160 protein-coding genes, 1 tRNA gene and 1 pseudogene are annotated in these 185,420 nt (G+C 72.4%); 74 read left to right on the top strand and 88 right to left on the bottom strand.

The genetic code is table 11. From position 1 onward, the window contains the following. Positions 1-922: 922 nt before the first annotated feature. The 3 genes from OOJ98_RS34480 to OOJ98_RS34470 all read left to right on the top strand — a co-directional run bounded on the left by OOJ98_RS34480 (position 923) and on the right by OOJ98_RS34470 (position 2,956). The gene (locus OOJ98_RS34480) at positions 923-1,420 is read left to right on the top strand and encodes a hypothetical protein (RefSeq protein ID WP_267059080.1); all 498 of its coding nucleotides are present in this window, start codon (positions 923-925) and stop codon (positions 1,418-1,420) included. Between the two features lie 28 nt (positions 1,421-1,448). Continuing rightward, a complete protein-coding gene (locus OOJ98_RS34475) occupies positions 1,449-2,363 on the top strand; it encodes a hypothetical protein (RefSeq protein ID WP_267059078.1) in 915 nt (304 codons plus the stop codon). Between the two features lie 440 nt (positions 2,364-2,803). Continuing rightward, complete coding sequence (locus OOJ98_RS34470) at positions 2,804-2,956, top strand: hypothetical protein (RefSeq protein WP_267059077.1); 153 nt, start codon at positions 2,804-2,806, stop codon at positions 2,954-2,956. Positions 2,957-3,010: 54 nt separating this feature from the next. On the opposite strand, the gene OOJ98_RS34465 is transcribed toward OOJ98_RS34470, so the two are convergent. Next, positions 3,011-6,067 carry a BTAD domain-containing putative transcriptional regulator gene (locus tag OOJ98_RS34465; protein ID WP_267059076.1) on the bottom strand — a complete coding sequence of 1,019 codons (3,057 nt, stop codon included), beginning with the start codon at positions 6,065-6,067 and terminating at the stop codon, positions 3,011-3,013. Positions 6,068-6,317: 250 nt separating this feature from the next. Here OOJ98_RS34465 and OOJ98_RS34460 point away from each other — a divergent pair, with 250 nt between their 5' ends. From OOJ98_RS34460 to OOJ98_RS34425, 8 genes are all read left to right on the top strand, one after another. Continuing rightward, positions 6,318-7,601, top strand: coding sequence for an MFS transporter (locus OOJ98_RS34460; RefSeq protein ID WP_267059075.1), 1,284 nt, complete (start codon positions 6,318-6,320; stop codon positions 7,599-7,601). Between the two features lie 17 nt (positions 7,602-7,618). Continuing rightward, positions 7,619-8,941: an acetyl-CoA carboxylase biotin carboxylase subunit family protein gene (locus OOJ98_RS34455; protein ID WP_267059074.1), complete on the top strand. Its 1,323-nt coding sequence runs from the start codon at positions 7,619-7,621 to the stop codon at positions 8,939-8,941. 89 nt (positions 8,942-9,030) lie between these two features. After that, positions 9,031-9,813 (top strand): ArpA protein, encoded by a 783-nt coding sequence (locus tag OOJ98_RS34450; RefSeq protein ID WP_267059073.1) that lies wholly within the window; start codon positions 9,031-9,033, stop codon positions 9,811-9,813. Next, on the top strand, positions 9,806-11,071 hold the full coding sequence (locus OOJ98_RS34445) for a fatty acid desaturase (RefSeq protein WP_267059072.1): 1,266 nt from the start codon (positions 9,806-9,808) through the stop codon (positions 11,069-11,071). Before OOJ98_RS34450 ends, OOJ98_RS34445 begins: the two co-directional genes overlap by 8 nt. Beyond that, entirely contained in the window at positions 11,068-12,471 is a 1,404-nt protein-coding gene (gene purD, locus OOJ98_RS34440) for a phosphoribosylamine--glycine ligase (RefSeq protein ID WP_267059071.1), read from the top strand. Before OOJ98_RS34445 ends, purD begins: the two co-directional genes overlap by 4 nt. A 5-nt stretch (positions 12,472-12,476) precedes the next feature. Then, positions 12,477-13,907 (top strand): diaminobutyrate--2-oxoglutarate transaminase, encoded by a 1,431-nt coding sequence (gene ectB, locus OOJ98_RS34435; RefSeq protein WP_267059069.1) that lies wholly within the window; start codon positions 12,477-12,479, stop codon positions 13,905-13,907. Then, positions 13,904-15,568 (top strand): rhodanese-like domain-containing protein, encoded by a 1,665-nt coding sequence (locus OOJ98_RS34430; protein ID WP_267059068.1) that lies wholly within the window; start codon positions 13,904-13,906, stop codon positions 15,566-15,568. Before ectB ends, OOJ98_RS34430 begins: the two co-directional genes overlap by 4 nt. 39 nt (positions 15,569-15,607) lie before the next feature. Then, positions 15,608-16,189: a GPP34 family phosphoprotein gene (locus OOJ98_RS34425; RefSeq protein WP_267059067.1), complete on the top strand. Its 582-nt coding sequence runs from the start codon at positions 15,608-15,610 to the stop codon at positions 16,187-16,189. Between the two features lie 144 nt (positions 16,190-16,333). On the opposite strand, the gene OOJ98_RS34420 is transcribed toward OOJ98_RS34425, so the two are convergent. After that, a complete protein-coding gene (locus tag OOJ98_RS34420) occupies positions 16,334-17,044 on the bottom strand; it encodes a DUF5324 family protein (protein ID WP_267059066.1) in 711 nt (236 codons plus the stop codon). A 331-nt stretch (positions 17,045-17,375) separates the two neighbouring features. On the opposite strand from OOJ98_RS34420, the gene OOJ98_RS34415 reads away from it, so the two are divergent. Continuing rightward, positions 17,376-17,909: a peptidylprolyl isomerase gene (locus OOJ98_RS34415; RefSeq protein WP_267059065.1), complete on the top strand. Its 534-nt coding sequence runs from the start codon at positions 17,376-17,378 to the stop codon at positions 17,907-17,909. A gap of 88 nt (positions 17,910-17,997) precedes the next feature. Beyond that, a complete protein-coding gene (locus OOJ98_RS34410; RefSeq protein WP_267059064.1) occupies positions 17,998-18,891 on the top strand; it encodes a rhomboid family intramembrane serine protease in 894 nt (297 codons plus the stop codon). Positions 18,892-19,217: 326 nt separating this feature from the next. Here the strand turns inward: OOJ98_RS34410 and crgA are convergent, their stop codons facing one another. Beyond that, complete coding sequence (gene crgA / locus OOJ98_RS34405; RefSeq protein WP_267059063.1) at positions 19,218-19,472, bottom strand: cell division protein CrgA; 255 nt, start codon at positions 19,470-19,472, stop codon at positions 19,218-19,220. A 137-nt stretch (positions 19,473-19,609) separates the two neighbouring features. Between crgA and OOJ98_RS34400 the strand changes: the two genes are divergently transcribed. From OOJ98_RS34400 to OOJ98_RS34360, 9 genes are all read left to right on the top strand, one after another. Then, entirely contained in the window at positions 19,610-20,389 is a 780-nt protein-coding gene (locus tag OOJ98_RS34400; RefSeq protein WP_267059062.1) for a DUF881 domain-containing protein, read from the top strand. A 23-nt stretch (positions 20,390-20,412) separates the two neighbouring features. Beyond that, positions 20,413-21,114: a class E sortase gene (locus OOJ98_RS34395; protein WP_267059061.1), complete on the top strand. Its 702-nt coding sequence runs from the start codon at positions 20,413-20,415 to the stop codon at positions 21,112-21,114. A gap of 68 nt (positions 21,115-21,182) precedes the next feature. Further along, positions 21,183-21,362 carry a hypothetical protein gene (locus OOJ98_RS34390; RefSeq protein WP_267059060.1) on the top strand — a complete coding sequence of 60 codons (180 nt, stop codon included), beginning with the start codon at positions 21,183-21,185 and terminating at the stop codon, positions 21,360-21,362. Next, positions 21,359-21,997, top strand: a complete 639-nt coding sequence (locus OOJ98_RS34385) for an aminodeoxychorismate/anthranilate synthase component II (RefSeq protein WP_267059059.1) — start codon at positions 21,359-21,361, stop codon at positions 21,995-21,997. The genes OOJ98_RS34390 and OOJ98_RS34385 overlap by 4 nt, the downstream gene beginning before the upstream one ends. After that, complete coding sequence (locus tag OOJ98_RS34380; RefSeq protein WP_267059058.1) at positions 21,994-23,313, top strand: class E sortase; 1,320 nt, start codon at positions 21,994-21,996, stop codon at positions 23,311-23,313. Before OOJ98_RS34385 ends, OOJ98_RS34380 begins: the two co-directional genes overlap by 4 nt. A 26-nt stretch (positions 23,314-23,339) precedes the next feature. After that, positions 23,340-24,077 (top strand): class E sortase, encoded by a 738-nt coding sequence (locus OOJ98_RS34375; protein WP_267059057.1) that lies wholly within the window; start codon positions 23,340-23,342, stop codon positions 24,075-24,077. 107 nt (positions 24,078-24,184) lie between these two features. After that, the gene (locus OOJ98_RS34370; RefSeq protein ID WP_267059056.1) at positions 24,185-25,636 is read left to right on the top strand and encodes an ATP-binding protein; all 1,452 of its coding nucleotides are present in this window, start codon (positions 24,185-24,187) and stop codon (positions 25,634-25,636) included. A gap of 3 nt (positions 25,637-25,639) precedes the next feature. After that, positions 25,640-26,458 (top strand): response regulator, encoded by an 819-nt coding sequence (locus tag OOJ98_RS34365; RefSeq protein ID WP_267059055.1) that lies wholly within the window; start codon positions 25,640-25,642, stop codon positions 26,456-26,458. Continuing rightward, positions 26,455-27,198 (top strand): hypothetical protein, encoded by a 744-nt coding sequence (locus OOJ98_RS34360; protein ID WP_267059054.1) that lies wholly within the window; start codon positions 26,455-26,457, stop codon positions 27,196-27,198. Before OOJ98_RS34365 ends, OOJ98_RS34360 begins: the two co-directional genes overlap by 4 nt. 259 nt (positions 27,199-27,457) lie before the next feature. On the opposite strand, the gene pknB is transcribed toward OOJ98_RS34360, so the two are convergent. The 6 genes from pknB to OOJ98_RS34330 form a co-directional block, all read right to left on the bottom strand. Continuing rightward, positions 27,458-29,476: a Stk1 family PASTA domain-containing Ser/Thr kinase gene (gene pknB, locus OOJ98_RS34355; protein WP_267059053.1), complete on the bottom strand. Its 2,019-nt coding sequence runs from the start codon at positions 29,474-29,476 to the stop codon at positions 27,458-27,460. Positions 29,477-29,664: 188 nt separating this feature from the next. Next, the gene (locus OOJ98_RS34350) at positions 29,665-31,134 is read right to left on the bottom strand and encodes a penicillin-binding transpeptidase domain-containing protein (RefSeq protein ID WP_267059052.1); all 1,470 of its coding nucleotides are present in this window, start codon (positions 31,132-31,134) and stop codon (positions 29,665-29,667) included. Further along, positions 31,131-32,552 (bottom strand): FtsW/RodA/SpoVE family cell cycle protein, encoded by a 1,422-nt coding sequence (locus OOJ98_RS34345; protein ID WP_267059051.1) that lies wholly within the window; start codon positions 32,550-32,552, stop codon positions 31,131-31,133. Before OOJ98_RS34345 ends, OOJ98_RS34350 begins: the two co-directional genes overlap by 4 nt. Before the next feature lie 26 nt (positions 32,553-32,578). Continuing rightward, positions 32,579-34,054 carry a Stp1/IreP family PP2C-type Ser/Thr phosphatase gene (locus tag OOJ98_RS34340; protein WP_267059050.1) on the bottom strand — a complete coding sequence of 492 codons (1,476 nt, stop codon included), beginning with the start codon at positions 34,052-34,054 and terminating at the stop codon, positions 32,579-32,581. 129 nt (positions 34,055-34,183) lie between these two features. After that, entirely contained in the window at positions 34,184-34,720 is a 537-nt protein-coding gene (locus tag OOJ98_RS34335) for an FHA domain-containing protein (RefSeq protein ID WP_267059049.1), read from the bottom strand. 10 nt (positions 34,721-34,730) lie between these two features. Next, positions 34,731-35,597: a DUF3662 and FHA domain-containing protein gene (locus OOJ98_RS34330; RefSeq protein ID WP_267059048.1), complete on the bottom strand. Its 867-nt coding sequence runs from the start codon at positions 35,595-35,597 to the stop codon at positions 34,731-34,733. A 377-nt stretch (positions 35,598-35,974) separates the two neighbouring features. Between OOJ98_RS34330 and OOJ98_RS34325 the strand changes: the two genes are divergently transcribed. From OOJ98_RS34325 to OOJ98_RS34310, 4 genes are all read left to right on the top strand, one after another. Beyond that, positions 35,975-36,057 (top strand) — tRNA-Leu (locus OOJ98_RS34325). A gap of 368 nt (positions 36,058-36,425) precedes the next feature. Further along, positions 36,426-37,901, top strand: a complete 1,476-nt coding sequence (locus tag OOJ98_RS34320; RefSeq protein WP_267059047.1) for a DUF2252 domain-containing protein — start codon at positions 36,426-36,428, stop codon at positions 37,899-37,901. 91 nt (positions 37,902-37,992) lie between these two features. Further along, positions 37,993-38,877 carry a J domain-containing protein gene (locus OOJ98_RS34315; RefSeq protein WP_267059046.1) on the top strand — a complete coding sequence of 295 codons (885 nt, stop codon included), beginning with the start codon at positions 37,993-37,995 and terminating at the stop codon, positions 38,875-38,877. A gap of 45 nt (positions 38,878-38,922) precedes the next feature. Then, on the top strand, positions 38,923-39,267 hold the full coding sequence (locus OOJ98_RS34310) for a rhodanese-like domain-containing protein (protein WP_267059045.1): 345 nt from the start codon (positions 38,923-38,925) through the stop codon (positions 39,265-39,267). Positions 39,268-39,361: 94 nt separating this feature from the next. Here the strand turns inward: OOJ98_RS34310 and OOJ98_RS34305 are convergent, their stop codons facing one another. The 6 genes from OOJ98_RS34305 to paaA form a co-directional block, all read right to left on the bottom strand. Next, positions 39,362-40,510 (bottom strand): acyl-CoA dehydrogenase family protein, encoded by a 1,149-nt coding sequence (locus tag OOJ98_RS34305; protein WP_267059104.1) that lies wholly within the window; start codon positions 40,508-40,510, stop codon positions 39,362-39,364. A 352-nt stretch (positions 40,511-40,862) separates the two neighbouring features. Beyond that, positions 40,863-41,915, bottom strand: a complete 1,053-nt coding sequence (locus OOJ98_RS34300) for a 2Fe-2S iron-sulfur cluster-binding protein (protein WP_267059044.1) — start codon at positions 41,913-41,915, stop codon at positions 40,863-40,865. Continuing rightward, positions 41,916-42,419 (bottom strand): 1,2-phenylacetyl-CoA epoxidase subunit PaaD, encoded by a 504-nt coding sequence (gene paaD, locus OOJ98_RS34295; RefSeq protein WP_267059043.1) that lies wholly within the window; start codon positions 42,417-42,419, stop codon positions 41,916-41,918. Then, entirely contained in the window at positions 42,413-43,132 is a 720-nt protein-coding gene (paaC, locus tag OOJ98_RS34290) for a 1,2-phenylacetyl-CoA epoxidase subunit PaaC (RefSeq protein WP_267059042.1), read from the bottom strand. The genes paaD and paaC overlap by 7 nt, the downstream gene beginning before the upstream one ends. After that, on the bottom strand, positions 43,129-43,416 hold the full coding sequence (gene paaB, locus OOJ98_RS34285; protein WP_267059041.1) for a 1,2-phenylacetyl-CoA epoxidase subunit PaaB: 288 nt from the start codon (positions 43,414-43,416) through the stop codon (positions 43,129-43,131). The genes paaC and paaB overlap by 4 nt, the downstream gene beginning before the upstream one ends. Continuing rightward, a complete protein-coding gene (gene paaA / locus OOJ98_RS34280) occupies positions 43,413-44,402 on the bottom strand; it encodes a 1,2-phenylacetyl-CoA epoxidase subunit PaaA (RefSeq protein WP_267059040.1) in 990 nt (329 codons plus the stop codon). Before paaA ends, paaB begins: the two co-directional genes overlap by 4 nt. 135 nt (positions 44,403-44,537) lie before the next feature. On the opposite strand from paaA, the gene OOJ98_RS34275 reads away from it, so the two are divergent. The 3 genes from OOJ98_RS34275 (at position 44,538) to OOJ98_RS34265 (ending at position 47,562) form a co-directional block, all read left to right on the top strand. Continuing rightward, positions 44,538-45,464 (top strand): DUF5819 family protein, encoded by a 927-nt coding sequence (locus OOJ98_RS34275; protein ID WP_267059039.1) that lies wholly within the window; start codon positions 44,538-44,540, stop codon positions 45,462-45,464. Between the two features lie 245 nt (positions 45,465-45,709). Further along, a complete protein-coding gene (locus tag OOJ98_RS34270; protein ID WP_267059103.1) occupies positions 45,710-46,882 on the top strand; it encodes an HTTM domain-containing protein in 1,173 nt (390 codons plus the stop codon). Continuing rightward, entirely contained in the window at positions 46,879-47,562 is a 684-nt protein-coding gene (locus OOJ98_RS34265) for a TrmH family RNA methyltransferase (protein WP_267059038.1), read from the top strand. Before OOJ98_RS34270 ends, OOJ98_RS34265 begins: the two co-directional genes overlap by 4 nt. Before the next feature lie 27 nt (positions 47,563-47,589). Here OOJ98_RS34265 and paaN read toward each other — a convergent pair whose 3' ends face one another. Further along, the gene (paaN, locus tag OOJ98_RS34260) at positions 47,590-49,254 is read right to left on the bottom strand and encodes a phenylacetic acid degradation protein PaaN (protein ID WP_267059037.1); all 1,665 of its coding nucleotides are present in this window, start codon (positions 49,252-49,254) and stop codon (positions 47,590-47,592) included. Positions 49,255-49,452: 198 nt separating this feature from the next. Here paaN and OOJ98_RS34255 point away from each other — a divergent pair, with 198 nt between their 5' ends. From OOJ98_RS34255 to OOJ98_RS34245, 3 genes are read left to right on the top strand one after another with little or no spacing between them, the layout of a single operon-like run. Further along, positions 49,453-51,018, top strand: coding sequence for a 3-hydroxyacyl-CoA dehydrogenase (locus OOJ98_RS34255; RefSeq protein WP_267059036.1), 1,566 nt, complete (start codon positions 49,453-49,455; stop codon positions 51,016-51,018). Continuing rightward, the gene (locus tag OOJ98_RS34250) at positions 51,015-51,608 is read left to right on the top strand and encodes a TetR/AcrR family transcriptional regulator (RefSeq protein ID WP_267059035.1); all 594 of its coding nucleotides are present in this window, start codon (positions 51,015-51,017) and stop codon (positions 51,606-51,608) included. The genes OOJ98_RS34255 and OOJ98_RS34250 overlap by 4 nt, the downstream gene beginning before the upstream one ends. A 49-nt stretch (positions 51,609-51,657) precedes the next feature. Continuing rightward, positions 51,658-52,497 (top strand): alpha/beta hydrolase, encoded by an 840-nt coding sequence (locus tag OOJ98_RS34245; protein ID WP_267059034.1) that lies wholly within the window; start codon positions 51,658-51,660, stop codon positions 52,495-52,497. A 49-nt stretch (positions 52,498-52,546) separates the two neighbouring features. Here the strand turns inward: OOJ98_RS34245 and OOJ98_RS34240 are convergent, their stop codons facing one another. After that, complete coding sequence (locus OOJ98_RS34240) at positions 52,547-53,035, bottom strand: Lrp/AsnC family transcriptional regulator (protein ID WP_267059033.1); 489 nt, start codon at positions 53,033-53,035, stop codon at positions 52,547-52,549. A gap of 180 nt (positions 53,036-53,215) precedes the next feature. On the opposite strand from OOJ98_RS34240, the gene pdhA (OOJ98_RS34235) reads away from it, so the two are divergent. The 7 genes from pdhA (OOJ98_RS34235) to OOJ98_RS34205 all read left to right on the top strand — a co-directional run bounded on the left by pdhA (OOJ98_RS34235) (position 53,216) and on the right by OOJ98_RS34205 (position 61,231). Beyond that, on the top strand, positions 53,216-54,340 hold the full coding sequence (pdhA, locus tag OOJ98_RS34235) for a pyruvate dehydrogenase (acetyl-transferring) E1 component subunit alpha (protein WP_267059032.1): 1,125 nt from the start codon (positions 53,216-53,218) through the stop codon (positions 54,338-54,340). Then, positions 54,340-55,371 carry an alpha-ketoacid dehydrogenase subunit beta gene (locus tag OOJ98_RS34230; protein ID WP_267059031.1) on the top strand — a complete coding sequence of 344 codons (1,032 nt, stop codon included), beginning with the start codon at positions 54,340-54,342 and terminating at the stop codon, positions 55,369-55,371. The genes pdhA (OOJ98_RS34235) and OOJ98_RS34230 overlap by 1 nt, the downstream gene beginning before the upstream one ends. Continuing rightward, positions 55,371-56,765 (top strand): dihydrolipoamide acetyltransferase family protein, encoded by a 1,395-nt coding sequence (locus OOJ98_RS34225; protein ID WP_267059030.1) that lies wholly within the window; start codon positions 55,371-55,373, stop codon positions 56,763-56,765. The genes OOJ98_RS34230 and OOJ98_RS34225 overlap by 1 nt, the downstream gene beginning before the upstream one ends. Before the next feature lie 69 nt (positions 56,766-56,834). Then, the gene (locus OOJ98_RS34220) at positions 56,835-57,824 is read left to right on the top strand and encodes an NTP transferase domain-containing protein (RefSeq protein ID WP_267059029.1); all 990 of its coding nucleotides are present in this window, start codon (positions 56,835-56,837) and stop codon (positions 57,822-57,824) included. Next, entirely contained in the window at positions 57,821-59,170 is a 1,350-nt protein-coding gene (locus tag OOJ98_RS34215) for a molybdopterin molybdotransferase MoeA (protein WP_267059028.1), read from the top strand. Before OOJ98_RS34220 ends, OOJ98_RS34215 begins: the two co-directional genes overlap by 4 nt. Continuing rightward, positions 59,158-60,243, top strand: a complete 1,086-nt coding sequence (locus tag OOJ98_RS34210; protein ID WP_267059027.1) for a TrkA family potassium uptake protein — start codon at positions 59,158-59,160, stop codon at positions 60,241-60,243. Before OOJ98_RS34215 ends, OOJ98_RS34210 begins: the two co-directional genes overlap by 13 nt. Positions 60,244-60,253: 10 nt before the next feature. Beyond that, positions 60,254-61,231: an NAD(P)H-quinone oxidoreductase gene (locus OOJ98_RS34205; RefSeq protein WP_267059026.1), complete on the top strand. Its 978-nt coding sequence runs from the start codon at positions 60,254-60,256 to the stop codon at positions 61,229-61,231. Positions 61,232-61,368: 137 nt separating this feature from the next. Here the strand turns inward: OOJ98_RS34205 and OOJ98_RS34200 are convergent, their stop codons facing one another. From OOJ98_RS34200 to OOJ98_RS34190, 3 genes are all read right to left on the bottom strand, one after another. Then, positions 61,369-61,908 carry a bacterial proteasome activator family protein gene (locus tag OOJ98_RS34200; RefSeq protein ID WP_323177967.1) on the bottom strand — a complete coding sequence of 180 codons (540 nt, stop codon included), beginning with the start codon at positions 61,906-61,908 and terminating at the stop codon, positions 61,369-61,371. A gap of 159 nt (positions 61,909-62,067) precedes the next feature. Beyond that, complete coding sequence (locus tag OOJ98_RS34195; RefSeq protein ID WP_267059025.1) at positions 62,068-62,610, bottom strand: hypothetical protein; 543 nt, start codon at positions 62,608-62,610, stop codon at positions 62,068-62,070. 233 nt (positions 62,611-62,843) lie between these two features. Then, positions 62,844-64,466, bottom strand: a complete 1,623-nt coding sequence (locus tag OOJ98_RS34190; protein WP_267059024.1) for a protein kinase — start codon at positions 64,464-64,466, stop codon at positions 62,844-62,846. 324 nt (positions 64,467-64,790) lie between these two features. On the opposite strand from OOJ98_RS34190, the gene OOJ98_RS34185 reads away from it, so the two are divergent. Continuing rightward, positions 64,791-66,497: a protein kinase gene (locus OOJ98_RS34185; protein ID WP_267059023.1), complete on the top strand. Its 1,707-nt coding sequence runs from the start codon at positions 64,791-64,793 to the stop codon at positions 66,495-66,497. 15 nt (positions 66,498-66,512) lie between these two features. On the opposite strand, the gene OOJ98_RS34180 is transcribed toward OOJ98_RS34185, so the two are convergent. The 3 genes from OOJ98_RS34180 to OOJ98_RS34170 all read right to left on the bottom strand — a co-directional run bounded on the left by OOJ98_RS34180 (position 66,513) and on the right by OOJ98_RS34170 (position 68,765). Further along, positions 66,513-67,526, bottom strand: a complete 1,014-nt coding sequence (locus OOJ98_RS34180) for a phosphotransferase (protein WP_267059022.1) — start codon at positions 67,524-67,526, stop codon at positions 66,513-66,515. 15 nt (positions 67,527-67,541) lie between these two features. After that, the gene (locus OOJ98_RS34175) at positions 67,542-67,961 is read right to left on the bottom strand and encodes a pyridoxamine 5'-phosphate oxidase family protein (RefSeq protein WP_267059021.1); all 420 of its coding nucleotides are present in this window, start codon (positions 67,959-67,961) and stop codon (positions 67,542-67,544) included. Positions 67,962-68,102: 141 nt separating this feature from the next. Continuing rightward, entirely contained in the window at positions 68,103-68,765 is a 663-nt protein-coding gene (locus OOJ98_RS34170; protein WP_323177966.1) for a response regulator transcription factor, read from the bottom strand. A gap of 385 nt (positions 68,766-69,150) precedes the next feature. On the opposite strand from OOJ98_RS34170, the gene pdhA (OOJ98_RS34165) reads away from it, so the two are divergent. From pdhA (OOJ98_RS34165) to OOJ98_RS34145, 5 genes are all read left to right on the top strand, one after another. Beyond that, positions 69,151-70,305 carry a pyruvate dehydrogenase (acetyl-transferring) E1 component subunit alpha gene (gene pdhA / locus OOJ98_RS34165; protein ID WP_267059019.1) on the top strand — a complete coding sequence of 385 codons (1,155 nt, stop codon included), beginning with the start codon at positions 69,151-69,153 and terminating at the stop codon, positions 70,303-70,305. A gap of 2 nt (positions 70,306-70,307) precedes the next feature. Next, the gene (locus OOJ98_RS34160; RefSeq protein WP_267059018.1) at positions 70,308-71,288 is read left to right on the top strand and encodes an alpha-ketoacid dehydrogenase subunit beta; all 981 of its coding nucleotides are present in this window, start codon (positions 70,308-70,310) and stop codon (positions 71,286-71,288) included. A gap of 10 nt (positions 71,289-71,298) precedes the next feature. Next, positions 71,299-72,699, top strand: coding sequence for a dihydrolipoamide acetyltransferase family protein (locus tag OOJ98_RS34155; RefSeq protein ID WP_267059017.1), 1,401 nt, complete (start codon positions 71,299-71,301; stop codon positions 72,697-72,699). A 196-nt stretch (positions 72,700-72,895) separates the two neighbouring features. Beyond that, the gene (locus OOJ98_RS34150; RefSeq protein ID WP_267059016.1) at positions 72,896-73,564 is read left to right on the top strand and encodes a GntR family transcriptional regulator; all 669 of its coding nucleotides are present in this window, start codon (positions 72,896-72,898) and stop codon (positions 73,562-73,564) included. Beyond that, entirely contained in the window at positions 73,561-74,859 is a 1,299-nt protein-coding gene (locus OOJ98_RS34145; protein ID WP_267059015.1) for a nitrate/nitrite transporter, read from the top strand. Before OOJ98_RS34150 ends, OOJ98_RS34145 begins: the two co-directional genes overlap by 4 nt. Before the next feature lie 10 nt (positions 74,860-74,869). On the opposite strand, the gene OOJ98_RS34140 is transcribed toward OOJ98_RS34145, so the two are convergent. After that, positions 74,870-75,694, bottom strand: a complete 825-nt coding sequence (locus OOJ98_RS34140) for a maleylpyruvate isomerase family mycothiol-dependent enzyme (protein WP_267059014.1) — start codon at positions 75,692-75,694, stop codon at positions 74,870-74,872. A gap of 164 nt (positions 75,695-75,858) precedes the next feature. Here OOJ98_RS34140 and OOJ98_RS34135 point away from each other — a divergent pair, with 164 nt between their 5' ends. After that, positions 75,859-76,638: a carbon-nitrogen family hydrolase gene (locus OOJ98_RS34135; protein WP_267059013.1), complete on the top strand. Its 780-nt coding sequence runs from the start codon at positions 75,859-75,861 to the stop codon at positions 76,636-76,638. A 387-nt stretch (positions 76,639-77,025) separates the two neighbouring features. On the opposite strand, the gene OOJ98_RS34130 is transcribed toward OOJ98_RS34135, so the two are convergent. Further along, positions 77,026-77,523 carry an LURP-one-related/scramblase family protein gene (locus OOJ98_RS34130; RefSeq protein WP_267059012.1) on the bottom strand — a complete coding sequence of 166 codons (498 nt, stop codon included), beginning with the start codon at positions 77,521-77,523 and terminating at the stop codon, positions 77,026-77,028. 91 nt (positions 77,524-77,614) lie between these two features. Here OOJ98_RS34130 and OOJ98_RS34125 point away from each other — a divergent pair, with 91 nt between their 5' ends. Continuing rightward, positions 77,615-79,444 carry an NHL domain-containing thioredoxin family protein gene (locus OOJ98_RS34125; protein ID WP_267059011.1) on the top strand — a complete coding sequence of 610 codons (1,830 nt, stop codon included), beginning with the start codon at positions 77,615-77,617 and terminating at the stop codon, positions 79,442-79,444. 40 nt (positions 79,445-79,484) lie between these two features. Here OOJ98_RS34125 and OOJ98_RS34120 read toward each other — a convergent pair whose 3' ends face one another. The 6 genes from OOJ98_RS34120 to OOJ98_RS34095 all read right to left on the bottom strand — a co-directional run bounded on the left by OOJ98_RS34120 (position 79,485) and on the right by OOJ98_RS34095 (position 88,217). Beyond that, positions 79,485-80,318, bottom strand: coding sequence for a DUF4232 domain-containing protein (locus OOJ98_RS34120; RefSeq protein WP_267059010.1), 834 nt, complete (start codon positions 80,316-80,318; stop codon positions 79,485-79,487). A 573-nt stretch (positions 80,319-80,891) separates the two neighbouring features. Beyond that, positions 80,892-83,723 (bottom strand): BTAD domain-containing putative transcriptional regulator, encoded by a 2,832-nt coding sequence (locus OOJ98_RS34115; RefSeq protein ID WP_267059009.1) that lies wholly within the window; start codon positions 83,721-83,723, stop codon positions 80,892-80,894. Between the two features lie 199 nt (positions 83,724-83,922). Then, positions 83,923-84,144: a DUF6458 family protein gene (locus OOJ98_RS34110; protein ID WP_267059008.1), complete on the bottom strand. Its 222-nt coding sequence runs from the start codon at positions 84,142-84,144 to the stop codon at positions 83,923-83,925. Positions 84,145-84,245: 101 nt separating this feature from the next. Continuing rightward, complete coding sequence (locus OOJ98_RS34105; RefSeq protein ID WP_267059007.1) at positions 84,246-85,541, bottom strand: M18 family aminopeptidase; 1,296 nt, start codon at positions 85,539-85,541, stop codon at positions 84,246-84,248. Positions 85,542-85,701: 160 nt separating this feature from the next. Beyond that, positions 85,702-86,127 carry an SRPBCC family protein gene (locus OOJ98_RS34100; protein ID WP_267059006.1) on the bottom strand — a complete coding sequence of 142 codons (426 nt, stop codon included), beginning with the start codon at positions 86,125-86,127 and terminating at the stop codon, positions 85,702-85,704. Positions 86,128-86,381: 254 nt separating this feature from the next. Further along, positions 86,382-88,217: an acyl-CoA dehydrogenase gene (locus tag OOJ98_RS34095; protein WP_267059005.1), complete on the bottom strand. Its 1,836-nt coding sequence runs from the start codon at positions 88,215-88,217 to the stop codon at positions 86,382-86,384. A gap of 269 nt (positions 88,218-88,486) precedes the next feature. On the opposite strand from OOJ98_RS34095, the gene OOJ98_RS34090 reads away from it, so the two are divergent. Together OOJ98_RS34090 and OOJ98_RS34085 are read left to right on the top strand one after the other, a co-directional pair. Then, complete coding sequence (locus tag OOJ98_RS34090) at positions 88,487-88,948, top strand: SseB family protein (RefSeq protein ID WP_100575483.1); 462 nt, start codon at positions 88,487-88,489, stop codon at positions 88,946-88,948. Between the two features lie 182 nt (positions 88,949-89,130). Continuing rightward, positions 89,131-90,108 (top strand): pirin family protein, encoded by a 978-nt coding sequence (locus OOJ98_RS34085; RefSeq protein ID WP_267059004.1) that lies wholly within the window; start codon positions 89,131-89,133, stop codon positions 90,106-90,108. A gap of 82 nt (positions 90,109-90,190) precedes the next feature. Here OOJ98_RS34085 and OOJ98_RS34080 read toward each other — a convergent pair whose 3' ends face one another. Continuing rightward, complete coding sequence (locus OOJ98_RS34080) at positions 90,191-90,622, bottom strand: hypothetical protein (RefSeq protein ID WP_267059003.1); 432 nt, start codon at positions 90,620-90,622, stop codon at positions 90,191-90,193. 174 nt (positions 90,623-90,796) lie between these two features. On the opposite strand from OOJ98_RS34080, the gene OOJ98_RS34075 reads away from it, so the two are divergent. Continuing rightward, positions 90,797-91,966 (top strand): AI-2E family transporter, encoded by a 1,170-nt coding sequence (locus tag OOJ98_RS34075; RefSeq protein WP_267059002.1) that lies wholly within the window; start codon positions 90,797-90,799, stop codon positions 91,964-91,966. On the opposite strand, the gene OOJ98_RS34070 is transcribed toward OOJ98_RS34075, so the two are convergent. Next, complete coding sequence (locus OOJ98_RS34070) at positions 91,924-94,092, bottom strand: SpoIIE family protein phosphatase (protein WP_267059001.1); 2,169 nt, start codon at positions 94,090-94,092, stop codon at positions 91,924-91,926. The two genes, OOJ98_RS34075 and OOJ98_RS34070, sit on opposite strands and share 43 nt — an antisense overlap. Positions 94,093-94,326: 234 nt before the next feature. Here OOJ98_RS34070 and aspS point away from each other — a divergent pair, with 234 nt between their 5' ends. Further along, complete coding sequence (gene aspS / locus OOJ98_RS34065; RefSeq protein WP_267059101.1) at positions 94,327-96,093, top strand: aspartate--tRNA ligase; 1,767 nt, start codon at positions 94,327-94,329, stop codon at positions 96,091-96,093. Positions 96,094-96,187: 94 nt separating this feature from the next. On the opposite strand, the gene OOJ98_RS34060 is transcribed toward aspS, so the two are convergent. Next, positions 96,188-97,252 (bottom strand): aldo/keto reductase, encoded by a 1,065-nt coding sequence (locus OOJ98_RS34060; RefSeq protein ID WP_267059099.1) that lies wholly within the window; start codon positions 97,250-97,252, stop codon positions 96,188-96,190. Between the two features lie 152 nt (positions 97,253-97,404). Here OOJ98_RS34060 and OOJ98_RS34055 point away from each other — a divergent pair, with 152 nt between their 5' ends. Continuing rightward, positions 97,405-98,238 (top strand): helix-turn-helix domain-containing protein, encoded by an 834-nt coding sequence (locus tag OOJ98_RS34055; RefSeq protein ID WP_267059000.1) that lies wholly within the window; start codon positions 97,405-97,407, stop codon positions 98,236-98,238. A 44-nt stretch (positions 98,239-98,282) separates the two neighbouring features. On the opposite strand, the gene OOJ98_RS34050 is transcribed toward OOJ98_RS34055, so the two are convergent. The 14 genes from OOJ98_RS34050 to OOJ98_RS33985 all read right to left on the bottom strand — a co-directional run bounded on the left by OOJ98_RS34050 (position 98,283) and on the right by OOJ98_RS33985 (position 113,320). Then, positions 98,283-98,930 carry a class I SAM-dependent methyltransferase gene (locus OOJ98_RS34050; RefSeq protein WP_267058999.1) on the bottom strand — a complete coding sequence of 216 codons (648 nt, stop codon included), beginning with the start codon at positions 98,928-98,930 and terminating at the stop codon, positions 98,283-98,285. 135 nt (positions 98,931-99,065) lie between these two features. Then, the gene (locus OOJ98_RS34045; RefSeq protein WP_267058998.1) at positions 99,066-100,328 is read right to left on the bottom strand and encodes a zinc ribbon domain-containing protein; all 1,263 of its coding nucleotides are present in this window, start codon (positions 100,326-100,328) and stop codon (positions 99,066-99,068) included. 6 nt (positions 100,329-100,334) lie between these two features. After that, positions 100,335-100,904: a phage tail protein gene (locus OOJ98_RS34040; protein ID WP_267058997.1), complete on the bottom strand. Its 570-nt coding sequence runs from the start codon at positions 100,902-100,904 to the stop codon at positions 100,335-100,337. Then, positions 100,901-102,847 (bottom strand): putative baseplate assembly protein, encoded by a 1,947-nt coding sequence (locus OOJ98_RS34035; RefSeq protein ID WP_267058996.1) that lies wholly within the window; start codon positions 102,845-102,847, stop codon positions 100,901-100,903. Before OOJ98_RS34035 ends, OOJ98_RS34040 begins: the two co-directional genes overlap by 4 nt. After that, positions 102,847-103,287, bottom strand: coding sequence for a GPW/gp25 family protein (locus tag OOJ98_RS34030; RefSeq protein ID WP_120722519.1), 441 nt, complete (start codon positions 103,285-103,287; stop codon positions 102,847-102,849). Before OOJ98_RS34030 ends, OOJ98_RS34035 begins: the two co-directional genes overlap by 1 nt. A 10-nt stretch (positions 103,288-103,297) precedes the next feature. After that, positions 103,298-105,232 (bottom strand): VgrG-related protein, encoded by a 1,935-nt coding sequence (locus tag OOJ98_RS34025; RefSeq protein WP_267058995.1) that lies wholly within the window; start codon positions 105,230-105,232, stop codon positions 103,298-103,300. Beyond that, positions 105,229-105,954, bottom strand: coding sequence for a LysM peptidoglycan-binding domain-containing protein (locus tag OOJ98_RS34020; protein WP_267058994.1), 726 nt, complete (start codon positions 105,952-105,954; stop codon positions 105,229-105,231). Before OOJ98_RS34020 ends, OOJ98_RS34025 begins: the two co-directional genes overlap by 4 nt. A gap of 2 nt (positions 105,955-105,956) precedes the next feature. Continuing rightward, entirely contained in the window at positions 105,957-106,394 is a 438-nt protein-coding gene (locus tag OOJ98_RS34015; RefSeq protein ID WP_267058993.1) for a phage tail protein, read from the bottom strand. Between the two features lie 47 nt (positions 106,395-106,441). Further along, positions 106,442-110,074: a hypothetical protein gene (locus OOJ98_RS34010; RefSeq protein ID WP_267058992.1), complete on the bottom strand. Its 3,633-nt coding sequence runs from the start codon at positions 110,072-110,074 to the stop codon at positions 106,442-106,444. 6 nt (positions 110,075-110,080) lie between these two features. After that, a complete protein-coding gene (locus tag OOJ98_RS34005) occupies positions 110,081-110,239 on the bottom strand; it encodes a DUF6760 family protein (RefSeq protein ID WP_162952566.1) in 159 nt (52 codons plus the stop codon). Further along, positions 110,236-110,703 carry a hypothetical protein gene (locus OOJ98_RS34000; protein WP_267058991.1) on the bottom strand — a complete coding sequence of 156 codons (468 nt, stop codon included), beginning with the start codon at positions 110,701-110,703 and terminating at the stop codon, positions 110,236-110,238. The genes OOJ98_RS34005 and OOJ98_RS34000 overlap by 4 nt, the downstream gene beginning before the upstream one ends. After that, entirely contained in the window at positions 110,703-111,146 is a 444-nt protein-coding gene (locus OOJ98_RS33995; protein WP_267058990.1) for a phage tail protein, read from the bottom strand. Before OOJ98_RS33995 ends, OOJ98_RS34000 begins: the two co-directional genes overlap by 1 nt. A 57-nt stretch (positions 111,147-111,203) precedes the next feature. After that, on the bottom strand, positions 111,204-112,784 hold the full coding sequence (locus tag OOJ98_RS33990; RefSeq protein ID WP_267058989.1) for a phage tail sheath subtilisin-like domain-containing protein: 1,581 nt from the start codon (positions 112,782-112,784) through the stop codon (positions 111,204-111,206). A gap of 380 nt (positions 112,785-113,164) precedes the next feature. Continuing rightward, complete coding sequence (locus OOJ98_RS33985) at positions 113,165-113,320, bottom strand: hypothetical protein (protein ID WP_267058988.1); 156 nt, start codon at positions 113,318-113,320, stop codon at positions 113,165-113,167. Between the two features lie 470 nt (positions 113,321-113,790). Here OOJ98_RS33985 and OOJ98_RS33980 point away from each other — a divergent pair, with 470 nt between their 5' ends. The 3 genes from OOJ98_RS33980 to OOJ98_RS33970 all read left to right on the top strand — a co-directional run bounded on the left by OOJ98_RS33980 (position 113,791) and on the right by OOJ98_RS33970 (position 120,490). Beyond that, positions 113,791-117,234 (top strand): BTAD domain-containing putative transcriptional regulator, encoded by a 3,444-nt coding sequence (locus OOJ98_RS33980; protein ID WP_267058987.1) that lies wholly within the window; start codon positions 113,791-113,793, stop codon positions 117,232-117,234. 50 nt (positions 117,235-117,284) lie between these two features. Next, complete coding sequence (locus OOJ98_RS33975; protein ID WP_267058986.1) at positions 117,285-118,844, top strand: peptidoglycan-binding domain-containing protein; 1,560 nt, start codon at positions 117,285-117,287, stop codon at positions 118,842-118,844. A 230-nt stretch (positions 118,845-119,074) separates the two neighbouring features. Next, positions 119,075-120,490, top strand: coding sequence for a hypothetical protein (locus tag OOJ98_RS33970; protein ID WP_267058985.1), 1,416 nt, complete (start codon positions 119,075-119,077; stop codon positions 120,488-120,490). 755 nt (positions 120,491-121,245) lie between these two features. Here OOJ98_RS33970 and OOJ98_RS33965 read toward each other — a convergent pair. The 4 genes from OOJ98_RS33965 to metG form a co-directional block, all read right to left on the bottom strand. Then, entirely contained in the window at positions 121,246-123,240 is a 1,995-nt protein-coding gene (locus tag OOJ98_RS33965; RefSeq protein ID WP_267058984.1) for an ATP-binding protein, read from the bottom strand. Next, a complete protein-coding gene (locus OOJ98_RS33960) occupies positions 123,237-123,869 on the bottom strand; it encodes a DUF4255 domain-containing protein (RefSeq protein WP_267058983.1) in 633 nt (210 codons plus the stop codon). Before OOJ98_RS33960 ends, OOJ98_RS33965 begins: the two co-directional genes overlap by 4 nt. A 69-nt stretch (positions 123,870-123,938) precedes the next feature. After that, positions 123,939-124,616, bottom strand: coding sequence for a response regulator transcription factor (locus tag OOJ98_RS33955; RefSeq protein ID WP_267058982.1), 678 nt, complete (start codon positions 124,614-124,616; stop codon positions 123,939-123,941). Positions 124,617-124,814: 198 nt separating this feature from the next. Further along, complete coding sequence (gene metG / locus OOJ98_RS33950; RefSeq protein WP_267058981.1) at positions 124,815-126,395, bottom strand: methionine--tRNA ligase; 1,581 nt, start codon at positions 126,393-126,395, stop codon at positions 124,815-124,817. Positions 126,396-126,562: 167 nt separating this feature from the next. On the opposite strand from metG, the gene OOJ98_RS33945 reads away from it, so the two are divergent. Both OOJ98_RS33945 and OOJ98_RS33940 read left to right on the top strand, forming a co-directional pair. Beyond that, the gene (locus OOJ98_RS33945; protein ID WP_267059098.1) at positions 126,563-127,216 is read left to right on the top strand and encodes a response regulator transcription factor; all 654 of its coding nucleotides are present in this window, start codon (positions 126,563-126,565) and stop codon (positions 127,214-127,216) included. 17 nt (positions 127,217-127,233) lie between these two features. Then, a complete protein-coding gene (locus OOJ98_RS33940) occupies positions 127,234-128,385 on the top strand; it encodes a cell wall metabolism sensor histidine kinase WalK (RefSeq protein WP_267059097.1) in 1,152 nt (383 codons plus the stop codon). Here OOJ98_RS33940 and OOJ98_RS33935 read toward each other — a convergent pair. The 3 genes from OOJ98_RS33935 to OOJ98_RS33925 form a co-directional block, all read right to left on the bottom strand. Continuing rightward, entirely contained in the window at positions 128,366-129,757 is a 1,392-nt protein-coding gene (locus OOJ98_RS33935) for a VWA domain-containing protein (RefSeq protein WP_267058980.1), read from the bottom strand. The genes OOJ98_RS33940 and OOJ98_RS33935 overlap by 20 nt on opposite strands. A gap of 147 nt (positions 129,758-129,904) precedes the next feature. Then, positions 129,905-130,873, bottom strand: coding sequence for a hypothetical protein (locus OOJ98_RS33930; RefSeq protein WP_267058979.1), 969 nt, complete (start codon positions 130,871-130,873; stop codon positions 129,905-129,907). A gap of 14 nt (positions 130,874-130,887) precedes the next feature. After that, positions 130,888-132,375, bottom strand: a complete 1,488-nt coding sequence (locus OOJ98_RS33925) for an APC family permease (RefSeq protein WP_267058978.1) — start codon at positions 132,373-132,375, stop codon at positions 130,888-130,890. Positions 132,376-132,725: 350 nt separating this feature from the next. Here OOJ98_RS33925 and OOJ98_RS33920 point away from each other — a divergent pair, with 350 nt between their 5' ends. After that, positions 132,726-133,919, top strand: a complete 1,194-nt coding sequence (locus tag OOJ98_RS33920; protein WP_323177965.1) for a M23 family metallopeptidase — start codon at positions 132,726-132,728, stop codon at positions 133,917-133,919. On the opposite strand, the gene OOJ98_RS33915 is transcribed toward OOJ98_RS33920, so the two are convergent. After that, complete coding sequence (locus tag OOJ98_RS33915; RefSeq protein WP_267058977.1) at positions 133,879-134,907, bottom strand: LysR family transcriptional regulator; 1,029 nt, start codon at positions 134,905-134,907, stop codon at positions 133,879-133,881. The two genes, OOJ98_RS33920 and OOJ98_RS33915, sit on opposite strands and share 41 nt — an antisense overlap. A 241-nt stretch (positions 134,908-135,148) precedes the next feature. On the opposite strand from OOJ98_RS33915, the gene snpA reads away from it, so the two are divergent. Then, on the top strand, positions 135,149-135,805 hold the full coding sequence (gene snpA / locus OOJ98_RS33910) for a snapalysin (RefSeq protein WP_267058976.1): 657 nt from the start codon (positions 135,149-135,151) through the stop codon (positions 135,803-135,805). Between the two features lie 659 nt (positions 135,806-136,464). On the opposite strand, the gene OOJ98_RS33900 is transcribed toward snpA, so the two are convergent. The 3 genes from OOJ98_RS33900 to OOJ98_RS33890 form a co-directional block, all read right to left on the bottom strand. Continuing rightward, a complete protein-coding gene (locus OOJ98_RS33900; protein WP_267058974.1) occupies positions 136,465-138,423 on the bottom strand; it encodes an FUSC family protein in 1,959 nt (652 codons plus the stop codon). Between the two features lie 104 nt (positions 138,424-138,527). Beyond that, complete coding sequence (locus OOJ98_RS33895; RefSeq protein ID WP_323177964.1) at positions 138,528-139,541, bottom strand: endonuclease/exonuclease/phosphatase family protein; 1,014 nt, start codon at positions 139,539-139,541, stop codon at positions 138,528-138,530. Between the two features lie 76 nt (positions 139,542-139,617). Next, positions 139,618-140,409 (bottom strand): alpha/beta fold hydrolase, encoded by a 792-nt coding sequence (locus OOJ98_RS33890; RefSeq protein ID WP_267058973.1) that lies wholly within the window; start codon positions 140,407-140,409, stop codon positions 139,618-139,620. 96 nt (positions 140,410-140,505) lie between these two features. Here OOJ98_RS33890 and OOJ98_RS33885 point away from each other — a divergent pair, with 96 nt between their 5' ends. Continuing rightward, a complete protein-coding gene (locus OOJ98_RS33885) occupies positions 140,506-141,831 on the top strand; it encodes a PLP-dependent aminotransferase family protein (RefSeq protein WP_267058972.1) in 1,326 nt (441 codons plus the stop codon). On the opposite strand, the gene OOJ98_RS33880 is transcribed toward OOJ98_RS33885, so the two are convergent. Beyond that, positions 141,743-142,147, bottom strand: coding sequence for a hypothetical protein (locus OOJ98_RS33880; protein ID WP_267058971.1), 405 nt, complete (start codon positions 142,145-142,147; stop codon positions 141,743-141,745). The genes OOJ98_RS33885 and OOJ98_RS33880 overlap by 89 nt on opposite strands. Positions 142,148-142,248: 101 nt before the next feature. Here OOJ98_RS33880 and OOJ98_RS33875 point away from each other — a divergent pair, with 101 nt between their 5' ends. Beyond that, complete coding sequence (locus OOJ98_RS33875) at positions 142,249-142,668, top strand: hypothetical protein (protein ID WP_267058970.1); 420 nt, start codon at positions 142,249-142,251, stop codon at positions 142,666-142,668. Positions 142,669-142,914: 246 nt separating this feature from the next. After that, positions 142,915-143,980, top strand: a pseudogene (gene trpS / locus OOJ98_RS33870) (tryptophan--tRNA ligase). Positions 143,981-144,042: 62 nt separating this feature from the next. Here trpS and OOJ98_RS33865 read toward each other — a convergent pair. Beyond that, a complete protein-coding gene (locus OOJ98_RS33865) occupies positions 144,043-144,951 on the bottom strand; it encodes a LysR family transcriptional regulator (RefSeq protein ID WP_267058969.1) in 909 nt (302 codons plus the stop codon). Between the two features lie 150 nt (positions 144,952-145,101). Between OOJ98_RS33865 and OOJ98_RS33860 the strand changes: the two genes are divergently transcribed. The 3 genes from OOJ98_RS33860 to OOJ98_RS33850 are packed head-to-tail and all read left to right on the top strand — an operon-like array spanning position 145,102 to position 147,265. Further along, positions 145,102-145,551: a nuclear transport factor 2 family protein gene (locus tag OOJ98_RS33860; protein ID WP_267058968.1), complete on the top strand. Its 450-nt coding sequence runs from the start codon at positions 145,102-145,104 to the stop codon at positions 145,549-145,551. A 36-nt stretch (positions 145,552-145,587) separates the two neighbouring features. Next, on the top strand, positions 145,588-146,526 hold the full coding sequence (locus tag OOJ98_RS33855) for a zinc-binding dehydrogenase (RefSeq protein WP_267058967.1): 939 nt from the start codon (positions 145,588-145,590) through the stop codon (positions 146,524-146,526). A 55-nt stretch (positions 146,527-146,581) separates the two neighbouring features. Further along, a complete protein-coding gene (locus OOJ98_RS33850; protein ID WP_267058966.1) occupies positions 146,582-147,265 on the top strand; it encodes a transglycosylase SLT domain-containing protein in 684 nt (227 codons plus the stop codon). 5 nt (positions 147,266-147,270) lie between these two features. Here OOJ98_RS33850 and OOJ98_RS33845 read toward each other — a convergent pair whose 3' ends face one another. From OOJ98_RS33845 to OOJ98_RS33810, 8 genes are all read right to left on the bottom strand, one after another. Beyond that, positions 147,271-148,197: an NAD(P)/FAD-dependent oxidoreductase gene (locus OOJ98_RS33845; protein ID WP_267058965.1), complete on the bottom strand. Its 927-nt coding sequence runs from the start codon at positions 148,195-148,197 to the stop codon at positions 147,271-147,273. Beyond that, positions 148,194-148,802: a DsbA family protein gene (locus tag OOJ98_RS33840; RefSeq protein ID WP_267058964.1), complete on the bottom strand. Its 609-nt coding sequence runs from the start codon at positions 148,800-148,802 to the stop codon at positions 148,194-148,196. The genes OOJ98_RS33845 and OOJ98_RS33840 overlap by 4 nt, the downstream gene beginning before the upstream one ends. Then, a complete protein-coding gene (locus tag OOJ98_RS33835; protein ID WP_267058963.1) occupies positions 148,799-149,095 on the bottom strand; it encodes a hypothetical protein in 297 nt (98 codons plus the stop codon). Before OOJ98_RS33835 ends, OOJ98_RS33840 begins: the two co-directional genes overlap by 4 nt. A gap of 52 nt (positions 149,096-149,147) precedes the next feature. Beyond that, positions 149,148-150,605 carry a hypothetical protein gene (locus OOJ98_RS33830; RefSeq protein WP_267058962.1) on the bottom strand — a complete coding sequence of 486 codons (1,458 nt, stop codon included), beginning with the start codon at positions 150,603-150,605 and terminating at the stop codon, positions 149,148-149,150. Next, entirely contained in the window at positions 150,602-151,762 is a 1,161-nt protein-coding gene (locus OOJ98_RS33825; protein ID WP_267058961.1) for a transposase, read from the bottom strand. Before OOJ98_RS33825 ends, OOJ98_RS33830 begins: the two co-directional genes overlap by 4 nt. Positions 151,763-152,103: 341 nt before the next feature. Next, positions 152,104-152,823 (bottom strand): SDR family oxidoreductase, encoded by a 720-nt coding sequence (locus OOJ98_RS33820; RefSeq protein WP_267058960.1) that lies wholly within the window; start codon positions 152,821-152,823, stop codon positions 152,104-152,106. 37 nt (positions 152,824-152,860) lie between these two features. Next, complete coding sequence (locus OOJ98_RS33815) at positions 152,861-154,207, bottom strand: NDP-sugar synthase (protein WP_267058959.1); 1,347 nt, start codon at positions 154,205-154,207, stop codon at positions 152,861-152,863. A 26-nt stretch (positions 154,208-154,233) separates the two neighbouring features. Then, positions 154,234-154,455: a hypothetical protein gene (locus OOJ98_RS33810; protein ID WP_267058958.1), complete on the bottom strand. Its 222-nt coding sequence runs from the start codon at positions 154,453-154,455 to the stop codon at positions 154,234-154,236. Between the two features lie 276 nt (positions 154,456-154,731). Here OOJ98_RS33810 and OOJ98_RS33805 point away from each other — a divergent pair, with 276 nt between their 5' ends. Beyond that, positions 154,732-155,586: a LuxR C-terminal-related transcriptional regulator gene (locus tag OOJ98_RS33805; RefSeq protein WP_267058957.1), complete on the top strand. Its 855-nt coding sequence runs from the start codon at positions 154,732-154,734 to the stop codon at positions 155,584-155,586. 35 nt (positions 155,587-155,621) lie between these two features. Here the strand turns inward: OOJ98_RS33805 and OOJ98_RS33800 are convergent, their stop codons facing one another. Beyond that, positions 155,622-156,545, bottom strand: a complete 924-nt coding sequence (locus OOJ98_RS33800) for a transketolase (RefSeq protein WP_267058956.1) — start codon at positions 156,543-156,545, stop codon at positions 155,622-155,624. A 242-nt stretch (positions 156,546-156,787) separates the two neighbouring features. Here OOJ98_RS33800 and OOJ98_RS33795 point away from each other — a divergent pair, with 242 nt between their 5' ends. Then, positions 156,788-158,758 carry a helix-turn-helix domain-containing protein gene (locus OOJ98_RS33795; RefSeq protein ID WP_267058955.1) on the top strand — a complete coding sequence of 657 codons (1,971 nt, stop codon included), beginning with the start codon at positions 156,788-156,790 and terminating at the stop codon, positions 158,756-158,758. A 207-nt stretch (positions 158,759-158,965) separates the two neighbouring features. After that, entirely contained in the window at positions 158,966-160,207 is a 1,242-nt protein-coding gene (glgA, locus tag OOJ98_RS33790; RefSeq protein WP_267058954.1) for a glycogen synthase, read from the top strand. A gap of 21 nt (positions 160,208-160,228) precedes the next feature. Here glgA and glgB read toward each other — a convergent pair whose 3' ends face one another. From glgB to OOJ98_RS33710, 16 genes are all read right to left on the bottom strand, one after another. Continuing rightward, the gene (glgB, locus tag OOJ98_RS33785) at positions 160,229-162,415 is read right to left on the bottom strand and encodes a 1,4-alpha-glucan branching protein GlgB (RefSeq protein ID WP_267058953.1); all 2,187 of its coding nucleotides are present in this window, start codon (positions 162,413-162,415) and stop codon (positions 160,229-160,231) included. Next, positions 162,412-164,550 carry an alpha-1,4-glucan--maltose-1-phosphate maltosyltransferase gene (locus OOJ98_RS33780; RefSeq protein ID WP_267058952.1) on the bottom strand — a complete coding sequence of 713 codons (2,139 nt, stop codon included), beginning with the start codon at positions 164,548-164,550 and terminating at the stop codon, positions 162,412-162,414. The genes glgB and OOJ98_RS33780 overlap by 4 nt, the downstream gene beginning before the upstream one ends. 76 nt (positions 164,551-164,626) lie before the next feature. Beyond that, a complete protein-coding gene (locus OOJ98_RS33775; protein WP_267058951.1) occupies positions 164,627-165,394 on the bottom strand; it encodes a MinD/ParA family protein in 768 nt (255 codons plus the stop codon). Between the two features lie 51 nt (positions 165,395-165,445). After that, complete coding sequence (locus OOJ98_RS33770; protein ID WP_267058950.1) at positions 165,446-166,699, bottom strand: PP2C family protein-serine/threonine phosphatase; 1,254 nt, start codon at positions 166,697-166,699, stop codon at positions 165,446-165,448. A 10-nt stretch (positions 166,700-166,709) separates the two neighbouring features. Beyond that, the gene (locus tag OOJ98_RS33765; protein WP_267058949.1) at positions 166,710-167,180 is read right to left on the bottom strand and encodes an ATP-binding protein; all 471 of its coding nucleotides are present in this window, start codon (positions 167,178-167,180) and stop codon (positions 166,710-166,712) included. A gap of 17 nt (positions 167,181-167,197) precedes the next feature. Further along, positions 167,198-167,509 carry an anti-sigma factor antagonist gene (locus OOJ98_RS33760; RefSeq protein ID WP_267058948.1) on the bottom strand — a complete coding sequence of 104 codons (312 nt, stop codon included), beginning with the start codon at positions 167,507-167,509 and terminating at the stop codon, positions 167,198-167,200. A gap of 9 nt (positions 167,510-167,518) precedes the next feature. Next, positions 167,519-169,669 (bottom strand): glycogen debranching protein GlgX, encoded by a 2,151-nt coding sequence (gene glgX, locus OOJ98_RS33755; RefSeq protein WP_267058947.1) that lies wholly within the window; start codon positions 169,667-169,669, stop codon positions 167,519-167,521. Next, positions 169,666-170,007 (bottom strand): STAS domain-containing protein, encoded by a 342-nt coding sequence (locus tag OOJ98_RS33750; RefSeq protein ID WP_267058946.1) that lies wholly within the window; start codon positions 170,005-170,007, stop codon positions 169,666-169,668. The genes glgX and OOJ98_RS33750 overlap by 4 nt, the downstream gene beginning before the upstream one ends. After that, positions 170,004-171,842: an AGE family epimerase/isomerase gene (locus tag OOJ98_RS33745; protein ID WP_267058945.1), complete on the bottom strand. Its 1,839-nt coding sequence runs from the start codon at positions 171,840-171,842 to the stop codon at positions 170,004-170,006. Before OOJ98_RS33745 ends, OOJ98_RS33750 begins: the two co-directional genes overlap by 4 nt. 13 nt (positions 171,843-171,855) lie before the next feature. Next, a complete protein-coding gene (locus OOJ98_RS33740; RefSeq protein WP_267058944.1) occupies positions 171,856-173,082 on the bottom strand; it encodes a low temperature requirement protein A in 1,227 nt (408 codons plus the stop codon). Between the two features lie 5 nt (positions 173,083-173,087). After that, on the bottom strand, positions 173,088-173,474 hold the full coding sequence (locus OOJ98_RS33735) for a nuclear transport factor 2 family protein (RefSeq protein ID WP_267058943.1): 387 nt from the start codon (positions 173,472-173,474) through the stop codon (positions 173,088-173,090). Between the two features lie 8 nt (positions 173,475-173,482). Then, positions 173,483-174,106: a DJ-1/PfpI family protein gene (locus OOJ98_RS33730; RefSeq protein WP_267058942.1), complete on the bottom strand. Its 624-nt coding sequence runs from the start codon at positions 174,104-174,106 to the stop codon at positions 173,483-173,485. After that, complete coding sequence (locus OOJ98_RS33725; protein ID WP_267058941.1) at positions 174,103-174,528, bottom strand: ester cyclase; 426 nt, start codon at positions 174,526-174,528, stop codon at positions 174,103-174,105. Before OOJ98_RS33725 ends, OOJ98_RS33730 begins: the two co-directional genes overlap by 4 nt. Positions 174,529-174,625: 97 nt before the next feature. After that, the gene (gene mftG, locus OOJ98_RS33720; protein WP_267058940.1) at positions 174,626-176,134 is read right to left on the bottom strand and encodes a mycofactocin system GMC family oxidoreductase MftG; all 1,509 of its coding nucleotides are present in this window, start codon (positions 176,132-176,134) and stop codon (positions 174,626-174,628) included. 67 nt (positions 176,135-176,201) lie between these two features. After that, positions 176,202-176,981 (bottom strand): antibiotic biosynthesis monooxygenase, encoded by a 780-nt coding sequence (locus tag OOJ98_RS33715; RefSeq protein ID WP_267058939.1) that lies wholly within the window; start codon positions 176,979-176,981, stop codon positions 176,202-176,204. Further along, on the bottom strand, positions 176,978-177,718 hold the full coding sequence (locus OOJ98_RS33710) for a DJ-1/PfpI family protein (protein ID WP_267058938.1): 741 nt from the start codon (positions 177,716-177,718) through the stop codon (positions 176,978-176,980). Before OOJ98_RS33710 ends, OOJ98_RS33715 begins: the two co-directional genes overlap by 4 nt. Before the next feature lie 233 nt (positions 177,719-177,951). Here OOJ98_RS33710 and OOJ98_RS33705 point away from each other — a divergent pair, with 233 nt between their 5' ends. The 6 genes from OOJ98_RS33705 to OOJ98_RS33680 all read left to right on the top strand — a co-directional run bounded on the left by OOJ98_RS33705 (position 177,952) and on the right by OOJ98_RS33680 (position 183,949). Further along, on the top strand, positions 177,952-179,349 hold the full coding sequence (locus OOJ98_RS33705) for an MFS transporter (protein ID WP_267058937.1): 1,398 nt from the start codon (positions 177,952-177,954) through the stop codon (positions 179,347-179,349). A gap of 79 nt (positions 179,350-179,428) precedes the next feature. After that, positions 179,429-180,592 (top strand): ferritin-like protein, encoded by a 1,164-nt coding sequence (locus OOJ98_RS33700; RefSeq protein WP_267058936.1) that lies wholly within the window; start codon positions 179,429-179,431, stop codon positions 180,590-180,592. Between the two features lie 20 nt (positions 180,593-180,612). After that, complete coding sequence (locus tag OOJ98_RS33695) at positions 180,613-181,299, top strand: type 1 glutamine amidotransferase domain-containing protein (RefSeq protein WP_267058935.1); 687 nt, start codon at positions 180,613-180,615, stop codon at positions 181,297-181,299. After that, the gene (locus OOJ98_RS33690; protein WP_267058934.1) at positions 181,296-182,525 is read left to right on the top strand and encodes an MFS transporter; all 1,230 of its coding nucleotides are present in this window, start codon (positions 181,296-181,298) and stop codon (positions 182,523-182,525) included. The genes OOJ98_RS33695 and OOJ98_RS33690 overlap by 4 nt, the downstream gene beginning before the upstream one ends. A gap of 2 nt (positions 182,526-182,527) precedes the next feature. Further along, on the top strand, positions 182,528-182,977 hold the full coding sequence (locus tag OOJ98_RS33685; protein WP_267058933.1) for a hypothetical protein: 450 nt from the start codon (positions 182,528-182,530) through the stop codon (positions 182,975-182,977). 3 nt (positions 182,978-182,980) lie between these two features. Beyond that, positions 182,981-183,949 (top strand): aldo/keto reductase, encoded by a 969-nt coding sequence (locus tag OOJ98_RS33680; RefSeq protein ID WP_267058932.1) that lies wholly within the window; start codon positions 182,981-182,983, stop codon positions 183,947-183,949. Between the two features lie 6 nt (positions 183,950-183,955). Here OOJ98_RS33680 and OOJ98_RS33675 read toward each other — a convergent pair whose 3' ends face one another. Next, positions 183,956-184,705 carry an XRE family transcriptional regulator gene (locus OOJ98_RS33675; protein ID WP_267058931.1) on the bottom strand — a complete coding sequence of 250 codons (750 nt, stop codon included), beginning with the start codon at positions 184,703-184,705 and terminating at the stop codon, positions 183,956-183,958. 128 nt (positions 184,706-184,833) lie between these two features. Next, complete coding sequence (locus OOJ98_RS33670; protein WP_267058930.1) at positions 184,834-185,214, bottom strand: SH3 domain-containing protein; 381 nt, start codon at positions 185,212-185,214, stop codon at positions 184,834-184,836. Between the last annotated feature and the right edge of the window lie 206 nt (positions 185,215-185,420).

The raw sequence follows: 185,420 nt of genomic DNA, 5'->3' as shown, positions 1-185,420 counted from the left end.
GTCGGCCGTAGCGCCTCGGCAGGCCGGGTGCGGCTCGCCCGCCAGGGCGGGTACAAGTCGCCCAAGAGGCCGCGGCGAGCCCGAAGGCCGGCGCGCATGTCACGGTGATCGGGCGAATGACTTGAACCCCTCCGCGAAAAGCTGGTCGGTGATGTGCGGAGGCGCGGGTGCCCGGGGCCCGGCGCAGGACGATCTCGCTCTTACGTTGCAGGACGGCGACCAGGGCGTGCTGGTGATGCCCGATTCCGCCGGAGCCGATTTGCGAGACATCGGTCGGCGGTGAGGAATAGTTGCGGGGAGAAATTACCGTGTTCGCGTTCTGTGCCTGCGTCGGGTAGTCCAGGCCTTGGGCGGGACTGCCCGCGGGACGACTACCGACACGAGAGGGTCGGACCTGCGCTTCTCGTTGCCGATGAGGCCACTAACGGTGACTGACTCGTCGCCGATGAGTATGGCCGATCGGTCCACCGCGGTGACCCCGCCTGCGCGGCAATGTTCGCCTGGGTCATGGCTGGTCGGCAACATGGTCCTGTTTTGGGGGTTGATCGGCGCTGGTTGGCATCAGGGATTTCTGTTCGTGCGGTTTCCCGGAGTGCTGGGGGAAACGGAGAGCCTCCATGAGGTTTTAGGCAGAAAAATCCGACATGCCAAATTTTTCGCGTGCCTAATAATGGATAGGAGGAATGGCGTAATTCACTCGAAATGGATCCTTTTTGGATTATGAAAGATGTCTTAATATCTCCATTTGGTGACGCGTCCGTAGAAGTTGCGTAAAAGGGTGTATATTTTCGTCCGCTAAACCGTTCCGCCCATCCCGTGTAGCGGGTGGCGGGTGCAGTTAAATGCTTCGGTGCAAGGAAGGCTACGCGCCGTTTTTTGGGATCCGCTGAAGGCGGTAGATCAGTAGGGATGGATGGGGATCATGAAGATTACGTCGGTAAGTCGCCGGTTTGCTGCCCTGGCGTGCGCGTCGATTTCGGTAGTCGGAGTCACTGCGGTCAATGCACCCACCGCTCAGGCTGCGACGTCGTACGTCAATGACATGTGCAGCTATTCAAATCACTTCAGTTGCTTCCGTCTGTTCTACAACTCGAATTCTGGAGGAGCGGTCTTCGTCTCCAATTCAAGCCTGAATGACTACTCGGGCTACAGCCCCAACGGCGCCTCGGTCGTCCGCTACATGTTTGGCTACTACAGCACGAGTGACGGCAAGCAGATGACCCCTATCGTGGGTGGCACCAGCGGTGAGGGTGTGGCCGTGAAGAACAATGCTGCCTCCGTGGACAATGAGGACAGTGCTGCTTATCGCGTCTACTTCAACTCGGGATACGCCGGCCACTCGCAATACTTTTCGGCACACTCGGGCGGAAACCTGGACTCCACCCTGCACAATCAAAACGCTTCGCAGCGGCGGCTTTAAGTCGGCTTAGCTGGAAGGGTATTAGTTCGTGAACTCCCATTTTCGCCATACGCTTCGACGTGCGACCGCCTTGCCATTAATACTCGCATGCGGGTATGCAATGACGGCGTGTAGCAGCGGAACCGAAGACTCGAATCGGAACGCAACCTACGGAAAGCAGCCCTCCTACGCCAGTGATCGCAGCGGGCTCACCGCCTCCCTGACGCTGCCGCTCGAAGGTTACTTGGTTCCCTTCGCTGACCAGGCCGCCGTAGAGCGATCGCAACTGGTACTCGAGCGGGCATGTATGGCGAAGATGGGCTTCACCTACAATCCACCTCCGCCGGTTTCCGACCCCGGTCCAGGAAAAAATGCTGCGAATTTGGGGCGACGGTACGGGATTTCCGATCTTAAGTCGGCGCGTTCCTATGGCTACCACCTCGCCGCGCCGCTGAAGGAATCGCCGCACTATAACGTCAGCCCTGAAGAGTTGTACGCCCTCATGGGTGAGAATTCGTCCATGTCCTCGCCGCCCGCCGACGTGAACAAGGCAGAAATTCCCAAGGGGGGATGCGTCGGCGAAGCGCGAGCGAAAATCCCGTCATTGGATGAATCATTGGCAAGTCAATTCGATGCCGATAGCCTGAAGAAGTCGCAAGACGACGTGCGCGTAATAAATTCGCTGAAGGCCTGGTCGGCGTGTATGGCCAAGCGGGGATATCACGTCGACAACCCGCACAGTGTCCCCGAGCTGGCCAGCTCCATGAGTAGCGCAACCATCTCTTCGGGAGAAATCGCAACTGCTGTCGCCGACGTCGAATGTAAGGATTCGACAGGATTGATCAAGGACTGGTTCGCTGTCGAAAAGGAAATCCAGAACCAGCAGATCGAGGCCAATCGGCCGGCTTTGGATCAGGCGCGGAAGAAGAATCAGGACGTGATGAGGAAAGCCTCCTCATTCTGAATTCGGCAGTGCGCTCGTTTCAGCAGCACGTCGGTGTTCTTCATGGGACAGGCGCCTCCTGCCCGGCCACGCAGGAGGCGGACCCAGCCAGGTCGGAATGAGCCTGTCTCGAAGGTATCCACTTTATTGCCGACCACCGTTCTCGGGCCCTCGATCAAATGTGTACTGGGTGCAGGTCTTTCAGCGGACGATTAGCAAGGCGTCGGGCCACCGGTGGTGCGACGACATCTTGGTGATCGGCCGCACTGCCATCCGCGTCCGCCGGCCTCGCTCCCCGGGGGCTGGGGCCCGCTTCCAGCCTTGGCTGTCCCGTGGCACCGGCGCGCGCCGGGGCCGGTATCCACGCGGTAGCGGAGGGGATCCTGTACGGAAAGCCGATCCCGCAAGATCGATTCCGCACAGCAGCACGGCAGTACAGCAGACAACAGGGGTGGGGAACGATGCGGAACAAGTTGGCGGGCCTGGTCGGGGTACTGGCGCTGGCGCTCGCCTTGGGAGTGGGGACGGTGGCGCAGCAGGGCGCGGGCGGGTCGCACGGGGAGCGGCAGTCCGTGGCCGACAGCGGCGGCATGGCTGTGGGGCCGCTGAACTGAGCACGAGCCGGTGTGGTGCCCCGCCCCCCTGTGGGGGAGCGGGGCACCGTCATGTCAGGAGCGCCGGCGAAAGTCCTCCGGTACGGACATGGCGTCGAAGTGCTCGTCCGCGAGGCGGCGCTGTTCCGCCGACGCCACGTAGTCGCCGAGCGCGTGCAGGGCCTGCGCCATGCCGTCGAGCGCGCGGGCGATCTCGATGCGGAACTCGATGCCCGAGGCGTGCCGGAAAGCGCTCTGGTGCAGGTCGAGGGCGTGCCGGTGTTCGCCGCGCCGCCGGTGGACGAGCCCGGCGATGTTCTCGATCTGGCACTGCCAGGCCCGCGCGCCGAGCGGCGCCACCAGGTCGAGGGCGCGTGCCGCGAGGGCCGGGGCCCGCTCTCCGCGCCCCTCGCGCTGGCAGAGGTCGGCCATGAGGGCATGAGTGAGGGCGAGGTTGCGGGGCATCGAGGACTTCTCGCCGACCCGGAGCGCTTCGTCGAGCACCGGGCGCGCCGACGCGGGGTCGCCCGCGGCCAGATGCGCGACGGCCAGATCGTTGAGGGCGGCGGTCTGCGGCTGGTGGGCGCCGATCCGCTGCTGGAGCAGGGCGGCCTGCCGGGCGGCGGCCACCGCGTCCGCGGTGGCGCCGAGCCAGGCGTGCAGCGAGCTGAGGTTGGACAGGGCGAACGCCTCGCGGTGGTGGTCCTGGACCGCCTGCTGTGTCTCGACCGCCTGCTGCAGATAGCGGCGCCCCTCGTGCAGGTCGCCGAGACAGCCGTGGGCCCAGCCGAGTTGGTCCAGGAAGGAGCCCTCGCCGCGGCGGTCCTCCTGGGAGCGGACGATGCGCAGCCCCTCCTCGCACAGCTCGGCCGTCTTGCGGAAGTCGCCGGCCGCCGAGTGGACCGTGGACAGGTTGATCAGGTTCAGCCGCAGGGTGTGCAGGTCCTGGGCGTCCCGGGCCGCGGCCACGCTGAGTTCCCCGGTCTCCCGCAGCCCCTTCACATCGCCGCGCTGATGCAGATGGAACATCGTGTTGCGGGCGAGATAGGCCGCCTGGCGGTGGTGGCCCCGCTCGTGGCCGAGGGCGACCGCGGCGCGCAGGGCCGGGAGCTCCTCGTCGAACCAGCGGGCCGCCTGCGAGTCGTCGCCCAGCGGCGGGAGTTCGGCGGGCGGGGCGACGGGCGGGACCGCGTAGCCGACCCAGCCGGGGAACAGCACGCCGCACGCCCCGTCGGTGGCGGCGATGTAGTAGTCGAGCAGCCGGTCGAGCAGCGCGGCCGACTCCGGAGCCGTCCCCGCCTGCCACAGGCCGCGGGCGAAACTGCGGACCAGGTCGTGGAAGGTGTAGCGGCCCAGCGCCTGCTGGCGCAGCAGATGCGCGTCGAGCAGGGCCTCCAGGCTCTCCTCGGCCTCGGGGGCGGAGGTCCCGATGAGGGCGGCGGCGGTGTGGCTGTCGACGTCGGAGCCCGGGTGCAGCCCGAGCATCCTGAAGGCCCGCTGGTGGTCGGGGTCCAGCGCCTGGTAGGAGAGCTGGACGCTGGTGGCGACGCTGCGTTCGCTGGAACTCAGCTCCTTCAGGAGCCGGGACTCGTCCCGGAGCCGGCCGGTCAGGTACTGAAGGGTCCACAGCGGCCGGTTGCGCAGCTTGGCCGTGGCGATGCGCAGCGCGAGCGGAAGGTGGCCGCACAGCTCGGCGAGGGCGGCTGCCGCCTTCGGCTCGGCCGCCAGGCGCTCCTCGCCCAGGGTCTTGGCCAGCAGGGCCGAACTCTCGTCGGGTGCCATGCTGCTGAGCGAGATCCACTGGACGCCGTCGAGGTCGACCAGGCGGACCCGGCCCGTCACCACCACGAAGCCGTGCGGCATGGCCGAGAGCAGCGGCCTGAGCTGCGCGGTGTCGGCCGCGTTGTCGAGGATGAGCAGCAGCCGCCGGTTCGCCACCGCGGAGCGCCACAGCGCGAAGCGGGCCTCCTCGTCGTCGGGGACCCGGGTGTCCGGGCCGCCCAGCGCCTTGAGCAGCAGCCCGGCCACCGAGTCGGGCTGGAGCGGCCGTTCACCCGGGGTGAAGCCGCGCAGGTCGACGTAGAGGCGGCCGTCCGGGAACGCCTCGGACAGCCGGTGTGCCGCGTGCACGGCCAGGGTGGTCTTGCCCGAGCCCCCCATCCCGTCGATGCCGACGATGCGGATGCGTTCGCCCGCCCCGCCCTCGCGCCGCGCGAGACCGAGCAGCCGGCCCAGCTCGCGCTCGCGGCCGGTGAAGTCCGTCAGGTCGTACGGCAGGGTGCAGGGCGCGCAGAGCTCCGCGGCGGAGCTACGCGGCGCGGTGGACGCCGGTGCGGGGACCGGGAGTTCGGGCGCCCGGGACGCGGGCACGGGCGCGGTGCGCGGGGGCGCGGCCAGCTCCGGGTCGGCCCGCAGGATGCCCTCGTGCAGCCGTGACAGTTCCGTGCCCGGGTCGATGCCCAGCTCGTCGGCGAGCCGGTCCCTGATCCGGCCGTACTCGGCGAGCGCCTCCGCCTGGCGGCCCGAGCGGTAGAGCGCGAGCATCAGCCGGCCGCGCAGCCGCTCCCGCAGCGGATGGGCGCCGACGGCCTCGCGCAGGTCGCCCACGAGTTCGTTGTCCTCGCCGAGGGCGAGGCGGAACTCGAAGAGCTGCTCCGTCGCCGCCAGGCGGTGCTCGTCCAGGGCGGCGGACGCGGCGGCGACGACCGGCCCGCCCGCGCCCGACATCATGCTGCCGCGCCACAGGGCGAGCGCCGTGCGCAGCCCGGCCACCGCCTCGGGAAGCCGGCCCGCGGCCGCCGCGTCCGCTGCCCGCTTGGTCTCCCGCAGGAACACCTGGAGGTCGAGGTCCTCGTCCGCGACCACCACCAGATAGCCGGCGCCCTCGGTGAGCAGGAACCCCGGGCCGCCCGGGACGCGGCGCCGGATCTCGGCGACCGCCTTGCGGATCTGCTGCACGGCGGTGACCGGCGGTTCGTCCTCCCAGGCGGCCTCGATGAGCCGGTACACCGGCACCACGCGGTTGGCTTCCAGGAGCAGCACGGTCAGGACGCGTTCCTGGATCGGGCCGCCCAGCCGCACCCGGTGGCCGTTCGCCCATCCCTCCAGCGAGCCGAGGATGTTGAACCGCACCGGCCGATCGTCGGGCCCCGTCATCGCGCACCACCGTCAAAGCTTGAAAAACCCCAGGCAGAGGCCATGTTGAGGCGATATTAGGCGCCGTTCGAGCCGAGTGGGTACCGGTTCGGTACGTGATCGGAAACACCCTGCCGAAGACTCCTGGTGCAAGCACGAGTGATGCACGGCCCCGAGTCGCGACGGCGCAACCCCTGCCGGTCCGTGGAGGCGGGGAGTCGATTCCGGCAGAAAGACCACACCAGACATGAGCGTATACATACGCAGAAATTTTCTGCTCAGTTTCCTGGCCTCGTTCATCTCGCTCTTCGGCTCCAAGCTGTTGATGATCTCCTACGCCTCCTACGTCTTCATGGAGAGCGGGAGCGCGACCCTCGCCGCGATCATTTTCGGCGCCGACTGGATAGCCAATCTCTTCGTCGGGCTTTTCGCCGCGCAGTACATCGACCGGCAGAACGCCAAGACGCTGCTGATCCGGCTCAACGCGGCGGCGGCCGTGGTGACGCTGCTCTTCCTCGCCTTCCTGGGATCGGGCGCCTTCGCCGGCGCGGTCGCCATCATCTTCGTCAGATCACTGATCAAGAGCGCCGTCAGCAATGCCCGGGTGAAGGCCCTGGTGCAGTTCTTCGACGAGCGCGAGACCGACATGTATTCACCGGTCTTCAATTCCAGCCTGCCGCTCGCCATGGCGCTCGCCGGCGCGGTGGGCGTGTTCATCCTGAAGTTCGTCGGCCTCACGGCCGTGGTGTGGATCGACGCGTCGGCCTTCGTGGTCGCGGCGGTCATGATGGCTTTCGTCCGCCCCCACCAGGGGCGGCTCGACGAGTCGCTGCGGGCCGCGCGGGTCAACGGCAAGGGCGGCCTCCTCTCCGGTGCGCGGGGCGCCTTCGCCCTCATGGCCCGCGAGGAGAGCGTCGCCTCGGCGGTGTTCTACATCGTCCTTTCCGTGACGGCGTTCCAGGCGACCTACGAATCGCTGATCACCGTGATCCCCGAAGTGTGGTTCCGCTGGGGCGAGTCGGGCACGGCGCTGTTCTTCACCTTCGAATCGATCGCCATCATGGCGGGCATCTTCCTGTACCAGTTCTTCAACCGCCGCGGATTCATCACCCCCGCGCGGGAGAAGCCGGTGAACATGGCGGCCGTCGCGGCGAGCACCGTCTGTTACGCGGCCATGCCGGCGGCGCACGGGAACATCTACCTCTGCGTGGCGCTCTTCTCGCTGATGGTGCTCTGCGGAGAAGTCATCTGGGTGCACCAGTTCAAACTCATGATCGCCCGTACGCCCGATTCCCAGATCTCCTCGGTCGTCGGTGTCCAGACGGCCATCGGATACAGCCTCATGGCGGTCTTCGCCTTCGTCTTCGCCCGTGGCATGGACGGCCTCGGCGTCAACAACGCGGTATTCGCCGACATCGCCCTCATCGTGGCGCTCGTCGTCGGCTGGGAGATCTACCGCACGCGCCTCGCACGCAGCGCTTCCCTTTCCGCGAGCGCGCCCGCCCTCGCCGAAGAACTCCGCGTCTCTTGAGAAGGAACACCACCACCGTGCCGCAGACAGACAATTCCCGGCCGCAACAGACCTTCGTCCTGCTCGAATTGCTCAACCACATGGTCCTCGTCGCCCAGGAGGCGAAGCGGCGCGGACTGCGGATCGTCGCCCTCAACCAGGGGCCGCTCCAGGACCAGGGCCCCTTCGCCGTGCCGGACGGCCTCGTCGACGAGGTGATCCCGGTCGCCTCCTGGGCCGACGACGACGCGGTCCGCCCGGTCCTCGACGCCGTCCTCGCCCGCCACGACGTGGCCGGCACCTACGCCGCCTTCGAGGGGGCGCTGCGGCACGAGGCCGAACTGCGCGAGCGGGCCGGGCTCCCCACCAGCGGCGCGGGCCCGGTGGGCCGCGCCCTCGACAAGTACTGGGTGCGTCGCACCCTGTACGCGGCGGGCCTGAGCGCCCTGCGTTCGGTCTCCCTTGACGAGGCGCTGACCTGGGACACCTGGGAGTTCGGCCGCCCCGGGGTGCTCAAGCCCGCCAACGGCACCGGCAGCGCCCTGTGCTTCACCGTCGCCTCGCTCGACGAGCTGCGGGAGGCGGCCGGACAGGCAGCGGCGGCGCCCGTGGTGAACGCCCTGATGAAGGAGTACATCCTCGCGCACGGCGCCTTCGTCCTGGAGGAGCGCGCCGAGGGCGAGCTGCTCTCGGTGGAGTCGCTCGTCGACCGCGGCGAGATCCACGTGGTGGGGCTCACCGGCCGCTACCTCTCGGCCCGGGACGCCGTCGTCGAGCAGGGCGTGGTCTTCCCGTACGAACACCCGCGCAGGGCCGAGATCGAGGCCCGCGCCGCGGAGTTCCACCGGGCCCTCGGCATCACCCACGGGCCGACGCACCTGGAGGTCATGGTCCCGGACGACGGCCCCATCGAGCTGATCGACTTCAACCTCCGCACGGCGGGCGTCGCCATGGCCGTCTGCATCGGCAACGCCTACGACATCCCCTATGCCGCTCCGCTCGTCGCCATCGCCCGCGGGCACCGTCCCGACCTGGCCTTCCTCGGCCGGACCCCGCGCTACAGCGCCGACATGCTGCTGCTGCCCCCGCCCGGCGCCACCGAGATGCGGGAGCTGACGTTCCCGCCGGGCACCGAGTACGGCCGGCTCACCAAGGCCGTGGGCGAGCCCCTGTCCGGACGCGCCGACCAGCTCGACGTCGTCGGCATGGTCGTCGTCACCGCTGAGCGCCCCGAGGAGCTGCACGAGAAGGCGATGGCGGCCCGTCGGGACACCCTCTTCGGCGGCCGCCCCCTCGGCGACAACCCCAACAACCGGCTCGTACCCCCGCGCTTCCCCCAACTCGACCCGGCGAGCGCGTAGTTCGCGCCGCGCCGTCCGCACCAGGCCGCCGCGCGGGCCCGCCTCGCGCCGCGCCGCCCGTCGTCCACAGCACGTCACAGGAGATCCGTATGACCGTCACCACCGGGGCCGGCGCAGCCGTGGCCCCCGCCGCCACCCCCGAGCAGCTCTTCGAGCGGCACTTCGCCGAGCGTTTCACCGGCACCGAACTCGCGGGCCTGCAGGCCGGTTTCCAGGACGAGCACATCGTCCCGCTGCGCGGGTTCTGCCCGCCCGAGCTCCTCGGTCCGCTCCAGCGGGAGACGTACCGGATCATGGACGAGCACGGCGTGGACCGTAAGTTCGCCTTCGACATCACCGACGGGACGCCCCGCCAGATGACGACGGTGGGCCAGCCCGTCATCAAGGAGCACGGCCCGCTCGTCCACGCCACGTACTTCTCGCCCGCGGTCAAGTCCCTGCTCTCGCGGGTGGTCGGCGAGGAGGTCCACACCTGCCCCTACGCCGGCGAGCACTACGTGATCAGCCGCCTCGGCAAGAACGGCGACACCCACGGCTGGCACTGGGACGACTACACCTACGGCTTCATCCTCGTGCTCCAGGCCCCCGACTACCGCGACGGCGGCTTCGTGCAGGCCGTGCCCCACACCTCCTGGGACAAGGAGAACCCGGACGTGCACGGCGCGCTCCTGAAGAGCCAGGTCCGTTCGTACGCCTTCGAGGCCGGCGACGCCTACATCGTGAAGACCGACACCACGATGCACCGGGTCTACCCGATCCGCGGCGAGACGAGCCGCACGATCGTCAACATGACGTGGGCGAGCGGCGCGGACCTGCGGCGCGAGATCACCCACGAGACCAACGACGTGCTCTTCGGAGGCGTCGGTGCCTGAACAGCGGACCCTGACCCCACCCGCCGGCGAGACGGACACCGAGCGCGCCGAGCGCCTGATCGCCGGTGAGCCCCGCGAGTCCATGCGGGCGCTGCCCGCCTTCGTACAGCCCTATCTGACCTGGATCACCGGCGTCCCGCTCAAGGGCGGCAGGCAGCTGATCCCGTGGAGCCCCGCCAAGGCCGGCCTGCTCGGCACCGTACAGATCGCCCTCGGCATCGCGCTCGGCGCCTTCGCGCTGCACCCGTTCACCCCCTGGTCGGCGCCGCTCCTGGTGCTCGGCTGGCTGCTGACCAGCGGCGGCATGCGCCGGCTCGACGTCGTCGTCGTGCACCAGACGCTGCACCGCATGTTCACCAAGAAGGCGTGGAGCAACCGTCTGGTCGGCGAGTTGATCACCACGGTGTTCTGGCGCTCCCCGTACGACGACAACCGCAAGGAGCACCTGCTCCACCACGCCTACCCGTGCTCGATGAAGGACGGCGACACCCGCTACCTGCTGTCGACCGGGATGCGGCCGGGGATGAGCCGCTCGCAGTTCCGTCGCTACCTGTGGGCCGCGCTGTTCTCGCCGCGCCACCACGCACGGTTCCTGGCCAACCGGGTCACCTCCAACTTCGTCGGGGTCCGGCCGCGTTACCGGCTCTGCATGTCGCTGTCCTACCTCGCCGCGACCGCCGCGTTCATCGCGCTCACCGGCTGGTGGGCGGAGTGGCTGCTGCTCTGGCTGGTGCCCGCGTCGGTCTTCTTCCAGGGCTGCACGTTCCTGTACACGATGACCGAGCACCGCTGGTGGCTCTTCGGCAACCAGGACCGCCTCCCCCGCGACCAGCGCGACCTGCTCACCTTCGGCCGCTTCTGCGGCGAGGCGGTGCCGGACCGCTCCCTGACGGGTGTCCGGAAGGCGTCCGCCTGGGGGAGGTGGACGTTCCGGATGCTCGTCGTCCACTCCTCGTACCGGATGTTCGTGCTGGTCGGCGACACCGTGCAGCACGACCTGCACCACGTCATGCCGGCCTGTGACTGGGCCAACTCGCCCTGGATCCGCGCCGACGACCAGGACAACAGGCCCGAGCGCTACACCGAGGTGTGGGGCTCGCTCGCCGACCACCTCCAGGCCGCGGGCCAGGTCGGTGACGACCTGACGGGTCTGCCCGCCGATGTGGCCCCCACCCCCTGGGCCCAGTCCGTGCCGGTGGCCACGGGCTATGTCGCCCCCGACGGCCGGATCGCGAAAGACGCGAAGGAGCAGCTGTGACACACATCCTGGTGGTGGACGGCACGGGCCGCGGACACGCGATCTGTGACCTGTTCCTCCGTACCGACCCCGACGTGACCGTGTACTACGGGCCCGGCACCGACGCCCTCGACGGCCACGGGCGCATCGTGCCGGTCCCGGGGATCCGCTTCGACGACCCGGACACCGCGCTGGCGTTCCTCGCGGAGCACCCCGTGGAGTTCGTCTTCGTCTCCAACATCGACGCCCTGTCCGCGGGGTACGCCGATGTCCTGGCCGCCGCCGGACACCAGGTGATCGGCCCCTCCGCGCAGGCCGCCCGCCTGGAGGCGAGCAAGGAGCGCGGCAAGCGCTTCTGCGAGGACCACGGGCTGCCCACCGCGCGGTACGGGGCGTTCACCGACCCGGGCGCCGCCAAGGCGTACATACGGGCGCTGCCCTACGCCTGCGTCGTCAAGACCGACGGGCTGACCCCGGACGGCGACGGGGCGGTGGTGTGCGACACGGCCGTCGAGGCCACCGCGGCCGTGGACGCCTTCGCCGCCGCGCAGGGCGAGCGGTTCCAAGTCGTCGTCGAGGAGCGCCTGTACGGCCGGGAGATCTCCGTCTTCGCCCTGCTCGACGGCGAGGACTACCTGCTCTTCCCGACCGCCCTCGACTTCAAGCGGACCCTGGAGGGCGACGCCGGCAAGAACTGCGACGGCATGGGGTCCATCGCCCCGCACCCGCAGGCCTCGCCCGCCCTGCTCGAACAGCTCCGCCGCGACCTGGTCGAGCCGCTCGTGGCCGGCCTGCGGGACGAGGGCCTCGCCTACACGGGCTTCGTCTACATCGGGGCGATGCTCACCGCGGCGGGCCTGCGCGTCATCGAGATCAACACCCGGTTCGGCGACTCCGAGGCGGAGGCCGTCCTGCCGGGCGTGCACAGCGACTTCACCGAGCTGTGCCGCGCGGTGCTCCGCAAGGACCTGGGCAACAGCCTGCTCGTCACCGACGCGCTGGTGCGGTGCAGCGTCGCCCTCACGCAGGGCTGCCTCGACCCGGCCGACCCCGGGGCCGCACCCGGCTGGCCGTTCGGCGCCTTCGCCACCGGCGGGCAGGTGCTCGGCCTGACGCAGTTCCCGCTCGACCGGACCCGGCTGTTCTACGCCAACCTGCGGGCCGGGGCGGAAGGGCAGCCGGTGACCAGCGGCGGCCGCGTCCTGCACGTCGTCGGCTCCGGCACCACGCTCGCCGAGGCGCGGGCCCAGGCCTACCGGCGCATCGGCGCCATCTCGTTCCCCGGCATGCGCCACCGCGCCGACATCGGCGCCGCCCTCGAGCGGTCCTCCGAACCCGCCTGGTCCGTCCTGGAAGCCGCCCCGGGGCAGGCACCGCAGCCCCTCGCACCCGCCGTCGCCGTCGTCCCCACCGGGAGGTAACCCCCATGTCCGCACCGACCCTCGCCGCCCCGGCCTTCCCGGCCCCGGCCCTCGACGCGCCCGCTCCGCACGCGACCCCGCTCGACCCCCCGCTCGCCCCCCCGGCCCTCCCCGAGACCGACGAGTCGGCCGTACGGTCCTACTCGCGTGCCTTCCCCGCCGTCTTCACCAGCGCCAAGGGCGACCTGCTCCGCACCGCGGACGGCGCCCGCTACATCGACTTCCTGTCCGGCGCGGGCACCCTCAACTACGGCCACAACCCCGACCCGATCAAGGAGGAGCTGCTCGCCTACCTGCAGAACGACGGCCTGGTGCACGGCCTCGACCTGGCCACCTCCGCGAAGTCGGCGTTCCTCGGGGCGCTGCGCGAGCTCATCCTCGAACCGCGCGGCCTGGAGTACAAGGTCCAGTTCACGAGCCCGTCGGGCACCAACGCGGTGGAGGCGGCCCTGAAGGTGGCGCGCCTGGTCACGGGCCGCACCAACGTGGTGGCGTTCGGCGGCGGCTTCCACGGCGTCAGCACCGGCGCGCTCGCCGCGACCGGCTCCGGCTACTACCGCCAGGGCCTGGAGGCGACCCTCCCCAAGGTCACCCACCTCCCGTACCCGATCTCGCCGCTCGGCGAGTTCGACAGCATCGGGCTGCTGCGCCACTACCTGGAGGACCCCAGCTCGGGCGTGGAGAAACCGGCCGCGGTGCTCCTGGAGACCGTGCAGGGCGAGGGCGGCGTGTGGGTGGCGCCGACGGCGTTCCTGCGCGAACTGCGGGCGCTGTGCGACCAGTACGGCATCCTGCTCGTCGTCGACGACATCCAGGCGGGCTGCGGCCGCACCGGCGACTTCTTCTCCTTCGAGCGCGCGGGCATCACCCCCGACCTGGTGACCCTCTCCAAGTCGATCGGCGGCTACGGCCTGCCCATGGCCATCGTGCTGATCAAGCCGGAGTACGACATCTGGCAGCCCGGCCAGCACAACGGCACCTTCCGCGGCCACCAGCTCGCCTTCGTCGCGGCGACCGCGGCCCTGCGCCACTACTGGTCCGACGACACCTTCGTGAAGCAGGTCCGCACCAGGGCGCACCTGGTCTCGGACTTCCTCGACCGGCACGTCGCCCAGCCCTACGGGGCCACCGTGCGCGGCATCGGCCTGATGCAGGCCGTCGACCTCAGCACCGCGCCCGCACTCGACGCCTCCGCCGTCTCGCGGCGCTGCTTCGAGAAGGGCCTCGTCATCGAGACCTGTGGCCGCCGCGACGAGGTGCTCAAGCTGCTTCCGCCGCTCACCATCAGCCAGGTCAACCTCTCGGCGGGCCTGCACACGCTCGCCGACGCGCTGTCCGAGCTCTCCGAGCTGTCCGACCTGTCCGCCCCGCACCCGCTCACCGGCCGCCGCGGCACGGCGTCCGAGCCCGCACCGAACGAGGTCACGGCCGCATGAAGACCGCAGTCATCATCTCCACCCGCGGCTTCCGGGTCTTCCGGCACGACCTGCTGGTGAACCCGGACGAGGTGCGCCTGATCGGCATCTTCGCGGACCGCGACGCGGACAACCTCGACGCCGCGCAGCGCGGCTGGTTCGACGAGATCCACGTCGTGCCGTGCGGGCTCGCCGACCCGACCCCCATGCTGTACTCGCTCGTCGACCTGGACGCGTCGCTCGCCGTGGTCGAGGACCTCATCGCCTCGGGCTCGGCGACCACCGACGAGCTGACCGTGCACTGCTACGACGAGCAGGACATGACCGTCGCCGCCGAGATCCGCACCCGGCTCGGCATCAGGGGGCCGGGGGCCGCCGACATCCTGCCGTTCCGCGACAAGTGCCTGATGAAGCAGCGCCTGCTCGAAGCGGGCGTACGCGTGCCGCTCTTCGGCACCTTCGACACCGCGCGCTTCACCGCCTCGCCCGAGGCCTACTTCAAGCACCTCGTCGCGGAGGTCGGCCTCCCCTTCATCCTCAAGCCGGTGGACGCGGCCGCCTCCGAGGGCGTCCTCAAGATCGAGGGCTGCGACGAGTTCACCGCGCTGCCGGCGGACCTCGGACGGGTCTACGCGTACGAGGAGTTCGTCGACGGGACGATGTACAGCGTCAACATCGTCAGCGAGGCGGGCCGCACCGTCTTCGGCGGTGTCACCGAGTACCTCGTCAACTCCCTCGAAGTGCCCGGCGGCAAGGTCAACGCCGACATCAACCTCATCGACACCGATCCGCGCGTGGCCCGCATGGTCGCCTTCGCGGAGCGGGCCCTCGACGCGCTCGGCCGCCCCGACGGCGGCTCCCACCTGGAGCTCTTCCACACCGCCGACGACGAGCTCGTCTTCCTCGAAGTCGGCGCCCGCTTCAAGGGCATGGCCGGGCTCGCCGCGATGCAGCGCAACTACGGCATCGCCTTCATCAACCTGGCCTTCGAGATCGAGTCCGGCGTCAAGAGCCACCCCTACGACGGCGAGCAGGTCTACTGCTTCGACGGCGTCGTGCCCAAGGCGGCCGGCACCGTCAGGGAGCTGGTCGAGCCGGAGCTCGAGGGCGACGTCGACATGGAGTGGGCGGTCGCGGTCGGCGAGCGCATCGAGCCCAGCAACTCGCTGCTCGCCAACGGCGGCACCTTCCTCGTCTCGTCAAGGGACTACGAGGCGGCCTACCGCGACTTCCGCCGCCTCGCCGACTACCGCCCGATCCGCTACGAGGCGCCCGGCCGCACCCTCGAAGTCCCCCCGGCCGCGCCCGAGCGGGCCCAGGAGTACTTCCAGCACGTCCGCCTCGCGTGCGAGACCGACCCCTTCGACGTCCACCACGACCTCGAAGAGGGCGTACGGGGCCTGGTCGTCCTCGATGTCCGGCGCCCCGGCGCGTACGCCGCCGAGCACGTCCGCGGCGCCCTCAGCCTGCCCCACCAGGACATCGGCTCCGCCACGGCCAAGTCCCTCGACCCCGAGCCCCTCTACGTCACCTACGGCTGGGGCCCCGCCTGCAACGGCGGCACCCGCGCAGCCGCCAAGCTGACCGCGCTCGGCTTCCGCGTGAAGGAGATGCTCGGCGGCTTCGAGTACTGGAAGCGGGCCGGGTATCCGACGGCCGGCGACGAGCGCCCCCATTCCTAGGAGCCGTCCATGACGTACGTGATCGCGGAGGGCGGCTGAATGCCGCTCACGGACGAGGCCATGCTGCGGGTGGCCGGCGTGACGGGCGGTCGCGCCGGAGCCTGGCACCTGGAACTGGGCCGCGTGCTGGCCGGAGCGGTCCTGGTCGACCTGGCGCGGGGCGGCCGCATCGCCGTACACGCCGGCCGGGTGAGCGTCCTCGCCCCCGCGCCCGGCGCGGGCCCGGTGGGTGACGCGGTGCAGGGCGAGGCCCTGGACCGGCTCGCCCGGGGCAGGCGCCCGCTCACCGTCGCGGCGTGCGTGGAGCGGCTCGCGCCGTCCACGTTCCCCGCGGTCGAGCGGAGCCTCGTGGACCGCGGCGAACTGGTGTGGCTGCGCGGCCCGCTCGGCGGGCGGGGCAGGCTGCTGCCGCGCGACGGCCACCGCGGCGACCCGGCGCTGCGGCCCGCGCTGAGGGAGCTGCTGCGGGCGGCGCGCCCGGCGTGGGAGCCCGCACCCGACGGGCCGGGCGGGGCGGACCCGGCCGGGGCGTGGCCGGCGGCGGACCCGGTCGCCGTGGTGTCCCGCGCGGTCGCCTCGTGCGTCGCCGTTCTCCACAGCCGCGTGATGTGCGGCTTCTGACGCCCGGCCGCACGGCGCGCCGGACACCGGGTGCGGTGCGGACCGCGCACGGCGCGGAGCACCGGGTGCGTGCGCAACGGAAGGCGCCCGGCGGCCTGGTGAGGCCGCCGGGCGCCCGGTCGTTCCTGCCGCGGCGGTGCCGCGTCAGCTCTCGCCGCGCTCCTTCGCCTCGGCCGCCGCCTCGGCCTCGGCCTGCTTGGCCTGGACCTCGGGGTCGAGGGCGTCCGCGCTGCCGTCCACGGAGCTGAGCGGCGTCCGGTCGGGGACCTCGGTCGGCTCCGGCGGTTCGACCAGCCAGTCAGGGTTGGCCTGCTTGTCCCACCACCGCCACGCGGCGAACGCGCCACCCGCCAGGACACCGACGACCAGGACACCCTTGGCGAACCGGGCGTTCCTTGCGTGCCGCCGGTGCTTGCGCGCCAGCTTCTCGATCTCCCGCGGCGTCACCTGACCGCGCAGCGCGGCCAGCGCCGCCGTGGAGCGGGCCATGGCCTCCTCGCGCAGCGGCTGGGCGGCGGCGACCGCCTGCTCCACGCGGGGCGCGGCGTAGTCGGCGGCCTGCCGGGCCGCCCGGCGCGAACGCTCGGCCGCCTGATGGGCCACGTCGTCCATGCGCGCCGGGACGTGCGGCGCGACACGGGCGTCGTACTGGTGCCTGGCCTGGCTGCGCGCCTGGGCCGCGGCCTTCGACACCTTCGGAGCGACGCGCACGCGCGCCTCCTGGGCGTAGTGCTGGGCATACTGTGCGGCCTGCTGCCTGGCCGAGTCGGCGTAGGGCGCCACCACTTCCGCGGCGTGCAGCACGCTCTCCTTCGCCGTTCCGGTTGCGGCGCGCACGCTCTCCATGCGGGTCACGTGATCCTCCTCCTTGGTGGCGGTTCGGTATGTCGCCTTTCCACCCATTGCGAAATCATGCCTGTCCTGCGGGTACCCGGCATGTGCTCCAAGGCATCCGGGTGGGGGGCGTGTCTTTCGAGCAATTACGGGGCGCGGGGCGGGACGCGGTACTGAGGGGGAGCTCGCCGACGACAATGCCACGGTTGGGGGCAGTACAGCACCGTTCGACGGGTATCTGTCGGTAACCGGGCGGTTTTCCACCCTGCGGCACCGTCCGTGCGAGGATCGTGCAACGTCAGTGCAGACCTGTGCAGGCAGACCTGTGCAGCGCTTCAAAGGAAGGCAGATCGTGGCCGAGCAGCTTTACGCCACCCTGAAGACCAACCAGGGCGACATCGAGATTCGGCTCCTGCCGAACCACGCACCCAAGACGGTCAAGAACTTCGTGGAACTCGCCCAGGGCGAGCGCGAGTGGGTCCACCCCGCGACCGGCAAGAAGACCAGCGACCGGCTCTACGACGGCACCGTCTTCCACCGCGTCATCGAGGGCTTCATGATCCAGGGCGGCGACCCCCTGGGCAACGGCACCGGCGGTCCGGGCTACGAGTTCGGCGACGAGTTCCACCCCGACCTCGCCTTCACCAAGCCGTACCTGCTGGCCATGGCCAACGCCGGCCCGGCCACCAACGGCTCGCAGTTCTTCATCACCGTGTCGCCCACCGCGTGGCTGACCGGCAAGCACACCATCTTCGGCGAGGTCTCCTCCGAGGCCGGCAAGAAGGTCGTGGACGCCATCGGCGCCACCCAGACCAACCCGCGCACCGACCGCCCGGTCAACGACGTGGTCATCGAGTCGGTCGTCGTGGAGACCCGCGAAGGCTGATCTCCGGCTCCGCAGGGAACCTTTCCGCCCCGCCCGTCCGTATGACGAGCGGGGCGGAGCTGCTGCCGGATCAGGACGAGGGAGCCCGATGAACCAGGACCAGGGTCAGGACGAGGCGCGACAGCCGGGCCTGCCCGGCTGCTACCGCCATCCCGAGGTGGGCACCGGCATCAGATGCGCGCGCTGCGACCGGCCGATCTGCCCGCAGTGCATGGTCAGCGCGTCCGTCGGCTTCCAGTGCCCCGAATGCGTCCGCTCCGGCTCGGGCACCGGCCACGCGCCGGCCGCGAACCAGCCGAGGACCGTGGCGGGCGGGGTCCTGGCGGCCGGCGACCGGCAGCTGGTCACGAAGATCCTCATCGGGGTCAACCTGGCCTTCTTCCTGGTGCAGCTGATCGTGGGCACCCAGGTCAGAGACGCGCTCATGCTGCTGGGCTCGGCCACGGTCCCGGGCTTCGACGGCGTGCAGGGCGTGGCCGAGGGCCAGTGGTACCGCCTGGTGACCTCGATGTTCGTGCACGACGGCTACCTGCACATCGGCTTCAACATGCTCAGCCTGTGGTGGGTGGGCGGGCCCCTGGAGGCGGCGCTCGGCCGGGCGCGTTATCTCGCGCTGTACTTCGTGTCGGGTCTGGCGGGCGGTGCGCTGACGTACCTCCTGACCGCGCAGAACCAGGGCTCGCTCGGGGCGTCCGGCGCGATCTTCGGCCTGTTCGGCGCCCTGGCGGTGCTGATGCGGCGGATGCAGTACGACATGCGCCCGGTGATCGGGCTGCTCGTGGTCAACCTGATCTTCACGTTCTCGTGGTCGGGCATCGCCTGGCAGGCCCATGTCGGCGGTCTCGTCGCGGGCGTCCTGGTCGGCATCGGCATGGTGCACGCCCCGGCGGACCGGCGCGCCCTGACCCAGTGGGGCAGCTGCGCCGCGGTCCTCGCGGTCTCGCTCGCGCTGGTCCTGATCCGCACCGCACAGCTGACCTGATCCGGCCTGCGGCACCGCGCCCGATCCGGCTCGCGGGAGCCCCTCCGGGCACAGCGGGTACGAGCTTTCCCCAGAGTTGTCCACAGTGGGTGCCCGAACTTGTGCACTGGGTGGGGAACGCCCGTGCCCCTCGCTCCTGACCTGGGAGTTCCAGGTGGGGCAAGGGGCACAAGGGGTGTGGCGGGTGGCCGAGCCAGTCACACCGGCGTCAACATCCCGGAAGTTATCCACAGATCGTCTGAGTTATCCACTCCCCGTGGATAGCGCTGTGGATAACTAGGGGCAGAGCTTGCTTTCGGCCGCTGCTTCCACCCCTGGTTGCGGCGCTACTTCCACTGCGTGGAGACGCCGAAGCCGCCCGCGATGAAGCCGAAACCGACCACGATGTTCCAGTTGCCGAGTGCGGAGAGCGGCAGATCGCCCTCGGTCACGTAGAAGAGGACGATCCAGGCCAGACCGATGAGGAAGAACGCCAGCATGACCGGGGCGACCCAGCCGCGGTTGCCCAGCTTTATGGCCGTCGCCTGCTTCGGGGGCGGCGGCGTGAAATCGGCCTTCTTGCGGATACGTGACTTCGGCACGAGGAACTCTCCTGTCGATGCGCTGCGTGACCGCGCAGGGAACTGTGGCGGCGCCGGGGGACGGGGCTGCGGGGGAAGCCTCCCCCAAGCGTCCGTTAGCGTAGTGCTTCCGTGGCGCCGAAGGAGATAAGGGTACGTTGAGCAATTCTGCCGACTCCCCCGACGGGGTCCCCGAGCAGCCCCGGCGGCGCCTGCGCGGCCGCCCCGTGCGGCTGCTCTCGGCCGCCGTGTTCGCGCTCGCCGGCCTCATCTTCGTGACCAGCTTCAACACGGCCAAGGGCACCAACATCCGCACCGACGCCTCGCTCCTGAAGCTGTCGGACCTGATCAAACAGCGCGACCACAAGAACAAGGAACTCGGCGACACCACCGCGGCGCTCCGCGGCGACGTGGACGCGCTCGCCCAGCGCGACGACGGCTCCACCAAGGCCGAGGACCAGCTCCTCAACGGCCTGAAGGACGCCTCGGGCACCGCACCCGTCTCCGGCAAGGCCCTCACCGTCACGCTCAACGACGCCCCGCCCAACGCCACCGCGGCCCCCGGCTACCCCGCCCCGCAGGCCAACGACCTCGTCATCCACCAGCAGGACCTCCAGGCCGTGGTCAACGCCCTGTGGCAGGGCGGCGCCCAGGGCATCCAGGTCATGGACCAGCGCCTGATCGCCACCAGCGCGGTCCGCTGCGTCGGCAACACCCTGATCCTCCAGGGCCGCGTCTACTCGCCCCCGTACAAGATCACCGCGGTGGGCAGCACAGGGAAGCTGCGCGCCGCGCTCAACGCCTCGCCCGCGATCCAGAACTACCAGCTGTACGTGAAGGCGTACGGGCTCGGCTGGAAAGTCGACGAGCACAAGACGATGACTCTCGCCGCCTACTCGGGCACAGTGGATCTCCACTACGCGAAACCGGTGCAGTAGCGGCGCGGAAGGGGACACCGCGGATGTCCGTGCGGATCGTCGTCAGGTCCTTCAGCGAACTGTGCATCACCGCCGGCACCCTCATCGTCCTGTTCGTCGTGTACCTCCTGTACTGGACGGGAGTGAAGGCCGACCACGCGGCGAGCGACCAGATGGCGGGGCTCCAGCAGCAGTGGGCGCAGAGCCCGCCGCCCCGCCCCGCGCCGCGGCAGGGCCCTGCCGCCTCCGCCGGGCCGCCCGCCCCCGCCGCGTACGGCGAGGGCCGCCCGTTCGCCGTCATGTACATCCCCCGGCTCGGCAAGGAGTGGCACAAGCCGGTCATCGAGGGGACCGCCGTGAAGGACCTCCAGAAGGGCCTCGGGCACTACGCCAACACCACCGCCCTCGGGCAGCCGGGCAACTTCTCGGTCGCCGGCCACCGGCGCACCTACGGCGACCCGTTCAAGGACTTCCCCGAACTGCGGCCGGGCGACGCGGTCGTCCTGCGCGATGACACCACCTGGTACACCTACCGCATCGACAACAAGCCCTACCGGACCGTGCCCAGCGACGTCGGCGTCATCGACGCGGTCCCCGCCGAGTCGCCCTTCCGCTCGCCGGGCCGCTATCTCACCCTCACCACCTGCGACCCGGAATGGGGCAGCAGCCACCGACTGATCGCCTGGGGGCACCTCGACGCCACGCAGCCCGTGACGCGGGGCAAACCCCCAGCTTTGGACGGCTGACCCCACTCCACAGCCGGGGCCCTTAGTCTGGTCCCGTAACGATCGTCGGAAGGGACAGCGGGGACAGCATGTACGGCTGGATCTGGCGGCATCTGCCGGGCAACGCGTGGCTGCGGGCGCTCATCGCGCTCGCGATGGTGCTGATCGTCGTCTACGTGCTCTTCCAGTACGTCTTCCCGTGGGCGGAGCCTCTGCTTCCGTTCAACGACGTGACGGTGGACCAGGGGATGGGGACAGCAGTCCGGTGAGCGCACGCATTCTCGTAGTGGACAACTACGACAGCTTCGTCTTCAACCTTGTCCAGTACCTGTACCAGCTCGGCGCCGAGTGCGAGGTCGTCCGCAACGACGAGGTCTCGCTCGGCCACGCGCAGGAGGGCTTCGACGGCGTCCTGCTCTCCCCCGGCCCCGGCGCCCCCGAACAGGCGGGCGTCTGCGTCGACATGGTGCGCCACTGCGCGTCGTCCGGCGTCCCCGTCTTCGGGGTCTGTCTCGGCATGCAGTCGATGATGGTCGCGTACGGCGGTGTCGTGGGCCGCGCCCCCGAGCTCCTGCACGGCAAGACGTCGCCGGTGCTGCACGAGGGCGCCGGCGTCTTCGAGGGGCTGCCCTCGCCGTTCACGGCGACCCGCTACCACTCGCTGGCCGCCGAACCGGGCACGCTGCCGGACGAGTTGGAGGTCACCGCCCGCACCGAGGACGGCATCATCATGGGGCTCCGCCACCGTGAACTCCCGGTCGAGGGCGTGCAGTTCCACCCCGAGTCGGTGCTGACCGAGCACGGCCACCGGATGCTCGCCAACTGGCTGGTGCGATGCGGGGACGCGGGGGCCGTCGGACGCTCGACGGGGCTCGCGCCGGTGGTGGGCAAGGCCGCGGCGTGACTCCGGTGCGCCCGGAGCACGAGTACGACCCGCTGACGGACCCCCTGCCACCGGCGGCGGGGTCGCCGTGGTTCCGTACCGACAATCCGGCGCACGGCGCTTCAGCCCCCGCACAGGAGCCCGTATACGGGCCCCCGCCGGGCCCCGGGGGCGCTCCCGCTCCCGCGCACGGATCCGCTCCCGCCCCGGGCCCCGCGCCCGGCCCGTGGTACGAGCCGGAGCCCGCGCCCCAGCAGCAGGACTGGTACCGGGCGCCGCAGCCGCCCCCCGGACCCGCCGCCGGGGCCGCGCCCCCGATACCCGGCCCGGCAGCCGTCCCCGGCCCGGCAGCCGTCCCCGGCCCGACGGCCGTCCCCGAGTCGACACCCGTCCCCGAACCGACGGTCGCGTTCGAGGCGATAGCCGCCTACGAGCCGCAGGCCGCGCCCGGACCGTCGGCCGTCCCGTCGGCCGCCTCGATACCGCCGGCCACCGGCGGCCGGGCCGCACGCCGCAGGGCCGCCAAGGGCAAGGGCCGCGCGACGCCCACGCCCGCCGCCGGCGCCCCCGCCGCCGGCTCCCCTTCCACCGGCGCTGCCTCCGCCGCCGCGCCGGACGGGCGGCGGCCGACCCGCGCCGAGGCGCGCCGCGCGGCCAAGGCACGCAAGGACAGCCCGGCCGTGATCGCCAGCCGCGTCGTCGGCGAAGCGTTCATCACGCTGGGCGTGATCATGCTCCTTTTCGTGACGTACCAGCTGTGGTGGACCAACGTCCGCGCCCACCAGGAGGCGGGCAGCGCCGCGAAGAAGATCGCCCAGGACTGGGCGGACGGCGGCAAGCCCGACACGTTCGCACCGGGCCAGGGATTCGCCATCATGCACATCCCCAAGCTGGACATCGTCGCCCCGATCGCCCAGGGCACCAGCAAGGCGAAGGTCCTCGACAAGGGCATGATCGGCCACTACGACGAGGCCGGCCTCAAGACCGCCATGCCGTCGGACAAGACCGGCAACTTCGCGGTCGCCGCCCACCGCAACACCCATGGCGAGCCCTTCCGGTACATCAACCGGCTGAAGGCGGGCGACAAGGTGATCGTCGAGACGCAGGAGGCGTACTACACGTACGAGATCACCAGCGAACTCCCGCAGACCCCGCCGTCGAACGTCTCGGTGCTGAAGCCCGTGCCCGTCGGCTCCGGATTCACCAAGCCGGGCCGCTACTTGACCCTGACGACGTGCACGCCGGAATTCACGAGTACCTACCGGCTGATCGTGTGGGGCAAGATGGTCGACGACCGGCCGCGCAGCAAGGGCAAGCCCGACGCGCTCGTGGGATGACCGAACGGACAGCAGGGGCGGGTGCGGTGGCTACAGGAACCGACCACGAGGAGCGGACCGGCACCCCCGGACCCCCGCCGTCCCGGCGCGCACGGGGAACGGTCGCCGCGGTCATCAGCGTCCTGGGTGAACTCCTCATCACCGCGGGCCTGGTGCTCGGCCTGTTCGTCGTCTACTCGCTGTGGTGGACCAACGTCGTGGCCGACCGCGAGGCGTCCGCGCAGGGCGACAGCGTGCGCCGCACCTGGGCGGCCTCCGCGGGGCCCGGCGCGCTCGACACCAAGGGCGGCATCGGCTTCCTGCACGTCCCGGCGATGAAGAACGGCGACGTGCTCGTCAAGAAGGGCACCGACACCGACGTCCTGAACGGCGGTGTGGCCGGCTACTACACGGACCCCGTCAAGGCGACGCTGCCCGGCACGGCCAAGAGCGGCAACTTCACGCTCGCCGCCCACCGGGACGGCCACGGGGCCAAGTTCCACAACATCGACAAGCTGAAGACCGGCGATCCGGTCGTCTTCGAGACCAAGGACACCTGGTACGTCTACAAGGTGTTCGCCGAGCTGCCCGAGACGTCGAAGTACAACGTCGACGTCCTGCAGCCGGTCCCGAAGGGGTCGGGCGTCAAGAAGCCCGGCCAGTACATCACCCTGACGACCTGCACCCCGGTCTTCACCTCGAAGTACCGCTACATCGTGTGGGGCGAGCTGGTGCGCACCGAGAAGGTGGACGCGAAGCGGACGCCCCCCGCCGAACTGCGGTAGCCGGCCCGTGCACATCAACGCGGGTCCCTGTGCGATGTATTGCTGTCGCGTCCGCGCGTAGCCGCCCATCATGAATTCCACCGCAGGACGACACGGTGGGGTGGCACATGGACGGTACGGACAGGCGCGCGGACCTGCGCTGGGTGACGGCGGTGCGGGCCCTCGACAGTCTCCATCGCACCACCGCGTGGCTGCGCTGCGCGAGCACCGCCGTGCTGTGGGCGTCGCTGGCCTGGACGCCGCCGTCCGCGCGCACGCACAGCGCGCTCGCCCTGCTGCTCGCGACGACCGGAGCACTCCTGTCCCTTCTGCACGCCCATCCGGAGGCCAGGGCCCGCCTCGAGGACTTCGGCGAACGGCTGCCCGTGGTGTACCGGCTCTTCGACCACCTCGACAGCACCCGGGGGCGGGCCACCTTCAACCTGCCGGGCCTCGCGGAGGGGTTCGGCATGGCGGTGATGGGGCTCGCCCTCGTGGGACCGTTCGGGCCGGACGGCCCCGGCGTCCCGGTGACGACCGTCCAGCTGTGCGCCGTCATGGTCTTCGTGACCCTGGTCTTCGTCAACATCGTGTGCGACGCGGGCTATTACGCGCCGTCCCAGCACGTGAAGCTCGGCCCCGACCGCAGCGCGGGCGCCGCGGACGCACTCCTCGTCCTGCTGCGCAGGCTGATCCCCGTCGGCGCGCTGCTGATCGCCGGGACCCTGTTCGTCCCGGACTGGACGGCCTCCCTCACCGCCGTCCCCCGCGCGGCCCGGATCTGCGCCGTGCTGGGTGTGGGCGCCGTCGCCGTCGTGTGGTGGTCCTTCGACCGGGTCCTCGACGCGGCGGTCACCACCGCCGTCGACATCGAGCGCGGGGTACGCGACGCCGCCTGCCGCGACCTGCACAGCATGTCCAAGACGGCCGTGTCGATGGCGGTCGAGGCCGAACGCAGCGACCACTACGAACGCGCCGAGGTACGCGGTCTGCTGCGCGAGGCGCTGGTACGGATCGAGGAGATGCGGCTCGACTGGCTCGATCCGGGGCGGGGGCCCGGCGGCACCGTGGGGACGCTGTGGGAGGCGGTGCTCTGCGTCCTTCCGCACAAGCTGCGTGAGCGCTGCGAACTGGACCCGGCGAGCGCCCTGCTGGTGCTGCCGTCCACCGACTACCAGCTCGCCCGCCGTGTCCTGTCCGACCTGGTGGCCAACGCCGTGCAGGCGGGCGCCCTGAAGGTGGTGGTGAGCGTGCGCCTCGGCGGCGCCGACGACCCCCGGGGCGGCCACGTGGTGCGGATCCGGGTCACGGTGGCCGACGACGGGCCGGGGATGCGCCCGGACGCACCGGGGCAGCACAGCAGCCTCGTCGTCCTCAACCGTGATCTGGACCGCTACCAGGGCTCCGTGGAGTTCGCGGCACGCGCCGGCGGCGGCACCCGTGTCGTCGCCGACTGGTACTCGCAGCGCCCCGCCGACCAGTGGCCGGCCGAGAAGCGGCGGCCGGCCCCGGCCGCGGCACCCCCCGCCCAGGTACCGCGCCAGGCATCCGTCCCAGCAGCCCTCCGAGAAGGTGAGTGAGCGATGCGTGTACTCGTGGTCGACGACCAGTGGATCGTCGAATCGGCCGTGGCCCGCGCCCTGGCCCCCGCCGATCACGTCGTGATCGGTGTCCGGTCCCCGGAGGAGCTGGCCGCGCGGTTCGCCACCGACCGCGACTTCCAACTCGCCTTCGTCGACCTCGACTTCCTCCACGAGTCGACGAGGTCCGGGCTGGCCGCCCTGGAGGAGTGCGCCAAGGCGGGCGTGCCGGCCGCCGTCATCACCGCCGACGGCGAACACAACCGGATCCTGCACCTGCTGGCCGCGTTCGAGTTCTACCCGGACACCCTCACCCTGCTCTCCAAGCACGGCGCCGAGAAGGACATGCGCGAGATCGCCGGCGCGATCGCCTACGGCCACCATCCGCTGCCGGGCGCGTCGTTGAGGTTCCGGCCGCCGCGCCGCGGCCCCTCCTGGATCCACAGCCTCGTCCGCCAGCCCGGACATCTCGCGCTGTGGCGTGCGGCCGCGAGCCACGACCGGCACGCGACGATCATCCAGGCGACCGGGGTCAGGACGCGCTCCCTCTCGAACTTCCTCGAGCAGTCCGCCGAGGCCGTGCACCGGCTGCAGCACGCGTTCTTCGACACCCCGCTGCCCGACGACGAACCGGAGGCGGGGACCCGCAAGAAGCACCTCCAGGTGGTGACCGCGTTCGCGCAGACCTACGCCCGGTTCTTCAGCGACCCGGACGTCGAGCGGCTGGTGCACGACATGTGGGGGACCGAGGGTCGCCAGGAGGGCCAGGGACGCGCGGCAGGGGTGCACCGCCGCGCGTCCCGCGCCGGGGACGGGGCATGACGCCGTCCGCCGCGGCCGGATGGCGGCCCTTCGTGGCGCCCGCCCTGGAGCACGGCCCCGCGTGGGCGTTCCTGGCCTCGTTCGCCGTGAGCCCCGGTGTCCCGGCGCTGCTCGCCCTCGTCCTGGAACGGCGCTTGCTGCGCCCGCGCCACGAGTTCACCGCGTTCCTCTACGGTGACCCCGCGCTCGCCGTGTCCTGTGCGGCCGGTGTCTGGCTCGCCGGGGCCCCGGGGGCCTCGGTGCCGGTCGCGGGGTGGCCCGCGGTCGCGGTGCTGGTGCTGCCCCTGGTGTTCGGCGTGTGGCAGGCCCGGTCGGAGCTGCGGGCCGGCCTGTACACGCGGGCGCAGCTGCTCTCCCCGACGAAGCTGTGGCACCAGGTCGTCGTCTACCCGGTGTTGACCTATCTGGTCGGCGGCGCGCTCCTGAGGGGGATCGCGTCGGGCGCCGGAGGGGCGGCGCGGTGGGCGGCGCCGGCCGTGATGGCGGGCGGTTTCCTGTTCTGGGTCGCGGCCAACGTCCGTGACCGCCGCCGGCCCCGGGTGGGTCATCCTCCGTACGACTGGCGCCGGTTGAGGCCGCTGGCCTCGATGGATGCGATGGTTCGGCCCGTCGATGCGAAGGTTCGGCCGAGTGGCGCGATGGTTCGCACGGCCGGTCGCGATACCTGCGCCGAGGCCCTGCGCAACACTCCCGGCGCCGCGCGAAACACTCCCGGACCGGATGCGAACCAGCGCTCCTGACCTGGCGAAACAGTGAATGCCCTACCCCGCGCCCTGCGCCATCGTGGTCGAGGAAGCAAGCCAAGGACCAGGCGGGGAAGGCGACATGGAAACCTATCTGATGGTGCTGGAAGTCATCGGTGTCTATCTCACGCTCGCGGTGGCGGTGCGCGAGGCGTGGCGGCGCAAGCGCCGGTAGCGCGCGAGCACCTCGAACGCGACCGAGCCCCGGCTCCCTTGTGGGGGAGCCGGGGCTCGGTGCTGGGCGGGCGGTGGTGGCCTAGCCGAAGGGCCAGCTTCCGCCGCCCCCTCCGTTGTCGTTCCCGCCGTTCCCGCCGCCTCCGCCACCGATCGTGGTGAGGGTGACCGGCTGGTTCGGGTCGGCCATGGTGCCGCCGCCCGGCGTCACGCTCAGGACGTGGGCCTTGTCGTCGTTCGAACTGCCCGCCGCGAACTGGATGTTGCTGAAGCCGGCGTCGTTCAGCGTCTGCGTGGCCTTCTTCACGGTCATCCCGAGCAGGTTCCCGGGGATCTGCGCCTGGGTCGGCGGCGTGGGCGTCTGCGGGCCCTTGGAGACCCGCAGCACGATCTGGACGTCCTTGGCCTGCGGGGTGTTCCCTGTCGGCGTCATCGAGACGACCTGGTTGAGCGGCTTGTCGTTGTCGACGTCCTGGCGGGAGACGTTGGTGAAGCCGAGCGCACTGAGCTGCTGGACGGCGACGGTGTAGTCCTTGTTCGTCACGTCGGGCAGGTTCGTCGTCTGCTTCTTGGCGACCGTCAGCGTGACCGTCGAGTTCTTCTGGGCCTGCGAGCCGCCCGCCGGGTCCTGCTTGTCGACCGTGCCGGGGGCCGAGCTGGACTCGACCTCCTTGGTCTTCACCTGGAAGCCCTTGGCCTGGAGCAGCTGGGTGGCGCTGTCCTTGTCCTTCTGCGTGACGTCCGGGACCTCGATCTTGGGCGCGCCCGTGGACACGGTGACCGAGATCGTCTCGCCCTTCTTCATGGTGCCGCTGGCCGGGGACTGGGAGCAGACGTTGCCCTCGGGCTGGTCCGCGCAGGGCTCGTTCTTGTCCACGGACATCTTGACGCCGGCATTGGTCGCCAGCTTCTCGGCGTCCCCCTGGCTGCTGCCCACGAGCTGGGGCACGTCCAACGAGCTGCTGTCGGCGCTGTTGCTGAAGACCGCCTTGCCGATCAGGATCGCGCCGACCAGGACCAGGACACCCGCCAGGACCAGCAGGATCGTCGAGGTGTGGGACTTCTTCTGGCGCCGCCGGCCGGGCCGGTCGTCGTAGCCGTAGCCGCCGTCGTCGGGGTTGACCGGCGGCAGCATCGAGGTCTGGGCGCCGCCCGAGTCCGCCTGACGCAGCGCGGTCGTCGCATGGTCGTTGCCGTAGCCGTCGTACCCGTTGCCGTTGCCGTAGCCGACCGCGCCGAGGGAGGCGGTGGCAGCGACCGGCTGGCCGTCGAGATAGGCCTCGATGTCGGCCCGCATCTCGTCGGCCGACTGGTAGCGGTAGTCCGGGTCCTTGACCAGGGCCTTCAGGACGATGGCGTCCATCTCGGGCGTGATCTCGGCGTCGAAGTTGGAGGGCGGCTGCGGCTCCTCCCGTACGTGCTGGTAGGCCACCGCGACCGGGGAGTCCCCGATGAAAGGGGGCCGGACGGTGAGCAGCTCGTACAGCAGGCAGCCCGTGGAGTAGAGGTCGCTTCGCGCGTCGACCTGCTCGCCCTTGGCCTGCTCCGGGGAGAGGTACTGGGCGGTGCCGATCACGGCGGCGGTCTGCGTCATCGTCATGCCGGAGTCGCCCATGGCGCGGGCGATGCCGAAGTCCATGACCTTGACCTGGCCGGTGCGCGTCAGCATGACGTTGGCCGGCTTGATGTCGCGGTGGACGATGCCGTTGCGGTGCGAGTACTCCAGGGCCTGGAGGATGCCGATGGTCATTTCCAGGGTGCGCTCGGGCAGCAGCTTGCGCCCGGAGTGCAGCAGCTCACGCAGGGTCGAGCCGTCGACGTACTCCATCACGATGTACGGGATGGAGACGTTGTCGACGTAGTCCTCGCCGGTGTCGTAGACAGCGACGATCGCCGGGTGGTTGAGCGATGCGGCGGACTGGGCCTCACGGCGGAACCGGGCCTGGAAGGACGGGTCGCGGGCGAGGTCGGCCCGCAGCGTCTTCACGGCGACGGTGCGGCCGAGCCGGGTGTCGTGCGCGAGGTAGACCTCCGCCATGCCACCACGGCCGAGCACCTGGCCCAGCTCGTACCGCCCGCCGAGGCGACGCGGCTCTTCCATAGCTAATCCAGCCCTCTCCGTCTGTCCCGACCGTACCCATGGGTGGTCCGGCGGTGTGCTGTTCGCGCATACGCTACCGGGCACCGCAAGCCGATCAGCTCGCGGCCGTCACCTGATACCGGACCGGTACAGGGCACGTGTGATGTTTCACGTGAAACGAGGGGCTGTTTCACGTGAAACAGCCCGGATCACTTCTTGCTGTCGAGTACCGCCTTCATGACGTCCCTGGCGACGGGGGCCGCGAGCTTGCCGCCCGCGATGTCGTCACGCGTCGTGTCGGAGCCTTCGATGACCACGGCGACCGCCACCGGGGAGCCGTCCCCCGTCTTGGCATAGGAGATGAACCAGGCGTACGGGTTGCCCTTGTTGTCCACGCCGTGCTGGGCGGTACCGGTCTTGCCGCCGACGGTGACGCCGTCGATCTGGCCCGCCTTGCCGGTGCCGTCGGTGACCACGAACTCCATCATCTTCTGGAGCTTCTGCGCGGTGGCGGCCGACATGGGCTGGCTCATCTGCTCGGGCTGGGTCTTGGAGAGCACGTCCACATTCGGTGCCTGCAGCTGGTCGACCATGTACGGCTTCATCAGCTTGCCGTCGTTGGCGACCGCCGCGGCGACCATGGCCATCTGGAGCGGGGTCGCGCGGTTGGAGGCCTGCCCGATGCCGGACATGGCGTTCTGCGGGCGGTTGTCCTTGGGGTAGACGCTGGCGGCGGTGCGGACCGGGTTGAAGATCTCCTTGTTGAAGCCGAACTTCTCGGCCTCCGCTTTCATCTTCTCGTTGCCCAGGTCCGCGCTGATCTTGCCGAAGACCGTGTTGCAGGACCACTGGAGCGCCACCTTGAGCGTGGCGTTCTCGCAGGGAATGTTGCCCTCGTTGTTCAGCGGCTTGTGGTCGGTGTCCGGCAGGATGTACGGCACCGGCGACCTCGTCGGATCGTCGATGCCCGAGTACAGCCCGTTCTCCAGCGCTGCCGCGGCGGTGACCACCTTGAAGGTGGAGCCCGGCGGGTAGGTCTGGCGCAGCGCCCGGTTCAGCGTCGGGTCGTCCGGGTCGGCCTTCTTCTGCAGGGCGTTGTAGGCCGCGGAGTCCTTGTTGCTGTTGCCCGCGAACGTGGACGGGTCGTACGACGGCGTGGAGGCGAGCGCCAGGATCGCGCCGGTGCGCGGGTCGATGGCGGCGACGGCGCCCTTCTTGTTCCCCAGCCCGTCGTACGCGGCCTTCTGCGCCTTGCTGTTCAGGGTGGTGATGACATTGCCACCCTTCTTCTTGTCGCCGGTGAACATCGACATCGTCCGGTCGAAGAAGAGCCGGTTGTCGGTCCCGGAGAGGATGCCGTCCTCGATGTTCTCCAGCTGGGTGGCGCCGAACGCCTGCGAGGCGTACCCGGTGACCGGCGCCCACATGGGGCCGTCCTTCCAGGCCCGCTTGTACTTGAAGTCCGTGCCGTTCGTCTCCGTCGAGCCGGTGATCGTCTGACCGTCGGCCGTGATGATGTTGCCGCGCTCGTGGGCGAACCGCTCGATCTGGACCCGGCGGTTGAAGTCGTTGGCGTTCAGCTCGTCGGCCCGGACGTACTGGAGCCAGTTGTCGCGGATCATCAGCGAGAGGATGAGCAATCCGCAGAAGATCGCGATCCGGCGCAGGGGCTTGTTCACGGGCGGACCACCTGGGTCATCTCGGCGTCGGGGGACGGGGCGGGTGCCGGGGCGGGACGGCGCGCGGTGTCGCTGATCCGGATCAGGATGCCGATCAGTGCCCAGTTGGCGATGACGGAGGAACCGCCCTGCGCGAGGAACGGCATGGTCATACCGGTCAGCGGGATGAGCCCCATCACACCGCCGGCCACCACGAAGACCTGGAGCGCGAACGCACCGGACAGGCCGATCGCGAGCAGCTTGCCGAACGGGTCGCGGGCGGCGAGCGCGGTGCGCACGCCCCGCTCCACGATCAGGCCGTAGATCAGCAGCAGGGCCATCATCCCGGCCAGGCCCAGCTCCTCGCCGACGGTGGAGAGGATGAAGTCGGCGTTGGCGGCGAAGCCGATCAGGTCGGAATTGCCCTGGCCGAGACCGGTACCGAGGGTGCCGCCGGAGCCGAACGACATGATCGCGTCGCCGATCTGCTGGCAGGCGCCGGTCTTGTCGGTCTTGTAGCAGGCGAAGGGGTCGAGCCAGGCGTTCACACGCGACTGGACGTGCGGCTCGAAGGAGGCCACCGCCACCGCGCCGACCGCCGACATGACCAGACCGAACACGATCCAGCTGGTGCGCTCGGTGGCCACGTACAGCATCACGACGAACAGGCCGAAGAAGAGCAGCGAGGTGCCGAGGTCGGTCTCGAAGACCAGGATCAGGATCGACAGCGCCCAGATCACCAGGATCGGACCGAGGTCACGGCCGCGCGGCAGGTACAGGCCCATGAAGCGGCGGCTGGCCAGGGCCAGCGCGTCGCGCTTCACCATGAGGTAGCCGGAGAAGAAGATCGCGATGATGATCTTGGCGAACTCGCCGGGCTGGATCGTGCCGAGGCCGGGGATCGAGATCCAGATCTTGGCGCCGTTGACCGCCGGGAAGAACATCGGCAGCACCAGCAGGAACAGCGCCGCGGCCATCGAGATGTACGTGTAGCGCTGCAGGATGCGGTGGTCCTTCAGGAGCAGCAACACGCCGATGAACAGGGCCACACCGATCGCGGTGTACAGCAGCTGATGAGGGGCGTCGGGCGAGAACTTGCCCCACGCCAGCTTCGAGCGCTGGATCAGCCGCGGCGACTGGTCGAGCCGCCAGATCAGGACGAGCCCGAGCCCGTTGAGCAGCGTCGCGAGCGGCAGCAGCAGCGGATCGGCGTACCGGGCGAACTTGCGCACCACCAAGTGCGCCACACCCGCCATCAGGCCGAGGCCCAGACCGTATCCGAGCATGCCGGAGGGAAGCTTGCCGGTCATGGCAAGCCCCACATTGGCGTACGCGAACACCGGAATGGCCACTGCGAAGATCAGCAGGGCCAGCTCGGTGTTGCGGCGGCTCGGTGCTTCGATCGCGCCGATGGTGGTCGTGTTGGTGACAACGCTCATGGTGTGGAAAGGCCCCCTACGGCTGCCTACTGCTTACCGCACTGCGAGACCAGCTTCTGCTCGTCCTCCGAGAGGCTGGGGCCGGGTGTGGGAGATGCGGTGGTGGTGGTCTTGGACGGGGCGCCGGTGGCACCCGCGGTGGGCTTCGCGGAGTTGTTGTTCTCCGCGGCGCGGCGCTCCTCCTCCTTCTGACAGGCGGACGCCTGCGTCGCGAACTCCTGGATCTTGGCCTGCGCCTTGTCGAGGCTGCTCGCCGCGATCGTCGAGTCGATCTGGTTCTGCTGGTACTGCGGGAGGTACTTGAGTTCGATCTTGGGGTAGTCGGTCTCCACCTTGGAGAGCTTCACCCACGCCAGGTCCTGGCTGATGCCCCGGTACAGCGCCACATGCGGAGCGCCGTCGCTGTTGGTGCCGATGTAGTACTGCGTCTGCGTCCAGCGGTAGCCGCCGTACAGGCCGCCGGCGACGACCGCGAGGGCCAGCACGATGAAGAAGGATCTGCCGATCCACCGGTTCTTGCGGCGCCGGCTCGGCTTCACGAAGTCCTCGTCCGTGTACGAGCCGAAGGCGCCCTCGGGCGGATTGCCGTAGCCGCTGTCGTCACCGCTGCCGGGCGGGCCGAAGCCCCCCGGGGGCGACGGCGCGGGACGGCCGAGCCCGGAGGCGCGGCCCGCCGGCGTCTGCATGGCGCCGTCGTCGTTCAGCTGGAGCTGGTTCTCGGCGACCGCGCCGACGATCACCGGGGTGTCGTTGAGCTGCCCCGCCAGGGTGTCCCCGGCGTCGACGTCGAGCACATCCGCGATGATCACCGTGATGTTGTCGGGGCCGCCGCCGCGCAGCGCGAGCTGGATCAGCTCCTGCACCGTCTCCTGCGGGCCCTGATAACTGGCGAGGGTCTCCTCCATCGTCTGGTGGGAGACCACGCCCGACAGACCGTCGGAACAGATCAGGTACCGGTCGCCGGCCCGCACTTCACGGATCGACAGATCGGGCTCGACATGGTCGCCGCTGCCCAGCGCGCGCATCAGGAGCGAGCGCTGCGGATGGGTGGTGGCCTCTTCCTCGGTGATGCGGCCCTCGTCGACCAGGCGCTGCACCCACGTGTGGTCCTGGGTGATCTGCGTGAGGACGCCGTCGCGCAGCAGATAGGCGCGCGAGTCGCCCACGTGCACCAGGCCCAGGCGCTGGCCCGTCCACAGCAGAGCGGTGAGCGTGGTGCCCATCCCCTCCAGCTGGGGGTCCTCCTCGACCATCATGCGCAGCTGGTCGTTGGCCCGCTGCACGGCGGTGCCGAGCGAGGTCAGGATGTCGGAGCCGGGTACGTCGTCGTCGAGCGTGACCAGGGTGGAGATCACCTCGGAGGAGGCGACCTCACCGGCGGCCTGACCCCCCATGCCGTCCGCGATGGCGAGGAGACGAGGACCGGCGTAACCGGAGTCCTCGTTCCCCTCACGGATCATGCCCTTGTGCGATCCGGCGGCGAAACGCAGGGACAGACTCATGCGCACCTCGCCCGTCGGCTCGGGGTACGGCCGGTCATGTCGAGCCACACTGCCCACCCTCCGGTCGGGAGCCCGCCCCGGTCCCTGGGGACCGTCGCGGCTCGCTCGCTCCGCTCGCTCATTGTCGTACTACTTCCGCAGCTCGATGACGGTCTTGCCGATGCGGATCGGTGCGCCCAGCGGAACCGGGGTCGGGGTGGTGAGCCGGGTCCGGTCCAGATAGGTGCCGTTGGTGGACCCGAGGTCCTCGACGATCCAATTGCCGTCCCGGTCCGGGTAGATCCTGGCATGGCGGCTCGACGCGTAGTCGTCGTCCAGGACGATCGTCGAATCGTGCGCCCGGCCCAGCGTGATGGTCTGGCCCTGGAGGGCGACCGTCGTGCCGGTGAGGGTGCCCTCCGACACGACCAGCTTGGAGGGGGCGCCGCGGCGCTGCCGCCCGCCGCCGCCCTGCTGCTGGCCGCGCTGCGGCGGCGGCGTCGCGGCAGCGGCCTGCTGCCGGCCGGTCTGCTGCTGCCGGTTGGCTTCATTGCCCCTGCGCGAACCGCGCTGGGTGACGCGCGTGCCGAACAGATCACTGCGAATGACCTGAACGGCCACGATGACGAACAGCCACAGTACGGCGAGGAAACCCAACCGCATGACCGTGAGGGTCAGCTCTGACATTGCCCCCGCTTCACCCTTCGGCTTGCCGGTAAACGATGGTGGTACTGCCCACGACGATCCGCGAGCCGTCGCGGAGCGTAGCGCGGGTGGTGTGCTGCCCGTCCACCACGATGCCGTTGGTGGACCCGAGATCCTGGATCGTCGGGGGCGTTCCGGTCCGGATCTCACAGTGCCGGCGCGAAACGCCGGGATCGTCGATCCTCACGTCCGCATCGGTGCTGCGGCCGAGGACCAGGGTCGGGCGGGAAATCTGGTGGCGGGTGCCGTTGATCTCGATCCAGCGCCGCATCTGACCGTGCCCGCCCGGCATCGGCCCGGGGGCCGCCGGACGGCGGTCGGCGGGCGAACCGGCGGGACGGCCCGGAGGCGGCGCCGCAGGCATGGGCGGCGCCGACCCGGCGGCCGGCGGGTAGCCATAGCCGCCACGGGCGCCCTGAGGCGCCGCTGCGGGCCGCTGCGGGCCACCGGGGCCGGGACCCTGGCCGCCGCCCTGCTGGTCGGTGCTGGACGCGAGCGTGCGGCTGCGCACCCGGTACAGACCGGTGTCGAGGTCCTCGGCCTTCTCCAGGTGCACCTTGATCGGGCCCATGAAGGTGTAGCGCTGCTGCTTCGCGTAGTCGCGCACCAGGCCGGCCAGCTCGTCGCCGAGCTGCCCCGAGTACGGGCTGAGCCGCTCGAAGTCAGGAGCACTGAGCTCGACGATGAAGTCATTGGGGACGACCGTGCGGTCCCGGTTCCAGATCGACGCGTTGTTGTCGCACTCGCGCTGGAGCGCGCCGGCGATCTCGACGGGCTGGACCTCGGACTTGAAGACCTTCGCGAAGGTGCCGTTGACCAGGCCTTCGAGCCGCTGCTCGAAACGCTTCAGGACTCCCATGGGGCACCTCCTCCGTCGTTGCCGTCCTGGTGATGCTGCCGGTTCTGCTCCGGGTCACTCTCTTGGTACTGCTTACTGATCGTATCCACGCGTCGGGAAATCGGCTGGTTCCCCTTCTGTGCCCTGTGGACGAGTGTCACCTCTCACACGCACCCTTCGTACGGATCGTAGAGGTGGCTTCCCGACAGTGTCCCGCACCCGGGTCGCACTGTGGAGGAGCGGGTAACCATGCCGGGGGTTGCCTCTCCGCGATCTGTCCCTCCCCACCAGGGTCGCCGCAAACAACGGATGTGAATCCACCCTGTCCAGCGTGCTAATCTTCTCGACGTCGCCAGGCAATCGCACCGAAAAGTGAGAGAGCCCAGCACACCACTCTTGCGCGAGTGGCGGAACGGCAGACGCGCTGGCTTCAGGTGCCAGTGTCCTTAGGGACGTGGGGGTTCAAATCCCCCCTCGCGCACAAGTCGGAAGCCCCGCAGATCCCCGGATCTGCGGGGCTTCCTTCGTATGTCGTGCGTGCCATGCGGATGCCGGGCCGACCCCTGCCCGCCCGTACCCTCCCGTGCGTCCTGTTGCTCACTCCGGTCCTCCGTGTCCTGGGCCTCCGCGGGCCGTTCTCCGCTCTGTGTCATATGTCGCGTCGCGGGCCGCGCAAACCCGAGGAGCGCAGGATGCCGCGGCAGTTTCACGTGAAACAGCCGCTCAGAGAGTTATCCACAGGGCAAGACGGGTTTCCGCCAGCGCCTGTACCGTCAGGGGCAGTTGAGCTCCCGACGGGGGCAGGGCAGCGCCCCACGAGGGCGCACGCGACGGGGGAGGCGGCACGCCATGGGAGAGATCGACACGATGGTCCCGGCACCACGGGCCGGGACGAAGGACGGTCGGGGCGGCCAGGGGCGGATTCCCGACGTCCCCGGATTCGCCCGCCGCCCCCACGCCTCCGGCGCGGGCCACCACAGCGCACAGCCGTCGCCCAAGGCCGCGGGAAAGGCCCTGCGGGACCGGATCCCGCGCGCCGCGCACGACTCGCTGATCCTGGCCGCCGACCGGCCCGACGCCGTCCGCGCGGTGGAGGAATCCAACGCCGGCCGGGTGCCCGAGCTCACACCGATCCGCGTGGGCCGCATGGCCGCCGGCCCCTTCGCCTTCCTCCGCGGCTCCGCCGGACTCATGGCGCACGACCTGGCCGGCACCCCCGTCACCGGAGTCCCCGCACAGATCTGCGGTGATGCCCACGCCGCCAACTTCGGGCTGTACGGCGACGCACGAGGCAGCCTCGTCATCGACCTGAACGACTTCGACGAAACGGTGACCGGTCCCTGGGAATGGGATGTGAAACGGCTCGCCGCCTCCCTGGTCCTGGCCGGCCGCGAAGCGGGCGCCGACGAGACCACCTGCCGCGCCGCGGCGTTCGACGCCGTCGGGGCGTACCGCCGCACCATGCGCCTCCTCGCGAAACTGCCGGCCCTCGACGCCTGGAACGCCATAGCCGACGAGAGGCTTGTCTCCCACGCCGACGCCCATGACCTCATCGGCACCCTGGACCGCGTCTCCGAGAAGGCCCGCAACAACACCAGCGCCCGCTTCGCCGCCAAGGCGACCGACCTGACCGAGGACGGCAGCCGCCACTTCGTCGACGCACTGCCCGTGCTGCGCCGCGTCACGGACAGCGAAGCCACGGCCGTCGCCGCCTCGCTCCAGCAGTACATACAGACGCTCCCCGAAGACCTGCGGCCACTGCTCGCCCGCTACGCCATCCACGACGTCGCCTTCCGGGTCGTCGGCACCGGAAGCGTCGGCACACGGTCCTATGTGGTGCTGCTCCTCGACCACCGGGGCGAACCCCTCGTGCTCCAGGTCAAGGAGGCCAGGCCCTCCGTCCTGCTGCCCCACCTTCCGAAGGAGATCGTCCAGTCCTCCGACCCCGGGCATGAGGGGCGGCGCGTCGTGCTCGGGCAGAAGCGGATGCAGGTGGTCAGCGACATCCTGCTCGGCTGGACGACCGTGAACGAACTGCCTTATCAGGTACGGCAGTTCAGGAACCGCAAGGGAAGTGTCGATCCGGCCGCGCTCGCCGCCGGCCAGCTTGACGACTACGGGCGCATGACGGGCGCGCTGCTCGCCCGAGCCCACGCCCACAGCGTCGACCCCCGGCTGATAGCCGGTTACTGCGGCAAGAACGAGGAGCTGGACACCGCGATGGCCGCGTTCGCGGTGACCTACGCCGACCGCATGGAGGCCGACCACGCGGCCCTGACCGCCGCCGTGCGCGCCGGGCGGCTCCCGGCGGAGACAGGCGTGTGAGCAGCGGGGGGTGAGGGGGAGGGCGGGGAGGGTGGGGGGAGGGGGAGGGGAGGGGCCCCCACCCCCGCCCCGCCGCCCGTACGCTGGACCGGTGACGGACGAAGCTGCCGGCGGTACGACTGCCCGGAACGAGGACCCGCTGACCACCCCGGTAGCCGCGGGAGGCGAGCCGGGCGCGCCGTCGGGCGGGCCGGGCGGGGCCGAGCGGCCCGAGGCCCGGCTGGAGCGCGCGGTGCGGGCGGCCGAGCAGGCGTTGATCGAGTTCGAGATCGCGGTGGAGACCTTCCGGGTCGAGGTGGAGAACTTCTCCCGCCTCCACCACCAGAGGCTCGGCCCGATGTACGCGCGGCTCGACGAGCTGGACGCGCAGATCGCCGAGGCGAGGGCGGTGCTGAGCGGCGACCCCGAGGATCTGCGCAAGGCGCAGGACGCGCGGGCGGCGGTCATGCCGATGCCGGGGGTCGAGGAGCTCTTCCACGACTGGATGGACTCCGACGGCCTCTCCCCCGAGGCCGCGTCGATGCTCACCGATCAGCCGGTGCGTCCGCCCAAGCGGGTCCGGCCGAGCGAGGAGGTGCGCAGGCTCTACCGCGAGCTGGCGCGCAAGGCGCATCCGGATCTGGCGCAGGACGACACGGAGCGGGCCCGGCGGGACGAGTTCATCGCCCGGGTCAATGCCGCGTACGGGCGCGGTGACGAGGCGCTGCTGCGGGAGCTGGCCGAGGAGTGGGCGGCCGGACCGGTGCCGCCGGAGGCGCTGCCCAGCGAGAGCGATGAGCTGTACGCGCGGCTGGAGTGGCTGAGCCGGCGCAAGGAGCTTCTCGCGCTGGTCGCCCGTGAGCTGGAGGACAGCGCGATCGGTTCGATGCTGCGGATGGCGCCGGACGATCCGGACCGGCTGCTTGAGGAGATCGCGGAGCAGTTGCTGGCCGAGGTGGCCGGTCGCGAGGCGGAGCTGGCGAAGCTGGTGCAGTAGCGTTCACAAGGACCTGCCGGGTTCGTACGAGAGAAGGCATGACCCATGAATTTCGCCCAGCTGCCCTCGGTGGACGTCGCCGAGGTGCCGGCCGACGCCCTGGTCCTCGATGTCCGTGAGGACGACGAGTGGGCGGCGGGGCATGCCGAGGGCGCGCTGCACGTGCCGATGAGCGCGTTCGTGGCGCGCTTCGGTGAGGTGACGGAGGCGGTCGCGGACGGGCGCCGGGCGTATGTGATGTGCCGGGTCGGTGGGCGGTCCGCGCAGGTCACGCAGTACTTGGTGCAGCAGGGCATCGACGCGGTGAACGTCGACGGCGGCATGCAGGTGTGGGAGGCAGCGGGCCGCAAGGTCGTCGACGCGCAGGGCGCGCCGGGCACGGTCGTCTGACGGACCCGGCCGGCCCGGCCGACCGGACCGTCGCTGCGTGGTCCTGCCGAGCCGACCGGACCGTCGCTGCATGGTCCGGCCCGGCCCAGGGTGGTCAGGCCCAGGTGGTCTGGCCGAGCGGGTGCGCGGCGAGGAGGTCGCCGAGGGCCTCCTCGTGGGCGGCGGCGGGGCCGAGGGAGAGTTCCAGCTGCTTGGCCCAGGCGTGGTAGCGGTGCAGTGCGTAGTCGGTGTCGGCGCCGAAGCCGCCGTGCAGGTGCTGGGCGGTCTGGACGACGCGGCGTACGCCTTCGGACGCCCAGATCTTGGCGACCGCCACGTCACCGGCGGCGGGCAGTGCGCCGGGGGCGTCGGTGCTGATGCGCCAGGCGGCCTGCCAGAGGGTGGCTTCCATGGCGCGCAGGTCGATGTAGCGGTCCGCGGCCTGGACGGCGACTGCCTGGAAAGTGGCGACCGGGTGGCCGAACTGCTCGCGTTTTCCGGTGTATTGGCTGGTCATGGCGAGGACGGCCTCGCCGAGGCCCAGGGCCAGGGCGCAGGTTCCGGTGGCGAGGAGCCGGTGCAGCCATTCCCAGGCGCCGTCGGTTTCGATGACCGCGGACGCGGTGAGCGGTACGCCGTCGAGGTGGAGTTCGGCGAAGCGTTCGCCGCTAGTGGAGACCTGGTCGGCGAGGGTGACGCCCTGGTGGTCGCGGGGGATCAGGGCCAGGACGGTGTGGCCGTCGGCGGTGTGGGCGGGCACGGCGACGCGGTCGCAGGTCTGGGCCCAGGGCACTCCGGTCTGGGCGCCGTCCAGGGTCCAGTGGTCGCCGTCGCGGCGGGCGGTGACGGCGAGTTCGGCGCCGTCGTGGCCGGTGCGGCCGTTGGCGGCGACGGTGACGACGAGGTCGCCCCGGCCGATGGCGGGCAGCAGTTCCCGGCTCAACTCGCCCTGTGCGTACCGCTGTACGGTCAGGGCGACCGCGCTGGTTTCGAGGAGCGGCACCCGGGCGAGGACCCTGGCCGATTCGCGCAGCAGGAGGCAGAGGGCGATGGGGTCGAGGCCGGCTCCGCCGTACTCGGTGTCGATCACCAGGCTCAGCAGGTCGGACGCGGCGAGCTTGGCCCACAGGGCGCGGTCGAAGTCGTCGGCGACGGCGCCCGCGGTGAGGGCGGGGCTGGGTACCGCGTCGGGTGCGACGCCGGCGAAGACGGCTTGAGCGGCCTCGACGGCTGCCCGCTGCTCCTCGGTGAAGGTGAAGTCCACGGCCTTGTCCTCCCGCATGCACCGGTTCTGTCCGGGGTGGGGCGCTCGCATCGCGCCGCGAACGGCGCTTGCCCCTACCGGATCTGACGGATCGTCAAGATAGAACAGGTTCTACGGGATGGGAATGGGCGCGCCCCACCGGCCGCCCCGGGTTCCGGACCGGCGGGAACCGGACAGTCACAGGCCGAACAGTCATGGGCCGATCAGCCATGGGCCAGACAGTCATGGGCCGGCCCGGCAGGAGCCGGCCCGGCCCGGGACCACGGTGTAGGCCACCACGCAGGGGCAGCGCGCCACGTAAGGGCACTGCGCCGCAGGGGCACTGCGCCACGAGAGCAGTGCGTCACCTGCCTCACCGGTCGAAGTCGAGCTCCACCTCTCCCGTGGCGGGGTGCGACTGGCAGGCCAGTACGTAGCCGGCCTCCGTCTCCTCCGGCTCCAGCGCGAAGTTGCGCTCCATTCGCACCTCGCCCTTGACCAGGAAGGCCCGGCACGTCCCGCACACCCCGCCCTTGCAGGCGTACGGCGCGTCCGCGCGGGCGCGCAGCACCGTTTCCAGGAGCGATTCGCCTTCGCGCACCGGCCAGTTGCCGGAGCGGCCGTCGAGCGTGGCGGTGAGGGTGGCGTGCGAGGGTGCGGTCGCGGCGGCCACCGGGGCGGGCGCCGCGTCCACGTGGAAGATCTCCTGGTGGATGCGGTTGCGGTCGACGCCGAGCCCGCGCAGCGCCCGCTCGGCCCCCTGGACCAGGCCGAAGGGCCCGCACAGGAACCAGCCGTCGATGTCGGCGACGGGGAGCAGCGCCGGAAGCAGGGTGTCGAGCCGCTCGCGGTCGAGGCGGCCCGAGGGCAGCCCGGACTGCTGCTCCTCCCGGGACAACGCGGTGACCAGTTGGAACCGTTCGGGGTAGCGGTCCTTCAGGTCGGCGGTCTCTTCGAGGAACATCGTCGACGCGGCGCTGCGGTCGCTGCGTATGAGGCAGAACCGTGCCTCGGGTTCGCGGGCGAGCAGGGTCGCCGCGATCGACAGGACCGGGGTGATGCCGCTGCCTCCGACGACCGCGGCGAAGTGGCCGGGGCGCGGGGGCAGGACGAAGCGGCCCATCGGTTCCATGACGTCGACCGTGTCGCCGACGGACAGTTCCTTGAAGGCGTACGTGGAGAACGCGCCGCCTTCCACGACCCGGATGCCGACGCGCAGCACCGGCTCGTCCGGCGCTTCCACGGCGGGGGCGCAGATCGAGTAAGTCCTGCGGATCTCCTCGTCGCCCACGGTGCGGCGCAGGGCGAGATGCTGGCCGGGGAGGTGCCGGTAGGCCTCGCGGAGTTCGGGCGGCACGGCGAAGGTGACGGCCACCGCGTCGTCCGTGAGCCGCTCGACCTCGCTGACCCGGAGCGGATGGAACATCTACAACTCCTTGAAGTGGTCGAACGGTTCACGGCAGGACACGCAGCGGCGCAGCGCCTTGCACGCGGTGGAGGAGAACCGGCTGAGCAGCTCGGTGTCGGTGGATCCGCAGTGCGGGCACCGCACCGACAAGGTGAGCGCGACCGGGCCCTCCGCGGTGTGCGGGCGCGGGGGCGCTATGCCGAACTCGGCGAGTTTGCGGCGCCCTTCGGCGCTGATGTCGTCGGTCGACCAGGCGGGGAGGAGGACCCGGACGACGGACACCTCGGGGATGCCGTGGTCGTGCAGGACGCGCTCGATGTCCGAGGTCATGGTCTCGACGGCGGGGCAGCCGGTGTAGGTCGGGGTGAGCTCGACCCGCACCTTGCCGGGGGCTTCCACGTGGAGGCCGCGCAGCACGCCGAGCTCGTCGAGGGTCAGGACCGGCAGTTCGGGGTCGGGGACGGAGCCGGCGAGGCGGCGCAGTTCGCTCTCCAGCGGGGTGGGGCGGGTGTCGGTCACCATGACGCCCCCGGGTGGCTGCGGTGCAGGTGCTGCATTTCGGCGAGCATCCGCCCGAAGGATTCGGTGTGCAGGCCCTGCCGGCCTGCTCCGGCCGCCCAGGCGCCGGTGCGGGGGCCTTCGGGGACGGTCAGGGTGGCCCGGCTCAGGATCGTCGTCACCGACGCCGTCCACCGCGCGTCCAGGCCGGCCCAGTCGATGTCGAGGCCGGGGACGGGCTGGAACATCTCGCCGGTGAACCGCCACAGCGCGTCGCAGGCCTGCTGCATCCGCCGGTGGCTCTCCTCGGTGCCGTCGCCCAGGCGCAGTGTCCACAGCTCGGCGTGGTCGCGGTGGTAGTCGACCTCCTTGACCGCCTTCGCCGCAAGGCCGGTGAACTCGCCTTCCAACGCGGCCAGTTCGCCGTAGAGCAGGTGCTGGTACGTCGAGAAGTACAGCTGGCGCGCGATGGTGTGGGCGAAGTCGCCGTTCGGCTGCTCGACGAGCTGGAGGTTGCGGAAGGACCGCTCCTCGCGGAGGTAGGCCAGCTCGTCCTCGTCGCCGGCCTGCGAGAGCAGGATCCGGGCCTGGCCGAGCAGGTCGAGGGCGATGTTGGCGAGGGCGACCTCTTCTTCGAGGACGGGGGCGTGGCCCGCCCACTCCCCCAGCCGGTGCGACAGCACGAGCGCGTCGTCGCCGAGGGCCAGGGCGGCGTCCGTCGAGACGAGGGCGGTCACAGGTGCTTCACCCCTTCGGGGATCTCGTAGAACGTCGGGTGGCGGTAGGGCTTGTCGGCGGCCGGGTCGAAGAACGAGTCCTTCTCGTCGGGCGAGGAGGCGCTGATCGCCGTGGACGGCACGACCCAGATGGAGATGCCCTCCGACCTGCGGGTGTAGAGGTCGCGGGCGTTGCGCAGGGCCATTTCGGCGTCGGGCGCGTGCAGGCTTCCCGCGTGGGTGTGGGAGAGCCCGCGGCGCGAGCGCACGAACACCTCCCACAGCGGCCAGTCGTGCGTGCTCATGCCGTTGCCTCTCCGTTCGCGTGCTGCGCTTGCTGCTTGGTGGCGTAGGCGGCGGCCGCGTCGCGGACCCAGGCGCCTTCCTCGTGGGCCCGGCGGCGCTGGGTGATCCGCTGCTCGTTGCAGGGGCCGTTGCCCTTGAGGACCTCCCAGAACTCCGTCCAGTCGATCTCGCCGAAGTCGTGGTGGCCGCGCTCCTCGTTCCAGCGCAGCGCCGGGTCGGGCAGGGTGAGCCCCAGTGCTTCGGCCTGGCCGACCGCGATGTCCACGAAGCGCTGGCGCAGGTCGTCGTTGGAGTGGCGCTTGATCTTCCAGGCCATCGACTGCGCGGAGTGCGCCGACGCGTCGTCGGGCGGGCCGAACATCATCAGGGAGGGCCACCACCAGCGGTTCACCGCGTCCTGCGCCATGGCGTGCTGTTCGGGGGTGCCCTGGGACAGGGCGAGCAGGAGCTCGAACCCCTGCCGCTGGTGGAAGGACTCCTCCTTGCAGATGCGCACCATCGCGCGGGCGTAGGGCCCGTAGGAGCAGCGGCACAGGGGGACCTGGTTGGTGATCGCCGCGCCGTCCACGAGCCAGCCGATCGCGCCGACGTCGGCCCAGGTCAGGGTGGGGTAGTTGAAGATCGATGAGTACTTCTGGCGGCCCGAGTGGAGCTTGTCGAGGAGTTCGTCGCGGCCGGTGCCGAGCGTTTCGGCGGCGCTGTACAGGTAGAGGCCGTGGCCCGCCTCGTCCTGGACCTTCGCCATCAGGATCGCCTTGCGGCGCAGCGACGGGGCGCGGGTGATCCAGTTCGCCTCGGGCTGCATGCCGATGATCTCGGAATGGGCGTGCTGCGCCATCTGGCGCACCAGCGAGGAGCGGTACTCCTCGGGCATCCAGTCGCGCGGCTCGATGCGCTCGTCCGCTGCGACGGCCGCGTCGAACACCGCCTGGTGCGACGCGCCGGTCTCTGCGGCTGCCGTGGCTGTCGCGGTCACTCCGGTCATTCAGGCCCCCTGCCGAGCTGCTGTGCGGTGGTCCGCCAACCGACCGATCGTTCGGTCCAGTGACTTCAATGGTGAGTCGACGGCCCGTAGGGTGTCAACCCTGTGGATAACTCAGCGGGTGCCGATCGGGGCGGGATGGATTCGTACGAGAACGGGGCCAGTGCCGGAGGCAAGGCCGAGGAAAGTGCGTCCGAGCAGGTCGGAGCGGGTGCGGACGGCTCCGGGGGCCGGGCGGCAACCGGTCCGGCGGCCCCGGCGGGTACCGAATCCCACCCGGAAAACGCCGCCGCGTCCGGCGTAACCGAGGGCGGCGTTTTCGATTCCGCTGCCACCCAGGACGGACATACCGCCACCCGCTCGGCCCACGGGACCGCCCCCGCCGACGGCGACGCCGGGCCCTCGCAGGGAATCGCCGGGCTCCCCCTGCGGTACCAGGTGGTGGCCGCCGTCGGGCTCGCGCTCGTCGCGGTGATCGCCTGCGTCCACATCGGCATGGTGTTCCTGCACGTCGCACCGTCCAACACCGTCAGCAAGCAGTACGGCACCGCGGTGGACGACTGGATCTACCCCGAGTTCGAGCAGAACTGGAAGCTCTTCGCGCCCAATCCGCTCCAGCAGAACATCGACGTCCAGGGGCGCGCCGAGATCAAGTTGCCGGACGGCAGCACCAAAACCACCGACTGGATCGACTTCTCGGCGCAGGACGGCGCGGCCATCCGCCACAACCCGCTGCCCAGCCACACCGAGCAGAACGAACTGCGCCGCGGCTGGGACTTCTTCGTGGGCTCGCACACCGACGACAACAAGCCGAACGGGCTGCGCGGCGAGCTCTCCGAGCAGTACCTGAGGCGCATCGTGATGCTCCGGCTCGGCGCGCACCGTGACGGCGGCACCGTCGACCGGATCCAGCTCAGGTCCATGACGACCTCCGTCAAGGGCCCCTCGTGGAGCGACGAGAAGACCGACACCCGGCCGTCCTACCGGGTGATCCCCTGGTGGACGGTGGGCCCGGCCGACCTGCCCAAGGGCGCCGGCGACGCACGCACGGAGGCGAAGCGGTGACCCCGTACGACCACGACGACGCGGCCGACCGCCCGGCGCAGCCCTCCTGGCAGGCCCGCGCCCCGGAGGCGAACCCGGCCCCCGCTACGGGACAAGCCCCGGCCCCGGCCCCCGCCACGGCACAGGCCCCGGCCCCCGGCCCGGTGAAGATCCCGGCCCGCCCCGGCGCCACCGTGCCGCACCCGGCCCGCACCCAGGGCGCCGCGCCGTCGCCGGCCGGCGACGAGACCTGGGCGGCGCGCGCCGTGCGGGTCGCCTCGGCCGCCTCCCTCGGCCCGTACCAGAGCGCGGTCGTGCGGATCGGGTTCTCCGCGACCTGGCTCTTCTTCCTGCTGCGCGAACTGCCCAACCGGCGTGAGCTGTACGGCCCGGACGGCCCCTGGAGCTGGGACCTCGGCAACCGGCTGGTGGGCGGCAACCACGCGTTCACCGCGCTCCTGTGGAGCGACAGCACCGTCTGGTTCGAGCTCGTGTACGCGCTCGCCCTCGTGTCCAGCGTGCTGATGATGCTGGGCTGGCGCACCCGCACCATGTCCGTCGTCTTCATGATCGGCGTGCTCTCCCTGCAGAATCGCTCCGTCTTCGTGGGGGACGGCGGTGACAACGTCATCCACCTGATGGCGATCTATCTCGTCTTCACGCGGTGCGCCCAGGTCTGGTCGCTGGACGCACGGCGCGCGGCGCGCGCGGCCGCCCTCGGCCGGGACGCCCGCGACCGGGCCGGCCCGGTGCTGTGGGCGGTGTGCGGACTCGCGCTCCTTGCCGGCACCTGGCGTACGTCCGGGTCCGGCGTCCTCGGCGGCGGCGAGTGGTGGCTCTGGGTCGTGTTCTGGGGCATGTGGGCCGTGCAGGGGCTGTGGTGGGCGGTGCGCCGCTACGCCGACGCCGACGCACGGGCGCTGCTCGACGTCCTCGCCAACCTCGTGCACAACGCGGCCATGGTCGTGATCATGGCGGAGGTCTGCCTGGTCTACGCGACCGCCGGCTGGTACAAGATCCAGGGCAGCCGCTGGCAGGACGGCACCGCGCTGTTCTACCCGCTCAAGCTCGACTACTTCTCGCCGTGGCCCGAACTCTCCTCCCTGCTGGGCACGAGCGGGGTGATCGTGATGCTGCTCACCTATGGAACGGTCATGGTGCAGGTGGCGTTCCCGTTCACGCTGTTCAACCGGCGGGTCAAGAACGTGCTGCTCGTGGCGATGATGCTGGAGCACGCCGGAATCGCGGTCCTGCTGGGCCTGCCGTTCTTCTCCCTCGCGATGATCGCCGCCGACGCCGTGTTCCTGCCGACGTCGTTCCTGCGCGGGCTGGGCGCGTACGTGGGCCGGCTGCGGCGGGACGGGCGCCTTCCGGGCCGGCGCGGAGAGCGCGGGCAGGGGGCGGACGAGGTCGAACGGCCCCGTACGCTCGTGGGGTGAGCAGCACCGAGCAGCCGGCCCCCGCCGAGGACACCGCCGGCGACCCCATCCAGTACGACGAGGGGTTCGGCCCGGCCGAAATCGGCGTGGGACCGCACCCGCTGCCCTGGCCCGAGGGCGACCGGTACGACCCGGAGCTGCTCGCCCACGGCGACCGGCGCAATGTCGTCGACGCCTACCGGTACTGGACGCGTGAGGCGATCGTCGCCGACCTCGACACCCGGCGGCACGACTTCCATGTGGCCGTCGAGAACTGGGGCCACGACTTCAACATCGGCTCCGTGGTGCGCACCGCCAACGCGTTCCTCGCCCGGGAGATCCACATCGTGGGGCGGCGGCGCTGGAACCGGCGCGGCGCCATGGTCACCGACCGCTACCAGCATGTGCGCCACCACCCGGACACCGAGTCGCTCACGGCGTGGGCGCTGGCGGAAGGCGTGCCGATCATCGGCATCGACAATCTGCCCGGCGCGGTGCCACTGGAGCGGACCGAGCTTCCGCGCCGGTGCGTGCTGCTCTTCGGGCAGGAGGGCCCGGGGCTCACCGAGGAGGCGCGCGAGCACGCCCATATGGTGTGCTCCATCGCCCAGTTCGGCTCCACGCGCTCCATCAACGCGGGCGCCGCGGCGGCCATCGCGATGCACGCCTGGGTGCAGAGGCACGCCGTCGTCCCCGACTGACGCGCCCCCGCCCTGCGGCGGCCCGACTCAGGCCTGCCTGCGGACCTCCACCACCCGGAACCGGTTGGCCACGAATGCCCCGTCGCACAGGGCCGCGTTGGCCGCCGGGTTGCCGCCCGAGCCGTGGAAGTCGGAGAACGCGGCGGTCTGGTTGACGTACACCCCGCCCGTCAGGTTCAGCGACAGCTGGGCCGACTCGTCCAGGCAGACGTCCTCGACGGCGCGCTCCACCTCGGGCGAGGTGGTGTACGCGCCGACCGTCATGGCGCCCTTGTCGCGGACCGTGCGGCGCAGCAGCTCGACCGCGTCGGCCGTCGAGTCGACGGCGACGGCGAAGGAGACCGGGCCGAAGCACTCCGACAGGTAGGCGGCCTCCGTGTCCGGCTTGGCGCCGTCCAGCTTGACGATCACGGGGGTGCGCACCACCGCGTCCGGGAACTCGGGGTTGGCCACCTCCCGCGAGGGCAGGGCGACTTCGCCCAGACTGGACGCCGCCTCCAGGCGGGTCTTCACGTCCGGGTTGACGAGGGCGCCGAGCAGCGCGTTGGCCCGCGCGTCGTCGCCGAGGAGGCCGCCGACCGCGCCGGCGAGGTCGGTCACCACCTCGTCGTAGGTCTTCTGGCCGGCGTCGGTGGTGATGCCGTCGCGGGGGATCAGCAGGTTCTGCGGGGTGGTGCACATCTGGCCGCTGTACAGGGACAGCGAGAAGGACAGGTTGGCGAGCATGCCCTTGTAGTTGTCGGTGGAGTCGATGACCACCGTGTTGACGCCGGCCTTCTCCGTGTAGACCTGCGCCTGGCGGGCGTTGGCCTCCAGCCAGTCGCCGAAGACGGAGGAGCCCGTGTAGTCGATGATCTTGATTTCGGGGCGGACCGCGAGGGTCTTCGCGATGCCCTCGCCGGGGCGCTCGGCGGCGAGCGCCACCAGGTTGGGGTCGAAGCCCGCCTCGGCCAGGACCTCGCGCGCCACCTTCACCGTCATCGCGAGCGGCAGGACCGCGCGCGGGTGCGGCTTGACCAGGACCGGGTTACCGGTGGCCAGGGAGGCGAACAGGCCCGGGTAGCCGTTCCACGTCGGGAAGGTGTTGCAGCCGATGAGCAGGGCGATGCCGCGCCCGGCCGGCGTGAACGTCTTGGTGAGCTCCAGGGGGTCGCGCTTGCCCTGCGGCTTGGACCAGGCGGCGCTGCCCGAGGGGGTGCGCGTCTGCTCCTGGTAGGCGTAGGCGACGGCTTCGAGGCCGCGGTCCTGGGCGTGCGGGCCGCCGGCCTGGAACGCCATCATGAAGGCCTGGCCGCTGGTGTGCATGACCGCGTGCGCGAACTCGTGCGTGCGCGCGCCGATGCGGGCGAGGATCTCGACGCAGACCAGGGCCCGCGTCTCGGGCCCCGCGGTCCGCCAGTCGGCCATGCCTGCGCGCATCGCGGGCAGCAGTACGTCGAGGTCGGGGTGCGGGTACTGCACGCCCAACTCGATTCCGTAGGGCGAGACTTCGGCGCCCGTCCAGTCGTCGGTGCCCGGCTGGTCGAGGTCGAAGCGGCGGTTCAGGAGCGCGTCGAAGGCGGCCTTGCCGTCCTCGGCGCCCGTCTCCCCGTAGGCCTTGGGGTGCTCCGGGTGCGGCGACCAGTACGCACGGGTGCGGATCGCTTCCAGGGCCCCGTCCAGGGTGGGCCTGTGCTTCTCGGTCAGCTGCATGGAGCAACTCCTCGTCGAGTCTTCGAGCTGGGCAGGGAGAGCCGGACACCGCTAGAGTAACCGAACGATCGGTCGGGACAAGAGGGCCCGGGGAAACCTGTGGACAACTACCGGCCATGTCCGCCGCGGCCCCTGTCGTGCGGCCCCGGAAGGGGGCCCGCCGGGCCCGTGGGCACGCCGTAGGGGAGGATCGCGTTCATGACCAAAACCGCCAGCGCCTCAGCGATCGCGCCGAGCCGTACCGTCGCCGTCGTCGGCACCGGGACCATGGGGCAGGGCATCGCCCAGGTCGCCCTCGTCGCCGGACACCCCGTACGGCTCTACGACGCCGTGCCGGGCCGGGCGCGCGCGGCAGCCGACGCCCTCGCCGGACGCCTGGAGAGGCTGGTCGACAAGGGCCGCATGGACGGAGCCGCGCGCGATGCCGCGCTGGCCCGGCTGCACCCGGCCGACGCCCTCGCCGAGCTCGCCGACGCGGCGCTCGTCGTCGAGGCCGTGCTCGAACAACTCCCGGTCAAGCAGGAGCTGTTCACCGCCCTGGAGGCGCTGGTGGCCGAGGACTGTCTGCTCGCCACCAACACCTCCTCGCTGTCGGTGACCGCGATCGCGGGGGCGCTCACGCACCCCGGCCGCTTCGTGGGCCTGCACTTCTTCAACCCGGCGCCGCTGCTCCCGCTGGTCGAGGTCGTCAGCGGCTTCGCCACCGACGAGACCGCCGCGACCAGGGCGTACGAGACGGCGAAGGCCTGGGGCAAGACGCCGGTGCGCTGCACCGACACCCCGGGCTTCATCGTCAACCGCATCGCCCGCCCCTTCTACGCGGAGGCGTTCGCCGTCCACGAGGAGCGCGGCGCGGACCCGGCGACCATCGACGCGGTGCTGCGCGAGTGCGGCGGGTTCCGGATGGGCCCGTTCGAGCTGACCGACCTCATCGGGCAGGACGTCAACGAGGCGGTGACGCGGTCGGTCTGGGAGTCCTTCTTCCAGAGCCCCAAGTTCACCCCGTCCCTCGCCCAGCGCCGCCTGGTCGAGTCCGGGCTCCACGGACGCAAGAGCGGGCGCGGCTGGTACGCGTACGGGGCGCCCGGCGAGTCCGCCGCCCCCGGTACGGCGTCCTCGAAGGAGGCGGGGCGTCCCGAGCCGCACACCGCGCCGCCCGCCAAGGCGCCCGCGGCCGTCACCGTCGTCGGTGACCTGGGCCCGGCCCGCGCACTCGTCGCGATGATGACCGAGGCCGGCATCGACGTGACGAGCGTCAACGAGGGCGGCCCCTACATCGAGCTTCCGGGGGATGGACAACTCGTCCCGGCCGACGGCAAGACGTCCGTCGAGTTCGCGGACGTCGTCTACTTCGACCTCGCCCTCGACTACCGGGGCGCCACCCGTATCGCGCTCTCCGCGAGCGAGGACACCTCCGAGCGCGCCGTCGCCGAAGCCGTCGGCCTGTTCCAGAAGCTCGGCAAGGAGGTCAGCGTCATCGGTGACGTGCCGGGCATGATCGTCGCCCGTACCGTCGCGATGCTCATCGACCTCGCCGCCGACGCCGTAGCCAAGGGCGTCGCCACGGCCGAGGACATCGACACCGCGATGCGGCTCGGCGTCAACTACCCGCTGGGACCGGTCGAATGGAACCGGCGCCTCGGCCAGGACTGGGCGTACGACCTGCTCTCGGCGCTCCACGAGCGCTGCCCCACCGGCCGCTACGCGCCCTCGCTCGCGCTCTACCGGCAGGCGTACGCGGGCGACGAGGAGACGGGCTCATGACGACCGCCAAGCGCGACACCTACACGCCCGAGACCCTCCTGACGGTCGCGGTCAGGATCTTCAACGAGCGCGGCTACGACGGCACGTCGATGGAGCACCTGTCCAAGGCGGCCGGGATCTCCAAGTCGTCGATCTACCACCATGTCGCCGGCAAGGAGGAGCTCCTTCGCCGGGCCGTGAGCCGCGCCATCGACGGACTCTTCGGCGTCCTGGACGAGCCGGGCGCCCAGCGCGGCCGCTCCATTGAGCGGGTCGAGTACGTCACACGGCGTACCGTCGAAGTCCTGACGGCCGAACTGCCCTACGTCACCCTGCTGTTGCGCGTCCGCGGCAACACCAAGACGGAACGCTGGGCGATGGAGCGCCGCAGGGAGTTCGACCAGCGCGTCGCCGACCTGCTCAAGGCGGCCGTCGCCGACGGTGACCTCCGCGCCGACCTGGACATTCGGCTGGCGACCCGGCTGCTCTTCGGCATGGTCAACTCGCTGGTCGAGTGGTACCGGCCGCAGCGCGAGGGCGAGGTGGACGGGGACCAGGTGGCCGACACGGTGGTCAGGATGGCGTTCGAGGGGTTGCGGACCGGCCATTGAGTCCCGAGGCCGTTGACTGGGGCACCGAAGCGGATCAGCATCCACGGACATGGCTGCCTCGCGAACTCCTGCGCCCGTTGTGTCCCGCTGCGCCGTGGTGCTGCTCGCGGGACTGACGCTGGCCGGATGCAGCGCACGGGGCGGCGCGGACGGCGGGGCGAGCACGGCGCCCGGGGCGACGGCGGCCGTCAAGAAGGCCGCCGCCCAGCCCGGCGGACGGACGGCGCCCGTCAAGGGCGACACCTTCGGCTGCCTGACCCCCGAGCAGGCCGCGACGGATTCGATCGTCTTCACGAGCGCCACGGGATCGCCCACTGGCGGCTTTCTGACCGGACGTGGCAACACCGGGATCGTTCTCGCTCATCAGTCCGGCGGGAGCGTCTGCGAGTGGAAGGACCGGGCCCTTCAGCTCGGCAAGGACGGCTTCCGGGTGCTCGCCGTCAACAGCACGACCGGTGACCAGGCCGCCGAGATCGAGGGCGCGGCCACCGTGCTGCGCCGCGAGGGCGCCTGGAAGCTGCTCCTCATGGGCGCGTCCCAGGGCGGCGCCGCCACGCTCCAGGCGGCCGCCCGCATGCCGCTGAAGCCCGACGCGCTGGTCGCGCTGTCCGCCCCGTCCGCGCCCGGCCCGCCCGGTACGTCCGGTACATCCGGACCGGTGGACGCGCGGGCCGCCGCCGAGGCGCTCGCCGTGCCGGTGCTCTACCTGGCCGGCGGCCGGGACGGCGCCTCCGTGACGGCCGCGCGCGAGCTGAGCGCGGCCGGCACCAAGGCGCCGGAGAACCGCCTGGTCACGGTCGCGGGCTCCGACCGGCGCGGCGTGGGCCTGCTGAGCGCCCCCGACACCTGGGAGACCGTGGTCGCCTTCCTGAAGAAGTACTGCACCTGAGCGGTGCGCGACCCGGAACGCCTCGCGCACCGGGCCGCGCGGCACCCGTCTACACGGGGTCCAGGTCCGTCTCCTCGAACACCAGCAGCGTGCGGGTGGAGAGCACTTCCGGGATGGACTGGATCCGCGTGAGGACCAGCTCGCGCAGGGCCCGGTTGTCGGGGGTGTGCACCAGGAGCAGCACGTCGAAGTCCCCGCTCACCAGGGCGATATGAGCGGCGCCCGGCAGCAGTTTGAGCTGCTCGCGCACGGTTCGCCATGAGTTCTGAACGATTTTGAGCGTGATGTACGCGGCGGCCCCCTGCCCCGCCCGCTCGTGGTCGACGCGCGCGGTGAAGCCGCGGATCACGCTGTCCTCGACGAGCCGGTTGATCCGCGCGTAGGCGTTGGCGCGCGAGACGTGCACCCGCTCGGCCACGGACCGTATCGAGGCCCTGCCGTCCGTCTGGAGGATCCGCAGGATGTCGTGGTCGATCTCGTCCAGCGGGCGCGGTGGCACCGGCCGTGCGTCGCCGGTGGCCATTTGTTCAGCTGCCATGTCCCCCCGCCTTCCTGTTGTGGACGACCTGTTCCCATCTCAGGCTGTGGAGAACCGTTTGTCCACAGGCTGAAGGCGCCTGTAGCCAAAATGCGTCCACGACCGAACAATCGGTAGGTGAGGGGCGTCACAGTCGCGCCCCGTCCTGGATGTCCGCTCCGCACAAGGAGGTGCATTGGCATGACGGTCCAAGAGCTCCCCGGTGCCGCCGCATACCGGCCGGCCCCTCCACCCGCCTGGAGGCGCCGCACCGACCCCGCCCCGCTTCTGCCCGACCCCGAGCCCTTCCGGGTCCTGGGCACGGGTGCCGAGCTCGACCGCGCGCTGATGCTGAAGCTGTACGCGGAGCTGGTCCGAGGCCGCCGCTACAACGCGCAGGCCACCGCCCTCACCAAGCAGGGCCGCCTCGCCGTGTACCCCTCGTCGACCGGGCAGGAGGCGTGCGAGGTCGCCGCCGCCCTCGCCCTCGAAGAGCGCGACTGGCTGTTCCCGAGCTACCGCGACACCCTCGCCGCCGTCGCCCGCGGCCTGGACCCCATGCAGGCCCTGACGCTGCTGCGCGGCGACTGGCACACCGGCTACGACCCGCGCGAGCACCGCATCGCGCCGCTGTGCACCCCGCTCGCCACCCAGCTCCCGCACGCGGTGGGCCTCGCCCACGCGGCCCGCCTCAAGGGCGACGACGTGGTGGCGCTCGCCCTGGTCGGCGACGGCGGCACCAGCGAAGGCGACTTCCACGAGGCGCTGAACTTCGCGGCCGTGTGGCAGGCGCCGGTCGTCTTCCTGGTCCAGAACAACGGCTTCGCGATCTCCGTGCCGCTCGCCAAGCAGACCGCGGCCCCCTCCCTCGCCCACAAGGCCGTGGGCTACGGCATGCCGGGCCGCCTGGTCGACGGCAACGACGCGCCCGCCGTGCACCAGGTGCTCTCCGAGGCCGTCGCCCGCGCCCGGCGCGGCGGCGGACCCACCCTGATCGAGGCGGTCACGTACCGGATGGAGGCGCACACCAACGCCGACGACGCGACGCGCTACCGGGGCTCCGCCGAGGTCGACGCCTGGCGCGAGCACGACCCGATCCGCATCCTGGAGGGCGAGCTGACCGCCCGCGGCATCCTCGACGAGGACGGCATCCGCGCCGCCGCCGAGGCCGCCGAAGCCATGGCCGCCGCCCTGCGCGAGCAGATGAACGCCGAGCCGGTCCTCGACCCCATGGATCTCTTCACCGAGGTGTACGCCGAGCAGAACGGCCAACTGCGCGAGCAGGCGGCCCAGTTGCGCGCCGAGCTGGAAGCCGAGGCCCGCTGATGGCCACCGTCACCGACCGCGCCAACGGCCGGCAGGCCGCGAAGAAACCGGCCACCATGGCGCAGGCGCTCCAGCGCGCGATGCGCGACGCCATGGCCGAGGACCCCACGGTGCACGTCCTCGGTGAGGACGTCGGCACCCTGGGCGGTGTCTTCCGGGTCACCGACGGGCTCGCCAAGGAGTTCGGCGAGGACCGCTGCACCGACACCCCGCTCGCCGAGGCCGGGATCCTCGGCACGGCCGTCGGCATGGCGATGTACGGGCTGCGGCCGGTCGTCGAGATGCAGTTCGACGCCTTCGCCTACCCGGCGTTCGAGCAGCTCATCAGCCACGTCTCCAAGATGCGCAACCGCACCCGCGGCGCGATGACGATGCCTCTCGTGGTGCGGGTGCCCTACGGCGGCGGCATCGGCGGCGTGGAGCACCACAGCGATTCCAGCGAGGCCTACTACATGGCCACGCCCGGCCTCCAGGTCGTCACCCCCTCCACCGTGGAGGACGCGTACGGGATGCTGCGCGCGGCCATCGCGTCGGACGACCCGGTCGTCTTCCTCGAACCCAAGCGGCTGTACTGGTCGAAGTCCGACTGGTCCCCCGAGGACCCGGCGCCGGTCGAGCCCATCGGCAAGGCCGTCGTGCGCCGCTCCGGCACGAGCGCCACGCTCATCACCTACGGGCCGTCCATGCCGGTGTGCCTGGAGGCGGCCGAGGCGGCCCGCGAGGAGGGCTGGGACCTCGAAGTCGTCGACCTGCGCTCGCTGGTCCCGTTCGACGACGAGACGGTGTGCGCGTCGGTACGCCGCACCGGGCGCGCCGTCGTCGTCCACGAGTCGACCGGGTTCGGCGGCCCCGGCGGCGAGATAGCGGCCCGGGTCACCGAGCGCTGCTTCCACCACCTGGAGGCGCCCGTGCTGCGGGTCGCCGGGTTCGACATCCCGTATCCGCCGCCCATGCTGGAGAAGCACCACCTGCCCGGCGTCGACCGGGTGCTCGACGCGGTGGCACGGCTGCAGTGGGAGGCGGGGCGCTGATGCCGAAGGTCCTGGAGTTCAAGCTGCCCGACCTCGGGGAGGGGCTCACCGAGGCGGAGATCGTGCGCTGGCTCGTCGCGGTCGGCGACGTGGTGGCCGTGGACCAGCCGGTGGTCGAGGTGGAGACCGCCAAGGCGATGGTCGAGGTGCCCTGCCCCTACGGGGGAGTGGTCACCGCCCGCTTCGGCGAGGAGGGCGCCGAACTGCCCGTCGGCGCGCCCCTGTTGACCGTGGCGGTCGGGCCCCCGCAGGCGGCGGAGGCCGCCGGGGACCGGGCGGTGGAGAGCCGGGTGCGGGAGGCCGCCGCGGGCCCCTCCGAGCACTCGGAGGGTTCGGGCAACGTCCTGGTCGGCTACGGGACGGGGGCGGCCACCGCCCGCCGCCGCGGCCGGATCAGGCCCGCCGTGCCGTTCGCGGCCCCGGCCCCCGTCGGCGCGGCCGGCCCGGCCCCTGTCGCGGCTCCGGCAGCGGCCGTGGCGTCGGCGCCCGCCGGGGCGCCGGGACCCGTGCCGGTCATCTCGCCCCTCGTACGCCGCCTGGCCCGCGAACACGGCCTCGATCTGCGGGCGTTGCAGGGCACGGGCCCCGACGGCCTCATCCTGCGCGCCGACGTCGAGTCGGCCATGAAGGCCCCCGCGGCCCCGGCGCCCGCACCCGCCCTGACGACCGGCTCCGCCGCCTCCGGGCGCGCCGCCTCGACCGCCGTCGGTGAGCGGATCGCGCTGCGCGGCATCCGCGGAGCGGTCGCCGACAAGCTCAGCCGCAGCCGCACCGAAATCCCCGACGCCACCTGCTGGGTGGACGCCGACGCGACCGAGCTGATGGCGGCGCGCGCCGCCATGAACGCGGCCGGCGGCCCCAAGGTGTCCGTGCTCGCGCTGCTCGCCCGGATCTGTACGGCGGCCCTCGCCCGGTTCCCCGAGCTCAACTCGACGGTCGATCTGGCGGCCCGCGAGATCGTGCGGCTGCCCGAGGTGCACCTGGGCTTCGCCGCCCAGACCGAGCGCGGCCTGGTCGTGCCGGTGGTCCGTGACGCCCACACCCGGAGCGTCGACTCGCTCGGGGCCGAACTCGCCCGTCTCACCGAGGCGTCCCGCACGGGCACGCTGACCCCGGGCGAGCTGACCGGGGGCACCTTCACCCTCAACAACTACGGCGTCTTCGGGGTCGACGGCTCCACGCCGATCATCAACCACCCCGAGGCCGCGATGCTGGGCGTCGGCCGCATCATCCCCAAGCCGTGGGTGTACGAGGGTGAGCTCGCCGTCCGCCAGGTCGTGCAGCTCTCCCTCACCTTCGACCACCGGGTGTGCGACGGCGGCACCGCGGGCGGTTTCCTGCGCCACGTCGCGGACTGTGTGGAACACCCGGCGGTGCTCCTGCGCTCCTTGTGACCGACGGCCCCGTCAACTCGGGACGTTCACGGGGGTAACGGTGATCGACCGGCGGCTCATACTCGGGAGATGACCGCGTATGACGCCGCCGGGGCCGCGCAGCACTCCGCGAGCCCCGCTCAGGACTCCGCAGGCTCCACGCAGGACACCGCGGACACGGGCCCCGCCACCGGCGGCCCGCAGCCCGGCACCGCAGGCCCCGCCTACGACGCCGTGGTGCTCGCCGGGGGCGCCGCCAAGCGGCTCGGCGGCGCCGACAAACCGGGGCTCAGCGTGGGCGGCCGGTCCCTGCTCGACCGGGTGCTCTCCGCCTGCGCCGACGCCGCCACCACCGTCGTGGTGAGCGAACCGCGCGCGACCGCGCGCCCGGTGACCTGGGCCCAGGAGGAACCGGCCGGCGGCGGCCCGCTGGCCGCACTCGACGCCGGCGTACGGCACACATCGGCCGGGAGCGTGCTCGTGCTCTCGGCCGATCTGCCGTTCCTCGGCGCGCCGACCGTGCGGGCGCTCCTCGCCGAAGTGCGCCGCACCGGCCGTGACGGCGCGCTCTGCACCGACGCCGACGGCCGCGACCAGCCGCTGGTCGCCGTCTACCGCGCCGAACCGCTCCGCCGCGAACTGGCGTCGATCGCCGCCGAGCACGGTTCGCTCACCGGGCTCCCGCTGCGGCGGCTCACCCGCGCGCTCGACCTCACCCGCGTGACCGCGGACCCCCTCGCCTCGTTCGACTGCGACACCTGGGAGGACCTCGCCGCCGCGCGCGCCAGGATCAGGGACCATGGGGGCGTGCTGGACGAATGGATCACCGCAGTCAAGGACGAACTCGGCATCGAACTGGACGTCGACACCGGCGTCCTGCTCGACCTGGCAAGGGACGCCGCCCACGGCGTGGCCCGGCCCGCCGCCCCCCTCACCACCTTCCTGGTGGGCTACGCGGCCGCGAAGGCGGGAGGCGAGGGCAAGGACGTGGTGGACGCGGCACGCAAGGCGGCCGCGCTCGCCAACCGCTGGGCGGCCGAGGCCGAGGCCGCCGACGGCCCCACGAACGACGCCGGATGACCGCCCGGACCCCGGCGGCGGACGACGGGTCCGACGAGGCCCTCGCCCTGCTGCGCGACGCGGACCGCACCGCCCCGCGCCGCGCGAGCGAGCCCGCCGCCCGGCCCCGGCCGGAGCCCTCCGCGGCCGGCGCGCCCCACCGCCGCGCCTCCCCCTGGGACGACGCACGGGCCGTGGCCGCTCGTGCCGGCCGTTCCGCGCCGCCGCGCGCCCATCGCGTCCCGCTGGACCAGGCGCTGGGCGAGACCCTCACCGAGCCGCTGACCGCACTCACCGACCTGCCCTCCTTCGACACCTCCGCCATGGACGGCTGGGCGGTCGCGGGGCCTGGGCCCTGGGCCGTGCAGGACGGCGGGGTCCTCGCCGGACACGCGGCGCCCGCCCCGCTCGCCGACGGGGAGGCGGTACGCATCGCCACCGGCGCCCGCATCCCGTCGGGCGCCACCGCGGTGATCCGCAGCGAACACGCCCGCTTCGACGAAGCCCGCACCCTGCTCCAGGCCGACCGCGTGGTGCTGCACGGCCAGGACATCCGCCCGCGCGGCCAGGAGTGCCGCTCGGGAGACGTCCTGCTGCCCGCCGGCGCGCTGGTCACCCCTGCGGTGCTCGGCCTCGCCGCGGCGGCCGGATACGACGATCTGGCCACCGTGCCGAGGCCCCGCGTCGAGGTGCTCGTGCTCGGCGACGAGCTGCTCACCCAGGGCCTCCCCCACGACGGCCTGATCCGCGACGCACTCGGCCCGATGCTCGGGTTCTGGCTCCGGGCGCTCGGCGCCGACGTGATCGCCACCCGCCGGCTGAAGGACGACGCGGGCGCGCTGCTCGGCGCGGTCACCGGCTCCTCGGCCGACCTCGTCATCACGACGGGCGGCACCGCGTCCGGGCCGGTCGACCATGTCCACCCCGTCCTGCACAAGGCCGGTGCCGAGCTTCTTGTCGACGGGGTCGCCGTGCGACCGGGGCACCCGATGCTGCTCGCGCAGATCGGCGTGGGCAAGCATCTGGTCGGGCTGCCCGGCAATCCGCTCGCCGCGGTCTCCGGGCTCCTGACCCTCGCCGAGCCGCTGCTGCGTGAACTCGCGCACCGGGCCCGCCCGATGACGTACACCGCGCCGCTCCGCAACGAGGTGCAGGGGCACCCGCACGACACCCGGCTCGTCCCGGTGGTGCACCGCGCCGACCGGGTCCTGCCGCTGCACTACAACGGGCCGGCCATGCTGCGCGGGGTCGCGGCGGCCGACGGGCTCGCGGTGGTGCCGCCCGGCGGCGCACGAGCGGGCCAGGAGGTGGAGATCCTCGATCTGCCGTGGGCCCACACCGGCTCCGGCGACGGATGTTTCACGTGAAACTGCCCGGCCACGACGCGATGGCACGACAGGCGGGCGAACACCTCATCACCCGGCGGGTGCAGCTGCCCCGCCGGATCGTCGACCGGCCCCTGCGGCAGGTCGCGAAGCGGCTGCTCATGGCGCTCGGGGTGCTGATACTGACGACGCTCATCGTCTGGATCGACCGCGGCGGCTACCACGACAACGCCAACGGCAAGGTCGACTTCCTCGACGCCGTCTACTACGCCACCGTCACCCTCTCCACGACGGGCTACGGCGACATCGTGCCCTACAGCGACAGCGCGCGGCTCACCAACATCCTGCTGGTCACACCGTTGCGCGTGCTGTTCCTGATCATCCTCGTCGGAACCACCCTCGAAGTCCTCACCGAACGGACCCGCGAGGAGTGGCGGCTCAACCGCTGGAAGGCCCAGTTGCGAGAACACACCGTCGTCATCGGCTTCGGGACGAAGGGCCGGTCGGCGATCCAGACCCTCTGCGCGAGGGGCCTGAAAAAGGACCAGGTCGTCGTCGTCGACCCGAGCGCGAAGGTGATCGAGACCGCCAACGCCGAGGGATTCGCCGGCGTCCTCGGCGACGCCACCCGCAGCGATGTGCTGTTGCGCGCCGAGGTGCAGAGGGCCCGCCAGATCGTCATCGCCACCCAGCGCGACGACACCGCGGTCCTCGTGACACTGACGGCCCGCCAGCTCAACCGCGGCGCCAAGATCGTCGCGGCGGTACGCGAGGAGGAGAACGCGCCGCTCCTGCGGCAGTCCGGCGCGGACGCGGTGATCACCAGCGCCAGCGCCGCCGGCCGCCTCCTCGGCCTGTCCGTGCTCAGCCCGAGCGCCGGCACCGTGATGGAGGACCTGATCCAGCAGGGCAGCGGGCTCGACATGGTGGAGCGTCCGGTACGCAAGAGCGAGGTCGGACGCGGTGTGCGCGACACCGAGGACCTGGTGGTCAGCGTGGTGCGCGGCCACCGGCTGCTGGCGTACGACGACGCCAGGGCGAGCCCCCTGCAGCTGACGGACCGGCTCATCACGATCGTACGAGCCAGTGGGCCGGTGGAGGGCCGGCCGGAGTAGCGTCGCAGACATGTATGCGATCACGATTCCTGAGCCGGGCGGTCCCGAGGCGCTCATCTGGGCCGAGGTCCCCGATCCCGTACCGGGCGAGGGCGAGGTCCTCGTCGAGGTGGCCGCCGCCGCCGTCAACCGTGCCGACGTGCTCCAGCGGCAGGGCTTCTACAACCCGCCGCCCGGCGCGTCTCCCTACCCGGGCCTGGAGTGCTCGGGGCGGATCACCGCGCTGGGCCCCGGGGTGTCCGGGTGGAGCGTCGGCGACGAGGTGTGCGCCCTGCTGAGCGGCGGCGGTTACGCCCAGCGCGTGGCCGTACCGACCGGGCAGCTGCTGCCGGTGCCCGAGGGGGTGGGGCTGGTCGAGGCGGCCGCTCTGCCCGAGGTCGTCTGCACCGTATGGTCCAACGTGTTCATGGTGTCTCACCTGCGGCCCGGTGAGACGCTCCTGGTGCACGGCGGATCGAGCGGCATCGGCACGATGGCGATCCAGCTCGGCAAGGCGATCGGCGCCAAGGTCGCGGTCACGGCGGGCGGCCGGGCCAAGCTGGAGCGCTGTGCGGAACTCGGCGCCGACATCCTGATCGACTACCGCGAACAGGACTTCGTGGACGAGGTGTTGAAGGCCACCGACGGCATCGGCGCCGACGTCATCCTCGACATCATGGGCGCGAAGTACCTGGAACGGAACGTACGGGCACTCGCCGTCAACGGCCGGCTCGCGGTGATCGGGCTCCAAGGCGGTGCCAAGGGCGAGCTGAACCTGGGCGCACTGCTCACCAAGCGGGCCGCGGTCACCGCCACCTCGCTGCGCGGCCGGCCGGCCTCGGAGAAGGCGGCGATCGTGGCGGCGGTGCGGGAACACGTGTGGCCGCTCATCGCCGGAGGCGGCGTACGGCCCGTGGTGGACCGGACGGTGCCGCTGGCCGACGCCGCCGAGGGCCACCGGGTACTCGAATCCTCCCAGCACATCGGCAAGATCCTGCTGACTGCCTGACGCGCGAGACGGCACGAGGGCGGGCACGCGGGGGCGGGACGCGAGAAAGGGGGCGCCGGACGGCGTCCCCTTTCACCATGGTTCATGCGTTCCCCGCGGCTCACGTGCTCGCCGCGGCGGGCCGGACCCGGTGCTGCTTACAGGTACGGACCCGAGCGGGCTCCCGCGTGCGGGCCGCCCTCGTCGTCCTCGTCGTGCGACACACCGGGCGGCAGCGCGCGGCGCATCTGCTCCAACTGGGCGCGCGCCGCCATCTGCTGGGCGAAGAGCGCCGTCTGGATGCCGTGGAAGAGCCCTTCGAGCCAGCCCACCAACTGAGCCTGCGCGATGCGCAGTTCGGCCTCCGAGGGGATCGCCTCTTCCGTGAAGGGAAGGGAGAGGCGCTCCAGCTCCTCGACCAGTTCCGGCGCGAGGCCGTCTTCCAGTTCCTTCACGGACGAGGCGTGAATGTCCTTCAGACGCACACGGCTCGCCTCGTCGAGAGGAGCCGCGCGGACTTCCTCAAGAAGCTGCTTGATCATGCTGCCGATCCGCATGACCTTCGCGGGTTGTTCGACCATCTCCGTCACCGGGACCTCGCGGGACTCGTCGTCTCCACCGCCGATGGCCATGCCGTCCTGGCCTACGACCAGGATGTGGGGGCTCTCCGGCGACTTATCGTTCCTCGGCATCTCCATGCCGCCCATTCTCTCGCACACGTGCCTCACATCCCGTTGTGCCCCCGGGAAGCGGTGATCCACCGCCGGGGAGGTGTCGATTCCGGCCGAAGCGGCCGTGTTTCACGTGAAACACGGCCGCTTCGCCGGTCTTCGTGTTCAGGTCGCCCGGCATCCGGGTCAGGGCCGCCGGAGCCGCAGCGCCAGGAATCCGAGGCCCAGGCCGGTCAGCGCGAGGCCCGCCCCCAGGGACATGACGTGGAACCGCAGATCGGAGTCGCCGGTGGTGAGCGCCTGGGGTGTCTGATGGTGCCGGGGATGAGTGCGCGCCGGGGGGTCCCTGGGGGCGGGCGTCGGCGGTGGTGCCGGCTGAGAGGGCTCCGGGGCGGGGATCCGCGCGGGCGCCTGCGGGCTCGTGTCCTGCAGGGCCGGGACCGTCTCGTCGGAGAAGTCCGAGACGGCGGGGTACTGGGTGTCGACGCGGCCCGGCCGTATCCGGCCGACGCCGGCCCGGCTGCCCGCGAGGTGCTGGTTGCCATCGGCCACTTGGGACGGACTCACCCCCGACGCCGAGGCCGAGGGCGACGGCCCGGCCGGGCCGGACGGGCTCGTGGAGGCGGTGGGTGTCGGGTCGCCGACGGCGACCGCGAGGGGCAGGGGCGTCAGGAGCAGCGCTCCCGTCAGTGAAACGGCCGCGGTGAGCGACCGGACCCCTGGAGCCATGGCGGGGCCCCTTCCCGTACGAATGCGCAGGATCGCCTGAGGTGGCCGAATCAGCGTCACACGGGGCGAGTTGCGCGGCATCCCGGGAGCCGGCCGGCCTGCGCCGAATGGACGGGTGGCCCGGACCCTTCCCGCTGCGCGAGGCACGTCGCGCGCGACGAAAAAGGGGCTCTCGACGCACGGAGGCCCGGCACCAGGGGTGCCGGGCCTCCGAACGGATCAGCGGTGTGTGTTCACTGACTGGGCGGGTTGCCCGACGAGATCTGCAGCGTGAACTGCGCGTTCTTCTTGTCCACGTCGACGCCTGCGGCGGGGAACTGCGTGACCACCACGTCCTGGCCCCACTGGCCGTCGTCGATGGTCTCCGTGTTGACCTTCCAGCCGGCGGCCTGGATGCAGGACTTCACCGACAGGATGTCCTTGTACGAGAAGTCGGGTGCCTGCACCTTGCCCGGGTCGAGGGTGGAGGTCTGCGGCGAGGTGCACTTCTCGGTGTCCATCTTGCGGTCGCGCTCGGGGCCCTTGTGGCCGGCCGCCGCCGAGGTGCTGGCCTTGGCGTCGCCGCCCCCGGTCGCGTCGCCCTTGTTCAGGGTCAGCGCCGTGATCAGACCGCCGACCGCGAGGAGCGCCACTGCCACGGCGCCCACGATCACGCCGGTGTTCCGCTTGCCGCCGCCGGACGCGGGGGCCGCGGTCTGGGCCGGGGACATCGTGTAGGGCGGCGGGGTGTGGGACGCCATCGGCGCGTGCTGCTGCGGGTATCCGTACGACGGCTGGGCCATCGGCGTCGGCGCCGGGGTGGGCGGACCGTAGGGGCCCGACTGGTACGGCGTCTGCACGCTGCCCTGCGGGCCGGGAGCGGCCCCCGGGTCGAGCGGCGGGAAGACCGTCGAGCCGACACCGGCGCCGCTGACCGGCGGGGCGCCGCCGGTGATGACCGGGGCCGCGCCCATCTGTCCCGCGGAGGCGATCCGGTGGATCTCGTCGTGCATGACCTGGGCGCTCGGGAAGCGCTCGTTCGGGTTCTTCTTCAAGGCGCGGGCCACCAGCGCGTCCACGGCCGGCGTGATCGACCGGTTGACGGAGGACGGGGCGACCGGCTCCTCCTGGACGTGTGCGTACGCGATCGCCAGCGGCGAGTCCGCGTCGAAGGGGATGCGGCCCGTCAGGAGCTGGAAGAGCATGATGCCGACCGAGTACAGGTCGGAGCGGGCGTCCACACCGCGGCCGAGGGCCTGCTCGGGCGAGAGGTACTGGGGGGTGCCGACGACCATGCCGGTCTGGGTCATGGAGGTGACGCCGGACTGCATGGCGCGGGCGATGCCGAAGTCCATCACCTTGACGATGCCGCGCTTGGTCATCATCACGTTGCCCGGCTTGATGTCCCGGTGGACCAGGCCCATCTCGTGGCTGACCTCAAGGGCGGCCAGTACGTCGGCGGTCACCTTGAGGGCCTTGTCGGCGGGCATGGCGCCGTGCTGCTGGATGTCGCGCTGCAGCGTCGAGCCGAGCGGCTCGCCCTCCACGTACTCCATGACGATGTACGGCATGACGCCGTCGCCGCCCGGGGAGCCGTTGAACATCACCGTGTCCTCACCCGTGTCGAAGACGGAGACGATGTTGGTGTGCTGCAGCTTGGCGACCGCCTGGGCCTCGCGGCGGAAGCGCTCGCGGAACGACTGCTCCCGGCCGAGCTCGGTGTGCAGGGTCTTGATGGCGACCTGGCGGTCGAGGGCGGAGTCGTACGCGAGGTACACCGACGCCATTCCGCCTTCGCCCAGGAGGTCGCGCAGCTGGTAGCGCCCGCCCGCGATGGAACCGCCCGCATAGCGGCCGTGTGCGCCGTCCTGGCTCATGACTGTGCATCCCCCTTGGCGCGGTGGCCAGTGCTGATCCTCGATTTTTCAGGCCAAGTCTGCCCGAGGGGTGGGTGACGTCAAGCCGGGTGCCCGTTCCGTGACCGTACGCACGGGAAGAGACTCGCAAGCGTTACAGGAATGGCATGGAAACCGTACGAGATGTGCATGGGTACACGCGGAACCGATTGGACGGCCGGTCCATCCCGGACCGGCGCCCCCCGCCAACGCTGTAGCGTGCACTACTGCACAACCAGCGGATGAGCACGACAGAAGACCGTAAGGGAAGACCGCGGACGCGGCCAGATACGACGGCGAGGACTGATGGCACCCGAACCCGACGGAAACGGCGCCGGGATGGCCGATGGGCAGGACCACGAGTCGTGGGTCGGCGGTCTCGTCGGCGACGGCCGGTACCGCCTCACCCACCGGCTGGGGCGCGGCGGCATGGCCGAGGTGTTCGCCGCCGAGGACGTGCGTCTGGGCCGCACCGTCGCCGTGAAACTGCTCCGTGCCGATCTCGCCGAGGACCCGGTGTCCAAGGCGCGCTTCACGCGTGAGGCGCAGTCGGTGGCCGGGCTCAACCACCACGCGGTGGTGGCGGTCTACGACTCCGGCGAGGACTTCGTGGGCGGCCAGACCGTCCCGTACATCGTGATGGAGCTCGTCGAGGGGCGCACCATCCGCGACCTCCTGGTCGACGCGGACGCGCCGCCGCCCGAGCAGGCGCTGATCATCGTCGCGGGCGTGCTCGAAGCGCTCGCCTACTCGCACCAGCACGGCATCGTGCACCGTGACATCAAGCCGGCCAACGTGATCATCACCGACACCGGTGCGGTCAAGGTGATGGACTTCGGCATCGCGCGCGCCCTGCACGGCGCGCAGTCGACGATGACGCAGACCGGCATGGTCATGGGCACCCCGCAGTACCTCTCGCCCGAGCAGGCGCTCGGCAAGGCCGTCGACCACCGCTCCGACCTGTACGCGACCGGCTGTCTGCTGTACGAACTCCTGGCGCAGCGGCCCCCGTTCGTCGGCGAGACACCGTTGTCGGTGGTCTACCAGCACGTCCAGGACATGCCGGTGCCGCCGTCGCAGGTGGCGCATGTCGCGCCGCCGGAACTCGACGGTCTCGTCATGCGTTCTCTCGCCAAGGACCCGGACGACCGTTTCCAGTCCGCCGAGGAGATGCGCGGCCTGGTCCAGTACGGGCTGCAGATGCTCCAGGCGCAGGGCGGCCACACCGGTACCTGGAACACCGGTCCGGTCGAGATGATGCACGAGAACGCCCGCACCCCGGCGATGGGCACCGCGGGCGCGACCGCCGCCATGGGGCACCCCGTGCACGGGGACACCTCGCAGTTCGGCGGCCCGATCCTGCCGCCGTCCAACCCGGACGACGGCGGATACGACGGCTACGGCCACGGCGCCCAGAAGAAGTCCGGCTCCGGCAAGATGGTGCTCTTCGTGGTGCTCGCCATCGTCGCGATCGCCGCGGGCGTCGCCTTCGCGCTCCAGGCCACGCAGAACTCGGGCGGAAGCTCGGGCGGCAGCGGCGGAACGACCTCGAACTCCCCGAAGACCTCGCCGTCGGTCTCCGCGTCGGACACCCCGTCGACGCCGGACACCCCGGGCACCAGCACGGGCCAGTCGTACAGCAGCAGCACGAACGGCAACGGCGAGTCTCCGTCGCGCCACCGCTCGCGCTCCGCGTCGCCGTCCCCGAGCAAGTCCCAGTCGTCGCACTCGCCGGGCACGGACCAGGGCACGACGTCGGGAACGAGCCAGGGCACGGACACCGAGGGCACGACCTCCGGGAACGAAGGCACCACCTCCGGAAACGAGGGCACGTCGAGCGGCAACACCGGGACGTCGTCCGGGAACACGGGCGCCTCGACGGGCACCAGCGCCGGCAATACGGGTACGTCCAGCGGCAATACGGGGACGTCGGCGGGGAACGCCGGGACCATCCAGGGCGGTGCCAACGCGGGCGCCAACGCCGGTCCCGGCGGCACCAAGCCGAGCCCCTGACCGGAGACGCGCCCCTCACCCCGCGAAGGCCTCGCACACCGCCTCGTACTCGCGGGTCCACCAGACCGCCAGGGCCGATGCCGCAGGAAACTGCGGGTCGGCCCTTCGGTCGTGCAGCTGGTAGCGCCAGCGCAGGATCCAGAAGTCGTTGAGCCGCTCCCACCACACCCGGTGCACGGCGGCCGCCAGCTCCTCCGCGTCGGCCCCGGCGGCCCGCCGGTAGGCGCGCGCGTACGCCCGCACCTTGGCCAGCTCCAGCCGGCCCGAGGGGCGGACGAAGAAGATCACCGCGGCCCGTACCGCTTCCTCGGCGCGCGGCTGGACGCCGAGCCGGTCCCAGTCGACGATCGCGGCGGGCTCCGCCGAGCGGCCCTCGCCGCGGTACAGCAGGTTCAGCGGATGGAAGTCGCCGTGCACCCAGGCGCCGGTCGCGGGGGCGGCGGGGCGGCGGTGGGCGTGCTCGCCGAGCAGCACCCGCCGCTCCAGGAGACGGTGTTCGGCCAGCTCGTCGAAGCTGTCCCGGGGCCGGTGCCTGCGGGCCCGCGCGACCAGGTCGTCGATGAGCGCGAGGCTGTCCGCCGGATCGGCGCTGTGGTGCTCGCCCTGCGGTACGTCGGGCTCCATGACCTGGGCCAGGCTGGTGTGCACGAGTCCGAGGAGCGCGCCGAGGCGGCGGGATTCCACGGTGCACAGCTGGGCGCCGTCGCGGTGGCGGCCGTGCACCCAGGGGTGCAGGGCGTAGCAGTGGCCGCCGATGACCGCGACGGTGTCGCCGTGGGCATCCGGTACGGGCGGGGCGACGGGCACGCCGAGGGCCTGGAGGCGTTCGGTGGCGCGGTGCTGGCGGGCGATGGCCTCGTGGTCGCCGTCGAGGTGGTGCTTGAGGAAGTAGTCGCCGCGGGTGGTGGCGAGGCGGTAGCCGCGGTTCAGGAGGCCCTGGGCGACCCGTTCGCAGGAGAGCGGCTCTCCGGGGGAGTCGTAGCGGCGCAGCAGATCGCCCACGGGTGGAGTTGCATATGAGCGCGGCACTCGTCAGATGTTAGATCACGCAGCGTGTTTGAGTTGGCGCTCTGTGGAGTAGTCCAGCGAATGAACCGTCACGAACTGGGGTTCGATGCGCATGTAGACCGGGTCGAAGGGCTCGCCGTCGACCTCGCGGGGCGCGGCGCCGAACAGCTCCAGCTCCTGTGCGGTCGGCTCGAAGGGCTCCGCGGTCCCGGTGAACTGCACCGACCACACGTGGTCCGCGCCCGAGCTGAGGTTGTCCGCGCCGTAGGCGACCACGCTGCCCAGGCAGGCGTGGTGGTAGCCGAGGCCCGCGTGCAGCCGCAGCAGCACCCGGCCGTCGACCACGACATGGCGGGCCGGCGCGACGAACGGCAGGGCACGCATGCTGGTGGCCACGCGGCCGTACGGAACACGGCCGAGCAGCTCGATGGCGTGGGCTTCCTCGTCGAAGGACATGCCCCCTACTTTTGCGGTCCGCGGGAGCCGGGGGAAGAGCTGGGGGCCCCGTGCGGCCGGGCCGTAGGTCCTTGAACGGCCGCGGGGGCCGGTGTCCGGGCCCCTGCGGACCCGGCGCGTCCGTGCTGCCTCAGTGCTGCCTCAGTGCTGTTTCTCCGCCTGGATCCGGGCCACGTACGCGGCGGCCTGGGAGCGGCGCTCCATGCCCAGCTTGGACAGGAGCGAGGAGACGTAGTTCTTGATCGTCTTCTCCGCGAGATGCAGGCGTTCGCCGATCACGCGGTTGGTGAGGCCCTCGCCGATCAGGTCGAGGATCTTGCGCTCCTGGTCGGTGAGGTTGGCCAGGCGGTCGTCACCCTTGCTCTTGCCGCCGTCGCGCAGCCGCTCCAGGACGCGGGCGGTGGCCACCGGGTCGAGCAGCGACTTGCCGGCCGCGACATCGCGCACGGCGGTCAGCAGTTCGCTTCCGCGGATCGCCTTGAGGACATATCCGGAGGCACCGGCCATGATCGCGTCGAAAAGGGCCTCGTCGTCCGCGAACGAGGTGAGCATCAGGCATTTGATGTCCTCGTTCCGTGAACGGATCTCGCGGCAGACCTCGACCCCGCTGCCGTCCGGGAGGCGCACGTCGAGGACGGCGACGTCGGGGCGGGTGGCCGGGATCCTGACCAGGGCGTCCGCCGCCGTGCCGGCTTCGCCGACCACTTCGATGTCGTCCTCGACGGAGAGCATTTCGTGGACGCCGCGACGAACCACCTCGTGGTCGTCGAGCAGGAATACGGTGATTTTGCCTGTTTCGCGCACGGAATCAGTCTCACACATTCATCCGGAGCACGCCGAGGAGCGCCATAAGTGACCCCTTCCCGAACCTGCCCGGCCGGGATAACGTGCCGTTGTTCCGGCGGCCTGCAAGGCTGTGACCAGCGACTGTTCACCACTTTCTCGATTTACTTGGAAATCCAAGCAAAATCGCAGGTCAAGCGGGGTTTCGCAGTAATGCGCAGCACTGGGTAACGTGCCTTTGGCAGGGCGCTCGCCGGGGCACCTGTCACGCCTGATCCCCGGCCGAGCGCACACACCCCGTGCACTTGAGACGGACAGGCGAGCCTCCCCCAAGCTCCGGACGAGCCGGGGGGACCCCCAGGCTCACCGGCGAACCCGGGAGCCGGACAGACGGAGGAGCACGCACGTGACCGTGGAGAGCACTGCCGCGCGCAAACCGCGACGCAGCAGCAAGCGCACCGCCGCCGCCGGCGCGAAGAAGGCGGCCGCCGAGCCCGAGCTCGTACAGCTGCTGACGCCCGAGGGCGAGCGCGTCGAGCACCCTGATTACGACGTCGACCTGAGCGCCGAGGAGCTGCGCGGTCTCTACCGCGACATGGTGCTGACCCGGCGCTTCGACGCCGAGGCCACCGCACTGCAGCGCCAGGGCGAGCTGGGCCTGTGGGCCTCGCTGCTCGGCCAGGAGGCCGCTCAGATCGGCTCCGGGCGTGCGCTGCGGGACGACGACTACGTCTTCCCGACCTACCGCGAGCACGGCGTCGCCTGGTGCCGTGGGGTCGACCCGACCAACCTGCTCGGCATGTTCCGTGGCGTCAACCACGGCGGCTGGGACCCGAACACCAACAATTTCCATCTGTACACGATCGTCATCGGCTCGCAGACGCTGCACGCCACCGGGTACGCGATGGGCGTGGCCAAGGACGGCGCGGACAGCGCGGTGGTCGCCTACTTCGGCGACGGCGCCTCCAGCCAGGGCGATGTCGCGGAGGCCTTCACCTTCTCCGCCGTCTACAACGCCCCCGTCGTGTTCTTCTGCCAGAACAACCAGTGGGCCATCTCCGAGCCCACCGAGAAGCAGATGCGTGTGCCGCTCTACCAGCGCGCCCAGGGCTTCGGCTTCCCCGGCGTCCGGGTCGACGGCAACGACGTACTGGCCTGCCTGGCCGTCACCAAGTCCGCCCTGGAGCGGGCCCGGCGCGGCGAAGGACCCACCCTGGTCGAGGCGTTCACCTACCGGATGGGCGCCCACACCACCTCCGACGACCCGACGAAGTACCGGGCCGACGAGGAGCGCGAGGCGTGGGAGGCCAAGGACCCGATCCTGCGCCTGCGCGCCTACCTGGAGAACGCCGGCCACGCGGACGCCGCGTTCTTCGAGGAGCTGGAGACCGAGTCGGAGACGCTCGGCAAGCGAGTGCGTGAGGCGGTGCGCGCCATGCCCGACCCCGAGCCGATGGCGATCTTCGACCACATCTACGCCGACGGCCACGCGCTGGTCGACGAGGAGCGCGCCCAGTTCGCCGCCTACCAGGCGTCGTTCTCGGACGGGGAGGGCAACTAGCCATGGCCGTTCAGAAGTTGCCGATCGCCAAGGCGATCAACGAGTCGCTGCGCAAGGCGATGGAGACCGACCCCAAGGTCCTCATCATGGGCGAGGACGTCGGCAAGCTCGGCGGTGTCTTCCGCGTCACCGACGGTCTGTTCAAGGACTTCGGCGAGGACCGGGTCATCGACACCCCGCTCGCCGAGTCCGGCATCGTCGGCACCGCGATCGGCCTGGCCCTGCGCGGCTACCGGCCCGTCGTGGAGATCCAGTTCGACGGGTTCGTCTTCCCCGCGTACGACCAGATCGTCACGCAGCTCGCCAAGATGCACGCCCGCGCGCTCGGCAAGATCAAGCTGCCGGTCGTCGTGCGCATCCCCTACGGCGGTGGCATCGGTGCGGTCGAGCACCACAGCGAGTCCCCCGAGACGCTGTTCGCGCACGTCGCGGGCCTCAAGGTGGTCAGCCCGTCCAACGCGTCCGACGCGTACTGGATGATGCAGCAGGCCATCCAGTGCGACGACCCGGTGATCTTCTTCGAGCCGAAGCGGCGCTACTGGGACAAGGGCGAGCTCGACACCGAGGCCATTCCCGGCCCGCTGCACGCGGCCCGCACCGTGCGCGACGGCTCGGACCTCACGCTGGTGGCGTACGGCCCGATGGTGAAGGTCTGCCTCGAAGCCGCGGCCGCGGCGCAGGAAGAGGGCAAGTCGATCGAGGTCGTGGACCTGCGCTCGATGTCGCCCATCGACTTCGACGCGATCCAGGCCTCCGTCGAGCGGACCCGACGCCTCGTCGTGGTCCACGAGGCGCCGGTGTTCTACGGCGCCGGAGCGGAGATCGCGGCCCGGATCACGGAGCGCTGTTTCTACCACCTGGAGGCCCCGGTGCTCCGGGTCGGCGGCTACCACGCCCCGTACCCGCCGGCGCGCCTGGAGGAGGAGTACCTGCCGGGCCTCGACCGGGTGCTCGACGCCGTCGACCGCTCGCTGGCGTACTGAGGGAATGGTCGTGACGACAATGACTGAGAACGCAGCCCGCTTCCGCGAGTTCAAGATGCCGGACGTCGGCGAGGGACTCACCGAGGCGGAAATCCTCAAGTGGTACGTGCAGCCCGGTGACACCGTCACCGACGGCCAGGTGGTGTGCGAGGTCGAGACCGCCAAGGCGGCCGTCGAACTGCCCATCCCCTACGACGGCGTGGTGCGCTCGCTCCACTTCGACGAGGGCGTGACCGTGGACGTGGGCACGGCCATCATCACCGTGGACGTGGCCCCCGGCACCGAGGAGCCCCCGGCCGCCGAGCCCGTGGCACCGTCCGCGACGGCCGAGGCCCCCGCTGCCCCCGAGGAGGAGGCGCCCAAGGGCCGCCAGCCCGTCCTCGTCGGCTACGGCGTCTCCGAGGCCTCGACCAAGCGCCGCCCGCGCAAGGGAGCCTCCGTTCCCGAGCAGGCCCCGGCCGAGGCGCTGCGCGCCGTGCAGACCGAGCTGAACGGCCAGGCCCCCGCGCCGGCCCGCCCGCTCGCCAAGCCTCCGGTGCGCAAGCTCGCCAAGGACCTCGGCATCGACCTCGCCACCGTGGTGCCGACCGGGCCCGACGGCGTCGTCACCCGCGAGGACGTCCACGCGGCTGCGACGCCCGCGGCCGAGCCGGCCCCTGTTTCACGTGAAACAACTCCCGCTCCGGCTCCGGCCGTTCAGACCGGTGACGCCCGCGAGACGCGGATCCCCGTCAAGGGCGTCCGCAAGGCGACCGCCCAGGCCATGATCGGTTCGGCGTTCACCGCGCCGCACGTCACGGAGTTCGTGACCGTCGACGTGACGCGGACGATGAAGCTGGTCGAGGAGCTCAAGGCCGACAAGGACATGGCGGGCCTGCGGGTCAACCCGCTGCTCCTGATCGCCAAGGCGCTCCTGGTCGCGATCAAGCGCAACCCGGACGTCAACGCCTCGTGGGACGAGGCGAACCAGGAGATCGTGCTCAAGCACTACGTGAACCTGGGCATCGCGGCGGCCACCCCGCGCGGTCTCATCGTCCCGAACATCAAGGACGCCCACGCCAAGACGCTGCCGCAACTGGCCGAGTCGCTCGGCGAGTTGGTGGCGACCGCACGCGAGGGCAAGACGTCGCCGGCGGCGATGTCGGGCGGCACGGTGACCATCACCAACGTCGGCGTGTTCGGCGTGGACACCGGGACTCCGATCCTCAACCCGGGCGAGTCCGCGATCCTCGCGGTCGGTGCGATCAAGCTCCAGCCGTGGATCCACAAGGGCAAGGTCAAGCCGCGCCAGGTCACCACGCTGGCGCTCTCCTTCGACCACCGCCTGGTCGACGGCGAGCTCGGCTCGAAGGTGCTCGCCGACGTGGCGGCCGTCCTGGAGCGGCCCAAGCGCCTCATCACCTGGGCCTGACCGCCCCGGTCCCGACAGGGCCACCCGCCCCGGCACACGGTTGCCCCGCGCGGTCGGCCCGCGGCCCCCAGTGCGTCTCCGGACGCGCCGGGGGCCGCGGTGCGTCCGCGGCGCCGCCCTCCGCGTCCGGGCGAGCACCATTCCGCGATCCGGACGGTGGTTTCTGATGCACCCTTGTTGTATCTATCCTGTGCGCATGCCTTCCGCCCCCGCCCCCGCCCCCGCCACCAAGCGCCCGCCCGCCGCCGACCGCGTCTACATGCACGTCAAGCAGGCGGTGCTCGACCGCCGCTACGAGGGCGGCACACTGCTCACCGAGGGCGAACTGGCCGAGGCCGTCGGGGTGTCGCGGACGCCGGTGCGCGAGGCGCTGCTCAAGCTCGAAGTGGAAGGGCTGATCAAGCTCTATCCGAAGAAGGGCGCCCTCGTGCTCGCGGTCTCCGCGCAGGAGACGGCCGACGTGGTCGAAACCCGGCTGCTCGTCGAGGAGTTCGCGGTGCGCAGGGCGGTGCCCGCGCCCGAGCGCCTCGTCGCCCGGCTCCAGGAACTGCTCGCGGAGCAGAAGGAACAGGCCGCGGCCGGCGACCTGGCGGCGCTCGCCGTCTCCGACCGGTGCTTCCACGCCGAGATCGTGCGCAACGCGGGGAACGAGATCCTGGCCCGGCTCTACGACCAGATGCGCGACCGGCAACTGCGCATGGGTGTCGCCGTCATGCACGCCCAGCCCGACCGCGTCGCCAAGAACATCGCCGAACACGAGGAGATGCTGGCCGCGATCAAGGACGGCGACGGCGACCGCGCCGCGCACTGTGTGCGTCAGCACCTGAGCTGGGTCAAGGTTCTGGTCAGGGGGGACGACCGATGAGTTCTGCCGCACTGCCCGCACCACGGCCGCTCGGCGGGCGCCGGGCCGCGTTCGTGTGGGGCATAGGCGTCGGCGTCTACTTCGTCGCCGTCATCTTCCGCACCTCGCTCGGCGTCGCAGGCCTCGACGCCGCCGACCGCTTCCACGTCAACGCCTCCGCGCTCTCCACCTTCTCCATACTCCAACTGCTCGTGTACGCGGGCATGCAGATACCCGTCGGCCTCATGGTCGACCGGCTCGGCACCAAGAAGGTCCTGGTGCTCGGGACGATCCTGTTCACCGTCGGACAGCTCGGCTTCGCCCTGTCCCCCTCGTACGCCACCGCCCTCGCCTCCCGCGCGCTGCTCGGCTGCGGCGACGCGATGACCTTCATCAGCGTGCTGCGGCTCGGCTCGCGCTGGTTCCCCGCCAAGCACGGCCCGATGATCGGGCAGGTCGCCGCATTGTTCGGGATGGCCGGCAACCTGGTGTCCACGCTCGTCATCGCCCGCGCCCTGCACGGCGTCGGCTGGACCCAGACCTTCGCGGGCAGCTCCCTCGCCGGCGTCGTCGTCCTGGTCCTGCTGCTGCTCTTCCTGCGCGACCACCCCGAGGGCCACGAGCCGCCGCCCGCCCACCACGCCGGAGCCGCGTTCGTACGCCGTCAGATCGCCGAGTCGTGGCGCGAACCCGGGACCCGGCTCGGGATGTGGGTGCACTTCACCACGCAGTTCCCGGCGATGGTGTTCCTGCTCCTGTGGGGCATGCCGTTCCTCGTGGAGGCGCAGGGCCTCGACCGCGGGACCGCCGGCGGACTGCTGACCCTGGTGGTGCTCTCCAACATGGTCGTCGGGCTGGTGTACGGCCAGCTCATAGCCCGCCACCACGCGGCCCGGCTCCCCCTGGCGCTCGGCACCGTGGGGGCGACGGCGTTCATGTGGGCCGCCACCATCGCGTACCCCGGCGCCCACGCGCCGATGTGGCTGCTCGCCACCCTGTGCCTGGTGCTCGGCGCGTGCGGTCCGGCCTCGATGATCGGCTTCGACTTCTCGCGCCCCGCCAACCCGCCGGAGCGCCAGGGCACCGCGTCCGGCATCACCAACATGGGCGGCTTCATCGCCTCCATGACGACGCTGCTCGCGGTGGGCGTCCTGCTCGACGCGACCGGCGACAACTACCGGATCGCGTTCTCCTCGGTGTTCTTCCTCGAGGCGCTGGGCCTCACCCAGATCCTGCGGCTGCGGGCCCGCGCCCACCGCCGCGAACGGGACCGGCTGGTGGCGAGCCGGGTGGAGGCGGTGCACGTACCGGTGTAGCGGGGGCGCCCTACGGCGTGACGGCCAGCTCCCGCAGGATGGCGTCGGCCAGCGCCTGGTCGCCCTCCGTCTTCACCCGGTCGGCCACGGCGTGCGGGCGGACCCGGCCGCACGCGAGCCGCAGGAACGTCTCCCAGTCCAGGGCGAGGGTGACCAGCGGGCCGAGCGAGGGGGCGCCGTCCACGCTGCCGCGCCCTTCCGCGTCGACCCGCACCGTGCGCAGGAACTCCAGCGGCCCGTGCACGTCGAAGACGACCGCCGAGTTGGCCGGGGCGCCCGCGTTCTTGGCCACGACCTTGGGCAGCGCGCTCAGCAGGACGTCGCGGGCCACGTACGCGCCCGGCGAGTCCAGGTTCCCGGGCTTGTTGAGCGCCCAGCGCAGATCCTGCTCGTGCACCCACACGTCGAACGCCCGCATCCGCAGCGCGAGTTCCAGGGTCTGCTCGGCGCCGAGGGGAGCGCGCACCTTGGTGTCGGGATCCCGGTTCTCGTTGCGCAGCTGACGCGCCCGGCGAATGATCGTGTACTCCAGCTCGGAGGTCATCTCCGGCGCCGTGTGGTGCCGGCGCACATCGACCTGCATCTCCATGTAGCGGGCGAACTCGGTCTGTACGTGGAAGAGGTCGCGCGGCAGGGTGTGGATCGGCCTCGGGTCGCCCAGCTGCTCGCACTCCATGCCGATGATGTGCGACACGATGTCGCGCACCGACCAGTTCGGGCAGGGGGTCGCACGGTTCCACTCGCCTTCGACGAGCGGCTGCACCAGCTCCGATATTGCCTCGATGGAGTGGGTCCAGGCATCGGCGTAGGTCTGAAGGCTGGGATGGACGGTCACGGGACCCCTCGGCGGTTCTTTTGTACGCGGGCTGGACTGCGGGCTGCGTGGGAGGCTTGGACGCTAAGTTACGCTGCCGGGCAGCACCCCGGCAGTGCTTTGGTGTGACGATCGTAGGCTGTTTCCCATAGTGCTGACGGCTCGAAGGCCAGGACGGTGGTACTGTGCGCGCTTCGCTCATCCAGATCGACGTAAACCCCGAAGAATCCGTCAATTCCCGTCGCCGACGCGTGGGTTCGCTGGTGCGGGAGCAGCGGGGCAGCGACGTGGTGGTCCTCCCCGAACTGTGGACGGTGGGCGCCTTCGCCTACGAGCTCTTCGCCGACGAGGCGGAGACGCTGCGCGGCGCCACGGCGCAGGCCATGTCCGAGGCGGCCCGGGACGCCGGGGTCTGGCTGCACGCCGGGTCCGTTCCGGAGCGGGGCGAGGACGGTGCGCTCTACAACACCTCCCTCGTCTTCTCGCCCGACGGCGCGCTCGCGCACAGCTACCGCAAGATCCACCGGTTCGGCTTCGACAAGGGCGAGGCGGTGCTGATGGGCGCGGGTGACCGGCTGGTCACCGTCCCGCTGCCCGAGCTCACGCTGGGGCTCTCCACCTGCTACGACCTGCGCTTCCCCGAGCTGTACCGCGGCCTCGTCGACGCGGGGGCCGAGGCCCTGGTTGTCTCGGCGGGCTGGCCCGAGCGACGCCGCGCCCACTGGTCGCTGCTGGCGCGGGCGCGGGCGGTCGAGAACCAGGCGTACGTGCTGGCCTGCGGGACTGCGGGGACGCATGCGGGGGTGGAGCAGGCGGGGCACAGTGTGGTCGTGGACCCGTGGGGAGAGGTGCTCTGTGAGGCGGGGGCGGGGGAGGAGATCCTCACGGCGGAACTCGACCCGGCGAAGGTCACCGAAACCCGGGAGGTCTTCCCGGCCCTCAAGGACAGGGTGCTCGGCCTGTAGCCCCCGGGGCGGGTTGCCCTTGGCAGGGTGCCCGTTCCCGGCATAGCCAGCCCGTCCGGCGTTTGAGGACGAGCGCCCTTCAGGCGCGAACGGGGTCTGGGGCAGAGCCCCAGGGGCCTGGACCTCAGCCCCTCCCTCACCCCCGGAGGGTTTCGGGAAGGGGCGGGGTGGGGCCATCACGGGGTCTGGGGCGGAGCCCCAGCAACCCCGGCTTTCGTCTGCGGACCGTGCTGGGGCACCCGCGCAGTTCCCCGCGCCCCTAGTAGGGCACCCGGCGTCGACGCCCGCAGCCCGCGCCCACCGCAGCGGAGCCGCGCAGACGGCACAGCCCCGCGCCCCTGTAGGGCACCCGGCACCGCGCCCGCCGCGGCGGAGTCGGGTGGGGGGTCAGTCGTCGTGGTCGTGGTCGCGTTCGTCCATGCGGATCACGCAGATCACCACCGCGATCATCAGCGCCGCATCCGCATCCTCCCGCACCACATTCACCGCGTACGTCTCATGGATGCGGAACCACTTCCGCGACACATGGGCCAGCAGCTCACCCTCGTACTCCACCGTGAACTCGCGGTCCAGGATCTTGCCCGTCACATCGAGCTCCGTGCCCTCCACCAGCTGCACCCGGTAGTGGTTGCGCAACAGGGAGAGGCGCTTGCGGCGCACCGTCGCCAGCGCCTGGTCGTCCCGCTCGATGGTCATCGTGTCCCGCAGGGCGAACATCTTCTTGCGGAGCGTGATCAGCACCCGCCCCGACGGATCCTTCAGCTCCAGCGTGTCGCGCAGCCGCAGCGCCTTGCCGTCGGCGAGGAAGGCCTGGCGCCCGTCCTCGGTCTCGATCCAGTAGTCGTCGCCGATGGCGAAGATCTTGTCTCGCACGAGGTATTTCATGGCTACACCCCTGCCCATCCGGCGCCCCCGCCGAACGGCGAAGGGCGAACGGCGACACAGGGCGTTCACGCCGGGATGGCAAGCTTGAACCATGAACGACGCAGCAGCCCCGGAGCCCACCCCCGCTCCCGCCCGCCCCACCCCCCGCCGCGCCCGAGTCCGCGCCCCCGAGCTGGTCGGCCGGGGCGGCTGGCTCAACACGGGAGGCAAGGAGCTGAGCCTCGCCGAGCTGCGCGGGCGCATCGTGATCCTCGACTTCTGGACGTTCTGCTGCATCAACTGCCTCCACGTCCTGGACGAGCTGCGCGAGCTGGAGGAGAAGCACCGGGACACCGTGGTGATCGTCGGGGTGCACTCGCCGAAGTTCGTGCACGAGGCCGAGCACCAGGCCGTGGTCGACGCCGTCGAGCGGTACGGCGTCGAGCACCCCGTGCTCGACGACCCGGACCTCGCGACGTGGAAGCAGTACGCGGTGCGCGCCTGGCCCACGCTCGTGGTGATCGACCCCGAGGGGTACGTCGTCGCCCAGCACGCCGGTGAGGGGCATGCTCACGCCATCGAGCGCCTCGTGGGGGAGCTGGAGGCCGAGCACGGCGCGAAGGGCACGCTGCGGCGCGGCGACGGGCCGTACGTGCCGCCGGAGCCCGTCGCCACCGACCTGCGCTTCCCCGGCAAGGCGCTCGTGCTGCCCGGCGGGAACCTCCTGGTCTCCGACACCACCCGGCACCAGCTGGTCGAGCTCGCCCCCGACGGGGAGAGCGTCGTGCGGCGGATCGGCGGGGACGGGCAGTTCAAGGAGCCGCAGGGGCTCGCGCTGCTCCCCGACGGCAAGGTCGTCGTCGCCGACACCGTGCACCACGCGCTGCGCACGTTCGACCCGGTGAGCGGGGAGATCGAGCTGATCGCGGGCACCGGCACGCAGTGGTGGCAGGGCCGGCCCACCTCCGGGCCCGCCCTCGACGTGGACCTCTCCTCGCCGTGGGACGTCGCCTGGTGGCGCGGCAAGGTGTGGATCGCGATGGCCGGCGTGCACCAGCTGTGGACGTACGACCCGGAGACGAGGACCGTCGAGGTCGCGGCCGGCACCACCAACGAGGGCCTCGTCGACGGTCCGGGCGCCGAGGCCTGGTTCGCGCAGCCCTCCGGGCTCGCCGCCACCGAGGACCGGCTCTGGGTCGCCGACTCCGAGACCTCCGCCCTGCGCTACGTCGACACCGAGGGCGCGGTGCACACCGCCGTCGGGACCGGCCTCTTCGACTTCGGGCACCGCGACGGCGACGCCGCGCAGGCGCTGCTCCAGCACCCGCTCGGCGTCACCGCGCTGCCCGACGGCTCGGTCGCCGTGTCCGACACGTACAACCACGCGCTGCGCCGCTACGACCCGGCGAGCGGTCAGGTCACCACGCTGGCCACGGAGTTGCGGGAGCCGAGCGACGCGGTGCTGGTCGGGGACGACATCGTGGTGGTCGAGTCGGCGCGGCACCGGCTGACCCGGCTCCGGCTGCCCGAGGAGGCGGTACGCGTCGAGGCGGTGGCGCACCGCACGCGGCGCGCGGCGACCGAAGTCGCGCCGGGGCGGCTCCAGTTGGACGTGGTGTTCCAGGCGCCCGCCGGGCAGAAGCTGGACACCCGCTACGGTCCTTCCACGCGGCTGCTGGTCTCCTCGACCCCGCCCGAGCTGCTCCTCGCCGGCGAGGGCACCGGCACGGACCTCGCGCGCGAACTCGCCCTGAATCCGGAGGTCGCCGAGGGCGTCCTGCACGTGTCGGCGATGGCGGCGTCCTGCGACGACGACCCGGACAACGAGTACCCGGCGTGCCACATGCACCAGCAGGACTGGGGCGTGCCGGTACGGATCGTCGAGGGCGGCACGGCCCGGCTGCCGCTGGTGCTCGCGGGGATGGATTCCGCGGAGGAATAGGCGCGGGAGGGCGAGTGGGTGGGCGAGCGGGTGGGCGCCCCTAGCCGAAGCCGGGCGTGAACTGTCCTATGCGCACGGTCGGTCCGCACACGGAGAGGGCGGCCGGGCGGCCCTGCGCGTCGACCACCGGCACGCCGTTCGCGGTGCCGGAGCCGGGCACCGCCACGCGCACGGCGGTGCCCCGGCAGCCCCGCCGGGCGACGAAGTGGACCCGCGCGACACCGCCCGCGCCGGGGTGCAGGGCGAACGGCTTCGTGAACGGCTTGGCCCGTTCGGCGGTGAACAGGGTCCGGCCGGTGTCGTCGGTGACGGTCAGTGCGGGCAGGCCGCGCAGGACGCAGGTGTGGCCGGAGGTGTTGCGGGCCACCAGGACGGCGTCGCCCGCGGCGCGGACGTCGGAGCCGGGCCGTGCGGCGCCGTGCGCTGCGCCCGGGAGGCGCAGGACGAAGGACAGGGCGGTGGGGGAGCAGAAGACACGGGCGTCCTCGCCGCCGTCGTCCGACGGGGCCGTACCGCCGGTGCCGGTGCCGCTGTCGCTGCGGCTCGGTGAGGGGAGGGGGGCGGAGGGTGCGGCGGAGGGGGTGACGGTGAGGGTGGCCGTCGGCGCCGGGCTCCCGCTCGCGGAGCCGTGTCCGGCGCCGGGATCGGACGCGCCGGGGTGCTCGCGCGGGGAGCCGGGCGGGGCGGGCGCGGTCGCTCCGTGCGACACCGTGGTCGCGCCGGAGGGTGCGGATGCGGTGGCCGGGTCGGTGCAGGCCGTCAGGGAGGCGCACAGCAGGGCGCCCAGGACGGCGAGAGCGATCCCGCCGGGCGCGCGGTCGTTCCTGGCCGTACGTATGCCGCCGTCCGCGCCCTTGTCTCCGCGCCCCCGCATCGCCTCTCCCGGTCCGATCCGCGTCCCCGCGCGGCACCGGTGTGGTGGGCGCATGGTCAGACAATAGAGCGCTGGTCGCTGCGCTCGGCCTTCCCGTGGTGCGGCCGCCCGACCCCGGCCCCTTCGGCGCAGTTCCCCGCGCCCCTGGGTGGGTTGGCCTTGGCAGGGTGCCTAGTCCCGGCACAGCCAGCCCGTCCGGCGTTTGAGGACGAGCGCCCTTCAGGCGCGATCGGGGTCTGGGGCGGAGCCCCAGTGACCCCGCTTTCGTGTGCGGATCGTGCTCGCATCTCGCGCAGTTCCCCGCGCCCCTGGCGGGGTTGGTCTTGGCGGCATGCCCACCCCGGGCAACCCCAGCCCGTCCGGCGTTTGAGGACGAGCGCCTTTCGGGCGCGATCGGGGTCTGGGGCGGAGCCCCAGTGACCCCGCTTTCGTGTGCGGATCGTGCTCGCGTCTCGCGCAGTTCCCCGCGCCCCTGGCGGGGTTGGCCTTGGCGGCATGCCCAGCATCGGCATCGAACCCCGCCTCCCGGGTGCGGACCGTGCGTGGCTGGGCGCGCGGGTTTCCGCGCCCCGGCTACTCGGTGGCGGGCGGCATCGGCAGCCTCAGGCTGGCCGTGCGGGCGGCTGTCGCGCCCTCTTCGTACCCGTGGTCGTCCGCCTCGCGTGCCGCGTCGGCGAGCTGCCGCCGGGCCTCGTCGATGCGGCCGAGCCCGGCCAACGCCTCGCCGTAGCTCGTGCGCAGCAGCACCCGGCGGGGGATCGCCTCGGGTGAAGGCCCGAGTTCGAGGCCCAGCCGGGAGTGGGTGAGGGCGAGCCCGTGGTCGCCGGAGTTCAGGTGGTGCCGGGCCAGATGCTGATGGGCGAGCATCTCGGTGGACCGGTCGCGGGCCCGCCCGGCCAGGGCAAGTGCCTCGCCGAGCAGACCCCCGGCCCGCCCGACCTCGCCGTACTGCGTGAGGATGAGCGCGAGGTTGATGCGTGCGATGGCCTCGCTGGTGACGGAGCCGGCCCGGCGGGCGAGGTCGGGCGCCTTCTCCAGCTGGGCGAGGGCCTCGTCGAAGCGGCCCTCCTCGTGCAGCACCCAGCCGAGCAGCGCGCGGGTGCGGGACTGCGCGTCCAGCTCCTGCTCCAACTCGGCCGATTCCAGGGCCTGTTCGAGGAGCGGGACCCAGCCGTCGCGGACCCGCCACAGGATGAGCGGCCACTGGAGCAGCACCAGCCGCCACGCCCGATCGTGCATTCCGGCGGCGATCGCGGCGGCGACCGCGCCGCGCAGGGTGGCGCGTTCGGCCTCGTACCAGGCGAGTGCGGCCTGCCGGTCCTCGAACTCGCGCACCGCCGCGGGCCGCCGCGCCCCGGGCGGCGGCGCGAAGCAGGGCTGGCTGCCCGGCTCGGCGGTGGCGGTCGCGACGAGGCCGGTGTGGAGGTAGTGGTCGAGGAGACGGGTGAGCCCGTCGGGGTCGGCCTCGGGGGCGAGCGCACGGGCGTAGAGACGTACGAGGTCGTGGAGGGTGTACGCGTCGGGACGCCCGGAATGGACGTACGCCTCGGCGCGACCGGAACGCGGGGCACCCTCCACGGCGTACGTTTCGGCGCGGCCGGGGTGGGGGGAGCCGAGGTGGGCGTAGGCGTCGGGGGCCGGCGGGGTGGGGGGCCGGGCGGGGCCGTGGGGGCCGGACTCGACCACCAGGTGGGCCGCGGCGAGCCGTTCGAGGGCGGCGGCCGCCTGGTCCGGGGTGCAGCCGGCGAGGGCCGCCGCGCTGTAGCGGTCGAGTTCGGATCCGGTGTGCAGGCCGAGCGCGCGGAACATCCGCCGGGCCTGCTCGGGCAGTTGCTGGACGGTCAGCCGCAGGGCCGCCGCCACCCCGGTGTCCTCGACCCGGAGCAGCCCCAGCCTCCGCTGCTCGTCGGCGAGTTCACCGGCGAGCTCGGCCAGCGTCCACTGCGGCCGGGCGGCGAGCCGGGCCGCGGTGACGCGCAGCGCGAGCGGGAGCCCGTCGCAGAGGCCGGCGAGCCGCGCGGCGGCCCCGGGCTCGGCGGCCACCCGCTCCTCGCCGAGCACGGCCGCGAGCAGCGCGGTGCAGTCGGCGGCGGGCAGTTCGTCGAGGCGGACCGGGCGGGCCGCGTCGGAGGCGACGAGGCCGCCGAGCCGGTCGCGGCTGGTGACGAGGGTGACGCTGTGGTCGCCGCCGGGCAGCAGCGGGCGGACCTGCTCGGAGTCGCGGGCGTTGTCGAGCACGACCAGGATGCGGCGGTCGGCGGTCAGCGAGCGGTAGAGCGCCCCCATCCCGGCCTCGGTCTCGGGCACGCGCTGCACGGGCACCCCGAGCGCCAGCAGGAACTCCCGCAGGACGACGGTGACTTGGCGGGCCGGGGTGTCGCTGTAGCCGCACAGGTCGGCGAAGAGCCGCCCGTCGGGGAAGTCGCTCTGACGCTCGTGGGCCCAGTGCACGGCGAGCGCGGTCTTGCCGACCCCGGCGCCGCCGGTGACCAGGGCGATCGCGCCGTACTGCCCGGCCGTGGCCCGGCCGAGCGCGGTGAGTTCCGCCTGCCGTCCGGTGAATCCGCGGGGGCGGCGCGGCAGCAACTCCGGTACGGAGAAGACGAGTTCGGGCTCCGGTTCGGCTTCTGCGGTGGCGCTCGGCGTGACCGTGATGGCGGGAGCGCCGGCCCGCAGGACGACGGCGTACGCCTCGCTGAGCGCGGGGCCCGGGTCCACGCCGAGTTCGTCGGCGAGCAGCCGGCGGGTGCGGTGGAACCATTCGAGGGCGTCGGACTGCCGGCCGGAGCGGCTCAGGGCCAGCATCAGCGCGGCGGACAGCGGCTCGCGCAGGGGGTGGGCGACGGCTTCGGTGCGCAGGACGGCAGCGGCCCTGCCGTGCTCGTCGAGTTCCCCGTACGCCTCGGCGAGCGCCTCGACGGCGGCGATCCTCAGCTCTTCGAGGGTGTGGGCGGCGGTCTGGAGCGGCGGGCTCGGGACGGTGCCGGTGAGGGCGGGGCCCTGCCACAGCGCGAGCGCCTCGCGCAGCATGAGCACCGCGTCACCGGGGGCGCGCCCGCCGCGGGCGAGCGCGACGAGCTCCTCGAAGCGGTGGGCGTCGATGAGGGTTTCGGGGAGCCGCAGCACATAGGCGGGGCCCTGCGTGACCAGTTCGATGCCGTACGCCTCGGCGTCGTGCTCGGCCAACAGGGCGCGCAGGCGGGAGACATGGCCCTGGAGCACGGTCCGCGAGTGCTGGGGCGGTTCCTCGTCCCACAGGGCTTCGGTGAGCCGCTCCACGGATATCGCGGTGTTGGGCTGGAGCAGCAGCATGGCGAGCAGGCTGCGCCGCTTGGCGGGGCCCAGCGCGAGGAACGCGCCGTCCTCCGTCGCCACGGCCACCGTCCCCAGGACGCGGAACTCCACGGTGGCGGTACCCCCTAGCTCCCCGTTCCCGGACTTCCCGGACCTGGTCAGGGTCCGGACAGTCGAGGATACGCGGGGTGCGGGGGCCGGGATCCGTGCCCCGGGCCACAGGTGGCGGGGGTCACGTGAGGCGGTCGCCACAGCCGTCCCCATGGGGTCCGGTCACATGACGGAGGACCCGGGGGTGGGCCGGGGAGGGTTACAGCAGGCCGTCGTGGTGGCGCTCCTCCTCCACGACGGTGGCGCCGGGCACCACGCGTCGCCTGCGCAGCACACTGGTGAAGACGGCGACGCCGATGATGCCGACGGCCATCAGGATCAGCCCGACGACGTCGAGGTTCACCCCGTTGGCGTGCCAGTCCGTAGCGAACGTGAGGATCGCCCCCACCGCTATGAGGATGATGCAGCCGCCCAAGCCCATGGATCTCGCCTCCGTGAAAGGTGGTGGACCGTCCGGGTACCCGGGCCCCGGACGGTCAATCCCTTTGCGCGGCGCGGTGGTTCACGTGCGGGCGCGGCGGTTCACTCGGCGAGGAACGCGGTGAGGGCGGCGGCGAGCAGGTGCGGGTCGTCGGCGCCGCACAGTTCGCGGGCGCTGTGCATCGACAGGATCGCCACGCCGATGTCGACGGTCTGGATGCCGTGCCGGGCCGCGGTGATGGGGCCGATGGTGGTGCCGCAGGGCATCGCGTTGTTGGAGACGAAGGTCTGCCACGGCACTCCGGCGCGCTCGCAGGCCGCCGCGAACACGGCACGGCCGGCGCCGTCGGTGGCGTACCGGGCGTTGACGTTGACCTTGAGGATGGGGCCGCCGTTGGCGCGCGGGTGGTGCGTGGGGTCGTGGCGCTCGGCGTAGTTGGGGTGCACGGCGTGGCCGGTGTCGGAGGAGAGGCAGATGGTGCCGGCGAAGGCGCGGGCGCGGTCCTCGTACGTGCCGCCGCGCGCGAACACCGAACGCTCCATGACGTTGCCGAGGAGCGGGCCGTCGGCGCCGGTGTCGGCCTGGGAGCCGTCCTCCTCGTGGTCGAAGGCGGCGAAGACGGGGATGAAGGGGAGGTCGTCGGCGGCGGACGCGGCGGCCAGGGCGGCGGTGCCGGCGTGCACGGAGAGCAGGTTGTCCATGCGGGGCCCGGCCACGAGTTCGCGGTCGCGGCCCAGGTAGGCGGGGGCCTCGACGGAGTGCAGCATGAGGTCCCAGCCGGCCACGTCGCCCTCGGCGAGCCCGGCCTCCTGCTCGATGAAGCGGATCAGGTCGCCTTCCTCCACGTCGTCGCCCAGGCCCCAGATCGGCTGGAGGTGGCGCTGACGGTCGAGCTTGAGCCCGTCGGTGTTGACCGAGCGGTCGAGGTGCACGGCGAGCTGCGGGACGCGCAGGAGGGGGCGGTCCACGTTGACGAGGCGGTGGCTGCCGTCCTTGAGCGTGAGGCGGCCCGCGATGCCGAGGTCGCGGTCGAGCCAGGTGTTGAGCAGCGTCCCGCCGTAGATCTCGACGGCCACCTGCCGCCAGCCGTACGCCCCCGTGTCGGGCTGCGGCTTCACGCGCAGGTTCGGGGAGTCGGTGTGGGCGCCGACGATCCGGTACGGCGTGTGGGGGGCGGCGCCCTCGGGCACGTACCAGGCCACGATGGCGCCGCCGCGCAGCACGTACTTCCCGCCGTACGTGCCGTCCCACGCGTCCGTCTCCTGGACCTGCCGGAACCCGGCCTTCTCCAGGCGAGCGGCCGCGTTGGCCACGGCGTGGTACTGCGACGGGCTCGCCGCGAGGAAGGTCAACAGGTCGTCGGTGTGGCCGCGGTCGAAGCGGGGGGGTGTGCTCATGCCGCCACCCTAACGGCGGCCCGGCCCCGCCTTCGGGCGCCGAGCGTCTTGCCCCGTTTGGCCCCGGGAGCTCTGCCCTCCCGCCCCTGCGGAGGGGCCCGAAAGGCCCGGATCCCCCGCCGGAGCGGAGGCGTGGCCGGGCTGTCGGTGGGCGGGGCGATCAGGACGCCGCGGTCGTCTCGGCCAGTTTCTGGAATTCGCCGAGGTCGTAGTTGGCGAGCGCCGAGTCGAGGTTGGTGAGTGCGCCGAGGTGCTCGATGAAGCCCTTGGGGTCGTACTCGATCTGCAGGGTCACCCGGCTCGTCGTGTCGCTCAGGCGGTGGAAGGTGACCACGCCGGCGTGCTGGACGCCCTCCACGGTGTGCCAGGCGATGCGGTCCTCGGGGATCACCTCGGTGAGCTCCGCCACGAAGCCCTTCTCGGCGCCGGGGAGCTCCAGTTGCCAGGCGAAACGGCGCCCGTCCAGGGGGTCGACGCGGCGTACGTGGCTCAGGAACGCGGGCCAGCGGGTCACGTCGCTCCAGAGCGCCCAGGAGACGGCTACGGGGGCGTTGACGTCGACGGTTTCCACCAGGGATGACGACACGTGCTTCACCTTTCACTCGGGAAGGTTCCGCAGCACCGTGTACCCCCCGACACCCGGCCCATGGCCCCCGTCCTCAAACTCCCCCAAGGCCTTAAGGGCCAGGGGGGACCCCCATGACGGGTTGAGGATGCCGAGACCTAGCACCCTGCCAGGGTCCACTCACCCAGGGGCGCGGGGAACCGCGCCGGGGGTGGGTACGGCGAAGGGGCCCGGGGTCCGACCACCCCGGGCCCCTCCGCGCGGCGGGGCGACGACTAGAACGCCGCCTCGTCCAGCTCCATCAGCGAGTTGTCGACCGACTCGGCCAGCGCCCGAGCCATCCCGACCTCCGGCAGCACGTTCGCCGCGAAGAACTTCGCCGCGGCGACCTTGCCGCTGTAGAACGCGACGTCCTTCGCCGAGACCGAAGCCGAGGACAGCCGCTCCGCGGCCACGGCCGCACCCTTGAGCAGCAGGTAGCCCACGACCACGTCACCCGACGCCATCAGCAGACGGGTCGTGTTGAGACCCACCTTGTAGATGTTCTTGACGTCCTCACCGGTCGCCGTGAGGTCAGTGATCATCGTGCCGACGATCGCCTCCAGGTCGACGGCCGCCTTGGCGAGCGAGTCGAGCGCGCCGCCCAGCGCCTCGTTCCCGTTCTGCTCCGCCAGGAACTTCTTGATCTCCTCGGAGAGGGTGTTCAGGGACGCGCCCTGGTCACGGACGATCTTCCGGAAGAAGAAGTCCTGGCCCTGGATCGCCGTCGTGCCCTCGTACAGCGTGTCGATCTTCGCGTCACGGATGTACTGCTCGATCGGGTACTCCTGGAGGTACCCGGAGCCGCCGAAGGTCTGGAGCGACTCGTGCGAGAGCTTCTCGTACGACTTCTCCGAGCCGTAGCCCTTCACGATCGGCAGCAGCAGGTCGTTCAGGCCGACGAGCGCCTTCGCGTCCTCGCCCGCCGCTTCCTTCACCTGGATCGCGTCCTGGATGGAGGCGGTGTAGAGGACGAGCGAGCGCATGCCCTCGGCGTACGCCTTCTGCGTCATCAACGAGCGCCGCACGTCCGGGTGGTGAGTGATCGTCACCTTCGGCGCGGTCTTGTCCATGAACTGCGAGAGGTCGCTGCCCTGGACGCGCTCCTTGGCGTACTCCAGCGCGTTGAGGTAACCCGTCGACAGCGTCGCGATCGCCTTCGTGCCGACCATCATGCGGGCGAACTCGATGATCATGAACATCTGGCGGATGCCGTCGTGCTTGTCGCCGATCAGCCAGCCCTTGGCGGGGTGCTGGTCGCCGAAGGTCATCTCGCACGTGTTGGACGCCTTCAGGCCCATCTTGTGCTCGACGTTCGTCGCGTACACGCCGTTGCGCTCGCCCAGCTCGCCGGTCTCCCAGTCGAAGTGGAACTTCGGGACGAGGAAGAGCGACAGGCCCTTGGTGCCGGGGCCGTGGCCCTCCGGGCGGGCGAGGACGTAGTGGAGGATGTTCTCCTCCATGTCGTGCTCACCGGAGGTGATGAAGCGCTTCACGCCCTCGATGTGCCAGGAGCCGTCGTCCTGCTGGACGGCCTTGGTGCGGCCGGCGCCGACGTCCGAACCCGCGTCCGGCTCGGTGAGGACCATGGTCGAGCCCCAGCGCTTGTCGACCGCGATCTCGGCGATCTTCTTCTGCGCCTCGTTGCCCTCGGCGAAGAGGATGCCGGCGAAGGCCGGGCCGGAGGAGTACATCCAGATCGCGGGGTTCGAGCCGAGCAGCAGCTCCGCGTAGGCCCAGATCAGGGAGCGCGGCGAGACGGTGCCGCCGATCTCCTCGGGCAGGCCGAGCCGCCAGTACTCGGAGTCCATGAACGCCTTGTAGGAGCTCTTGAAGGACGCCGGGACCGGTGCGGTGTTGGTGGCAGGGTCGAAGACCGGCGGGTTGCGGTCGGCGTCCGCGAAGGAGTCGGCCAGCTCGTTCTCGGCGAGACGGGCGATCTCCTCCAGGATCGACTTGGCGGTGTCGACGTCCATCTCCCCGAACGGGCCGGTGCCGTACAGCTTGTCGCGTCCGAGCACCTCGAAGAGGTTGAACTCGATGTCGCGGAGATTCGACTTGTAGTGCCCCATGGCGACGGCTCCGTAAGCAGGGTGTCGGTTACATCTACCAGCAAGTAGGTCAGTACCTCCGATGATGCTACCCGTCGGTAATAACGCGCAACCTCTGGCCGGGAACTGTGACGTGTCAGGCAGAGAAACTCCCGCGATCCGGAAGTGACCGTTCCCCTTCCTTCCCCTTCCTTCCCCTTCCTTCCGCGGTTCCTCTTCCCCTTCCTCCTCCGGGTTCGGGGCCCGGGAGGAGGTGTTCGCCGGGGGGCCGCCTCGGTAGGCTGGGGGCCATGTACGGCTACGACCAGAACCCGGGCGCACAGCAGCAGTACGCCCCGCCCCAGCAGCAGATGCAGGGCGGGTACGGCGAGCAGCCGCTGTACCCGGAGCCGTCGCCGCCCTCGCTCGCCGACGCGGTGCGGGCCTTCACGACCGGCTCGCTCTCGGCCGAGGACTTCCAGCAGATCTTCGCGGGGGCCCGGGTGTACTGCCCGCGCGGCGACAACCCGGGGTTCCTGGCGCTGCACAACACCCAGCAGCCGGTGATCCCGATGTTCACGTCGCTGAAGGAGCTGCGCCGGTACGCCGGCAAGGAGTCCAAGTACTTCGTGATCACCGGCGCCGAGGTGATCGACCTCCTGCCGACCGGGTACGGCTTCGTGCTCGACATGGAGGGCGACCACCGGATGGTGTTCGACGCGAAGGCCGTGGAGCAGATGGTCGACTTCGCGATGCGGCGCATGTACGGCTAGCCGGGCGCGCCGATTCCGTACGGCTTCGGGCCCGTGTCCCTCCCCCGGGACGCGGGCCCGAGGTGTGTCCGGGACCCACCGCCGGTCCCGCCCGGAGCGCCCCGGGAATGAACCGCGCCTTGCAGGATGTTCAGCATTCAACTACTTTGAACGTAGAGCATCCCCGCAAGGAGGGCCGTCCCATGCCTGCTGTGACCGTCGAAAACCCGCTGACCCTGCCGCGCGTGACCGTGTCGGAGGGTGCGTCGGCGCGGCCGGTCCTCGCCGTGACCACCGCTCCGCAGGGGTTCGAGGGGGAGGGGTTCCCGGTGCGCCGCGCGTTCGCCGGGATCAACTACAAGTACCTCGACCCGTTCATCATGATGGACCAGATGGGCGAGGTGGAGTACGCGCCGGGCGAGCCCAAGGGCACCCCGTGGCACCCGCACCGCGGGTTCGAGACCGTCACGTACATCATCGACGGGATCTTCGACCACCAGGACTCCAACGGCGGTGGCGGAACGATCACCAACGGTGACACGCAGTGGATGACCGCGGGCTCCGGGCTGCTGCACATCGAGGCGCCGCCGGAGGCGCTCGTGGTGTCGGGCGGGCTCTTCCACGGGCTCCAGCTCTGGGTGAACCTGCCGGCCCGGGACAAGATGATGGCCCCGCGCTACCAGGACATCCGCAGCGGCTCGGTGCAGCTGCTGACCTCGCCGGACGGTGGCGCGCTGCTGCGCGTGATCGCGGGCTCGCTCGACGGCCACGACGGCCCCGGGATCACCCACACCCCGATCACGATGGTGCACGCCACGCTGCGGCCGGGCGCGTCCGTCACGCTCCCCTGGCGCGAGGACTTCAACGGCCTCGCGTACGTCCTGGCCGGGCGCGGCTCGGTCGGCGCGGAGCGGCGGCCCGTGCACACGGGGCAGACCGCGGTGTTCGGCGAGGGCGGCTCGCTGACCGTCCGCGCGGACGAGAAGCAGGACGCCAACGCCCCCGACCTGGAGGTCGTCCTCCTCGGCGGCCGCCCGATCCGCGAACCGATGGCGCACTACGGCCCGTTCGTCATGAACACCCGAGCCGAACTGGAGCAGGCCTTCGACGACTTCCAGAAGGGCCGCCTGGGCACGATCCCGGCGGTACACGGGATGACGGAGGGCGGGCCCGCGGCGTAACGCTCGCGAGGCGCGTGTCACCAACTCGGCTTCGCCCGGGGGCTGTCGGTCGACCGGCGGCCCCCGGGCGCGTCGTCATGCGTCAATCGCCGCGCCCCCGGCGTCCGATGTGCTGGTCGCGGCCTGCCTGGTAGATGTGGGCGTTGCCCGACGCTCGGGCCTGGAGGTGGACCGGGGGGAGGTCGGGGCGGGCCTCGGGGGGCAGGGAGGCGCGGGCCTCGGCGAGGAGGGCGGCCAGGTCGTGGGCGGCGTCGGGGTCGGCGGCGAGCAGCCGGGTCACCCGGCGCCACCAGTCGCGCTCCAGGTCGTGGACGCTGTCCTCGTCCCCGTTGCGCCGCGCCGCGAGGAGCTCCTCGCGCGTCTCCCCCAGCGCCAGCTCGATCTCGTCGGCCTGCACCGGACGCACCCGGCGCCACAGCGCGACGATCCCCGCGCGCGTCGTCTGCCAGGCGTCCGTGGCCATGAGCGCCACGACCGTCGTACCCGCGCTCTGGACCAGATCCTCCGCGCCCATGCCCCGCACCCCCGTATTCGTCCTGGGATCGATCGACGGGATCGATGGTAGGGGTCAACTCCCTTGTCCAGCACGCCGATTGCGGAGCCGCCGGAATCGGCCGCGGCTGACGGGGCGTCACTCGGGTGGCCCGCCCGGGAGGCGGACCGGGGCCGGGGGTGGTCGGCTGGCGGGGTGGAGACGTCCAGGCATCTGCTGCCCGAAGCCGCCCGCCGGATCGCCGCCTGGTGCGGCGTCGTGCTGCTCGTCGCCGGGGTCGTGGGGGTGGGGGTCTGGCTGTGCGCGGTGTTCAAGACGGCCGTGACACCCGTGCTGCTCGCCCTGCTCGGTACCGCGCTGCTCGGGCCCGTACACCGGTGGCTGATCCGGCTCGGGCTGCGGCGCTCGCTCGCCGCCGGGCTCACCTGCGTCGCGCTGGTGGCGGTGGTCGGCGGCGCCGGGTACGTCGTGGTGAGCGCGCTCCTCGACACCGGGGACCAGATCCTCGCCTCGCTGAAGCAGGCCGGGCAGTGGGTGGCCGACCATTTCGGGGTGGCCGGCGGCGACGGCGTCACCAACATCGCCGACAACGCCAAGAAGCTGCTGTCGAAGTTCGGGGCGAGCGCGGCCGGCGGGGTGCTCCAGGGGCTCAGTCTGCTCGGCACGCTCATCGCGACCAGCGTGCTCGCGCTGCTGCTGACCTTCTTCTTCCTGAAGGACTCCGACCGGGCGGTGGGCCTGGCCCACGCGGTCGCTCCGCGCGGCGCGGGCGACACCGTGGAGGCGATGGCGCGGCGCGCCTTCGAGGCGGTCGAGGGGTTCATGCGGGGCACCACGCTCATCGCCCTCATCGACGCCGTCTGCATCACGGTCGGCCTGCTGATCCTCGGCGTGCCCGGCGCGATCGGCCTCGGCGCGCTGGTCTTCATCGGGGCGTACATCCCCTATCTGGGTGCCTTCGTCTCCGGCGCGGTGGCGGTGCTCGTGGCACTCGCCGACCGGGGGTTCGGCACCGCGCTGTGGACCCTCGGGATCGTCCTCGCGGTGCAGCAGCTCGAAGGGCACATCCTGCAACCGGTCATCCAGAGCCGCACCGTCCAGATGCACCCCGCGATGATCATGATCGCCCTGACCGCGGGCGCCGACGTCGCCGGACTGGTCGGCATGCTGCTCGCGGTCCCGGTGGCGGCGGCGGCGTTCGGGGTGCTGGGGGAGGTGCGCAAGCGGTACGGGGGCGGCGACGGGCAGCCGGGCCCCGGCGCCGGGGGCGCGGCCCGCAGGGGGCCCGGGGACGGCCCGCCCGGTGAGGGGCCCGGGGGCGGTCAGGCCGCCGGGTTGTCCGCCCCGGCCGGTCCCGACTCGTAGAGCTCGAACCAGATCGACTTGCCGTCGCCCCGCGGGTCGACCCCCCACGCGTCCGCCAGCATCTCCATCAGGATCAGGCCCCGGCCGCTGGAGGCCATCTCGCCGGGGCGGCGGCGGTGGGGGAGTTCGTCGCTGGCGTCGGCGACCTCCACGCGCAGGCGGCGGGTGCCCAGGGGGCCTCGCGCCTCGGCCACGAGCAGGGCGTCGCCGTCGGTGTGGACCAGGACGTTGGTGATCATCTCGGAGATCATCAGGACCGCCGAGTCGACCTGCTCCTCGTCCGCCCAGTCGTGCAGCAGCTCGCGCAGCTGTCTGCGGGCGCCCGCGATCTGCTGCGGTTCGGCCTGGGCCACGGTCAGGGCGGTGCGCCGGACCACCTCGGGCGGCGTGGTGCCCAGCGGGGCGGCGACATCGTTGCGGCGCAGCAGGAGCAGCGCGATGTCGTCCTCGCGGCGGTCCACGAGCGGGCCCGTCGTGTGGTGCGAGGAGGGCCCGTGCACGGCCTGGACCAGCTCGTCGGCGAGCTGCTCCAGACTGTCTCCGGTGTGCAGTTCGAGGACCGGCCGCAGCCGCGTCCAGCCGCTCGCCATGTCGTGCCCGCCGGTCTCGATCAGACCGTCCGTGCAGATCATGATGGTCTCGTCGGAGTCGAGGACCAGCCGGGTCGTCGGGTAGTCGGAGTCCGCCTCGATGCCGAGGGGGAGGCCGCCCGCGGTCGGGCGGATCAGGGCGGTGCCGTCGGCGGTGCGGATCACCGGGTCGGGGTGGCCCGCGCGGGCGATGTCGAGGGTGCCGGTGGCCGGGTCGACCTCGATGTACAGGCACGTCGCGAAGCGCGGCGCGTTGTCGGTGTAGCCGTCGTGTCCGTCGCCCGTGGGCTCGGGAAGCCCGTACGACTCGGTGATGCCGTACAGGAAGCGGGAGGCGCGGGAGAGGACCGCGTCGGGGCTGTGGCCCTCGCTCGCGTACGCCCGCAGCGCGATCCGCAGCTGGCCCATCAGCCCGGCCGCCCGCACGTCGTGCCCCTGCACATCGCCGATGACCAGCGCGAAGCGCCCGCCTCCGCCGTCCGTGCTGGAGCCGCCGGGCAGCGGGATCATGTCGTACCAGTCGCCGCCGACCTGGAGGCCGCCGCCGGTCGGCACATAGCGGGCGGCGACCGTCATGCCGGGGATCTCCGGGCCGAGCGTCGGCATCATGGAGCGCTGCAGGCCGAGCGAGAACTCGCGCTCGTTCTCCGCCTCGCCCGCCCTGGCCAGGGCCTGCGCCAGCATGCGGGCCACCGTGGTGAGCACCGAGCGCTCGTCGGGCGTGAACGCCACCGGGTGCTTGAACGCCGCCATCCACGCGCCGATCGTGCGCCCCGCCACGATCAGCGGGACGAACGCCCACGACTGCCGGTCGAAGCGCTGGGCCATCGGCCAGGTGGCGGGGAAGCGGCGCCGGTACTCCTGCGGGCTCGGCAGATAGATCGCCCGCCCGTTGCGCACGACGTCGGCGGCCGGATAGTCGGTGTCGAGCGCCATGTCCGTGAACGGGCCGTCGTCCCCCGGGTTGTGCCCGTGGTGCCCGATGATCGTCAGCCGCTCGCCGGCCACCCCGAACACGGCGAGCCCGTCCGGCGAGAACCCCGGCATGGAGAGCGAGGCCGCGACCCGCAGCACCTCCGACGTGGAGCGCGCCTCGGCGAGCGCGCGGCCCGCGTCGAGCAGGAACGCCTCGCGCGAACGCCGCCAGTCGCCGGTGATGGAGGGGTGCGCTGCGGTGGTGCCGGGCTGGGGCTCGGCGACCTCCTGGATGGTGCCGATGAGCAGGTAGCTGCTGCCGTTGAGTACGGGCTTGGAGCGGCTGCGCACGGTCCGCAGGACGTGGCCGTGCTCATCCATGATCCGCAGCCGGACCTCGGCGAGGGTGCCCTCGGCGAGGGCGAGGTGCACGATGCCGTCGACCTCGTTCCAGTCGACCGGGTGGAAGCGGGACCGTGCGGCCGCCTCGGTGAGCGTGGCGGGCCGCGCGGGCAGCCCCAGGAGCCGGGCGGCCTCGGCGTCGAGGGTGACCGTCCCGGAGGCGTTGTCCCAGCGCCACAGGCCAGTCGCGATAGCGGCCAGGACGTCCTCTGTGCGCATTGCCCCTATTTAAGAAGATCCCGGGGCGCATCGCCACCGAGGCGGCCGCGGCGCGGGGGCGCGTTGGTGCCGAGGTGCGGGGCGCGGGCGCGGTACGTCGCCCGCGCGGCCGGGCCGGTCGCTCTGCGAGGGGGGTTCGCACCGGGCGGTAACCTGGACTGGTTGATTCCCGCCTGTCTCGCGAAGAATCTCGCGAAGAGTCGCGGCCACGGTTCGCGAAGAATTGGATGAATGATGCACCGGTACCGGTCCCACACCTGCGGCGAGCTCCGCGCCTCCGACGTCGGCGGCGACGTCCGGCTGAGCGGCTGGCTGCACAATCGCCGAGACCTGGGCGGCATTCTCTTCATCGACCTGCGGGACCACTACGGCATCACGCAGCTGGTCGCCCGCCCCGGCACGGCCGGCGCCGAGGCCCTGGACAAGCTGTCCAAGGAGACCGTCGTCCGCGTCGACGGCAAGGTCGTCTCGCGCGGCGCCGAGAACGTGAACGGCGAGCTGGCGACCGGCGAGATCGAGATCGAGGTCGGCGAGGTCGAGGTGCTCGGCACCGCGAACCCGCTGCCCTTCACGATCAACGCCGAGGACGGCGTCAACGAGGAGCGGCGCCTGGAGTACCGCTTCCTCGACCTGCGCCGCGAGCGCATGCACCGCAACATCATGCTGCGCAGCGCCGTGATCGCCTCGATCCGCTCGAAGATGGTCGCGCTCGGCTTCAACGAGATGGCCACCCCGATCCTGACGGCGACCTCCCCGGAGGGCGCCCGCGACTTCGTCGTGCCGTCCCGTCTGAACCCCGGCAAGTTCTACGCGCTTCCGCAGGCCCCGCAGCAGTTCAAGCAGCTGCTCATGATCTCCGGCTTCGACCGGTACTTCCAGATCGCGCCCTGCTTCCGCGACGAGGACGCCCGCGCGGACCGCTCGCCGGGCGAGTTCTACCAGCTCGACGTCGAGATGAGCTTCGTCGAGCAGGAGGACGTCTTCCAGCCCATCGAGAAGCTCATGACCGAGCTGTTCGAGGAGTTCGGCGGCGGCCGTCACGTCACCTCGCCCTTCCCGCGGATCCCGTTCCGCGAGTCGATGCTGAAGTACGGCAACGACAAGCCCGACCTGCGCGCCAAGCTCGAACTCGCCGACATCACCGACGTGTTCGAGGGCTCGGAGTTCAAGGCGTTCGCCGGCAAGCACGTGCGTGCCCTTCCGGTGCCGGACGTGGCCGGGCAGTCCCGCAAGTTCTTCGACGGGCTCGGCGAGTACGCCGTCTCGCTCGGCGCGCAGGGCCTGGCCTGGGTGCGGGTCGGCGAGGACGGCTCGCTGTCCGGCCCGATCGCGAAGTTCCTCACCGACGAGAACGTCAAGGTCCTCACCGAGCGCCTCGGCCTCGCCGCCGGGCACGCGGTGTTCTTCGGCGCCGGCGAGTTCGACGAGGTCTCCAAGATCATGTCGGGTGTCCGCGTCGAGGCCGCCAAGCGCGCCGGGCACTTCGAGGAGGGCGTCTTCCGGTTCTGCTGGATCGTCGACTTCCCGATGTACGAGAAGGACGAGGAGACCGGGAAGATCGACTTCTCGCACAACCCGTTCTCCATGCCCCAGGGCGGCCTCGCCGACCTGGAGGAGAAGGACCCGCTGGACATCCTGGCCTGGCAGTACGACATCGTCTGCAACGGCATCGAGCTGTCCTCCGGCGCGATCCGCAACCACGAGCCCGAGCTGATGCTGAAGGCGTTCGAGATCGCGGGCTACGACCGCGAGACGGTGGAGCACGAGTTCGCGGGCATGCTGCGCGCGTTCCGTCTCGGCGCCCCGCCGCACGGTGGCATCGCGCCGGGCGTCGACCGCATCGTGATGCTCCTCGCGGACGAGCCGAACATCCGCGAGACCATCGCGTTCCCGCTGAACGGCAACGCGCAGGACCTGATGATGGGCGCGCCGACCGAGCTCGACGAGTCGCGTCTGCGCGAGCTGAACATCGCCCTGCGCAAGCCGGTCGCCGACAAGTAGGCCGCGCCGCACGGCAGTTGACGCCGCCTGTCTTCGACCCCCCGGGCCACGGCTCGGGGGGTCGAAGCGTTCCGGGCGGGCCCCGCGCCCGTGCTCAGGCGCGCGGCTGGATCGTGAGCTCGCCCCGCGTCGCCCTGCGCATGGGTTCACCGGCGAGCAGGGCGTGCGGCAGGCCGGGTTCGATGGCTCCGGCCGCGTCGAGGCGGGCCAGATGCGTGTCCTCCAGCTCGACGTCGAGGGCGCCCAGGTTGTCCGCCAGCTGCGCGGTGGTGCGGGCCCCGATGACGGGAGCCGTCACGGCCGGGTTGTGCAACGTCCAGGCGAGGCCGACCTGGGCGGGTGTGCGGCCGAGCTCGGCGGCGACCTCGCGCAGGGTGTCGGCGATGGCGAGGTTGCGCTCGGTCAGCATGCCGAGCGCCGCGTTGTGGCGCCCGCGGGTGCTCCCGCCCGGCCCGGGGTCCGGGTCGGCCAGGTCGGCGCGGCCGTACTTGCCGGTGAGCAGCCCGCCGCCCAGCGGGGAGTACGGGACCACACCGAGCCCCATCTCGCGGGCCATCGGGATCAGGTCGCGCTCCCCGGTGCGCTCGATCAGGCTGTACTCGATCTGGAGCGCCACCAGCGGTGACCAGCCGCGCAGTTCGGCGACGGCCTGCATCCGCGCCACCTGCCACGCCGGGACGTTGGACATCGCCACGTACAGGACCTTGCCCTGCCGTACCAGGTCGTCCAGGCCGCGCAGGACCTCCTCGACCGGGGTGGTGAAGTCCCACACGTGCAGATAGAGCAGGTCGAGGTAGTCCGTCTGGAGGCGGCGCAGGCTGGACTCCACCGACGCGAAGAGGTTCTTGCGGTGCGGGCCGCCGGAGTTGGGGTCGCCCGGGGTGCGCAGGGTCGTGTACTTCGTCGCGAGCACCAGACTCTCGCGGCGGTGCCGGGAGAACGCCCCGAGCAGCCGCTCCGAGCTGCCGTCGGTGTAGGTGCTCGCGGTGTCGACGAAGTTGCCGCCGCGCTCGACGTACAGGTCGAACAGGCGGCGCGACTCCTCCTCGTCGGCTCCCCAGCCCCACTCGGTGCCGAAGGTGGCGGCGCCGAGCGCCAGGGGCGAGACCCGCAGGCCGGAGCGGCCCAGCAGGCGGTAGGTGTCGAGGGTGCGGGGCAGGGTGCCCTGGTGCATGGTGTCCTCCTGCGGTCCCCGGGGGGCCGTTCGCGGGTCGATCCGTCGTCGAGGACAACCCTGCGGCCCGGCCGTGCCCGGGATAAGGGAAGGACGATCCTGGGAACAGCCTTCCCACCCAGGCTGTTGGGACGGTCATGACGACAGTGGCCGTGGACGCGACACAGGAGCTGGCCGTGTTCCTGCGCGCCCGGCGCGAACGACTCGACCCGGGCGCCCTGGGCCTGCCCGCGCGCCGGGGGACCCGGCGGACCCCGGGACTGCGCCGAGAAGAGGTCGCCGAACTGGCCGGGGTCAGCGTCGACTACGTCGTACGCCTCGAACAGGGGCGCGGGCTCAGGCCGTCGGCGGACGTACTGGAGGCCCTCGCCCGTGCCCTGCGCCTGCCGCCCGTCGAGCGCGCCTACCTCTTCGGCCTGGCCCAGCGGCGCCCCCGCACCCCGGACGCGCCCGCCACCACGGCGGCGCCGCCCCTGGCCCAGCTGGTGCGCGACCTGTCGCCCCGGCCGGCCATGCTCCTGAACCACCGCTACGACATCCTGGCCTGGAACGACGAAATGGCCGCGCTGTTCCTGGACTTCGGCGCCCTGCCTCCCGCGCGGCGCAACGTGGTGTGGCTCTGTCTGGCGCACCCGGAGGTCCGGGCGCGGTACGCGGACCGGGAGCGGGTCCTGCGGGACGGGGTCGCTCACCTGCGGGCCGCCTGGGCGGCCCACCCCGAGGACCGGGTCCTGACCGGTCTCATCGCCGAACTCCGGGCGGGCGAAGCCGAGTTCGCCCGTGTGTGGGCCGAGCGGGACATCGCGGTCGGCGGCCGGGGCCACAAGGTGATGCACCACCCCGAGGCGGGCACGCTGACCCTCGCCGCCGAGGTGCTGGCCCCGCTGCACGACCCGGATCAGCGGCTGCTGCTCTTCAGCGCGGCGGACGAGGAGAGCCGGGCCGCCCTGGACCGGTTGAGCGGGACCTGAGACCGGGGGACCGGGGACGGCCGGCGCGACATCGGGCAGCAGCCCTAGAGCCCCCGGCGCGCGAACAGGACGGCCCCCGGTCGGCGTTCGTCCAGATCGAGCAGGAACTCGGCCTCGACCGTGAAGCCGGCGTCCCGCAGCCACGCCGTGACCCGGTCCGGTCGGCGCAGATGGATGTGGACCTGCATCGGGTGGCCGCCGTAGCCCTGGGTCTTGAGGCGGGTCCCGTCGCCGAGGTGGAAGCCGAGCAGCAGCGGGGCGCCCGGCGGTGTCACCCGGTGGAACTCGGCGAAGACCGTGGGGATCGCCTCGTCGGGGATGTGGATCAGCGACCAGAAGGCCAGTACCGCGGCGACGGACGCGTCCGCGAGGGGAAGCTCCGTCATGGAGCCCACCTCGAAGCGGAGCCCCGGGTGGTCGCGCCGGGCGACGCGGATCATGCCGGGCGAGAGATCGACCCCGAACGCGTCGAGCCCCAACGCGGCGAGATGGGCCGTGACATGGCCCGGCCCGCACCCCGCATCCGCGACGGCCCCGCCCCCGGCGGCCCGCACTAGCTCCGCGAACAGCGCGAGCACCGCCCGCAGATACGGCTCCCCGGCGAGGGCCCCGCGCAATTGGTCGGCGTAGTTCTCGGCGACCGTGTCGTAGGAGGTCCGGGTGGCGTCCAGCCATGCGTCCGCGTCATTCATGCGGCTGCACGGTAGCCGGTCAACCCGGTTGAGAGGCAAGCCGGTTGAAGTGTTCAGGCGCTCCGTGCGGCGGCGTCCGTACGCCGACGCCCCCTGGCCCCGGCGGAGGGGGCAGGGGGCGCGGGGCCGGCGGGGTCAGTTCTTCGAGCGGGCGAAGAACTCCACCTCCGCGATGGCCACCTGCTTGTCCTTGGCCGTGCCGAAGGCCGAGCGCAGGATGATGCGGACCGAGGCCGCGTCGCGGACGCGGACGTCGATGCGCTGGACACCGCCGTCGTTGATCGACCGGTGCGAGACGTGCTGCTTGCCGCTGGTGTCGGTCACCACCAGGTCGAACTCCTGGGGCCTGGCCTGCTCCGACTGCTGGCCCGCACGCTTCGAGGTGCCCGGGGTGATCAGCAGCGCCAGCAGGTCGGTGGGCTGGCCGAACGTGGCCTCCAGGTAGGTGCCCTGGGCGTCACCCGCGTACCCCGAGCCCCACCAGGTGTTGGAGTAGCTGTCGCCCGCGAGGCCCGGGGCGTGCTTCGGGTCCCAGTGGGACGCCGTCCACGAGGTCGGGTGGACGGCCACGCGCTTGGCGAAGTGGTCCTGCACCGCGCGGGCCGCCGGCGGCCCGCCGAAGACGCCGCCCACGATCAGGCCCACCACGACCAGCGCCACCAGGGCCCGTGCGATCCAGCGCTTCCTGTCCCGGTGCAGCGGCGGGCGCTGACCGGCGTACGGGCCCGTCGCGTTGTCCTGGCGGCGCGGGCCGAGCGGGGTGGCGCAGCTCCGGCAGAACGTGCGGTGCTGGTGGTTGGGGGTGGAGCAGGCCGGGCAGGGGGCGCCGTTCTCCGGTGCGGGGGCGGGCGCCGAGGGGCGCACCTGGGGGCGGGCCGCTTCCGGACGTCCGGGCAGGACGGTGCCGGGGGCCTCGCGGGGCCGGCTCGCCGACGCCTCCTCCACGGGGACGAGCAGGGCCCTGGCGGCCTCCGAGGCCGACGTCGTGCGCACCTCGGGCACCGGGGTGGTGTCGTGGGCCTCGTCGGACACGGCCGGGGTCGGCACGGTCACCGCGTCCGGCCGGCCCGCCGGGGCCGCCGGCTGCGCCGGTCCGGCCGGGTCCGGCACGAAGACGGGGGTGCCGGCGGGCGGTGTGGGGGCGTCCGGAGCGATGCTCCGCCCGCTGTGTTCGCGGGCGGGCTCGGGGTGGTGGTCCGGCTCATCGGCGGGCGCGGGCGCGGACTCGGATGCGGACCCGGTCGCCGGCGGGGCCTTGTCGGCCGCGGACGGGGCCGGTCGGCCGCCCGCCGGGGCCGTCCAGCGCAGGAAGGCTCCGCAGGAGTCGCAGAACGACTGGCCGGTGGCGCGGGCCGGGGTGCCGCAGTCGGGGCAGGGGACCATGGCCGGGGTGGACATGAGAGGTCAGTTCCCTTCGGGAGTGGAGGTCGTGCCGGCGGATACCTCGGCCGTGAAAGGGAGGTGCGCGGGGCGGGCCGCCGCCACCACCGCCTGGAGGCGGTAGGGGTCGACGGTGGACGGGTCGGCGACGGTGAGGGTCACCCGGAGCGAGGCCCGGGTCTCGCCGGGGAACGGGCCGAGCGGGCGGGCCGACCAGGACGCCCCGCCGCTCTCGGTGATCTCGGGGCGCACCCCGAAGGCCTGCTCGACGGCGCGGGACAGGCCGAGCGCGGTGCCCCGCACCCGGTGCAGCGAGACCGCGGTGGCCACGGCGTGCCGGCGCAGCTCAAGGGTTTCGGTGCCGTCGAGTTCCGTGCCCACCCAGCTGGTGAGCCAGTCCACGAAGTCCTCGGGCGCGAGCGCCGGGTCGAAGTAGGCCTCCAGGCAGTCGAGCACGTTGAACAGCGGGGCCAGCACCACGTCGAGGCCCTCGACGAACCGCTGCGCGAAGTCGTCGTCCGCGTACACCGCGGGCAGCTGGGTGCCCAGCGGATGGGAGGACGCCAGGTCGTCGACGGAGCCGCGCGCGCTCATCGGGCCTCGATGACACGGACACGGTGGTCGAAGGGGAACAGGAGCGCCGAGGGGGACAGCTCGATGCGGTCCGTCGCGTCGCCCCTGCGCCCGGTCAGCGGGTCCGCCGGGTGCAGCAGGACCTCGTCGACCAGCTCGACGCCCGGGACGCGCTGGAGCGCCGCGAAGATCTCGCCCGCGCGCAGTGGCCGGCCGAAGGGCCAGCCCGTGCCGTGGGCGCCGCCGGTCAGCGGGTCCAGGTAGGAGTACAGCGCGTTGAGCGCCTCGTCGCGTACGTAGTCCGCCTTGGCGGCGCGGAACGAGTGCAGCGTCGCCACCACGGTGACGCCCTGGTAGAACGGCGGGCCCACCGCGAGGCGGGTGCCGAGCGGGCGGCGCTCGTCGAGGAACGAGGTGACCCGCCCCAACAGCTCGTCGCCGGGCACCAGTTGCTCGAAGCGCAGCCGGCCGCCCCGGTCGGGCACGGCCTGCGGGACGACGAGGACACGGACCGCGTTGTCGCCCGATTCGACGTCGTCCGCCGCGAGGCAGGCGATGCGCGCGGTCTCGGGGGCGGCACGCCGGGCCAGCTCCTCGTAGTCGCGTGCGGTCACGGCGCGTTCCTGGGCGCGCAGCGCGATCGGCGCCCGCGTCTTGGCCTCCTCGACGGTCTCGCCGTCGACGCCGCCGCGCGCGGCCTCCCGGTTCTCCACGCGGGAGATGTACGGGATGGAGCTGCGCAGCACCTGGATGGCGCCGCGGGCCACATTGCCGGAGCGGCCGCCGCCGGTGCCGTAGCGGGAGGCGCGGATGGCGGCGCCCTTGATGGGGACGGCGCCGAACTGCCGGACGGTGCCGTCGGGTTGGCGCACGGCGGGGCCGAAGGCTATCTCGCCGGTGGCCGCGTCCAGGGTGAAGTGCCGGTCGAAGGGGGCCGAGGAGGCGAAGTCGCCCACCATCTCCCACTCCTCCCAGCCCTCGCCCGCCGAGATCTCCAGGCGTACGCCGCCGACGACGGGCGCGTGCACGAGCATGAGCCGCTGTCCGGGTACGCCCTCGGAGTCGCCGAGCGACTCGTCGCGCACCGACTCCGCGTGCGAGACGCGGGTGGTGCCGCCGATGGTGAAGGCGGAGGCGCCGCGCACGGTCGGCGAGACGCTGTAGAACGGCTGGCCGGGCGCGGCCTCCACGACCCGGCAGCGCAGCCAGCCCGCGTCGAGACCGCCCATCCGGGAGACGGCGTGCGCGGCCGGCATGTGCAGGATGACCTCACCGGGGCGGTTGAGGCCGCCGGTGGAGTCCTCGGCGACCTCGCACTCGCTCCAGCCGTCGGCCGTCCACGCCTCCCACACCAGCGGGGGCTGGCGCGGGTCGACGCCGACACCGTCGACGCGGCTCTCCAGGCGCAGCGCGGCGGTGCAGTGCGGCAGCGCCGCCGACAGGCCGAAGAGCAGCACGTCGCCGGGGAGCGGGCCGGAGCTGAACACCGACACGTCGGTGCCGCCGAGCACGTCCTGCGAGCAGTCCTCCGGCTTGGACGCGGCGGGCTGGCGCAGCACGTGGGAGAGGCTGCACGGCACGATCGTCAGATCGTCCTCGGAGGCGAAGACCACCGCCTCCTCGGTCTCGGTGCGGCCGGTGGCGACCTCGGTGCCCCGGGGCAGCACGACCGGCTCCGGCTGCGGCGCCGAGAGCCAGAACGTCACCGCCGCGCGCGCCGCCGACGGCGGGAACAGGGTGACGCCCAGCAGGTCGAGGAAGGCCAGCTGGTTCTTCTCGGGCACGCGGTTGAGGCGGTACACGACCTGGTCGGCCATGTGCGCGACGGCCTCGATCAGGGTGACACCCGGGTCGGAGACGTTGTGGTCGCTCCATTCCGGGCAGCGCTGCTGGATGTAGCGCTTGGCGTCGTCGACGAACTGCTGGAAGCGGCGGTCGTCGAGGTGGGGTGCGGGCAGGGCCATCAGTGTCGTTCGCTTTCGCCGGCCGTCGGGCCTGGCTCGTCGCCGCCCTCGGAGGGAATCACATAGAAGGGGAAGACGAGGCTGCGCGGGTTGTTGGTGCCCCGCACCGAGTAGCGCACGTCGATGTGGAGCACGGTCGGCTCGTCGGGCGCCGGAGTCACCGTGACGTCCTCGACCTCGATCCGGGGCTCCCAGCGGTCCAGCGAGGTGCGCACCTCGTAGCGGATGCGCCCGGCGGTGGCGTCGTTGACGGGCGCGAACACCAAGTCGTGGACGGCACAGCCGAATTCGGGGCGCATCGGCCGCTCGCCCGGCGCCGTCGCGAGGACCAGACGCATGGACTCCTCGATCTCGCGGTCGCGCCGGGCCAGGGCGATGCCGCCGCCCGGCTCGGTGCGCATCGGGAAGGCCCAGCCGGCCCCGACGAAATGTTCGCTCATCTCGACTCTCCTAGAGGACCGGCATGCCGTTGGCCAGCGGCATGCCCGCGGGGGTGTTCAGGAGCAGGCCACCCAGACCGTTCAGGATGACGGTGCCGCCGTTGATCGTGGTGTTGGCGACCGCGTTGAGGACCACTTCGCCCAGCGCGTCCACCGTCACCACGCCGCCCGCGAGGACGGACGCCTCGCCACCGGCCTTCGCGGTGAACTCGCCCCCCGCGTCGATGTTGACGCCCATACCCGCGCCGATCTCGATGGCGCCGCCCGCCCTCATGTTGATCATTCCGCCGGCCTTCAGGGACAGGTCGGCGCCCGCATCGATGTCGACGGACCGGTTGCCCTTGATCTCGACGCTGCCGTTGCTGTTGATGGTGATCGAGGTCTGCGCCTCGTTCATCTGGATGTGCAGCCGGCCCTTGCCGGTGCGCAGCCGGATGCCGCTCGACATCCGCGCGGCGCCGCCCTCTTCGAGGATCTCGACGGTGTGCCCGCTGCGGCCGGTCAGGGAGCGCCAGTTGATCTGCCCGCTCGTCGGGTCGACGGCCGGGTAGTTGTCGGGTTCGCGGGTGTGCTTGTCGACGCCGTTGTAGAGCCCCGCGATGACGTACGGGTGCTCCAGGGAGCCGCGGTCGAAGGCGCACAGCACCTCGTCGTTGACCTCGGGCAGCAGCAGCCCGCCGCCGTCGCGGCCGCCGAACTGGGCGACCCGGCACCAGTCGCTCTCGTACGTGGCGGACAGCCACGGGAACGACAGCCTGACCCGGCCCATGCGCAGCGGGTCCTTGGTGTTGGTGACGAGCGCGACCGCGACGCCCGGCATCGGGGGCGCCTGGTCGGTGCCGCCCGCGGCGAGCCCGTACAGCGAACGGAACTGGCGGCCCGAGACGGTCAGCCAGGTCGTGTACAGGTCGCCGGAGGCGAAGACGTGACGGACGCCGGTCGCGGTGTACTTGCCCTCGAAGGGGAAGCCCGCGCCCTTGACGGCGATGGGGGTGCCCGGCGTGAGCGCGGGGTTGCCGGTGACGGCGACCTCCAGCTCGGCGAAGGCGCCCGTCACGTCGTCGGCGAGGGCCTGCGCGGCGTGCGTGACCTGGGACAGGGTGGTGTACGGGACCTGGGTGGCGGTGAGTTCGGAGGCGCCGAAGGGCAGCGTCACCTGGCCCGGGGTCATGTCGGCGTCGATGTCCTTGCTCTTGACCGCGGGCTGCGGCGACTGGAGCTTCTGCCGGGTGCGCATGTCCCAGCCGCGCACGTTGACCTTCCGGACCTGTCCGGCCGCCGTCATCGTGGCCCGGCTGTGCAGGTTGTTCGCGCCGAAGTCCAGGACGTACGGGCTCTGCGCGGCCGGGGTGGTGTCGGAGGGGGCGCCCGAAGCCGGGTCGAGGCCCGCGAAGTTGAGCTTGCCCATGTTGTCGAAGGACAGGCGCACGTCGTTCTCGGCGGCCAGCCGCGACAGGAAGTCCCAGTCGGTGATGTTGGGCTGGGTCGCCAGGTCGTACACCGTGGACGTCGACTCGATCTTGCCGATCTTGAGGCCGTTCTGTCCGGCGACGCGGCGCACGATGTCGGAGGCCGTCATGTTCGGGTAGCCCTCGACGCGGCGGTTGCGCAGCAGGCGGTGACCGGGGTCGTAGCCGCGCACCAGCAGGTGGCGGCCCACGCCGGGCTCGGAGTCCACTTCCAGGCCGGTGACCTCGCCGGTCATCAGCGGCTCGCCGCGCCTGCCGTCGGTGAACGGGCTGATGATCACCTTCGCCCCGATCTTCAGCATCGGGAACTTCTTGGTGATCTTGCTGTCGCCGTCGCTGAACGTGAGCTGGAAGGCGGCCGGCACGTTGACCGAGGAGTCCACCCAGCCCTCGACGAGCCGCAGCGCGAGGGGGTCGGGGAGTACGGTGCCGCCCAGCTGGACGTGCAGGACGGTGGTGAAGGTCTTCTCGGTCACGGGGTTTCCTCCGAGGACGCGGGCAGCAGCAGCTCGGTGCCGGGGCGCAGCCGCATCGGATCGTCGATCTCGTTGGCCTCGGCGATGACGCGCCACTGGGTGGCGTCGCCGTACTCGCGCCACGCGAGGGAGGCCAGGGTGTCCCCGGCGACCGTGCGGTGCACGCGGCGCGCCGAGAGGGCGCCCGATGTGGGGTTCTGGCGCTTGGTCTCGCTGGCGACCTCGGTCAGCGCGAGGCTGCAGGTGGCGCGCAGGGGAGTGCCGTTGGGGCTGAACAGGGTGTAGTTGGCGCTGACACTGGTGACGTACGCGACGAACTGGACCGTCGAGAACGAACCCCAGCTGAACTCCACCCACGGCGGGGACGGCGCCTTCGCGCTGATGCTCTGCGAGGTCACCTCGCAGCACGAGAGCAGCAGCTCCACCTGGCTCTGCACGGTGTTGGAGCTGGGCGTGCCCGAGGCGTCGAGGAACACCTCCAGCTGGAGCGAGGCCGGCATCGCGCCGGTGAACTTCGGCGGCGCGCCCCGGTTGTAGGAGACGGCGGGCATGGTGATCCAGTTGGCGGACCGGCCCATCTGCACCTGCGACGGGTTGAACTGGAACTTGACCTCGCCGAGCTTTCCGCCCATGGAGCCGCCCAGGTCGGTGGGCGGCTGGTGGATGGCGAGGGTGGCACGGGAGAGGCCCTTGGCGGCCTTGCCTCCGACGGGAGCGGCCATGCTCACGCACCTCCCGCGTCGGTGAAGCCGTGGTGGGCGATCTCCAGGGTCTCGGTGGCCACGCTCGGGCTCGCCGGATCCAGGCTCGGGCCCGTCCAGCGCACCGGAAGCACCTCGACCAGACCCCACTGCGCGACGATCGAACCGTCGGCGCGCAGCGCCGCGATCTGCGCCGTGGGCCGGGTGATGCCGGTGGCGAGCGAGGAGATCCAGGAGGCGACCTTGGAGGTGTCGGCGGTCAGCGGCCGGGTCAGCCGGATCGTGGAGAACGTGACCCGGGTGGGCAGCTGCCACACGAACCCGTTGTTGCCGCCCTCCTGGCGCTGTTCCACCTCGACCTCGGAGGCGAGACCGTCGCAGCCGTTGAACAGGCCGAGGTTCTGGCCGTCGATGGTCAGCTTGAAGAAGACGGTGGAGCCGGGGTCAAGGGTGGTGGGCATGGGGTGGTCTTCCGTCGGTGGGAGTGGTTACGGGCAGGTCGTGCGGGTCAGCGGTCGCGCAGCCGCCCGATCCGTTCGCGGTCGCCGCGCAGTTCGGCGCGGAGCAGACGCGAGAGCGGCGCGACGAGCCGCCGTGCCAACGCGTCGAGATCGGTGGGCTGTTGGGGCTCCTCGGCGGGTTCCGCCGCGGTGGCCGCTGCGGAGGTCTGGGTGGCGGTGCGCACGGCCGGCGGGTCCGCCTGCCGCTGTACGGGGGCGGCGAACGCCGGCGCGGGCTGCGGCGGCGTCGGGGCGGGCAGGGGGTGCGCACGGCGTACGGGGACGACGGGGGGCGTGTCCTGTGCGGGGGCGCGTTGCACCGAGCGCTGCACCATCCCGAGGGGCGCGGCGGGACCGCGCAGCGGCACCACCGGACGGCTGTCGTCGGTGGCGGGCGCCGCCTGCCTGAGCGGCGCGGGCGCGGGTGCGGCGCCCACGGGGCCCGGTGTGTCCTGGTGCCGGGTGGTGAGCGGCCGGGCGGAGGCGAGCGGCGGCCCAGCGATCTCCATGCGCTGGAGCGGGGCGGGCCCGGGGAGGCGCACCTTGCGCAGCGGGGTGGGCGGCGCGGCGGCCCGCTGGACGGCGGGTGCGGGTGCGGGTGCGGGTGCCGGTGCCGGTGCCGGGGCGGGGGCAGCGGCGGGGGCCGGTGCCGCGGGGGCCGGGGCGGGCATGGGTGTGGTCGCCGGACCCGGGGTGATGGGCGCGCCGATCAGCGGCCTGCGCCGGGGCGCGTCCGGAGCGGTGCTCTGCACCCGGCTGACCCGCCGCACGACGGGCTTGCGCTGGACGGGCGGAGCGGGGGCCGGCGCCGGTGCTGCCGGGATGTCGACGGGCACGGCCGGCGCGGGGGCGGGCGCCCGCACCGGCGCGGGCCGGACCGTGCCGACGGGGTCGAGCTGATAGGAGGGCCGCACCGGACGGGGCGCGGACGTGAGCGAGCGCGGAGTGGCGGCCCGCTGAACGGGCAGCGGACGCCCGGCGGTCGGCGGGGTGGGTTCCGCGAGCGCGCGCTGTACGGAGGGACCCGGCTGCGCGGGACCGCGCTCACCGAGGGTGCCGCGCACCGGCAGCGCGGAGCCGCCCTCGGAACCCGGCACGGAAGGCGCCGCCGCACCGGGCCGGCTCGGCGGGGTGACCGCGGCCCGCCGCACCTCGGGAGCCGCCCCGGATGCGACCCCGGGCGCTTCCGCCGAGCGGGGACCCGCGGGGCCGGCCGACGGCGCGGCGGCACTCGGCGCGACCCCGGGCGCACCCTGATGAGCCTCGGCTGGGGAAGCAACGGCGCGCTGTACAGCCGGAGTTGAGGGTGCCGAGCCGGACGCGGCCGGTGCGGCCGGACTGCCGCCCGCTCGCGGCGCCTCGCCCTGGCGGGGTGCCTGGCCGCCGGGGGCCGTCGCGGCGCGCCGGATGGGGGCGCCGATGGGGCTGGTCCGCGTGGGCGGCGCGGGGGTGGCGCTCGCCGGGCCCCGCGCGGGGGCGGCGGCGCGCTGCACGGACGGCACGTCGGGCGCGGCGGCGGGACTCGGCTCCGTACCGGAGTTGCTCACCGGCTCGATCGCCCGCCCAATGGCCCGCTCCACGGGCGGAGTTGACGCCGAAGGCGCCGGGCTGTCGCGCCGGTCGGAGGACGCGGCCGATCGCTGCACGGGCGGGGTCGCGGCGGAGCTGCCCGGCGCGGTGCCGGGCGCGGCGGACGTCCGGGGGCGCTCGGCCGGACCGGGCGGCGTCGCACCGGGGGCGGCCGGGGTGGTGGCGGGGCCGCGCGGAGGCGTCGCGGACCGCCGCACGACGGGCGGCGTGCCGGGGGTGCCCGGGGCGGGCGGGGTGTCGGCCGGGCGGTTCGGGGGCGTGGCCGACCGCTGGACGGCGGGGCCCGTGCCGGGCGGGGCCGGGGTGTGGGCCGTGCCGGCCGGGGGCGTGGCGGGCCGCTGTACGGCGGCCGGAGTGCCGGGGCCGGCCGGGGTGTCGGCCGGGCGGTTCGGGGGCGTGGCCGACCGTTGCACGGCGGGGCCCGTGCCGGGCGCGGCCGGGCCGGCCGGAGGGGCGGCCGGTCGCTGCGCGGCGGGCGGCGCCCCGGGGCCGGTGTTGGCCGGGCGGTTCGCAGGCGTGGCGGATCGCTGGACCGCGGGCGAAGTGCCGGGCGCGCCCTGGGCGGTGCCGGGCCCGGCCGGGGGCGCGGCGGGCGGCGTGCCGGGGCCGGCGGGGGTGTTCGCCGGCCCGGCCGACGGCGCGGCGGAGCGCTGCACGGCGGGCGAAGTGCCACTGGTGGCAGGGGTGTTGGACGCGGCGGGGCGAGGCGTGGCGGAGCGCTGGACCGCGGGGGCCGTGCGGGGCGCGGCCGGGGGGTTGGGCGCGGCGGGCCGCTGCACGGCGGGCCGGGTGCCGGGGGCGCCCGGGGTGATGGCCGCAGGCGTGGTCGGCCGCTGGACGACGGGCGGGGTGCCGGGGGCGGCCGGGGCGTTCGGAGCGGTGGCGGACCGCTGCACGGCAGGGGGTGTGGCGGGCCCGGTCGAAGGGGCGGTGGCCGATCGCCGCACGGCGGGGGGTGTTCCCGGCCTCGCCGGGCCGGCCGGAGGCGTGGTGGCGGACCGCTGCACGGCAGGAGGTGCGACGGGTCCCGTCGACGGGGTGGCGGCCGATCGCTGCACCGCGGGCGGCGTTCCCGGTCCCGCCGGGCCGGCCGGAGACGGCGTGGCGGAGCGCTGTGCGGTCGGCGGATGTCCGGGCGTACCCGGGGTGTTGACGGTGGCGTCCGGGGCCGTGGCGGTGCGCCGCGCGACCGGTGGCGTGCCGGGCGTGCCCGGGGTGGTCGGCACGGCCGGGGTGGTCGCCGGGCCCTGCTGCGGCGCGGCGGAACGCCGAGCCGCGGGAGCCGTACCGGGCGCCGTCGGCGGCTCAACAGCACGTTGGACAGCGGGAGTTGGGGTGGCTTCCGGGGCTGCCGCACTCGGGGTCGCCGCGCGCGGCGGTGTGGCCGCGGGTGCGGCCGAGCGCTGTACGGCAACCGGCGCGGCACCCGGCGCGGAACCCGGACCGCCGGCCGGCGGGCTCACGGGCGTCGCGGAGCGCTGCACCGCGGCCGGCCCGGGACCCCGTACCGGACCCGGCCCGCTCGCCGCCGGGCTCGCGGGAGCGGCCGATCGCTGTACGGCACCCGCCCCCGCACCCTGTGAGGCACCCGGCCCCGCACCCTGTGAGGCCCGCGGCGCGGAGCCCGGCCACGCGGGGCCGGAGTCCGTGCCGGTACCCGCGTCCGCGTCGGACGGGGCCTCGGGCGTGCGGCCCGCCACCGGCAGGCGCAGCAGCGGAAGGGGCAGTTCGGAGGGGCGGCCCGCGACCGGGGTCACCGCGTTGTGGAGGACGCCGTGCGGCGCCGAGGGCGACACGGCGTGCGTGAGGGGGCGGACGACCGAGAGGTCCTGGTGCGCGGCGAGGGTCGCGCCGAAGCCGGCCTCCGCCGTGAGGCGGGGCGCGGCCAGGGCACGCTGGATCGCGGGCGCGGCGGCCCACCCGCCGTCACCCCGGGCGGGTGACGGCGACGGAGACGGCTCCGACGACGCGGACGGCGTCGCCGCCGCGTCGAGGGCCGCGGCCCCGCCGGCCTCGGCCGGCCGGTTACGCCGGCGCTTGAACAGGGCCATCCCCCGTCACCGCTCCCCTTCGCCTTGTTCCACTAGTGCCGCCACCCGCCGTACGTACGCCCGCCGGTCCGCATGCTCCAGATCGAGGATGGAGTCCATGTCCCAGTGGAAGTGGTAGGCCAGGTACGCGGTCTCCTCCTCGATCCGGTCGGCCGCGTACGTCACGATTCCCCCAGGCGGCTCCCGGCCAGCTCGACCTCGAACGACTGCTCGCAGTGCGGGCACGCGACGGCCGCACGGGTGTGGCCCTCCGCGTTGATCTGCCGGTAGAAGTCCTGGAGGAAGGCCAGGTCGGAGGCGAACATGTTCTCCACCGTGCCGTCGTGGACATCACCGAGCGTGCCGAGCCGGGTGATGACCCGGCCCAGCAGGACCACCGACAGGTACGCCGGGTTCTCGCGGACCCGTACGTCCCGCAGCGGGACCAGCTCGTCGCGGGCCGTGGCGAGCCGCATCGCGCCGTGCCGGTGCACGGTGCCCGACCCGTCGACGTACCCGCGGGGCAGCTCGAACTCGAACTCGGTGCGCAGGGTTTCCCGCGCGCCCGTCGCCGGGCCCGTGCCCGGGGCGGACGGAGCCTCGGCTCCGGGGAGCGCCCCGCCGGGGATTCCAGGACCTTCGCGGCGCATTACTCGATGACCAGCTCTTCGAAGGTGATGGAGACCTGCTCGGTCATGGCGGACGCGTCGCCGGCCTTGACCGCGCTGATCTCGACCTTGTTGCACCAGGCGTTGCGCAGGTGGTAGCGCTTCACCGGGTTGTCCTGGTAGTCCATCATGATGATCGAGGCGTTCTTGCGCGCCGAGCCCATGTTCCCGTCGATGGACTCCTTGATCCACTCCGAGAACGTGGCGGACTGCGTGGCACCGCGGGTCACGGTGCACTCGCCGGCCTTCTTCACGCCGGGCAGCTTCTTGATGATCGGCTTGCCGTCGGCCGAGACCTGCTGGTACTCGATGACGTCCTGCTCCATCGAGAGGCTGCTGACCTCCTGCAGGTACTCGACCATGACGCCGTCGATCTGCAGGCCGAAGTTGTGTGTGGTGAGCGCATCACCGGGCTGAAGCGACATGCTGGGTTACTCCTGTTCGTGCGAAATCGGCTGGGGGTGCTGCGAGTTGGCGGGGTCCTACTCCTCCAGCTCGCCGCCGCCGCCCGAGAACTGGGCGAGCCGGAACACGACGAACTCGGCGGGCTTGACGGGCGCGATGCCGATCTCGCAGACCACGCGGCCGAGGTCGACCGACTCCGGCGGGTTGGTCTCCTCGTCGCACTTCACGTAGAAGGCGTCCTCGGCGCGCTGGCCGAACAGGGCGCCGTTGCGCCACTCGTTGACGAGGAACGCGGAGATGTTGCGGCGGATGCGGGCCCACAGCGCCTGGTCGTTCGGCTCGAACACCACCCACTGGGTGCCGATCAGGATCGACTCCTCCAGGTAGTTGAAGTAGCGCCGCACGTTCAGGTAGCGCCACGCCGGGTCGGAGGCGAGGGTACGGGCGCCCCAGACGCGGATGCCGCGGCCCGGGAAGGCGCGGATGCAGTTGACGCCGACCGGGTTGAGCAGGTCCTGCTCACCGCGGGTGATCTGGAGCTCCAGGTCGACGGCGCCGCGCACGATCTCGTTGGCCGGGGCCTTGTGCACACCGCGCTCGGAGTCGTTGCGCGCCCAGATGCCGGCCATGTGGCCCGACGGCGGCATCAGGCGGGTCTGGCCCGTGGACGGGTCGAACGACTTGATCCAGGGGTAGTACAGGGCGGCGTAGCGCGAGTCGTAACCGGCGCCCTCCATCCGCCACTTGCGGATGTCACGGGCGTTGAGTCCGGGCGGCGGGTCGAGGACGGCCATGCGGTCGCCCATCAGCTCGCAGTGCGCGACCAGACCGAGCTGGACGGCCTTGACCTGCTCCATGTCGATCATGCCCTGCTGGTACGCGGCCATCAGGTCGGGGACCGCGACCATGTTGATCTCGTCGAAGGCCTCCAGGCCGCCGAAGCCGGTGCGGTCGGCGGAGTCGCCGATGAACTGGCCGGACTCCAGGCGGGCGACGGTGCCGCCGGTGGGTGCGGGCGCGGGGGCGGCGACCGGCGGGGCCAGGGTGACGGCCTGCGCGTCCGGCTTCGCCAGCTGACCGCCGGCCACGGCCTCCTCGACGGAGATCGTCTTGGAGCGCTGCTTGACCTGGGTGACGACGAAGTTGCGCGCCGACTTCTTCGCGCTGACGTCGAAGTTCTCGACGACGCTCTCGCCGTCCTTGACGACCAGCTTGAAGCGGTCGCCGTTGCCCTCGCCCTCGGCGTCCTGCACCTCGACGGTGAGCGGGCCGCCGCCGGTGCCGGCCGAGATCGCGGACACCTTGAACGTGCCGAGCGCCACGGCCTCGCCGGCGGTGATCGCCTGCGGGGCGGGGGCGGCGGCCTGCTGCGAGGACCGGCCCGGCCCGTCCTCGGAGCCGCCGACCCGCACGACGTAGGCGGCGGTGCCGCCGTTGTTGAAGAAGCCGTAGACGGAGTGCGCCAGGTAGTACCCGTCCGTGAACTCACCGAACTCGGCGACGTACTGCGACCAGTTGGTCACCAGCGTCGGCTCGTTGAGCGGTCCGACGGGCGCGAGCCCGACGAAGGCGGCCACCGAGGTGCCGACCCCTTCGATGGGGCGGGATCCGCTGGCGACTTCCTCGACGTAGACGCCGGGGGACAGGTAGTTGGGCACGGGAAGCTGCTCCTTGTTGCTGGATTACCTGGATGACGGAGGTGTCGGCTGGCGCCCGGAGGCGGACGGGCTGTGCTGTGCGCGGGGAGGACGACTCATCCCGCATCCGAACTGCACACGGTGTCTGTCCCGCCCCCGAAAACGCTGCTACCGGCCCATTACCGTTCCAGCCTCCCGCGGCACGGCCCCCGCGGGGAGGGGAGAAGGTGCGTGGGCGAGGGCAGCACGAGTTGCCCTTCCGGTCATCGGCGGGCGTTCTCCCGGCCGGATGGGGTACGAGAAGGGGTTCCGCGCCCGGCGCCCGTCCGGCACCGCGCCCGGCGCCCCGTCCGGCACCGCACCCGGTGCGCACGGGAGCGGCCGCGTACCGCGGCGCGGGGTCAGCCCTCGGTCGCCGTGTCGGTCGCCGTACCGCTCTCCTCCGGCGACGCGGGACGGCCGGTGCTCAGCCGGTTCGCCTCGCGGACCTTCTCCAACAGCTCTTCCCTTCGCCTGGCGTCCTCGGCCGCCTGGTCGTCCGCCCTGCTCCCGCTCATGCACGTACCCCCTGGGCTCCTCTGCCGGCTGTCCCGCGCTGTCCGGGCCGGTGAGCGTGCGGTAGCTGTCCGTTCATCCAGCAGCGTGCTCCCGGACGGACGGACTGGCCAGGGGGTGGCGCCCGTCGAAGAGGGAGTGGCATGAACTCGCCCCGAGGGCGGTGCGGCTGTTTTCGCCGGTTCCGCGGCGCGGCACGCTCCCACCGGCGGCCGCCTCGCGATTCTTGGTGCGCCCCGGAGGGAACGCAGGAGACGCGAGGCCCGTCTTGGGGGCAGGGAGGGTGCCCTTTTGACCGGTTACCCAAGGGATACAGGGGCAGTTCAAGCCAACTCCCTGTGCGATACATGTGCTGATGCGGGCCCCTGGGCGGTCCTGGCGTAGCGTTCCGGTGACCGGACGAACAGGATCCGGGGGCCGAAAGGGCAGACGTCGGGGGACGATTCGGCCGGACGACTGAGAGGGCGACGGCGTGGCGGTATCCGGCGGAACGAGCGAGGGCGGCATACCCGGCGGTGTGGGCAGCGCCGTCGGCGTCGCCGGCGGGCTGCGGTTCCGCATGCTCGGGACCGTCGAGGGCGACCTCGACGGCCGGCCCCTGCGGCTCGGACCACCCCAGCAGCGGGCCCTGCTCGCCGTTCTCCTGCTGCGCGAGGGCCGCCCGGTCTCCATGCCGGAGCTGCTCGACGCGATCTGGGGTGAGCGGCTGCCCCCGCGCGGCGTCGGCACCCTGCGCACCTACGTCTCGCGCCTGCGCACCCTCCTGGAGCCGGGCCGTCCCTCGCGCACCCCGGCCAGGCTCCTGGTGTCGGCGGACGACGGCTACGCGCTGCGGGTCCCCGCCGCGGCTCTCGACACCGTTGTCTTCGAGACGCGGCTCGCCGAGGCGGCCCGGCTGCGCGGCGCGGGCGACACCGAAGCCGCCCACCGCGAGCTGACCGGCGCGCTCGCCCTGTGGGGCGGCAGCCCGCTCGCCGGTCTGCCGGGTCCGCACGCCGAGCGCGAACGCGACCGGCTCACCGAGCTGTGGCTCTCGGCCCGCGAGGACCACTTCCACGGCGCGCTCGCCCTCGACCGCCACGCCGCCACGATCGCCTCGCTCCGCGCGTTCGCCGCCGAACACCCGCTGCGCGAACGCACCCAGGCCCTGCTGATGCTGGCGCTGCACCGGGCCGGCCGGCAGGCCGACGCGTTCGCCGTGTACGAGGCGACCCGGCGCACCCTGGACGCCGAACTCGGCGTGCCGCCGGGCCCCGAACTCACCGCCCTGCACACCCGCCTCCTGACCCGCCCCCCGCGCGGCCACCGCCCGTCGGGCACCCCCGGTTCGGCGGGCGGGCTGCGGCCGGGCGCCCCCCGCGTGCCCGAGGGGGCCCGCGCGGCGCGCACGCCGCCCCGCGCGCTCGGCGGCCCCGGCGCACCCCGCTCGGCCGGGGAGGCGCGCCGGGCCGGGGAGGACCACTCGTCGGGCGCTCCCCGTCGGCAGGATGCGCCCCTGCCGTCGGAGGGGACCCGCCCTGGGTCCCGTACGCCCCTGCCGCCGCCAGGCGGGGCCGTGCCCCAAGAGCCCATCCCCGCATGGGAGTTCCGCCGGTCCGCCGCACCCCGCCCTGCCGCCGCGCCCCGCCAGGACGCCGCATCCCGCCCGGCCGGCGCCCCCGGCCCCGTGGACGTCGCGGAGGACGGGCAGCGGGGCGTTCACCCCCGGCCCTCTCAACTGCCGCCCGCCATCGCGGACTTCACCGGCCGGGTCGGGTTCCTCGGGGAGGTGTCCGACCTGTTGCAGGAGGCCTCCGACGGGCGGTTCACCGGGGTCGGGGTGCTCACCGGGCTCGGTGGTGTCGGCAAGAGCGCCCTCGCCGTGCGGGCGGGGCACCGCATGCGCAGGGCCTTCCCCGACGGGCAGCTCTACGTCGATCTGCGCGGCAGCGACGCCGAGCCCGCCGACAGCGCGGACGTCCTCGCCCACCTGCTCCACTCGCTCGGCGTCGCCGAGGAGGCCGTGCCCGACGACGTCGCCCAGCGCGGCGCCCTGTACCGCTCGCTGCTCGCCGGGCGCCACGTCCTCGTGCTGCTCGACAACGCGCACGACACCGCACAGCTGAGGCCGCTGCTGCCCGGCACCCCGGGCAGCGCCGTCCTCGTCACCAGCCGTACCCGCATCGTGGGCCTGCCCGGCGCGCGGATCGTCGACGTGGAGGCGATGAGCGAGCAGGACGCGCTGAGCATGCTCGAAACGATCGTGGGCGCGGAGCGGGTGCGCGCCGAACCCGAGGCGGCCCGCCGGCTCGTCGCGTCCTGCGGCCGGCTGCCGCTCGCCGTGCGCATCGCGGCGTCCCGGCTCACCGCCCGCTCCGACTGGGCGGTGGCCGACCTGACGGCCCGGCTGCGCGACGAGCGCCACCGCCTCGACGAACTGGAGGCCGACGGGCTCGGCGTCGACGCCGCGTTCCGGCTCAGCTACGAGGGGCTCGCCGGGCCCGCCGCGCGCGCCTTCCGGCTCACCGCCGCCGCGGCCGTGCCGGTCTTCGGCCGGGCCACCGCCGCCGCCCTGCTCGACGCCGACGAGTACGCCGCGGAGGAGGCCCTGGAGGCGCTGGTCGACGCCGGTCTCCTGGAGGCCTGCGGGGTGGACCGCTACCGCTTCCACGACCTGGTGCGGATCTTCGCCCGGCGCGTGCTCGACGCCTCGCCCGACGCGGCCGAGCGCCCGGCCGCCCAGCGCAGGCTCCTCGACCACGTCCTGGCGACCGTCCGCAACACCGTGCGCTGTCTGCGCCCGCTGAGCCGCGTCCCCGACCTGCTGTACGCCCCGCAGGCGCCCGGGTACCGCCCGGCCGACGCCGAGGCCGCGCGGGCCTGGCTCCAGGAGTCGCACCAGCTGATCCGGGACACCGCCGAGCAGGCCCTGGGCAAGGGCCCGTGGGAGGAGCTGGGCGCCGACGCGCTGCGCCCGGCCGTCGACCTCCTCACCGGCTGGGCCCACCTCGTGCTCGGCACCGCGCGGCGCGGTGAACTCCACGGCCCGGCCCGCCTCGCCCTGTCGGTGGCGCACCGCCACGGCGACTCCCGCTCGGCGGGCCGTGCGCTACGCCTGATCGCCGTCGTACCGCAGCAGAACGGCGACACCTACCGCCGCATCGAGCGCACCCTGCGCGAAGCCCTGCGGTGTGCGGCGCTCGCCTGCGACCCGCTGACCGAGGCGGAGGCGGCGCACGAACTGGCCGTGATCCTCGCGGCGATGGGGCGCCCCGCCGACGCGCTGCCCCTGTTCGAGCAGGCGTACGCGCGCTTCGTGGAGCTGGGCAGCAAGGGCGAGGCGGTGCGGGTGCTCGCCCATGTGGTGCGCGCCCACATGCTGCTCGGCCACAAGGAGCGCGCCGAGTCCGCCGCCAGTGAAGTGCTGCGCACTGCGCGGGAGTTGGGCGACCGGGGTACGCTCGGACATGTGCTGTACCAGATCGGCTGCGCGTTGCTCGCGGGCGGCCGGCCGGTGCGGGCCGCGGCCCATCTGCGCGAATCGCGCCAGCACCACCAGTGGGTCGGCGACCTGCGGTGGGAGGCGATGGCGTGGGCACGGCTGGCGCACTGCGCGCTGGCGAGGGAGCGGCCCGGTGAGGCCGCGGCCTGCGCCACGCAGGCGCTGTCCATCGAGGGCGACCTCGGTGACCCGTTCTGCCGGGGCCTCGCGCTCGCGGCCCGCGGCCGTGCGCTGCTCGCCCTCGGCGAGACACCGGCGCTCTCCGCGCTGGCCTCGCTGCGCACCGCGCACCGGCTGCTCAGCACGCGCGGCGCCGCGGAGGCCGACGAGCTGACGTCGCTGCTGCGGGCGGTGCCGCCGGTGCCGGGGCAGCCGTCGGGCCCGCGGGGCAGCGTGAGCGGCGGGGCCACGAGTGCAGCCAGGGCTGCCCTCTGACAGAGCCTTTAGGGCAGGGCGGCGCGGGGTGCGCGCCCTAGCCTTCCCCCATGACCATGTGGACGTCTCTGGACCCGGCCGCCGTCGCCGTCGATCCCGGTGGGCGGGCCACCGCACGGCTGCGCGTGCGCAACACCGGGGACACCGTCGAGGAGTACCGCCTCTCGGTCGTCGGCGCCCCCGCGGGCTGGGCCCGGGTGGAGCCCGACACCCTGCGCCTGTACCCCGGGAGCGAGGGTGTCGCCGAGATCTCCTTCGCGCCGCCGCGCTCCCCGGACGCCCTGGCGGGCCCGGCGTCGTACGGCATCCGCGTGGAGCCCCGCGAGCACCCCGGCGCACGGGACGTCCTCGAAGGCCAGGTCACCGTCGCGCCGTTCAGCGAGGTGCGCGCCGAACTGCTGCCTTCGGTGCTGGTGGGCCGCTTCGGCGCGCGGGCCTCGGTCGCCGTCGACAACATCGGCAACACCGCGCTCACGGCGTCCCTGACGCTGCGCGACGAGGCCAACCGGCTCACCTGCGAGATGGCGCCCAACTCCGTCCAGGTGGCCCCCGGGCGGGCCGCGTTCGTGAAGCTGAACATCCGGCCCCAGCGGATCCGCTGGACCGGCGGCACCGAACACCACCGGGTGACGGTCGCGGTGCGCCGCTCCGGCGACGACACCACCGTCGACCTCAACGGCACCTACGAGCAGCGTGCGGTGGTGCCGCGCTGGATGCTCGTCGTGGGCAGCGCGGCGGTCGCGGCGTCGGTGGCGTTCGTGATGCTGTGGCTCGGCTTCCAGCCGAAGGTCACCACCGCGACCGGCGAGATGCAGTCCGGCTCCGGCGCACAGGCCGTGCCGCAGGGCGCCGAGGCGCCGCTGCCGCCGGCCCCCTCGTCGGCGCCGCCCGCCGTGCCGCCCGGAGCCCCGGCCCCGGCCGGCGACGGCTCGGGCGGCGGCGCCGGTGGCGGTGACGCCTCGCAGGTCGGCGGCGGCCCGCCGGTCCCGCCGCCCGCGCCGAAGACGGCGCCCAAGGCGGCTGCCGACGCCCCCGTCGGCCCCGTCTGGGACATGGGCTACAAGCCGGACGCCATCGTCACGTACGCGCAGTACCGGCTGGCCACGCTCGGCAACGAGTGCGCCCTGAAGGCCGGCTGGACCGCCGCGGTCATCGACCAGGCCACCCAGACCTCGCTCGCCTGCTACCAGCGGCACGTCATGGCCGACCAGAAGTCCAGCCGCCAGCTGACGCTGACCGACAAGAAGTACGGCACCCTCGGCCGGGCCACCCTCACCTCGATGTGGGCACAGGGCATCCGCCCGGAGGACGTGACGAGCGGCGCGAACAACTTCAAGGTCAGGATGCTCGCGGCCTCCCTGTGGTGGGCCAACCAGTCGTCGATCTCCGACGTCGACCTCGACCGTGACCGCGGCTACGCCAACCAGGGCATCGCCTACTTCAAGGACCCGGGCAAGGGCGAGCCGATGAAGGCGGACGGCGGTCTCACGTCGGCGGTCAAGGAGTACCAGCGGAACGTCGGCCTCAAGGTGACCGGCGTCGCCGACTCCAAGACCCTCAACTGGCTGGTCGGCGGCGCGGTCAAGGAGCCCGGCAAGGTGGGCCGTTAGCGGGCGCGTTAGCGGGCGTTAGGCCCTGCTGATCGCGGCCTGCGAGGCTGGCCGCGTACAAGGACCCCCGGGCGGTTGTTCCCCCGCGACCGCCCGGGTTCGATCTTCTCCGGCGCCCCCCGCCGTGGGGCGTCCGACGAGCTGCCATGGCCGCTCGGGCAGCCAGTCCTGCCCCCGGAACTGCCCCTTCCGTCCCTGTACTTCACCACCGGGGCCACTTAACTCATGGGGTGAGTATGTGGACTGCCCTGGAGCCCCCCGCCACCACCGTCGCACCCGGTGACAGCGCCGTCGTACGACTGCGGGTGCGCAATACCGGGGACACCGTCGAGGAGTACCGGCTCTCTCCGGTCGGTGACCCCGCCGGCTGGGCGAGTGTCGAGCCGGCCGTGCTGCGGCTCTACCCCGGGGCGGAGGGAACCGCCGACATCACCTTCGCGCCACCGCGCACTCCGGACGCCGTCGCGGGCCCGAACCCGTTCGGCATCCGGGTCGAGCCGCGCGAGCACCCCGGGGGCGCCGACGTCGTCGAGGGCCGGCTCACGATCGGCCCGTACGCCGAACTCCGTGCGGAGCTGGTGCCGCGCACCCTCCGCGGCCGGCGCCGCACGCGTGGCCGGGTGGCCGTCGACAACCTCGGCAACCAGCCGCTGACCGCGTCCTTCTCCACCCGCGACAACGGCGACGCCATCACGGTGGAGGCGCTGCCCACCGCGGTCCAGGTCGACCCCGGCCGGGCCGGCTTCGCCGAGGTGCAGCTGACCGCGACCAATGTGAGCTGGTTCGGCGGGGTGCGTCAGCACCCGTTCACCGTCTCGGTCCTGAGGTCCGGCGAGCCCACGCCGAGCGAGCTGCGCGGCACGTTCGTACAGCCGTCGGTCTTCCCGGGCTGGTTCCTCGCGGTCGGCTCGCTCCTGCTGGCGCTCGCCGTGGCGTTCGCGGTGTTCTGGTTCCAGCACGACATCGGCGTCAAGAGCCAGGCCTCCGAGCAGGCGGCCGCCCGCGAGGAACCCCTCCCGCAGGGCTCCAAGGCGCCGCTGCCCTCCGCCCCGGCCTCCCCGTCGAAGGCGCCCGACCCGCCGTCCTCGGCTCCCTCGGCGCAGCCTCCCCAGCAGCAGCCCAAGCCGCAGCCCGGCGGGGCCAAGCCGGGGGGTGGCGGCGGGCCGAAGAAGCCGCAGTACGACCCGAACAAGCTGGTACGCATCCAGTCCGGGCTCGGGAAGTACCTGACCACGGCCACGGACCAGAAGCCCGAAGGCCGGTACGTCTACACCTGGGACGAGATCGACAACAACCCCACGTGGGACCAGTACTGGTACGTGCGGCCGCTGCCGAAGAACGAGTTCGCCTTCAGCTCCTCGACCGAGAAGTGGGCTGTCGCCGACAACACGCGTGAGGGCAACCAGGTGCAGATGTGGGGGGCGTCCGGGGGTGAGGCGAGCCTGACCACCGGTCAGATGACGGCCAACCAGAAGTGGGCGATCGAGCCGATCGAGGGGGCGGACGGGTTCGTCCGGCTGATCACGAAGGACGGGGGCTGGTGTCTGTCCGACCTGTCCCCCAACGACAAGGTGATGCAGGTCGCGGAGGTCCGCCCCTGCGGAGCCCTCCCGGCCGACCAACAACGCTGGCGCGTAGTCAACTAGCCCCTTTCCGTGCCGGGTGCCCTATGTCTTTAGGGGCGCAGGGCTGTGCCTTTTGCGCGGGCTGCGGCTCCGGGTGCCCTACAGGGGCGCGGGGCTGCGCCGTTTGCGCGGCTCCGCCGCGGTGGGCGCGGGTGTGCCGCTCGGTGCCGGGTGCCCTACGTCTTTAGGGGCGCGGGGAACTGCGCGAGACGCGGGCACGGTCCGCAGGCGAAGGCGGGGTTCCTGGGGCTCCGCCCCAGACCCCGGGAGGCCCCACCCCGCCCCTTCCCGAAACCCTCCGGGGGTTATGGAACGGGCTGAGGTACAGGCCCCTGGGGCTCCGCCCCAGACCCCGTTCGCGCCTGAAGGGCGCTCGTCCTCAAACGCCGGACCGGCTGAGGGGGCGCTCGTCCTCAAACTCCCCCAAGGCCTTATGGGCCAGGGGGACCCCCATGACGGGCTGAAGATGCTCATGCCGCCCGGCACCGAGTAGTCAGGGGCGCGGGGAACTGCGCGAGACGCGAGCACGGTCCGCAGACGAACGATCGCGGGGCCGGGGGCACGGCCCCCGCCCGAGCGGCCGGGTTGGGGAGACGGGCCCCGCCCGAGCGGCCGGGTTGGGGGCACGGGCCGCGCCCGGAAACGGGGCCGGGGGCACGGCCCCGGCCCGAGCGGCCGTGTTGGGGAGACGGGCCCCTGCCCGAGCGGCCGGGTCGGGGGCACGGGCCCCGTCCCGGGCGGCCGGGGCGGGGCCGCGGGCGGGAGTGGGGGCGGGGTCAGGGGGTCCAGGCGGTGCCGGTGCCGGGGACGAGGCGGCCGGATTTGACGTACTCCCGGCGCGCCCCGACCCGGACGTCCCCCGGGGACACCGCATCCCCCCGCCCCGCAGCCAAATACCCCGCCGTGACCGCCGCGGAGCGAATCGCCCCGCCCGCAAGCTCGAACTCCTTCGCGCAGAGGTCGAGCTCCGCCCCGAGCCCCGGCTCCTGCGGCACCCCCGCGAGGCAGCTGCGCCACAGCTGGGCGCGGAGCTCCACGTCGGGGAACGGGAAGTCCACGACCAGGTCGAGCCGGCGCGTGAAGGCCTCGTCGATGTTGGCCCGCAGGTTGGTCGTGAGGACCGCGATGCCGTCGAACGCCTCCAGCCGCTGGAGCAGATACGCACTCTCCAGGTTCGCGTACCGGTCGTGCGAGCTCTTGACCTCCGACCGCTTCCCGAACACCGCGTCCGCCTCGTCGAAGAGCAGCACCGAGTCCGTCCGGTCCGCCTCCGCGAAGATCTTCTCCAGGTTCTTCTCGGTCTCGCCGACGTACTTGTCGACCACGGACGACAGGTCCACCACGTACATGTCCAGGCCCAGCTCGCCCGCCACGACCTCCGCCGCGAGCGTCTTGCCCGTACCGGAGTCGCCCGCGAACAGTGCGACGACGCCCCGCCCGCGCCCGCCGCCGGTACGGAGCCGCCACTCGCCGAGCACCCGGTCGCGGTGCCGGGCCCGCCCGGCCAGCTCCCGCAGCATCCCGAGCGGCTCGTCCGGCAGCACCAGGTCCGTGAAGCCGACGGCCGGCCGCACCCGGCGCGCGTGCCGGTCGAGCAGCGGCGCCGACAGGAGCCGGGCGCTGCGCTGCACATGGCCGAGACCCACCGGCACCCCTTCGAACCCGGCGAGCGCGAGCGCCCCCCGCGCGGCCCGCCGCACCTGCCCGGCGCCGAGCCGGTACGGTCCGACCGCCTCCGCCAAGTCGCCCTCGTACGTGGGGAGTTCCTCGCTCCACGCCGTCAGCGGGTCGGTCTCGGCGGCCGTGTCGTCCAGGGCCAGGAGCGCGGCGCCCGGCGCCCACGTCGGGTCGTACGGCTGGGTCCCGGCGAACACCACCGTCACGTCCGGCGCCGCCAGCTCGCGCACCAGCGGCCCCGGCTGCTCGTCCGGCAGCTCCACGACCACCGCCGTGCCCGCCCCGCGCAGCCGCGCCTCGCGCAGCAGCGCGCGGGCCGCCGCGTGGTCGGCGTGCTCGGGGCGGTGGCGCAGCACCGCGCGGCCCGCGCCGCGCAGAGCGAGGGTCACCGCGTCCGCGCCGCTGCCCGCCCGCCGCTCGCGCAGATGGACGGCGACGGGCCGCCCGGCCAGCGCGATCCGCGCCGCGACCCCGTCGCCGGGACCGGCCTCGCCCGGCGCCAGCAACTCCACGCCCGCGTGGCCGAGTTGGCCGTCCAGCGTGTCGTCGCCCAGGAGGTGGGCCACCACGCGCTCCGGGACGCGCAGCGCCCGGCCCGGCAGCGGGCGCTCCTCGTCCTCCAGGGTCACCAGGCCCTTGGCGACCAGCGGCGCGGCCGGGTGGAACCGCCCGCGCGCCTCGGGGTCGTACGGTCCCGTCCCGGCGAGTTCCAGGGCGAGGGCCACCGAGGCGCGGCGGCGGCCCACGTCGTCGTTGAGGTAGCCGTACAGCACCTCGAAGCGCCGATCGACGTCGGGCGCGAGCGCGGCGAGCAGGAGCAGCGCGTCGAGTTCGGTCAGGTCGAAGTCGCCGCACAGGCGTGCCAGCCGGTCGGCCGGGTCCGGGGCCGACTCCTGGGTGGGCAGGGCGGGTTCGGCCGGGGCGTGCGGCAGTGGCCCCGCCGCCAGGCGGGCCGCCGTGTCCGGCGAGACGTACAGGCCGCGCAACGGGTCCTGGGCCGTCGGGTCGTCGGCGGAGCGGGACTCCACCAGCGCCGCGACCGCGACCCGGAGCTCTTCGAGGCGGAGCAGCAGCGCGCGGGCGGCGTCCTTCACCGGGTGCCCCCGTCCCGGTTGGTGCGCATCATGCGCGGCTTGGCGTCGGCGGGCACGCCGTCGCGTCCGCGCACGCTGATCACGCCCTCGGTGACCGGCGGCGCGACGTCGTACACCGGCGTGACCGGGAACGGCGTCGTGATGACCACGTCGAGCGATGGCTTCAGCTCGCCGCCGAGCGCCGACCAGATGTCGGCGAGCGAACGCGACTCGGCGGGCGGCACCGCCACCGACAGCGGAATGCTGACGCTGTACGGCTCCAGGACCGGTGGCACGTACTCGTCGGGCAGCATCTCGTGCGGCAGCAGACACGCCAACGCGCCCGACAGCAGCCGGTGTTCGTCCTCGGGGCGGCTCGTCCACGCCGTGAGGAGGTAGGAGAGGCGGTACCAGCGCGGCGGCTGGCGCCTGCGCAGCACCACGCCGTTGGCGTCCCGCTCCGCGATCGAGCCGCGTTCGCGACGGGCCACGTCCTCGCGGATGTCGTACAGATAGGCGTTGAGAGTGGGGGTGTTGCGCCGGGCCGCCCAGTCACGGGTGGGCGCCTCGAAGACGACGTCCCCCGTTCCGTCGGGCAGTGCCCCGCCGCGCAGGATGCGCCGCAGCGCCTCGTCTATTTCGTGGATCATGGAGCCAATTTCCCAAATCGGTGGGCATCGCGGGGCGGCCGGGACGGGTGGAGCACCGCCGTCCGGATGCTAGATGTAGCCCTCGCGCAGCGCGTAGGCCACCGCGTGCGCGCGGTTGGTGAGCTGGAGGCGGGTCATCAGGGCGTGCAGGATGTTCTTGACGGTGCGCTCCGAGTAGGCGAGCTTCTCGGAGATCTGGCGGGTGTCGAGGCCTTCGGCGACCAGACGCAGCACATCGACCTCGCGCGGCGCCATGCCGAACAGGGGGGCCGCCGAGGAGGATCCGGCCGACGCGGAGGTGGTCTCGGAGCGGCGGAGCCGTCCGACCTGGACGAGCAGTCGGCTGATGAGGTCGGGCGGCAGCTCGCCCTCGCCGCGCGCCGCGCTGTGCACGGCCTTCAACAGGCGCTGCTCGGTGGCCTGGTGGCGCCACAGGATGGCCCGCACGCCGTACTCGACGACGGTCAGGAGGTCGGGTTCGCGCAGCTCGCGGGCGATGAGCACCACGCGCTGCTCGCCGCCGCGCACGACGCGGCGCAGCTCCGCGGAGGCCGAGTCGTCGACCTGGTCGACGAGCATCACGGCGACGGTGGGGTCGGCCGTCCGTCCGTCACCGTCGCGCGGATCACGCGTCTCGCGCAGGACCTCGACGGTGGGCTGGTGCTGCAGATGACTGATGACTCCGGCCCGGCTCAGCGGATCGGAGGCGTGAACGGTCACCGTGACACGATTCGCGAGCAATGGCATTCCCTGTCCTTTCCTTCCCCGTGCGTACCGACCGGCACAGTCTGGTCGGGCCCGATCAACAGCGAATCAACAACGGTTGAATGGGCCACCGATCCGGTCAGGCGTGGACGGAAACGGCAGAGAACGGGGTGCGGGGCGCCACGCGAGGGGGGCGGAGAGGGGTCTCGCGGGCGCCCCGACCGGAAGGGACGGGTCCGCTCAGGCGGGCTTCTCCTCCAGGCGCGGGAAGAGCACCGCGCCCTTGGTGACCTTCACGCCGGGCGGCAACGTGCCCCAGACGCCCGCGTCCTGGACCCGCTGTCCGGCGAGCGCACCGAGCGGGGTCTCGGCGCCGAGCGAGTCCCACAGCTGCTGCGAGGTGTCCGGCATCACCGGGTTGAGCAGGACCGCGACGCCGCGCAGCGCCTCGGCCGCGGTGTACAGGATCGTCGCGAGGCGCGCCCGGCCCTCGGCGGATTCGTCCTTGGCGACCTTCCACGGCTCCTGCTCCGTGAGATAGCCGTTGACCTGCTTCACGAAGTCGAAGACGGCCAGGATGCCGCCCTGGAAGTCGAGTTCGTCCCCGATGCGCCGGTCGGCCTCGGCGACCGCCCGGACGAGCCCGTCCTTGACGGCCTGTTCCGCGTCCGCGTCGGCGGCCGGCGCGGGCAGCTCGCCGCCGAAGTACTTGCCGACCATCGCCGCGACGCGCGACGCCAGGTTGCCGTAGTCGTTGGCGAGTTCGGAGGTGTAGCGGGCGGTGAAGTCCTCCCAGGAGAACGAGCCGTCCTGGCCGAAGGCGATGGCCCGCAGGAAGTACCAGCGGTAGGCGTCCACACCGAAGTGCGAGGTGAGGTCCTGCGGCTTGATGCCGGTCAGATTGGACTTCGACATCTTCTCGCCGCCGACCATCAGCCAGCCGTTCGCCGCGACCCTCCCCGGCACCGGAAGGCCGTTGGCCATCAGCATCGCGGGCCAGATGATCGCGTGGAAGCGCAGGATGTCCTTGCCGACGAGGTGCACGTCGGCCGGGAAGATCTCCTCGAAGCGGGCCTGGTCGGCGCCGTAGCCGACCGCCGTCGCATAGTTGAGCAGCGCGTCCACCCACACGTAGATGACGTGCTGGGGGTCCCACGGCACGGGCACGCCCCAGTCGAACGTCGACCGGGAGATGGACAGGTCCTGGAGGCCCTGCTTCACGAAGTTGAGCACCTCGTTGCGGGCCGACTCGGGCTGGATGAAGCCGGGGTTCGCCGCGTAGAACTCCAGGAGCTTCGGGCCGTACTCGCTCAGCTTGAAGAAGTAGTTCTCCTCCTTGAGGAGCTCCACCGGCTTCTTGTGGATGGCGCACAGGTCGGCGCCGTCCTCGCCCTTGACCAGGTCGCCGGGAAGCTTGTACTCCTCGCAGCCCACGCAGTACGGGCCCTCGTAGCCGCCCTTGTAGATCTCGTCCTTGTCGTACAGGTCCTGCACGAACTCCTGCACCCGGTCCGTATGCCGCTTCTGCGTGGTCCGGATGAAGTCGTCGTTGGCGATGTTCAGGTGCTCCCACAGCGGCTGCCACGCCTCGCCGACGAGCTTGTCGCACCATTCCTGCGGGGTGACGCCGTTCGCCTCGGCCGTCCGCATGATCTTCTGACCGTGCTCGTCCGTCCCCGTCAGGTACCAGACCTTCTCGCCGCGCTGGCGGTGCCAGCGGGTGAGCACGTCACCGGCGACGGTGGTGTAGGCGTGGCCCAGGTGCGGGGCGTCGTTGACGTAGTAGATGGGCGTCGAAACGTAGTACGTCGGCGAAGGCATGCACTGAATCCTATCCGCCGGGGTGCGGGCACCCGCCCGGGATGTCCGGATGCCGGATGCCCCGGACGGCCGCCGACGCGCGGCGGAGAGGTTTGCGAAACACCCCTTGTCGTAACAAGGACGCATCCTGGGACGGAAGGGGGCACGTGCACACGAAGGACGAGAACATGCGGGTACTGGTCGCCGAGGACGAGGAGGTCCTCGCCGAGCTCGTCGCCACCGGTCTGCGGCGGGCCGGCTTCGCCGTGGACACGGTCTACAGCGGGGACGCGGCCCTCGCCTACCTGGGTCTGCACGACTACGACGTGGTGGTGCTCGACCGCGACCTGCCCCGGGTGCACGGCGACGAGGTCGCCCGCCGTCTGGTCGCCGACGCCTCCCGCACCCGGATCCTCATGCTCACCGCGTCCGCGTCGACGGACGACCGGGTGGAGGGCCTCGACCTGGGCGCCGACGACTACCTGGGCAAGCCCTTCGAATTCCCCGAGCTGGTCTCGCGGGTGCGGGCCCTGCGCCGGCGCAGCGCCCGCCCGGTGCCGCCGGTCCTCGAACGGCATGGCCTGTGCCTGGACACCGTGCGGCGCACCGCGCACCGCGAGGGCCAGGAGCTCGACCTCACGCCCAAGGAGTTCGCCGTGCTCCAGATCCTGCTGGAGGCGGACGGCGGCGCCGTCTCCGCCGAGGAGCTCCTGGAGCGCGCCTGGGACGCCAACGCCGACCCGTTCACGGGCGCGGTGCGCGTCGCCATGAGCAAGCTGCGCGCCAAGCTCGGCGAGCCCGCCCTCATCCGTACGGTCCAAGGGGTCGGGTACGCCCTGTGATCAGGACCCGCATAGCGATGATCTTCGGCGGGGTCTTCCTCGTGCTCGGGGCGGCGCTGCTCGCCGTGGTCAACCTGCTCTCCCGGGCCGGCACCGAAGAGCAGGCCACCGCCATCGCGACCCGCGCGACCACGCTGCGGATGCCGTCCGGGGTGGCCGCCTACCGCAACGGCGCCATGCCGCTGGAACCGCTCACCGTGTACCGGGTGAGCGCCGACGTCAGCGACGCCGCCTCCAGCCAGACCGCTCTGTGGTCCACCCTCGCCCTCGTCGCGATCGCCCTGCTCGCGGTCGTGGTCGGCTGGTGGACGGCGGGCCGGCTGCTGCGCCCCGTCCACGTCATGACGGCGCGGGCCCGCCGGCTCACCGCGAGCAATCTGCACGAGAGGGTGGGCGCCGCCGGACCCGACGACGAGCTGAAAGAGCTCGGCGACACCATCGACGACCTGCTGGGCCGGCTCGAAGCGGCCTTCGACAGCCAGCGCCGCTTCATCGCCAACGCCTCGCACGAGCTGCGCACCCCGCTCGCCACCCAGCGCGCCGCGATCCAGGTCGGCCTCGACGGCGAGCCCGGCCCCGCCGACCTGGAGGCCACCCGCTCCACGCTGCTCGACAACAACCGGCGCAGTGAGCAGCTCATCGAGGGCCTGCTGATGCTGGCCCGCAGCGAGCGCGGCCTGGAGCGGCGCGAAGAGGTGGACCTCGCGGCGGTCGTACGGGAGGAGGCGGCGCGCTACGACACCGTGAAGGTGACGGCGGCGCCCGCCGTGGTGCGGGGCAACCGGGCGCTGCTCGCCCGGCTCACCGCGAACCTGCTCGCCAACGCGGTCACCTACAACGCGCCCGGCGGGACGGTGGAGGTCGCCGTATACGGCGGCCGGCTCGTGGTGGCCAACCCCACCGGCCCGAAGGTCGCCGCGGACGGGGTCCCGGCCCTGTTCGAGCCGTTCCGGCGGGGCGAGGGCCGCGACCGGATGGGACCGGGCGCCGGGCTCGGCCTGTCCATCGTGCGCTCCATCGCGGTCGCGCACGGCGGGACGGCCACGGCGGAACCCGGCGCCGAGGGCGGGCTCACCGTGACCGTCTCCCTCCCCGCGAAGGCCCGGACCTGCGGCGCCGGAGGGGCCCGCGTAACGGAAGGTGCACGCGTTACGGACGGTACGAGCTGAGCAGCCCCCGGTAGACCTCGGCGTCGCTCAGCTCGCGCGGCGCGGGACCGGCGTGGAAGAACCCGACGTGATCGTGGTCGCCCTCGGCCGTGCGCAGGAAGTCGAACGCCTTGGCGTCCGTCTCGCCGAACGCCACGAACTGCCAGTGCAGCGGCTTGTCGGCGACATCGGCGAGCGCCTGGCGCGCGGGCAGCTTCGCGTCGGGAGCGCCGTCGGTCTGGAACACGACGAGCACCGGGCCCTCGTGCCCGGCCTTCTCGGCGTGCTCGACGACCTCCTCGACGCCCCGGTGGTAGCTGGTGCGGCCGAGCCGGCCGAGCGCGGCGTGCGTCTCGTCGATCACGCCCTCGTACGCGTCGAGGGTGAGGTCGACGGAGCCGTCGATGTCGGTCGAGAAGAACACGGTGTGCACGGTGGCGTCCTCGTCGAGGTGGGCCGCGAGCGCGAGCACCTGCTCGGCGAGGCCCTGGGCGCTGCCGTCCTTGTAGTACGGCCGCATCGACCCGGACCGGTCGAGCACGAGGTACACCTTGGCCCGCGCCCCGTCGAGCCCCGCCTTCTTGAGCGCGGCCCCCGCGGCCTTGTACGCCCCCGAGAGCCCCGGCGCCCGCGACTTGACGCGAGCGGCGGAGACGGCGGGCTTGGCGGCCCTGGCCCCCGACGCGGCCTCGGCCTCGACAGGGACGGCCTCGGCCTCGACGGCCTCGGCTTCGACGGCCTCGGCTTCGACGGTGGCCGGCGCGGCCTCGGGCTCGACGACCGGCTCCGGCTCGGCTGCCGCCTGGACGGGCTCGGCCGCCGGCTCCACCACGGGGGCGGGCTCCGGCTCCGTGACCTCGGCCTTTACGGGCTCGGGCGCGGATTCGGGCGCGGTCTCGACGACCGGCGCGGCCTCCGCCGTGGCCGGCTCGGGCTCGGGCTCCGGCTCGGCGGCCTGCTCCGGCTCGGCCGCCTCGACCGGCTCCGGTACGGGCTCCGGCTCCGGCTCCGGCTTCGCCTCGGCCCGAGGCTGGGGCACCTCGGCGACGGCGGGTTCGGGGGCGGCGTCCGCGGTGTCCGCGGTGTCCGAGGACGGTCCGGCCGTACTCGGGGTGCCGGTGGACGACGGGGTGTCCGTGCCCGGGGCGGGCGGGCGCGGGCCGTCGAACGCGGCGGCCACGAGCGCCTCCGCGGCGGACAGGTCGCCGGCGCGGCCCGGCGCCGGCACGGCAGGCGCGTCGGCAGGCGCGGCGGCCGGGGTGGTGGCGGCCGGTGTCCCGGACGCCTCCAGGGTGCGTTCCGTCTGGGGCGGTACGGAAGCCGCCGACGCCTCTTCGGCACGCTCCGCGCGATCGCGTCCGAACACCTTGCGCAGCAAGCTCCGAATGCCCATGGGCGAGGCCTTTCGCATGAGTTGGGTGCGATACGTACCGCACTGCGCCGACCGGTCCGAGGTCCGATCCCTGGCCAGCGCGGACACGTAAGGTTAGCGACCCCGCCGGGGGTTTCCCGGAAAGGGGCCGGGGCAAGTCCGGCGGGCTCAGCCCCGGGCCTGCTCCCGCCAGCGCAGAATCTGCTGGGCGGGGTCGCCGGTGTAGACCCACGGCACCGTGCAGACCCGCTCGCCGAGCAGCCCGACCAGAGCCACCGCCTCTCGGGTGAGCCCCGCGGAACAGGCCGCGTGGGCGAGGTAGTTGAGTTCGGCGGCCTCCGCGGCGCGGACGGGGCCGGGGGGACGGCCCCCCAGCCACCGGTCGTAGGTGCGCCGCAGCTCGGTCACGGCGAGTTCGTGGTTCCAGTGCTGTCCGAAACCCCGCACCGGCCGGCCCTTCGCCGCCTCCGCGACGTAGCGGTACTCCTCGACGCGGGCGATCTGCACCAGGACGGGCAGCGGCGATCCGGCGGGGGCGGCGCCCGCCGCGTCGCGCGCGAAGTCGTACATCGAGCCGTGCGTGCCGTGCCAGCGCGCCGAGAAGTAGCGCACCATCTGGATGTGGCCTTCGAGGTGGTACGGGTCGCGGCGGCGCAATTCGTCCCACCAGGACCGCAGTTCGCGCCGGGCGACCCCGCCCTCGTACAGCCGGACCACGGTGAGCAGTGAGGCCCAGGGCGTGGGGTCGGCGGGGCGGGCGTCGGCGGCCCCGAGGCAGGCCATCACGGCGACGTCGATGCGGTCGCGGTCGGTGCCGGCGCCGCGCCCCGCGGCGATCGCGCCGTTGAACACCCGGGTCACCTCGGTCGCGGCGCGCAGCACCGCCGCGTCCGGGCTGTCCGGCTCGGCGGCCCGCCAGGCCTCCACGATGGAGGATCCGGCGGCGGCGTCGGCGAGCGCCCTGATGCGGTGGGTGCGCAGCGGCCAGTCGTCGCCGGTGGCCCGCAGAAGATCCCGTACGCCCTGCCAGCGGCCGATGACGATGTCGTGCCGGGCGACGGTGAGGGCGTGGTCGCCGAGGTCGGCGTCGAAGCGTACGGCCGTCTTGCGCTCGGAGCGGCGGCGCAGCGCTGCCATCCGCGTACCGCCTCTCAGAAGTCGGTGGGGTGCCCGGCGTTGGCGTGACCGGCGGGCCGGGTCGGGGCGTTCGCGTGGCCGGCGCCCGCCGCGAAGGAGCGGGTGGCGTCCAGGCGGGCGGGCCGGTAGTAGGGGCTGCCGCGGCGCCAGTACCAGAGCATCGGGACGATTCCGGCGAGGAGGCTGCCGATGCCGATCGCCACGGCCGCGCCGCTGAGGCGGGTCAGCGAGAGCCCGAAGACGCAGAACATGAAGACCGAGCCGAGCAGCGGCCAGACGCCGCCGAGCAGGAACGAGCCGACGGACCGGGTGAGGGTCCTGCGGTAGGCGACGACCGCGGCGAGGCCGGCGAGTCCGTAGTACAGGGTGGTCTGGAGGCCGATCGCGGAGAGCGCGTCGGCCATGATGTCCTGCACCGAGCCGAGGGCGTTGGAGGCGACGAACAGCACCAGCGCGACCGCGCCGACGACGACGATCGCGACCCACGGGGTGTTCCACCGCCGGTGTAAGGCGCCGAGCGCGCCCGGCATCGTACGGTCGCGGCCCATCGCGAACAGCGAGCGGGTGACCTGGATGAGGGTGGTCTCCAGGGTGGCGATGGTGGAGAGGACGGCGGCGAGCACCATGAGCTGTCCGCCCGCGCCGGGCCAGATCCGTTCGCCGAGCAGCGCCAGGACGTTGGACTGGCCGTGGGTGATCTCGTCGCCGGTGAGCAGGGCGTCGGTGGCGACGGTGAAGGCGAGGAACAGGGCGAAGACGACGCCGACGCCGACGAGGGCGGCGAGCCCCGCGGTGCGGCGGCTGTCGCGGGTCTCCTCGCTGAGGTTGCTGGTGACGTCCCAGCCCCAGTAGTAGAACGCGGCGATCAGGGTGCCCGCGGCGAACCCGGAGACGCCGTCGAAGTGGCTGAAGCCGAGCCAGGACCAGTCGAAGGGGACGGCGCCCGCGCCCTCGCCGACCCGGATGAGGGCGCCGGCCGAGAAGCCGAACAGGATCGTCAACTCGATCCCGGAGATGACGAGTTGGGCCCGTGCGGAGAGACGGGCGCCGCCCAGGACGACGCCCAGCATCAGCAGGAACCAGCCGGCGCCGGTGGCGGTGGCGAGCGCGGTGTCGTGGGCGAGGCCGGCGTCGAAGAGGCCGAGGGTCATCTGCCCGGCGGGCAGCGAGCCGGCCACCATGAACAGGGTGGCGGCGACCACGAGCGCCCAGCCGCTGAGGAAGCCGAGGAAGGGGTGGAGGGTGCGGCCCACCCACGAGTAGGCGGCGCCCGCGTTCACGTCGATCCGGCCGAGCCGCCCGAAGGCGAGCACGATGCCGAGCATGGGTATCGCGCAGTACAGCAGGGCGGCGGGGCTCGCGAGACCCACGGAGCCCACGAGCACGCTGGTGGTGGCGGCGAGCGAATAGGCGGGGGCGCTGCCCGCCACCGCCATGACAACGGTGTCGAAGGGAGACAGGACGTTGGGCTGGAGCCCTCTGCCGCTGGTGCTGCTGCTCATGGCCGAACATCCTTTGACGGCGCGACATATGGCGGTATGTCAGAAACGCCGGGTGCAGCGGTCCCGTGCGACAGGCGCTCCGCTCTGGTGCGGCAACCCGGAGTCGACGGCATCGTAGTCGCCGGGGCGGTGCGTGGTTGCCCGGCGCGGTCCCGAGGCGCGGAACACACGGTGCGGCGTACCGACTTCGTCCGGGCCGTGCGCCGGGACGGGTGTGAGCGGCGGCTCACGGACCCGTCGTCCCGGCACACAACCGGGCGGCCGCATCGATCGTCTTGCGGGCCACAGAGCGTCGGGTTTCCGGGTCCCACCGTGCCCTTCGCCCCCGACCACAGGAAGATCACCGGACCGTGGAGTCGATACAGCAGCCGGACCCGGGCGGGGCGGCCCACGCCCTGGAGCGCTTCCTGCTCGCCGGGCCCGAGCGGTGGCCCGAACTCGCGCCCCGCGTCGTGGCCGCCGTCGGCCAGGAGCGGCTGCACGAGATCCTCACGGCGACCGGTGACCGCGTCGGCGGTTTCGCCGGGGTCACCGAGGGGCCCGAGGGGCTGGTGATCGAGGGCCCGGTCGGCCGGGTCCTCGCGTACGCGCGGGCGGACGCGGAGGGCAGGATCGTCGGCCTCCTCATAGCCCCCGGCTTCCACCGTCCCGCGCGCCGCCGTCCGCGTCTCCCGCCGCGCGTGCGGGGCGCCCTCGTCGCCCTGATGCTGTGCGCGCTGTTCGCGGTGCGGATCGTGGCCTGCTGGCGGGCCCCGACCGTGACGGCCTGGTGCGCCGATGTGGCGCTGGTGGCCATCGGCTGTCTGCTCTGCACGGGGTTCTTCGCGCCGGCCCGGCTGCACCGGTGGCTCCGCGCGGGCGCGGCGGCGGGCGCGGCCGCGGCCCTCGCCTCCTGCGGGCGCACGGCCCCGCTCCCCGTGGGCCGCCCGGACGCGTACCTGGTGGCCGTCGCCGTGCTGCTCGCGGGATGCGCCGGGTATCTGGTGTGGGCGCGCCGCCACCGCTGGGGCGCGGCGCTCTCCGCGCCCCTGGAGTTCCCGCTGCGGGGCGGCGCCTGGCTCGTCCTCCAGGGCGGCGGCCCCGGCCTCAACCACCACACCGCGCACCCCGAGGAGCGCGGCGCGCTGGACATCGTCGGCACCGGCCCGCGCGGCTCCCACCCGGGCGGCGGCGCGTCCCCGCGGAGTTACGTGATCTACGGGGCCACGCTGTACGCGCCCTGCGCCGGGCGTGTGGTGTCCGCCGCCGACGGCTACGCGGACCAGCTGCCCGGCACGATCCGCTACGAACCGCCGTACGGCAACCACGTGTTCATCGACACCGGCGACGAGATCGTCAAACTCGCGCATCTGCGGCCGGGCAGTGTGCGGGTGGCCACGGGGGACCGGGTGCGGGCGGGGGAGCCGGTCGGTGAGGTCGGCAACTCCGGCAACACCACCGAGCCGCATCTGCATCTGCACGCCGAACGCGACGGGGTCGGGCTCGACCTCCGCTTCACCGGGGTCACGGGGACGCTGCACCGGGGGCGGGTCGTACGGACCTGAGCGCGGCCGCACCCGAGGGGTGGACCCAGGGCCGCGAGGGATGGCTGTAGTCGCCCCTCCGCTCCAGCCACGCCCGGTAGGGCGGTGAGGACGACGCCGCCTCCCAGTACGCCGCCTCCAGGTCCGCGCCGACCCCGGCGAGCTCGCCCCCGTACGCCCCGCTGCGGACCGCGAGGAGGAGGCGCACACCCAGCGGGTCGCCGCGCAGCGGGCGGATGGCGAAGTCGGAGCGGGGGCGGGAGGTGGGCTGGCACAGGGTGACGATCTCGCCCGTGGTGACCAGTCCCACCGCCGTCAGGTAATCACCGTGCAGGACGCGGGGGTTGAGGCCGGCCGCGTTCAGGACCCGGCGCAGTCCCTCCCACTCGCCGTCCACGCTGGGGTCGACCATCCACTGGTCGGCGGCGAGATCGGTCAGGTCCACGACGGGGTGGTGGGCCGCGGGGTGGTCGGCGGCCAGGCACACGAACTGGGGCTCGCGCTCCACGAGCGTACGGACGTCGAGCCCCGGCGGGATGCGCAGCGGGCAGCCCTCCACCTCGTGCACGAATGCGACGTCCAGTTCGCCCGCCGCGACCTGGCGCAGCAGCGCGGTGGCCGAAACCGCCACCTGGAGCTCGGTCTCGGTGCCGGGCAGGCGCTCCCGCAGCCGGCGCAGCCAGCCGGGGATGGCGCGGCTCGCGGTGGAGCCGATGCGCAGCCGTTCGCCCCGTGCGGCGCGGGCGGCGGCGGCCCGGGTCTCGGTGACCAGGGCGTTGAGCGCGGCGAGCAGCGGGCGGGCCCGGCCGACGACGCCCCGGCCGAGCACCGTGGGCACACAGCCGGTCCGCTCGCGCGAGAAGAGCCGCCCGCCCAGGGTGCGCTCGATGCGCCGCAGTTGCGTGGTCAGGGCGGGCTGACTCGTGCCGAGCGCGCGGGCCGCGCCGTGCAGGCTGCCGGCGTCGGCTATGGCGCACAGCACCCGCAGATGTCTCACCTCCAGCTCCATGCGGCTGAGATTAGGCGGCGCCCCCGCCGCGCACCAGGTGTCCAAAACCGCTCTGATACGCGGGAGTTATCGCAGACCGGCATCATTCCCGTCCGTCGCTGTGGCCTCCACAATCACCGGGACGACGCCGCGCCGCGACCCACCCGGTCGGGGCAGGCGCGTCGACCGGTCCCTGCACACCCCACCCGGGTGCGGCCCACCCAGCCGCACGCGGATCCCCCACAACGATTGGCAACCCCCCATGAGACACCCCCGTACCTTCGCCGTGACCGCTGCCCTGGGCCTCGCCCTCGCCGGGTTCGGCGCGATCCCCGCCACCGCCGCCACCGCGTCCACCGCCGCCGCCCCGTCCACCGCCGCGCACTTCACCCCGGGTGCCAAGCACTCCGCCGCCAACGACCGGGCGTTCTACGACGCGGTCATGAAGTCGGTCGCCAAGAAGCGCGCCGCCAACCCGCTCGCCGCCTCGGTGACGGTGTACTACAGCGCGGCCAACGCCCCCAGCTTCCGCTCGCAGATATCGCAGGCCGCGCAGATCTGGAACTCCTCGGTGCAGAACGTGCGGCTCGCGGAGAGCGGGTCCGGCGCGGACTTCCAGTACTACGAGGGCAACGACACGCAGAACGGCTCGTACGCCTCGACCGACGGCCACGGCAACGGCTACATCTTCCTGGACTACACCCAGAACCAGCAGTACTACTCGGTGCGGGTCGTCGCGCACGAGACCGGGCACGTGCTGGGTCTTCCCGACCACTACTCGGGGCCGTGCAGTGAGCTGATGTCGGGCGGCGGGCCCGGTACGTCGTGCCGCAACGCCTACCCGAACAGCACGGAGAAGTCCCGTGTGAACAGCCTGTGGCGCAACGGGCTCGCCTCGGCGTTCAAGCCGGCCGCGTAGGCCTCTGGCAGCATGGGGGGATGCCGCCGCTCTCCGTCTCCCCGCGCCGTACTTGCCCGTCCTGCGGTCGATCCGTCGCCGTGGTGGCGGGCAAGTTCGTGCGTCACGATCCGCGTTCGCACGAGGGGGTGGAGCTGGTGCTCTGCGCGGGTTCCAAACGCCGGGCTCCGCTGGACGCCACCCACCCCACCCTGGACGCCTTCCCCCTCCCCCCGACCTCAGGCCAACTCCCCCTCTTCTGACCCCCGGGGCTCCGCCCCGGACCCCGTTCGCGCGTTGCGGGCGCTCGTCCTCAATCGCCGGACGGGCTGAGGTGGCTCGGGATGGACACCCTGCCAAGGCCAACCCACCCAGGGGCGCGGGGCTGTGACGTGTGCGCGGCTCCGCCGCGGTGGGCGCGAGCTGCGGGCTTGGTGCCGGGTGCCCTACAGGGGCGCGGGGCTGTGACGTGTGCGCGGCTCCGCCGCGGTGGGCGCGAGCTGCGGGCTTGGTGCCGGGTGCCCTACAGGGGCGCGGGGAACTGCGCGACCAGCCCCGCACGATCCGCAGACAAAAGCGGGGTTGCTGGGGCTCGCCCCGGACCCCGTTCGCGCCTTGCGGGCGCTCGTCCTCAATCGCCGGACGGGCTGAGGTGGGTCCCATGAGCCGGGGTGGGCGGGTCAGTTGGGGTGGGTGGTGATGGCTCGGGCCGCCTGGACCTCCTGGCGGAGGGGGGCCAGGACGCCCTCGTCGTCCCCGGCGAGACACGCCCGCACCCCCACCGGCGTCGGACTCCGCCGCACCCCCTGCGCCAGCTCCCTCAACTCCCCCGCGATCTCCGCGACCTCGCCGGCCGCAGGCCACGGCGCCCCGTGGTTGACCCGGACCCGCGCCGCCGTCGTCGCGTCCACGACCCGCTCGACCGCGACGACCAGCGGCCACCACGCCGCCGCCCGCGCGCCCATGGGGGGCGGCTCGGTCAGCGCCCGCTGGAACTCGCTGCGTACGGTCGACAGGTCCCGGTAGAGCCGGCGCCTGCGGCGCACGCGTTCCGCGCGGTCGGCCTCGGACCCGAACGCGTACTCCACGTACTCCGCCGTCGCCACGACCGCGTCCGCGAGCCGCGCCCCGACCCGCGTGTGCCAGCTCTCGGGCCACAGCACGTACCCCGCGACCAGCGCGATCGCGCAGCCGATGAGGCTGTCGGTGAGGCGCGGCAGGACCAGGTCGAAGCCCTGGTGGTTGAGCATGTCCGACAGGAGCAGGATCACCGGGGTGATCGCCGCCGTCTGGAAGGCGTACCCCTTCGCGGAGAACGCCGGGATCAGCGCGGCCAGCACCATGAGCGCCGGCACGTCCCACCAGCCGCGCGGCACCTCGGACAGGACGGCCGCCGCGATGAGGAGCCCGCCCGCCGTGCCGATCGCGCGCATCAGGGCGCGCGCGAAGACCGAGCCGAAGTCGGGCTTGAGGACGAAGACGATGGTGAGGGCCACCCAGTACGAGCGCTCCACCGGCACCACGGACACCAGCGCCTGCGCGAGCCCGATGCACAGCGCGAGCCGCAGCCCGTAGCGCCAGGAGGCGCCGGAGAGCAGGACGTTGCGGGTCGCGCGGCGCAGCCGGATGCGCAGGGCGGCGGGGCGTCCGAGCCGGTCGTCGATGTTGGTCTGGTCGGGGTCGGGGTGGTGCACCACCGCGAAGGCGTGCCGCACCGCGCTGTCCAGGGCGCGCTCGGCGGGGGTGGCCGGCGCGGGCAGCTCCGGTACGGCCGGGCCGGTGCGGCCCTCGGCGACGGCGTCCGCCAACTCCCGTACGGCCGCGGGGAACGCGGGGTCCACGCCCCAGCCCCGCAGGTGCACGGCGGGGGCCGCTTCCACGATCGGGATCACCACGTTGAGCTGGGCGGAGAGCCGCACCAGCTCGCCCCGGCGGCCGTGTTCGCGGGCGCGGCGGCCGAGGACGAGGTCGTAGGTGGTGTTGAGGGAGTGCGTGACGGCCTGGCGCCGGGTGTCGTACGTGTCGCTCGCGGCGGCCTCGATGGCGTCGGCGGCGGCGCGGTAGGTCCCGGCGACGGCGTCGCGTTCGGGTTCGGTGCGGCGCAGCGGCCAGGCCAGGAGGCTCAGGAGCAGGACGAACAGGCCGCCGAGGCTGAGCAGCAGGGGCGCCTTCCACCAGGGGCCCGGCATGGGCAGGCCCGCGCCGACGACGGCGTTGAGCAGGAGCAGCAGCCCGGACACGGAGGCGACCGCGCCGATCGAGGAGATCATTCCGGAGACCAGGGCGATCAGGGTGAGCGCGCCCACCGCGAGCCAGCCGTGCCCGAAGACCTGGTTGCCGACGGTGACGCCGATCGCGCCGAAGAGCTGCGGCACGGCGATGTTGAAGACCCGCATCCGGTACGCGTCGGCGGTGTCGCCGATGACGCCGCTGAGCGCGCCCATGGAGGCGAGCGCGCCGTAGGCGCCGTGCCCGGTCGCGAGGCCCACGGCGAGCGGCGCGGCCAGGGCGATCGCGGCGCGGGCGACGGCCGGCCAGGGGATCGGGGCGGGGGCGGGCCGCAGCCCCCCGATGAGCCACTCCGGGGGCGCCGGAAACCCGGCCCGCCCGCCGTTTCCCGCCCGCTTCTGATCAGCCATGAACACACGACACCGCAAAAGGATCACTTGGCGCAAACGGGGCGGCCAACGGAAGCGTAAATGTTATCCACAGGCTGTGGATAGTTTTGCTGCTGCCCGCAGGGCTACCCGCCGTACAGCCCCAGCTTCACGAGGAGCGCGCGGTGGTCGGTGCCGCGCAGGGTGAGGAAGCGCGCCGACGCCGCCTTGAAGTCGTCGCTCACCAGGACGTGGTCGATCTGCGTGCGCAACGGCGTCGTCCGGTCGGCCGGCCACGACCAGGCCCGCGACTGTCCGGCCAGCCGGGCGCTGTCGTGCAGGGCGCCCCCGTCGAGTACCGAACGGAACAGGGCGTGGTCCTGCGTGGCGTTGAAGTCGCCGGCCAGGACGACCGGGCCGCCCTTGGACGCCTTCGCGAACTCCCGTACCCGGCCCAGCTCCTGATGCCATTTCTGGTCGGCGCCGGGAAGCGGCGGCATGGGGTGCGCGAGCTGGAGCCGCACCTCGCGCCCGCCGATGGTGGCGACCGCGCCCGGCATCGCCATCTCCGACGGGATGGGCGCGGCCGCCTTCAGCGGGAAGCGGCTGAGGATCGCGGAGCCCGCCGAGCCGTCCTCGCGCACGACGTCGCGGTAGGGGTAGTCCGACGCCGGCACGCGCGCGGCGAGCGCGTCGGAGCAGCGGAAGCCGCACTCCTCGACGAAGACGATGTCGGGCTCCTCGCGCCGGACCGTCGCGATCAGGTCGTCCGTCGCCCACCCGAACTCGGTGTTGGAGGTCAGCACCGAGAACTCGGCCAGGACCGGCCCCTTCGGCCGGGTCGTGGCGTCCCCGTACGGCTGGGTGTACCAGCCGGTGACGGCGAGCACCGCCACCCCCCACACCATCCCGGTGCGCCACCGTCCGAGCACCGCGAGCACGAGCCCCGCGCCGCCCGGCACCAGCAGCCACGGCAGGAACGCGAGGGCCTGCGGCACCGGGGTGACCCCGTCCGAACCGGCGGCCCGGCAGCCCACCACCCCGCTCACCCCGGCCAGCAGGAGCGCTCCGGCAAGCGAGGAGACCACCCGCCAGGGGTGCCGGCGCCGGACCTCCGGCACCGCGCGCTCCGCCTCGGTCCCGGTGCTCAAGGTGTCCACGGCGGCCTGCCTCCCGCTAGCCGGTCACAGGGTTCGCATCCTCTCGCACGGACGGCCCCGCGCCCGGCACGGTTGCTCAAGCCTTTGCTCGCGCCGCCACCCGCGCCAGCAGGCCGCGCACGGCCTCGTTGAACGCCGCGGGCTGTTCCAGGTTGGGCAGGTGGGCCGCGTCCTCGACGACGGCGAGCTCCGATCCGCCGATCGCCGCGTGCATCGCCTCGGCGTCCGCGACCGGCGTGTACGTGTCGTCGCGCCCCACGACCACCAGGGCCGGCACGGAGACGGTGGTCAACAGGGCCCGGTAGTCCGGGCGTCGGGCCCGCCCGCGCAGAGCGGCCGCCGCGCCCTCGGGATGCGTGGCCGTCATCATGCGGCGCACATGGGCCCGTACGGACTCCGGCGCGTACGGCGCGACCATCCGGTCCAGGGCCTCGTCGACGTAGCCCGCCATGCCCTCGCGCACCAGACGCTCCGCGGTGGCCTCGCGGGCGGAGCGGCCCTCGGGGGTCTCGGCGGCGGGGAAGGTGTCGGCGAGGAGCAGGCCCTCGATGCGCTCCGGGAAGAGCCGGTAGCACTCCATGACGATCTGGCCGCCCATGGACAGACCGCCGAGCGTGAACCGTTCGACGCCGAGCGCGTCCGCCAGCGCCAGGACGTCCTCGGCGAAGTCGGCGAGCAGGGTGGTGCCGGGCACGACGGGCGCGTCGCCGTAGCCGCGCAGATCGGGCGCGATCACCCGGTGCGTCCGGGCGAACTCCTCGATCTGCGGGGCCCACATGGTGCGGTCGAAGGGGTGGCCGTGGACGAGCAGCAGGGCGCCGCCGGTGCCCTCGTCGGCGTACGGGAGAGGCGTGTGGGTGCGGGACATGGTGAGGAGGCTAGGTGCGGGCAACTGCTCGGTGCAATAGGCTCTTTGCTCTCGGTGCAATGCCGGGGCCGGGCGGCCGAGGGACGGGTGAGGGGCGTGGACTACCGCAGGGTGGCCGACGAGGTGGCGGCGCAGATCGCGTCCGGGGCGCTGTGTCCGGGCGACCGGCTGCCCACCCAGCGGGCCTTCGCGCGCGCCCGGCGGATCGCCGTCTCCACCGCGATCCGGGTGTACGGGGAACTCGGCCGCCGGGGCCTGGTGGTGGGCGAGGTCGGGCGCGGCACGTTCGTGCGGGCCGCGCCGCCGCATCCGGGCTCGGTCCTCGCCGAGGACAGCGGGCGCACCCCGGTCAACCTGGAGCTCAACTACCCTTTGGCGGAAGGGCAGTCGGAGCTGATGGCGCGGTCGCTCGGCGGGCTGCTGCGGCCCGACGTCCTCACCGGGGCCACCCGCCCGGCCGCCGCCGACGGCACGGCGGCGGCGCGCGACGCGGCCGCGGAGCTCCTCGCACGGCCGGGCTGGCGGCCGGACCCCGAGCGGATCCTCTTCGCGGGGAACGGCCGCCAGGCGATCGCGGCGGCGCTGTCCTCACTGGTGCGCCCCGGTGGCCGGCTCGGCATCGAGGAGCTGACGTATCCGCTGGTCAAGGCGGTCGCCGAGCGGCTCGGCATCGACCTGGTGCCGCTCGCCATGGACGCCGGCGGCCTGCTTCCCGGGGCCGTCGCGGCGGCCCATCGCCGCACCCCGCTCTCCGCGCTCTACGTACAGCCCACCCTGCACAACCCGCTCACGCTCACCATGGACGACGAGCGCCGCTCCCAACTGGCCGCCACCATGGTCGAGTTGGACCTGTGCGCGATCGAGGACACGACGTGGGCGTTCCTGACCGGAGCCGCCCCGCCCCCGCTGGCCGCGTACGCCCCCGGGCACACCCTCCTCGTCGACAGCCTCTCCAAACGGCTGGCGCCCGGTCTCACCACGGGCTTCCTCGTGGCGCCCGCCGGCCACACACCGGCGCTCGCGCGGGCGCTGCGCTCGGGGGCGTGGACCGCGGGCGGGTTCAACCTGGAGGCGGCGGTGCGCTGGGCCGGGGACGGCACTGTCGAGGCGGTCACCGCCGCCAAGCGGGCCGACGCGGCCGCCCGCCACGCCCTCGTCCGCACGCATCTCGACGGCTTCCGGGTGCGGGGCGACGCGGCCGCCTACTTCTGCTGGTGGGAGCTGCCCGCACCCTGGCGGGCCGAGACGTTCGCCGCCGCCGCGGCCGAGCGGCTCGGGGTCGCGGTGACGCCGGGCACCGCCTTCGCGGTGGGCGGCCGGGTGCCCGACGCGGTCAGGATCGGCCTGGCGACCCCGCCGGCGCCGGTCCTGGCCGGGGCGCTTCGGCGTCTCGCCGCGCTCGCCGCCACGGCCGGCCCGTGAGCCAGGACCCGAGCGCCAGCGCCAGCCCGAAGGCGAGGACGGCCCACGCCGTCGTCGTGAGGAAGTCCGTGAGCGCGTCGTAGACCGACCCCGCGGCCGCGGGGTCGGAGTCCGCGGGGAGCCCGTCGAGCGTGTGCGACCTGCCGGCGGCGACCAGCACGCGCAGCACCACGGCACCCACGGCGAGCCCGGCGCCCACCCCGATGAGGACGCGCCGGCGGCGCACCGCGCCGGCCGCCACCGCCGGACAGGCGGCCGCGCCCCGGGGGCCGACGGCCCGAAGCCACCGGAAGACCGCGGACAGGAAGCTGCGCACCCGTCCACGTAATCCCGGGTTGCCCTTCGGCGCCCGCGGGTGTGGGCTGTATGGGGGACGCACGCACCCATGTGTCCCGGGCAAGCGGAAGGAATGCCGCCATGGCCGCACACGCTTCGGTACCCGTCACGAGCCGCCGCACGGACCGCCGCACGACGCACCGCCCGAGCACCGCCGTCCTGGCGGTCCCCGTCGTCCTCGGAGTGGCGTACGGCGTCTGGGCCGCCGCCATCCAGCGCAACGCCGGCAGCAACGGTGTGCTCACCGGCGGCCAGATCGTCCTGGGCGTCGTGGCGGGCCTGCTCCTGACCGTCCTTGGCCTCGCCCTCCTGCGCGTCCAGTCCGCACTGCCCCGCGAGATCCGCGCGGCGGCGTACGCCACGCTGTTCGGCTGCGCCATGGGCTTCCTGTACAGCCTCTCGGACCACAGCATCCTGCGGTCCTCCGGCATCGGAGCGATCTGGGGCGGCGCCATGCTCCTCGTCTCGTTCTACGTGTTCTACACACACGAGAAGACCTGACCGTACGCAGGAGCCGACCGCGTCCGGCCCGGCCGCGTTACAGTGGCCGTATGCCGTCCGTGTCGTCGTGCCGATCCCGCCTCAGCTGGTGGCGCTCCTCCTAGGAGCGGCCACGACCTCCACGCACGCCATCGTCATCGGGCCGTTCATCACTGGACGGCCCTTTTTGTTGCCCTCGCTGGATCCCGCAGTGGGCGCCGTCCAGGCCCGCCCCGTCACCACCCACTGCCTCCCGAGGAGCCCACGATGACCACGACCCTGCGCCCCACGACGACGCCTTCCGCCCCGGCGACCGGGCCCGGCACCGGCCGCCCCGCCGTCACCGGGCCGGTTGTTCCCGAGCGCGTCCTGACCGGCGACCGGCCCACCGGGCCCCTCCACCTCGGCCACTACTTCGGCACCCTCCGCAACCGGGTCCGGCTCCAGAACGAGGGCGTCGACTTGTTCCTCGTCATCCCCGACTACCAGGTGCTCACCGACCGGGACGTCGCCGAGCGTCTGAGCGAGCACGTGGAGGGCCTCGTTCTCGACTACCTCGCGGGCGGTGTGGACCCGGCGCGCGCGACGGTGTTCACGCACAGCGCGGTCCCCGCCCTCAACCAGCTGCTCCTGCCCTTCCTCAGCCTGGTCTCGGTCGCCGAACTCGGCCGCAACCCCACCGTCAAGGACGAGATCGCCCATTCCCGCCAGGCCGCCGTCTCGGGTCTGATGTTCACCTACCCCGCCCACCAGGCCGCCGACATCCTGTTCTGCAAGGCGACCCCTCGTCCCCGTCGGCCGGGACCAGGAGCCGCACCTGGAGCTGACCCGCACCATCGCCCGCCGCTTCAACGAGCGGTACGGGCCGGTCTTCCCCGAGCCGCGCACCCTGCTCTCCGAGGCGCCCCTGCTGCTCGGCACCGACGGCACCAAAATGAGCAAGAGCCGCGCCAACTCCATTGCTCTGAAAGCGAGTTCGGACGATACGGCCCGGCTGATCCGGGGCGCGAAGACGGATGCGACCCGGCTGATCTCCTACGACCCCGAGCACCGGCCCGCGGTGAGCAACCTCGTGCTCCTCGCCGCGCTCTGCCAGGGCCGCGACCCGCACGAGGTGGCCGCCGGGATCGGCGAGGGCGGAGCCTTCGCCCTGAAGGCCGAGGTCACCGACGCCGTCAACACCCACCTCGCCCCGCTGCGGGCCCGCCGCGCCGAATACGCCCAGGACATGGGGTACGTACGCCGGCTGATCGCCGAGGGCAACGAGCGGGCCGGCGCGGTGGCCGAGGCGACCCTGGACGAGGTGCGCGAGGCGATGGGGACGTTCCGCTAGCGCCGTCCGGGCGGGGCGTGCGGCCGCCCGGCCGCCTCCCCCCGGCCCGGCAGACGCGCCCGTCACGCCGGCGAGTGCAGCCACCCCTGCGCACGGGCCGTCCCCGACGCCGTGCGCAGCAGCTGGGCGACGGCGGGGCGGCGCGCCCGGCCCCGGGTCAGCAGGTGGAGCTCGATCGCCGCCGCCGGCCGCAGCGGGCGCCACACCAGGCCGGCCGGGAGCCCCTCGATCGCGGACGCGCCGGTCACGGAGACGGCCTCGCCCCGCGCCACCGGGGTGTGCGCCGCGTCGAACGACAGCTGTCGCAGCAGGAGGCGGGGGGTCAGACCGGCCCGCGCGTAGAGGGCCGTGATCGCGTCGAAGTGGCCGGGGTTGGCCTCGCGCGGGTGGATCAGGAGGGGCTCGTCGGCGAGCGCCGTCACCTCGACGCTCTCGCCCGCCGCCAGTGGATGCCCCGCGGGCAGCAGGACGCCCTGGGGCTCCAGGCGGACGAGGGTGCGGACGAGTTCGGGGGTCGGCGGCGGGCAGCGGACAAGCCCCGCGTCCAGGGTCCCGTCGGTCACCCCGGCCACGATGGCGGCGGTGGGCAGCAGCCGGGTGGTGACGGTGAGCTCCGGGTGGTGTTCGGTGAGCGCCGCCAGGAGCGCGGGCGCGGTGCCGTATCCGGTGCTGGTGCTGTAGCCGAGCGTCAGCGTGGACCGCTCGGATGCGGCGAAGCCGTGCACGTCCCGCCACAACCGGTCGGCCTCGGCGCACAGTTCGGTGCCGCGCTCCATCAACAGGCGGCCCGCTTCCGTGGGTTCGACGGCGTGGGTGGTCCGGTCGAGGAGCCGTACCCCGAGTTCCTGCTCCAGCTGACGGATCTGGCGGCTGAGCGCGGGCTGGGCGATGTGCAGCCGTTCGGCGGCGCGCGTGAAGTTGCGTTCCTCGGCGACGGCGAGGAAGGAGCGCAGACGGCGGAGTTCGAACATGCCGGGCAGCGTACCGGCCCCTGTGAACAGCCGTTATGCCGGCACGGCATGGCGCGGTTCCGAACAGGTCTTTCCCTCGGCGGGTCTCCCGTTCCTAGGGTTCAGGTGTCGGAAAGAGCAACCGGGACGACCGAAGGACAGGCCGAGAACATGAGCACCGAGACCGTCACCGCCGCAGTCACCCCCGCCGCCGCGACCCCCGCCACCGAGACCGGACGTGCCGTGGTCCTCGGCTACATGGACACCCTCACCACCGGCGACTTCTCCGCCCTGAGCGGCTTCTTCGCGCCGGACGCGACGTGGACCCTCGCCGGTGACCTGCCGCTGTCGCGGACCTGGACGGGCCCGCAGGAGATCCTCGGCGAGTTCATCCCGGCGATGGTGTCGCACTTCGTGCCCGAGTCGATGGAGTTCGCGTTCGAAGGCGTCATCGCCGACGGCGAGCGGGTCTTCGCGGAGTGGAACACCCGGGCGCTCACCACGGAGGGCGCCCGCTACGACCAGCACTGCCTCGCGGTCTTCACCGTGCGGGACGGGCGGATCGTCGCCGTTCGCGAGTACATCGACACCCTGCACGCCAAGAACGTCGTCTTCGTCTGATACGCCCCCTCACGACACCGCGGAAAGGAAGCCGTCATGAAGGCCGTACTGCCCGGCACCCCCGAAGACGCCGGCGCGCCCGTCGTCCTGGGCGAGGCGCCCGAACCCGCCCCGGCGGACGACGAGTTGGTGCTGTCCGTCGAGGCGTACTCGGTGAACCGGGGCGAGACCTTCCAGCTCGACGGGCAGCTCGACCGCACCTGGCCGGGGTGGCGGCCCGGCAAGGACGTGGCGGGGACCGTGGTGCGGGCCGCCGCCGACGGGAGCGGGCCCGCCGCCGGCGTCCGCGTCGTGGCCCATCCGCCCGCGTTCGGCTGGGCCGAGCGGGTCGCCGTGCCGACCACGAGCGTGGCCGAGCTGCCCGACAGCGTGGACGCGGTGACCGCCGCCGCCCTGCCGCTCGCCGGCATCACCGCGCTGCGGCTGCTGCGCGCGGCGGGCCCGGTCGCGGGGCGCCGGGTCCTGATCACGGGGGCGAGCGGCGGGGTGGGCCATTACGTCACGGAGCTCGCCGCGTCGTCGGGCGCGGCCGTCACCGTGGTCGCCGCCACTCCCGAACGAGGGGCCCGGCTGGTCGAGTTGGGTGCCGAGGAGCTGGTCACGTCGGTGGCCGACGCGGCAGGACCGTACGACGTCGTGCTCGAATCGGTCGGCGGTGACAGCCTGCCCGCCGCGCTCGGCCGGCTCGCGCCCGGCGGGCTGCTCGTCTGGTTCGGGCAGGCGAGCCGCACCCCGGTGACCCTGGACTTCTTCGACTTCTTCAAGGGCCCGGACCAGGCCCGCATCGCCCACTTCGACTACACCGCGTCCGACACCACCTACGGCGGCGACCTCGCGGCCCTGGTCCGCCTGGTGGCGGCGGGGCGGCTGCACCCGGAGATCGGTGCGGTACGCGACTGGTCCCGCACGGCCGACGTCATCGCCGCGATCAGGGCCCGCGAGGTGCGGGGCAACGCCGTCCTGACGCTCTCCTGACCACCTCTTCCTAGACTGGGGACCGGCAGCGACCGGAGCGAAGGGCGGGGCGACGATGGCCGAGCGGCACAGGCGGGGCGGGCGTGCCCGGTGGATGGTGCTGCCGGCCGCGGCCCTCGCCGGGTGGGGATGCGCCCACTACCTGGGGTGGTCGTCGGACGCGGGGAGCCCCTCGCCCACCCCCTCGCACCCGGCGTCCGTGGCCGCCTCCGCCCCACCGTCGCCGACCCCCTCGGCACCCGGCGGCGCCTACGACCCCGCCGCCTACGCGCCCCAGGTGCGTACGTACGCCGAGAAGGCGGGCGTCAGCGCCCAGCTGCTCATGGCGATCCTCTACAACGAGGACTACAAGCCGCACGACCCGGCCTTCGAGCGGAGCTGGCAGAAGTACAAGCCCGACGCCGCGTTCGGCATCGCCAACATGCACCGGGCCGCCTTCGACCAGACCAAGCGGGGCCGCGACTTCGCCTCCCGCTCGTGGCAGGAGCTGCCCGACGACCGCGCGCTCGCCGTGGAGGCGGCGGCCTGGTACCTGCACGACATGTCCAAGCAGCTCCCCGCGCACTGGGCGGGGTCCTATTCGCGTGAGGAGCTGATGGCGCTCGGGTACAACGCGGGCGGTGGCAACATGGCGGCGTTCGCGCGGGGCGTGAAGCCGGGCAGTCAGGCCGCCGACTATCTGGCGCGGCTGCGGGGGAACTGGGACAAGGCGGCGAAGGCCGTCGCCCGGACCGGGTAGTTCGCCTAGTCGGCCTTCAGCTCCGGTGGATACAGGAAGTAGTTGGCGGCCGACGCGGCCTGTGCGCCCTCGTGGACGGCGGAGGTCACCTGGTGGGAGTGGAGCGCGGTGAGGTCGCCCGCCGCGTACACCCCGGGCACGGACGTCTTCTGCTCGGTGTCGACGGCGACGTACCCCGAAGCGGCGAGTTCCACGCCGAGCTGGCGGGCGAGGGCCGTCTCGGGGGTGGCGCCCTGGATGGAGAAGAGCGAGTCGAGCGCGAGGCGCCGGCCGCCCCGGGTGTGGATCGCCGTCAACTGGCCCTCGGAGCCCTCGGGTTCGGCGATCCGGTCGTGCACCACCTCGATCCCGGCCGCCGCGAGCCGGGCACGGAAGGTGGGGGTGATCTCGTCGTGTGCGCTGTTGGTCAGGAGCCGCACGCGGTCGGTGAGGCTGTGCAGCTGCATCGCCTCCCCGGCCGCCGCGTCGGTGTGCCCGACGACGAGGATCGAGCGGCCCCGGTTCTCGTAGCCGTCGCAGGTGATGCACCAGAACATGGAGCGGCCGACGTACGACTCCCAGTGCGGGAAGTGCGGGAAGTGGTCGAGGACGCCGGTGGCGAGGACCAGGGTGCGGGCCCGCCAGGTCAGGTCCTGGGCGTGCAGGGTGAAGCCGCGCCCGGCGTCGCCCTCGACGGCGGTGACCCGGTGGTGCGCGATCCGGGCGCCGGGGTAGCGGGCGAGCTGCTCGGTGCCGAGCTTGCGCAGGTCGACGGTGGGGATGCCGCCGGGGAAGCCCAGGTAGTTGTGGTTGACCTGGTGGTGCGTGGAGCGGCCGTGGCCGGTGTCGAAGACCAGCACCTCGCGGTTGTAGCGCGCCAGGTACAGGGCGGCGGAGAGCCCCGCGGGCCCGCCGCCCACGACGGCCGCGTCGACCGGTGCCGCCGTGTTCATCCCCGGCTCCGCTTCAGCTCGTAGAAGCCGGGCGTGGCCGCCATCATCGTCAGGCCGTGCCACAGCCGCAGCGCGTCCTCGCCGCGCGGCACCGGCGTCACCACCGGCCCGAAGAAGGCGACCTGGCCCGTGCCGGGAGGCCCGTCGAGGGCGAGCACGGGGGTGCCGACGTCGTCGCCGGCGAGGGTCACGGCCGCCTTGTGGGAGATGAGCAGCGCCTCCTCGTGGGCGTGCGAGACCAGCGCGTCGGCGAGGCGCGTGGGCAGGCCGCACTCGCGCAGCGCGGTCTCGACGGTGGGCCGGTCCTGCGGCAGGCCCCGCTCGTGGAAGCGGGTGCCGAGCGAGGTGTAGAGCGGGCCGAGCACCTCGTCGCCGTGTTCGGCGCGGGCGGCGGCGCAGACCCGGGCCGGGCCGCGGGCCTCGGCGAGCATCTGCCGGTAGGCGCGCGGCAGCCGGGGGTTGTCCTGGAGGACGGCCAGGCTCATCACGTGCCAGCGCACGGTCACCGGGCGCTGCCGGCGTACTTCGAGCAGCCAGCGGGAGGTCCCCCAGGACCAGGGGCAGATCGGGTCGAACCAGAAGTCGACGTCCGTCGAGTCGCTCATGCCGCTGCCTCCAGTCCGACGCCGCGCACCAGCGCGAGCACCACGTCACCCAGTTGTCGCACGCTTGCCGCGTCCGGCCCCCCGGCCGTGAACCGGAGCCCCGGCCCGTCGCCGGAGGGCCGGACGGTGAACCAACTGCCGTTCTCCAGACGGACGGTGAGGCCGTCCGCGCGGTCGAGGCGGACGCCGCCGCCGGTGTACGCGGCCTCGATGGCGGCGAGTGTCGCCGCCGGGTCGGCCACCTCGACGCCGTGCGCCCCGCCGAACGCGCCGCTCCTGTGTGGTGTGCTCATGTCTCCCCTTCGTCCTCAAGGTGCCCGTCCGTGGCCGGGACCGGTCGCGTGGTCAGCCCGCCGGGCGCTGCCAGGTCGCGAGCCTGCGGACCGCGGCCAGCGGGATGGCGAGCCACTCGGGCCGGTTGCGCGCCTCGTACAGCGCCTCGTACACCGCCTTGTCGGCCTCGAAGGCGCGCAGCAGCACCGGACGCACCCGGGGGTCGGCGCCGCCCGCCTCCGCGTAGCCGGTGCAGAACGCGCGCCGGTTGTGGACGGCCCACGCCGATGCGCGCTGCGCCAGGCGGATGCCCCGCGGGTCCCGCGCGGGCTGCTCGCCGGGCGGGGCGCCGAGCACCTCGGCGAGCGCGTGGTGGGCGGCGTAGTCGAAGGAGCGCAGCATCGCGGCGACGTCGCGCAGCGCGGGCTGCGGGTGGCGCCGCTCCTCGGGCGGGCGGCCCGGCTCGCCCTCGAAGTCGATGAGCACCCAGCCCTGCTCGCCGCGCAGCACCTGGCCGAGGTGCAGGTCGCCGTGGACGCGCTGGGCCTCCAGGCCCCTGCCCGCGACCTCGGCGAGGTCGCGGTACATGGCCCGCAGCTGCCGCGCGTGGGGCAGCAGGGCGGGCACCTCGGCGAGCGCCGCCTCCAGGCGTACGCCCAGGGCGTCGGCGAGCCGTACGGCGCCCCCGGAGCCGAGGGTCTCGGTGCCGAGCTGTGCGGCGAGCGCGGCGTGCACCTCGGCGGTGGCCCGGCCGAGCGCGCGGGACTCCTCGGCGAAGCCGCCGAACGGCGAGACGCTGTCGCACGCGCCGGTCAGGCAGGCGCGCGCCTCGGCGACGGCGAGGGCCCAGCCGTCGCCGCGCGAGGGCACGAACTCCTGGAGGATGCCGAGGGTGATCTCGCCGTCGAGGGCGCCGGGCGCGGTGCGCAGCCAGCCCAGCGGTGCGGCGCTCGGCACGTTGCCGGCCCGGCGCAGGGCTTCGAGGAGCTCCAGTTCGGGGCTGGGCCCGTGCACCAGGTGGCGCAGCACCTTGAGGATCATGCGGTCGCCGAAGGCGACGGAGGTGTTGGACTGTTCCGCGCCGAGCAGCCGGGCGGGCAGAGCGGCCGGGATGTCGGCGCCGGGCATGCGGTGGAACTCCACGGCCGCGTCCGAGCGTTCGGCGCCGAGGAGCTCGATGAGGCGGCCCATCAGCTCGGGGTCGGCGGTCGCGTCGTACAGGACCCGGCCGGCGCTCGCGGTGGCGTGGCCGATCGAGGCGGCGGTGAGCCGGCCGGGCAGCTCGGTGCGGACGCCGACCAGGAGCTGGTACCAGTCGTCGGGGCCGGTCCTGATGACGGTGTGGACGAGGGCGGGCTCGCCCGGCCACAGCACGTCGACGAGGACCGGCTCGGCCTCGGCGAGGGCGTGGTCCTTGCCGGCGTACCAGCGCTGGGTGCGGATCCAGGAGGGCAGCAGCCGGCGCAGGTCCGCCGCGATCCGCTCGCTCTCGCTCAACTCCGTGATGACAGGGGACGGCTGAGTGGTCATGCGGCGCTTGCCTCCATGGTCCGCCGGCCGGGGACGGCCCGTACCGGCTGCGGGGCGGTGAGCACCCGGATGGCGTGGGCGAGCGACACCATCGTCATGTGGTGGTGCCAGCCCCGGAAGGACCGCCCCTCGAAGTCGCGCAGGCCGAGCGGGTCGCCGTAGGTGGCGAGGTCGCGCTCGACGCGGCGGCTGAGCATCGCGGTGCGGTAGACGGTGCCCAGCTGCGACTGGGGCATGTTGGTGAGCCAGAACTCGTCGGGCGCCGGCCGTCCGGCCGTCGTCCACGCGCCGAGCAGCAGCAAATCCTGGCTCTCGGCGGGGCTTTGGCGGTCGCGCAGCCGGGCCCGGGTCGCGCCGACGGAGGTGGCGCGCAGGGTGTCGGTGGTGTGGTCGAGCCACTCCACGGGCATCTGGTGCCGGCTCAGCGCGGCGGTGAGTCCGGCCGGTGCACCGTGGTGCGGCCCCCAGTCGAGCGCGGTGTGCGAGGAGGCGGGGTGGACGCGCACCACGAACGGAATTTGACGTGCCGTCAGCTCGGCGCAGACGGGGTACGGGTCGGTCTCCCGCAGGTCCATCACGACCGGGCGGCTGTGCAGGCTCCATTCGTCCGCCATGGCCGCGACCGAGCCGATGGCGCACTGCTCGGGCGGGCAGGCGCCCACGCCGTCGGGGATGGAGGCCCGCTCCCGCATGCCGGGCTCGTCGGTCCAGCACTCCGGCAGTACGAGGCGCCAGTCGACCGGGGTGCTCACTCGGTCGGAAGCCAGCCAAACGCCCATCGCCTGTTGACAGTTGACTACCCGTCCGTACTGCGAGACGAACTGGCGCTCCACACCCACCGAATGGCGCCCCACTTTGGTAATCACCAGGGGCTGCACCACCCATGCGCGCGGCTGTGCCAGACCCTGGAACAGATGGGCCAGTTCCCGGCGCACCGGCATCGCGTCCCACGGCGATTTGCTGATGAACTGGTAGAGGCTCTGCTCCACGCTGCCCCGGCCGTTTCCGGCGAGTGCGCGCATTGTCTTCTTCCCGTCGACCGAGAGCAGGCCGCGTACGTACAAGTCGCCCCAGCGCCGCTGATCGGCGCGCGGAATGGAGGCGAGTGCCCGGTTGAGGAACTCGGTGACAATCTCCGGAGAAATCTCGTCGGGCAATTTCTGCTCAGGTACGGCGGCTACCACGGCTATTACCCAGCCCTCTCCACGGGAATTCGGGGATCGTCGAGGCACGGTCACAGGTAGAGCGGGCTCTGCGGCCTCGGTGCGGAGACCGGCGCCGGCGGCCGCGGCGGAGGAGTCCGCCGGGCCGGGCCGGCCCCGGTTCCTGGCCCGCCGGCGCGGGGGAATGGCCGGTGGGCAGGGGGGACGGGGCGGAACGGTCGGGGACCGCCCTCGTCGTATCGAGGACCGGGAGGCGTGCCGCCCGGTCTTGGTGGGCCGCCGGCCACAGGCGCCGGTCGGACGGATCGTGCGGCGCGCGGCCGCGCCGGCGGGGGTCAGGCGACCCGGTGCTCCAGCACCCGGTCGGGGGCGAGATGGCCGAACAGGGCCGGCCAGTCGTCCGGGGCGGTGCCGGGCTCGCTGTATATCTCGAAGGTGCGGCCCGCGGCCTGCGGGGCGCGCAGCGCCTGGACGCAGGCCTCGGCCACCGAGGCGCGCGAGACCCAGCCGTAGCCGCGGTCGTTCTGCTCCAGGCGGACCCGGTTGCCCACCGAGTGGTCGTCGGTGAGCCAGCTCGGCCGGACCACGGTGTAGGGGAGACCTGACTCCCGTACCGCGTCCTCACCGCGCAGCCGCCAGTCGAGCAGTCGGCCGTAGGCGTTCATGGGGTGCTCGCGCCGGGTCACGAAGATCTGGCTGATCAGCACGAAGTGAGGTTGTCCGCCGTGCTCCGCGGCGGCCGCGAGGGCGTTGCGGACACCGTCGTGGACGGTGGACTCGGGCGAGTCGGGACCGGTGTCCGCGGTGCCCGGCTCCACGCCGAAGACGATGGCGGAGCAGCCGCGCAGCGCGTCCGCGAGGGTGGCGGCGTGCCGCACGTCCGCGCGGTGCACCTCCACCTGGCGGGGCAGCGGTGCGGCGCCCCGCTCGGGGTCGCGGCTGACCACCCGGACCCGGGCGCCCAGTTCGTGCAGCCGCCGGGTCACCAGAGTGCCGGTCCTGCCCGCGCCTCCGATCACCGCGATGGGACCGTGCGGGGCAATGGGGCCGTGCATGCTTCTCCTCTCCCGTGGCCGGGCGGCCGGCGTCGGCTCACGCCCAGCGCAGAATGTCGTCGGAGTTGCGCAGTTCCGTGTCCGCGGGCACCCCGGTGAGCGCGGGCACCCGCAGGCGCGGGTAGACGGTGATGCCGCTGAACCGCAGACCGGGCCAGAGCACGGCCCCGTCGCCGATGGCGGCGTGGTTCTCCAGCCGGGCGGGCCGGGCGCGTTCGGAGTGGACCTCGGCCATGGGGCCGACGTAGCTGTCCGAGACGTCGGCGTACGCGCCGATCACCGCGGACTCGCCGACGGCCGATCTGACCAGGGTGGCGCCCTCACGGACCTCGGCCCCGTCGCCGATGTCCGCGTGTTCGAGGCGCACCCCGTACCCGATCTCCACGTCACGGCCGACACGGACGCCGGGGCCGATCACCACGGTGCCCTCGTCGAGCTTCTGCGCGAGGGTGGTGCCGGTCAGGTCGTCCTTGGTCCGCAGGCTGCTGGGATGGATCCAGCGCCGCGTTCCGGGCGCCTCCGGATCGGGGGCGTCCATCAGCCGGTTCATCTGCTCGTACGCGCCGTCGAGCACGTGCTGGACCGTCTCCAGATAGTCCGGCACGTTGCCGAGGTCGCCGAGGCGTCCGATGGTGTGCGCCGCCACCGGGTGGCCGCGCTCGACCAGCCAGGGCAGCAGGTCGCCGCCCCAGTCGAGCCGTTGGTGGGACTGCCGGAACAGCTCCGGCTCCCGGGCGAGCAGCCGCAGCCGTCCACAGTCGACCAGGTACATGCCGGCGTTGGTGGGCAGTGTGGTGCGCGGGTCGGTGGCCGTCGCGGGGAAGATCTCGTGCAGTTCGGCGGTGTGCGGCTTCTCCACGAAGCCCTGGACCAGGCCGTCGTTCCCGGTCCGCATGACGCCGTACTTGGTCGCGATCTCCTGCGCGGTGCGGGCCACCGAGGCGACCGTCACCAGGGCGTCGCGGTCCTCGTGCGCCGCGGTCATCGCACCGAGATCGAATTCGAAGAGCGAGTCGACGGGCAGCACCAGGGCGCGTCCCTGAAGATCCCACTGTTCGAGGTTGTGCAGCGTGGCCCCGGCGGAGCCGACGTTGTAGCGGTCGAAGCGCGATCGCGAGTAGCTGATCTCGACGCCGTAGCGTTCTCCGTGGCCGAGGAGGAGCTTGATCTGATCGCGGTTCTCCAGGCCGTGGGTCACGATGTAGAAACGGCGGATTCCCTGTTCCCGGCAGGCTTCAAGTACCCATTCGATAAGGCTGCGGCCGACGAAGGGAATGAGGGCCTTGCTGCGAATGTAGTCCGCCGACTTGAGAGTGATGGGCTTGGCCCGCTCTCCCCTGCCCCCGGCGAGAATGATGCCGACTGTTTCCTGATCCGTACTCATTTCGCCCCCGTCCGGCCCTTGCGGGATCAGGTCCAGTTGGAGTCGTCCTCGGTGTTCACGTTGCTCGCACCGCTCGGTGCGCCGGCGTGAATTGCCGTCCAGTTGGAGTCGTCGGGCGTTGCGCCACCACTGTGCTGTGCGGTGGAGGCGAAGGCGGTGCCGGCGGATACCTGAGCGCCGAGCGTAATGGCGAGGGCCAGTGCGAGACCGGCGGTAATTCTCTGAACCATCGTCTGGTTGAAGTTCATGATTGCCTCCCCTATGGCTGAAAGACCTACCAGGTCTTCCGTCAGACGAAGCATGCCGCAGAAAAACCCCCCGGCCCGGTTTTCGCTAGCATCGTGATTGCGCAATGCAGAAACAAGAAGGGGAGGCACATGTGTAGAAACCCGGACATCAAGCCACAAGCCACTGTGATACGACCCTGCGATTGGGGGCTTGAGCGGTACCGGGAGGCGCTGGCCAAGGGTCCGATTGGTGGTGAAATTCCCGAATGCCTCCTTGAGTTGGGGCTGCTGCGGCCATTGGCTGAAACACCGGCCCTGTGGGCGGCGATCCCGCCGGACATCGCCACCAGCGAGCTGGTGCGCCCCATGGAGCGCGCCGTCCTGGTCCAGCAGCACACCATCGCGGCCATCCAGGAAGCGGTCTCGCACGCCGAGGACGTCTACCGGGAGGAGCACCGCGAGTCCGCGACCCCGCTCCGGCTGCTCCAGGGCGCCGACGTCATCAGCTCCGCGCTGCTCCAGGCCAGGGACGACTGCGTCTCGGAGATGCTGACCGCGCAGCCGGGGGGCTCGCGCGACCCGGAGGCGCTCGCCCGCACCCTGCCGCAGGAGATCGCGATGTCCCGGCGCGGCGTCAAGCAGCGCACCCTCTACCAGCACACCGTGCGCGCGCACGGCCCCACGCTCGCCTACATCGAGCAGGTCGCCCAGGAGGGCGCCGAAGTGCGCACCCTGAACGAGCTGTTCGACCGCCTGATCGTCTTCGACCGGCGCGTGGCGCTGATCCCCGACCCGCGCCACGAGCTCAAGACCACGGCGCTCCTGATCGAACACCCGGCGGTGGTGCAGTACTTGGTGAAGGTCTTCGACCACGCCTGGGCGCGCGCGGAGCCGGTCAGCATGACCGCCGAGCAGGTGCGGCCGCGCCTGATGACCGACGAGACCCGGCGCACGGTGCTGCGGCTCATGGTGGAGGGGCACACGGACGCGGTCATCGGCACCCGGATCGGCATCAGCACCCGTACGGTCTCCACCCACATCAAGAAGGCCTCGGAGCTGCTCGGGGGGCGCAGCCGCGCCCATCTCGCCTATCTCCTGGCCCAGTCGGAGATATTGGAGGACGGTCCGGCACGGCCCGGCCCCGCCTCCTGACCGACGCTCGTCCCGTGGCCGTCCGGCCGCGAGCCTCAGCCGCGCGGCCCCGCCAGGCCCGCGGCCTCCAGCACGGCGTGTACCTCCGCCGCGCCGACCGGCCCGCCCCGACCGAGCGGCACCCCCACGACCTCACACCCCGGCAGCAGCGCGGCCAGCTCCTGCGCGAGGCCGCCGTCGGGCGCGTACCCCCCGACGACCACGAGCCGGCTGTGCCGCGCGGCGATGCGTTCCGCCGCCGCCGCGAGCGGCGCCCCGCTCAGATAGACGAGGTGCGCGTGGCCGAGCGCGGGAGCCGCGCGCCGGGCGGCGAGCGCCAGCGCGGTGCCGGTCTCGCCCGCCGACACCAGACACGGACGCGTGGGCGGCGCCTCGGACTCCCAGTTGACCATGGGCAGCCCCGAGCCCTCCCAGGGCAGCGATCGATGGCGGGTGCCGCGGCCGATGCGGATGTAGTGGGGCCGCCCCAGCTGGGCGGCGACGCGCACCACGGCGCGGGTCTCGGCCTCTCCGTACGGGGAGGCGAGGATGACGCCCGGAACGCGGCGCAGCGCGGCGAAGTTGAGGGGCGCGCCCTCGTACGGCGCTATCACGGTGGCGCCGGCGGAGAGGTAGCCGATGGTCAGCTCCAGGTTCTCGGTCTCCCGGTGCGGCGCGAAGGTGCTGACGAACGGCCGGAATCCGGCGACCGCGAGGCCCTTGGCCATCCCCACCATGGCCACCTCGACGGTGCCGAGCCGGAAGAACCGGTCGGGGCGTGCCGCCTCGAAGGGGTGGCCCTCGACGCCGTCGGGCCCGGCCTCCAGGCAGACCACGCGTTCGTCGTGGGCCGCGACCCGGGTCAGCTCGGAGCGGTAGGCATCGAGGCCGGTGAGCGGCCGCGCGCGTTCCGCCGGCCCGTCGTCGGACGGCATGTTGTCGCCCCCGGGCGCCATCGCGTCCACCACTTCACTCACCATTGCAAACGCCCCCGTGCCGGTCGAGTCGGAGCTCCGGCGGCACCACCCTGCCCTTTGAGTCAGGCTTCCAGGAAGGTGCCGAGACGACTACTTACCGCACCCGAGTAGTGACCCGCTCACCTTTTACCCCCTTTGAACTGGGGTTTTACATAGCAAGATGTGGTTGACGCGATCGGTGCGCGGCCCCTAGGTTCCCCCACGGTCGAGCGATTCAGGCCATCGCGGGGACGGGGGAGGACCACGTGCAGGGGACGAGCGACACCGTGGAGTACGACAGCCTGTTCCACCTACTGCAACTTCTCGCCGATCAGGCACCCTTGCGCAGCTTCGACGAGCCCCTCGCGCGGGCGCGGGCCGAGGGGGCCGAACCCGCGCATATCGCCCTTCTGGAGCGGGCCCGCGCGCTCGTGCTCGATGTCCACGAGGGGTTCGCGCGGGGCCGGCAGCGCGAGGCGGGCCTGTCCGAACTCGTCGATCTGGCAAAGGAATTGGCGCTGCCGCACGATCTCGACGCGCTGCTCCACCTCGTCGCCCGGCGGGCCCGGCTGCTGCTGGGGCTCGACACCGCCTGGGTGAGTGTGCGCGATCCCGGCCAGGGCCGGCTCGTGGTGTGCGCGTCCGACGGCCACACCGCGCCGTTCGCTCGTGCGTATCCCCACCCGGCGCACGAGGGGGCGGGCAACGCGGCGATCGCCCGGGGCGGCCCCTTCTGGACGTCCGACTACCTCGCCGACGACCGGTTCGCGCACCACGGCGGCGCCGACGACATGGTGCGCGCCGAAGGCCTGCGCGCCCTGGTGGCGGTGCCGGTGCGCTGCGCCGAGAACGACACCACGCTCGGCGTCCTGTACGTCGCCCATCGCGCGGTGCGCTCGTTCAGCCCGTGCGAGATCGGCCTGATGTCCTCGCTCGCCGACCTCACCGCCGCGGCCATCGCCAGGGCGCGCCGCTTCGACCGGGTCCGACGGGAGGTCGGCGAGCTGGAGTTCGTCACCTCGCGGGCGATGAAGTTCGGCTCGTCCGCGCACCGCCTGCTCGATGTGCAGAGCCGGCTGACCGATCTGGCGCTGCGCGGGATCCCGCCGCACGAGCTGGCCGAGCGGGCCGCGGCGGAGCTGGGCGGCGCGCTGATCATCCGGGACGCGGGGGGCGCGGTCCTCGCGTCGGCGGGCGACTTCCCCGACGTCAGCGAGGTGGAGCTGGAGCGCGGGGCGCTGGACGCGCACGCCGCCCGCGCTCCGGTCGCCTCCGCGGCCGGGCTCTGGTTCTGCCCGGCCATGGCGGGCGACGAGGTCCTCGGCACCCTCGTCGTCGCGCCGGGCGACTCCGCGGCGAGCGGCCAGGAGCCCATGATGCGGGCGCTCGCCCAGCCCGTCTCGGTCCTGCTGCGGATGCAGGGCGGCGCGGCGCTCACCGAGCACCGGCTGCGCGACGAGCTCTTCCACGAACTGCTCGGCGGCTCCGCGCTCTCCGCGGACCGGCTCAGCGACCGGGCGCGCTGGCTCGGCATCGACCTCGCCGCTCCCTACGTCGTGGTGGTGGCCCGGCCGCAGGGCGGCGGCGCGCGCGAGCAGGCCGCGCGATGGGCGGCGGGCCATGTGCGGCGCCACGGGGGGCTTCGCCTGTCCGACGGGGACGGCGTCGTGATGCTGCTGCCCGGCAGCGACCCGGACGCCGCCGCGGGACGGGCCCGCGACCAGCTGACCGCGGTGCTCGGACGGCCGGTCTCGGTCGGCGCGGCGGGCCCGGCCACCGGCCCCGCCGCGGTGGCCCCGACCCACCGCGAGGCGCGGCGCTGCCTGGAGGCGGTGGTCGCGCTCGGCGACAACGGCGGCATCGGCTCCCCGCGCGAACTGGGCTTCCTCGGACTGCTGCTGGCCGAACAGCCCGACGCCGTCGCGTTCATCGCGGCCACCGTCGGGCCGCTGCTCGACTACGACGCCCACCAGGCGACGGCGCTCGTCGCCACCCTTGAGGCGTACTTCGGTACCGGCGGCAGCCCCACGCGGGCCGCGGAGATCCTGCACGTCCACGCCAACACCGTCTCGCGCCGCCTGGAGCGGATCACCGAGCTGCTCGGGCCGGGCTGGCAGGAACCGGTACGGGCGGTCGAGGTGCAGCTGGCGCTGCGGCTGCACCGCGCCCGGCACGCGATCCGCGACCGGGGCGCCCGCACGGCCGCCTTCGCGGGACGCGCGCGGCCCCAGGCCTGACGCGGCGTCAGCTCAGGTTCGCTAGCGTCGCGGTGGGGCCCCCAGGGCCGTGCACCGCGCTCCCGCTGCCGTACGGCCCGGGGCCCCTTCCCACCGCCCGCGCCCCACGGCCGTGGCCCCCACGCGCCGCCCCGCGCGCCCGGGGCGCCGTCATCGGCCGGGCGCGCGAGGGCGGCCCGAGCCGACCTTCGACCTCAGGAAGTGCCGATGAATCCGCAGCCGACCCGCGCCACCGCCGAGACCCCGCCCGCCGCCCGCCCGCGCGTCGACCTCCTGACCAAGGAGTACCCGCCGGAGGTCTACGGCGGAGCGGGCGTCCATGTGGCCGAGCTCTCCCGCGAGCTGCGCAGGCTGACCGACCTCAGGGTGCAGTGCTTCGGCGCGCCCCGCTCCGCGGACGGGGTCCTCGCCCACGCCGAGCCCGCGCTCGGCGAGAACGCCAACCCCGTCCTCGCCACCCTCGCCGTCAACGTGACCATGGCCGCCGCCGCGGCCGGCGCCGAACTGGTCCACAGCCACACCTGGTACGCCAACGGCGCAGGCCGCCTCGCCCAACAGCTCTACGGCATTCCCCATGTGGTGACCACCCACAGCCTGGAGCCGCTGCGCCCCTGGAAGGCCGAGCAGCTCGGCGGCGGCTACGCGCTGTCCTGCCTGGTCGAGCGCTCCGCCCTGGAGTCGGCCGACGCGCTGATCGCCGTCTCGCACGGCATGCGCGAGGACATCCTGCGGGTCTACCCGGCCATCGACCCGGGCCGGGTGCACGTCGTGCACAACGGCATCGACACCGAGGTCCACCGCCCCGACCACGCGACCACGGCCCTTGAGCGGTACGGGATCGACCCGGACCGCCCGATCGTCCTGTTCGTCGGCCGCGTCACCCGCCAGAAGGGCCTGCCCCACCTGCTGAGGGCCGCGTTCGCCCTCGACCCGTCCGCCCAGCTCGTGCTGTGCTGCGGACAGCCCGACACCCCGGCGATCGCCGCCGAAACCGCCTCCCTGGTCGAGGAGTTGAGCCGGGTCAGGGACGGTGTCGTACGCATCGACGGCATGCTCGACGCGGTGTCGCTGCGCCAACTGCTCACCCATGCCACGGTGTTCGTGTGCCCGTCCCTGTACGAACCGATGGGCATCGTCAACCTGGAGGCGATGGCCTGCCGCACGGCGGTCGTGGCGACCGCGACCGGCGGCATTCCCGAGGTGGTCGCCGACGGCGAGACCGGACTCCTGGTCCCGATCGAGCAGGAGCAGGACGGCACCGGAACCCCGCTCGACCCCAAGCGGTTCGCGGCCGATCTCGCCGACGCCGTCAACCGGCTGATCGCCGACCCGGCGCTCGCCGCGCGCCTCGGCGACGCGGGCCGGGCGCGGGCCGAGGAACACTTCGGCTGGGACCGGGCGGCCCGCCGCACCCTGGCCCTGTACGAACGGGCCCTCGGCCGCGCCTGACCGGGCGGCCGCCCGGCCCGCTCACTCCGGCCGCAGCCACACCGCGCCGAGCGGCGGCAGCACCACGGTGGCGGACGCGGGGAGCCCCCGCAGCGGCTCCCCGTCCGCCAGGACCGGGCCGGCGTTGACCGTGCCGCTGCCGCCGTACGCGGCGGCGTCGGTGTTGAGGACCTCCCGCCAGCGGCCCGCCGCGGGCAGCGCGAGCCGGAAGCCGTACCGCGGGGCGGGCTGGAAGTTGTAGACGCAGACCAGGAGTTCGCCGTCGGAGCCGTGCCGCACGAACGAGTACACGTTGTCCTCGGCGGCGTCCGCGTCGATCCAGCGGAACCCCTCGGGGTCGCCGTCCCTGCTCCACAGCGCGGGGTCCGCGGTGTAGCGGTGGTTGAGGTCCCGCACCAGGTCGCGGACGCCCGCGTGCGGGGCGTGCCGCAGCATCGACCAGTCCGGCCCCTTCTCGTGCGACCACTCGGTGTCCTGCGCGAACTCCTGCCCCATGAAAAGGAGTTGTTTGCCGGGGAAGGCCCACATGAAGCCCAGGAACGCGCGGAGGTTGGCGAGCTGCTGCCAGCGGTCGCCGGGCATCTTGGCGAGCAGCGAGCCCTTGCCGTGCACGACCTCGTCGTGGCTGATCGGCAGGGTGTAGTGCTCGGCGTAGGCGTACATCATCGGGAACGTCATCCGGTGGTGGTGGTACTGGCGGTGCACCGGGTCCTCGGCCATGTAGGACAGCGCGTCGTGCATCCAGCCCATGTTCCACTTCAGGCCGAAGCCGAGCCCGCCGTGGTCGGTGCGCCGGGTCACCCCGTCCCAGGCGGTGGACTCCTCGGCGATGGTGATCACGCCGGGGGAGCGCCGGGCCACGGTCGCGTTCATCTCCTGGAGGAACTCCACGGCCTCCAGGTGCTCGCGGCCGCCGTAGGCGTTGGGCTCCCACTGCCCGGCCTCGCGGGAGTAGTCGAGGTAGAGCATGGACGCCACCGCGTCCACCCGCACCCCGTCGACGTGGAACTCCTCGCACCAGTAACTCGCGTTCGCCACCAGGAAGTTGCGCACCTCGGGGCGGCCGTAGTCGAAGACGAGCGTGCCCCAGTCGGGGTGCTCGCCGCGCCGCGGGTCGCCGTGCTCGTACAGGGCGGTGCCGTCGAAGCGGGCCAGTGCCCAGTCGTCGCGCGGGAAGTGCGCCGGGACCCAGTCCACGATCACGCCGATGCCGGCCTGGTGCAGGGTGTCGACGAGGTGGCGGAAGTCGTCGGGGGTGCCGAGCGCGGCCATCGGCGCGAAGTAGGAGGTGACCTGGTAGCCCCAGGAGCCGCCGAAGGGGTGCTCGGCGACCGGCAGGAACTCGACGTGGGTGAAGCCGAGCGCCTTCAGATAGCCGGGCAGTTCGCGGGCGATGTCGCGGTAGCCGAGCCCCGGCCGCCAGGAGCCGAGGTGCATCTCGTACACGCTCATCGGCGACCGCTCGGCGGGCGCCGACCCGCGCCGGGCCAGCCAGGCCGCGTCGCCCCACCGGTGGGCCGGGGTGTGCACCACGGACGCGGTGCCGGGCGCGGACTCGGCGGCCGAGGCCAGCGGGTCGGCCTTCTGGATCCACTCGCCCCGCTGGGTGAGGATCTCGTACTTGTAGCGCACCCCGTCACCGACGCCGGGCACGAACAGCTCCCACACCCCGCACGCGCCGAGCGAACGCATCGGGTGCGCGGCGCCGTCCCAGTGGTTGAGGTCGCCGGTCAGCCGCACGGCGCGGGCGTTCGGCGCCCACACCGCGAAGGCGGTGCCCGCGACGGGGCGCCCGCCCGCGTCGTGCGTGCGGGTGGTGGCGCCGAGCACCCGCCACAGCTCCTCGTGCCTGCCCTCCCTGATCAGATGCAGATCGAGATCGCCGAGGGTGGGCGCGAAGCGGTACGGGTCGTCGTAGCGGAACACGGCGGAGCCGTAGTGGGCCTCCACCCGGTAGTCGAGCGGGCCCGTGACCGGCAGCAGGCCGGTGAACACCCCGCCGTCCTGGTGGACGAGTTCGGCGAGCGGCGCCCCGTCGGGGCCGGTGACCGTCACGGCGTCGGCGAACGGCCGCAGCACTCGCACCGCCGTCCCGCCCGGCGCCGGATGTGCGCCGAGCAGCGCGTGCGGATCGCTGACCTCGCCGGTGACCAGGCGCTTGAGGTCGGTGGCGGCGAGCTGCGCGGAGGGCTGCGTTGCGGTGGTCACGACTGCGGGTTCCCGTCCGTGAAGATGTGGGCGACCTGGCGGCGCGGGTCGAGGCGTACGTAGTTGTCGCGGCCCCACTGGAAGGTCTCGCCGGACAGCGCGTCGCGCACCGCGAAGGTGTCCGAGCGCTCCAGGCCGAGGGCCGGCAGGTCGAGGCAGACGGTCGCCTCGCGGACGCTGTGCGGGTCGAGGTTGATGACCACGAGCACCCAGTCGTCGCCGGAGGAGTCGGCGGCGCCGTCGGCCCGCTTGGAGAAGCAGACCACCGCGTCGTTGTCGGTGCGGTGGAAGCGCAGGTTGCGCAGCTGGTGCAGGGCAGGGTGGGCGCGGCGCACCCGGTTGAGGGTGCGGACGAGGGGGACCAGGGTGTCCTCGGCGCCGTCCCAGTCGCGGGGCCGGTACTGGAACTTCTCGGAGTCCAGGTACTCCTCGCTCGCCGGGCCGGCCGCCACGTTCTCGTACAGCTCGAAGCCGGCGTACATGCCCCAGCTGGGGCCGGCCATGGCGGCGAGCACCGCGCGCACCGCGAAGGCGGGCCGGCCGCCGTACTGGAGATAGGCGTTGAGTATGTCGGGGGTGTTCACGAACAGGTTGGGGCGCAGATAGGCCGCGCTCTCCTCGCCGCCGAGCCCGGCCAGCTCCCCGAGGTAGGACTCCACCTCGTCCTTGGAGTTGCGCCAGGTGAAGTACGAGTACGACTGGTGGAAGCCGGTCCTGGCGAGGGTGTGCAGCATCGCCGGGCGGGTGAAGGCCTCGGCGAGGAACAGGACGTCGGGGTCGCTCTCGTGGACCGCGCCGATCAGGCGCTCCCAGAACGAGACCGGCTTGGTGTGCGGGTTGTCCACGCGGAAGATCCGCACCCCGTGCGCCATCCAGTGCCGCAGGACGCGCAGGCACTCGTGGTGCAGCCCGTCGGGGTCGGTGTCGAAGTCGACGGGGTAGATGTCCTGGTACTTCTTCGGCGGGTTCTCGGCGTACGCGATCGAGCCGTCGGGCCGGTGCCGGAACCACTCGGGGTGCTCGGTCACCCACGGGTGGTCGGGCGAGCACTGGAGCGCGAAGTCGAGCGCGACCTCGATGCCGAGTCCGGTGGCGACCGCCACGAAGTGGTCGAAGTCGTCGAGGGTGCCGAGGTCGGGGTGGATCGCGTCGTGGCCGCCGGCCGCCGAGCCGATCGCCCAGGGCGATCCCGGGTCGTGCGGGCCCGCGCTGAGCGTGTTGTTGGGGCCCTTGCGGTGGGTGGTGCCGATGGGGTGGATCGGCGGCAGGTACACCACGTCGAAGCCCATGCCGGCGATGGCGTGGAGGCGCTCGGCCGCGGTGCGCAGGGTGCCGCCGACCGGCGCGGGCAGCAGGCCGTCGGCGTCGGCCTCCGTGGAGATCACGGCGCCCTCGGAGCGCGGGAACATCTCGTACCAGGCGCCGTACAGGGCGCGCTCGCGGTCCACGCGCAGCGGGTGTTCGGCGGACACCGTCAGCAGTTCGCGCACCGGGCGCGCGGTGAGCAGCGCCGTCACGATGGGCCGCAGCGCCGCGCCGAGCCGGTCCTGCGCGGGCAGCGCGGTGTCCCGCAGGGTGCGGGCGGCCGCGACCAGCGGGGTGGCCTCGCGGGTGTCGAAGGCGTCGGCGGCGCGTTCGAGGAGCAACGCCCCTTCTTCCAGGACCAGTTCGATGTCCTGGCCGGCCGGGATCTTGATCTCGGCGGCGTGCCGCCAGGTCGCCACCGGGTCGCTCCACGCCTCGACGCGGTAGGTCCAGTCGCCCTCGCGGTCGGCGCAGACCCGGGCCGCGTAGCGGTCGGTGCCGGGGGCGAGCAGCCGCATCGGGGTCCACTCGCCGGTGTTGCCCTCGGGGTCGGTGAGCACGACGTTGGCGGCGACGGCGTCGTGGCCCTCGCGGAAGACGGTCGCCGAGACCTCGAAGACCTCGCCGGGCACGGCGCGGGCGGGCCGCCGTCCGTCGTCGACGCGGGGGCGCACGTCGACCACCGGGATCCGGCCGACGGTCGGCGCGAACGTCCGCGTCCCGGCCGGCTTCGCCACCGGGGCGGGCCGCTCGGTGCGGGCGGCCGGGGCGACGGCCGCCGTGGTCCGTACGGGCGCCCTGCCGTTCTTCGGCATGGTGGTGCCTTTCATCGTGGTGTGCCTCCTCGCACCGGGGGTGCGGTCATGGAAGTGGTGCGGTCGACGGCGTGCGGTCGGGGGCGGGGGGTCACCGGCGGATGGCGCTGGTGCCGTTGCTGACCTCGGTGATGATCCGGCGGTACCCGGCGACCAGCGGATGGTGCGGGTAGGCCGTGCTGAACAGGCGCTCACCGGCGAGGGACGCCATCTCCGGTGCGTAGGGAAGGACGGCGGTCACCTTGGTGGCGTACGCGCTCTCCACCTCGGCGCGCATCCGCTCGCCCACGCCGCCGTCCGGGGCGAGGTTGACGGCGACGCTCATCCGGACACAGCCGAGCCGCCCGGCGAGCGCCATCGTCTCGCCGGCGCCCGCCAGGTCCAGGCGGTCCGCCCGGGTCATGATGACCAGGACGTCGGCGCTGGCCATCGCCGTCACCGTCTCGTTGTTGAACCCGGCGTGCGTGTCGAGGAGCAGGACGTCCAGGGCGAGCGAGTCGATGAGCCGGTCGAAGCCCTCGCGCAGCAGGCCCACGTCGTAGCCGCGGCCCATGATCTCGTTGACGCCCGCGGCCCGGTTCCTGGCCGGCACGAGGAAGAGGCCGCCGTGGCCCGCGTCGGTGTCCGCGGGGTAGGCGGCGTCCTCGATCTCACAGCGCCCCACCAGATAGTCGGTGAGCGAGCGGCGTACCGGTGCCATCGCGTCGCTGAACATCACGTCGAGGGACGGCGTCTGGATGTCCGTGTCCACCAGGGCGACCCGGCGGCCCGCGGAGGCCAGGAGGAGCGCCAGGTTCGCGGCCGTGCTCGACTTTCCCGTCCCCCCTCGGTAGGAGTGCACGGTGATGATCTGTGACATGGTTTCCACCCGGTAGTTCGGTGAGTCGCGGCAGGCAGGTCCGGTGCTGGGTCAGACCGCGCCCGCACCCTCGGGCCGCCGCCAGTGGACGGCCATCATCGTGATGTCGTCGGACTGTTCGGCGGGGCCGACGAACTCGCCGAGCGCCCCGTCCATGTGGTCGAGCAGCTCGTCGCCGCTGAGCGCCGCCTCGGTGAGGTGCCGCAGCATGCGGTCCTCGCCGAAGAACTCTCCCGTCGCCGAACGCGCCTCGGTGACCCCGTCCGTGTAGATGAACAGGGTGTCCCCGGGGCGGAACTGGGTGTATCCGAGCGAGAAGGTGACGTCGGGGATGACGCCGACGGCGGGGCCCGTGGGGTTGAGCAGCACCGGTTCGGCGCCGTCGCCGCTGACCAGGACCGGCGGGTTGTGGCCGCCGTTGATGTAGACGAGGTTGCCGGTGACCGGGTCGAGGACGCCGAAGAACATGGTGGCGAAGTAGCCCTGCCGGATGTGGTTGCGCGTGAGGTAGTTGTTGGTGCCGACGACGGCGTTGAGCAGCGGGGTCGCGCCGACCACGGGGATGGCGCGGCTCTGCTCCTGCCAGGCCGCGTCCTCGCCGAGCAGGTCCGCGGCGATCAGGTTCTGCAGCCCGCTCTGCTCGGCGGTGTGCCGCAGCAGGCTGCGGATGAGCGCCATGAACAGGGCGGCGCCGACGCCCTTGTCGCAGACGTCGGCGACGACCAGCGCGAGGCGCCGCTTGTTGACGAGTTCGAAGACGTCGTAGAAGTCACCGGCCACCGTCCGCGCCGGCCGGAACCTGACGTTGATCTCCCATCCGTCGGGGCTGGGCAGCGAGTCCGGCAGGAAACCCATCTGGATCTCCCGGCCGATCTCCAACTCCCGCTCGTAGCCGAGCAGTTCGGCGTGCGCCGCGACGTCCTGCACGGTGCGGCTGAGCGTCGCGTGCTCGTGGCAGTTGCGCAGCCGGGCCCGTATCAGGTCGGGGTAGAAGGGCGGCACCAGGTAGTCGGAGCCGGCGTGCACATGGCTGCCGAGCAGATGCAGGTCGTGTTCGGCGAAGGCGACGACGGTGGGGCTGTTGCCCTCGTCGTCCAGGCGCCGGGTCACCGCCCGCACGGTGTGGGGGGAGACGTCGGCGTGCACGAGCAGCACCTCCGTCCCGGGGACCTGCCCGTGCTGGGCGCCGAGCACGTCCCCGGGGGTGCGCACGCGTACCCGGGCACCCACGGTGTGGAGCGCCTTGAGGAGCTCGGCGGGCGCGTTGCGGCCTTCGTCCAGTACCAGCACGTTTGTCTGTGACATCTCGTCCCATCTATCCGCTCGGCGGCCTGTTCACCGCGAGGGTGCTCACGTTGTGCCCGGACACCAGCCGGTAGCTGAAGGAGTCCACCGCCGTGAACGCGAGGTAGACACCGAGCCCGCCGACCTGACGCTCGGCGAGCGGCACGTCGAGGGCGGGCGGCTGCATGCCCTGCCGGGGGTCGAAGGCCGGCGCGTCGTCCTCGAAGCGGACCCACACCCGGGCCGGGGTGATGCCCCCGGCCACCACGATCTCGCCGGGCGCCCCGTGATAGCCGTGCATCACGATGTTGGTGGCCAGCTCGTCCGCGGCGAGCCGCAGCCGGTACACCGAGTCCGCTGGCAGCCGGGACTCGGCGCACAGCGCGAGCACGAACTCCGCGATCCGGTCGAGCTGTTCGAGCTCGGCGGGCACGTGCAGGGTGGCTTGGGGCAGGGCGGGTTCCGCCATCTCGGGCATCACGGCACCGAAGTCCAGCGCCATCTGGGACCGCCTCCCCTTCAGGCGTCGACGAGGTCGATGCTGTAGTCGAAGCCCGCGAGGCGAATCGTGCGGGCCACGGAGTCGGCGGCGCCGACCACGGCGATGCGGGTGCCGTCGCCCATGTGCTGGCGGGCGAAGACCAGGGAGCGCAGGCCCGCGCTCGACAGGTAGGTGAGGTGTTCGGCGCGGATCACCAGCTCGATGGAGCCGGCCTGCGCGGCGCTGGTGATGGTCTCGTGGAACTGGGGGGCGGTCTTGGCGTCGAGTTCGCCCTTGAGCTCGATGGTGGCGACGCGGTCGTTGATCCGCAGCCTGGCGTCGAACGTCACGGTGGCTCCTCAGGAGGGTTGGTGGGTGGGAGAGGCGTGGTCACGGCCGACGAGGATCACCACGGAGTGCGGGCCCAGGTGGTACCGGCCGGGGTGGTGCAGCGGCGGCTCCGCGCCGAGCGGATGGGCCGCCGCGGCGGAGGTGTCCGCGAACAGGTGCCAGGCCTGGCCGCCGGGCAGCTGGGGCAGCTCCAGGTCGTGGGCCTCCCAGTGCGCGTTGATCCCGACGTAGACGTGGTCGTCGGCGACGGTGCCGCCCTTGGCGTGCCGGCCGCAGCGCAGCATGCCGAGGATGCGGCTGTGCGCCGACCAGTCGGGCTGCCAGGCGTGCACCCCGTGCCAGCTGACCTCCGGCAGGCCGCTGCCGACCCGGTCGGTGCCGTGCGGGTGCTCGGCGCCGCGCAGCACCGGATGGGCGTGCCGGAACGCCGTCAACGACCGTACGAAGGCGAGCAGTTCGGCGTTGGCTTCGACCAGGCCCCAGTCGAACCAGGACAGTTCGTTGTCCTGGCAGTAGGTGTTGTTGTTGCCGAGCTGGGTGCGCCCCACCTCGTCGCCGGCCAGCAGCATCGGCACGCCCTGGCTGGTGAGCAGCAGCGCCATCATGTTCTTCATCTGCCGCAGCCGCAGGTCGCGCACGTGCGCGGAGGCGCTCGGGCCCTCCTCGCCGCAGTTCCAGCTGTGGTTGTCGTTGCCGCCGTCGCCGTTGCCCTCGCCGTTGGCCTCGTTGTGCTTGTCGTTGTACGAGACGAGGTCGGCGAGGGTGAACCCGTCGTGGGCGGTGACGAAGTTGACCGACGCGGTCGCGGTGCGGCCCTGGTAGAGGTCGGGGGAGCCGGCCATGCGGGTGGCGAGCTCCCCGACCAGACCGGGCTCGCCCTTGACGAAGCGCCGCACCACGTCGCGGTACTTGCCGTTCCACTCCGACCAGCGCCCGTAGTTGGGGAAGTGCCCCACCTGGTAGAGCCCGGCGGCGTCCCACGCCTCGGCGATCAGCTTGGTGTGGCGCAGCACCGGGTCGTACGCGAGTTGCTCCAGGAGCGGCGGGTTGGGCAGCGGGGTGCCGTCCTGCGCACGGTCGAGGATGGCCGCCAGGTCGAAGCGGAAGCCGTCGATGTGGTACTCGGAGACCCAGTACCGCAGGCACGAGAGCACGAAGTCGCGCACCACGGGGTGGTTGCAGTTGACGGTGTTGCCGGTGCCGCTGAAGTTGAAGTACTCGCCGTGCGGCGTGAGCATGTAGTACGTGGCGTTGTCGAGGCCCCGGAACGAGATGGTCGGGCCCTGCTCGTTGCCCTCGGCGGTGTGGTTGAACACCACGTCGAGCATGACCTCGATGCCGGCCTTGTGGAACTCCTTGACGAGGGACTTGAACTCGTCCGCCTGCATCCCGAAGCGTCCGGTGGCCGCGTAGCCGGCCTTGGGCGCGAAGAAGGAGACGGTGTTGTAGCCCCAGTAGTTGTGCAGCCGCTCGCCGCTCACCGGGTTGGTGCGCGGGTTGTCCAGCTCGTCGAACTCGAAGACGGGCAGCAGCTCCACGCAGTTGACGCCCAGGTCCCGCAGGTACGGGATCTTCTCGCGCAGGCCCGCGTAGGTGCCGGGCGCGTCCACCCCGGAGGAGGGGTGGCGGGTGAAGCCGCGTACGTGGGTCTCGTAGATGACGAGGTCCTCGCCGGGGATGCCGAGCGGCATGTCCTCGCCCCAGTCGAAGTCGTCGTCGGCGACCTGGGCGCGGTACTGGTAGATGTCGTCCCAGTCCGGTTCGGCGCCCCACACCTCGCGCCCCGACAGGCGCCGGGCGTAGGGGTCGCTCAGGACGCGCCGCCGGTCGAAGCGGTCGCCGGCCGCCGGGTCGAAGGGCCCGTCGGCACGGAAGCCGTACTCCAGGCTCTCCGCGTCGAGTCCGAACACCGTCATCGCGTACACGCTGCCGATGCGGAACTCGGGCGGGAACGCGAGCTCCGCGAACGGCTCGGGCGAGCCCTTGTCGAACAGGACCAGGCTCATCGCGGTGGCGCGGTCGGAGTAGACGGAGAAGTTGATTCCGCCCGGCACCGGGACGGCGCCGTACGGGAAGAGCCGTCCGGCCCGTACCCGGTGGGCGCCGATCCGGCGGGTGGGGAAGGAATCGACGCGGTCGCGTGTCTCGGGGGTGGTCATCGTGCCGCGCGTTCCAGCTCGACGTCGAGATCGTCGGCGATCTTGAAGAAGTCGAGGAAGCCGGTGGCGTTCATGACGAACCGGACCTCGTCCGAGAGCCCGATGAGCACGATCTCGGCCGCGACCTGCTGGGCCCGCCGGTGCACGATGAGCAGGGTGCGCAGACCCGCGCTCGAAATGTAGGTGACCCCGGTCAGATCGATCAGTACCTCGGCGAACTCCACGATAAAAGGCAGCAGTTGGGCCTGGAGGCCCCCGGAGGTGGTGGAGTTGATCTCCCCTTCGAGCGCGATCACCGTGGCCTTGCCCACGGTGCGGGTGGTGACGTGCACGGTCATCGGGCCACCTCCGCCGGCGTGTTCGCGGCGAGCCGGACCCGGACCTTGATCCGTCCGGAGGTCTCGGGCAGCCGCACGGTCAGGGTCGAGCTGTCGAAGTCGGTGTGCGGCTCGCCGTCGATGTCGACGGAGTCGATCCGCACCGAACCCGGCGGCAGCAGGTCGGGCGCGACCCGCAGCAGACCGTCCTCGACCAGGGCCGGGTCGGGCTTGAACCAGAAGTCCATCGCCTTGCCGTTGACCAGCAGGTTGTTGTAGACCGCGGCCAGGTAGCACAGCTCGGCCGAGTGGTACATCGACATCGAGTGGCTGCCCTTGAGCCGCTCCACGCCCAGCAGGTACGGCAGCCCGTTGGCGAGGGTGTTGAAGTAGACGGCGCCCTCGTCGTGGTCGAGGAAGAAGGCGTTGTAGAAGGCCTGCGCGTCACGGGCCTCGGTGGCGAACGCGGTGCGTCCGGTCACGCCGTGCAGGATGAGGTAGGCGAGGATCGCCTGCTCCTGCTGCCACCACGCCTTGCGGTCGTGCCAGGTGAAGCGGAACCCGTCCTCGCCGTCCGCCCTGAGCCGCTCGACGACGTCGTACCAGCCGCCGCGCTGGCGGTCCGCGCCGACCTCGGGCATCGACTCGGCTATGGAGGCCGCCGTCTGGAGGTAACTGTCCTTGGGCCGGAGGGAGTTCATCCGCGCCAGGTTCCAGGCGATCTTCAGGTTGTGGCCGACCACGGCCCGGTTCTGCTGCCAGCCGTGCGTGGTGTCGTGCGACCAGTCCTTGTGGAAGCGCTCCTGCACGAACGGGCTGTGCTTGAGGTCGGGGAAGCGCTCCACGATGGTGTCGAAGGTGTACTCCAGCATGTCGGCGTAGCTCTGCTCACCGGTCGCCAGATACAGGTTGATCAGGTAGGCCGGGGCGTGGTCGCCGACCGAGTTCCAGTTCTTGCGGGCCTTGTTGGGGCCGAGCGAGTCGTGCTCGGGGCTGAGCAGGATCGGGTCGATGTGCGAGAAGTAGCCGCCGTGCTCGGGGTCGAGGTAGAAGCGGTCGAAGAGCCGGATGGTGGCGTCCGCGTCGGACTTGATGCGGGGGTCGCCGGTGATCCGGTACGTCTGCACGGGGCCCGCGAGCGCGTAGATCTGCTCGTACGCCGGCAGCGCGTCGTAGTCGTCGGAGAACTCCGAGGTGAACAGCTTGGTCTCGGTCTCCCCGTCGACCTTGAGGCCGTGGTACCAGTACACGACGTTCTCGTCGGTGTCGACGAAGCGCATGTGCTCGCGCAGGTACTCGGTGCCGCGCTCGGCGACCTCCAGGTACTCGTCGTCGCCGGTCAGCAGGAACGCCGAGGCCATTCCGTACACGAGCCGCGAGATGGTGTCGGTCTCCTGGATGTGGCTCGCGGTCTTCTCTCCGCCGAGCCGGATCTCGGTGCGGTAGCGGGAGAAGTCGACGGGCCCGTCACCGAACTGGGCCTTGCGGTAGAACGCGGCGATCTCCTCGATCTGCCGGACCCACCAGCCCTCCTCCTCGAAGCGGAAGTCGTCGGCGCCGCGGCCCACGAAGATCAGCCGCTTGGCCTCGAAGCGGGCGCCCTCCCCGCCGGGGTAGAAGACGCCGTACGCGAAGACGAACCGGCCCTGCTCGATCAGCGCGTCGATGTGCCCGGAGGCGTCCTGGTAGGGCTCGCCCAGGTTGTGCAGCAGCTCGGCGCTGGGACCCCCGTCGAGGTCCACCTCGAACTCCCGGCCGTCCGCGGTGCTCAGCGTGAAGCGGCGCTTGTCCTGGTCGAAGGCGGTCACCCGCCCGGCGACCGTGTCGGAGAACGTGAAATTCACAGCGTTGGACATGGATGTCTCCCAGTCAGTGGTTGCTTGCGGCATGGCTCACCGCGGGGGCCCGGCTCTCCACGAGGATCTGGCAGGCGATCCCGCCCACCAGGACCGCTTCGAGGAGCACCGTGGGCAGTCCGCCGCCGGCGACGCCGAACAGCACGAAGGCCGCGCCGAGGCCGAGCCGGGACCATGAGCGCAGGTCGCCCCGCCGTCCCACGTTGAGCAGATGGATGGCGCCGACCCCGAAGAGGAAGGCCGCCATGCCGAAGCAGAGCACCGGCCCGCCGTCCAGGGGCATGCGGCCGCCGCCGTTGGCGGCCTGCGCCGCGAGCAGCCCGCCGACGCCGGTCACCGTGATGCCGCCGTGCACGAAGAGGTGGCCGTAGACGTACGCCTGGCCGGTCAGCCGCCACTTGCGCAGCGGGCTCGCGTCGACGTGGTCGAAGACCAGCCACCACTGGCCCGCGGCGATCAGGAAGGACCCCGCCACCACGGCCAGGGTCCCGCCGCGCAGCCCGCTGGCCGCGATCCCGATCGCGTTGAGCGCCACGACCTCGCCGAGCACGATGATGGTGAACAGGCCGAACCGTTCCGGTACGTGCGACACGTTGAAGGGGACCTTGGCGATCGCCGAGGTGGACACGATCGGGGTGAGCAGCTCCACCGTCACCCCGGTCGCCCACAGCGCGTAGCAGTACGGCGTCGGCACCAGGGCGGCGATGCCCCAGATCACCGCGCCGAGCCCGTATCCCTGGAGGAAGCGGGTGGTCAGGGGCCGTGCCCGGGGCACGTGGTAGTGGGCGCGCAGATACAGGCCGAGCAGGATCAGACGCACCACGAAGTAGGCGAGCGTGAACCGTTTCGCCCCGGATCCGCCGGCGAAGGCGGTCGGTACCGCCACCGACAGCGTCAGCACCGCCATCATCGCGGCGATCATGATCAGCCGGTAGACGCGGTCGTCGTTGTCGAAGCGGTCGGCGTAGAAGGTGTAGCAGACCCAGCTCCACCACACCGGCACGAACAGCGCCGTGAACCGCAGCACCCCCGCCCAGGTCGGGGCGTGCAGCAGCACCTCGGTGAGCTCGGCGACCGCCACCACGAAGACCAGGTCGAAGAAGAGCTCCAGCGGGGACGCGGCCCGGTGGTGGCCCTCTTCGGACACCCTCAGCCGCACCCGGCCGCGGCGCAGCCGCACCTTGCCGGTGTAGGTACCACGCGCGACGCCCGCCTCGGGCGCGTCCAGGACCCCCCGCATGCCGATCAGCCCCCGGCGACCTGGGTGTGGGCCTCGTCGTGGTAGCCCTTGATCTCGGTGATCAGGCCGTCGTCGCCGACCCGGAAGGTGTCGATGCCGCGGTCCTCGACGGTCCCGCCGTCCTTCTTGTGGGCGGTGATGTGGAAGGTGAACGCGGCCTCGTCGCCGGTCACCACCACGTCGGTGACGCGGAACTCGACGCGGTCGATCACCTCGAAGACCCCGTCGAAGAAGCCCACGACGGCGGCCTTGCCGGCGTTGGCGGGCGAACCGACCGGTTCGTACTGCACGACGTCCTCGGCGAGCAGGGCGGCGAAGCCGTCCCGGTCGCGCTTGCTGAAGCTCTCCGCGTAGCCGTCGACGGCGGCGCGTATCTGCTGCTGGTCTGGCATGGCCTCTCCTAGCGGTGTCGGTCGACCGCTTCGATCTCGCGGACGAAGGTGTCCATGAACCGGTCGGTCATCTGGGGGTGCTTGGCCGTGATGAGGTCGCCGTCGACCACCAGCTCCGCGGTGCCGTCGCCCTCGTAGACGACCTCGGCGCCCGCGTTCTCGACGTCGCAGACGATGTTGTGGGCGCAGGTCACCCGGCGGCCTTCGAGGAGCTGGCGGTCGGCGCAGAGCAGCCACAGCGAGTGGCAGATCGTGCCGACCTTCAGTCCGTCGACGGCCATCGCCGCGCGCAGGAACTCCACCGCCGGCGCCTTGTTGCGGCTGTGGGGACCTGCCACCTCGGCCTGGTAGCGCAGCCGGTCCATCGCGTACGCGCCGATCAGGATCAGGCCGTCGTAGTCGGCCGGGTCGATCGCCGCGACCTCGGTGGTGACGGTGATGTGCTCCTCGACGTAGCCGTTGTCGGGGTTGCTGCCGAAGGTCAGCGACGGCTGGCCCCACAGGTGCGAGACGTAGGTGACCTCGTAGCCGCGCCGCGGGAAGTACTCGTTGAACGCGCGGTACTCGCTCTGGTCGAAGTGCTCCTCGATCAGGACCGCGATCTTCCCCTTCGCCGCCGGCGCGGGGCTCATCCGTCCAGGCCCAGCGGTGCGAGCAGCTGGTGCGGGTCGAAGAAGGCGGTGACCTCCTTGATGAGGCCGCCCTCGATGCGGAAGATGTTCATCCCGCGCACGGTGATGCGCTCGCCGGTGGGGGCGGCGCCCATGAACACACCGCGGTGGGTGCCGGTGATGGTGAACGACGCGGCGACCTTGTCGCCCTGCTCCAGGAGGTCGTCGATGGTGAAGACGCGGTCCGGGAACCCGCCGTACCAGCGCAGCGCGAACTCCTTGTACGCCGGCAGGCCGTGGATGCCGTCCGGTGAGATGGGGTTGTTGAACACCACGTCGGGCGCCATGATCCGGTCGGCGAGCTGGAGGTCGCCGGGGGCGGTCAGGAACTGCTCGTAGTAGAGCCGGACGAGCTTTGACCCCTCGTCGGTGACGTCGGCCATGAGTGAACTCCTCGTGAAATGCGGTCGGTTGGAGGCCATGTGCCCGGCTCGGGCCGCGGAAGGGGGGGTGCGGCCCGAGCCGGAGTGCCGGGCGGGCTCAGGCGTTCTGGAGGAACCACTCCGCGGCGCGCTCACCGATGACGTAGCAGGTGAGGTTGGGGTTGGCGCTGACGTGCGTCGGCATCACGGAGGCGTCGACGACGTTCAGGTTCTCCACGCCGTGCACCCGCAGACGCTGGTCGACGACGGCGGTGGAGTCCTCGGCGGAGCCCATCTTGGCGGTGCCGACCGGGTGCCACAGGGTGGCGGAGTTCTCCCGGATGTAGTCGAGCAGCAGGGCGTCACTGTCGACCTGGCGCTGCGTCAGCTTGTCCGAGAGGCCGGACGAAAGGTCCTGGATCTGCTTGGAGTTGGCGATCTCCCAGGAGAGCCGCACGCCGTCGAGGGCGATCTTGCGGTCGGCCTCGGTGCCGTAGGAGTTGAGGGCGATCGCCGGGTCGACGGTCGGGTCGGCGCTGCGCAGCGACACCCGGCCGCGGCACTGCGGCTTCTGGAGCACGCTCATGACGCTGATCGGGCGGTGGGTGACCGGGACGTAGCGGCTGACGAAGTACAGCTGCATGTCGTTGAACTGCTGCGAGCCCGGGTTGGTGTACCGCACCAGGACCTGCACGTCCGGGTCGTCGGGGTCGGTGACGCCGTCCTTGGGCAGCAGGCCCACGGTGATCTGCTGGTGCTCGATCAGGTTCTCGCCCACGTTCGGCTGGTCGAGGACGACCTCGATGCCGAGCTCGCGCAGCTGCTCCTGCGGACCGATGCCCGAACGCAGCAGGATCGCGGGCGAGTTGAGGGCGCCGGCGGACAGGGTGATCTGGTCGCCGTAGACCTTCTCCAGCCGGCCCGCGGTCTCCACCTCGACGCCGACGGCCCTGGTGCCCTCGAAGAGCACCCGGTGCACGGTGGCGCCCGAGCGGATGGTGAGGTTCTGCCGCTTGCGGGCCTCGGTGAGGTACGAGATCGCGGTGGAGATCCGCACGTCGCCGCGGCGGTTCATCGGGATCGGGCCGACGCCGGTGGACTCCGGGTCGTTGTGGTCCGCGACGTAGTCGAAGCCCTGGTCGATGCAGGCGTCCAGGTAGGCGGCCTGGAAGGGGACCAGCTCGTCGCGGGTGTGGCGCACGATCGGGGTGGGGCCGCCCTTGCCGTGCAGCGGTCCGTCGAAGTCCTGGTCGTCCTCGATCGCGCGGAAGTACGGCAGCATCGAGCTCCACGACCACTGGTCGTTGCCCAGCTGGGCCCACTCGTCGTAGTCCGCCGGGATGCCGCGCAGCGCGATCGCCCCGTTGACGGCGGAGCAGCCGCCGGCCACCTTGCCGCGGGCGTACGTCAGGGACCGGCCGGGGACGGCCTCGGCCGAGTAGCCCCAGTCGTGGTCCTCCACGGACACGGTGCGGGCGTTGGTGATGTCGCCCGGGATGTCGGCGTTGTCGGCCCAGTCGGGTCCGGCCTCCAGGAGCAGGACGTTGACGCCGGAGTTCTCCGTGAGCCTGCTGGCCAGGACGGCGCCGGAGGAGCCGGCACCGACGACTATGTGGTCATAACGCATGGAAGAGTTCCCTTCCGGGTTCACTGATGAGTTGCGCCCGGGGTGGGTCCCGGGACTTCGCGGCCCGCTACTCGGACTCGAGGCCGCCGGGATAGACCCCGGTGCGCACCCATTCGTCGATGGGGCCGCGGTCGCCGGTGTCCACGTACTCGATGCGCGCGCCCATGAGGTCGGGTGCCGTGATGACGGCGAACGGCGTGGAGTCGGCGTCCTTGCGGAACAGCGCGTCGACGCCGACGCCCTGCTTCTTCAGGATGTCGAGCCGGCCGGCCATGTCGTCCTCCCAGACCCCGTAGTAAAGGATCTTCCCGGCGTTCTCCGCCGAGACGATGCCGTCACCGTCGGCCTGGATGAGCTCGTAGTAGGGCGCCCCGGTCTTGGAGAAGGCGCAGACCAGTTCGAAGGGGTGCGGCTCCGGGTCCTCCAGGCGCGGCACCTTGAAGGTGGCCGGCTCGGTGAATTCGATGCCGAACACCTCGGAGTAGCGGGCGATCGCCGCCGGGAGGTCCGGGACCACGATGCCGACGTGGAAGAACGAGTCGGGCAGCTCCGGTCCCGGAGTGACGTCGCGGTAGACGCTCACCTCCGGGAATTCCTCCAGGCATTCCAGAAGCTTCGGAATGAAGTCGCGCAGGTATTCCGTCGACTTGTGGAATTCCATGGCCTCGTCGTCGCGGTAACGCTCCACGACCAGACGCGTGTTGCCGCCCTCTTCCGGCTTCACATAGTCGAAGCCGACACAACCGGGCTCGTTGGCACGGATCTTGGCGGCGAGCCCGGTCATGAGGACCTCGAGCTCCGCCTCCTTGCCGGCCTTGACGACCTGCCGCGCGGTGACGGTGATCATGCCTGCGCGCCCCGGCCCGGAAGCAGCATGGGCTCGAAGAAGTCGGTGAACTTCTCCTCCAGCTCGGGGTGGACGTAGAACTCCGGGCCCGACGCCTCGTAGACCTGCTCGCCGAGGCCCCCGTAGGTGTCGAACATCATCGAGACGATGGTGCCGACCTCCTTGCCGAAGTACTCGCTGACCAGCGCGACGGTGGAGCCGTTCACGCCGTACGAACCGGTCGTCGTCCAGATCTTCTTCGCGGCGTCGTGCAGCCACATCCGGCGCGGCGACGGCACGGTGGTGCCCTCCGCGCGCAGGCCGCGGGCGACCGCGGCGACGCAGGTGACGGGGGTGTCGCCGAGGATCCCGGAACGGGACAGGATGCCGACGCCGGAGCAGTTCGCGGCGATGATCCTGCCGTTCACGTGGTGGTGGCGGATGGCGTCGAGGATGCGCCCGTCCTGCGTCATCTTTCCGGAGCCGACGCCGCCGGGGACGTACAGGATGTCGAAGAGCTGCCCGTCCTCCAGGACCGCGTCCGGCACGACCTGCGTGCCCATCTGCATGACGACGTTGCCCGCGTCGAGCGCCACGAGCTTGACGTCGAGCTCGCGCGGCTCGGCCTCCATGGGCCACGGCGCGATCTGCTGGGCGAGCACCATGGCGGCGCCCTTGAAGATCTCGAGCGGGGTGATGGTGTCCTGCTCGCTGCAGCTCTCGTAACCGAGAACGGCCACGGTTTTGATCTCGGCCATTTCTGAAGCCTCCTGGAAATCCCTCACGGGATTCAGATGTTGGGATTCCGATTGCGCCTCGAAGGGGCGCATTTATCGGCGAGTACCGGGAAGCTAGCAGGGCCGGATTGCCAACCGCCCATCACTCGAACGGACTTCCTGACATCGCTCACACTTCAAGACCTCGGCCTGAGGTCAGGAAGTCCGCCCGGATTCGTTGGCCGCCCTACCGCCCGTGCGGGACCCTGCCGTTCATGACAACCGAGAGCATCGACGTCACACCTCCGGCGTCTGCCGAGAAGGCGAACCCTGCCGGGAAGCCGCGCACCGCCGGCCGCTTCCTCGGTATCGCGGTCGGCAACTTCCTCGTCCTGATGGACGCGTCCATCCTGAACGTCGCCCTGCCCGACCTCCAGCACAGCCTGCACGCCTCGACGGGCGCCCTGGCCTGGACGGTCGACGCCTACACGGTCGTCTTCGCCGGCCTGATGCTGGCGTCCGGCTCCTTCGCGGACCGCTGGGGCCCGCGGCGCATCTACCGTACGTCGCTGATCGCGTTCGGCGTCGTGTCGCTGCTGTGCGCCCTCGCCAACTCGGCCGGGCTGCTCATCGGGGGCCGTGCGCTGCTCGGCGTCGCCGCCGCGGGACTGGTCCCCGCCTCCCTCGCGCTGCTCGGCGGGCTCTACCCCGACCCGGCCAAGAAGGCGCGCGCGGTCGGCGCGTGGGCCGCGGTCAGCTCGCTCGGCCTGGTCTCCGGGCCGGTGCTCGGCGGTGGCCTGGTCGCGCTCGGCGGCTGGCAGCTGGTCTTCCTGGTCAACCCGCCCATCGCCCTGGTGACCTGGCTCGCCGCGCGCGGCTTCGCCGCCGACGGCAAGCGCCCGCACCGGCAGATCGACGCCGCGGGCCTGGTGCTCTCCATCGTCGGACTCGGCGCGCTCACCTTCGGGCTCGTCGAGGGCGGCACGTCCGGCTGGGGCCGGCCGGCCCCCATCATCGCCGTGGTCGCCGCCGCGGTGGCCTTCTTCGCCCTCGCCCTCGTCGAGCGCAAGGCCCCCTTCCCCGCACTGCCGCCCGCCCTCCTCGTGCGGGCCAGGGTGCAGGCCGACATGATCGCCGGAAGCGCCGCCTCGTTCGTCTTCTACGGGCTGCTCTACGCGATGACCCAGTGGATGGTCAACGAACGCTCCCTCACGCCCTTCCAGACCGGTCTCGCCTTCCTGCCCATGACCCTGCCGCTCGCCGTGCTCCCGCTGTTCACCGGACGCCTGGTGGCCCGCATCGGCACCCGCCCCCTCATCCTGTTCGGGCTGACCTGCGGTGTGCTGTCCGGCGTGATTCTGGCGTTCTCCGGGACCCAGACCCCGTTCGTGCTCCTGATCGCCGCCCAGCTGATGCTGGCGCTCGGCTCCACCACCGCGATCCCCGCCTCCACCGCCGACATGGCGATGACGGCGCCCGCCGAGTACGCCGCGACCGCACAGGGCGCCCTCAACGCCTCCCGGCAGGCCGGCTCGGCCCTCGGCGTCGCCGTCCTCGGCACGCTGGTCTCCATGCACCGGATCGGCCTGGGCGTCGCCCTGTTCGCGGCCGTCGCGCTCCTCGCGGTCCTCGCCCTGCTGACCCGGGCCCGCCGCCAGGAAGCCGCCAACTGATCCGTGTCGTCAGGCTGTTGATCGCGCCGGGGCGGACCCTGCCGATGCCCGACCGTAAGCCAACGAAAGGAACACCGCGATGACCACCGCCCAGGACGAGACCGTCAAGGCCCCGGCCAAGCGCAACGTCGCCTGGATCCGCGCCGCGCTCCAGACCGCGATAGAGCTGGAGCACTCCACGCTGCCGATCTACACCTCGGCCATGCTCTCGCTCGAAGTGCAGAACTACACCAGCTACAACACCGTGCGCAGCGTGCTGATGGAGGAGATGGTCCACATGGCCATCGCGGGCAACATGCTCGCGGCCATCGGCGGCCGTCCCCGCATCAAGGACCTCGACCCGGCGTTCCCCCGCCGCGGCCTGCCCGGCGGCGTGGAGCCCGACCTCTACATCGGGCTCGCCTCGCTCTCCAAGCCGCAGCTGCGCAACTTCATGCGCCTGGAGTCGCCGCTGTTCCTGCTGCCCGACGAGTACAGCCACGAGGACTTCCCGACCATCGGCAAGCTCTACTCGCAGATCAAGGAAGCGATCGTCGACAACGCCGACGAGCTGCGCGCCGCGGTCAAGGGCGGCGGCATCGCCAACCAGGTCGGCGACAACATCGGCTTCAAGACCATCGTGCCGACCCCCGGCGTCGACCCCGTCGACCAGCTCCTCGAAGGCATCGACGAGATCCTCGAACAGGGCGAGGGCGCGACCGGCGGCACCATCCAGGCCGGCGCCTCCTTCCAGCACGAGGAGTCGCACTACGGCAAGTTCGCCGAACTCTGGTACGGCCGCGAGTACCGCACGCCCGAGCCGCCCCTGGAGCTGACCTCGGACACCGAGGCCGTTCACTTCCAGGGCAGCCGCATCGACTGGCCCGCGGTCGTCAACACCCTCGCCGTGCCCGCCGACGGCTACGCCAAGATCCTCGCCGCCGACCCGGACGGCGCCGAAGTCGAGGCGGAGCTCGCCCAGTTCGACCAGACGTACACCGGCATGATGGTCCACCTCGACGAGCTGTGGAACGGTTCCGCCGCCACCCAGTGGCCCACCTTCGGCGACGCCGTCCACCACATGGTGAAGTTCCGCGTGTTCTCCTGCTTCACCTTCATGCGCCGCCAGATCCCGCAGTCCGTCATCGACGACCTGCCGCGCCTGTACCCGGCCGAGTTCGGCTTCCTCACCACCTACAGCGACCTGAACAAGCCGGTCTTCTACGGCCCGCGCTTCCGCAATCTCGCCGCCGCCCAGGCCTGAGCCCGCAGCAGGAGATCCCCATGCCCCGCACCAAGACGGTCCTCGTCGTCCTCACCAGCCACGCGGAGCTGGGCGACACGGGCCGCGCCACCGGCTACTACCTGCCCGAAGTCGCCCACCCCTGGCGGGTGTTCACCGACGCCGGATACCGCGTCGACCTCGCGTCGGTGCGGGGCGGCACCCCGCCTGCCTCCGGCGTCGACCTGTCCGACGAGGTCCAGAAGGCGTTCCTCGCGGACCCCGGGATGAGCGTCAAGCTCGCGGACACGCTGCGCCCCGAGGACATCGACCCGGACGCCTACGACGCGATCTTCTTCGCGGGCGGCCACGGCACCATGTGGGACTTCCGCGGCAACCCGGCGCTCGCCGCGCACGCCCGTGACATCTACGAGGCGGGCGGCGTCGTCGCCGCGCTCTGCCACGGCCCGGCGGCCCTCGTGGACGTACGGCTCTCGGACGGCCGCCCCCTGGTGGAGGGCAAGCGGCTGACCGCGTTCAGCAACGCCGAGGAGGCCGCGGTCGGCCTCACCGACGTGGTGCCGTTCGCACTCCAGACCGCCCTGGAGGAGCTGGGCGCCAAGCACGAGGCCGCCGACACCGAGTTCGCCGCGCACGCGGTGACCGACGGGCGCCTGGTCACCGGCCAGAACCCGGCGTCGGCCACCGACACCGCCCTGGCGACCGTGCTCGTCCTGGCCGGCACGTGACGCTCTCCGCCCCGGGGCCCGCGCGAGCGGCGGCCGGCGCCGTCGCGCCCCCGGCGGCGGCAGGCACGAGCGCGCCCCCGGTCCTCGCGGCCCCCGCCGACCGCACCCGCTGGTTCGTCCTCGGGGTGGGCCTGATCTGCACGTTCCTCGTCGTGGGCGGCGCCTCCATCGCCAACCTCGCGATGCCCTCGCTGCAGCAGACCCTCCATGTCGGCTTCGGCACCGCGCAGTTCGTGGTCGCCGGATACGGCCTGGTGTACGCGGTGTTCCTCATCACCGGCGGCCGGCTCGGCGACGTGTCGGGCCGCCGCCGCGTGCTGCTCGGCGGCCTCGTCCTGTTCACCGCGGCCGTCCTGGTCAGCGGCCTCGCGCCGAACGCGCCGGTCCTCATCGGGGCCCGCCTCGTGCAGGGCTTCGGCGCGGCCCTGATCTACCCGCAGATCCTCTCGATCATCCAGGACACCTTCGAGGGCAAGGAACGCAACTTCGCGCTCGGCCTGTTCGGCGCGACCATCGGCGTGGCCATCGTTGCGGGACAGCTCATCGGCGGCGCCCTGATCCAGCTCGACCTGGGCGGCCTCGCCTGGCGCCCCGCCTTCCTCGTCCTCGTACCGATCGGGGCCGCGGCCCTCGTCACCGGCGCCCGTGTGATGGCCCCCGACCGGCCGGCCGGCCACGACCACATCGACCTCGCCGGCACCGGCCTGCTCGGCACCTCGCTGCTGCTCCTCGTCCTTCCGCTCCTGATCGGACCGGGCGCGGGCTGGGCCTGGTGGACGTGGGCGATGTTCATGGTGGCGATCCCGATGTTCGCGCTCTTCGTGCGGTACGAGGGCTCCCTGGTGCGCCGGGGCCGCACCCCGCTGCTGCGGCCCTCCCTCTTCCGCCAGCGCGCGTTCGCCGTCGGCACCGTCATCGGGGTGCTGTACTTCATCACCATCGTCGGCCTCGCCGTCTACACCTCACTGACCTTCCAGGTCGGCCTCGGCCTCGACCCGCTCCAGTCCGGGCTCGCCTTCGCGCCCGTCGGCGTGGCCTTCTTCCTCTCCTCGCTGGTCGTGCCGCGCCTGGTGCCCCGGCTCGGCCGCGCGGTGCTGACCATCGGACACGTCCTGCTCCTCGGCGGGCTGCTCTCGGCCTGGTTCACCGCGCACCTCGCGGGACGGGGCTGTCCGCGTGGAGCCTGGCGCTTCCGCTGCTGCTCGTCGGCACCGCGCAGGGCCTGACGATGTCCCCGCTCATCGGGATCGTCCTGACCGGCATCCGCCCCGAGGACAAGGGCTCCGCCTCCGGCGCCCTGACCACCGCCTTCCAGGTCGGCCAGGCCCTCGGCGTCGCCGGCATCGGCACGGTCTTCTCCATGCTGGGCGCCCACTCCGGGCCCGGCGCCGACACCGACCGCTACCGCGTCGCCTTCCAGGCGGCCCTGTTCCTGATGGCGGCCCTCACCCTGGTCTCGCTGCTCCTGGTCTTCCTGCTGCCCACCCCGCACGACAGCCGGCCCCACCACCACTTCCTGTGGCTGCGGCACGGCCGCCGCACCGGTCTCGCGCACGCCCTCTACCTGCTGACGGGTGGTCATGCGGTGGGCCGTCTGACCCACTGGTTCCACCACCACGGGGACCATCCCCACGAGGCCCGTCCCCCTGGGGACGCGCTCCACAACGAAGGGACGTAACACATGCGCCAGGTCGCTCTGGGCAGCCAAGGACTGCGGGTCTCCGCACAGGGCCTCGGCTGCATGGGCATGAGCCAGTCGTACGGCGTCGGCAACGACATCGAGTCGATCAACACCATCCACCGCGCCCTCGACCTCGGCGTCACCCTGATCGACACCGCCAATGTGTACGGCGCGACCGGCCTGTACGGCGTCGGCGCCAACGAGAAGCTCGTCGGGTACGCGCTGAGGGAGCGCCGCGACGAAGTCGTCCTCGCCACCAAGTGCGGCATCGACGACGTGCGGCCCGGCACCGGCATGGTCCTGCGCGCCGACCCGGAGTACGTCAGGCGGAGCTGCGAGGAGTCCCTGACGCGGCTCGGCGTCGACCACATCGACCTCTACTACCTGCACCGGGTCGATCCGAAGACCCCCATCGAGGACTCCATCGGCGCGATGGCCGAGCTGGTGAAGGCCGGCAAGATCGGCCACATCGGCGTCTCCGAACTTCCCGCCGAGCAGCTGGAGCGCGCCCACGCCGTCCATCCCGTCACGGCGGTCCAGAGCGAATACTCGCTGTGGACCAGGAACATCGAGGAGTCCGTCCTCCCCACCGCCCGCCGCCTCGGCATCGGCGTCGTCCCGTTCTCGCCCCTGGGCCGCGGCTTCCTGACCGGCGCGGTCACCTCGCGCGACGCGTTCGACGCCAACGACATGCGCCGCGGCATGCCCCGCTTCAGCCAGGACAACCTGGACGCCAACCAGCAGGCCCTCGATCTCGTCCGGTCGATCGCCGGAGCCCATGACGTGCTGCCCGGCCAGGTGGCGCTCGCCTGGGTCCACGCGCAGGGCGACGACATCGTGCCGATCCCCGGCACCAAGCGCGTCGGCTACCTGGAGCAGAACACCGCCGCGGCCGACCTCGTCCTCACCTCCGAGGACCTGGCCCGCCTCGGCGAGGTGGCCGCCCGCATCGAGGGCGCCAGGCGCTGACCCCTCTCAGGGGCCGTCCTGGGTGTGGCCCGTGCACATCATCGTGCGCCCGACCTCGGCGCAGGCCTCGGCCTGCCTGGGGTCGGGCGCCATCAGCATGGGGCTCTCGGTGTCGGCGCCGGTCGAGCTGGAGCGCACCTCCGACCAGATCGTGTCGCAGGACGGGCTGAACCGCAGCCGCACCGCGTACGAGGCGGTCGTCAGGGCGCTCTGCGTACGGGCGTCGGTGCGGCAGGCGGAGCGGGCCGGGTCCCTGCCCTGGCAGCCGTCGCCCCGGCAGGCGGACGGCGCGGGCGCGGCCGGTGTCGCGTGCGAGACGTGCGGCACGGCGGCCCAGGCGGCGCTTCCCAGCAGGGCGAGCGCGGCGGCGATGGTGAGCGTACGACGGCGCGAACGCCGGGCGGGCGGCGCGGGCTCGGGCGGCGCGGGCTCGGATGGGACGGGGTACGCGACCGGGGTGACCGGGGTGGCCGGGGGTTCGGTGCGGGGCTGCGGGGGGCGTGCCGCGCGGTCCCACAGGTCGAGGAGTCGGGCGTGGTGCTCGGCGCCGCCCAGGGCGCCGAAGGCGTCGACCGCGTCGCGCGGCGGCAGGTTGCCCCCGTTGAGATAGCGGTGCCACGCCGATTTGCTGTAGGTGGTGCGGGCCGCGAGGCCGGCCAGGCTCAGCCCCGAGCTGTGTTTGAGATGCCTCAACTCCGCTACCAGGAGCCGGAGTTCAGGTCGGGTCGACTCGGGCAGCGGTTGCCACTGGGCCACGCGGTCCCTCCCAAAAGGTCCGTAACGTCCCGTTCGAGGGGCATCCGTACCCCTCAGGGGCCGGAGCCAAGCTCCGGCCCCCGGGGTGAACGGGCGAAGGTGCGCGCGGGGCGCCCCCCTTCAGTGCGTCAGCACCACGGCACGGCCGACCCGGCCGCGACCCGCACATAGTGCGCGGACACATAGCGCGCGTGGTGCCCGGCCAGGCGGTACCAGACCCGGTTGCCCTGTACCGCGCTCCCGTCCTTCTTGCAGACCAGCAGCACCTGGCGCCCCGAGCGCAGGGTGCCGGTGGCCCGGTAGGTGACGCCGGCGCCGCTCCGTACGTGCAGCCGGCGGCCGTTGCCGGTGACCACCGTGCCGTGCGGCAGGAGCTTGTGGTGCCGGGCGGTGGCGACGGCGGCCTTCGCCGGTGCGGAGGCCGGAGCGGCGGCCATCGCGGTGGTCGGGAACAGGGCGAGCAGGGCGGCGACGGCGACGACGCTGTTGCGCACGGTGCTTCGGTTCATGTCTGTGTTCTCCAAGGTGCGGGGTCCCCGAGTAAGTGACCCTGTGTCAGCAAAGGTGTCCGGAGGGCGACGCGGACATGCGTCCCAGGCGTTCCTGGGACGAACGGGGACGGGGGCCGGGAAGCCCCGCCCGCCAAGGGATATCCGCTCGCCCCGTTCCCGCACGGGCACCCCGGCGACCGCCCCGCAACCCGTCCCCGCGGGCG

This window comes from Streptomyces sp. NBC_00083, assembly GCF_026343295.1.
Taxonomy (GTDB): domain Bacteria; phylum Actinomycetota; class Actinomycetes; order Streptomycetales; family Streptomycetaceae; genus Streptomyces.
The sequence above is the reverse complement of the archived record's forward strand: the minus strand, read 5'-3'. Positions and strand labels throughout refer to the sequence as shown.

Excerpts from the sequence above, each read along its gene's own strand:
- OOJ98_RS33670 (WP_267058930.1), bottom strand. The coding sequence starts at position 185,214 with ATGAACCGAAGCACCGTGCGCAACAGCGTCGTCGCCGTCGCCGCCCTG.
- OOJ98_RS34425 (WP_267059067.1), top strand. The coding sequence starts at position 15,608 with ATGCCGCTCACGGACGAGGCCATGCTGCGGGTGGCCGGCGTGACGGGC.
- OOJ98_RS33835 (WP_267058963.1), bottom strand. The coding sequence starts at position 149,095 with ATGAGCACACCACACAGGAGCGGCGCGTTCGGCGGGGCGCACGGCGTC.
- OOJ98_RS34460 (WP_267059075.1), top strand. The coding sequence starts at position 6,318 with ATGAGCGTATACATACGCAGAAATTTTCTGCTCAGTTTCCTGGCCTCG.
- pknB (WP_267059053.1), bottom strand. The coding sequence starts at position 29,476 with ATGGAAGAGCCGCGTCGCCTCGGCGGGCGGTACGAGCTGGGCCAGGTG.
- OOJ98_RS33875 (WP_267058970.1), top strand. The coding sequence starts at position 142,249 with ATGGCCGCACACGCTTCGGTACCCGTCACGAGCCGCCGCACGGACCGC.
- OOJ98_RS34365 (WP_267059055.1), top strand. The coding sequence starts at position 25,640 with ATGCGTGTACTCGTGGTCGACGACCAGTGGATCGTCGAATCGGCCGTG.
- OOJ98_RS34190 (WP_267059024.1), bottom strand. The coding sequence starts at position 64,466 with ATGAGCCAGGACGGCGCACACGGCCGCTATGCGGGCGGTTCCATCGCG.
- OOJ98_RS33940 (WP_267059097.1), top strand. The coding sequence starts at position 127,234 with ATGATCTTCGGCGGGGTCTTCCTCGTGCTCGGGGCGGCGCTGCTCGCC.
- OOJ98_RS33960 (WP_267058983.1), bottom strand. The coding sequence starts at position 123,869 with ATGATCCACGAAATAGACGAGGCGCTGCGGCGCATCCTGCGCGGCGGG.
- OOJ98_RS33830 (WP_267058962.1), bottom strand. The coding sequence starts at position 150,605 with ATGACCACTCAGCCGTCCCCTGTCATCACGGAGTTGAGCGAGAGCGAG.
- OOJ98_RS33840 (WP_267058964.1), bottom strand. The coding sequence starts at position 148,802 with ATGAGCGACTCGACGGACGTCGACTTCTGGTTCGACCCGATCTGCCCC.
- OOJ98_RS33735 (WP_267058943.1), bottom strand. The coding sequence starts at position 173,474 with ATGCCAGACCAGCAGCAGATACGCGCCGCCGTCGACGGCTACGCGGAG.
- OOJ98_RS34360 (WP_267059054.1), top strand. The coding sequence starts at position 26,455 with ATGACGCCGTCCGCCGCGGCCGGATGGCGGCCCTTCGTGGCGCCCGCC.
- OOJ98_RS33985 (WP_267058988.1), bottom strand. The coding sequence starts at position 113,320 with ATGAGCGGGAGCAGGGCGGACGACCAGGCGGCCGAGGACGCCAGGCGA.
- OOJ98_RS34410 (WP_267059064.1), top strand. The coding sequence starts at position 17,998 with ATGAACCAGGACCAGGGTCAGGACGAGGCGCGACAGCCGGGCCTGCCC.
- OOJ98_RS34145 (WP_267059015.1), top strand. The coding sequence starts at position 73,561 with ATGAGTTCTGCCGCACTGCCCGCACCACGGCCGCTCGGCGGGCGCCGG.
- OOJ98_RS33860 (WP_267058968.1), top strand. The coding sequence starts at position 145,102 with ATGAGCACCGAGACCGTCACCGCCGCAGTCACCCCCGCCGCCGCGACC.
- OOJ98_RS34130 (WP_267059012.1), bottom strand. The coding sequence starts at position 77,523 with ATGAAATACCTCGTGCGAGACAAGATCTTCGCCATCGGCGACGACTAC.
- OOJ98_RS33855 (WP_267058967.1), top strand. The coding sequence starts at position 145,588 with ATGAAGGCCGTACTGCCCGGCACCCCCGAAGACGCCGGCGCGCCCGTC.
- OOJ98_RS34095 (WP_267059005.1), bottom strand. The coding sequence starts at position 88,217 with ATGGGGCACTACAAGTCGAATCTCCGCGACATCGAGTTCAACCTCTTC.
- OOJ98_RS33845 (WP_267058965.1), bottom strand. The coding sequence starts at position 148,197 with ATGAACACGGCGGCACCGGTCGACGCGGCCGTCGTGGGCGGCGGGCCC.
- OOJ98_RS33750 (WP_267058946.1), bottom strand. The coding sequence starts at position 170,007 with ATGACCGTGCACGTCACCACCCGCACCGTGGGCAAGGCCACGGTGATC.
- OOJ98_RS34345 (WP_267059051.1), bottom strand. The coding sequence starts at position 32,552 with ATGAGCGTTGTCACCAACACGACCACCATCGGCGCGATCGAAGCACCG.
- OOJ98_RS33955 (WP_267058982.1), bottom strand. The coding sequence starts at position 124,616 with ATGCCATTGCTCGCGAATCGTGTCACGGTGACCGTTCACGCCTCCGAT.
- OOJ98_RS34320 (WP_267059047.1), top strand. The coding sequence starts at position 36,426 with ATGGGAGAGATCGACACGATGGTCCCGGCACCACGGGCCGGGACGAAG.
- OOJ98_RS34175 (WP_267059021.1), bottom strand. The coding sequence starts at position 67,961 with ATGTCCTTCGACGAGGAAGCCCACGCCATCGAGCTGCTCGGCCGTGTT.
- OOJ98_RS34275 (WP_267059039.1), top strand. The coding sequence starts at position 44,538 with ATGGATTCGTACGAGAACGGGGCCAGTGCCGGAGGCAAGGCCGAGGAA.
- OOJ98_RS34085 (WP_267059004.1), top strand. The coding sequence starts at position 89,131 with ATGCCTGCTGTGACCGTCGAAAACCCGCTGACCCTGCCGCGCGTGACC.
- OOJ98_RS34120 (WP_267059010.1), bottom strand. The coding sequence starts at position 80,318 with ATGCGGGGGCGCGGAGACAAGGGCGCGGACGGCGGCATACGTACGGCC.
- OOJ98_RS34245 (WP_267059034.1), top strand. The coding sequence starts at position 51,658 with ATGGCTGCCTCGCGAACTCCTGCGCCCGTTGTGTCCCGCTGCGCCGTG.
- OOJ98_RS34250 (WP_267059035.1), top strand. The coding sequence starts at position 51,015 with ATGACGACCGCCAAGCGCGACACCTACACGCCCGAGACCCTCCTGACG.
- OOJ98_RS34390 (WP_267059060.1), top strand. The coding sequence starts at position 21,183 with ATGTACGGCTGGATCTGGCGGCATCTGCCGGGCAACGCGTGGCTGCGG.
- OOJ98_RS33740 (WP_267058944.1), bottom strand. The coding sequence starts at position 173,082 with ATGCGGGGGGTCCTGGACGCGCCCGAGGCGGGCGTCGCGCGTGGTACC.
- OOJ98_RS34070 (WP_267059001.1), bottom strand. The coding sequence starts at position 94,092 with ATGCGCACAGAGGACGTCCTGGCCGCTATCGCGACTGGCCTGTGGCGC.
- OOJ98_RS34000 (WP_267058991.1), bottom strand. The coding sequence starts at position 110,703 with ATGCGCCGCGAAGGTCCTGGAATCCCCGGCGGGGCGCTCCCCGGAGCC.
- OOJ98_RS34195 (WP_267059025.1), bottom strand. The coding sequence starts at position 62,610 with ATGGCTCCAGGGGTCCGGTCGCTCACCGCGGCCGTTTCACTGACGGGA.
- OOJ98_RS33930 (WP_267058979.1), bottom strand. The coding sequence starts at position 130,873 with ATGGCAGCGCTGCGCCGCCGCTCCGAGCGCAAGACGGCCGTACGCTTC.
- OOJ98_RS34150 (WP_267059016.1), top strand. The coding sequence starts at position 72,896 with ATGCCTTCCGCCCCCGCCCCCGCCCCCGCCACCAAGCGCCCGCCCGCC.
- OOJ98_RS33935 (WP_267058980.1), bottom strand. The coding sequence starts at position 129,757 with ATGGGCATTCGGAGCTTGCTGCGCAAGGTGTTCGGACGCGATCGCGCG.
- OOJ98_RS34255 (WP_267059036.1), top strand. The coding sequence starts at position 49,453 with ATGACCAAAACCGCCAGCGCCTCAGCGATCGCGCCGAGCCGTACCGTC.
- OOJ98_RS34210 (WP_267059027.1), top strand. The coding sequence starts at position 59,158 with ATGTTTCACGTGAAACTGCCCGGCCACGACGCGATGGCACGACAGGCG.
- OOJ98_RS34470 (WP_267059077.1), top strand. The coding sequence starts at position 2,804 with ATGCGGAACAAGTTGGCGGGCCTGGTCGGGGTACTGGCGCTGGCGCTC.
- OOJ98_RS34045 (WP_267058998.1), bottom strand. The coding sequence starts at position 100,328 with ATGTCCACCCCGGCCATGGTCCCCTGCCCCGACTGCGGCACCCCGGCC.
- OOJ98_RS33865 (WP_267058969.1), bottom strand. The coding sequence starts at position 144,951 with ATGTTCGAACTCCGCCGTCTGCGCTCCTTCCTCGCCGTCGCCGAGGAA.
- metG (WP_267058981.1), bottom strand. The coding sequence starts at position 126,395 with ATGCCTTCGCCGACGTACTACGTTTCGACGCCCATCTACTACGTCAAC.
- OOJ98_RS33800 (WP_267058956.1), bottom strand. The coding sequence starts at position 156,545 with ATGGTGAGTGAAGTGGTGGACGCGATGGCGCCCGGGGGCGACAACATG.
- snpA (WP_267058976.1), top strand. The coding sequence starts at position 135,149 with ATGAGACACCCCCGTACCTTCGCCGTGACCGCTGCCCTGGGCCTCGCC.
- OOJ98_RS34450 (WP_267059073.1), top strand. The coding sequence starts at position 9,031 with ATGACCGTCACCACCGGGGCCGGCGCAGCCGTGGCCCCCGCCGCCACC.
- mftG (WP_267058940.1), bottom strand. The coding sequence starts at position 176,134 with ATGCGTTATGACCACATAGTCGTCGGTGCCGGCTCCTCCGGCGCCGTC.
- paaD (WP_267059043.1), bottom strand. The coding sequence starts at position 42,419 with ATGGTGACCGACACCCGCCCCACCCCGCTGGAGAGCGAACTGCGCCGC.
- OOJ98_RS33745 (WP_267058945.1), bottom strand. The coding sequence starts at position 171,842 with ATGTCCAACGCTGTGAATTTCACGTTCTCCGACACGGTCGCCGGGCGG.
- OOJ98_RS34020 (WP_267058994.1), bottom strand. The coding sequence starts at position 105,954 with ATGGCCGCTCCCGTCGGAGGCAAGGCCGCCAAGGGCCTCTCCCGTGCC.
- pdhA (WP_267059032.1), top strand. The coding sequence starts at position 53,216 with ATGACGGTCCAAGAGCTCCCCGGTGCCGCCGCATACCGGCCGGCCCCT.
- glgA (WP_267058954.1), top strand. The coding sequence starts at position 158,966 with ATGAATCCGCAGCCGACCCGCGCCACCGCCGAGACCCCGCCCGCCGCC.
- OOJ98_RS34430 (WP_267059068.1), top strand. The coding sequence starts at position 13,904 with ATGAAGACCGCAGTCATCATCTCCACCCGCGGCTTCCGGGTCTTCCGG.
- OOJ98_RS34300 (WP_267059044.1), bottom strand. The coding sequence starts at position 41,915 with ATGTTCCATCCGCTCCGGGTCAGCGAGGTCGAGCGGCTCACGGACGAC.
- OOJ98_RS34330 (WP_267059048.1), bottom strand. The coding sequence starts at position 35,597 with ATGGGAGTCCTGAAGCGTTTCGAGCAGCGGCTCGAAGGCCTGGTCAAC.
- OOJ98_RS33705 (WP_267058937.1), top strand. The coding sequence starts at position 177,952 with ATGACAACCGAGAGCATCGACGTCACACCTCCGGCGTCTGCCGAGAAG.
- OOJ98_RS34035 (WP_267058996.1), bottom strand. The coding sequence starts at position 102,847 with ATGGCCCTGCCCGCACCCCACCTCGACGACCGCCGCTTCCAGCAGTTC.
- OOJ98_RS34335 (WP_267059049.1), bottom strand. The coding sequence starts at position 34,720 with ATGTCAGAGCTGACCCTCACGGTCATGCGGTTGGGTTTCCTCGCCGTA.
- OOJ98_RS33915 (WP_267058977.1), bottom strand. The coding sequence starts at position 134,907 with ATGGAGCTGGAGGTGAGACATCTGCGGGTGCTGTGCGCCATAGCCGAC.
- OOJ98_RS33775 (WP_267058951.1), bottom strand. The coding sequence starts at position 165,394 with ATGTCACAGATCATCACCGTGCACTCCTACCGAGGGGGGACGGGAAAG.
- OOJ98_RS34105 (WP_267059007.1), bottom strand. The coding sequence starts at position 85,541 with ATGAGCACACCCCCCCGCTTCGACCGCGGCCACACCGACGACCTGTTG.
- aspS (WP_267059101.1), top strand. The coding sequence starts at position 94,327 with ATGCACCGGTACCGGTCCCACACCTGCGGCGAGCTCCGCGCCTCCGAC.
- OOJ98_RS33765 (WP_267058949.1), bottom strand. The coding sequence starts at position 167,180 with ATGGCGCTGGACTTCGGTGCCGTGATGCCCGAGATGGCGGAACCCGCC.
- OOJ98_RS33815 (WP_267058959.1), bottom strand. The coding sequence starts at position 154,207 with ATGAGTACGGATCAGGAAACAGTCGGCATCATTCTCGCCGGGGGCAGG.
- OOJ98_RS34205 (WP_267059026.1), top strand. The coding sequence starts at position 60,254 with ATGTATGCGATCACGATTCCTGAGCCGGGCGGTCCCGAGGCGCTCATC.
- OOJ98_RS34040 (WP_267058997.1), bottom strand. The coding sequence starts at position 100,904 with ATGAGCGCGCGCGGCTCCGTCGACGACCTGGCGTCCTCCCATCCGCTG.
- OOJ98_RS34200 (WP_323177967.1), bottom strand. The coding sequence starts at position 61,908 with ATGGAGATGCCGAGGAACGATAAGTCGCCGGAGAGCCCCCACATCCTG.
- OOJ98_RS33890 (WP_267058973.1), bottom strand. The coding sequence starts at position 140,409 with ATGTCCCGCACCCACACGCCTCTCCCGTACGCCGACGAGGGCACCGGC.
- OOJ98_RS33900 (WP_267058974.1), bottom strand. The coding sequence starts at position 138,423 with ATGGCTGATCAGAAGCGGGCGGGAAACGGCGGGCGGGCCGGGTTTCCG.
- OOJ98_RS33685 (WP_267058933.1), top strand. The coding sequence starts at position 182,528 with ATGTCCCCGCTCATCGGGATCGTCCTGACCGGCATCCGCCCCGAGGAC.
- OOJ98_RS34185 (WP_267059023.1), top strand. The coding sequence starts at position 64,791 with ATGGCACCCGAACCCGACGGAAACGGCGCCGGGATGGCCGATGGGCAG.
- OOJ98_RS34310 (WP_267059045.1), top strand. The coding sequence starts at position 38,923 with ATGAATTTCGCCCAGCTGCCCTCGGTGGACGTCGCCGAGGTGCCGGCC.
- OOJ98_RS34050 (WP_267058999.1), bottom strand. The coding sequence starts at position 98,930 with ATGAATGACGCGGACGCATGGCTGGACGCCACCCGGACCTCCTACGAC.
- OOJ98_RS34080 (WP_267059003.1), bottom strand. The coding sequence starts at position 90,622 with ATGGGCGCGGAGGATCTGGTCCAGAGCGCGGGTACGACGGTCGTGGCG.
- glgX (WP_267058947.1), bottom strand. The coding sequence starts at position 169,669 with ATGACCACCCCCGAGACACGCGACCGCGTCGATTCCTTCCCCACCCGC.
- OOJ98_RS34340 (WP_267059050.1), bottom strand. The coding sequence starts at position 34,054 with ATGAGTCTGTCCCTGCGTTTCGCCGCCGGATCGCACAAGGGCATGATC.
- paaN (WP_267059037.1), bottom strand. The coding sequence starts at position 49,254 with ATGCAGCTGACCGAGAAGCACAGGCCCACCCTGGACGGGGCCCTGGAA.
- OOJ98_RS33710 (WP_267058938.1), bottom strand. The coding sequence starts at position 177,718 with ATGGCCGAGATCAAAACCGTGGCCGTTCTCGGTTACGAGAGCTGCAGC.
- OOJ98_RS34480 (WP_267059080.1), top strand. The coding sequence starts at position 923 with ATGAAGATTACGTCGGTAAGTCGCCGGTTTGCTGCCCTGGCGTGCGCG.
- OOJ98_RS33810 (WP_267058958.1), bottom strand. The coding sequence starts at position 154,455 with ATGAACTTCAACCAGACGATGGTTCAGAGAATTACCGCCGGTCTCGCA.
- OOJ98_RS34125 (WP_267059011.1), top strand. The coding sequence starts at position 77,615 with ATGAACGACGCAGCAGCCCCGGAGCCCACCCCCGCTCCCGCCCGCCCC.
- OOJ98_RS33730 (WP_267058942.1), bottom strand. The coding sequence starts at position 174,106 with ATGAGCCCCGCGCCGGCGGCGAAGGGGAAGATCGCGGTCCTGATCGAG.
- OOJ98_RS34215 (WP_267059028.1), top strand. The coding sequence starts at position 57,821 with ATGACCGCCCGGACCCCGGCGGCGGACGACGGGTCCGACGAGGCCCTC.
- OOJ98_RS33770 (WP_267058950.1), bottom strand. The coding sequence starts at position 166,699 with ATGTCACAGACAAACGTGCTGGTACTGGACGAAGGCCGCAACGCGCCC.
- OOJ98_RS34030 (WP_120722519.1), bottom strand. The coding sequence starts at position 103,287 with ATGAGCGAACATTTCGTCGGGGCCGGCTGGGCCTTCCCGATGCGCACC.
- OOJ98_RS34225 (WP_267059030.1), top strand. The coding sequence starts at position 55,371 with ATGCCGAAGGTCCTGGAGTTCAAGCTGCCCGACCTCGGGGAGGGGCTC.
- OOJ98_RS34220 (WP_267059029.1), top strand. The coding sequence starts at position 56,835 with ATGACCGCGTATGACGCCGCCGGGGCCGCGCAGCACTCCGCGAGCCCC.
- OOJ98_RS33925 (WP_267058978.1), bottom strand. The coding sequence starts at position 132,375 with ATGAGCAGCAGCACCAGCGGCAGAGGGCTCCAGCCCAACGTCCTGTCT.
- OOJ98_RS33850 (WP_267058966.1), top strand. The coding sequence starts at position 146,582 with ATGGCCGAGCGGCACAGGCGGGGCGGGCGTGCCCGGTGGATGGTGCTG.
- OOJ98_RS34010 (WP_267058992.1), bottom strand. The coding sequence starts at position 110,074 with ATGGCCCTGTTCAAGCGCCGGCGTAACCGGCCGGCCGAGGCCGGCGGG.
- OOJ98_RS33975 (WP_267058986.1), top strand. The coding sequence starts at position 117,285 with ATGACCATGTGGACGTCTCTGGACCCGGCCGCCGTCGCCGTCGATCCC.
- OOJ98_RS33680 (WP_267058932.1), top strand. The coding sequence starts at position 182,981 with ATGCGCCAGGTCGCTCTGGGCAGCCAAGGACTGCGGGTCTCCGCACAG.
- OOJ98_RS34055 (WP_267059000.1), top strand. The coding sequence starts at position 97,405 with ATGACGACAGTGGCCGTGGACGCGACACAGGAGCTGGCCGTGTTCCTG.
- OOJ98_RS34160 (WP_267059018.1), top strand. The coding sequence starts at position 70,308 with ATGGCCGTTCAGAAGTTGCCGATCGCCAAGGCGATCAACGAGTCGCTG.
- paaA (WP_267059040.1), bottom strand. The coding sequence starts at position 44,402 with ATGACCGGAGTGACCGCGACAGCCACGGCAGCCGCAGAGACCGGCGCG.
- OOJ98_RS33995 (WP_267058990.1), bottom strand. The coding sequence starts at position 111,146 with ATGTCGCTTCAGCCCGGTGATGCGCTCACCACACACAACTTCGGCCTG.
- OOJ98_RS33695 (WP_267058935.1), top strand. The coding sequence starts at position 180,613 with ATGCCCCGCACCAAGACGGTCCTCGTCGTCCTCACCAGCCACGCGGAG.
- OOJ98_RS33700 (WP_267058936.1), top strand. The coding sequence starts at position 179,429 with ATGACCACCGCCCAGGACGAGACCGTCAAGGCCCCGGCCAAGCGCAAC.
- paaB (WP_267059041.1), bottom strand. The coding sequence starts at position 43,416 with ATGAGCACGCACGACTGGCCGCTGTGGGAGGTGTTCGTGCGCTCGCGC.
- OOJ98_RS34015 (WP_267058993.1), bottom strand. The coding sequence starts at position 106,394 with ATGCCCACCACCCTTGACCCCGGCTCCACCGTCTTCTTCAAGCTGACC.
- OOJ98_RS33945 (WP_267059098.1), top strand. The coding sequence starts at position 126,563 with ATGCGGGTACTGGTCGCCGAGGACGAGGAGGTCCTCGCCGAGCTCGTC.
- OOJ98_RS34395 (WP_267059061.1), top strand. The coding sequence starts at position 20,413 with ATGTCCGTGCGGATCGTCGTCAGGTCCTTCAGCGAACTGTGCATCACC.
- ectB (WP_267059069.1), top strand. The coding sequence starts at position 12,477 with ATGTCCGCACCGACCCTCGCCGCCCCGGCCTTCCCGGCCCCGGCCCTC.
- OOJ98_RS33715 (WP_267058939.1), bottom strand. The coding sequence starts at position 176,981 with ATGATCACCGTCACCGCGCGGCAGGTCGTCAAGGCCGGCAAGGAGGCG.
- OOJ98_RS34240 (WP_267059033.1), bottom strand. The coding sequence starts at position 53,035 with ATGGCAGCTGAACAAATGGCCACCGGCGACGCACGGCCGGTGCCACCG.
- OOJ98_RS34110 (WP_267059008.1), bottom strand. The coding sequence starts at position 84,144 with ATGGGCTTGGGCGGCTGCATCATCCTCATAGCGGTGGGGGCGATCCTC.
- OOJ98_RS33820 (WP_267058960.1), bottom strand. The coding sequence starts at position 152,823 with ATGCACGGCCCCATTGCCCCGCACGGTCCCATCGCGGTGATCGGAGGC.
- OOJ98_RS34370 (WP_267059056.1), top strand. The coding sequence starts at position 24,185 with ATGGACGGTACGGACAGGCGCGCGGACCTGCGCTGGGTGACGGCGGTG.
- OOJ98_RS33780 (WP_267058952.1), bottom strand. The coding sequence starts at position 164,550 with ATGAAAGGCACCACCATGCCGAAGAACGGCAGGGCGCCCGTACGGACC.
- OOJ98_RS34090 (WP_100575483.1), top strand. The coding sequence starts at position 88,487 with ATGTACGGCTACGACCAGAACCCGGGCGCACAGCAGCAGTACGCCCCG.
- OOJ98_RS33725 (WP_267058941.1), bottom strand. The coding sequence starts at position 174,528 with ATGGCCGACGTCACCGACGAGGGGTCAAAGCTCGTCCGGCTCTACTAC.
- OOJ98_RS34230 (WP_267059031.1), top strand. The coding sequence starts at position 54,340 with ATGGCCACCGTCACCGACCGCGCCAACGGCCGGCAGGCCGCGAAGAAA.